The organism is uncultured Pelagimonas sp. (genome assembly GCF_947498515.1).
Lineage (GTDB): Bacteria > Pseudomonadota > Alphaproteobacteria > Rhodobacterales > Rhodobacteraceae > Pelagimonas.
In genome coordinates this window covers 220,684-448,593 of record NZ_CANMKO010000001.1, presented here as the reverse complement: position 1 = coordinate 448,593, position 227,910 = coordinate 220,684, and the positions used below count along the sequence as shown (strand labels likewise).

Here is a 227,910-nt window from a genome sequence, read left to right as displayed (position 1 = left end):
AGTATTTCCCCGAGACGGTCTTTACCGAAGAGGCCTATAGCCCGCCTAAATCGAAATCCTCCGATCTTGCCGACCGCCGCACCCTGCGCAAAGCTGGCAAGCTTTTGGATGCGGCCGGATGGGAAGTTGGTGACGACGGTGTTCGCTATAAAGATGGCAAACCCTTTGAGCTCGAAATCCTCAACGATGCGCCAAGCTTTGATCGGGTGATCAACCCTTACGTCGAAAACCTCAAACGTCTTGGGATTGCCGCCTCGGCCAACCGGGTTGATCCGGCGGAATCGCAAGAACGCGAGAAGAATTTTGACTATGACATGGTCACACAACGCTTTTCGATGTCGCAGACACCGGGGGACGAGCTAAAACAGATTTTCGGCTCGCAAACCGTGAACACCCCTGGGTCGGTCAATGTCGCCGGGCTGAACAACGAAGGTGTCGACAAGCTGATCCGTATCATCGCCGATGCGAAAACCCGCGAAGAGCTTGATACAGCGGTCAACGCGCTCGATCGGGTGCTGCGCGCCATGCATATTTGGGTGCCGCAATGGTACAAGGGTGAACATAACGTCGCCTACCTTGACGTCTATTCGCGCCCCTACACAGATACACCGCCACCCCTGTCGATGGGGGAAACCTCGATCTGGTGGTATGACGAAGACAAAGCGCAGAAATTGCGCGATGCTGGGGCGCTCTGATCCAATATGGGCGCTTATCTCCTCCGACGTGTGTTGTTGATCATCCCGACCCTCTTGGGGATCATGGTGATCAACTTTGCCCTTGTGCAATTTGTGCCGGGCGGGCCGATTGAACAAATCCTTGCCGAGATCGAAGGCGAAGGCGATGCCTTTTCCGGGATCGCCGGTGGCGGAGGCGAGATCGCCTCGGGTGGAGAAGAGGGCGTGGGCCGCCGCGGCCTCCCCGAGGAATATATCAAGGACCTAGAGGCGCAGTTCGGTTTTGACAAACCGCCCCTCGAACGCTTTGTGAATATGCTTTGGAACTACATGCGGCTCGACTTTGGCGAGAGCTATTTCAGGTCGATTTCAGTGATTGATCTGGTGTTGGAAAAGATGCCGGTGTCGATTTCGCTGGGGCTTTGGTCGACGCTGATTGCCTATCTGGTCTCCATTCCGCTGGGCATCAAAAAGGCCATCAACGATGGCACGCCCTTTGATACATGGACCTCTGCGGCGATCATCGTGGCCTATGCCATCCCCGGATTTCTGTTTGCGATATTGCTGTTGGTTCTTTTTGCCGGGGGCAGCTATTGGCAGATTTTCCCACTGCGTGGCCTGACATCTGAGAATTTTGATGAGCTAACCCTGTTTGGCAAAATCTACGACTACATCTGGCACATCACTTTGCCGGTGCTGGCCTCGACTATTTCGGCCTTTGCGACGCTGACCTTGCTGACCAAGAACAGCTTCTTGGACGAGATCAAAAAGCAATATGTGATGACCGCCCGCGCCAAGGGCTTAAGCGAGAGCAAGGTCCTATATGGCCATGTGTTCCGCAACGCGATGCTGATCGTGATCGCAGGCTTGCCCGGTGTGTTCATCGGCGTGTTCTTTGGCGGCTCGATCATCATCGAAACGATCTTCTCGCTTGATGGGCTGGGGCGTTTGGGCTTTGAGGCGGCGGTCGAACGCGACTATCCGGTGATCTTTGGCACCTTGTTCATCAGCTCGCTGATTGGCCTGCTGATCGGGATCATCTCGGACTTGATGTATGTCTTTATCGATCCGCGCATCGATTTCGAAAAGCGGGAGGGCTAAGGCCATGGCAATCACTCTCTCCCCGCTCAACCAACGCCGCTGGAGCAATTTCAAACGCAATCGACGCGCCTTTTGGTCGCTTTGGATCTTCTTGGTGATTTTCACCCTGTCGCTCTTTGCCGAATTCCTCGCCAATGACAAACCGATCCTGGTGAATTATCGCGGCGAATATCGCATGCCGATCTTTAGTTTCTACGCGGAAACCGATTTTGGCGGTGAGTTCAAATCCGAAGCCGCTTATCGCGATATCGAGGTTAAATGCCTGATCCGCACCGGTGGCATCGAGGACTGCCTAGACGATCCCGAGGGGTTGATCGACCAGGTCGACGCCGGGACCGGGGCCGAACTTGGCGACGGTTTCCAAGAAGGCTGGATGATCTGGCCGATCATTCCCTATAGCTATAATACGTCGGTGGATCGCCCCGGTGCGGCCCCCCTGCCCCCGAATGATCAAAACTGGCTTGGGACCGATGACACCAAACGCGATGTGGTCGCACGGGTGATTTACGGGTTCCGATTGTCGATCCTGTTCACCCTTCTGGTCACCATCAGCAGCTCGATCCTCGGGGTGATCGCCGGGGCCTTGCAAGGCTACTTTGGCGGCTGGGTTGACCTTATCTTTCAACGGGTTATCGAAATCTGGGCCTCAACCCCCCAGCTCTATGTGATCATCATCCTCTTCGCCATTCTGGGACGAAGTTTCTGGCTTTTGGTGGTGTTGATGATCCTGTTTGGCTGGATGGGATTGGTGGGCGTTGTGCGCGCCGAATTCCTGCGCGCCCGTAACCTTGAATATGTCCGCGCCGCCCGCGCGCTTGGCGTCTCAAACTGGACAATCATGTTCCGCCATATGTTGCCAAACGCCATGGTCGCGACGCTGACTTTCATGCCGTTTATCGTGACCGGAACCATTAGCACCTTGGCCGGATTGGATTTTCTGGGCTTTGGGTTGCCGTCGTCGTCACCATCGCTTGGCGAGATGACCCTGCAAGCCAAACAGAACCTGCAAGCCCCTTGGCTCGCCTTTACTGCCTTTACGGTGTTTGCCGTGATGCTGTCGTTGCTGGTCTTCATCTTTGAAGGTGTGCGCGACGCATTTGACCCGAGGAAAACCTTCTCATGAGCATTCTCGATGTCAAAAACCTTAGGGTGAGCTTTACCCAAGACGGTAAGACCAATCAGGCCGTCAAAGGTGTGTCCTTTCACATCGAACACGGAGAAACCCTTGCTTTGGTTGGGGAATCCGGGTCGGGAAAATCGGTTTCGGCCCTATCAACCGTGTCTTTGCTTGGCGATAGCGCCACGGTTGAGGGATCGGTCTTGTACGAAGGCCAAGAGATGATCGGAGCCAGCAAACAGCGCCTTCATGACGTGCGCGGCAACGATATCAGCTTTATCTTCCAAGAGCCGATGACATCGCTTAACCCACTGCACACGCTGGAAAAACAGCTGGCCGAAAGCATCACCCTGCACCAAGGGTTGAGCGGTTCCAAAGCGCGGGATCGGATCATCGAGCTGCTCAACAAGGTTGGCATTCGTGAGCCGGAAAAACGGCTCGGATCATATCCGCATCAGCTTTCTGGTGGGCAGCGTCAGCGCGTGATGATCGCCATGGCATTGGCCAACAAGCCCGATCTTTTGATCGCGGATGAACCGACAACGGCGCTTGATGTGACCATTCAGGCGCAGATTTTGGATTTGCTGGCTGATCTGAAAACATCCGAAGATATGAGCCTGTTGTTTATCACCCATGACCTTGGAATCGTGCGTAAAATCGCCGATCGGGTCTGTGTTATGAAAAACGGTGAGATCGTCGAACAAGGCCCTACGGGCGAGATTTTCGCCAATCCGCAACACCCCTATACGCAGATGCTTTTGTCGGCCGAAAGCACCGGCAGCCCCGAACCGGTTGACGCCGATGCCGATGTCATCGCGAGCACCGAGAACCTCAAAATTTGGTTTCCGATCCAGACCGGTTTGATGAAACGCACCACTGGCTATGTGAAGGCTGTCAATGACGCGTCTATTTCGGTGCGCGCCGGGGAAACCGTTGGTATCGTTGGCGAATCTGGATCAGGCAAGACAACCCTTGCCCTTGCGATCATGCGGTTGATCAAATCCGAGGGCGCGATCACCTACCGCGGCGAAGATGTGCGCAAATGGTCGGTGCAGGAATTGCGCCGCTTGCGCTCGGAAATCCAGATCGTGTTTCAAGACCCGTTTGGATCACTGTCACCGCGCATGACCTGCGAACAGATCATCGCCGAAGGGCTCACCGTACATGGGGGCCCGGATGGGCGCTCGCATTACGAATTGGTACATGAGGTGATGGAAGAAGTCGGGCTCGACCCGGCCAGTATGCACCGCTATCCGCATGAGTTTTCGGGCGGTCAACGCCAGCGGATCGCCATCGCCCGCGCCATGGTTTTGCGCCCGCGCCTGGTGGTCTTGGACGAGCCAACCTCGGCGCTTGATATGACGGTGCAGGTGCAGATCGTTGATCTTTTGCGCGAGTTGCAACGCAAATATGACCTCGCCTATCTGTTCATCAGCCATGATTTGAAGGTTGTGCGCGCCATGAGCCACAAGGTCATGGTGATGAAACAGGGTGATGTGGTGGAATTTGGCAGCGCCGACGAAATTTTCGACGCGCCAAAAACCGAATACACGCGGGCCTTGCTTCATGCGGCCTTTGATCTGGCGGTCTGAAACAGCGGTTTGGGAGAGGCCGCGCGTTGCGCCGCCCAGACCGACACGACGATAACCCCTGCCCCAAATAATTGTTGTGTGGAAAGGGTTTGGTTGAGAAACACCCCCCCCAGAACAACGGCGCTTAGAGGGCTGAGAAAGCCAAGGCTCGACACGGTGGCGGGGCCAAGACGGGCGAGGCCGCGGAAGAAGGCCACATAGGTCAGCGCCGCGCCGATAACGCTCAACCAGACCAGACCGGCCAGCGCGGAGGTGTCAAAATGCGGCCAATCGGGCGCGATGATGATGGCCACAGGCAGGAGCAAAATCCCGCCTGCCGTCAATTGCCATGCCGCAAAGGTGAGAGGTGGGACCGATGGTTGCCATTTGCGCGACAGCACCGTGCCAACCGCCATGGACACCGCACCGATAAGCGCCGCTGCAATGCCCAAAGCATCAAATTGCACCCCCGGCGTCCAAATCAACAGGGCAACGCCAAACACCCCGGCCAGCGATGACAGAATAGCCGTCAGTCGTAATTCCGTGCCCAAGACCACAGAGGCCAAAAAGACGACGATCAGCGGTTGCAGCGCCCCCAAAGTTGCCGCGATCCCGCCGGGAAGACGATAGGCCGCCACAAAGAGTGCCCCCCAAAAGATCGCAAAGTTCAACGCCCCAAGGATCAAAATTCGTGGCACCCAGTCCAAAGGCGGCAACTGGCGTGTGAGCAAAAGCAACAGCAAGCCAGCCGGTAAAGCGCGCAGCAGGCTTACCAACATCGGGTCAAACCCCGGCAAAGCTTGGGTCGAGACGATGTAGCTCGATCCCCATACAATCGGGGCGAGCGCGGTCAGGGCAATATCGGCGGAGCGGGTCATAGATCACCTATCTTGATGTCGAGATACATTTCTTGACGTCAAGATAGAATTGAAAACCTTGACGTCAAGATAAAAATCCCGCACATCGTTTTTATGGATCATGTTGACCGCATCACCGCCCAGTGGAACACCGAACGGCCCGATCTGGACACCGGTCCAATGGGCACCATTGGGCGTCTATCGCGCCTGTCCCAACATCTAAGCCGAGAACACGTTGCGCAATTTGCCAAACACGGGCTGAACTTGGCGAGCTTTGATGTTTTGGCGACGCTCCGGCGATCTGGTGCGCCGCATGCCTTGACGCCCAAGGCCTTGATGGCGACGACGATGGTGACATCGGGCACGATGACCAACCGCCTCGACCGACTTGAACAGGCTGGGCTCATCACCCGCACCCCTGACCCCAAAGATGGGCGCGGATTTCTTGTGCAACTAACCGATCAAGGTTTTACCCTTGTCGATCAAGCGGTTACCGCCCATGTGGACAATCAAAAACGCCTCGTCACCCCCCTAAACGACGAAGAGCGCAGCCAGTTGGATGCGCTCCTCAAGAAATGGTTGGCGGGGTTTGAACCCTCAGATGGCTGAGCTATGCCCGGCCTTGGATAGGTCATAGGCGTCAAACGACCGTGCGATCAGACGGGTCAAAGTGCGCGCATCTTTGGGTACAAAAAGCCCATCTTCAGTGATCTCAAGAATGTTCTCGAACCGATCATCCGCCGCCCGCAACATGCCAAACAACTCTGCTTCGGAGATATCAAAGCTGCTTGTGATCTCTTTCGCGTCGATGCGGAAGTCACACATGACCGCTTCGATCAGACGTGAGCGCAGCTTGTCTTCGTCGCTGAACACATGGCCGCGCCCGGTGGAAAACACGCCATCGCGGATTTTGCCCGTATAGGCCCCAGTAGCCGAGGCGTTTTGCGCAAACCCTTGTGGAAACTTCGAAATTGACGAGGCCCCAAGCCCAATCAGAACATTGGCGGTGTCATCGGTGTAGCCCTGAAAGTTGCGGCGCAAACGGCCGGCTTTTTGGGCAATGGCCAAGCCGTCGGACTTGGCGGCGAAATGGTCGATGCCAATTTCGTCATAGCCATCCCACATGAACAACCGGCGCGCCGTTTCAAACAGTTCGAGCCGTTCGTCCGGCGTCGGCAAGGCCTCCGAGGGGATCAACTGTTGGCGCTTGGCCATCCAAGGCACATGCGCATAGCCGTAAAGGGCCACACGATCCGGCGCAAAACTCAGCAGCTTTTGAACGGTTTCGGTGATCTTGGCCTTGGATTGATGCGGCAGACCAAAGAGGATGTCGGCGTTGAGGCTTGCCACTCCGGTTTCGCGTATCATTTCAACCGCTTGCTTGGTCAGATCATAACCCTGAGGGCGGCCAATGGTTTCCTGAATCTGTTCGTCAAAATCCTGGACCCCGATCGAGGCGCGGTTCATCCCACCCGCAGCCAGCGCCTTGAGCCGGTCCGCGTCAATTTCATTGGGATCAATTTCGACCGAAAACTCGGCGTTGTCAGAGAAGTCAGCCGTTTCCCGAATCGCCGCGATCAGGCGATTCATCATGTCGGGCGTCAAAAGAGTTGGCGTTCCGCCCCCCCAATGCAGGCGCGACAGCTTGACCCCTTTGGGCAAATGCTTGCGCAGCATCTTGAGCTCGTCGATCAATGTGCCGACATAAGCCTCGACCGGAGAAAGCGTTGATGTGCCTTGGGTTCGACAGGCGCAGAACCAACATAGCCTGCGGCAAAACGGTACATGCAAATAAAGCGATATATCGCCATACTCGGGTACAGCTTCGATCCATTCGACGAATCGGTCAGGCCCTACCCCCCCGGCGAAATGCGGGGCCGTTGGGTAAGAAGTGTAGCGGGGCACTTTGGCGTCAAAGAGGCCTAATCGTGCAAGTTGTGTTCTGTCCACCATCCGAGTAGACTTATGAGCGTTGGGGAAGCGCGACCTTGACCCAGATCAACACGGGACCATGCCAATGCTGAATGAACGTAGTCTTGCGGTTTCGCAAGAGTGTGCCGATTGCCCTATTAAGCATCGTGCGGTCTGTGCTCGGTGTGATGGGGATGAGCTCGAGCGGCTTGAAGAAATCAAGTATTACCGCAAATTCGAGGCCGGTCAGACGGTGATCTGGTCCGGTGATCGCATGGATTTTGTCGGCTCGGTCGTGTCGGGAATTGCGACGTTGACCCAAACGATGGAAGACGGCCGCACCCAGATGGTCGGTTTGTTACTGCCGTCTGATTTTGTCGGCCGCCCCGGTCGCGGGTCCGCCGCGTATGACGTGGTTGCCACAACTGATCTTGTCATGTGTTGTTTTCGCAAGGCCCCGTTCGAAGTATTGATGAACAAAACCCCCCATATCGCCCAGCGCCTATTGGAAATGACTCTGGATGAGTTGGACGCCGCACGCGAATGGATGTTGGTGCTGGGGCGCAAAACCGCCCGTGAAAAGATCGCCTCGCTTTTGTCGATCATTGCACGCCGCAATGCCACGGTTGAGGCGTCGGTCCCCGAAGGGCCGCTGGTCTTTGATCTGCCTTTGACCCGAGAAGCCATGGCCGACTATCTTGGTTTGACTTTGGAAACCGTTAGCCGCCAGATTTCGGCGCTGAAACGCGATGGTGTTATCACCCTCGAAGGCAAACGACACGTGACCATTCCAGACATGGCGCGGTTGATGGACGAAGCCGGGGATGACGCCGATGGCGGCGTTTTTGCCTAAGACGCTGGCTTTTGCCACATGTGATGTTTTCACGACTGAACGTTTCGCCGGCAATCCATTGGCAATTGTTCTGGGTGCGGATGATGTGTCGGATCAGGCGATGCAAACCATTGCGCGTGAGTTCAATCTCTCCGAAACGATCTTTGTGCAAACCCCGGATGACCCGGCCCATACCGCCAAAGTGCGCATTTTCTTTCCGACCGCCGAGATCCCATTTGCCGGGCATCCAACCATTGGCTGCGCCATTCATTTGGCCACCAAGGCCCAGCCGTCCGGTGATTTCGACACCGACATCACGCTTGAAGAACAAGCGGGGCTGGTTCCGGTTCGGGTCTGGCGCAAAAACGGCGTCACGCGGGCCGAGTTTCAGGCCCCGGTGGTGCCTTTCAAAGCAGAGCAAGGAACAACGCCAGAAGCTGAGGTATTGGCGCGGGCGCTCGGTATTTCGGCCACAGATATTGGATTTGGCGAACACAGCCCCGGTATTTTCGAAGGCGGCCCACGGTTTATGTATGTTCCGGTCAAGGATTTAACGGCTCTGGCACAGGCCCGTCCTATGGAACCGGCCTGGAGTCAGGCGATCGAAATCGGGGCGGTGGACAACGCCTATCTCTATACTCCGTCACAGACGGGGTTTCAGGCGCGGATGTTTTCGCCCACTGCGGGCATTCCCGAAGACCCGGCAACCGGATCAGCCAGCGCTATTTTGGCGGCGCAACTACTAGCGGCCGGGCATTTGAAAGAGGGCGAGACCCAGCTCACCCTCACCCAAGGTTTGGAAATGGGGCGCCCCAGCCAAATTGGCTTTCGCGCCCGCGTCAAAAACGGAGCATTAGACGCGGTTTTTATTTCTGGATCAGCCGTTCCGGTAAGCACGGGCCACATCCAAGCCGGGTAGTTCCCCCTACCCGGCTAGCGCAACCCAATGGGATGGTGGGCGGGGCGTCGTGCTCAGGGCACCGCCCTGAGCTCTAGCGCCGGTCCACCAACCACTTCTTAGTGCGCCATAAAGGTGGCGACTTCGGTCTGTTCCAACATGTTGCGGGTTGCCCCGCCCAAAATGGCCTCGCGAAAGCGAGAATGACCATAAGCCCCCATCACCACCATATCGGCATTCACGTCCCGAACATGGCGCTGCATCACATCGGCGACACGCGGCAGGGTTTTGGACAAGACGTCAATCTCGGCTTTTACCCCATGACGCGCGAGGTATTGCGACAGCAGCCCACCGGGATCAGAGCGATTTGGCCCGTGCTGAGGCGGATCAATCACCACCACATGCACCGCTTCCGCGTCAATCAAAAGTGGCAAGGCGGCGCGCACCGCGCGCAGCGACTCGGCGCTTTCATTCCAGCCAATCACCACGCGGCGCGGCTGGGTTGGTGGCTCAACGTCTTCCGGAACGACCAAAACCGGCACCTGACCTTCGAACAAAGCCCCTTCCAAGACCGGTTCAAGCTCAACGCCACTATTTGCCCCATAGGGCTTTGGTAGTACGACCAAGTCAGAGAATCGCGCCCGCGCCGAGACATGGCGGCCAATATCGGCCAGCTGGGCCACTCCATCCTCGACCGCCCAGCGGCACTCGGTTTTTTCGAGCTGCTCGCGCGCAGACGCCGCCAAACCAGAGGCATCTTTATTGGCCCGACTCAGGGTTTCCTGAAGCACCATCGCGTTCGCACCGGCATAATAATAACCGGTTTGCGTGCGATCGACGCCGAAACAGACCACATCAAGATGTGCGTCGCTGCCTTGGGCGACAACCGCCGCATGATCAATCGTCGACTTAGCCAAAGCCGCGTCCGTTACGACCGTAAAAATTGATTTGAAGGCCATTCGTTCCTCCTGATCCAAACCTCTGATAAGACTAAACCTGTACGGATGGTCGCACCTTGACGAGCATCAAGGCAAACGCGCAGTTCTCTTGATGCAGATCAATGCCCACAACGCGCGAACAGCGCAAAAACGAGCCGGTCTAATAACCGCTCACACGGCTTTGCGAATCGTGTGGGTCAGACGAAGGGACGAATTATGTTGAACTATATCAAGCTCATCGTGCTTGGTTTGGTTGCGATCTTTGCGATGATCGCCGCCAGCTATGCACGAGATGTGGCTTACCAAGTCCATGCGATCATCATTCTGGCGGTGGCCGCCGGGATGTTTATCTGGACTTTGCGCCACACAGATGAACCCGTGGTGGCAGCACCACAGAACGAATACATGGATAATGTGATCCGTGCTGGAGTGATTGCCACCGCCTTTTGGGGTGTTGTCGGTTTCGCGGCTGGTACGTTCATTGCTTTCCAATTGGCCTTCCCGGCGCTCAACTTTGATTGGGCCCAAGGATACGCCAACTTTGGTCGCCTGCGCCCACTGCACACAAGTGCGGTGATTTTTGCGTTTGGTGGCAACGCGTTGATCGCGACCTCATTCTACGTTGTACAACGTACATCGGCGGCCCGTCTTTGGGGCGGCAACACGGCATGGTTCGTGTTCTGGGGTTACCAACTCTTTATTGTATTGGCGGCAACCGGCTATCTGCTCGGCGGCACCCAGTCCAAAGAATATGCAGAACCCGAGTGGTATGTTGACCTGTGGCTCACTGTTGTCTGGCTGGCCTATCTGGCCATTTTTGTTGGCACAATCGTCAAGCGCAAAGAGCCCCATATCTATGTGGCCAACTGGTTCTTCCTGTCCTTCATCCTGACCGTCGCGATGTTGCATGTGTTCAATAACCTGAGCATTCCAGTTTCGATCTGGGGTTCCAAATCTGTTCAGGTCTTCTCGGGTGTCCAAGATGCGATGACGCAGTGGTGGTACGGCCACAACGCCGTTGGCTTCTTCCTGACCGCGGGTTTCTTGGGGATGATGTACTACTTTGTACCCAAGCAGGCCGAACGCCCTGTCTTTTCGTACAAACTGTCGATCATCCACTTCTGGGCGCTGATCTTCCTGTATATCTGGGCTGGTCCTCACCACTTGCACTACACCGCGTTGCCTGATTGGGCGTCGACGCTGGGTATGGTCTTCTCGATCATCCTGTGGATGCCAAGCTGGGGTGGTATGATCAACGGTCTGATGACCCTGTCGGGTGCATGGGACAAACTGCGCACCGACCCGGTTATCCGTATGATGGTGATCTCGATCGGTTTCTACGGCATGTCGACCTTTGAAGGTCCGATGATGTCGATCCGCGCTGTGAACTCGCTGTCGCACTACACTGACTGGACCATTGGTCACGTACACTCTGGTGCGCTTGGTTGGAACGGCATGATCACCTTTGGTGCGCTGTACTATCTGGTGCCAAAACTGTGGAACCGTGAGCGTCTGTATTCGAACCAGCTGGTGTCCTGGCACTTCTGGCTCGCCACGATCGGCATCGTTCTTTATGCGGCGTCCATGTGGGTGACCGGTATCATGGAAGGCCTGATGTGGCGTGAAGTTGACGCCAATGGCTTCCTTGTTTGGAGCTTTGCCGACACCGTAGGTGCCAAATTCCCGATGTATGTTGTCCGCGCTCTGGGTGGTGTGATGTTCGTCGCTGGTGCCCTGATCATGGTCTACAACTTGTGGATGACCGCAAAAGCAGCCCCGGCAGTCGATGCCGAAGCCGCTAATGCGCACGCCACACCGGCCGAATAAGGAGGACCGGATACATGGCAATTCTCGACAAACACGCTGTCCTCGAGAAAAATGTTACCCTTTTGGCAATCTTTGCCTTCCTGGTGGTAACAATTGGTGGACTGGTGCAAATCGTACCGCTCTTCTATCTCGAGAACACAATTGAGGATGTAGAGGGCATGCGCCCCTACACCCCACTCGAACTGACTGGTCGCGACATCTACATCCGCGAAGGCTGCTATGTCTGCCACTCGCAGATGATCCGCCCGATGCGCGACGAAGTCGAACGTTACGGTCACTACTCTCTGGCGGCGGAATCGAAGTACGATCACCCGTTCCAGTGGGGTTCCAAGCGGACAGGTCCTGATCTGGCGCGCGTTGGTGGCCGTTACTCTGACGAATGGCAGATCGACCACCTGCGTGACCCGCAGTCGGTTGTTCCGGAATCGGTGATGCCAAAGTACGGCTTCCTCGAAGCCAAGCTCGTCGAAGGCGAATATGTGGCTGACTTGCTGAAAACGCATCGTCTTGTAGGGGTTCCTTACACCCAAGAGATGATCGACAACGCTCAGGCCGACTTTGCCGCTCAGGCGGACCCCGACAGTGACTATGACGGGCTGCTTGAACGCTACGGTGACAATGTCAACGTTCGCAACTTTGATGACCGGGCTGGCATTTCCGAAGCCGACGCTCTGGTTGCCTATCTGCAAATGCTTGGCACGTTGGTCGACTTCTCGACCTTCACGCCTGACGCAAGCCGCTAAGGGGGGACTATGGAAACCTATTCTTTCCTTCGTGAGCTTGCCGATAGTTGGGCTTTGCTGGTCATGTTCGCTGTCTTCATCGGAATCGCCCTCTGGGCGTTCCGACCCGGCAGCCGAGCCGTCCATGAGGACACGGCCAACATACCCTTCCGTCATGATGATAAACCGGCGCCCGATCTTGGCGCCCCCGCCGAACATTAAGGAGGCGAGGAACACATGAGTGACAAAAAACAAGACGATCTCGACTATGAGACAACCGGCCACTCCTGGGACGGTATCAAGGAATACAACAAACCGCTTCCAAAGTGGTGGGTGTGGACCTTTTATGCCTGTATCGTTTGGGGCATCGGCTATGTCATCGCCTATCCGGCTTGGCCGCTGATCAACGGGGCAACGCCCGGTTTGCTCGGCTACTCCACCCGTGGTGAAGTTGCGGCTGAAATTGCACGGGTCGAAGATCAGAATGCTGCGATCAACGCCAAATTGGCTGGGACCGAGCTGACTGAAATCGCGGCCGATGCGGAACTGCATACCTATGCCAACAATGCTGGCTCTGCCGTGTTCAAAACATGGTGCGCCCAGTGTCACGGCTCTGGTGCTGCGGGTGCCAAAGGCTATCCCAACTTGCTGGATGATGACTGGCTCTGGGGTGGTTCGATTGAGGATATCCACGCCACAATCAGCCACGGTGTCCGCAACGAAACGGATGACGACGCGCGTTACTCGGAAATGCCCGCATTTGGGCGTGACGAGCTGTTGGAAAAAGAAGAGATTGTTCAGCTAACGAACTTTGTCCAACTTCTGTCGGGTGATACCCCTCAGGACGCCGCCGCAGCCGAAGCTGGTACAGTGCTGTTTGAAGACAACTGCTCCTCTTGCCATGCCGAAGACGGTACCGGTGACGTGAGCCAAGGTGCACCCAACTTGACGGACGCGATTTGGCTCTTTGGTGGCAGTTATGACGACATCCTTGAGACAATCACCAACGCTCGTTTTGGTGTGATGCCATCTTGGACCGAACGTCTGGACGAAGCCGAAATTCGCGCTGTGGCATCATATGTCCATGGCTTGGGCGGCGGTGAAGCCTCAGAATAACTTCTAAATCAAGAGGTTATCAAAAACCTTAGACCTCCAGCCAAATTGGTTGGGGGTCTTTTCTTTGCCTAACGTCACCACCAGGCACAGCCCAAGTTAACTAAGTTTTAGGATATTTGACCATATTAAGGACAATCACCCAGCGAGCGACATCATGAACATCGCACATGCAAATATAACGGAAGAAGGCAATGAGGCGCTTTCCGCAATCATTGCTGTTTTTCAGACGTTTCAGGATCCGCTGGTATTCGCGGACGCCGATCGTCGCATTTTGTGGTGTAATCGCGGGCTAGAAATCTTGCTCGGATATACTCTTGCCGAATTGCAAGGTCGTTCAACCCGCCTTCTCTACGCGGAAAACGACGACTTCACACAGACTGGAAAAGTGCGGTTCAACAATGCCGGTGATCCGTCCCGTCAAACCTACGCGATGTCCTACCGTCACAAAGACGGCAGCATCATCAGGTCGGAATCCACCGGCTGGCGTGTTCCGCATGGGGACGGGTCCGTCGCGGGCTACGCCGCAATTATTCGGGACGTGACCGAAGTCACCAAGGTCGAAGACGCGCTCACCAAACTCTACGCCATATCGTCCACACAAAAGCTGAGCGGGCCTGAGAAAATCGATGCGATCCTGGCGCTTGGCTGCTCGTTTTTCAAATTGCCCGTGGCCTTGGTCAGCATGATCCGTGGAGAAACCTACACCGTGTTGTTCTCAAACTCGGCCCTGATGGACATTCCGCCGGGCACGCAATTTCAGTTGGGCACAACATTTTGCAAAGACACCATCAACTCAAACGAACCCTTGGCTGTTCATGCCGCAGATTTGGCTGAGGGCAGCTGTGGCCACCCAGCCTATGAAGAATTCGGGTTGCGCGCCTATATTGGCATCCCGCTGATTGTTGACGGTGAACGCATTGGCACGCTTGGATTTTCCAGCCCGATGCGCCGCAAACCCTTTAGCACGTCTGAATTTGACATCATGAAACTCTGTGGGGCATGGATTGCTCAGGAGCTTTCACTTGAGATGAGCTATCAGGCGCTGTCGCGCGCCGCGTCGCAAGATTGGTTAACCGGGGCCGCGACCAATCGCGAGTTCCGGTCCGAACTGAACGCGGTTTTTTCCGATTGCAAACGCCAAAGCCAAGACGCCCAGCTGATCCTATTCGACATCGATCATTTTAAGCTGGTGAATGACCAGTTTGGTCATGACCGCGGGGACACGGTATTGCGGATGCTCGCAGAGACGATTCAACACCTGCTTGGCCCCAATACTCCGCTCTATCGCATTGGCGGCGAGGAATTTGCCATCGTCTTGCGAAAAGGGTCCAATGATGCGGCGATAGACTTGGCCGAGCAAATTCGCCACGCGATTGAGCAAATTGATTTTGGTTTTGAACAAGGGTTCCAAATCACAACCAGCTTGGGCATTGCGGCCTTCAACGGCGAATTTGAGACCGAATCCAATTGGGTAAAATGTGCTGATATGGCGCTTTATTCGGCCAAAAACAGTGGCCGCAATCGGGTCGCTTCGAACAATCAGGCCCCATCCTTACGCATCCACGGATCTTGCCCAGTAGAAAGTTGCCCCGGTCACGAAAAATGTGGCGGTCAAAACTGCCCGGCTTGACACATATCAAGGTGCGCAAAGGGTCATCCTGTCAAATTCGGTTCAGAAAGATTGGGGCCCTCCCCCCGATCAATAATATACCCCAACCCTCGGGTCGGGGCGTATTGCGCCGATGCCCTGTCCTGTTCGCGCGTTTCCTAGGGCATCGGCGCATTTATTTCCAAATCTATGACAACCAGCCACGCCGAAACATCATCCGGCGGCGCGTTTTGGCCTCTTGCTCGCGGCGGCGATCCGCTTCGTGAATGGGGGTTTGTGGGTGTTCATCCGCAAACCTATGTAAGTCCCGGCGGCAGGCAGTCATAAAGCTTTGTGCATATATCGTGAACATGTCACCCTCTTGATTTGATGATTTCCTTATGAAAACCTCACACAAACCACGATGCCGCGCGAGTCAGGGATAATTCATATGTGTAAGGTCAAGTTACAATGAACTGGGGGCAGCTCCCTCCGATGGCGGCGCTACGGGCCTTTGGGGCTTTTGCACAGACGGGATCAATGACGGCGGCCGGTGCCAAGCTGAATGTGACCCACGCCGCCATAAGCCAGCAGATCCGCCAGCTTGAGGCGCATTTAAATGTCCCACTCTTGGAACGGCATGGCAAAAAACTATCCCTGACTGAGGATGGCCAAGCCTTGGCCAGAACTTTGGACACGGCCTTTTCCGCCATTTTCGAAACGGTCGAACAGCTGACCTCTCAGGAACAAGAGCGCCCTCTTCAAATTTCATGCACCTCAAGTTTTGCCGCGGTTTGGCTTATGCCGCGACTGGCAAGTTTCCGGCAAAAACACCCAGACATCAGTATGATGATCGACCCAAACTCCGCGCTGGTTGAGCTCACTCCGGGCGGCATTGACGTCGCAATTCGATACGGTCACAGCGATTGGCCGGGCTATTTGTCAAATGCGTTGATCCATGCGCCCCTCGCGTTGGTTGGCACGCCCGACCTTGTTCAGAACTACCAACAGGACGACCCGGATAGCCTTGCCGCTCTGCCATGGCTCAATGAATTTGGCACTAACGAAGCCTCGCGTTGGATGAAACGCCACGGAATTCGTGCCGGCAAGGCGAAATCCATCACCAATGTACCGGGAAACCTTGTTCTCGAAGGCATTCGAAGCGGGCAAGGCGTTGCTATGGTCACGCGGATGATGGTCGAAGACGACATCGCCGCCGGGCGGCTAAGCGTTTTGTTCGAAGAAGACAGTGGCGCAAGCTATCATCTTGTCACCCGACCGGGTGTTCAGCGCCCTGCCCTCAGGGCATTTTGTCGCTGGATCTTGGCTGAAGCCACAAAAACCTAAATCAAAGATTCAGAATTTGATGCAGGTCAATGCTGCGACTGCACTGAGTTGGGAAAACCAATATTGATAAAACCCCTTAACGGAGCGATTCCCCGTGTCCGACAATAATGCCACCCCTCCCTCCCTCTACGCCGCCCGTGAACCGGTCTTTCCCAAACGCGTTACTGGCGCATTTCGGAACCTGAAATGGGTTATCATGCTGGTTGCACTGGGGATTTATTACCTAACTCCCTGGATTCGCTGGGACCGGGGGCCGCAATTGCCGGATCAGGCCGTTCTTATCGACTTGGCCAACCGTCGTTTCTATTTCTTCTGGATCGAGATTTGGTCACACGAATTCTATTTCGTTGCTGGCTTGCTGATCATGGCTGGCTTGGGGCTTTTCCTGTTCACCTCGGCTTTGGGTCGGGTGTGGTGCGGCTATGCCTGCCCGCAAACTGTGTGGACAGACCTGTTTATTCTGGTCGAACGCTGGATCGAAGGCGATCGAAACGCCCGTCTGCGCTTGCACCGCCAGAAAAAGTGGGATTTCCGCAAAGCGCGGCTGCGCGTGACGAAATATGTGTCGTGGTTCCTGATCGGGCTCGCAACCGGCGGGGCTTGGGTGTTCTATTTCGCCGATGCGCCGACGCTTTTGGTTGATCTCTTAACGGGTCAAGCGCACCCCGTCGCCTACACAACCATGTTGGTTCTGACGGCAACGACCTTCTTCTTTGGCGGCATCGCCCGCGAACAGATTTGCATCTACGCCTGTCCTTGGCCGCGTATTCAGGCCGCAATGATGGACGAAGACACGCTGACCATTGGTTATCGTGATTGGCGCGGTGAGCCGCGCGGCAAGCTGCGTAAAAAGCAGGACGACAGCAAAGAAACCGGCGATTGTATTGATTGCATGGCCTGCGTGAACGTCTGTCCGATGGGGATCGACATTCGCGATGGTCAGCAGATGGAATGCATAACCTGTGGTCTGTGCATCGACGCCTGTGACGACATGATGGACAAGATTGGCAAACCGCGTGGTTTGATCGACTATCTGGCCGCCTCAGACGAACCCAAAGAGCGCGCCGGCAACCCGCCGCGCCCGGTTTGGAGCCACATTTTCCGGTTCCGCACCATGATGTACACCGCTTTGTGGTCTTTGGTCGGAGTTGGCTTGGTCTTTGCCTTGTTCATTCGGCCCGAAATCGAAATGACCGTCGCCCCTGTGCGAAACCCGATCTTCGTAACCATGTCCGACGGGTCGATCCGCAACACCTATGAGGTTCGTTTGCTCAACAAACACGGCGAAGATCGCCCGTTCCGCATGACACTCAAAGGGGATCCCTCGCTATATATCCAGCTCGAAGGCACGCCCTATGAGACCGTGACCGTCAATGCCAACGAAACCCTGTTGCAAAAGGTGCATGTCATCGCGCCACGCCACTCGGAACCTGCTGCGATGGAACGCGTCGATATCCGCCTTTGGGTCGAAGATTTGACCACCGGCGATAGAGCGCATAACGATACCGTATTCAACGGACGGGCGGACAAATGACAAAAACCGAACGCAAACTGACTGGCTGGCATGTCTTTGCAATTTTTGGTGGGGCCTTTGGTGTCATCATTGCCGTCAACCTTGTCTTGGCCTTTAGCGCGGTGAAAACCTTTCCGGGGTTGGAGACCAAAAATTCCTATGTGGCCAGCCAGACCTTTGACAAACGCCGTGCTGCCCAAGAGGGGCTTGGCTGGGACGTCGGGGCCAAACATGTTGGTGGCATGCTGATCCTGTCGATTGCCGAACAAGATGGTACGCCGGTGCAGGTGGGCAAGCTTGAGGCAACTCTTGGGCGCCCCACCCATGTCAAAGATGACCGCAGCCCGGATTTTCAGTTTGATGGCCGGTCCTATGTGGCCCGCGAAACGCTTGCCCCCGGCAATTGGAACATCCGCATGAAGGCCACCGCGCTTGATGGCACCCCGTTTGAACAACGTGTTGTCTTTATCGTTGAGGACTAAACCATGACAGCAGCGATGCGCCCTCAGGCCTCGGCCTGCCCTGCCTGTTCTGCGGCCCCTGCGGCCGAGGCTTTGGCCGCGGCTCAGGAACCGACTGAGGCGCACATCGTTCTGTCATTGCCGACAATCCATTGCGCGGCCTGCATGTCGACGGTGGAACAGGCTTTGAACGCCTCGGATGCTGTGCGATCGGCGCGGGTCAATCTTACCATGAAACGGGTCAGCGTCGAAGCCGACCCGGAACTGACTGCCGCGGATATCATTCCGCTGGTCGAAGGCGCGGGCTATGAGGCCCATGAGCTTGACACCACCGCCATCACCGCCACGCAAACCGACCGCGCCGGGCGCGAGTTGCTGATGCGGCTTGCGGTGGCGGGATTTGCCTCGATGAACGTGATGTTGCTATCGGTCGCGGTCTGGTCGGGGGCCGAAGGGCCAACGCGCGACATGTTCCACTGGATTTCGGCGGCCATCGTCATCCCCGCCGTCGCCTTTTCTGCCCAGCCGTTTTTCAAAAACGCTTGGACCGCGCTGAAGGCTGGGCATCTCAACATGGATGTGCCAATTTCATTGGCCATTTTGCTGGCCTTGGTCACCTCGCTTTGGGAAACCTCGCTGTCTGGCGAGCATGCCTATTTTGACGCGGCCATGGCGCTGACCTTCTTCTTGCTGACCGGTCGCTACCTTGATCACCGCACCCGCTCTGTTGCCCGATCCGCCGCCGAAGAACTCGCTGCGCTCGAAGTGCCACGCGCTTGGCGGGTGAGCGATAGCGGAGAGGAACAGGTCAATGTCGCTGAGCTTCGCGTCGGCGACATCCTTCGCGTGCGACCCGGTGGCCGGATGCCGGTTGACGGAGAAATCGTAGAAGGCACGTCGGAGCTTGACCGCTCGCTTTTGACCGGGGAAACCTTGCCGGTGTTTGCAGAGCCCGGCACCACGATAAGCGCAGGCGAAGTAAACCTAACGGGGCCGCTTTTGGTGCGCGCCTCGGCGGTGGGGCGCGACACGTCCTTGCACCGCATGGCCGATCTGGTCGCCGTGGCGGAATCCGGGCGCTCGCGCTACACGTCGCTGGCGGATAAGGCGGCGAAACTCTATGCGCCTGGCGTTCACATCCTGTCGGCGCTGGCCTTTGTCGGCTGGTACCTGTGGTCTGGTGATTTGCGCATTGCGCTGAATATTGCCGCCGCGGTTTTGATCATTACCTGCCCCTGCGCCTTGGGTTTGGCGGTTCCAGCCGTGACCACCGCCGCCTCGGGTCGTTTGTTCAAACAGGGTTTGTTGATCAAAGACGCCACCGCCTTGGAACGTTTGGCCCAGATCGACACGGTGGTTTTCGACAAAACCGGAACCTTGACCGCAGGCACACCCGACCTGACCAACCTTGATGATTTTACCCGCTGCGACTTGGAAATCGCCCTAGCGCTTTCACAAGGGTCGGCGCATCCGCTGTCGCAATCCCTGACCGCCGCCGCCCGCGAAGCAGGTGTCACACCGGCCGATGTCACCGATATTCAAGAGGTTCCCGGACACGGCACACAAGGCCTATGGCAAGGGCAGATGGTTCGCCTAGGTCGCGCCGCATGGGTTGGCGCAGGCAGTCACGCCATGACCTCGGCGTGGTTGCGGGTCGGCGATGGCCCGGCCCAGGCCTTTACCTTTACCGACCGGCTCCGCGATGGGGCCGAAGAGGCAGTGCGCGCCCTGCAAGAGAGCGGCAAGAAAGTGATCTTGATGTCGGGCGATACCACAGCGGCGGTTGAAGCGCTCGCCACCCGGCTTGGCATCGAACAATGGCTGGCCGAAGCCCTGCCCCAAGACAAAGCTACGCGAATTGAGGCGCTTACCGAACAAGGTGCCAAGGTTTTGATGGTTGGCGATGGGTTGAACGATACGGCGGCGCTTACGGCGGCCCATGCCTCGATCTCTCCCGCCTCGGCCTTGGACGCGGCCCGCGTGGCGTCGGATATCGTGTTATTGGGCGGCACGCTTGACCCCATCCCCGATGCGATTGAAACCGCACGCAAGGCCACGCGCCGCATCCGCGAGAATTTCACCATCGCCACATGGTACAACATCATCGCCGTGCCATTGGCCATTGCCGGGCTGTGTTCGCCATTGATCGCCGCCTTGGCGATGTCGGCAAGTTCGATTACAGTCTCGCTCAATGCGCTGCGCCTGAGGTAACCACCTGTGAACATCCTGACCTATCTGATCCCGATCTCTTTGGTGCTTGGCTGCGCTGGCTTGGGCTTTTTCGTGTTTACCCTGCGCTCAAACCAATACGATGACCCAGAAGGCGACGCTCAGCGGATTTTGTCAGGTGATTACGACGACAAGCCCAAGGGTTAGACGCCTATAGAAACGCGGTTTCGCGTTTTATGATGTCACGATCTTGAGCAATAACTTCGGCTTCGTGTCGGTGCAAAGCTGGCCGAATGAGGCGATACTCCCGATCTTTGATCACCTCGTGAATTTCGGCGCGCTCCCCCTCATCCAGAAGGGTTTCTATGGCGTCGCCGGGCATCAGGCTTTCGCACGGTGCGCCTTGTGCCAAAAGAATATCGTGCCGTTCCAATAAGATATGGACATAGACAACTATGTCTTTCCGCACCTGCCGGATGCGTTTGCCATCGACCAAGGCAATGGCCGGGACCAACACCTCGCGTTCGCCAAAATGCAACTCGGCACTGTTAGAGCTAATCAAAACACGGTGTTGCGGGGACAGTTTGACAGGCGCAAAATTCCCGATGCTGCCTTTTGGGAACCGCACCGGGGCCGATGCCCCGTCGCCCGAAATGGTTTTGCGACCAATCCAAAGGATTTCACGCGCCACACCGCCCATGGTGCACACCGTTTCACCAACCTTGAGCTGACCAGCGCGCACATATCCACGCGGTGTGGCGATCTGAGTCGATTTCTCAAAGCAGATGTATTCGTGGTCGTAACCCGGATCTTGATCCGTGGTGTAGAAATTGGGCGGATTGGACGGTCCGTAGCTGGTCCAATACCAGTTTTCGAGGTCGAAATCCGGTGTCCAAACCACCTGAACGGTTTCGCCGCCGTCCGTCCCTTCAAACACAATGGCTCCGCCACCGCCCGGCGCGGCATCACTGCGCACAACCACAGCATCGACTAGATTGCCGCCGCCATGACCCGACCATGTGATGTCGTAGGTGTCACCAACCTCAAATAACCGCGGGTCGGGATCGCCATCCTTGGTCGTGATTTGCAAATTTGACGTGGAATTCGGCGGATGATCAAACCGAGATTGGCCGGCAACAATTCCGACATTGCTGCCACTCGCAACAGCAAAGGAGTTGTCCCCCCCATCTATGGTAAATGAAGCAACCAACGTAAGTACTCCGACAAACGCAGTCACTTTCGCTCAAAAAAACTAAACTTTGGTTACCCAACGTCACATCAGACTGGCAAAGCCGTTGTTTTAAACACTGTTCTAAGTGCAAAGCTCGATTGCATCTGGGCCACACCGGGCAAGCGGGTGAGGTATTGGCGGTGGATGCGGGCGAAATCTTCGGTGTCTTCGGCGACAATTTTCAAAATGTAGTCCGCCGTGCCCGCCATCAAATGGCACTCCAAGACGTCCGGCACCCGCGCCACAGCCTTTTCAAAGGCTTCAAGCACCTCATCCGCCTGCGCGCTAAGCTTGATTTCCACAAAAACAGTGGTCGGCATCCCCAATTTACGCGCATCCAACAATGCAACGTAGTCTTTGACATAACCGTCCGTCTCAAGCCGCTGCACCCGCCGATGGCAGGCCGAGGCCGATAGATTCACCTCATCCGACAGGTCAGAATTGGAAATCCGCCCCTTGCGTTGAATCACCCGCAAGATACGTCGATCTGTCTCGTCCAAGGCCATGTGCGCGCACTTTCTTCGCTTATACTACGTGAATTCGAAGATTCTTCGATTGTTCCCGCTAACTACGCAGCAAATTCGCAGGGAAATTGCAAGGCGTTTCACTCATGCTCAAATAATAGGCAAATGGAGGATGGCTATGAAAATCGGGTGCCCCACAGAAATCAAACCACAGGAATTTCGCGTCGGTCTGACGCCCAATGCCGCGCGCGAGGCCGTGGGACATGGCCATCAGGTCGTCGTGCAAAAGGGTGCAGGCATCGGGGCTGGCTTTTCGGATGACGATTATATCGCCGCTGGTGCCGCAATGATCGACACCGCAGAAGAGATTTTTGCGACTGCCGACATGATCGTCAAGGTCAAGGAACCGCAAGCCGGTGAGCGCAAAATGCTGCGAGAAGACCAGCTTTTGTTCACCTATTTGCACCTTGCCCCGGACCCAGATCAAACAAATGATCTGATCGCGTCGGGCTGTACGGCCATCGCCTATGAAACCGTCACCGATGATCGCGGTGGGCTGCCGCTTTTGGCGCCGATGTCCGAAGTCGCTGGGCGTTTGGCCCCGCAGGTGGGCAGCTGGACCTTGCAAAAGGCCAATGGCGGCCGCGGCGTTTTGATGGGTGGCGTGCCCGGCGTTGGCCCGGCCAAAGTTGTTGTGATTGGTGGCGGGGTCGTTGGCACCCATGCGGCCAAAATCGCGGCGGGTATGGGCGCGGATGTCACCGTACTTGACCGGTCTATCCCGCGTTTGCGCTATTTGGATGACGTGTTTGGCGGCTCGTTCAAAAACCAATATTCCACCGCCGGTGCCACCGCAGAGCTTATCCAAGAGGCGGATATGGTGATTGGTGCGGTTCTGATCCCCGGAGCGGCCGCGCCCAAGTTGATTTCGCGAGCCCAGCTTTCGACCATGAAACCCGGCGCGGCCCTTGTGGATGTGGCGATTGATCAGGGCGGGTGTTTTGAAACCTCCAAGGCGACCACCCACGCGGACCCGGTCTATGAGGTTGATGGCATTATGCATTATTGCGTCGCCAACATGCCCGGAGCGGTTGCACGCACATCGACCATTGCGCTTAGCAACGCCACGATGCCCTTCATGTTGGCCCTGGCCGACAAAGGGTGGCGTCAGGCCTGTGCCGATGATCCGCATCTGTTGAACGGTCTCAACGTCCATGCCGGCAAGCTGACGTATTATGCGGTTGGCAAAGCTCTGGGGATTGACGTGACCTCCCCCCAGTTGGTGCTCAAAGCGGCCTAACCCGTTTTATGCACCCGGTGCCACCCCGACGCGTCCCCTAATTGCTAAGGGTGGCACCCCATATTTTTGACGAAACGCACGGGAAAACGCTTCGGACGAGGCGTATCCATAGCGTCGCGAAACCGCATCAACCCGTTGACCTTGTTGCAAATCTTGGCGTGCCACGGTCAACCGCCACTGTCGAAGATAGGCCATGGGCGACTGGCCCACCTTTTGCGAAAACAGCTCGGAAAAACGCGAGGGTGAGAGGCCCGCCTCAACCGCCAAATCGCCGCTGGTCCAGCCGTGACCAGGCCGATTGTGCATGGCGACAATCGCCCGCGACAAACGCAGGTCAGTCAGCCCGGCCAAGACCCCGATTTGATCGCATCCGGTGTCGAACTGAAACCGCAAAAGGCGCACGATCATCACCTCGGCCAAGCGGCGCAACACCGAGGCCGACCCACAACGATGCGCCTCGGCCTCCCATTTCAATGCAACCGCAAGCCCCATTAGATCGGGGGTTTCAATCGGCATCTCGATCCGTACCGGCAACCCGGTTTCAAGCGGGTTCTCCACCGTGCCCCAATCGACCCGCGCTGCAAACTGCGCGCTAGGAAAGGCCTGTGGTTTTTGCAGGAACAAAACGGAGCGAGGGCCGTTGTCATCGCCCAGAATAACCAGATTGGCTGGGGCATCCGCAACCGGTGTGATGGCCACATCAAAGCGTTCGATCAAATCGGCAAGGCGGTCAGGGCGGGCGGGCGCGCAATGGGTCATTCGGGCATTCTGCTAGGTATTTCGGATTTTTCTAGCATATAATTGCGCAATATGGCCCCATCGTCAAGTTCGAATAGGAATACACCCATGTTGATGCCCCGCCAGAAGACCCCCGGTCTCACCCTGCCCACACTGGACAATGGCCAGTTTGACCTTAGCCAAGAGAACACAGAACGCGGCACGCTTGTTTGCTTTTACCGTGGGTTGCATTGCCCCGTTTGCGCGACATACCTGACCGAGCTGCAAAAACTGCTCCCCGCCTTTGCTGAACGCGGCGTTGGGGCCATTGCGGTGAGCTCGGACAATGAAGAGCGCGCCCATGGTATGGCCGACAAAATCGACGCCAAAGAGTTGCGTATTGCCTATGATCTACCACTGGATCAGGCGCGTGATTGGGGCCTCTATATTTCGACCTCGCGCGGTAAAACCTCGATTGGCATCGAAGAACCCGCGCTTTTCTCGGAACCCGGCCTGTTTTTGGTAACACCCGAACAGACGCTGTATTTTGGCACGGTACAAACCATGCCGTTTATGCGTCCGCATTTTTCAGAATTGGTTGGAGCCTTGGATTTCGCCATTGCCAACAACTATCCGGCACGTGGCGAATATACCGCTGCGGTCTAAACCAAAAAAGGGGCCCGATTGGGCCCCTTTCTTTTGCGCCATATCCGGCACTTATTTCTTAAGCGAGTCGCGGATTTCGACAAGAATATCCAGCTCGGTTGGGCCTGCTGGGGCCTCTTCTTTTGGCTCTTCTGGTTCTTCGGCAGCGGCTTTGGCTTTGTTGACCATTTTCACCAACATAAAGACCACAAAGGCGATGATCAGGAAGTTGATGATCGCCATGATAAAGCGACCGATGGCGAATACCGGTGCGCCGGCTTCTTCGGCCGCGGCCAATGTTGCGTATTCTTTGCCATCGAGCGCATAGAACCATTCGCTAAAATCGATACCGCCCATAAACAGACCGATGATCGGGTTGATCAAATCGCCAACCAGCGATGTGACGATCGCAGTGAACGCCGCCCCGATGATGATACCAACCGCCATATCCATGACGTTGCCCTTGGCAATAAAGTCCTTGAATTCCTGAATCATGTCCCACGTCCCCGTTTTGATTAGAGCAGGCCCACCGCCTGCTCTCGCATAGTTAACACGAGTAAAGTTTGACCACGCAACAGGGTATTAGAAAAAGAGGGAATTTAGATACAGGTTTCCCTCAAAGACATGACGTCAGTTGCAATCATGCAGGCAATTCACCGGTTTGGACATAGCGTAGGATTTGCACAACCTGTTCGGGCGTGCGCGCCACGGCCAATGCAGCGGCGTCGACTTCTTTGAGGGCGTGATCGTGATCTGGTTGTTGCAAGATGATTAGCGATTTGCCCAGCGCGCTGGCATATCCGGCATCAAAGGCCGCATTCCATTGGCGGTATTTTTCGCCAAAACGCACCACGACAACATCCGCCTCTTCGATCATTTTCCGTGTCCGGATGGCGTTCATCTGTGCGCCTTTATGATCGTGCCAGAATTTGTTGTCCTCGGCCCCAAGGATCGCAACACCGCAATCATCCGATGCCGCGTGATTGGTGTTGGGGGCCGAAAAGACCACATCGAGGCCATCGGCCCCATTGATGATCTGTTCGCGCCAATCCGTGTGAATTTCGCCGCTGAGGTAAACATGGAATGTCATAGCATGGCCTTTTGTGCTTGGTTTTGGCGGGTAAGATAGTCGCCCGCGCCAGATTGGCAATCACGCATCTGACACCGGGCTCACCGCTGCCAAAACCGCTTTTTCTTGGGCTTGGATGCTTTGATATGGGCGCGCAGGTCGGTAAATCCGCCGATCTTTTGACCGTCGATAAAAATCAAAGGCGTTGTTGCGATGTGATGCTTGTCTTTGAAGGCGTCGGTTTCGTCGCGCGTTCTCAAGATGTGCTCTTCGATCTCGAAACCTTCTTTGCGCAATAGATCGCGCGCAGCGGTGCCATAGCCGCAAGTGTAGTTCGGCAATTCCATTCGGTACAAAACGGCTTTGGGCATCGTGATCTCCTTGAACAGATCCTTACAAAGGAAACGGGGCCCGCCAAAGCAAGCCCCGATCTGTCACGTTCTGGTGATCCTAACCGGATCACTTAGCCATTTATGCGAATGGTCTCGTTTTTCGGGTCATAGGGGCTGTCGCAGGTGACGGTGGCGTCCCACAGCTTGTCTTGCATTTTGACCTTAAGCTTGGTGCCTTCGACGGCCAATTCGGGGGTGACATAGCCCATGCCGATAGATTTTTCGAAATGCACCGAATAGCCGCCCGAGGTAAGGCGACCAACGCGGGTGCCTTCGGGCGTATAAAGCACTTCGCGTCCCCATGGGTCGGCGTCCGCAGGCCCGTCGATCAACAGGGTACAGCATTTGACCCGAACACCGGTGGCTTGCATCGCCTCTTTGCCATGGAACTCTTTGGAGAGATCAATAAAGCGGGGCAGATCGGCCTCGGCCGGGGTGGCGTCACGGCCCAATTCGGTGCCAAAGGCGCGATAGGACTTTTCCTGACGGAGCCAGTTTTGCGCCCGCGCCCCAACCAGTTTCATGCCGTGCTTTTCGCCTGCGGTCATGAGTTGATCCCAGAGATATGTCTGCATTTCGATAGGGTGATGCAGCTCCCAGCCGAGTTCGCCGGTATAGGCGACGCGGATCGCATTCACTGGGCACATGCCCAGTTCGATTTGACGCGCTGACAGCCATGGGAACCGCTTGTTAGACAGCGCCGTGGCGGGATCGGCATCCACGATGAGTTCGTTCAACACATCACGGGACTTTGGCCCGGCGATGGCAAAAACGCCCCATTGCGTGGTGACATCCTGAATCTCGATATAGCCGAATTCGTCCATTTTATCTTCGGCGGCTTTGCGCAGGAAATCGGCGTCATATTCCGTCCAAGCCCCTGCAGAGACGAGGTAATAATTGTTCTCGCCGTTGCGCACGATGGTGTATTCGGTGCGCGTTGTGCCCGCAGCCGTCAACGCATAGGTCAGATTGATCCGGCCAACTTTGGGCAGTTTGTTGCAGGTGAACCAATCAAGGAATTGCGTCGCACCGGGGCCTTTGACCACATGTTTGGTAAAGGCCGATGCATCAACAAGGCCAACGCCATTGCGGATCGCCTTGGCCTCTTCGACGGCGTGCTGCCACCAACCGCCGCGACGGAACGACCGGCTTTCCTTGTCGAAATTGTCCGGCGCATCAACGGGGCCATAATAGTTGGGGCGTTCCCAACCGTTGACCCAACCAAATTGCGCGCCCAGCGCTTTTTGACGGTCATAAACCGGGCCGGTGCGCAGCGGACGGCAGGCCTCGCGCTCTTCATCGGGGTGGTGCAGGATATAGACGTGTTCGTAGCACTCTTCGTTCTTGCGCGCCGCGAATTCGGTGGTCATCCAGCTTGAGGAGTAGCGCTTGGGATCAAGCGAGGCCATATCGATCTCTGCCTCGCCATCCACCATCATCTGGGCGAGGTAATACCCGGTGCCGCCAGCGGCGGTGATGCCAAAGCTAAAGCCTTCGGCAAGCCACATGTTGCGCAGGCCCGGTGCCGGGCCAACTAGCGGGTTGCCATCCGGGGTATAACAAATCGGGCCGTTGAAATCGTCCTTGAGACCCGAGTCCGCACAGGACGGCACCCGTTCGGCCATCGCCATGTATTGATCGGCAATTCGGTCGAGATCGAGCGGGAACAGGTCGGCGCGGAAGCTATCGGGGACGCTATGTTCAAAACGCGCCGGTGCGCCATGTTCATAGATGCCCAAAATCCAGCCACCTCGTTCCTCGCGGGCATAAGATTCATTGTCGGCGTCGCGCACAACCGGATGCTCGGGGTTGCCCGCCTCACGCCATTTCACAAGCTCTGGGTCCTTGTCCATGACGATAAAGGTGTGTTCGACCGGGATGGCGGGCATCTTGATGCCCAGCATTTTGGCGGTGCGCTGTGCGTGGTTGCCCGAGGCGGTGACAACATGTTCGGCGGTGATCACAACTTGTTCGTCGGATGGCACAAGGTTGCCACCCTTTTCGACCATTTTGGTACAGGTGACTTCCCAATGAGTGCCGGTCCAATGGAACGCATCGGCCTGCATCTTGCGCACGATATCAACGCCGCGTTGGCGCGCGCCTTTGGCCATAGCCTGGGTCACATCGGCGGGATTAATATAGCCGTCTTCGGTGTGATAAATCGCGCCCTTTAGGTCGGATGTCTCGATCAGAGGCCAACGCTCTTTGATCTGATCGGGGGTGAGCCATTCATAGGCGACATCGCAGGTTTCTGCCGTGGATGCATAGAGCTTGTATTCGTCCATGCGCTCTTCGGTCTGGGCCATGCGCAGGTTGCCAACCACCGCAAATCCGGCGTTCAACCCGGTTTCTTCCTCAAGCTGCTTGTAGAAATCGACCGAATATTTGTGGATATGCGTCGTGGCATAAGACATGTTGAACAGCGGCAAAAGACCCGCCGCATGCCAAGTTGAGCCAGAGGTCAGCTCGTCCCGCTCAATCAACATCACATCATCCCAGCCTGCCTTGGCCAGATGGTAAGCGATAGATGTTCCAACGGCACCGCCGCCGACAACCAATGCTTTGACTTGGGTTTTCATGCACATTCTCCCCGGATCGTTGCCAAATCAATAGCGCGCCATTTCGGGGTTAGCCGAGCCTGCCCGACCGGTTAAGGCGTGAAAACGACCTGCTGATGGCGCGATGGCAACAGGCACGGCACTTCGTGCCGCCATTTCCCATTAAAAAACCGCTGATTGTGTAGAGCCTAGGCCTCGGGCTGTTTGAGCAAACTGGCAACCATGTCGCGGTTTATTTGCATCAAAATCTTTTTGATCGCATCGTTTGAGGCACGCGCAATCGCGAAGCTGTGCAATTTGCCATCGCCGGTGCCACGGCCATAAATCATCTTGGTTCGGTTCGATGTTTTTCCCGCCCGGTACCAATGTTTGGTCGGAACCGTCCCAAACTTGATATTGTTGTAGCGCATGAATTGCGGGTAGTCGCTATTGTAGTAATCCGCGCCAAAGGTGCTTGTCACGATCGACGGTTTTGGCCCCGACGACACACGCGGACCTTCGTGTTTTTCGCGGATATACTTGATATGCAACGCGACAATCTCATGGCCTTTTTCGTAAACCCACGCACCTTTTTCACCCGGCTTCAAGGGGCACCCTTCCGGGTCGCCATCCATCATGTCAACCATAGTCGGCTTGGCGTTGCGCCCGGCGCAAAACGCCATTTCGGGAAAGAGTTTCCAAAAATCGGCCTCAACAAATTTGCGTTTGGTCCACCCGGCGGGCGCGGGTGGGTAAATGGCGTCGATCTGGCGGGCCATATCCTTTTTGCTGCCCATTGGGGTAACAGTGGCTACCAAAGGTGCGGCCAATGGTTTGGTTTCGGCCCCGGTGCGCATTTCAATATAGGCCACAACCCCGGCCGGACGGTTTAACGCCGTCGCATAGGCCCGGAACATGGCAAAATCGATGCCCAAGGCCAGAACCAGAATGGTTGGGATGCTGGCGGCAAGTACAACGTATTTCCACATTTTCAGAAACCTCAATCAAAATCCGGTGGTTACCTCTTTCGGGCCGCCACGTTCACATTGGTTTAGCGCGAGAACCGCTCGGCATTGGCTTCGACGTTATTGCGGTGCTGGGCGCGGTCACGCGCAGCGGTGCGCAACAACTCGCGTTCGCGCTCTAGTGCGGCCTCGCGGCGTTTTCGAACCGCATCCGATGACGCCGCCATGGCCGGTCCCGAGTTGCCGGGATCAGCAAATTGGCGAATGCGGCCGATATTGATGCCGTTCAGAATCTTTTTGATCGACCGATCACTGGCCTGCGCCTTGACGGTGATACGAATGCTAGACCCATCGGGGACAATCATATCCGCCTCGATGGTGCGAAAAGCCAAGTGCTCAAAATCACTCACTGTTTCGACAAAAACAACGCCGCGTATACGGGCAAAGGCAATATCGTCTTTGTCCCAATTCTCATGTTCCTGCATGCGGCTAAAGGCAACTTCGGACATTGTGCGGGCTTTGCGGGGCTTTTCGATCTGACGAATGCGCACCGCAATCCGCTCTTTGCCCTGGACGTAAACCCAAGTTTGCTTCGCCTCTCGTCTGGCGAATTTTTTCCCAGAATAGGAATTCATCTCATCCGCAAAAGCAGAAAACTTTGGTGCCAATTCTTCGACAGCAAGCTTCTCCAACTCATCATGACTTGGAATTTGCCCCCGGTATTGTCCGCGCATAATCTTGGATTGTGTCACACTCCAGGATTGTTTGCGCCAACCATGCGGAGCGTCAGGCAAAAGGTCACGCATGTCTTTGCCTAGTTTTTCAGCCACTTGCTGTTCAGAGCGACGTTTTTCAGCGGCCTCTTGTCCACGCTCCGCCACAGAATTCACCCAGCCAGAAAGCCCAAAGCCGGTAAGCCCCTGACCGGATTGGATTGCTTGGATCGAATAGTCAGCAATCCCAAGGGAGCTCACAATTCCGATAAATCCACAAATAATAGCGATAGCAATGCGCACGGCGACCTCGTCAGCAATAAATTGACATGCCGACGTTAGATCAACCAATGCGGGCAGAAAAATGGCTAAGACAGGACATTTCCAGCGCATTTTCGCGGTGCGGCGAATTCATGCTGATTTGATGGCTTGCCACCCTTCCCCATTGGGCAGGACACCCCTATAAGAACAGCTGGTCCGGACTAGCAGAGTCGCGGGCCTTGCAGTCTATGGGGCAAAACGCGAATGTTTGGAATTGACGGTATCATGGGCATGTTCTCGTCGGACATGGCCATCGACCTGGGAACGGCTAACACGTTGGTTTACGTGAAGGGCAAAGGGGTTATCCTCTCGGAGCCTTCCGTGGTTGCGTACCACGTCAAGGACGGCCAAAAGAAGGTTCTGGCTGTCGGTGAAGACGCCAAACTTATGCTTGGCCGAACACCAGGTAGCATCGAAGCGATCCGCCCCATGCGTGAAGGCGTGATTGCGGACTTTGTCGCCGCCGAGGAAATGATCAAAGCATTCATCCGCAAGGTTCACCGCCGGTCGACCTTTTCGCGCCCCAAAGTCATCGTTTGCGTCCCCCATGGTGCGACGCCGGTGGAAAAACGTGCGATCCGAAATTCTGTTTTGTCCGCTGGGGCACGCAAAGCCGGTTTGATTGCCGAACCCATCGCCGCGGCCATCGGCGCTGGGATGCCGATCACCGACCCAACCGGGAATATGGTTGTCGATATCGGTGGCGGGACAACCGAAGTTGCGGTTCTGTCTCTGGGCGACATTGTTTATGCGCGCTCGGTCCGTGTTGGTGGCGACCGTATGGACGAAGCCATCATCAACTACCTGCGCCGTCAACAAAACCTGTTGGTCGGGGAAAGCACAGCGGAGCGGATCAAGACCTCGATCGGGACCGCACGGATGCCCGATGATGGGCGCGGCAGCTCGATGCAAATTCGCGGTCGCGACCTGTTGAACGGTGTGCCAAAGGAAACCGAAATCAGTCAGGCCCAAATCGCAGAGGCCCTGAGCGAACCGGTTCAGGCGATTTGCGAAGCGGTTATGACAGCGCTGGAAACAACCCCTCCCGATCTCGCAGCAGATATTGTTGATCGTGGCGTGATGCTTACTGGTGGTGGCGCTTTGCTGGGCGACCTTGACCTTGCCTTGCGGGAACAGACCGGTCTTGCGGTTTCAATTGCCGACGAAACTTTGAACTGTGTGGCTTTGGGCACCGGCAAAGCGCTGGAATACGAAAAACAGCTGGCCCATGCCATCGACTATGACAGCTAATCACTGACTTTCGATCTGGACGCACCCAAATTCCGTGCACGGAATTTGCAAGATTTTTGAAAAATCTTGTTCCGAGCGCCTTAAGGTCGCAAAACAGATCAAAGTCGTTGTAGCAGGACGGAGGCCGCTTGGCTCAGGACCGTGGATCAAGCGAGGATTTCACCCGCCCCCTCAAGCGGCTGCTTTTGGCTGTCCTGACTCTTTGCTTTATTGTCCTGTTTCTATTCTGGCGCATCGACTCCCCGCGTGTGGAACGGATGCGTGCCCAAGTGGTGGACGCAGTTGTGCCTCGCATGGATTGGGCCATGGCCCCGGTGACCGCCACGGTGAAAATCCTACGCGATTTCCAGAGCTATCAAAGCATCCACGAGCAAAACCAAGAGTTGCGCCGCGAGTTGCGACAGATGACCGCCTGGAAAGAAGCCGCCTTGCAGCTTGAACAGGAAAACGCCCGTCTGCGCGACCTTAACAACGTCCGGCTTGACCCTCGTCTCACCTATATCACTGGCGTGGTTTTGGCCGATTCCGGGTCGCCGTTCCGCCAGTCAGTTTTGATCAATGTTGGCTCTCGTGACGGCATTGTTGACGGATGGGCAACAATGGACGGCATCGGTCTTGTCGGCCGTATCGCCGGCGTTGGGGCCAATACCAGCCGGGTCATTTTGCTGACCGACACCAACTCGCGCATCCCGGTCGAAATCTTACCATCCGGCCAGCGCGCTTTGGTTGTCGGCGATAACTCAGCCGCGCCTCCGATCGATTTCCTTGAAGACCCCGGTCAGGTGCGCCCGGGTGACCGAATTGTCACAACCGGCGACGGCGAAGTCTTCCCCCCCGGTCTTTTAATCGGCCAGGTGGCCCAAGACCCCGGCGGACGTTTGCGCGCGCGCCTCGCCGCTGACTACGAGCGGTTGGAGTTCCTGCGTGTGCTGCGCGATCATGGCGCACGCCGGGTGAGTCAGCCTAGCGGATTGATTTTGCCCGAAAACATCCCCGATTCTGAGGCCCCTGCCCCAGCACTTGACGGGCAGGACGCAGGCGATGGCTGAACGCAGTCCCGCCAAGCTATGGTTCATGCGGCTGGCCTATGTGTTTCTGGCCACGCTGATCCTTTTTGCGCACTTGCTCCCCTTAGAAACAACGCCGCAACGTTTTGCAGGCCCCGATGTGTTGGTGGCGCTTACCTTTGCCTGGGCGCTGAGACGCCCGCAATACGTGCCGATGTTGTTGATCGCGATGGTGATGTTGCTGGCGGATTTGTTGCTTCAACGCCCTCCGGGCCTTTGGGCGGCGCTTATCCTTCTGTCGGCAGAATGGCTAAAACTGCGCGACCGAAACCTACGGGAAAACACCTTTGTCGCCGAATGGCTCACCGTCGCCTATACGCTGTTTCTTGCCACTTTGCTCTATCGCGCCACGCTTGGCCTCTTGATTGTTTCGCCCGGAGCGCTTTCTCTATCCTTTATGCAGTTTGGTATGACGATGCTGGTTTATCCGCTTATCGCAGGGGCCAGTTTTCTGGCGTTCGGATCGCGACGCGGCAAACAGGGTGAGTTTGAACAGATGGGGCGTAAAGCATGAGACGCACAGTGCGCGAAACCGAGGAAAGCGCCCGCAAAATCACCCGGCGTGGCCTTTTGCTGGGCAGCGTCCAACTCGGCTTTGCCGGGGTTTTGGCCCTGCGCATGCGTCATATGCAGGTTGATCAGGCCAATGAATTCCGTCTCTTGGCCGAAGAAAACCGCATTTCCATCCGCTTTATTCCCCCGACCCGTGGCCGGATTTTTGATCGCAATGGCACCGTCATTGCCGAAAACGAACCAACCTATCGTATTGTCTTGGTTCCAGAAGACACCGACGATGTGGCCGATGTGATTGCCCGCGTGTCTTCTCTTGTTGAACTGGACGAAAACGACCTCAACCGCGCTCTAGCAAGCATCAACCCATCGCGCCCCTTCGATCCGGTTACCCTAGCGGATCGGGTCAGTTGGCAAGACATCAGCCGTGTCGCCGCCAATGCCCCCGCCCTGCCCGGTGTGTCGACCGAAGTGGGCCAATCGCGGATTTACCCGCAGGCCGAGCTCTACGCGCATGTCGCCGGATATGTGGCCAAGGTTAATGAACGCAACCTGAACCGCTACGAAGACCCACCTGCGGTCCTTAACCTGCCGGGGTTTCAGTTTGGCCAAGTGGGGATTGAATCCAAATACGAGGACCTGCTGCGTGGCAAAGCCGGGGCAAAACGGGTCGAGGTCAACAATGCCAACCGCGTCATGCGCGAACTTGACCGCCGAGAAGGACAACCCGGCCCCGACCTACAGCTAACGGTTGATACCGACCTGCAAGACTATGCTTTGGCACGGTTGGGGGACGAATCCGCCTCGGTTGTGGTCATGGATTTGGAACAGGGGGATTTGCTGGCGATCGCCTCGGCCCCGTCTTATGATCCCAATAAGTTTGTGCATGGTATTTCGACCGCCGATTACGCCTTTTTGCGCGACAATGATCATCGCCCCCAAGCCTCCAAAACCGTGCAAGACGCCTACCCACCGGGGTCGACGTTTAAAATGGTCACAGCCCTAGCAGCTTTGGATGCGGGCTTGGTTGCGCCAGATGAAACGGTTTATTGCCCCGGTCACATGGAAGTTGGTGGCCGCAAGTTCCACTGCTGGAAGCGCTCTGGCCACGGCAACATAAACCTCGAACAAAGCCTCCGGCACTCCTGTGACGTCTATTATTACGATCTTGCCCTTAAGGTGGGGATCGAACGTATTGCCGCCATGGCCCGTCGGCTTGGGCTTGGCGATGGTCACGGCGTTCCGATGTCGGCGGTGACCAGCGGGCTGGTCCCGGACAAAGCGTGGAAACAGCGCAAACACAAGCAAGATTGGGTGATCGGCGACAGTGTCAACGCTTCGATCGGTCAGGGCTTTGTTCTAACCTCGCCCATGCAATTGGCGGTGATGGCCGCGCGGATTGCAACCGGGCGAAGTATTTCGCCCCGTCTGGTCAAACGGATCGGCAATGTCGAAACGCCGTCGCGCGCCGGGGTGGATTTGGGATTAAACCCCAACCACCTTTTGCAAATCCATCGAGGTATGTATGCGGTGTCCAACAACCGCCGTGGTACCGCCTATAAATCGCGCATCATCGCCGACGGCATGCGCATGGCGGGCAAAACCGGCACTGCGCAGGTCTCATCGACTGTTGTCGACAACAAATCGGTGGCCTGGGAAAAACGCGACCACGCGCTTTTTGTAAATTTCGCGCCCTGGGACAATCCGAAGATCGCTGTTTCGGTGGTGGTGGAACATGGCGGCGGCGGCTCGATTGCGGCGGCCCCGATTGCGCGTGACGTGACCCTACAGGCACTTTACGGCGGCAACCCACCGCTTGACGCCTATCCGACCAAAGATCGCGCCCGCATCAAAGCCCTTCAGGCGCGCCTAAACCGCGAACGCGAAGAACGCCAAGCCCAACGGAACTCTCGCGCATGAGTTTTCTCGAGCAGAATATCAAAAGCGTGCCCTCTGGCTGGCGCAAGGTGCTCCATGTCAATTGGGCGCTTGTTGTGTTGATTTGCGCGGTGGCCTCAGTTGGCTTTTTGATGCTGTATTCGGTGGCGGGCGGGTCGTTCACACCTTGGGCCGAACCGCAAATCAAACGCTTTATACTTGGCCTCTGTGCCATGTTCTTTGTCGCCTTTGTACCGATTTGGTTTTGGCGCAACATGGCGGTTGTTGGCTATCTCGCCGGTCTTGGTCTTCTTATCGCGGTTGAGCTTTTTGGCTCCAAAGCCGGGGGCGCCGTGCGCTGGATTGACCTTGGGTTTATGCGCCTGCAACCTTCTGAGCTGATGAAAATTGCCGTGGTTGTCTTGCTGGCGGCCTATTACGATTGGCTGCCACTCAAGAGAACCTCGCGCCCTTTGTGGGTGGCCATTCCTATTCTCTTGGTGCTTATCCCGGTGGCGCTGGTCTTTAAACAGCCCGATCTTGGCACCGCCTTGTTGATTGCGATTGGCGGCGGCTTGGTCATTTTCCTAGCTGGGGTAAGCCTATGGTATTTCGGTGGGGTTGTCGCCCTAGCGGTGGTTTTAGTGATCGGCGTCTTTGAGAGCCGCGACACGTCGTGGCAATTGCTAAGTAACTATCACTACGACCGGATCGAAACCTTTCTCGAAGACACCGATGACCCGCTAGGCAAAGATTACCACATCACACAGGCGAAAATCGCCATGGGATCGGGCGGTTGGACCGGCAAAGGGTTTATGCAAGGCACGCAGTCACGGCTTAACTTCCTCCCCGAAAAACACACCGACTTTATCTTTAACATCCTTGCCGAAGAATTCGGTTTTGTCGGCGGCATATCTTTGTTGCTGCTCTATATGCTCATCGTGGTGTTCTGCATCTTCTCTGCCTTACAAAACAAAGATCGCTTTTCATCGCTCATGACACTGGGGATAGGGTTCACGTTCTTTTTGTACTTTGCCGTCAACATGTCGATGGTGATGGAATTGGCCCCGGTTGTCGGGGTTCCCCTCCCTATGGTGAGCTTTGGTGGCTCAGCCATGTTGGTTTTGATGTTGGGGTTTGGACTGGTGCAAAGCGCCCATATTCATAGGCCACGATAGTGACACTCAACATTCTTTTCTCTGCCAAGGCAGAACGTTGGACAGATTACGAAGCCCCTTTGCGCAAGGAACTCGACGCCGCCGGGCTTGACTATACCCTTGCCTGTGAGATGCCCGCGGATCAGGTTGAGTACATCATTTATGCGCCAAATTCCGACCTGTCCGATTTCACCATATTCCCCAAACTCAAAGCGGTTCTCAGCCTGTGGGCCGGGGTCGAAGGCATTGTTAGCAATGACACGCTGACGGTTCCGGTGGCGCGGATGGTAGATCAAGAGGGGCTAACCCAAGGCATGGTGGAATGGGTGACCGGCCACGCCTTGCGCCATCATTTGGGCATGGATGCCCATATCGTGAACCCGGACCGCGACTGGAATTGCACGCCGCCAAAAATTGCCCAAGACCGCCCGGTCACGGTGCTTGGCCTTGGGGCTTTGGGCATGGCCTGTGCGCAATCCTTGGCGGCCTTAGGCTTTCCTGTCACCGGATGGAGCCGCTCTGCCAAAGAGGCCGGTGGCTTGACCTGCCTCTCTGGCAAAGCCGGGTTGGAACAGGCCCTGAGCGGGGCTGAAATTGTTGTGCTTTTGCTGCCCAACACACCGGAAACCGAAAACACGTTAAACGCTGCCCGTCTGGCTTTGCTCGCCAAGGGGGCCTTTATCATCAACCCCGGGCGCGGGCCGCTTATTGATGACGACGCACTTTTGGACGCCCTCGGCAGCGGTCAGATCGCCCATGCCACTTTGGATGTCTTCCGGGTCGAACCACTTCCACAGGATCATCCGTTTTGGGCACATCCCAATGTGACCGTCACCCCGCATATCGCCTCGTTCACGCGGCCCGATACCGCGGCGCGGGTGATTGCCGCCAACATCCGGCGCGACGTCGATGGCGAGCCACTCTTACACCTTGTCGATCGCAGGGCGGGCTATTAAGCCCTGCCTATCTGCTTGCCCAAACAGGAATCAGCCATGACTTTCGACCGCAGCGTCAAGATCGCCCCCTCCATCCTTTCCGCCGATTTCGCCGATTTCGGTCGTGAAATTCAGGCTGTCGAAGCCGAGGGCGCGGATTGGATCCATGTTGATGTCATGGACGGGCATTTTGTGCCGAACCTGACCTTTGGCCCCCCGGCCGTCAAAGCGTTCCGCAAACATGTGAAAACCGTCATGGATGTGCACCTGATGATTTCGCCGGTCGACGCTTATATCGACGCCTATGCCGATGCGGGGGCCGATATTTTGACCGCCCATGTCGAGGCAGGTGCCCATAGTCATCGCACCATGCAGGCCATTCGCGGCGCCGGTATGAAATCAGGCATCGCGCTCAACCCCGGCACCCCGGCCGAAGCGGTTGAACACCTTCTTGACCTCACCGATCTGGTCTGTGTGATGACTGTAAACCCCGGGTTTGGTGGCCAAAAGTTCATCGACATGACCGCCAAGGTACGCAAGTTGCGCGAGATGATTGGCGACCGCCCGGTGCATATTGAGATCGACGGCGGCGTTGATCCAACCACCGCACCCTTGGTTGTCGACGCCGGGGCGGATGTTTTGGTGGCTGGCTCGGCGGTATTTCGTGGTGGGTCGGTTGAAAACCCAACGCCTTATGGCGACAATATCCGCGCAATCAAGGCGTCAGTCGCGGGTTAATAGGGCGGAGGGGGCGCTGCCCCCGCCGTTGGCCCCCAGCGGGACATTTTTTGGGAAGAAGAAACCGAGGCGCGTTACTTGCGGTAGCGAAATGTGCCCGTGCCTTTGGCGATTAGCTCGCCGGTTTCATCACTGATCGTGCCTTCGGCGAAGAAGGTCGATTTACCGCCACCGGTTTTAAACCCTTCTGCGATAAAGACTTTGCCGTGCGGGCGGGACAAGTATTGGACGTTCAATGTGAGCGTCCAACACATTTGTCGATCGTCGGGATCGCCAGTAAAACACCCGGCATAGCCCATCACCGTATCCAAAAGCGAGGCGTGAGAGCCGCCGTGCGGGCTTCCGTGACGGTTCATGATATGGGGTTCTAGGGGCAGTTGGAATTTGGAGTATCCATCGCGCCAATCCACCATTTCAAATCCGAGATGCTTGGCATAAGCGTATGATTTTTCGCGCAGGTTTTCATCCATTCCAGTGTTTGGCCTTTAATCCAAGTTGTGCAAAATGCGGGACAAAGGCCCCAAGTCTGAGACCCTTTTCCGGGTTGGCCGCATTGCCGTCAAGCGCGCGTTTCTTGACGCCTTGCAAAATGGCCGCCATGCGAAAGAAGGAGAACGCGAGGTAGAAGCCGAAATTGTCGATGTTGGATATGTTGCGGCGTTTACAGTAGTCGGCGACAAACGCGGTATCAGAAGGAAGGCCAAGGCTCGCTCGGTCAAGGCCAGCCAATCCGCGCCCTTCGCCACCGGGGGGCAATTGCCATTGCATGATAACCCCGGCAAGGTCGGCGTAGGGGTGGCCGAGGGTTGAAAGCTCCCAATCCAGCACCGCTAGACAGGCCGCGCCTTCTTGAGAAAACAACATGTTATCAATGCGGTAATCCCCATGCACCAAGGTGCGCTGACCATCATCAGCAGGCATGTTGTCGGCCAGCCATGTGATAAGCTGTTCCATCTCGCTTAGATTTTCGGTCTCTGACGCGCGGTATTGTTTGCTCCACCGGCCCAATTGGCGTTCGAAATAGTGGCCGGGCGGGCCGAAATCGGAAAGTCCCACCGCATCAACATCCACCGAATGGATCGCCGCCAAAACGCGGTTCATTTCCGTCATGACCGCGCGCCGCCCCTCGGGCGACGTATCAGGCATGGATGGGTCAACAATGTTGCGCCCGACGACATGTTCCATGATGTAGAAATCGGTGCCGAGGATGGTGTCATCCTGACAAAGCGCCAACATGTTGGGCACAGGCACATCGGAGTGTGCCAAGGCACGTTGCACCCGGTATTCGCGGTCCACGGCATGGGCAGATTTCAGCAGGATGCCAGGGGGTTTGCGACGCAAGACGTAACTGCCCGAGGGAGCCTCAAGCCGGTAGGTCGGATTGGACTGGCCCACATCGAATTTGGTCGCCTGAACCGGGCCAAGAAAGCCCGGCACATGGGTTCGCATCCATTCAGAAACCCGTTCAAGGTCAGAGGCTTGCATCGCTTACCCTGCCTGATTTGAATGCTTGCGCAGCTCGGCCCGGGCGACTTGACGACGGTGCACCGCGTCCGGACCGTCGGCAAACCGCAAGGTGCGCACATGGGTCCACATCGAAGCCAACGTGGTGTCTTGCGAAATGCCCGCAGCACCGTGCAATTGCATGGCCTCGTCAATGACTTTGCCCGCCATCAAAGGCGCAACCACCTTGATCTTGGAAATCCACGGCTGAGCGGCGCGGACCCCGGCGCTATCCATCATCCACGCAGCCTTGAGGCACAAAAGGCGCGCCATCTCGATCTCCATTCGGGCATTGGCGATGATGTCGTAATTGGCCCCGAGATCGGCAATCCGCTTGCCAAATGCCTCGCGCTCGAGGCCGCGTTTGCACATCATGTCCAAGGCTTTTTCCGCCTGACCAATCGCGCGCATACAGTGGTGGATGCGACCGGGGCCAAGCCGCCCTTGAGCAACCTCAAACCCACGGGCTTCGCCCAAAATCACATTGCGCGCCGGGATGCGGACATTGGTGAATCGCAGGTGCATGTGCCCGTGTGGCGCATCATCTTGGCCAAAGACATGCATCGGGCGCAGCACCTCGATCCCCGGCGTATCGGCATCCATAACAAACATGGTGTGACGGCTATGTTTGGCGGCCTCCGGGTCGGTGCAGGCCATCAAAATATAGACTTTGCAGCGCGGGTCCCCTGCCCCGCTGATCCACCATTTTTCGCCATTTAGAACATAATCATCGCCGTCACGCCGCGCCTCAAATGCCAATTGCGCCGCATCGGACGAGGCCACATCCGGCTCCGTCATAACATAGGCCGAGCGGATGTCACCGTTGAGCAAGGGCGTCAGCCAGCGCTCCTTCATCCAATCCGCGCCATAGCGTTCCAGCACTTCCATGTTTCCGGTATCGGGCGCGTTGCAGTTGAACACCTCGGCGGCTATGCCAACCTTGCCCATTTCCTCGGCCAGATAGGCGTATTCCACTGTGCTAAGGCCATAGCCGCGATCACTATCGGTGAGCCAAAAGTTCCAAAGCCCCCGTTCACGGGCCAAGGCCTTGAGACCGTTCAAGATTTCCAATTGTCGGTCGGTGTGTTGGAAACGATCACCCGAGGGGTGTTTACCAACCTCGGCGTGAAATTCCGTGTCCAGCGGCGCGATGTCATCTTCGACCATGCGGCGCACCGCTTCGATCAACGGGCGTACCCGGTCTGTTACTCCAAGATCCATCTTATGTCTCCAATTCCAGACGGGTGATCCACTGTGCCGCCAAGGCCGGGCGGCTTTGATTTTCAATTTCGACCGTGACATCCCAATGAACGGCAAGCCACCCTTCACCTTCGTCAACCGAGGCCACGACAAACCTGCCCCGGACCCGCGCGCCAACGCGCACCGGAGAAATAAAGCGAATGCGATCAAAGCCATAGTTGATACTGGCGCGCACGCCTGGCAATTCGGGCACCACCTGATAGGACATCATCGACAGCATCGACAGGGTCAAAAACCCATGCGCGATGGCCCCGCCAAACGGCGTTTCTTCGGCGGCGCGGGCCTCATCAAGGTGAATGAACTGCCAATCTTCGGTGGCATCGGCAAAGGCTTTTACCTTTTGCGCATCCAATGCCACCCAATCCGTTACTTGCTCGGGCAACGCCCGCAGATCGTCATGTATCATCCGGCAAGATCAGGCAGAACATGATCGCCAAAGGTTTTGCGCAGGGTCAGCTTTGAAACCTTACCCGTCGCCGTCAAAGGCAGGGCATCGGTCAAAACCATATCGTCGGGCAATTGCCAGCGCGCAACATGTTCTAGCATCATCTCATGAATGTCGGCCAGATCGGGCGGATCATCAACCTCAACAGGCACAACAACCAAAAGCGGGCGTTCATCCCATTTCGGGTGTGCAATGGCGATCACGGCGCAATTGGCAACCTTGGGATGCGCAAGGGCCATGTTTTCAAGATCAATCGAGCTGATCCATTCGCCCCCCGATTTGATCAGGTCCTTGGACCGATCCTGAAGCGACAAGAACCCTTTGTCGTCGATACTTGCAACATCGCCTGTGCCAAACCAACCCTCGGCATCCATCGCCGCGTTCGAGGCCTCTTCGTTGTTGAAATACCCGGAAATCACAGCGTTGCCCCGGACGTATAATTCACCGACGGCCGTGCCATCATGGGGGAGCCGCGCGCCCGTTTCATCGACGATTTTCATGTCGACACCAAAGACCCGGCGGCCTTGGGTACATTTGTAATCGATCTTGGTTTTTTCCGGTAAGTCGGCCATCGGGCGCGACAGTTGGGCTTGGGTTCCAATCGGGCTCATCTCTGTCATGCCCCAAGCGTGACAAACGTCTATCCCCTTGTCTTCAAAGAAGGTTATCATGTCGCGCGCCGCCGCCGATCCGCCGACCACAAGCTGTTCCAGCTGCGCAGGAACCGCGTCACGCTGAGCCATTTCACCGCGAAGTCCCAACCACACTGTAGGAACACCCCAGCTTGCGGTGACCTGTTCGACCTCCATCAGATCAAAGAGCGACACGCCATCAAGCCTAGGCCCCGGCATGATCAAGGACGCTCCGACAAGCGGGGCCGCATAGGGCAAGCCCCAGGAATTGACGTGGAACATCGGCACAACGGGCAAGATCCGCGCACCTTCATGCAGGGATTTTGGTACGGCAATCGCGACCATAAAGGCGTGCAAAACGGTTGATCGATGCGAATAAAGCGCGCCCTTGGGATGCCCGGTTGTCCCGGATGTGTAGCACAGTCCCGACGCGGCATTTTCATCGACCAGCGGCCAATCGTAGGTGTCGGGCTGCCCATCCAAAAGCTCTTCGTAGCAGAGCAAAGTCAGCGGGCTTTCGGGCATATGCGCCCGATCCGTCATCACAACAAGCTTCAAACCCGATGGTAGGTGATCGGCCAAGGCTTCGAGGATCGGCACAAAGGTCAAATCAACAAACAAGACCTGATCTTCGGCGTGACCGATAATGTAAAGCATCTGTTCGGCCGACAAGCGCGGGTTGATGGTATGACACACTGCCCCCATGCCCGAGATCGCATAGTATAGCTCAAAATGGCGATAGCCGTTCCACGCCAACGTCGCAACTCGGTCGCCATCTCCGACGCCTAACCCTTTGAGACCATGGGCCAATTGTGCGCTTCGCTGGTACGCTTCTGAATAGGTTTCGCGATGAATGTCACCTTCGGTCCGCACCGAAACGATTTCACCTTCTGGATGAACTTCGCTCGCATATCGTAGAATCTCGATAATACGTAGCGGCATCTGCATCATCATGCCTTGCATCTGACTCTCCCCTGCCGTCTGCTATGTTTGCAAACAGAGTGGCAAAACCAAGCGACCAAAGGCAACAGGTTTTGCACCTGAATAACACTTCGTGACGTAGGGGGATTTATGACCGACATGCAACGCATTGCCTTGGCGCGCCGTCCCAAGGGCGACCCGGTGCCAGAAGATTTCAGCCTTGAAACTGGCCCGGTACCAGAGCCAGTCGAGGGCGAAATTGTCATCGAAACCAGCCACTTGTCGCTAGACCCCTATATGCGTGGCCGCATGGATGATGTCCAAAGCTATGCCCCCTCGGTAGCGATTGGCGAAACGATGACAGGCCAAGGTGTCGGGCGGGTGATCGCCTCAAAGGCCGATGGGTTTAAGGTCGGTGATTTGGCAACGGGCATGACCGGTTGGGCCAGCCACGCCGTGGTCAAGGCTGCCGAGGCACGTGTGTTGCCCGCCGAGGTGCCCCCGTCCTTGTTTCTAGGTGCATTGGGCATGCCCGGTTTCACCGCCTGGACGGGACTGCGCAAATACGGCCGACCGCAAGCCGACGAAACCTTGGTCGTGGCGGCGGCAACGGGTCCGGTCGGGGCCATGGTTGGCCAACTAGCCAAGGCCGCCGGTCTGCGCACCATCGCGATCGCCGGCGGGGCCGAAAAATGCCGCATCGCCACGGAAACCTTTGGGTTTGACGCCGCTCTGGATCACCGTGCCTATGAAACCGCCGCCGATTTGCGCAAAGATTTGGCCGAATTGGCCCCAGATGGAGTTGATATCTATTGGGAAAACGTTGGCGGCAAGATCCTTGAGGCAACCTTGCCTTTGATGAACGTCGGCGGACGCATTCCGGTATGTGGGATGATTTCTTGGTATGGTGGTGTTGAGGAGTCGCAAGATCGACTGCCGATGATGTGGCGCTCGATCCTTGTCAAACGCCTGCATGTTTCGGGCTTTATCATCTTTGATCATTGGGACGACTACCCCGAGTTCTTGACCGATATTCCGGCCAAGGTTTTGTCCGGCGAGATCAAGCATTTGGAAGACGTGGCACAGGGGTTGGACAATATGCCAACCGCGTTCATCTCCATGCTCAAAGGCGGCAATACCGGCAAGCAGATCGTCGCCTTATAACCCGTCAATCTCGGTTTGGGGCTCCAGCGCCAAAGGCGCTGGGGTTCCGCCGAGATCATCGATTTGGAGCGGACCAGAGGGTTTAGACAACCGATTGCGCACCACCCAATACAACCGTTCCGACGCCCGCGTAATCGCCACATAGGCAAGGCGTTTCCACAATGGCTGCCCTGCCTCGGACCGGCCCATACGCGCCGCCGCATAAAGATCGGGCGCAAACACCTGAACATTTTCCCACTGGCTGCCTTGCGACTTGTGAATCGTTACTGCGGCCCCATGCAAAAACGTCGCGCCCATGCGGGCGGCAAAGGGGATAAACGGTTCTGCTTCCTCAGGTTTTTCAATTTTAACAATAGATGCGGCTGAGACCTGAGGCTCTATCGCCCCCATCACATGAAGGCGTGAAAACCCCGGTTTACGCCCCGGCCCAAGATAGACCACCTGCGCCCCTTTGATTAGGCCACGCGCCTCAAGGTCGAGCCGCTTTTTTCGGTGCTTCAGGGGCAGTTCGATCCCATCACAGATCAACGGTTCGCCCGGCAAAAGCTCGGTATCTGGTGCGCCATGCACGGCACGAAAGGCCGTGATCAAACGAATCCGCGTGGCATTGCGCCAGACCAACACCGGTGAACGCGCCATATGGTCAACTTCAACCCGCTGCGCATAGACAACACGGTCATCTTTGCGCGATGCTTCTTCGATCATATGCTCAAAATCGTCAAAACCGAGATGCGGATCCGCCAAGGCGTGGGCCAGATCAAGAATCGGATTGTCAGCCTCTTGGCGGTGAACCCGGTGCAGCTCAAGTTTTTGGCTATCTTTGATCTTTTCGAACACCATTTCGCCCGATTGATTAACAGGCGGAAGCTGAGCCGGATCACCAAAAAGCACCAGATTTGGGAAGATTTCTTTTAGGTCTTCGAATTGGCGATCATCCAACATTGAGGACTCATCAACAAACCCAATATCCAACGGATCATCGCGCCGCTTCCAGCCGGTGATAAAGTCGGACCCACGCAGGCCCGCCGCAGCCAAAGCCGCCGGTATCGACTTGTGCAACTCGTAGCTGTTTTTGGCACGTTCAAGGGCTTCGTCGCTTAGGCCTTCAATCTCGGGCTGGTCATCGTTGCCCATCAACCATTCCGCCACCCGTTCAAATTCCGGGTCGTAAACGGGTGTGTATAGAATGCGGTGAATAGTGGTCGCTGGCACGCCGCGCGTGCGCAAAACAAATGCCGCTTTGTTGGTTGGGGCAAGCACCGCAAGTGTACGTTTTTCACGGCTACTTTTGGATTCGTAGTCGCCTGAAACGATGCCAACACCCGCGTTTTCAAGGGCTTTGACCAATTCGGCCAACAAAAGCGTTTTGCCGCTCCCGGCCTTGCCCATAAGGGCCATCACCCGGCCGGGGCCATCATTGGAAGGTCCAGCGATTCCATTATCCAAATCAACGCCCGCCTCGCGTAACATGTCAGCGACGCGGTCATGGGCAAGGGCCTGATCTTCGGAAAAAATGATTGAGAGTGCTGTCATGCGCGCACCCTATATGCGGGGCACTTGGGACGCCAGATCAAAGCGCTACAAACACCAAGCGCGCGAGCATTGCTCACGCGCCGGTCACATGCGGGGTGTTTGGATGGGCTACTTAGGCGGCGGCCGTCAGGTTGGCCAGAAACGGATTGGCTTGCTCGTTGAGCGAAACCGAGGCACCAAAGGACAATTCGAACCAACGCTTGGACATATCAGGCGTGATACCGGCGCTTTTGGCAACCGAGGCCTGTGCTTCGGCCGAAAATTCCCACAACCCAACGCTGATACGTTCGCGGCCTTCACCTTCGCTACCCAGAACCTCAGGAGAAGAGCCAATGCGGCGATAAATCCGCACCATACGGGCGTCAAAGACACCGACATAGTGTTCTACACCAAACTCTTTCATCACTTCGCCACCGGCCAACATCAGTGCCGCGGCAACACCGGGTGTAGCACCGCGAGATAGGCAAAAACGTGTGCATTCCCAGATGATTGGGCTTTGGATGCGGACGCCATCAGTCAAGTGAACAAAGTGGTCGTTGACCATGGTTTTACCGGTCGTCGGCAGCAAGCGCATAGAGCCGCCATGGCTACCATCGGCATTTTCCCAGATCACATAGAGAGGGTTCTCATCATCGTATTCGTCACGCTCAAAGCCACGTTCGTCAACGGTCACAGCCCAACCCAGACGGGTCTTGAACTGATCGGCACGGTCTTCAAACATGGTGCGTGCCAGCTTTGGAAAGTTGTTCAGGTCTTCGGCGTAAATGTAACGGATCATGAGTTTGCCCCTCGTTGATGTGATGAGGAGAGATTGCCGTCTGGCCCGTTAACGAGGTTAAAATAATGCGAACGGTAGGGTTACCACAGCCTTAATTGTGCCCGAATGCTGCCACATTCAGACCACAATTACACCGCGGCTCAGCGCCTTGGCCACTGCGTGGGTTGTGTTCAATGCGCCGAGTTTGAAACGCGCACTTTCCACATAGACCCGCAATGTATGTTCAGAGATCGACAGGGTGTCGGCGGCCTGGGCTCTGCTATAGCCGACGGCCAACAATGTCATTGCTTCGATCTCTCTGGGCGAAAGCGCTTGTGCCTGTTCCGGCTTCCGCCCCGGTTCTAGTTCCAACGCCTTTTGATTGAAGTAATGAGCGATCAAGATCAGATCGCGTCGATTATCGTTGGTAAACTGCTCCCAATCCTCATCCGATGCATTGTGGCTTAGCGTGAACAGGGCAAACTGACCGTTAGGGCCCCTGATCGGAATTGAATAGCCTTGGTTGCCGACCCCATGTTTGATTGCATCTTGCAACAATTGCCGGGCCGCTTTGCTGGACCAATCCAGCCGCTTCCAGTCAACCGGGTGAAAACGTTGGTAACACCCTTGGATAACGGGATCGACTCTTAGGTAGCCCTTTTCGACATAGCGATTGACCCATTCCAAATCATAGGTCCCGCAACCGTACTGTTCACCGTTGCTGCTGACCCAATGATATACAAGATGATCCACACCAAGTTGGTCACGAAGCTCTTCGATCGCAACCTGTAGATCATCAAGCCCTTCAGCCGATTCCAAACGTTGTATCAACCTGTCCAGGCGCGGCACGTTTTCCAAAAAGCCCAATCCCGTTTTCTTCGGCAAGGGACGCAATTTCGGCATGAGCAACAAAGCTCGCGTCATCTAGCTGCGCCGCAAGCGACGGCATACCATTTTCACGAGCGAAAGTTTTCAGGTCAGCCAGTACGTCCAGTATCCAATCTTGTCCCATCTCAAGTCTCTCTTATAGCAGGTTAATGATCCATTAAATCAACAATAGCATGTGCCAATCACGGTTAATATTCACGGAATCTCACTCCCCAGAAACTGCGAGGGGGCGTTTCTCCAAGTGATTGTTTTCTAAAATGCGATCTATCAAACAAAAACGCCCGCGCCACCAAATGGTGATTCGCGGGCGTTTCAAGATCAGCAGTGTGAAAGCTTACTTCTTAGCTTCCAGCGCGTCCTCAAATGTACGCAGCCCAGTTGTGGGGGCTTGAACCAGCACGGCCATGTTACCCGGCTTGTGCTCGTTGCGCAGCATTTTCATGTGGGCCTCTGGAATTTCTTCCCATGGGAAGACCTCGGACATGCATGGGTCAAGGCGACGTTCGCACATCAGACGGTTCGCCGATGCAGCCTGTTTCAGGTTGGCAAAGTGCGAGCCCTGCAAACGCTTCTGGTGCATCCACATATAACGCACGTCGAAGGTTGTGTTGAAACCGGAGGTGCCGGCGCAGATCACAACGATACCGCCCTTTTTCACCACGAGGGTCGACACAGGGAAGGTGGCTTCGCCCGGGTGTTCGAACACCATGTCGACGCTGACGCCTTTGCCGGTGATGTCCCAGATGGCTTTGCCGAACTTACGGGCTTCTTTGAGCCACGCGTTATATTCGGGGCTGTTCACCGTGGGCAATTGGCCCCAGCAGTTGAAATCTTTGCGGTTAATCACGCCCTTAGCGCCCTGCGCCAGAACAAAATCACGCTTGCTTTCGTCCGAAATCACACCAATCGCATTGGCACCGGCTGTGTTGGCCAGCTGGATCGCATAAGAGCCAAGACCGCCCGACGCGCCCCAAACCAGAACGTTTTGGCCCGGCTTAAGCTCATGAGGGTGGTGACCGAACAGCATACGGTACGCAGTGGCCAGTGTCAGCGTGTAGCAAGCCGCCTCTTCCCAAGTCAGATGCTTGGGGCGTGGCATCAGCTGCTGAGCCTGAACGCGGGTGAACTGAGAGAAGGAGCCATCACCGGTCTCATAACCCCAAATACGCTGGGTTGGAGAGAACATCGGATCGCCGCCGTTACACTCTTCATCGTCGCCATCGTCTTGATTACAATGGATAACAACCTCGTCGCCGACCTTCCAGTTTTTGACTTTGTCACCAACGGCCCACACGATGCCCGAGGCATCGGAACCGGCGATGTGGTAGTCTTGCTTGTGCACGTCAAACGGCGAAATTGGCTCGCCCAAACCGGCCCAAACACCGTTGTAGTTCACGCCCGCAGCCATGACCAAAACCAGCACTTCGTGGCTGTCGACCTGCCATGTGTCGACCACCTCTTTTTGGAAGGATTGCAGCGGCTCACCATGGCGATCGCGGCGAATGGCCCATGAATACATCTTCTTGGGAACATAGCCCATTGGGGGCATTTCGCCGATTTCATAGAGGTCTTTTTCGGGGGCGTCGTATTGCGCGATACCGGTGTCCTGATCCAGAGCCATGGGGGCCTCCTTGGGTACGAAAAGTTGCGTTTCCTTCCCCCTTCTGCAGTGCAGAATCGTGCGGGGGCTTGCCCTTGAAGTACAAGAGGGCGCGCAACAATGCAATCGCAGAAACCGGGTATTTTGTAATTTTATAACCGAGCGAGTGCAGAAATCCCTTCGCAAACGCAGAAATTCCCTTAAAAATCAGTTAAAAAAGATGCCGGATCGAATTTGCATAAAATTCAACGAGATCCCGTGACTCTTTGTTAACCAGATAGATTTCCCCATGTTTTCCAATCAATCCACGCTCCTCTAACCCGCGCAAACCAACCTCAACCGCATAAGGAATGTCACCCCGTGGCAGATGGGCATGACTTGACTCGAGCCCTTTCAACGCTGTCTCAAACGCCGCTTCAAGCGCGGTGCGCGTCTGGTCTTGGGCCAACAACAGATGCGCCACCAAGGGCACTGGCAAAACCGGCACCACCGCTCCGACATCCTTCATCAAACGATCGGCCAACCCCTGTGGATCATTGATAAGATCGGGATGCGCCCGCAAGGACAGAGGCGCGCCAAAGCTCACGGCGGCATAGCCAAACCGGTGGAATTTGCCGCGGATCCGCAACCAGATTTGCTTGAACAAGGCCCGCGTCACATGGGCGATTTTGGCGTTGAACCGCCGCCCGCCGGATTTGGCCGCGCCGACCAAAACCGTGTCTTCGAGCACGCGGTCGTAGTTGAGACCAACCGGCACAAACACCACATCGCGAGCGTCAAGATCGTGACCATCCACCATATAAGTCAGTAATCCCAGCTTGGCCGGGGCCAGCGCGCCATCAAGGCTTAGCCCGCCTTCGGGAAAGATCGCCTGGGTCACGCCGCCTTGGGTCGCCATGCGGACATATTGGCGTAACACCTTGCGGTATAAGGCATCTCGGGATTTGCGCCGGATAAAATAGGCCCCCATTGAGCGGATCAGCTGGGCCAGCGGCCAAACCTGTGCCCATTCACCAACTGCGTAGGACAGGGCCGAGCGATCCGCCGCGAGATGGGTGACAAGGACGTAATCCATGTTGGAGCGGTGGTTCATCACAAAAACCACTGTGGCCTCGCCGTCTATCCCGGCGAGTTCCTTGGGATCATGATGACCAAGGCGCACGCGATACAGCGCTTTGGACAGGAACCGCGCCCCCCGCACCCCCCAGCCAAAATAGGCAAACGCCGAAAAGCTTGGCACGATTTCGCGGGCGTAGCGCCGGGCGCGTTCAAAGGCGACATCCTCGCGCACGCCGGTTTCGCGGGCATGATCAACAATGGCCTGCGTCACCTCGGGATCATAGATCAGCCGCTGGATCAGATCGTAACGACGCAACAGGCGAAACGGTTCGATAGGCCGCTCAAGTCGGGTGTTCAAACGGGTCACTGCCCGCTCCATTCGATGTCGGAAAAACCAACGCACCGACGGGAACAGGAAATGCGACGCAAAGGTGATCGCCGCAAAGCCCAAAATCAATAAAAACGCCCAGAGTGGGATCGTAACCGGATTATTCATGGTTAATCACCGTGGCAGCAGTGGCAACATCGATCAAGAGGGGGAATCTGTACGATTCTCGGGATGATTGAGTCGGATTGCCCCCGCGTTTTGAGGTGTGACGGCGGAATTGGCCCGAAATGACCGGTTAACACCGCCGTTCGGTGCCACGGCAACGCCAATCCGTCCGGTTTACCCGACGTTTGGGGGAGATTGGGGAGGCGCAATGAGGGGTGTTGCGCCCTGCCCCCAGCAACGCGAGCGCTAACGTCAGATTTAATTAGACCTTTGCGGCGCCTCGCCCCATGAGGACCAGTACGCTTTGTGATATGCTGCAGATGCACCGCCGCAACGCAGCGAATTGACGCGACATTTTCTTTCGTCTATCCATTCGCAAAAGCAATATGATTGCGACACCAGATTCTTGCCGATGGAGGCCCCGATGACCGACATTCAAAAAGACCGCCCGTGGTTGATTAGAACCTATGCTGGCCATTCGACCGCCAAAGCATCCAATGCTTTGTACCGCAACAACCTTGCCAAAGGGCAGACAGGTTTGTCGGTGGCCTTCGACCTTCCCACGCAGACGGGGTATGACAGCGATCATATTCTGGCCCGTGGTGAAGTTGGGAAAGTCGGTGTTCCGGTCTGCCATTTGGGCGACATGCGCACCTTGTTTGCCGACATTCCATTGGAACAGATGAACACCTCGATGACCATCAACGCCACTGCGCCTTGGTTGTTGTCGCTATATATTGCCACGGCCGAGGAACAGGGCGCGGATGTGTCCAAGCTTCAGGGCACGGTGCAAAACGATCTGATCAAAGAATACCTGTCGCGCGGCACATATATATGCCCACCCAAGCCGAGCCTGAAGATGATCGGCGATGTGGCCGAGTATTGTTATAAGCATGTGCCAAAGTGGAACCCGATGAACGTGTGTTCCTATCACTTGCAAGAGGCGGGCGCGACGCCGGAGCAGGAATTGTCATTCGCTTTGGCAACGGCAATTGCGGTTTTGGACGAATTGAAGCCGCGTGTAGATCCCGAGGATTTCCCGGCACTTTGCGGACGGATTTCATTCTTCGTCAATGCCGGCATTCGGTTTGTGACCGAGATGTGCAAAATGCGGGCCTTTGTCGACCTGTGGGATGAGATCCTTCAGGAACGTTATGGCGTCGAAAACCCGAAATTCCGCCGGTTCCGTTATGGTGTTCAGGTGAACTCGCTCGGATTGACAGAACAACAGCCGGAAAACAACGTTTACCGGATTTTGATTGAAATGCTGGCTGTGACGCTGAGTAAAAAGGCCCGCGCCCGCGCCGTGCAATTGCCAGCCTGGAACGAAGCTCTTGGATTGCCGCGCCCTTGGGATCAGCAATGGTCGATGCGGATGCAACAGATTCTGGCTTATGAGACCGACTTATTAGAATATGACGATCTGTTCGAAGGCAACCCGGCGGTGGATCGCAAAGTCGAGGCACTCAAAGATGGGGCGCGCGCCGAATTGGCCAATATTGAATCGATGGACGGTGCAATTGGATCCATTGAATATATGAAGGGCCGTTTGGTTGACTCAAATGCAGAACGCCTAAACCGTATTGAGCGCAATGAAACCGTTGTTGTTGGCGTGAACAAATGGACCGAGGGCGAAGACTCGCCATTGGTGGGCGAAGACGGCGGCATCATGGTTGTTGATCCGGCGGTTGAGCAGGAACAGATTGCCCGTCTTAATGAATGGAAAGCCGAACGCGATGACGCGGCGGTCCAAACCGCTCTGGCGGCCTTGCGCGCGGCATCTGAGGCCGGGGAAAACGTTATGCCTGCGTCTATTGCCTGTGCCAAGGCCGGGGTGACAACCGGTGAATGGGCGGCGCAGATGCGTGGCGTACACGGAGAATATCGCGGCCCAACCGGCGTCTCCAAATCGGTGAGCAACAAAACCGAAGGGCTCGATGATATTCGCGAGGCCGTGGATGCGGTCAGCGACAAGCTGGGGCGGCGTTTGCGTTTCCTCGTCGGGAAACCCGGGTTGGATGGCCATTCCAATGGCGCCGAACAAATCGCCTTCCGCGCCCGCGACTGCGGTATGGAAATCGATTACGAGGGTATTCGCCTGACACCGGAGCAAATCATCGAGGCCGCAAAAGATGGGGCCCACGTGATTGGCCTGTCTATTCTATCGGGCAGCCACATTCCATTGGTCGAAGACGTGATGAACAGAATGCGCGAAGAAGGGCTCACTCATATTCCGGTCACCGTTGGTGGAATCATTCCCGATGATGACGCAGAGCGTCTCCGTGCCATGGGAGTCGCGCGGGTTTATACCCCCAAAGACTTTGAACTTAATTCAATCATGCGTGATATTGTGGCACTGGCTGACACAAAACCGGTCGCCGCTGAATAGCATCAAATCCTAAAAATATACCGTTTTACGGTAACAAATACGAAGGTTGCTCAATTTCTAATTGGGCGACCTTCATTTTTTTGAGCAATTGATTGCCATTGACACAAATCCCCTCTTGAGACTTAGCTCGTATTTAACGAGGTAGCGTTCAGAAAAACAAAGGAGAGGGAATATGCAAATCGAACTTGAGAGCCTTTCTCGCGAAGAGCTGACCAAACTGATTGCAGATGCCACCAAGGCGTTGAAAAGCGTTGATACGCGCCGCAAAGCCGAAGCCAAACTGGCCGCGGAAAAGGTTGCCAAGGAATTTGGCTATTCGCTGGATGAAATCCTGTCCGCCGGTGGTAAAACAACCAAAGGCGCACCAAAATACGCCAACCCAGCCGACCCAACACAGACGTGGACCGGCCGTGGCCGTAAGCCAAAATGGGTTGTTGACGCATTGAATGCGGGCAAATCCGTAGAAGACATGGAAATCTGAGATGACTGTCCATATCGGAGCTGAAAAAGGCCAAATCGCAGAAACTGTTTTGATGCCCGGCGATCCCTATCGCGCTGAATGGGCGGCGGAAAAGTTTCTCGATGACGCTGTTTGTGTGAACAAGGTGCGTGGCATGCTGGGCTTTACCGGCACGTGGCGCGGTAACCCCGTAACGATTCACGGCTCGGGCATGGGCATGCCGTCACTGTCAATTTACGCCAATGAGCTTATCCGCGATTACGGGGCCAAAACCCTTATCCGGATCGGGTCATGTGGCGGAATGCAGGACGCCGTCAAAGTGCGGGACGTGATCATTGCGATGACTGCGTCAACATTGTCGACCCCGTCGCGCGGCATTTTCAAGGAGCTGAACTTTGCCCCTTGTGCCGATTACGGATTGTTGGCGAATGCGGTGGCCACGGCCAAATCGCGCGATGTGCCCTACCATGTTGGCGGCATATATTCGTCCGATGTGTTCTATGACGAGCGCCCGGATCTGACCGAACAGATGGAACGCCACGGCACCCTAGGTGTCGAAATGGAAGCGGCGGAATTGTACATCCTCGCGGCGCGCTATGGCGTGCGGGCTTTGGCGGTTCTGACGGTGTCTGATCACCTGAAAACCGGTGAAGCATTGCCATCCGAAGATCGGGAACGGTCGTTCGGGGATATGGTGGAAATCGCTTTGGAAGCGGCCTTTCCTGACGCTTAATCCGTTTGAAAACAAAAGGGTGGGGAACATCCCCACCCTACCCTTTTAGGCACCGTGTGTGCGGTCATAGCCGTTGCGCGGCGGGCTTGACCAATGGGCAAGGCTCCCCTCGGCCGGGGTTAGAACCTCGACCTTGAGGGGATAACACGCGGCCTCATCCGAGCTATGCTCCGACGAACAATCCCCACCGGGACAGGCACTTAGCGCCCCCAATAGCGGAATTTCAGCAAAAAATGTCAGATGGTCACCGGGGCGCACCGGGCTGGCTTTCATGAAATATTGTCCGGTATCGCGGGTGAACCCCGTGCACATAAAGACGTTGAGAACGTCATGCACATGCGGTTCGGCATCCTCAAGCGCGATGCCCAAATGCGCCGCAAGCGCCCGTGTCAGGTTGGAATGGCAACAATAGTGATACTGTGAACCGGCGAGAAGGTTGCCAGTATAAGGGTCACAGCGCGTCCCGATAACGTCATGAACCGAGCCGCCAAATTCGTCGATCCCGTACCAATCGAGGCTATCCTCGACGATGGTTGCCATGGGGCGAAGATGCGGAAAGCTTGTCCACAAACGTTCGCCCGTGGTCACATGGGTGCCGTGTAAGGCACGGGTTTTGCCGGAATAAAACCGCTCTGACAGGTCTTGGGCGTTCCAAAGGTTGAGATCACCAACCTGCGCGCCGTCGACGCTAGATATGCGAAAGAAACAACCGGCGGGGACTTCAAAGGTGCAGGCGTCACGGGGTGGGGCCAGAGTTGTGTCGGTGATACGCGCTGTGGTGAGAGCCTTTTGATAAAGCGCTAAATCCGGCTTGGGCAGGCTATCATTTGGGTAGCAAATGACCGGGGCAACGGCGCGGCGCGCCTCGGCATCGGGGGGGGCAGACGACATCGCGCTCTCCTTGGTTTTTGGGCAGGAAACGCGGAGATGGTTGATTTGGCAAGCGTTTATGCACGCAGGCAGGATTTGGGAGGGGTTGATTGGGGGCCGCGCATTGTGGCCCCGCAATGTAGACAGGCCCAATCGCTTTGGTCCGAAGCGGGGTCGCGCTTTTCGCGCCAACGGCAATCACGCGTCTCGCGTTTGGCCAGCAGACCATAAAGCAACACCGCGATGACGAGGATTGGAAAGAGATACATGCGGCGAGTGTTAGCCAACCCTAGGGCGCAGCGCCAGAACAACAAAGGCCGCACCTAACGGCACGGCCTCATCGTCGCGTGAGTGGTATTGTCAGGCGGCTAGCGGAATGTCCTCATATGCCGGCCCGACAGGGACCGGATGAGGCTCGGGGGTGTAATATGCCCAAGCTTGTTCGAGTGCCTCAAGCGCTTGTTGCGCTTTGGTTTTATTCTGCTGTGCCATCGGAGTGCCTTTCGATTTGTGGCAGCCCCTCCCTGACCCAGAAGGTAGGGATGTTAGCGTCGGAAATCAGCGGACAATCTTGCAATACCGCGTTGCAGGTTTTGCATATGGGTATCGGGCGTACCCTTTTTTCGGCATTGCGATGGCGAAGTTGCCAAAAAAGAAAACCCCGGCGACCAGATGGCCACCGGGGTTTTTAGGTTTCTGCTTCAAACGGCCTTAGACGTGGCGTTCGATCATCATCTTTTTGATTTCTGCAATGGCCTTGGCCGGGTTTAGACCCTTTGGACAGGTCTTGGCGCAGTTCATGATGGTGTGGCAGCGGTAGAGTTTGAACGGATCTTCGAGATCGTCCAAACGTTCGCCAGTGGCCTCATCACGGCTGTCGATGATCCAGCGGTAAGCATGCAGGAGCGCGGCTGGCCCGAGGTACTTGTCGCCATTCCACCAGTAGCTTGGGCAGGATGTTGAGCAGGACGCACACATAACGCATTCGTACAGGCCATCGAGTTTTTTGCGGTCATCAATCGACTGCTTCCACTCTTTGGCGGGGCGGTTGGTTTTGGTTTCCAACCACGGCATGATCGAGGCATGCTGAGCGTAGAAATGGGTCAGATCGGGGATCAAATCCTTGACCACCGGCATATGCGGCAGCGGGTAGATTTTGACCACGTCGGTTTCAACCTCATCCAGCCCGTAGATACAGGCCAGCGTGTTGATCCCATCGACGTTCATCGCACAGGACCCACAAATCCCTTCGCGGCACGAGCGGCGGAAGGTCAGCGTGGGGTCAACTTCGTTTTTGATCTTGATCAGCGCGTCCAAGATCATTGGCCCGCAGCTATCCATATCAATGAAATAGGTATCGACCTGTGGGTTTTTGCCGTCATCCGGGTTCCAGCGGTAGATCTGAAACTGGCGGACATTGGTCGCGCCTTCGGGTTTGGGCCAGGTTTTACCCGTACGAATTGTCGAGTTCTTGGGGAGGGTCAGTTCGACCATGTCTCTCTCCTATCGAAGCAAGGCTGGAAGGCCATCGGCCGCCAGACAAGTCAGCGTCTCGGGTTTGGAGACGATTTGGGTTACGATTTCCACGGTGGACGCGGTAGGACCGGCAACGGCATCAACGGCCAAGGCGCGGATTTGGGATGCGCTGGCGTTGTCGATGACACAATTGACCGCCGGTTCCACAGGAACGCCGGGGAATTTATCTTGGATCACGGGGGTGATGGCGCTGCGTGCAGCGTCGCGGGCGATCTCATCCTGCGCTTGCTGAGAGCAGGCGCTGAGACCAAACGCAACAAGCCCAACGACAGTCGCCTTTTGGGCAACCTTGAGGGCCGAGTTATGAATTGCACTTAGCGGCAAAGTAGAGTTCCCCGATACATGCCCCGGAAACCGGGAGGACAAGAGGTGCCATAAGCGCCATCAGCAAGGGTAATTGGCCCCTGAAAGCCCCAAGTGCGCGCAGCACAGGAATTGATATCCCGCGCCTGCCACTCGTTGACGACACCGCCCGCAATCACCCGAACAATCGGGTGATTTTTGTTATAGGTCGTCTCCATGTGGGTTTCGGCCCCAACAGGCGGAACCCCAAAGAGCCGGTCCTGACAAGCCATCAGAACCTTGCGCTGTTCGTCTTCGACAGAGCTGGCCAGTGCGGGTGTGGCAGCGGCCAGAACCAGAGCTGCTATGCTGAGGGCGCGGCGCATCAGAATGTCCGCGCTTTGGGGGCGATTTTGGCAACAGAAATGCCGCCTTCGTCCTCAGTGGTCAGCGGATCTTTGACGACGGGGCGATGCGAGAGCTCGACCTTTGCGCCATCAATGCGGCTGATGGTGTGAACGCGCCAGTTTTCATCGTCACGTGTCGAGAAATCCTCATGCGCGTGCGCGCCTCGGCTTTCTTTGCGGGCTTCGGCCCCAACGATGGTTGCCAAGGCGTTTGGCATCAGGTTGGTGAGTTCCAGCGTTTCCATCAGATCCGAGTTCCAGACCAGCGAGCGATCGGTGACTTTAAGGTCATCCAGCTTGCCGGCAATTTCGGTCATGGCGGTGACACCCTCGGCCATTGTTTTGGCGGTCCGGAAAACGGCCGCGTCACGCTGCATGGTTTTCTGCATGTCCAAACGCAGGTCGGCGGTTGGAATGGCACCGGTCGCATTGCGCAGCCCGTCAAAGCGGTCAAACGCCTTGTCGATTTCGGCCTTGGGCGCGGTTGGGACGGCACTATCGCGGTCGATCACTTTGCCAGCGCGGATCGCGGAGGCGCGGCCAAAGACCACAAGGTCGATCAGCGAGTTGGACCCGAGACGGTTGGCCCCGTGAACCGAGGCACAGCCCGCTTCGCCCACAGCCATCAGGCCGGGAACAATTGCGTTGGCGTCATCGGCGGTTGGGTTGAGCACTTCGCCCCAATAGTTGGTTGGAATGCCGCCCATATTATAGTGAACCGTCGGGATAACCGGGATCGGCTCTTTGGTGACATCAACGCCCGCAAAGATTTTCGCGCTTTCCGAAATGCCGGGAAGGCGTTCGGCCAAAGCTTCGGCAGGCAGGTGGCTCAGGTTCAGGTGAATGTGATCACCCTCAGTGCCAACACCGCGGCCTTCGCGGATTTCCATCGTCATCGAGCGAGACACGTAGTCACGCGGCGCGAGGTCTTTGTAGGTTGGGGCGTAACGTTCCATGAAACGTTCGCCTTCGGAGTTGGTGAGATACCCACCTTCGCCGCGCGCGCCTTCGGTGATCAGACAACCCGAGCCATAGATGCCGGTTGGGTGGAATTGAACAAATTCCATGTCCTGCATTGGCAGGCCCGCACGCGCCACCATGCCGCCACCGTCGCCGGTGCAGGTGTGGGCCGAGGTTGCCGAGAAATAGGCGCGACCATAACCGCCGGTCGCGAGGACAACGGTTTTGGCGTTAAAGACGTGGAAAGTACCGTCGTCGAGCTTCCAGCACAGAACACCTTTGCAAACGCCGTCTTCCATAAGGAGATCAAGCGCGAAGTATTCAATGTAGAATTCGGCGTTGTTTTTGAGCGACTGGCCATACAGCGTGTGCAGGATAGCGTGACCGGTCCGGTCGGCCGCGGCACAGGTCCGTTGAACCGGGGGGCCTTCGCCAAATTCGGTGGTGTGGCCGCCGAATGGACGCTGATAAATCTTGCCCTCTTCGGTACGCGAGAAAGGAACGCCGTAGTGTTCCAGCTCATAAACCGCTTTGGGGGCTTCGCGCGCGAGGTATTCCATCGCGTCGGTGTCGCCGAGCCAATCGGAGCCTTTGACGGTGTCATACATATGCCACTGCCAGCTGTCGGGGCCCATGTTGGAGAGGGACGCCGCGATGCCACCCTGCGCCGCAACAGTGTGCGAGCGGGTTGGGAACACTTTGGTCACACAAGCGGTGCGCAACCCTTGTTCGGCCATGCCGAGCGTGGCGCGCAGACCCGCGCCACCAGCACCAACAACCACAACGTCATAGTCGTGGGTTTCATATTGATATTCAGTCATATCTCAGTTCCTCACAGCGCGATCTTGGCGAGCGAAAACAGGCCAGCGCCCATCAGCGTGTAGCTGAGGCAGATTGTGAAAATGATGGCCGCCTTGCGGGATGAGCCGCGCAGATAGTCTTCGATCATCATCTGCGCGCCCTTGCGAAAGTGCTGCAGACCGACAATCAGAACCAGAGCGGTCAGGATGGCCGGGAACGGACGCGAGAAGGTGGCGAGCACCTCTTCATGCGTGCTGCCCAGCGCAGAGCCGAAGTAGAAGACAAAGGTTGGGATCAGCAGGGCCAGACCAACGGACGACACCTGCATATACCAATGATGTTCGGTGCCGGTGTGCGAGGCACCTTTGCCAACGGCGCGTTTGCGATCAGTTAGAAAACTCATGATAGCCCCCTCAGACCACAACGATGGTGAACAGAGCCAGCAGAACCGAGACGATCACGATGATCCAGCCCAGGTTTTCGGCGGTCTTGATATCAAGACCTTTGCCAGCGTCGAAATAGAGATGCCGCAAACCGGCAAGGTAGTGGTACCAGATCGCCCATGCCGACAGGGTGAAGATCAGATCGCCGAACCAAGAGGTGACGATGCCGTTCACGGTGGCATAGTATTCCGGAGATGTCGCGGCCGCGAGCAACCACCAAACCCCAAGGATCACGGCAACGATCAAGGCGTTCCCTGTGATGCGCGTCAGGATGGAGGTTACGGATGTCAGCTGCGGACGGTAAATAGTCAGATGTGGCGAAAGCGGGCGGTTGCCCCGGTTCACGTCGGCCATGATATGATGTCCTTTTCGTTCCCTTGCGTCTTTTCTACTGGTTTTTACACGCCTGTCACGCGCGTGGCGGCGTTTAAGGCGCGGTTTTTTGGCGCAATTGGCGGGTTTTTGTTAATTTGTGATCACTGGATTGGTCACTGTGATCACATATTGAGCGCTAACAGCGCTGCGCCGCGGCAAGAATAATTCCGAGTTATTTAATCGGATATTCCAAGGGGATTCGCCGGAGGTGTCGGCTCAGTTTCGATCAACTTTCCATTGAGCACTGTTGCTAGCACAAGTTGGAGAAAACGTGGATTGGGCAACCCGTTTTTTGAAATGGAAAATGCCCAAGGTCTACTTCGAGCCCAGACCTACCGAACTGACGACCTCAACGTTTCCATTTCGCATGCAATAGTTTCGGCACATTCTTTGATGCTACTGACATGCGTGTCCACAATAAGTCGGCCAGTGTGCCACTGTTCGAATTTACGTTTAGACACTGACTTCCAATCAGGGGCTACAAGCCCCTCGATGTCGCTGTTGCGGGCCTCGACACGTTGCCGATGGACATCTGTATCTGAGCAGATGACTTCCACATTTAGGAGTTGAGCAGTGGCTGCAGCAGCGGTTGACGCCCACAACTCCCTAGTGATTTCAATTGGGTTAACTGTATCTGCGATTACGTCTAATCCAAGCAGGAGATTGTCTTTCGCGATTGAAGCGATTGCCAAATAACCTGCATCCTCTGCGGCGTGAATGTTTAGGACGCTTCTTTTGAGCGCGGCCTCCACAGAATCCACGCGAAGATGTACAGCCTTGCTTCGCGCCGATAAGCTCTTCGAAATTGTTGTCTTGCCGACTCCGGGAAGCCCCGAAAGAGAAACTAATATCGCCATTCGATCAGGATAGGACGAACCCCGCATGAACAGCAACTAGGTCCCGCTCTGCCGTCATCCGGCACGTGAAATCATCGACTTACCCGACGAAACTTGTCAGATGTCGGTTCTGAGCCCAAAGTGACCAATGCTTCTTGCGTAGCGAAGGTCTGATTTCCACTAGTTACATCTATCTCTAATCCACCATTCCGGTTCCGGGGCTGACCGGGGACTATCTGATCCCTTGATGCCGCCGAGTTTGACCGATTGGGCAAAATTGGTAGTGTAGGTGTCAAAAAAACCAAGGCAGAGGGTGCGCTCTGTCTCCATTTTATGAAGAAAGAGATTGAACCATGGTCACACTCACCGGCACCAGCCTGACACTTACCGACACGCTTGTTGATACGGCCGCACTTCGTCTGAACTGGGCCTATCATAGCACCACTGCGGTTATCGGAGGCGTCACCTACGTCTACATCTCAAGTCTTTCTGAAGATGCCATTCAGGTGGCAACACTGTCTGACGATGGACAGCTCACGCCAGTTGGCGTGGTGGATGACACTGCAGGTATGGCACTAGATGGCGTATGGCGGCTCGAGACGTTTGAGGTCGGCGGCACTCAATTCCTCGTGGCCAGTGGCCAGGTCGACTCGGGCATCACAGTCTTTGCCCTTTCAGGCGGAGCCCCTTACCTGACCTTTGCGGACCGCGCCTTCAATTCGGACGATCCCGACTTCAACCTCGGTGGTGCTGTAGGTCTTGAAGTAATGAGCCTTTCGGGGGGAACTTTCATCTACGTGGGAGGATCAACTGGACTGAGTGTTTTTTCAGTCGGCCCCACTGGCGGGCTCACCAATGTTCAGAACATTGATGATGACGCTACCTTGGAGCTTAATTCCCCCCAAGGTATGGATGCGTTTGAACTGTCGGGCACGCAATACCTGGTCACTACAGGACGCAATGACGATGGTATTTCGGTGTTTGCCGTAAACCAAAGTACCGGAGCCTTGACATCTGTTGTGAATGTAGACGGAAACGCGACATCAATCCTGGACAGCCCGCGTAATGTGGAGGTCACCGTTATTGACGGTATCGCCTATATGTACGTCACCGAGGCCGATGATGACGCCGTAACCGTTATGGCCTTCGATGGGAGCAACCAACCCACTGTCGTGCAGCGTCTTGTCTCCCCCGGACTTCTGAACTTTGCAATCGCCATGGAACTCATCGAATTGGGGGATCGCCTGGTCCTTGCGGTCACGGCAATGAGCGGTGACCAAGTACATTTCTTCGAAATTGACGCGGACCCGCTGGGAGGGAATGTCGGCACCCTGACCCGTCTTCAGACGCTCACCGACAATACCGGAGAAGGGCTTTTGGACGCTGCCGTTAGCGCCGAACAGGTGACAATTGGCGACACGACCTTTCTTGTGATCACGACTCAAGACGACGACTCCGTCAACGTCTATGAAATCGGCGGCGGCGATGATGCGGTTGACGGCACCAATTCGGCTGATGACCTATCGGGCGGCAGTGGCGATGACACGCTGACGGGGTTGGGCGGCAACGATACGTTGGATGGCGGCGCGGGGTCTGACACGCTGGAGGGCGGGTCGGGCAACGACACGCTGATGGGGGGCGGGGATGATGATGATCTCTCCGGCGGATCCGGCAATGACACCGCTCAGGGTGGAGACGGAGACGACAACCTGATGGGCGGCTCGGGCGATGACAGCCTCGAAGGCGGCGACGGATCAGATGGCATTCTGGCAGGCTCGGGCAACGACTTTGTCCGTGGTGAAGATGACAGCGACTGGGTGCGCGGCGGGACGGGCAATGACACCCTCACCGGCAACAACGGCGAAGACACCCTGCGCGGCGAGGACGGCAACGACCGTATGTTCGGCGGCAATGACAACGATACGCTGGCTGGCAACGCGGGCGATGATTATCTGCGCGGCGGCAATGGCGACGACATGTTTTATGGCGGCACCGGGGCCGACGACATGGACGGCGAGGCGGGCAATGACACGCTCGACGGGGGCCTGGGCGATGACCTTGTCCGCGGTGGCGACGATGACGATGAGCTCAACGGCAACCGCGGCGCGGATACGCTGGTGGGCAACTCGGGCGATGACATGATCTTTGGCGGTGCCGATGACGATCGGATCATCGGCGGCACGGGGGCGGACACGATGACTGGCGACGGTGGGGCCGATACCTTTGTGTTCAGCAACGTGAACCAGAGCCTGCATTCCGGCCCGCGCGATGTGATCACCGATTTCACCGCAGGCACGGATATGATCGACCTCTCGGGCTTTGCCGGCACGCTGACCTTCGTGACGAGCTACACCGGGGCGGGCAACGAGGTGCGTTACAACGACAGCATCGGGCGGCTGTACATCGACGTGGACGGCGACAGCGCGTCCGATTTCTCGGTCGATTTGGGCGCAGGGGCAGGCTTGACGGTGAGTGATCTCATTTTGTGATCACCACAACCACTTACCAGACATTGTAGCAAGTTCAGCGAACGGCCGTTTTGTCCCGCGACGCTGTCATCCGAACGGACACCGAGTGGCCTTACCCAAAGCAACTGCGCCCACCTTTTTGGTGAGCGCAGTCCTTGTTCGGTATGTTCCCCAATGGGGGCGGATCACATCGGCATCAGCGCCCAATAGTCGAGGTCGAGCAGGACGTCTTTGTTGTATTTGCCATCTTCGCCGCGCAGCGTGAAGGGCTCACCGCCTTTGGTCGCGACAAGACGCAGGCGGATGGCCCCAACACCCGGAGCAGAGGTCGGTTGTTTGTCGAGCACTTCGGACCAGGCTTTGATTGTCAGACCAGAGAAACAGGGGTTGGCATGGGCCCCGCCATTGAGGCCAACGATCATTTGCGCATTGGCCAGCCCGTTAAAGGACAGCGCCCGCGCCATCGAAATCACGTGCCCACCATAGATAAGACGGCCCTCGGGGCGGAAGGTCAGGTCGAAATGCACTTTGGCAGTGTTCTGCCAAAGGCGCGTCGCCATCATGTGTTCGGCTTCTTCGATCGTGACACCATCAACGTGGTCAATGGTTTCGCCGATCTCATAGTCGCCCCAGCGATGCGGTTCTCCCGCCAGATGGAAATCGTAGTTGGAGAAATCGAGCCCCTCGGGGATGGTGAGATCTTCGACCGACAGAACCTTTTTCAGATCGGGCACAACGGTTTCGGGCGCGGGCGCATCAACATCGCGTTTGCGGACCATGACCCAGCGGACATAATCCATGACGGCTTCGCCCATCTGGTTGATGCCACGGGTGCGCACCCAAACCACACCGGTCTTGCCGTTGGAGTTCTGTTTCAGCCCGATAACCTCGGAGACCGAGCGCAGTGTGTCGCCCATAAACACCGGCTTGAGCCAGCGACCTTCGGCATAGCCAAGATTGGCCACCGCGTTCAGCGACACATCGGGAACGGTTTTGCCAAAGACGACGTGAAAGGCGGCGAGATCGTCAAGTGGGCTTTCCTCAAGCCCGCAATCACGGGCGAATTCATCAGAGGAATAGAGCGCATGGCGGGCCGGATAGAGCGCATGATAGAGCGCGCGTTCGCCCTCCCCCACTGTCCGGGGCACAGCATGGGCAATGACCTGCCCGATTTTGTAATCTTCGAAAAAGTGCCCTGAATTGGTCTTGGCCATGGCTTTGTGCTCTCTCTTTAATTTTTGCCCTACCGCTGACGCAATGTGAGGGCGTGATATGTGCCCTACCGCGTCGCTACCTTAGGGCGTGTGTGTATGCCCCGCCGCCAACGTGGCAGCGGGGCAATGGCGGTTAGTGTTCGCCCAGTTTGGTGTCCGGGGTATAGGTGCCCTCGACCTCTTTGATTACGGCTTGACCACAGCGCATGACACCATTTGCGGCGTCAAAGGCATAGGTCGGATCGCCATGGAGCACCCAGCCCTTGTTCAGGGCATCGGTGACTTTGTGGCAAAAGGCCGATGTGTCATCGGCGGTGAGTAGTCGGTACAGTTTCATGTCTCTCCTCTCTTCCAATGGCCGCTTAACCAAAGGCCGCTCATCCAAACGCCGCTGGGCCGAGCAGACCGTGGATGTAGCCAATGATCACCAAAAGCAGGACCGAGATCGCAAAGAACATACCGTCTTTGGCGATTGCGCCTTTGGCGGGTGGGGTCCAGTTTGGTTCGGCTTTGTTGATGATCGCCATCTCGGCCAAGGCCCAGACCAGCAAACCACCAAAAAGGATAAAGGATTCAACGTCGCCGTTAACCAACAGGTGCGCGATAGCCCAAAGCGCAAAACCGGTCAGCATCGGGTGACGCATTTTGTAAAAGATCGCCCCCTTGGATGGTCCCGGGCTGGTGAAATAGAGCGCAAAGATCAAGATCAGGTTGTTGATCCCCACCATTGCAGGGCTACGCCCCCAAAACACGGCCCCATCGGCCATGCGGTATCCCAACACCATCAGAACAATCGAGACGACAATGGCAATTGCAACCGCGCCTTTGCCCTTGTCGCCCATCGCGGCGCGTTTTTCCGGCATCAGCCGTTTAAAGAAATGTGCGCCCGCCCAAAGCAGGACACCCAGTATCAACAATAGCATGGCATTTCTCCCGTTCGCTTTGCTGAGCGCACATTCCTCTTATTCTGTTAGCGCCGCAATAGCGTCGGCCTTGGCCAATGTCTTTTTGGCGGTTTCCACATGCAGGTTTTCGACGATCTTGCCGTCAACCACGGCAACGCCCTGCCCTTCGGCCTCGGCAGTGGTAAAGGCCTCGATCTGACGGCGGGCGAGATCAATCTCGGCATCCGAGGGGGCAAAGGCGGCATTGGCGACGTCAACCTGCGCCGGGTGGATCAGAGTTTTGCCATCCATGCCCATGTCGCGGCCTTGGTCACATTCATCTTTGAGACCATCGGCATCTTTGAAGGCATTATAGACGCCGTCGACAATGATACAGTCAGTGGCCTTAGCTGCGAGAAGGCACAGACCCAGCCCCGGCATCATCGGCAAACGGTCGGCGCGAAAGCGGCTGTTGAGCTCTTTTGCAAGGTCATTGGTGCCCATCACCATGCCGACCATCTTGGGATGTGCGCCAATTTCGGCGGCGTTCAACATGCCGCGCGGCGTCTCCATCATCGACCAGATCGGTTTGTCACAGAGCTTGGCCAACTCATCAAGCTGTGCGGCGCTTTCAACCTTGGGGAGCAGAATGGCGTCGCAATCCATGTCATTCACCGCACGCGCATCATCGGCACCCCATTCGGTATCAAGCCCGTTGACGCGCACGATACGGGTGCGATTGCCGTAGGATTGCGTGAGCGCCGCTTTGAGCGTTTCGCGCGCGGCGATTTTTTCACCGGGGGAGACGGCGTCTTCGAGGTCAAAAATGATCGCGTCGATGGGCAGCGTGCGGGCCTTTTCCAACGCGCGCTCTTTGGAGCCGGGGATATAGAGAACCGAACGGTAAGGGCGGGCGCGCATGTCCATGAGAATCTCTCCTAGAAGACCTGTGAGTAATAATCTTGCGCGCAGATGGCCCGTTTTAGCGGAAATGTTCAAGGGAAAATGTGCCGCAGTGCAGAAAAGTGACGCAAAGACGAGCGGAGGATGTAGCATTTACGTTGCATTTGAGGCAACGCGCGCCGCGTTAACCTTTTTTTGGCGGCTCACACAGAAACTGATCCTCATGCCGACAAAAGCGGCTGCGGCGGCTCCGCAACAGGACCGCCACCTTGAACGAGGGGACTTCATCCGGCCTCGGGCAACGCCAAAGATGCGACTGCCCGGAGCCAAGCCGAAAGGTGACACTATGACGGAGAAATTTGCAAAGGTTGCGATGCTGAGCGCGGGTCTGTTTCTGGGCGCAGCAACATTGGTAGAAGCACAAGGTGCACAAAACTGTGCCCCGCGTGACAAAGTGGTCGAACGTTTGGCGATCAAATACGGCGAAACCCGCCAAAGCATGGGTTTGGGAAGCAACAATGCCGTGATGGAAGTTTTTGCATCGGTTGATAGCGGATCATGGACCATCACCGTAACCATGGCGAATGGTGTCACCTGTCTGGTTGCCAGTGGCCAAGCCTTTGAAGAACTTGCAGAAGCGCTTCCTCCTCAAGGTGATCCAGCCTAGTCAAGCCGAACCTTTCGGACAGGGGCGCGGCCACGCGTCCTGCCCCACCTCCGAAACAACGGGGGTTGCCCAAGACGATAACATCGCCAATCGGTTCGTTACGTCAGAGCATCCCAAACCAATTTGGCCCCGGTAAATGTCAGGGCCACATAGGTTATTCCGAAAAATACCCGGTCCGAGACATAATCATGGGCCCGGATGCCGATCCAAGTGCCGATCAAGGCAAATGGGATTAAAGCCAAATCCAACAAAAGCGTCTCGCGGGTGAAGATGCCCATTGAGGCATAGAACCCAGCTTTGAAGAAGTTGACCGCCCAAAACACCAGAACCGTTGTGGCCTGATAAGTGCCTTTGCTAAGGCCCTGCCCCAGCAAATAGACCGCCGCCGCTGGCCCGCCGGCGTGGCTGACAAAACTGGTGAACCCAAGGGCGACCCCCGAAATCAAACCCGTTTTGGTCCCGAATCGCGCCTCGCGTAGGCGGATTAGCCCGTATTTCTGCGCGGCTTGCCACAGAACAAAGAACACACAGACCAAACCAATCACCATGCGGATCATGTCTGGATTGGCGATTGAAAAGAAATACGCGCCCATAAAGGTGCCCGGAACCGCACCAATCATGAGCACCTTGGCCGCTGGCCAATCCCACTTTTTCCAATAGGTTGGCAGCGATGCAACGTCGATCAACATCAACAGCGGCAACATCAATGCAACCGCCAAAGCGGGATCAATGATCAAGGCCAGAATCGATGAGCTTGCAAAGGCCACGCCGGACCCGAATCCGCCCTTTGACACCCCGGCAAAGACCACCGCAGGAATTGTGACTGCAAAAACCGACAGGGAGAAAAGCTCCACCTTTGTCTCCTCAAACATGTGCTAATACATAGCTTTATCGTGAAAATTGACGCAATAACAGACCGGCTATCGCCAGACCGCGCGCACACGCCGCAACGCAGCACCCTTGCGCGAAGCGGCGTAAAGGCTTACCCACTCGGCAAAATTCACGTAAGTCGGAGAATTATCCATGGCACGACCCAAGATTGCCCTTATCGGCGCAGGTCAGATCGGTGGCACACTTGCCCACCTCGCGGCAATGAAAGAACTGGGCGACGTCGTTCTGTTCGACATCGCCGAAGGCACCCCCGAAGGCAAAGCATTGGACATCGCCGAATCCGGCCCGTCCGAAGGTTTTGACGCCAGCCTGAAGGGCACTCAGGACTACGCCGACATCGCAGGCGCAGATGTTTGCATCGTAACAGCCGGTGTTCCACGCAAGCCCGGCATGAGCCGTGACGACCTTTTGGGTATCAACCTGAAGGTTATGAAATCGGTCGGCGAAGGCATCCGCGACAACTGTCCCGATGCGTTTGTAATCTGTATCACCAACCCGCTGGACGCCATGGTTTGGGCCTTGCAGCAATTCTCGGGTCTGCCCGCAAACAAAGTCTGCGGCATGGCCGGTGTTCTGGACAGCGCCCGCTTCCGTCACTTCCTTGCCGAAGAATTCAACGTGTCGATGAAAGACGTCACCGCGTTTGTTCTTGGCGGCCACGGCGACACCATGGTTCCTTCGGTTCGTTATTCGACCGTTGGCGGCATTCCTCTGCCTGATCTGGTCGACATGGGCTGGACCACACAAGACAAAATGGACGCAATCGTTCAGCGTACCCGTGACGGTGGCGCAGAAATCGTTGGCCTGCTGAAGACCGGTTCGGCCTTCTACGCGCCTGCGACCTCGGCGATTGAAATGGCCGAAGCCTATCTCAAAGACCAAAAGCGCGTTCTGCCTTGTGCCGCCTATTGTGACGGCGATCTGGGTCTTGACGGCATGTATGTTGGCGTTCCAACCGTGATCGGTGCCGGCGGCGTTGAGCGTATCGTCAACATCAAGCTCAACAAAGAAGAGCAAGCGATGTTCGACACATCGGTCAAAGCTGTTCAAGGTCTGGTCGAAGCCTGCAAAGCGATCGACAACTCGCTGGCATAAGCCACAGAAACAGCAAACGAACACGGGGCGTGCCATCATCGGCGCGCCCCTTTTTTTGTGGCGGACACTCTTGTCAGGTTGTTTAATCTAGGCGAGGCACAATCTTTTACGAACAATGTTCATTTTCTGTAGGGAGTTTTTGGTGTCCTATTTCAAAACCTTAGTTTTTTCTATTGGGCTAGCGGCCGGTGCGACCACCGCACTTGCCGAACAAAGCCCCAGCCTAACCACCCGCATTTCTACGCTTCAGGCAACGGATGCGTCACAAGGGTTTGAACTGGGGATGATGCAAACGCTTCGGGCGGTCGAAACTGCATTGCAGGCGCGCTACACCTATGGTTTTGGCCGCTCAATCCGCACCCTTCCGGTTTTTCGGCTAGGCCTTCCCGAACAAAACCCAACACCGGAACAGGCGTCGCCAAACACGCTGGCGGACATCACCAAGACCCTTGTTGCCAATCTTGCGATAGCGCGGACGACATTAGAAAACGCCGACGCGCAGCCTTTTGACATGACGATCAATGAGCTTTGGCTCGACGTGAATGACAACGGACGGCACGATCAAGGCGAAGGCGTTTTTGCATTGCTGGCCCCGGCGGTTTTGGGGCGCGGTGCGGATAGCATGCCGCAAGACGCGATCACCGTGCGCTTTGACGAGGCGGACGCCGAATGGCTCTTGGCCTATACGCATCTTTTGTCCGGCGTCGGGAATGCCATATTGGCGTTTGATCCGAGCGAAAGCATTGCTGGGCTTGCAACAGACCGAGCAGCATTAGAAAATGCGCCTTCGATTTCAAATTTCTATGATCCCGCAGTCGTGAAAGCCGAGATCGGTACCCTTCAAGCCAAGTTAAATGAGATTGAAGCGCAGATTGCGCTATTGGAGGCAAAAAGAACCACGCTCAGTAACCAAATATCCGACTTGGGAAAGAAAATTCGGTCAAGCGATAATCCAGAGGAAAAGGCAGAGTTCAAACGACAGCAGGAGCCAATTAGTGAAGCTAAGACGGATTTGTGGGATCAAATTCGGGCTTTGCGCGCATCAGCAGCCCTACTGCGTGGGGAAATCAGAGCGGCGCGAGCCAAACTGGACGACACGCCATCCATGCATGTTAACCAGTTTATCGGAGCGAGCGAATGGGACGCTATTTATATCTTTTTGCACAGTTTGCGTCAGCAACCCGATGTGGAACGGGTTCATGCAGTGCGCGAACACTGGCGTGCGATGATCGCGCATAATACCAAGTTTTGGGAGGCTGTGTCATTGGAGACGGATAATACGCGGGAATGGATTCCAAACCCAAATCAAACCTCGGCTCTTGGCCTAACAGTCAACGCCGAAACCGCGCGGGCGTGGCAACGTATTTTGGCGGATGCCGATGCGGTGATGAACGGGCAGCTTTTGGTCAACATGCCCAACCTCCCCGACGGTTTGAAACTCAATGTCGCGGCCTATTTCGACGACCCCGCTCCGTTGGATTTACTGGAATGGCTGCATGGGCGCGGCGCGTATAAATATGCCGCCAAAGGGCCAAGCATCACCGACCAAAGCTGGCGCGCATTTAAACGGTTGACGCAAGGCCGCGCCGGAAGCTTTGCTTTGTTTTTCAATTAAGCGGCTGGTGCGCTAAACTTAGTTTTGATCTTGGACCAATTCGGCAAGTTTAGGATTGGCGGCAATCAAGTCGCGATCAAAGGGGGTCGGGCTTAGGTCCGGCACCTCACCCAAAACATCGCGAATAACCGAGCGCGGGTCAAATCGCTCTTCCAAAAGCAACCCAAAGCCGCGCAGCCGATCTAGGCGCGCGGCGTCAAATTCCTTCATCTCGGCATGAAATTCCACGATTGCCTTGGGGTCCTTGGCGATGTCACTCATGATTTCGATCTGGGCGCGGCGGTGGGCGGCGATGGAGAGTTCGGACGGGTCGTAATCGGCATAGCGCAGCAGTTTCATCAGCCAGTTGAGCGGCGTCAGCCCATCAAAATGCAAAATCCGCGTCGACGTGGAGTTGTACCGCACAGCCCGATTGCGATCCTTGCCGCGATAGGCCCAATGGATGCCGATTTCGTAATCTTGCCCGCGCGGCACAGCGCATTTTCCGGCGGAGTGGCCCAGCATCCCATGCACAAGCAAGGGGAAGTGATCGCCAAAGATGATCTGATCGTTGATCACCCCATCCTGACGCCGGTTCAACCCTTTGGTCGAGGTGCGGAACAGACCGGAAAAGAAGGTCTCTTGCGGCTCTCCGGCGACAAAAATCCGCTCGGCGGGTGAAAAGGACAGCTCGCAATTCAGTTCTGCGACATAGGCCAGTTCCTGACCCAAGGGCCGCGATTGAATCAAAAACTCATCCGCATCCATATGGATCAACCAATCACAGCTACAACGTTTCAAAGCATGATTTGCGTTGAGCGCCTGACGGCGGCGGATGGTCGCAGGCTTGCGCTTGACCGGAGCGACGTCGCGCCAATGCGATTTGTCGCAGCGGGTCACACGCAGGCCTGGCATCACTTGCAATTCGGCCGCAATCGGATCATTCGGATTGTCGAGATAAACATGTATCTCATGGGCACCTGTGCCCAAATGCCAAGCCAGGTTGGACAAAAGCAGGGCGCGGGGCTCTTTGACCGTCATAACGATCCCCCAAGTCAGCTCTTTCATTCTACCTCCTGCCTGCATTGTGATCACAGGCTAATCGCCCGTTGATTCCCTGCCAAGCGCTAACATATTTTTAACTTGTGATCACAGGTTCAAAAAGTGTGATCACAAATGTCGAAAACTTGCCCTAAATCGCTACCTGCGGCAAAATTTCGTTTAACTCCTGCTGCTAGACCAGCCTAAACCAGTGCAAACCGCAGCAAAACGGGGGATACCATCCCATGAATATCCACGAGTATCAGGCCAAGGCGCTACTGCGCAGCTACGGGGCGCCAGTCTCGGACGGTCGCGTTGTTCTGAAGGCGGAAGACGCCAAAACCGCCGCCGGCGAAATGGACGGCCCACTTTGGGTTGTCAAAGCGCAGATCCACGCAGGTGGTCGCGGCAAAGGCACCTTCAAAGAAGCCGACGCCGGTGACAAAGGCGGTGTACGCCTTGCCAAGTCTGTTCAAGAAGCCGCTGAAGAAGCGCAAAAGATGCTGGGCCGCACATTGGTCACGCATCAGACCGGCCCAGCGGGCAAGCAGGTCAACCGCATCTACATCGAAGACGGTTCCGACATTGACCGCGAGCTGTACCTTGCTCTGCTCGTTGATCGTCAAACATCGCGCGTCTCGTTCGTTTGCTCGACCGAAGGCGGCATGGACATCGAAGAGGTCGCGGCAAGCACCCCTGAGAAAATTCTGTCCTTCTCGGTTGATCCGGCCACCGGTTACCAGCCGTTCCACGGCCGTCGCGTTGCCTTCTCTTTGGGCCTCAAGGGCGCTCAGGTTAAGGAATGCGTCAAGCTGATGGGCATCCTCTACAAAGCCTTCATGGAAAAAGACATGGAGATGCTTGAGATCAACCCGCTGATCGTCATGCCGGGCGGCTCGCTCAAGGTTCTTGACGCCAAGGTTGGTTTTGACGGCAACGCCACCTACCGCCACCCAGATATCGCCGAGCTGCGCGACGAGACCGAGGAAGATTCCAAGGAACTCGAAGCGTCCAAATACGACCTGAACTACATCGCGCTTGACGGTGAAATCGGTTGTATGGTGAACGGCGCGGGTCTTGCGATGGCCACCATGGACATCATCAAACTCTACGGTGCTGAGCCTGCGAACTTCCTTGATGTTGGCGGCGGTGCCACCAAAGAGAAAGTGACCGAAGCGTTCAAGATCATCACCAGCGACGACAACGTCAAAGGCATCTTGGTCAACATCTTTGGCGGCATCATGCGTTGTGATGTGATTGCTGAGGGCGTTGTTGCGGCCGTCAAAGAAGTCGGCTTGCAGGTTCCGCTTGTTGTCCGTCTCGAAGGTACCAATGTTGACGAAGGCAAGGCCATCATCAACGGCTCGGGCCTAAACGTTATTGCGGCCGACAACCTGTCGGACGGTGCAGAAAAAATCGTTAAAGCGGTTAAGGGCTAAGACACATGGCAATCCTCGTAGACGAAAACACCAAAGTGATCTGTCAGGGCCTCACCGGCTCGCAGGGCACATTCCACTCTGAACAGGCCATCGCCTATGGCACCAAGATGGTCGGCGGCGTAACACCGGGCAAAGGCGGCAATTCCCATTTGGGTCTGCCGGTTTTTGATAGTGTGCACGAAGCCAAGGCCGCGACCGAAGCCAATGCTTCTGTCATCTATGTGCCTCCTCCCTTCGCGGCGGATTCGATCCTCGAAGCGATCGACGCCGAGATGGAGCTTATCGTTTGCATCACCGAAGGCATTCCGGTGCTCGACATGATGCGTGTGAAACGCGCGCTGGAAGACAGCACAAGCCGTCTGATCGGCCCCAACTGCCCCGGCATCATCACGCCAGATGCCTGCAAAATCGGCATCATGCCCGGCCACATCCACAAGCGCGGCAGCGTTGGTGTTGTGTCGCGCTCCGGCACCCTGACTTACGAAGCGGTTAAGCAGACTGCTGATATTGGTCTGGGCCAGTCGACAGCCGTTGGCATCGGCGGTGACCCAATCAAAGGCACCGAGCATATCGACGTTTTGGACATGTTCCTTGACGATGATGAGACGCATTCGATGATCATGATCGGTGAAATCGGTGGCTCTGCAGAAGAAGAAGCCGCTGAGTTCCTTGCTGAGCAGCGCAAAAAAGGTCGTTGGAAACCAACGGCTGGCTTTATCGCTGGTCGCACGGCCCCTCCCGGCCGCCGCATGGGCCACGCTGGCGCGATTGTTGCCGGTGGCAAAGGTGGTGCCGAAGACAAGATTGAAGCGATGAAATCCGCTGGTATCGTTGTTGCCGACAGCCCCGCCACACTTGGCGAAGCCGTTTTGAAAGCAATCGGTTAAGCCATTTGGCTATAAGACATGGTGCAGGCCGGGCATAACGCCCGGCCCTCGCCACACATAACAGCCTTGTGACAGGCACTTGTCAGAACGAGTGCCGCTCTCAAGTCTTCAAGGGTCGACGAAAAGGACGCATAGAATGACCGATCAAAGCCCAAATGACCTCTTTCATGCTTCCAGCTTTATGCAGGGGCACAATGCGGAATATCTCGAGCAGATGTACGCCCGTTATGCCGACGACCCGAATGCGGTTGATCAGGCATGGCAGGAGTTTTTCCGTCAACTCGGTGATGCCGAGTTGGACGCCAAGCGCGAGGCCGAGGGGCCAAGCTGGGCGCGCAACGACTGGCCCCAACAGCCCAATGATGATCTAACCGCCGCGTTGACCGGCGAATGGGCACCGGCCCCTGAGGTCAAAGGAGCTGGCAAAAAGATTGCTGCCAAGGCTGAGGAAAAGGGCGTCGCGCTAACCGACGATCAGATCCAGCGCGCCGTGTTGGACAGTATCCGCGCCTTGATGATCATCCGCGCCTATCGTATCCGGGGCCACCTTGCCGCTGATCTTGATCCGCTGGGCCTGCACGGGCGTGACCCGCATCCTGAGCTTGACCCGAAGAGCTACGGTTTCACCGATGCCGACATGGATCGCCCGATCTTTATCGACAACGTTTTGGGCCTTCAAATCGCCTCGATGCGCCAGATCGTTGAGATCGTGAAACGCACCTATTGCGGCACCTTCGCGCTTCAATACATGCACATCTCTGATCCCGAACAGGCCGCTTGGCTTAAGGAGCGGATCGAAGGGTTTGGCAAGGAAATCCAGTTCACCCGCGAAGGGCGCAAGGCCATTCTGAACAAGATGGTCGAAGCCGAAGGTTTCGAAAAATTCCTGCACGTCAAATACATGGGCACCAAACGCTTTGGTCTTGATGGCGGCGAAAGCCTCATCCCGGCGATGGAGCAAATCATTAAGCGCGGCGGCAACCTTGGCGTTAAAGACATCGTGATCGGCATGCCCCACCGCGGTCGTTTGTCGGTTCTCGCCAATGTGATGGCGAAACCCTACAAGGCGATTTTCAACGAATTCCAAGGTGGCAGCTTTAAGCCCGATGATGTTGATGGTTCGGGCGATGTGAAATACCACCTCGGCGCGTCAAGCGACCGTGAATTTGACGGCAACAATGTGCACCTGTCGCTAACCGCGAACCCCTCACACCTTGAGGCGGTGAACCCGGTTGTGCTTGGTAAGGTACGTGCCAAGCAAGACCAGCTTGGCGATGCGGAACGCACCAGCGTGATGCCGATCCTGTTGCACGGCGACGCGGCCTTTGCCGGTCAGGGTGTTGTGGCAGAGTGTTTTGCCCTGTCGGGTCTGCGCGGTCACAAAACCGGCGGCACCATGCATATCGTTGTGAACAACCAAATCGGGTTCACCACGGCACCACACTTTAGTCGCTCCAGCCCCTATCCAACCGATAACGCACTGGTGGTTGAAGCACCGATCTTCCACGTGAACGGCGATGACCCAGAGGCGGTTGTTCATGCCGCCAAAGTGGCCACCGAGTTCCGTCAGAAGTTCCACAAAGACGTTGTCATCGACATTTTCTGCTACCGTCGTTTTGGTCACAACGAGGGCGATGAGCCCATGTTCACCAACCCGATCATGTACAAGCAGATCAAGAGTCACAAAACCACCCTGTCGCTCTATACGGAACGTCTGGTCAAAGATGGCCTTATCCCAGAGGGTGAGATCGAAGACATGAAGGCCGCCTTCCAGGCGCGTCTGAACGAAGAGTTCGAGGCCGGCAAAGTCTTTAAGCCCAACAAAGCCGATTGGCTTGACGGCCGTTGGAGCCATTTGGACAAGATCAAAGAGGGTGATTACCAGCGCGGCAAAACCGCGATCTCCTCGGAGGCTGCCAAAGATATCGGCACTGCGCTGACCCGCGCGCCGGATGGGTTCCCCTTGCACAAAACCGTTGGGCGCCTTTTGGACACCCGTGCCAAAATGTTTGATAGCGGCAAAGGGTTTGACTGGGCTACTGGCGAAGCGATGGCCTTTGGCTCGTTGCAACTCGAAGGGTATCCGATCCGCCTTGCCGGTCAGGATTCGACCCGCGGCACCTTTAGCCAACGTCATTCGGGCCTTGTGAACCAAGAAACCGAAGAGCGTTACTATCCGCTCAACAACATCCGCGAAGGTCAGGCCCGTTATGAGGTCATCGACTCGGCTCTGTCCGAATATGCGGTTTTGGGCTTTGAATATGGCTACTCCTTGGCGGAACCAAATGCGCTGACCCTTTGGGAAGCCCAGTTTGGTGACTTTGCCAACGGTGCGCAGATCATGTTTGACCAGTTCATCAGCTCTGGTGAAAGCAAATGGTTGCGGATGTCCGGGCTTGTTTGCCTGCTGCCACATGGCTTTGAGGGCCAAGGCCCTGAGCACAGCTCGGCCCGCCTGGAACGCTTCTTGCAGATGTGTGGTCAGGACAACTGGATCGTGGCGAATTGTTCGACACCTGCGAACTACTTCCACATTCTGCGTCGCCAGCTGCACCGCTCGTTCCGCAAACCGCTCATCATGGTGACCCCAAAATCGCTCCTGCGTCACAAAATGTGTACCTCGGCGATCGAAGATTTCACCGAAGGGTCGTCCTTCCACCGCGTTCTTTGGGACGATGCCGAAAAGGGTCAATCCGACACCAAGTTGGTCAAGGATGAAAAGATCAAGCGCGTCGTTATGTGCTCGGGCAAGGTTTACTATGACCTGCTCGAAGAACGTGACGCCCGTGGGATCGACGACATCTACCTGCTGCGGATCGAACAGTTCTATCCATTCCCGGCCCTCGCGCTGGTGAAAGAGCTGGAACGCTTCCCACAAGCGGAGATGATCTGGTGTCAGGAAGAGCCCAAAAACCAAGGTGCTTGGTCGTTCATTGAACCCAATATCGAATGGGTTCTGGGCCGGATCAAAGCCTCTTCTCTGCGCCCTCGCTACGTAGGCCGCGCCACATCTGCATCGCCGGCCACTGGTCTGGCATCTATCCACAAAGCACAGCAAGCCGCGCTCGTAAACGAAGCGCTGACCATCGAAGGAAACTAAGACATGACCGAAGTGCGCGTTCCCACATTGGGTGAATCCGTTACCGAAGCCACTGTGGCGACCTGGTTCAAGAAACCCGGCGATGCCGTTGCTGTCGACGAAATGCTCTGCGAGCTTGAAACCGACAAAGTCACGGTTGAGGTTCCCTCGCCCGTTGCTGGCACTCTGGCCGATATCGTTGCCGCCGAAGGTGAAACCGTTGGGGTTGATGCCCTGCTGGCCAACATTTCCGAAGGTGCGGGCGCTGCGGCCCCTGCCCCAGCGGCGGCTCCGGCTGCTGCGGCGGCCCCTGCTGCTGCGGCCAATGTTGACGTGATGGTGCCAACACTTGGCGAATCCGTCACCGAAGCAACCGTTTCGACATGGTTCAAAAAAGTTGGCGACACCGTTGCCCAAGACGAAATGCTCTGCGAGCTGGAAACCGATAAGGTCTCCGTCGAAGTGCCTGCGCCTGCCGCTGGTGTTTTGGCTGAAATTACCGCTGCCGAAGGGGCAACCGTTGATGCAACTGCTAAACTGGCGGTGATTTCTGCCGGTGCAGGTGCCGCCGCAGCTGCGCCAGCCGCCGCCCCGGCCGCAGCTCCAGCAGGTGGTCAGGACATCAAGGACGGCCCCGCCGCCGAGAAAGCCATGGCCGAAGCCGGGATTTCGCGTGACGCCGTCACCGGCACAGGCCGTGATGGTCGTGCCACCAAGGCCGATGTCGCCGCCGCCGTTGCCGCCGCTTCTGCCGCTCCGGCCCCTGCGGCCGCCGCTGCTCCGCGTGCTCCGGTTCCTGCCGACGATGCGGCGCGTGAAGAGCGGGTAAAAATGACCCGTCTGCGTCAAACCATCGCCCGCCGTCTGAAGGACAGCCAGAACACCGCCGCCATGCTCACCACTTATAACGAGGTGGACATGGGTGAAGTGATGGCGCTGCGCAGCCAGTACAAAGACCAGTTCGAGAAAAAGCACGGCGTGCGTTTGGGCTTCATGTCCTTCTTCACCAAGGCTTGCTGCCACGCGCTCAAAGAAGTGCCCGAAGTGAACGCCGAAATCGACGGCACCGACATCGTGTACAAGAACTTTGTTCACATGGGTGTGGCCGCTGGTACGCCAACCGGTCTGGTTGTTCCGGTCATCCGCGACGCCGATAGCATGAGCTTTGCCGAGATCGAAAAAGCGATCTCTGAAAAAGGCAAACGCGCCCGTGACGGCAAATTGTCGATGGCCGAAATGCAGGGCGGCACCTTTACCCTGTCCAACGGCGGTGTTTACGGCTCGCTGATGTCCTCGCCGATCCTGAACCCACCACAGTCCGGCATCCTTGGCATGCACAAAATCCAGGACCGCCCCATGGTGGTTAACGGCGAAATCGTCATCCGTCCGATGATGTATCTGGCGCTGTCCTACGACCACCGTATCGTTGACGGCAAAGGCGCTGTGACCTTCCTTGTGCGCGTTAAAGAAGCGCTTGAAGATCCCCGTCGTCTTTTGATGGACCTGTAATTGGCCTACCTCGATCCGCGACACCTCACTTGTCCCCATTGTGGGCTTTCTGGTGAGGTGACGTGGGTTGTTGGACTTGGACGCCAACGAAAACCCGGAGACGGGCCCGCCTATATCAAATTGCGTCAGGCTGGCCCATTTCAATCCCAAATAGCAGATGGCAAAACCGATGTTTTCTGCCCGCAGGACGGTACAGTTCTGAGCCGCCGCTAATCCATTTTCGCCCGGCAAGCTAGGTCAAGTGCCCACCATGAACCCCACTTTTACGCCAAAAACCGCCCTGACGGCCTGTATGAAAGACGAAGGAATCTTTGTCTTGGAGTGGCTGGCGTATCATTTGGGGATGGGGTTTGATCGCGTCATTGTGGTGACCAATGATTGCACCGATGGGTCGCCAGCCCTTTTGGACCGCCTCGCAGAGATGGGCCTTGTGACTCATATCCAACAAGAAGTGCCCGAGGGGCGACCACCCCAAGACGCGGGGATGGATCATGTGTTGCGGCTCTGTCGGGACGAGGGGATCACGCATCTTTTGCATATCGATAGTGATGAATTCTTGTTCTTCCCGGAATGGACCTTGGGCAAGCTTTTGAAACGCAATCACAAGGCCGATGTTGTCGCGATCCCGTGGATCAATTTCGGCGATGGTGGGGTGCGCGACTGGGTTCCCGGCGATCTGGTGACAGAGCGCAATACCATGTCAGAGCCGGACACCAATCCCGGTGTCACCAAATTCAAAAGCCTGTTTAAAGTTGCCAGTTTTGCCCGCGCGACGGACCACAATCCGCTTGAGCCGCTGATTGACGCGCCGAAAGTCACCCGCCCTGACGGGCGGAAGCTTCGCAATGGCACACTTTTTCAGCCAAAATCGGCGCGCTATCGCCCGCTTGGCATGGCTTGCAATGTCAAGGATGCGTTCATTTTTCACTATGCGGTTCGATCTGAAGACCTGTTCTTGATGAAGAACCATCGCGGCGATGGTCAGGGTAAGAACGGAGCCGATGACACCAAATATCACCTTGGCTCTCATTGGCACGAACAGGCCAACCGCAACGATGTTGAAAACCCGCTTATGCAGCCGCATGTGCCCGGCATAAAGGCCAAGCTCGCCGAATTGCGCTCCGACCCAAAGGTCGCCCAAGCCGAGCGCGCCTGTCAGGAGTGGTTTTCGGCCAAACGCGCCGCGGTTTTAACGCCGGAACGCCGCGCCGCTTGGTCACGGGAGCAGGCCGTATGACCGCCGAGTTGACATATCTGACGCTGGCCGCGCTTTGGCAGGTTGTGCATTTTGCACTTTATGCGTTGGCGGCCAATCTACAGGTTGGAACCCGTTATACGATGGGTGCACGCGATGAGCCACGCCAGATTTCTGGCAAAGCTGGCCGGTTACAGCGCGCCATGAACAACCATTTTGAGGCGCTTATCCTCTTTGCGATTGCCGTGATGGTGATCACCTATTCTGACAAGGCGACAACCCTGACCGGGGCGCTTGCCTTGCTGTTTCTTTTGTCCCGCGTGGCCTATCTGCCCGCCTACTTCTGGGGTTTAACCCCGTGGCGGACGATAATCTGGTTCGTGGGGTTCGGTGCAACTGTGTCAATCTTGGTATTGGCACTTATATGAGATGCGATTGCCCGGGCCCTAGCGGTCTGAGCATCGGCCAAATTCGATAGGAGACTGATATGGCCAATTATGACGTGATCGTAATCGGTGCGGGCCCTGGCGGCTATGTCGCCGCTATTCGCTGTGCGCAGCTGGGTCTGAAAACCGCCTGTGTCGAGGGGCGCGAAACCCTTGGTGGTACGTGCCTGAACGTCGGGTGTATCCCGTCCAAGGCGCTTTTGCATGCCACGCATCAACTTCATGAGGCCGAGCATAACTTTGCCACCATGGGCCTCAAGGGCAAGTCGCCATCGGTCGATTGGGACCAGATGAAAACCTATAAATCCGACGTTGTTGGTCAGAACACCAAAGGCATCGAATTCCTGTTCAAAAAGAACAAGATCGACTGGCTCAAAGGCTGGGGTTCGATCCCTGCTGCGGGCAAGGTTCAGGTCGGTGATGAGGTCCATGAGGCCAAGAACATCATCATCGCGTCCGGCTCTGAACCATCGAGCATCCCCGGCGTTGAGATCGACGAGAATATCGTTGTAAGCTCGACCGGCGCGCTTGATCTGAAAAAGATCCCCAAGAAGCTGGCTGTTATTGGCGCGGGCGTCATTGGGCTTGAGCTGGGTTCGGTCTATGCGCGTCTGGGCTCTGAGGTGCAGGTCATTGAATTCCTTGACGTTGTGACCCCTGGCATGGACGCCGAGGTGCAGCGCAACTTCCAGAAACTGCTGAAAAAGCAGGGCATCAAGTTCACCATGGGTGCTGCGGTTCAGAAGGTTGAGACCACAAAAACCAAGGCCAAGCTGACCTATAAGTTGCGCAAAGATGACAGCGAGCACACCATTGACGCCGACACCGTATTGGTCGCAACCGGCCGCAAGCCGTTCACAGATGGCTTGGGTCTTGAGGCGCTGGGTGTTGAGATCAGCCCACGCGGTCAGATTAAAACCGACAATCAGTGGCGCACCACCGTGCCCGGCATCTACGCCATTGGCGATGCGATTGACGGCCCAATGTTGGCCCACAAAGCCGAAGACGAAGGCGTTGCAGCCGCCGAAGTCATCGCCGGCAAACATGGTCATGTGAACTATGACGTGATCCCCGGTGTGATCTATACCGCACCCGAAGTCGCCTCGGTTGGCAAAACCGAAGACCAGCTTAAAGAAGAAGGTCGCGCCTATAAGGTCGGCAAATTCTCCTTTATGGCCAACGCCCGCGCCAAGGCCGTTTTCCAAGGCGACGGTTTCGTCAAATTGCTTGCGGACAAAGAAACCGACCGCGTTCTGGGCTGCCACATCATTGGCCCCGGCGCTGGTGATCTCATTCACGAGATCTGTGTCGCGATGGAATTTGGTGCATCGGCCGAGGATGTTGCCTTGACCTGCCACGCGCACCCAACCTTCTCCGAAGCAGTCCGCGAGGCGGCAATGGCCTGTGGCCACGGTGCGATCCACAGCTAAACACCCATTTAGCATTTAAAAAATGTCGAAAGCCCCTGCCTTGTGCGGGGGCTTTTTTGTGCCTTGTCAGCACAACCAAAAATATGTCTTCCCTTGCGTCATCTTCACCCATAGGCTGAACTCGCGAACAGGAGGGCCTATGTCCGACATTGATCTAAAATCCGCTGAAAAGGTGGCGTTAGCCTCTTTGCAAACCGCCGAAACCGTGTCGCGCATGATGCTAGACGCGGTGGCCGATCAGCAAACCCGACAGCAAGCGCATATGCGCGAGACCGTCGAGTTGATCGAAAACCTATTGACCCAGAAGCAGAATTAAAGGGAACACCTCATGGCAGAACCAACAGCCGTCAATTCACAAATCACCGATGCCGTCACCCAAGCCAACGTCAAGGTGCTTGGCGAGGCCCCAGCCATGGCCATGGGAACTCTGTTTCAAACCATGGCCCATAGCACCGGCCTTTTGTTTGAAAACGCCGTAAGCGCGTCGCAACAGCTTAACATCACCGCCCAAGCTGCGACAACGATGGGTGTTTCCCTTCTCTACAGCTCTGAGGTGAAGGCAGAAGAGCCGACAGAAAAGGCGAAAAAATAATGGCCTTTCCAACAGCTGTAAATTCCGAAATCACCGACGCCGTCACCCAGAACAATGTCAAAACCGTTGGCGAAGCACCTGCGATGGCGATGGGGTCGCTCTTTCAAACCATGGCCCATAGCACCGGCATCGCGTTTGAAAATGCGGTGAACGCATCTCAACAAGCCAACGTCACCGCCCAAGCCGCGACAACAATGGGTGTTGCGACGCTATATACGTCGAAAACATCGACACCAACCGATCCGGCGAAGGGAACGTAATTATGGCATGGCCAACTGCGATCAACGACCAAATCACCGACGCCGTCACCCAATCAAACCTGTCGGTTTTGGGTCAAGCCAGCGCAACGGCGATCGGCGCATCAAGTCAATCTTTGGCTCAGGCGTTCGGGATGCAATTGCAGGCACAACAAGCGAGCTCGGCCCGGATGTCCGTCTTGCGAGGTGCCATTACAACCAGCGCAGCAGCCGCGCTGAACAAGACATAGGAGCGGCGACATGCTTCCAACAGCCACCAATGGCCAGATCACCGATACGGTTAGTCAAACAACCCTTTTAACGCTTGGAACGGCCGGGTCCGTTGCGCGCGGCGTGATCAACCAATCCTTTGCCGCCGCCATGGCCGCCGCGGATCAAAACGCCACAGCACAACAAGAGGCCACACAAATTCTGGCAGATGCGGCCCTTGCCGCAGCGATCAAACAGATGGGAACAGGAGCGTAAGATGACCAAAGACTCCTCCGACAAAGCGAGTGTTCTGGATGACGATGGGGCCGCGGTTACGGCGATCAACAGCCAGATCGAAGACACGTTGAAAACATTGAACGAAAGCGCCACATCGGACTCCCGCGCCTTGATGGCCGAGGCCGATGCCAAGGCGCGCGCGCTGGCCCGCAATCTGGCCCGACAAGACGCCGTGGCGCATCTTCGGCGGACACAAATCTTGTCCGAAGCCGCGCTCTCTGCGGCGGTCGCGGCGCAAGCTAAGGGGGATTTGGACGCCGGCGAAGCGATCATGAAAACCGCCCAGCAGGCTGTTTCGAACGCGCGCGACATGCTTGCCGAAGTCGAGAAAATGCCGGGGTAATAACGAGGTAATCATGGGGGTGCCGGAGAAGTTTCGGGGTGATCTCGAGAACTCCCAAAATACCGCGATCTGGTGGCCCGCTGTCAGATCGCGCCTCTTTGTTCGTTGAGTGTTTCATCCGTTAACGTCTTTTGCTATCGGTTGGTCACATTGATGACCGGTCGGTTTTAGAAATGAAATGTGTTGTGACGCCGGGCCGCTTGGGCCTCGTGGTAATGATTGGGTTTGTTGTCGGGTATGCCGGTGCTGGGATGCTTTGGCCGGACCCCAAGCGCGCTGGTCGCATTGCAACACTTTTTGAAGACATATGCGTCACGCGGGCCAAGGGTATCCCCACCGATCCCATGGCTTTCGGCCTTTACAAGATCAAATGGCCGGAAAGCTCTTGGCTAGACGTGAAATCGCGCAGCTTTCTTAGCCTGACCAACAGTGGCTGCGAAATCCGGACTGCTCATCCCAATGCCCTATTTGAGCGGGACGCATTCGAGCTGAAACGGTTGGTAACAGCATTGCAAGTCAAACATTTTCCGGAGTTGAGCTTTGATCCCAAAGCTCAAATGGGCAGCGTTTTTTCAGGCTGGGAAAGCGCTCCGACTGGCACGCGGGGGCGCTGGGGACTGTTTTTGTTTGCCTACCCTGATTGGGGCGAAAACGCGGGTAGCGCTTTGTTCATCCGATTTCCCTCCGCGCAAGACGCCTAACACAAGCATTGGGTGCATGGTCTTGCGCGTCGCGTAAAGCTTGGCACCCAAATTCCATCCATGGAATTTGCAGCTCACCACATGCGCGGTTTGGCATTTTCCACATAGCCGTCGTCATAGGGTTTTGCCGCAACATCGCCCTCGGTCATATCCTGCAAAATCTCGCCAACAGTGGGCAGGCCAGCGGCATCATCCCGCGCCCATAACCCCGACCGCATCAAAGCCTTGGCACATTGGGTATAAACTTCTTCAACCACGACCACGATAACGGTTGTTGGCAAAATGGATTTGCGAGCAAAGCTTTCGCGCAAGCCACTATCATCCGTCAAAACGGCACGTCCGTTGACGCGCACCGTGGTGTTCGACCCCGGCACCAGAAACAGCAAAGCCACGCGCCCATCGCAGACGATATCGCGCAAAACATCGAGCCGATTGTTGCCGCGCCAATCCGGCATATGGATGGTTTTGTCATTAACGATGCGCACCACCGGGCCGTCATCCCCGCGTGGCGAACCATGCACCCCGTCCGGGCCAACAGAAGACAAAACGCAAAACCGCGACCCTTCGATCCAGCGTTGATAAAGCGGCGTCAGACGGTGCGCGACCTTGCGCAACGCCAACTCCATTGGTGCATCATACAGATTGCTTAGCTCTTGCAGCGAGGTGACTTTCCGCATCAAACCCAAGCTCCTTCATCAGCTCATTTGATTTGGCTTCGACCGTTGTTTCCAACTGAGACATGAACGCCGCCTTATCGACACCGGGTGGGATTGGGTCCAGGAACTCAACAACCGCCAGCCCCGGCTTGCGCAATATCCCTTTGCGCGGCCACAGCAGGCCAACATTGGTGGCGGCAGGCACACAGGGCCAACCGGTTTCGCGGTAAATCGCCGCCGTGCCGATTTTGTAGGGTTTGTAATCCCCCGGCGCGACGCGGGTGCCTTGTGAATAAATCACCAATTGACCCGGTTGTGCCGAGCCCTTTTTGACGTCTTCCAACATCTTGGAAATCGCCTGACCGCGCTTGCCGCGATTGACCGGAACACAGCCCAGACGCCACGCATATTGCCCGATGAATGGCGTGTAGATCAGCTCGCGTTTCATGATGAACTTTGCCGCTGGCACGGCATTGTAGATGATCATGATATCAAGGAAGCTTTGGTGTTTGGCGGCAATCACAACCTCTCCGGTTGGAATCTCACCACGAACCTCTGAGCGAATACCAAGCATCACCCGCGCCAGCCAAATCACATGGCTGGCATAGACACCACAGACCCAGCGCGCGCCCTTGGGATGCAGCAAAAGCGGAAAGCAGACGATGCCCCAAACGGCCATAAACAAGTAGATGTAGATCACAAAGATCAGTGATTTGAGCCATTGCATCAGGCCAATTCCCCCAAAACGCGCCGAGCGGCGGCTTGTGTTGCAGCAAAGGCGACCATGGCGGCCAAGGGCGGAACAACCGCCGGCCAAAGCCAATGCCAGCCTTGAAAACGTAACCCGGTCAAGAACCCGCCAGCGTCCGAGCCACCGGGCATCAACAAGATCGCGACAAACCCGGCGACGGTTCCGACCGCCGCCCCAACCAGAACCCGCAGCGTATAGCGGCGCACAAAAGCCGAAGCGATATAGCCATCGGTCGCACCAACCAAGCGCAGGACTTCGATCACCTGTGCGTTCGCCGCAAGCGAGGCATTGGCCGCCAAGGTCACCATCGCGCCCGTCGTCGCCGTGATCAGCAAGATCGACACCCAACCAAGCAATTTCAAACGCCCCGCCGCCGCAACAAGCGGTTTGCGCCAGCGGGCATGTTCATCAAGAACCGCGCCGGGTGCTTCGGCCTGAAGCCGCAAGCGCAAGCCGTCTGAATCATACCCTTCGGCAGTTTCCGAAATATCTATCAACTGTGGCACCGGCAATTGATCAATCGGCAAGCCGGGACCAAACCAAGGCTCAAGAAGCGCTTGTTGTTCTTCATCGCTGAGCGCGCGGGCCGAGGCGACGCCGGGCGTTTGCGTCAAAACCTTGAGCGCCGCTTCGGTCTGCGCCGCCATTTGCCCGGCCGGAGCAGAAATGCGGATGGTCGATGAGCGCGCCAGCTCATCCCCCCAGCTTTGCCCCAAGCGGCCAGAGGCCAGAGACAACGCCAGTGCAAAAACCGTCAAAAACGCCATGGCCGCCGAGGTGAAAACCGTTAGGCGCACCGTAAACCCGGATGGTGGAACAACCCGGTCAGCACCCGCATCGGCGTGCAACAGTGGCGACAAAAACTCAAGTATGCGCTTCACAGGTCCACCCCCGCCGATTGCAGGGTATTGTTGGAAATCCGCAAGACACGGGCCGAGACAAGCGCCTTGGCGGCACGGATCAGCGCCATGTCATGGGTGGCGATCATCACCGTCTTGCCCATTTTATTCAGCTCAACCAGCAATCGCAAAAGCCGTTGCGACATTTCCCAATCAACGTTCCCGGTGGGTTCATCTGCCAAAATCACATCGGGAGACATAATCAAAGCCCGCGCCAAGGCCGCGCGTTGCCGTTCGCCACCGGATAACTCGGGCGGAAGCGCCTCACCCCGGCCAACCAACCCAACCCAAGACATCAGTTCCTGAAGGTTGGCAAATTGATCCGGCGTTGCCTGACCCGACACCGACAGTGGCAGCGCAATGTTTTCATTCAGCGGCAGGTGATCAAGGAACTTGCAATCCTGATGCACCACGCCAATCCGACGGCGCGCGTAGGCCACGGCGTCACGGCCCATGTCTTTGGCGGAATGGTCAAAAATGCGCACGTCACCTTCGGTTGGTAACAAGGCCCCATAACACAGTTTTAGAAAGGTGGTTTTGCCGGATCCGGATGGTCCGGTCAGGAAATGGAACGACCCGGGGGCAAGGCTAAACGAGATATCGTTCAGCAAAGCATCACCGCCATAGCTATAGGCAACATTGTCTAGCTCAATCACGCCCGTACCGCCTGTGACATTTCCAACGGACCTGTTTTGCCGCAGTGCGGACAATCTTGCAACGTCGCGTTGGTAAAATTGGACTTTTCCCGCCGATCCATGCAACCTATTGTCGCCAAAGGGCCTTGGGTAGCAGTGTTAAGGGGACATAGGGTGAGCAGAATTAGGTTGATCTGTCCAAATTGCGGGGCGCAATACGAAGTGCCCGCTGATGTCGTGCCCGATGCCGGGCGCGATGTGCAGTGTTCAAACTGTGGTCACACGTGGTTTCAGCGCCATCCAGATCAGGATTTGGAGCTCACAGAAGAGTTGAACCAACCGGTTCCAGATACGGAATGGGCCCCAGAGGCTGAGGCGCAAACACCGCCCCCCGCGCCGGAACCATCCTCGGACCCGGAGTTTTCACCGCCTCCGGCACCCGAACCCGCGCCGGCCAAGCGACAGATCGATCCCGATATGGCCGAGTTGTTCCGTGAAGAACGTGAGTTCGAAGCCAGCCAGCGGGCCGCTCAAGCGTTAGAAAGCCAGCCCGATCTTGGCCTTCAAGATCCCGGCGAAGGCGAACAAGCCCGCAGATCGCGCGAGGCCCGAGATCGCATGGCCAAAATGCGCGGTGAAGAACCGGCGGCGGCCCCTACACCCCCGCCCCCAGCGGCGCCGGAACCACATCCAATGCCCCAAACCGAACCGGCGCAGGATCGTGATTTTGCAGTGGCTCAGGCGGCGGCTGCTGCAGCCGCCGGATCGCGTCGGGATTTGTTGCCCGATGTCGAGGAAATCAATCAAACCCTGCGCTCCAGTTCCGAGTCGCGGGTTATTGACAGCGCGCCGGGAGAAGAGCTTGCCCCAGACAAGCCCCAGAAAAAGGGCGGGTTTGGCAAAGGCTTTTTGACCATCGCAGTCTTGGCTGCGATTGCGGTTGGGGCCTATGTCTTTGCCCCCCAGATTAGCGCGGCCCTGCCGCAGGCAAAACCGGCGCTGGACGGCTATGTCGCCAAAGTCGACGCCGGTCGCGGCTGGCTTGATGGGCAGGTGACACATTTGCTCACCACACTTGACGGGATGAGTTCCGAAGCTGAGGCCCCTGCGTCAGACGGGTAAACACAAGTTTTTAGATAGAAAAAAGGGCGGGGAATAACACCCCGCCCTTTTTGCATTCTGTGTTGGACCTGATCAGATCTTGCCCTTCCAAGGCACCAATGCCTTTTCAGCCAGACGCATTAGGATATCGATCCCAAAGCCAATGATACCGATCAGGATGATACCCATGATCACGATATCGGTTAGCTGGAACTTGGATGCGACCATGATCATCATACCGGCACCCTGTTCCGCCGCGACAAGTTCCGCCGCAACAACAGTGCCCCAACAGACGCCCATCGCAACCCGTGCCCCGGTGAAGATCTCCGGTAAGCTATTGGGAACAATGACATGGCGCATGATCTGTGCCTTGCTCGCGCCCAAACTATAGGCCGCGTGTACCTTGGAAATCGCCACGCCAGACACACCGGCCCGCGCTGCAATCGCCATAATCCAGAGCGCCGCAAGGAACAGCAGGATGACTTTGCCTGTTTCACCAATCCCGGCCCAGATGATCACCAGCGGGATCAAAGCAAGCGGTGGAACCGGGCGCATAAATTCGACGATCGGGTCAAACCAACCGCGGAACCAGCCGCTGAGCCCCATGGCATAACCAAGTGGAATGCCGACCAAAGCGCCAAAGAAGAAACCCAAGATCACCCGCTGGAGCGAGATGCCGAGATGCGCCCAGAGTGAGCTTCCACGATAGCCGTTTTGGGCAATATCGACAAAGCGCGCGGCTACCGCCTCTGGTGATGGCAGCCAAATCGGCTCCATCTGCCAGCCCTTGGCCGGTTCGAAATTAAGCGTGCCTTTGGGGCTCATACCGACGCGGCCATATTCGGTTTCAACCGACTCGCCCGGCGCAATAGCTTGCCCATTCACAGCCGTAACTGTGTGACCTTCTTTGCGACCGAACTCATCGTTTTTATCGACCCGGATCAAGCCCGAGCGCCAAGCGCCAACTGTTTCGGCGTCATTCTTGGCCCAGCCGTCACCCGGCTCGACTTCGGGAGTTTCGACATCGGTGCCGACCTCAAAAACCCGGACCAATACAGTCGCGTCATCTGGTTCCTGACCATCTGCGGTGGCGGTGTAGGTAAAGCTCGCATCACCCATAAACGGCCCCGGTGCATGCAAGAAGCTTGGCACCAAGTTCGACCCGGTAAAGGCCCCCCAGAGCAAGAAGATCGTCGCGATCGAAATCACGCTGGCCATGCGGTCGGGTTTGACGGCGCTTTCATCGCCAAAGGTCACTGTTTTCAACGATGTGAAATCATTGGTGGTCTTTTGCACCACAAATTTCACTAGGAAGTAGGAGGCGACAAAAATCGCAACATAGATCAGGAAAACAATCATGCCGATTCCTCCGTGCGTCCCATAATTTCTTCTTCCATGTCCCAGATCATGCTGAGAATCTCTTCGCGTTTTTCGGCAAACTCAGGGTGTTTTTTGACCTCGCGAAGGTCCTGCCCGACGCCCAAATCCGCAAATGGAAGGCGGTATTCGCGGTGAATACGGCCGGGACGCGGCGCCATAACCAACAGGCGTTCGCCAAGCAAAAGCGCCTCTTCAACCGAGTGGGTGATAAGGATGATGGTCTTGCCGGTCTCTTTCCAAAGCTTCAGGACGAGGCTTTGCATTTTCTCGCGCGTCAACGCGTCAAGCGCACCAAGCGGTTCGTCCATCAAGATGACATCGGGATGATTGGCAAGACAACGGGCCAGTGCAACACGCTGCTGCATCCCGCCGGACAATTCGTAAATTGCCTTTTCCTTGAAGTCTTGCAGACCGACGATTTCCAAGAGGTGATCGACCTCTTCGCCATATTGGGATTCGCGCTGCCCAGCCATGCGTGGGCCAAAGCTGACGTTTTCACGCACGCTCATCCATTCGAACAAGGCCCCCCGCTGAAAGACCATGCCGCGTTCGGCATCGGGCCCGTGGACCTCGTGACCATTCATCCGAATGGCCCCACCCGTTGGCGCAAGAAACCCTGCGGCGATGTTCAATAATGTGGTTTTGCCGCAGCCCGAGGGGCCCAGCACGCTGAGAAGCTCACCTTCGGCGAGTTGCAGCGAGACGTCCTTGAGCGCTTGGACCGAAGAGCCGTTGGGCAAATCGAAACGCATGGACAGATTTTCAATGGATAGTCCGCTCATTCAAGCTGGCCTTATGCTAAAAGGGGACGGGAACAAAACTCATGCATGAGTTTTGCAAAAATCGTTCACGATTTTTAGCCCCGAGGGACGCAGTGTTGCACCCCTCGGAACTTGCGATACGTTTACTTCAGCGACCCAAGAGGACCGGCATTGACGTTGTCCGAATAGCTATCCAGCGCGCCATCAATGGCTCCGGCCTGAACAAACACATCCGCCACACCTTTCATGAACTCTTGTGCACCACCACCAAGCCACTTTTCGCTCAGCTGATCGTCAAGAGATGGGAAGGTAAAGGTAGACAGAGACGCCATCGCGGCATCTTCTTCCATGCCCGCATCCTTGGCGATCACTGGAAGCATTTCGGCGGTTTTGTCGCCAGCATTCCACATGGCATTGGCTTTGGCCGTCACATCAAGGAAGGTCGCAACCGTGTCGGAGTTCTCAGCAACCCACCCAGACGGAGCCGATGTGACGTCAAATACCAGAATACCGAGCTCTTCTTTCTCGGCACCGGTCAAAAGAACGTTGCCGTGATCAAGCATCCGGCGCAGACCGCCGCCCCAACCACAGGCCATGTCAACCGCGCCTTGCGACAGGGCCGCAGCGCCATCAACCGGGGCCATATCAACAATTTCCATGCCCGCAGGATCAACACCGAAATGATTCATCTGCTTGAGGAAACCATAGTGCGCCGCGGTGCCGAGAGGAACGGCAACCTTTTTACCGGCCAGTTCACCGGCGGAATCCTTATCAACTTCAAGGGCTTCTGCGACAACACAGTTATCATTGTCAGAGTAGCTCACCGCGACGTCGAGGATCTGCAAATCCTGACCCGCGCTTGTGGCAACCACAAAAGGTGGCAGGCCCTGGCTTACTGAAATCTGAACGTCACCCGACGCCATTGCCGCCGACATTGCGGTTCCGGTGTCAAAGCTCACCCATTTCACTTCGGTGCCGAGCGCTTCGTCATACATGCCAGTGGCTTTGGCGTATTCAAATGGCATAGGCCATTCGAGGAAGTAACCAACGGTCAACCCGTGGCCATCCGCCATCGCCGCCTGTGTTCCTGCAAGAACAGCCAAACCGGCAGCAGCACCTTTCAAATATGTTTTGTACGTCATGTCGTATTCTCCCTATTGGCACCGGCGTTTGTTGCGGCGCAGTTATTGTCGGAGCTGTTCATCCAGCAACCTTGGCCCCACTTTGTGTGGCGCTCACCTTGATCCGAACGGAAAATGAGCATCGGATCAATGTTTTTTCCGATCGGCCATTTACGTAGCGTAGCGAAAAAATCGTACCGCAAAACCGCTAATAATTTGAAAAATAACATATTTCGAAAAATGGAATTGGCGATTATGCCCATTAATGAGACTAACTGGCCATACATCAAGGCAATCTCTGGCCCTATTGGCTGCCCGTCTTTCAGGCTCTTGTGCCTAAGTCCGGCAAAGTCCGTCATTTTCACAGAAAGCAGGAGGCCCCTACAATGGATGGTACCTATTCCCAGAACGATCTGAGCCACGTTGTTGAGGCCGATAAGGCCCACGTCTGGCACCACCTGACCCAGCACAAGCAATTCGAATCCAAAGACCCCAACATTATTGTCGAAGGCAAAGGCATGCGGGTTTGGAATCAGCACGGCAAAGAGCATCTTGATGCGGTGTCGGGTGGCGTTTGGACCGTCAACGTTGGCTACGGCCGCGAAAGCATTGTCAAAGCGGTTGCCGATCAGCTGATCAAACTGCCTTATTTTGCAGGCTCGGCCGGGTCGATCCCCGGCGCGCTTTATGCCGAAAAGCTGATCTCGAAAATGCCGGGACAGACCCGCGTTTACTACTGCAACTCGGGGTCCGAGGCGAATGAGAAAGCCTTTAAAATGGTACGCCAGATTGCGCACAAGCGTTATGGCGGCAAAAAGCACAAGGTTCTGTACCGCGACCGTGACTATCATGGCACCACAATTGCCTGCCTAAGCGCGGGTGGTCAGGACGAGCGCGGCGCGCAGTATGGTCCCTATACTCCGGGGTTTGTCCGCGTTCCGCATTGCCTTGAATATCGCGCTGGCGATCAGGGAGCACCCGTCGACAACTACGGCGAATGGGCGGCCAATCAGATCGAAGAAGTCATTCTTCGCGAAGGTCCCGATACCGTTGGTGCACTTTGCCTTGAGCCAGTGACAGCAGGCGGCGGCGTCATCACCCCGCCCGAAGGCTATTGGCAGCGCGTTCAGGAAATCTGCAAGAAATACGATATCCTGCTGCATATCGACGAAGTGGTTTGCGGCGTTGGCCGGACAGGCAAATGGTTTGGCTACCAGCAATACGGCATCGAACCCGACATGGTGACAATGGCCAAAGGCGTGGCCTCAGGCTATGCGGCGATTGCCTGTTTGACCACATCGGAAAAGGTCTTTGACCTGTTCAAAGATGATTCTGATGACCCAATGAACTACTTCCGCGACATCTCGACATTTGGCGGTTGTACCGCCGGTCCGGCGGCGGCAATGGAAAACATGCGCATCATCGAAGACGAAAACCTACTGCAAAACTGCACCGATATGGGCGACTACATGCTTGATCAGCTCTCGGTTCTGCAAGACAAGCACAAGGTTATCGGCGATGTGCGCGGCAAGGGTCTGTTCCTTGGGGCCGAGCTTGTCACCGATCACGATACCCGCGCGCCAATGGATGAGAAGAAAGTCCAAGCGGTGGTGGGCGATTGCATGGGCCAAGGGGTCATCATCGGTGCTACCAACCGCTCTTTGCCGGGCTTTAACAACACCTTGTGCTTCTCACCTGCTCTGATCGCGACTAAGGATGATATCGACGAAATCATCACAGCCGTCGACGGAGCATTGGGGCGTGTCTTTGGGTAACATATCGTCCACCGGGCAACCGGTGGGGCATAAGGTGGACGGGGTATTCCCTTGTCCCGTTCCACCTCATACCGCCCTTGTGGGGCGCTTCGGTCAGCTCGTCCCGCTGGCCGAAACTCATTCGGACGGGCTATTTGATGCCTTTGCGAACGATCCCGACGGCCGCGGCTGGACCTATCTACCGGATGATCCCTGGACCAATCATGAAGACGCCAAGGCGTGGTGTCGCGCCAAAGAAACCAGCACCGACCCTCAGCTCTATACAATCCAGACATTGGATGGCCAGGCCTTGGGCTTTTGCTCATACCTACGCATCACCCCAGATGTCGGAAGCATCGAAGTCGGTTACATACATTTTTCGCCCCTGATGCAGAAACAAGCCATCGCCACAGAAGTCATGTTTATGATGATGCGCCGAGCATTTGACCTTGGCTATCGGCGCTATGAATGGAAGTGCGATGCACTGAATGCCGGGTCCAAAGCGGCGGCGGCACGGCTCGGCTTCACTTATGAGGGGACGTTCCGACAAGCGACCATATACAAGGGTCGCAACCGCGATACCGCGTGGTTTTCTATCCTCGATAGTGAATGGCCAGAGCTGCGCACCCGCTTTGAACGCTGGCTCGACCCGTCCAATTTTGACACCTCCGGTCAGCAAAAGACCAATTTACAAGCGATCTAGCGCCGATGGGACGGCGGGTGGGGCGAGGTTGGGTCGAGCTTGCTCGACCTCAACAAGCGCCCCCGACCGTCCACACAATTCCGTGATCTCCATAATCCAATCTGCGTGTTAGCATTTGCCTCGGCAGATGCCGCCAAACCCGCGACCAACCCGGAGCCTCACATGACAAAGTCCCCGCCCCCCCGCAAGAAAGCCAAAGATTTCGATCAGCGCATTTTGGAAATATTCGACGGATATGTGCATGGCAAAATCACCAAACGAGATTTCATGAGTCAGGCCGGAAAATATGCCGCCGCGGGCGTCACCGGGGCCATGCTTCTGGAACAGCTCCAACCCAACTATGCTTGGGCCGAACAGGTCGCGCCCGATGATCCAGAAATTGTGACAGAGGTCACCGAATACCCAAGCCCTGAAGGTCATGGCACAATGCGCGGTCTCATGGCGCGCCCTGCCAATGCCACCGGAAAACTCCCTGCCGTGCTGGTGGTTCACGAAAACCGCGGCCTCAACCCCTATATCGAAGACGTGGTGCGCCGCACCGCCAAGGCCGGTTACCTCGCCTTTGGCCCCGACGGGCTAACTCCGCTTGGCGGCTATCCCGGCACCGATGAAGAAGGCCGCACCATGCAGCGCGAATTGGACCGTGCCAAACTGATGGAAGACTTCTTTGCCGCCTTCGAATTTCTACGTGACCACCCCGACAGCACGGGCAAGGTTGGTGCCGTCGGATTTTGCTATGGCGGGGGTGTCTGCAATGCCTTGGCCGTTGCCTATCCCGAACTGGCCGCATCCGTCCCGTTTTACGGCCGCCAACCGTCGGCAAGTGATGTCCCGGCGATAAAGGCCCCCTTGATGATCCATTACGCCGGTCTCGACAAACGCATCAACGAAGGCTGGGATGCCTATTCGGATGCCCTAAAAGAACATCAAAAACAGTTCAGCGTGCATTTCTACCCGGAGGTCAATCATGGGTTTCACAACGACACCACCCCACGCTACGACGAAGACGCAGCGACACTGGCTTGGACGCGGACGTTAAATTTCTTTGAAGCCAACCTAAGCTAAAGCGCGCAAACAAAAAGGGCCGCGAAACGCGACCCTTTTCAATTCCCGAAGGACGTAGACTTAGGCGTTAACGCTATCTTTCAGCGCCTTCGCAATGGTCATTTTGACCTGCTTGTCTGCTTCTTTCTTGAACTGCTCACCAGTGGCAGGGTTGCGAACCATACGCTCAGGACGTTCACGGCAATAGATTTTGCCAACACCCGGCAGGGTCACAGCGCCACCAGCCGAAACTTCGGAGGTGATGATGTCGACAACAGCTTCCAGAGCCGCGCCCGCGGTCTTTTTATCTGCGTCCATTTTTTCAGCCAGTGCAGCAACCAGCTGAGTTTTTGTCATGGGTTTATTCGCCATTTGAATGGTCTCCTTCACTGCCCAACTCTTTGGGCCCCTGTGGCCGGAATAAACAGGATGTAGCAGGAAAACACAACAATTCGTGTGCAGAAAACCTTTAAAATATAGCGAATCCTGACACTTTCCCCGGCGTCAAAGGAATGCAGTCTCCTCAAAACTACGCAACTTCCGGCTGTGAATGCGTTCCAGAGGCATCTCCCGGAGTTTTTCCATCGCCCGAATCCCTATCATCAGGTGTCGCGCGACCTGTGTTTTATAGAAGTCAGACGCCATTCCGGGCAATTTCAGCTCGCCGTGAAGCGGTTTGTCCGACACACAAAGCAGCGTTCCATAAGGCACACGGAATCGAAACCCATTGGCGGCGATCGTGGCGCTTTCCATGTCTAGGGCAATGGCACGCGATTGGCTTAGCCGTTGCACCGGCCCGCTATGTTCGCGCAGCTCCCAATTGCGGTTATCCACCGTGGCAACGGTGCCGGTCCGCATGACCCGCTTAAGGTCATACCCTTCAAGCTGGGTTTCCTGCGCCACCGCTTGTTCCAACGCAATTTGGATCTCCGCCAAGGCCGGGATTGGCACCCAAACCGGCAAATCAGCATCCAAAACTTTGTCTTCGCGCAGATAGGCATGGGCCAGAACAAAATCCCCAAGGCTCTGGGAATTGCGAAGGCCAGCACAATGGCCAACCATCAACCACGCATGCGGACGCAAGACCGCGATGTGATCGGTGGCGGTTTTGGCGTTTGACGGCCCCACACCGATATTCACCAAGGTGATGCCCGCCCCACCTTCGCGTTTCAGGTGATAGGTCGGCATTTGCGGCATACGCACTGCGCTCGGAAGCTCACCGTCCGCGGTTGTAATCTCGGCATTTCCGGTGCTGACAAAACTGGTGTAACCGCTCGTCGGATCGGCCAGCTGTTCGCGCGCATAGGCTTCGAACTCAGACACATAGAATTGGTAGTTGGTGAAGAGCACATGGTTCTGGAAATGTTCGGGATCAGTGGCGGTGTAATGCGCCAACCGCGCTAGGGAATAGTCCACCCGTTGCGCCGTGAACGGGGCCAATGGGGCCGGTTCGCCCGGGGCCGGATCAGCGACGCCATTTACAATGTCATCATTGGTGGTTTCCAGATCGGGTACATCAAACACATCGCGCAGCACAAAGGCCCCTGCCCCTTCTTGAGGGACATTGATGTCAGGAAAGTTAGCAACGGCGAAATGCACCGGCATAGGGGTGTTTGAAACGCCGATCTGGACTTTGACGCCGTGATTGTGGAACAACAGGCCAATCTGTTGACGAAGATAGTGGCGGAACATCCGCGGCCGTGTGACCGTCGCCGCATAGCACCCAGGCGAGGTGACATGGCCAAAGCTCAGCCGACTATCGACCTTAGCAAAGCTTGTCGTGGTGATACGGATTTCAGGATAAAACGCCCGGTAGCGAACGCCGGGATGCCCCTTTGCCATCGCAGACATGAAATGGTCGCGCAAAAACACCGACGCGGTTTCATATAGCTCGATCAACCTATCGACGGCGGCCCTTGGGTCTTCGAAACTTTCGGCCATCGGTGCCTGAGGCGATACGATCTGCAATTCTGCGGCTTTATCCTGCATTGTTTTTCCTTTTGTTTTTAATTGATCGAACCTGACAGGTTGTCGCGGCAGGATCAAGTCAATCCAGCCATGCGAATTGTGAAGGTTTGGCAACGCAGCGCCACCAAAAGCAGTGGTCAAAAGGAAAAGGGCTCAATCTTGTCGGCCGCCATGGCATAGCCAACATCCGCGAATTCGGTGGTCAACGAGGACACGCCGAATTGCCCCGTCACATAGACCGCCTCAAAAAGCCCGGAGCTTTCAAAAGGGGTTTTTGTAGTGACAAAAACCAATTGGTTTGCGGGCGGTGGCGGCACATGCACACAGGCACCAACGAACGGCACCAAGATAAAAGCCGTGACCCCCGATCCAGTGAAATCTATCGGCACGACAAAGCCCCGCATACGGACGGTTTTGCCATTCCAATCTGGTCGCACTTGCCCGGATGCCGGTTGCAGGCGCGACAGCGGGGCGGTGGTATGGTCAATCTCGCCGCGCAACGAATAGGGAACACTGATTTGATCCTCGGAGGCGAGATCAGCCCAGTCCAAATCAATGATCTCTTTCGCCCAAGCCCGCCCTCCGAGCAGCGGCAAAACGGCAAGCCCGGCCAAAGCGCTCCGCCGGGTTACCAGAGCCTTTGGCTTGTCACTGTGACCGGCGTGTTTGGCGAAGAAATCCATCATTTTCCACCTCTATTGCCACTGGCGGTCAAGAAAGCCGTTCGTGATCTGGCTCACCACTCATAGACTTCGATGTTGTCTGCTGCGATTGAATAGCCTGTTTGACCAAGGCCGGTAGATTGCAATTTTGTTCGCAAAATACCCGAGACCCAAATGGCTTGCCACAGTTGATCAGCGGGCCAGGGTTTGGCCGTGTTCACAAAAACAAGCTGATTTGCCGGCGGCGGCGGCGTATGGATGCAAGCCCCGACATAGGGCACGAGCATGAAACTGGTCACGCCATCGGCGTTCATATCGAAGGGCACAACAAACCCTGGCATTTTGACGAAAACGCCATCAAGTTCGTTGTTTAGCTTGATACCGTTCTCATCATAGATCGGGTTCCAAGTATCATTGACCGCGTCCATATCGCCTTCGCCAATGATTTCCGAATAGGGCACACCGGAGGGGATCAAATCATCCCATGTGATCTCTCTGACTGTTGCGGCAAATGCGGCCTGAGGCGCGCTCAATGCACCTGACAAAAGCGCCAATGCCGTTCTGCGATTTACCATCTAAAGCCCCGTTTCCTGCTTTACGTTTTCACCATCATACCATCGGCGACCGACATTCTATAGGCCCGCAGTGCAGGGACAAGGCTCACAATTGCGCCAGCGGCGATAACACCCAAAATCACCCATAGTTCGCGCATCATTGGCGCTTCGATGGGCAACCAAAGCCCAAAGGCGCGATCAACAACGGGTTGGGCGATCACAAGTACGGCATAGACCAACATCACCCCAAGCAAAGCACCAACAGCCGCCATCAGCATGGCTTCAAATACCAGCATCGCAATAATCCTTGCCGGTCGTGCCCCCATGGCACGGTAAATTGCCATCTCGCGGCGGCGCTCATTGAGGCTGGAAAAGATCGTGGCCATCATCCCGATCAAAGCCGTCACAACAACCATGCCAGACACAGCCAAAAGCGCCGTTTCGGCAAGGCCAACGATGCTCCATAATTCTTGCAAGGCGACCCCGGGAAGAACGGCCAAAAGCGGCTCTTGCGGGTATTCATTGATCGCACGTTGCAACGAAAACGTCTGGAGCGGGCTTTTGACCCCCACCAAGGCCGCGGTCACCGCTTTTGGTGTCAAATCCATTTCACGGATGACGTCTTGGGGGGTGGATTGGCCCGGAATTTTGGCACCGCTGCGCCAATCGACATGGATCGCTTCGATGGCTTCCAAGCTGACAATCACCGTGCGATCCACCGGCGTGCCGGTTTTTTCAAGAATGCCGGACACGCGGAACGGCTGATCTTTGTGTTCGGTGAAAGACGCCAATCCATGCGCAACAACAATCGGATCACCAATCTTGTAGCCAAGGCTTTGCGCGACATCCGCGCCGATCACGGTGTCGAACAGATCGTCCATGATGACACCATCGACAACGGCAAGCGAACGGCCCTGCCGATATTTGTAGTGCTCAAAAAAACCGCGTGTTGTGCCCATAACGCGAAATTGCCGGTGGCTATCTCCAAGCGCGATTGGAACAATCCAATCAACTTCTGAGCGCGCGGCAATGTCTTGATAGCTTTCCCAAGTCACATTGTTGGTCGCGTTGCCAATGCGAAAGACGGAATACAGCAAGAGCTGAACAGACCCAGACCGCGCGCCAACAATCAAATCTGTGCCCGAAATCGTGTCTGCAAAACTGTCCTTTGCCCCGGTGCGCACCTTTTCAACACCAAGAAATAAAGCCACCGACAGGGCAATGGCCAGAATCGTCATGCCAACGGTCAACGCCCGTGCAAAAAGGGACGCGATAGCAAGGTGAAGGATCATTGGCCGTCCCTTTTTATCTCGGCGATATCTTCCAATCGGATCACGCGGTCAAAACGGTCCCCCAAACGCGGGTCATGGCTCACCATCAAAAGTGAGGTCTTGTGCGCGCCGATCTGCCCGAACAAGAGATCAAGAAACGCTGCTTGGCTTGTTGCATCAAGCGCCGAGGTTGGTTCGTCCGCAATGATCAACGGCGGGTGTCCAATAAGCGCACGCGCAACGGCGACACGTTGTTGTTGCCCAACGCTCAACGCACTTGCCTTTGCCCGGGTCGTGCCATCCGGCAGGCCGAGCGCGCGACATAGGTTTTCGGCTTCGCGCGTGGCGTCATGCGTCCGTTTTCGTCTTTGCGGCGCAAACTGCAACGGGAGCATTATGTTGTCAGAGACCGTCGCAAAAGGGAGCAAGTTGAATTGCTGAAAAATCACCCCGGTTTGTTCGGCGCGAAACCTGTCCCGCGCGCCGCCTGACAGGGCGGAAATGTCGGTTCCGTCAAGGGTGATTGACCCGCTATCAGGGAGAAGTGTTCCACAAATAAGCGACAAAAGCGTGGATTTCCCCGATCCACTTTCGCCCAATAACATCACCGACTCACCTTCGGCCACGATCAGGTCCGGAACGGACAGGGAAAACCCCGCCCGACCCGGCCACCGGAAATTGACCTGTGAAAGTGAAAGGACCGCTTTTGTCACCCGCGTTCAGCGCTCCAGATCAAGGGTTGGTGCAGCACGTTCCACGTCAAACGCTTTTGCACCCGATGCTGATATGAATTGTACCTCAACTTCTTTGGCATTGGGAAACAATTCAAAATAAGGGAAAGACATTTCTGTAAAGGCATCCGGGCTCTCGCAAGTCAGGGCGAAATGCGCTTCAAATTCCGTATGTCCAGATACGTCGTCATGCTCCTCATGGCCGTGGTCGTCGTGCTCTTCATGGTCGTGATCGTCATGCTCTTCGTGCGCGTGGTCGTCATGCTCTTCATGCGCGTGGTCGTCATGCTCTTCATGCGCGTGGTCGTCGTGCTCTTCATGCGCGTGGTCGTCGTGCTCTTCATGCCCTTCTTCGGCATGGTCATCACTCACCAGAACCGCATCGGCTTTGGCAACGCGACACCCTGCTGCCTCGGGAAGATCGAACAACTCGAGCGGTGAGCGCAATTGATCCAAAGCAACTTCAATCTTGGCCAGATCAGCCTCGCTTGACGCCACATACTCAAACCCAACTATGTCTGCCCCCGGCGCTTGGAATTCCATATGGACGGTTGCGCCGTCCATCGCAATGTTAAGCGTCGCCACCCCATGTTCGTGTGCATCAAGATGACGAGTTTCTTCGGCAAAGGCAGGAATTGCCGCAACAAGCGCAATCAGAGAGATCGTTAGTTTCATTCTAAATCCTATACGATTTGGAGAGCCACAAATTACGAAGCGAAGGCGCCGTCAAGGCAGAGAGTTCATCGCAACAGTCCACTCGGGATGCCCTTTTCGTGTCAAACCTTCGCGCCCAACCCGATGGTGTCACCAAGGTTAAATGTGTTCGACATCCAATCACCCGCACTAGTCCACCCGTCACAAAAAGGCCAAGCCAATGCGCGATTTGACATACACCACCCTTCGCTCACGGCGATTAGTTACTTTATAACATAACATGCCACAAGATGAAAATTAACCTCTGAGAACCTATTTGCCGGCGCTCAACCAGTGATCGTAGCGACCCTCACGCGATGCGGCGTTGAAGGTCGCGCCTTAGGATCAGAGATCAAACGTCGCAAAGACCGGGGCGTGGTCGCTTGGCTTTTCCCAGCCGCGTACATGGCGCAACACCTTGCTGGAATGGGCCGCGTTGGAAATATCCGGCGTGGCCCAAACATGGTCCAAACGGCGCCCTTTGTCCGCACCGTCCCAATCTTTCGCGCGATACGACCACCAACTATAAAGCAAGCCGTCGGGAATATCCTGACGTGTCACATCCACCCATTTGGCAGCATCTTGGACTTGCGCCAAATGGTCGACTTCAATCGGCGTGTGCGAGACAATCTTCAAAAGCTTTTTGTGGTCCCAAACATCATCTTCGCGCGGGGCAATATTGAGATCACCCACCAGAATACTTTTTTCAGGCTTGTGCGCATGAAACCAATCGCGCATTTCAGTCAGGTAATCGAGCTTTTGACCAAACTTGACGTTGATCTCACGATCCGGCTTGTCGCCGCCCGCAGGCACATAGAAATTATGGATTGTCACACCGTTTTCCAACCGCCCGGCGATGTGACGCGCGTGTCCCAAATCTGCGAAATCCTCGCGCGCTACCTCTTCTATCGGCAGTTTCGACAAGATCGCAACGCCGTTGTAGCCCTTTTGGCCATTGGCAACCATATGAGTATAGCCCAGCTCGGCAAACACCTCGGCCGGGATTTTGTCGACCGGAGATTTGCATTCCTGAAGGCACAAAACATCCGGTGCTTCTTCGGTCATCAGCTGCGACACAAGCCCCTGACGCAAACGCACGGAATTGATGTTCCAAGTGGCAAGGCTAAAGGGCATGGGGTCTCTCCTGATCAACGCGCGCGGACTGTGCCAAGGCGCGAACAAAAGGGCAACCCGAACCCTGCGCTTTGCGCAGAAATTCACCGCTCCAACCCGAACTCCGCTTCGACACAAGCTGCGCCTTTATCCACTATTCTTGGGGTGAATGCCGCCTTAGGCGGCACAGGGGCTGGCCCCTTAATGGCCAACCCCAATTACATTAAGCCACCTTACTCAGGCAATTTCGCCATACGCAGGTAAGGCAGAACCGTGTTAATCGACCCGTATTTGGCAATCGCATCCTCATCGGACACCGCCATCGGCACCACAACATCCTGACCAACGGTCCAATTCGCCGGGGTCGCCACGTTTTCACGCGCCGAGGTCTGAAGCGCATCCAGCGCCCGTAACACTTCGGCAAAGTTGCGGCCAACGGTCATCGGATAGGTCATCGACAGTTTCAGCTTTTTGTCGGGCCCAACAATAAACACCACCCGCACGGTGGCACTATCGGCCGGTGTGCGGCCATCGGGCAAAACAAACTCCGCCGGAAGCATGTCAAACGCCTTGGCAACGGTCAGGTCTTCGTCGGCAATAATCGGGAAACCGGCGGGCGCACCGGCGGTCTTTTCGATGTCGGCTTTCCAACCTTTGTGCTCTTCAACACCGTCAACGGAAATGCCCATCACCTTGGTGCCGCGCTTTTCCCATTCATCCGCCAGCTGAGCCACAGCGCCAAATTCGGTGGTGCAAACCGGGGTGAAATCTTTGGGGTGTGAAAACAGGATCGCCCAGCTGTCGCCGATCCAGTCATGCAAGCTCAACTCGCCATGATCGGTGGTGACTGTCAGGTTCGGAATCTCGTCATTGATGCGCAGACCCATGTCGCGTCCTTTCTATAAATGTCGCAGCCAGAACAATGGCCACCGCGAATAGATATTTTCCGTACGTCAGATGTAAACCCCCGTTCTAAGGAGACTTGCGAAGGCTGTGACAGGGTGCCACAGTGCCCCAGAATCCCGCCCTAATGGCGGCAGACATCTCGCTTTGGGAGACCATCATGATCGAGAAAAAACAGTTTTACATCAATGGGACATGGGTTGCCCCGGTTGCCGGTCAGGACCATCAGGTTATCAACCCCTCGACCGAAGAGCCCTGCGCGGTGATTTCCTTGGGTGGTCAGGCCGATACCGATGCCGCCGTCGCCGCTGCCAAGGCCGCCCTGCCCGGCTGGATGGCGACCCCAGTCGAAGATCGCATCACCCTGCTGGAAAACCTTTTGGCCGTCTATATGGACCGTGGCGAAGATTTGGCGCAAGCGATGAGCGTGGCCATGGGGGCCCCCATCGATATGTCGCGCACCTCACAGGTCGGTGCCGGAGCCTACCACCTCAAAAACTTCATTCGCGCCGCCAAAGCCTTTCCTTGGGAACATCCCTTTGATGAGCGCACCGACGGCGCCCGTATCATCCACGAAGCCGTTGGTGTTTGCGCGCTGATCACGCCTTGGAACTGGCCGATGAACCAGGTCACGCTCAAGGTTGGCGCGGCTTTGGTGGCAGGTAACACCATGGTATTGAAGCCTTCCGAAGAAAGCCCGCTAGACGCGATGGTTTTCGCAGAGCTGATGGATGAAGCGGGTTTCCCCCCCGGTGTGTTTAACCTTGTGAACGGCGACGGCGTTGGCGTCGGAAGCCAGCTCACCGCCCATGCCGATGTCGATATGGTGAGCTTCACCGGCTCCACCCGCGCCGGGAAACTGATCTCGAAATCCGCCGCTGACACGCTCAAACGCGTCCACCTTGAACTGGGTGGCAAAGGCGCGAACCTGATTTTTGCCGACGCCGATGAAAAGGCCGTTAAGCGCGGCGTTCTCCATGTCATGGAAAACTCGGGCCAAAGTTGTAACGCCCCAACCCGCATGATGGTCGAGGCCGACGCCTATGACCGCGTCGTCGAAGAGGCCACAGCCATGGCCGCGAAAATTCAAGTTGGCCCTGCCGATCAATCCGGTCGTCACATTGGCCCGGTAGTCAATGAAAGCCAGTGGAACAAGATCCAAGACCTGATCCAAACCGGCATTGATGATGGCGCCCGCCTGATCGCCGGTGGGGTTGGTCGCCCCGAAGGTTTGAACAAAGGCTTTTACGTTCGCCCCACGGTCTTTGCCGACGTGACCCCGGACATGACCATCGCCAACGAAGAAATCTTTGGTCCGGTCCTGTCGATCATGAAGTTTGATACCGAAGAAGAGGCGGTGCGCATCGCCAATGACACGCCCTATGGCCTAACCAACTATGTCCAAAGCTCGGATGGTGCGCGTCGCAATCGCCTCGCCCGTCAGCTGCGCTCGGGCATGGTGGAAATGAACGGCATGTCTCGGGGCACCGGTGCGCCCTTTGGCGGCATGAAAATGTCAGGCAATGGCCGCGAAGGCGGGGCCCATGGCATCCATGACTTCGTTGAAATCAAATCGATTTCCGGCTGGTCAGACGACTAAAAAACGAAAGGCCGCGCTTCATATGAAACGCGGCCCCCTGCTTCTTCTTTCCCAAAATATCCCGGGGAGACACAAGCCCGCTTGTGACGGGGCAGCGCCCCAATCTCTCCCTATTAGTCTCTAAAACGGGGCTTTGGCCCGCACCCGCACACCCTTGCCACTTTCAGGATGGCTAAAACGCAGCTCCTCGGCGTGCAACATCATCCGATCAAAATCATCCGAAGTCTCCGGCGCATAAAGCGGATCACCAATGATCGGATGGCCAAGCGACAACATATGCACCCGGAGCTGATGCGTCCGCCCAGTTTTCGGGAACAGTTTCACGCGGGTTTCATTGTCGCCATATCGCGCCACTTTCCATTCGGTCAGCGACGGTTTTCCCGTTTCATGACAGACCATCTGGCGCGGCCGGTTGGGCCAATCCACAGTCAGCGGAAGATCGACCTCCCCCTCCTTTGGTTCCAATGTGCCAAATAGCCGAGCCACATAGGTTTTTTTGGTTTTACGCGCTTCAAACTGGGCATTCAAATGACGTTGCGCATAAGCAGTTAGGCCAAAGATCATCACCCCGGATGTGTCGCGATCAAGCCGGTGAACCAAGCGCGCCGTGGGAAAGGCCACCTCAATCCGGGTCAACAAACAATCGGCCAAATCCTCGGTCTTGCCCGGAACAGACAGTAGACCGGCGGGTTTGTTGACCGCTAAAACGTCTGAATCCTCATAGAGAACCTCGACTGGGTCCATCGGCGGGTTGTAGACATCATTTTGCTGCACGGCAGGCCCCTTAGCGGTTGTGGCTTTGTTCTAGGTCTGGCGCATCTGCCGGATCAAGGGCACGGAATAGATCACAAGCGCTGCCCAAATCAATGGGAAAGCCACCTGACGGGCCGGATCGACCTCTTCGCCAAAGGCAAAAACAGCAACCAAAAAGATCATCGTCGGGGCGATATACTGCAAAATCGCGATGGTCGAAAGCCGCAGAAGCTTGGCCCCGTTGGCATAGATCAACAACGGCACGGCCGTCACCAAACCGCAGCCCATCAGCAACCACATATCATTGGTGTTGCTCATAAAATTTCCCTCAGGCCCCAGCCAGATCAGATAGCCCAAAGACGGAATAGAGAGGATCAAAACCTCAAGCATGAAGCCCTGATTTGGCCCGATGGGCAGGGACTTTTTAAAGTAGGCGTAAAACCCCCAACTGACCATAAGAGAGATGGGAATCCACGGCGGGCGCGGGGCAGCGACAAAGATAATGAGGACTGCAAAAGCCGCCAATGCGATGGCGACAAGCTGGGTCCGATTGGGTCTTTCACCCAGCAACACAGCGCCCATCGCCACGCTAAACAGCGGATTGATATAATAGCCAAGCGCCGCATCCACGGTGCGATCTACCGAAATCGCCCAGACATAAATCCCCCAATTGACCGAGATCAGCGCCGCCGTGACACAGGCCATCAGCAACATCCGCGGATTGAGCAGAGCCTCGCGTAAATCCTTGGTGCGGCGTAATAAAATCAACACCAACCCGGCGACAGGCACGGACCAAATCACCCGATGTGCCACCACTTCGATGGCGGGGATATGATCAACCAGCTTGAGATACAGCGGCAAAAATCCCCAAAGGAAATAGGCCGTCACGGCAAAGGCAAGCCCACGGGGGCTATCGGTATTGGTTTGCGATGTCATGGAGGGTCTCCTTGGGGAAATCAAACCATGCGGTCAAAAAATGTGGAAGACATGGAGTGATGACTTTTTGTGATACCCGCGCACAAACCGTGATGGAATTTGTGCTGAGAACCGGCCAATCCTCCCCAAACTCAAACCATTTTGTACCGATTGCCCGCCGAAAACGGCCCATTTCCAAGATCAGCACCGGGTTGAAGGCCGAATGCGCAGGTTTGGCACCAATCTGTACAAAAGCCCTCGCGTTTGGGGGAGATTGCCGCCTTAGAAAAGCGCGACCTGTGAGATCAACACCGCAAGGACAAGGCAGAGCGGCCCGTAGTAGCGTCGATCCATTGTTGCAAAGGGTTCGACCGGGGTCAGCGCCCGCCAAGCTCGGGTATAGCTCGCGCCGCCGCGCAGTGCAAAACCCGCCACCATCACCCAGATCGCGATGTCGTAAATCCAAACAGGAGCGAGGGGCTGTGACAGTCCCGAAACGACGAGGACGATGTGACAGCCCAGAAGCAAAAAGACAGCGACCAAGGCGCTTGCCGCCGGGGGTGGCATTCGATCCACGCCCTCAAACCCGGCCACCCGCCGCACAAGGTCTTGTTCCGATGTCGCCGGCCAAGTCACGCCAAAGGCCCATGCAAAATGCACCCCGGCAATCACAGTTAAAATGAGACTTGCGACAATCGCGGCCATGAACTTCCCCTAAGTGTTGGGCTTACCATACGGAAGCGTATGGAGCGATGCAACCGCAATGCGCCCCTTACCCCCCCTTGTCTTACGGACCAAGGCCCCACCACAAAAAAGGCCCCGACGTGTCGGGGCCTTTGTCATTGTCTCGATGCTGATCCGGATGTTGATCCGGCGAAAAGGCTAGACCTTTACCCGTTCCGATTTGGGATCGTAGAACGGTTTGCTCGACACCTCGGCTTTGACGCGGGTGCCCATGACGTCGATCTCGTAGCTTGAGGCCAGAACATCGGCGAGCTTTTCACCGGCGGCGGGCACATAGCCCATCCCCATCGCGCCCCCCAAGGTGTGGCCGTAGTTGCCCGAGGTCAGGTAGCCAACAATTTCGCCATCCCGCAGGATCGGTTCGTTGTGATAGAGCATCGGTTCGGGTTCGGTGAGCTTGAACTGCAACAGACGGTTTTGCGCGCCGATTTCCTTGCGCTTGATCACCGCCTCGCGACCGATGAAATCGCTGCCCTTGTCGACCTTGACCGCAAAGCCAAGCCCGGCATCCACGACGTGATCTTCGCAGGTGATGTCATGGCCAAAATGGCGATAGCCTTTTTCGAGGCGGGCGCTATCCATCATGTGCATGCCACAAAGTTTCAGGCCCATGTCCTGACCGGCGGCGTGCAGGGTTTCGAAGACATGCCCGGCCATATCGGCAGGCACATAAACCTCCCAGCCCAGTTCACCGACATAGGTCACACGGTGGACACGGGCGAGGCCCATGCCGATTTCGATCTCTTGCGCGGTGCCAAAGGGATTGACGTCATTGGTGAAATTCGCGGGAGAGACCGCTTCGAGCAATTTGCGCGAGTTCGGCCCCATGACGGCCAAGACACCTTCGCCTGCGGTCACATCGGTGATGACCACGTTGAAGTTGCCAGAATTGCGCATCATCCACGTTTGATCGGCCAAACGGGTCGCGGCCGGGGTGACGACCAAATAGGCCAGTTCGGATAGGCGCGTGACCGTGACGTCGGCCTCAATCCCGCCGGTGCGGTTGAGGAATTGGGTATAGACGATTTTGCCGGTTGGGACAGAGTAATCGCCGCCACCGATGTAGTTCATGAAGGCTTCGGAATCGGGGCCTTCGACGCGGATTTTGCCAAAGGAAGACATGTCATACATGCCAACGTTTTCGCGAATGGCGCGGTGTTCGTCGGCGCTATTCTTGAACCAGTTCTGGCGTTTCCAGCTATAGCGGTATTCGCGTTCCTGACCGGGATTGGCGAACCAATTGGCCCGTTCCCACCCGGCAAGTTCGCCCATCACTGCGCCCTGTTCCAACAGGTGATGGTGGAACGGTGTGCGGCGCACGCCGCGGGCGGTTTCCTTTTGGCGATAGGGGAAATGGTCGGCATACAGCAGGCCAAGCGTTTCTTTGGAACGCTCAAAGAGGTATTTTTTGTTGCCTTGGAAGGGCTGCATGCGGGAAATATCGACATCGCCGAGATCAAAGGGTTTTTCGCCGCTATCCATCCAATCGGCGAGCGCCATACCGGCCCCACCTGCGGATTGAATACCGATGGAGTTGAAGCCCGCAGCGACCCAGACATTGTCCATTTCCGGAGCAAGGCCAAGGTGATAGGCGTCATCCGGCGTAAAGGATTCCGGGCCATTGAAGAAGGTGTGAATACCCGCCTCGGCAAGCAAAGGCACACGTTCGACTGCCTTTTCAAGGATTGGCTCGAAGTGGTCGAAATCTTCCTGGAGCTGATCAAATTCGAAGCTCTCGGGGATGCCCTCCATCGCCCAGGGTTTGGATTCCGGTTCAAACGCCCCAAGCAGGATTTTACCGGCGTCCTCTTTGTAATAGGCGTATTCATCGGGCACGCGCAGCACCGGCATTTGCGTCAGACCGTCGATGTTTTCGGTGACGATGTAGAAGTGTTCACAGGCGTGTAGCGGCACGTTGGTGCCAGCCATTTTACCAACTTCGTGACCCCACATCCCGGCACAGTTCACCACCATGTCACATTCGATATGGCCACTTTCGGACCCATCATCCGCCATCCAGCCAACACCGGTGACGCGGCGCCCGGATTTGACGATTTCGGTAACTTTGATGCGTTCCTTGACCAAAGCGCCGCCCATACGCGCGCCCTTGGCCAGCGCCAGTGCGATATTGGCCGGGTCACCCTGACCATCGAGCGGCAGGTAAACCGCGCCTTTGATGCCATCTAGGTTGATGTGGGGATAGAGTTCTTGGACGCGCTCGTTTGAGATTTCCTCAACCTCGACGCCAAAGGCGCGGGCCATGGCGGCCTGACGGTAGATTTCTTCCTTGCGCTCTTCGGTCAAGGCAACGGTGATCGAACCACAGCGTTTAAAGCCGGTGGCAACACCGGTTTCTTCCTCAAGCGTGCCGTAAAGTTCTTGGCTATACTTGGCGAGTTTGGTCATGTTCTTGGTGGCGCGCAGCTGGGCGATAAGGCCAGCGGCATGCCATGTGGTGCCGGATGTGAGCTGTTTGCGTTCCAGCAAAACAACATCCTTCCAGCCCTTTTTGACCAGATGATAGGCCACCGAACAGCCGATAACACCGCCACCGATAATGACCACGCGGGCCTTTTGAGGAAGATTGCTCATGCGCTCACCGTCTCCGAAACGTCTGAAATTTGAGGAAGCTTGGCATGAAAGCCAATTCGTGAATGTTGAAAATCCGTCATCTTGCGTCGGATTTGCCAAGGTTGGTGCCCTTGGTCGCCTGTTGGCGGCGCTGTTTGCGCAGGGCAAAGGGAGTGATTCCGAAGAAGCCCTTGTAGAGGCCGGAAAACCCGCTGGGGAAACCACAGGCAAGGCCAACTTCACGCACGCTCATATTGGTGTTGAGCAACAGGTTGTTGGCGCGCGCAAGGCGGAGTTCGCGGTAATAGGTGTTGGGGGTGGTGTTCAGGTGCGTGCGGAATTTGCGTTCGAGCGAGCGGCTGGAAATATTCAACACATTGACCAGCTCGGAAATCGGCACCGGGTCTTCGATATTGGCCTGCATGATTTGCAGACATTGGTCGAGTTCACGGTCCCCCGACCCAGAGCTGCGCGCGCCACCAAGCGGTTGCCGAGTAGAGAAATCGCGGATTTTCTCGTGCAGGAGGATATTGGCGACGGTCATCAAGTTGGCCGAGGAAATGTGACGACGCAGAACCGCCAGCATCACATCAACCGTCGCCCCCATTCCAGCACAGGTCACAACCAGCCCGTCTTCGGTAGCAATGGCGTTGTCGGCGTCAAAAAGAGAGGAGCGTTCACGCAGAATATCCGAGTTTTCCCAATGGGTTGACATGCGCGTACCCTCGGTGCCGCGCTCCTTGATATAGCGGCTAGCAGCCTCGGCCAGAAGGAAGACTTGAGCGCCGCGAAAGGTATAGCGGTCGATCTGCGTCCCCACAGAAAGCGCCGGGCAATCGGGATCGGCATTGCCGATGACAAAGGCGTAATCGGCATGCGGTTTGGGGGCAAAGGCTTCGGCCTTGACGCAGACTTCGGAACTGCTGTCGACCGGACCGGCAAAGGCGCTTCGATAGGTCCAAGAAAACGGAGGAAAAGCCGCAACGCGATTGGCGATGCGCATCGCGTCAACAATGCCCGCCACTTCGGTTAGGACAAATCCATCAGCGACCAGAATGTCGACATGCCATGTTTTCTTGGGCTCGGGCGAGATCATACGATCACATGCCCAGCAGCGGCCAAACGGCGGGCGATTTCGGCGATGTGGGCGGGGCCGGTTTCACAGCAACCTCCAACAATTGTGGCCCCCATGTCGACCCAAGTCATCACCTGATCGGCGTAGGCCACGGGGCCCATATCGCGGCGCGCGCTAAGCGAATCGACGGTGGGGGCGTCTTGGAGGAAATCATTGGTGATTTGGGTAAAACCGTTGGCATAGGCCCCAAAAGGAAGACCGGATTTGGCGAGCTGTTCCAGCGCGGCGGGCATGGCCTCGGGCGCGGAACAATTGGCCAAAAGCGCCGCTGCGCCCTCCATATAAGGAAGGATGTCGGCAACGGGTTCGCCCGAGCGCAACAGCGCGCCGTTTTCGTCATCAATGGTGACGGCGATCCAGACGGGTTTGTCGGTGGTTAGCCCGGCCTCAAGCGTCGCACGGGCATGTAGAACGGAGGCCACGGTTTCAAACAGGATCACATCGACATGCGGGGCAAGGACCTGTGCTACCTCGGCATAAAGCGGCACGGACACAGATAATTCCGGATGAATATCGGGCCGATAGCTTGCCCCAAGCGGGCCAATCGCCCCGGCAATGCGCCCCGATCCATGGGAGGTGCGGGCCTCGGCGGCCTCACTCAGCGCGGCTTGGTGCAAGGCGTTAAACTGATCTTCGACCCCGGCGTTAACCAATCGGTCGCGGTGAATAGCATAGGTGTTGGTGGTGGCGATTGTGGCCCCGGCGTCGAAATAGTCGCTATGAACCGCGCGCACCAAACCGGGGCGGTCGATCATCACTTGGGTTGACCAAAGCGGCGTCGGTTGATCACCGGCGCGATGGATCAATTCCTGACCCATACCGCCATCCAAAAGGGTTATGTCTGCCATCTCTTGTCCCCTAGATTTGCAAGGCCAACGGGTGGCCTTGCAGTTGGTATAAATTGGGTTGGGTCAGGCGCGCAGGCGCTCGTTTTCCGGATCCCAAAGTGGTTTGTCTTCTTGAACCACAGCCTTGCACATTTTGCCAAAAATATTGACCTCAAGCTCGGTCCCCGGAGTGGCCAGATCAGGGCGCAGCATCGCCAGAGCGATGGAGGCGTTGACCCGGTATCCATAGGCCCCCGAGGTGGTTTCACCGACCACTTCGCCATTATGCACAATCGTCGACATATAGGGCGCGTCGGCGTCCGGGGCGTCGATGATCAGGGTGGCAAAGGCCTTCTTGCTGCCATCCTTGGCTTCGGCGGCAAGGGCGGCTTTGCCGGGGAAGTCCTGATCCTTGGTCAATTTGGTGAACCGGCCAAGACCCGCTTCGAGCATGGTGTAATCGGTTGAAAGATCACCTTTCCATGTGCGATAGCCCTTTTCGATCCGCATGCTGTCGAGGGCGAACATGCCAAAGGGCGTGGCCCCGGCATCGCGAATGGCGGTGTAAACCTCGGCGGCGTTCTCGGTTGGAACGTGAACCTCCCACCCCAATTCACCGACAAAGGACACACGGGCCATCATCGCCCCGTGGCCCGCAACAGTGGCGGTTTGCAGTGACAGCCAGCCAGCAGAGAGATCGGCGTCAGACATACCGGCAAACAGCTCGCGGGATTTCGGACCTGTGACCAGCATGGTGGTGAAGTCACGCGACACGTCCTTGAGCTCAAGACCCGCTGGCAGGTTGCGCCAGAGCAGTTCGTAGTCATGCCATTGCGCCACGGCGGCGGTCATCAGGGTGAAGTCATCGTCACCATGACGGATGCAGGACATTTCCGTCACCACCCGGCCGCGATTGTCCGAGATGTAGATCAGATTCATGCGGCCCACTTTGGGCAAGGCGCCCGCAACGGTACAGCGCAGCCATTCCGCCGCGCCCTCACCCTTGAGGGTGAAGCGCGAGAAACCGCACATGTCGATGACACCAACACCATCCCGCACCGCTTCGACTTCGCGTTTGACGGCAGCCGTCCAAGAGCCTTGGCGCAGCCATGTTTCGGTGCCTTCTTCGGAGGTGTCTTCGCCCTCGGCGGCGAACCAGCAGGCGCGCTCCCAGCCGTTGAAGGCCCCCATTTGGCCACCATCCGCCACCAAACGATCATGGTTTGGCGAGAGTTTTTTGTTGCGCCCGGCAGGCCATTGGTGATGCGGGAAGTGCATCGCATATTCGTGGCCGTAGGTTTCCATCGCCTTCTGGTAGCAAAAGTCGAAATCGGCGTGGTCTGTGTAGCGGCGGCTATCAACAGCCCACATATCCCACTCGGTTTCGCCGGTGGTGATCCATTCGGCCATGCATTTACCGGCACCACCGGCCTGCACGATCCCAAAGGTAAAGCTGTGCGCTTCAAAGGCGTTTTTGACGCCGGGCATCGGGCCCATGAGCGGCAATCCATCCGGCGCATAGGGGATTGGGCCGTTGATGTTGCGGCCAACACCGGCGGTGCCAAGGGGGGGAACCCGCTCCATCGCGTCTTCGATATACCATTCGAGACGGTCGAGATCATCGGGGTAAAGCTGGAACGAGAAATCCTCGGGCATTGGGTCGTCTTCGGTGATCCAATGGGCCTTGCAGTTGCGCTCATACGGGCCGAGGTTGAGGCCGTGGGTGTCTTGGCGCAGGTAATAAGAGCTGTCGACGTCGCGGATCATCGGAAGCTTTTTGCCGTTTTCCTTGGTCCAGTCTTCGACAGCTGGGATTTTGTCGGTCAGGAAATACTGGTGCGACATGACCACCATCGGCACGTCACGACCGCCGAAGGGTTTGAACCATTCGCCGATGCGCGCGGCATAGTAACCGCCACAGTTGACGACATAATCACATTCGATGTCACCCTTGTCGGTGTGCACAATCCATGTGTCGTCATCTTTTTGCGTGACGCCAGTCGCCGGGCAGAAACGTTGGATCGAGGCCCCGAGATCACGCGCGCCTTTGGCCATGGCTTGGGTGAGCTGGGCCGGGTCGATGTCGCCATCCAGCGGATCCCAGAGCACGGAATCGAGATCATGAGTTTCGAGGAAAGGATAGTATTCTTTGGCCTGCTCGGGGGTGAGCATGTCGAGTTGCAACCCCTGATACCGGCCCATGGAGGCCACGCGTTCAAACTCCATGGTTCGCTCTTTGGTATGACCCAAACGCAGCGCCCCAGTGACGTGATAGTTCATCGGGTAATCAACGTCTTCGGCCAAGGTGCGATACATTTCCAGCGAATAGCGCTGCATGTTCATGATCGCCCACGAGCCGGAAAAGTTCGGGCAGTTGCCAGCGGCGTGCCATGTGGACCCGGCGGTCAGCTCGTTCTTTTCGAGCAATACGCTGTCGGTCCAACCGGCCTTGGCCAGATGATACAGTGTCGAGACGCCAACGGCGCCGCCCCCGATGATGACCACGCGGGCCTTGGTCGGAAAATCGCTCATGCTAGGTTTCCTTTTCCCTGAGTTTTCTTGAAGCGTTTACAGTCCTGCCTGTATGCTGCGCGCGTATCTTGTGCGTGCAGACCGTGTTTGGAGGACTGTTTATGGTTGAGAATTTTATCTATTGGCTGACTGATCCGGACGTGACCGAGCTCGACAACAGCGCCTATGAGCTCATGGTGATCGAAACCAGCGTCACGACAGAGTATGAAGCGGTTTTGACTGCGGCCGAATTGGCCCAATTGCAAACGGCCGGCACCCCCGGCACGGCGGATGACCGCACGGTTCTGGGCTATGTGAATGTCGCCGTGACCGACCACAATCGCAGCTATTGGAACCCCAATTGGGTGAGCGGCGCAGATCCGGCCAACCCCGATGTTGGCACCCCAACGGACGATGCGCCGGATTGGTTGGTCAATGCGCTTGGCACCGCACGCGGCCCGGTCGGCAATGGCGAGGTTGAGGACCCAAATAACCCCGGTGAAACAATTTATGGCCCTATCGTTGATTTCGCTGACCCCGAATGGCAACAAATCGTGATTGATCAGGCGGTTGCCGTTGTTCAGGCGGGCTATGACGGGGTGTTTCTGGACGATGTCGGCCGCTATTTCCTCAGCGACGGCGATGCCGGGCGCGCCATTGCGCTCGCCGAACGTACTGAGGCGATGATGGCGCTTGTCAATGCAGTGTCCGACGCCGTGTCCGCCGTCAACGCCGATGCGCAGGTCTATATCAACAGCGACGCTTACATGACTTGGAACAACGGCGACACTGTCACCGCGACCGAAGCGGCGTTCATGCAGAACGTTGACGGAATTTTGATGGAAAACCTTTTTAACACAGCGCCCTATGCCCTTACGGCGGCGGCCGATGTTTGGACGGGTCACGCCAATATCCTGTCGGTGGAGTGGCAAGACACGCTGCGCGATCCGGGGGCTTATGCGCAGTTCACCGCCAGCCTTGGCATCACAACCCATGTACCGGACGAGGCGTCTTATGACGACTTCACGCCGCTTCCCACCGATACGCCCGAGCCTGAATACACCGTGATTGTTGGCACATGGCAGGGCGAAGTCATTCATGGCACCGAGGGCGATGATCTTATCTTTGCTCTGGGCGGCGATGACACGGTTTATGGCGGCGGTGGCAACGACACGATCATCGGCGGCGACGGGGGCGATATGCTTGTTGGTGGGGATGGCGATGATGTTTTGATCGGCGGAAATGCCCCGGACGATTTCGTCTGGGGGGCCTAAGCGCGCCCGCCGCGTCGCCCTATCGGCAATGACCTGCCACGCGCCCATCAATAGACCGGTGGCGCAATGACCCAGACCGCAATGGCCGGTTCATCATAGGGGTTGGCCCAGCGAAACGGTTCGCCTTTGATACGGAAACTGTCACCGGGTTCGAGGGTGAAAAGATGCCCGGCGATCTCGATATCGAGCTTGCCGGTGATGACATAGCCGACCTCTTGGGTAGGCCGCGTCACCGGATCGGGGAGCGAGGCACCGGGGAGAAAGGTCGAGTGCACCATCTCAAAATCATCGGTAAGATCGGGGGAGAGCAGTTCTTCTTTGAGGCCCACCTCGCCCGGTCCAATGGATCGGCGCGCACCAGATCGCACAATGCGCCCGGTTTCATGCGCCGGTGATGGCGCATTGGAAAACAGGGTCGAGATGGACACGTCCAACGCCTTGGCCAGCCCGCGAAGATCGTCAATGCCGGGTTCCGAGAGATCGCGTTCGACTTGACTAAGCCAGCCAACCGACCGCCCCAAAGCATCCGCAAGCTGCTGCAAGGTCAGGCTCCGGGTGCGGCGCAGGGCGCGAATATCTGCGCCCAAAGTGGTTGTGTGTCGGTGTGTCTGATCCATGATCCGAGTCGTGAAATTATTCAGAAGAATTTCACGCTGCCACGGATTTCTGAAATTTCAAAGGAAAATTTCACGGCGATTTTGATCGGATGACAAGCATGGTTCAAAGGCAAGGGTCAGGCCGCACAAAGAAAACATCAGAAAAAACCGAGTTAAAGAAACCAAAAGTATCGTTTTGCTCTAGTCACCTTGTTTTCCACTGATCGCGGCTGGCCCTATCTTTTCCAATGTCTGGCCTTATCCCATCAAGCCCTGCGCCGATCTTGACTTGGTGCAAGCCCCACCTTAGCCATTAGGGATCTGATTGCCCGCCGGGACGACCCGGCCTTAATACGGGCTGGGCCAGGACGACCTGCAACACGCGAGGTCGACATGGCATGGATATCCCTTCTTTTCGCCGGTGTGCTTGAGATTGCTTGGGCGAGCGGGCTGAAACGGTTGGCGCATGAGTTTAGCTGGGCCGTTGGGATTTTGACGCTTTTGGCGATGATCGCCAGCCTCATAGCCTTATACGCGGCCATGGTCCGCATACCTCTTGGCATTGCCTATCCGATCTGGACCGGAATTGGGTCGCTCGGGGCGGTCGCGGTCAGCGTGGCATTCCACAACCAATCCATGACGTCAACGAATGGTCTGGGGCTGCTGCTGTTGATCTTGGGCATGATCCTTTTGGGGTTTGATGCATAGTAACCCCGCCGCTTTTGCCAAAAAACATCACCAAGGAGACGACCAATGACATCTAAACCCAAGCAAGCGCGCAACCTAATCGAAGGTCGAGCCGCGCTTTTGGTGATCGACATCCAAAAGAGCACCTTTATCGACAACAGCGCCGAGCGATCGATCGACAATATGCCCGGGTATAAGGACCGGATGATTGCCGCGCGTGACCTTGTTGATGCGGCGCATGACAATGATGTGCCGGTGATTTTCATACAAGAGGTTCACCGGCCCGACTTGATTGATTTTGGCCGGGAGTTGGATGGCGACGAAGATGTGCATTGTCTTGAGGGGGATGCGCGCACCGAGATCGCCAAAGAGGAGATGGGGTTTCGAAAAGGCGACTATGAGATCCCCAAACGCCGCTATTCCGCGTTTTTTGGCACCGATTTGGAGATTCTCTTGCGCGGTTTGAAGGCCGAGACGCTGATCTTATGCGGCGGGCTGACGGATGTCTGTGTCCACTACACCTTTGTCGATGGTCACCAGTCGGATTACTTTTGCCGGGTGGTCGAGGACTGTGTCGGCGGGTCGTCCGTTGCCGCCCATGAGGCCGCGTTGACGGCGATGGAGTATTTGCAAACCGGGGCTGTTCAAACGCGGGCCGCTGTTATTGATGAAATGTCGGGATAGGCCCGCAGGGGGCAAGGTAAAGCCGCCCCGTGACAGGGCGGCTTGCGTAGTTTTTGGGGCCGTTTATAGGCGATCAGGGACGTTCGATTGCGATGGCTGTGCCCTCGCCGCCGCCAATGCAGATCGCGGCGATACCGCGTTTAAGCCCCCGTTTTTCCAAGGCATTAAGCAAAGTCACCATGATCCGCGCACCCGACGCCCCGATGGGGTGGCCCAGCGCACAGGCGCCGCCGTTGACGTTCACCTTGTCATGGGAAATGCCCATTTCATGCATGAAGGCCATGGGCACAACGGCAAAGGCTTCGTTGACCTCCCAAAGGTCGACATCACCCACGGACCACCCCAAACGCTCGAGCAGCTTTTTCGCCGCGGGCACCGGTGCGGTCGGGAAGAGGTTGGGCGCATGGGCGTGGCTGGCATGGCCAAGGACACGGGCGCGGATCGGCGCACCAGCGGCCTTGGCAGCATCGGCAGTGGTCATGACCAAAGCCGCTGCCCCATCCGAGATCGACGAAGAGTTGGCCGGGGTGACCGTGCCATCCTTGCGAAAGGCCGGTTTTAGGTGCGGGATTTTTTCGGGGCGGGCATTGCCGGGCTGCTCATCCTCGGCCACGACAACATCGCCTTTGCGGGTGGTCATGGTGACGGCGGCGATTTCTCCTTCAAATGCGCCGGACTTTTGTGCCTCAAGCGCCCGCGACAAAGAGGCCAATGCATAATTGTCCTGAGCTTCGCGAGTGAATTGAAATGCCTCGGCACAATCTTCGGCAAAGGTGCCCATCAAACGACCCTTGTCATAGGCATCTTCGAGCCCATCAAGGAACATGTGATCAACGACCTGACCATGGCCCAACCGCGCCCCACCGCGCATTTTCGGCAGGATATACGGCGCGTTTGTCATGCTTTCCATACCACCAGCGACGATGGTATCGGCGTGGCCTAAGGCCAAGCGATCAAAGGCAAACATCGCCGCACGCATCCCAGATCCGCACATCTTATTAAGTGTGGTGGCTGGGACCTCCTCTCCCAAACCCGCGGCGAACCCAGCCTGACGGGCCGGTGCTTGCCCCTGCCCGGCGGGCAAAACACAGCCCATGAGCACTTCGTCAACCGCTGGGCTCGACGCCTGTTCCAGCGCCGCTTTGATCGCAGCACCGCCCAATTGCGCGGCTTCTTCTCCGGCAAACGCCCCTTGGAATCCCCCCATAGGCGTACGTGCCGCCCCGGTGATGACCACTTCTTGCATGAATTATCCTCCAATTTTCTGCACCTGCATACCGAATGGTAAGGAATGGCGTCTAGGGTTTGAATGACTTGAGCAAAGAGGCCAGCATGGATTTTTCAACCCAGACCAACGGAAACGTCAGTGTTATCACTGTTGAAGCAGAGCGTATTGATGCAGCTGTAGCGATTTCCTTCAAAGACAAGATGCGTGAACAGATGGCCAATTTTAGCGGCCGTATGATTCTGGATCTAAACAAAGTGAGCTTTATCGATTCGAGCGGTTTGGGGGCTATCGTCGCGGCGATGAAACTCATGCCCGCCGGTGGCAAACTTGAACTTGCCGGGCTGACCCCGGCTGTAGACAAGGTGTTTCGCATGACCCGAATGGATTCGATCTTTACCATTCATGACAGTGCCCAAGAGGCACGGGCTCAAAGCGCCTGATTGTCTGGTTCTGATCGGAGTTCCCTACATGACCGGCAAATCAGGCGACCAGAACGTCTTGGCTTTCCGCTACGTGCTTCATAGCACGCCGGAAGCCGTGCGAGAGACGTTGACATCGTTGCGCTGTGATCTGGAATCGCAGAGCTTTTTCACCTGTCCCGGCGACATGTGGGAACTGGTGATTGCCGAAGTGCTCAACAATATTGTTGAGCATGCCTATGGGGAAAGCCCCAATGGCGAAATCCGATTCGATGTTGAGTTTGACGAAACCCGCGTTCTTGCCGGGTTCATCGACACCGGGGCCGCCATGCCCGAGGGGGCATTGCCTGCGGGCACCCCCGCCAATCTGGATGTGGACATGCAGCTCATGCCCGAAGGGGGATTTGGCTGGTACCTGATTCAAAGCTTGAGCGATCGATTGATTTACGAGCGTAAAGGCGCTGAGAACCATCTCAGTCTCGAGATGCCAATACAGATGAGCGCCAAAGGATAACGTCTTTGGCGCGATGTCTTTAAAACACCTTGGCCGCGCCACATTCGGGGCAGAATTCGGCACCATACACGGTCTTGTAGCTGCATATAGCTTCCCTCGGCACCGTGTGTTTTAGCCCCCACCCAGTGCACGGTGTCGAGGACTACACTTTCCCCAAAATTGAGTTGACTGACGGCGCGCCCTTTTGGGCGAGGTCCGCGTTTGCGCGTGCAATTGTCGGACGAGAATACGCCTGAGAGTTTCCCTTTTCTTGTCGCATTCATGCCGCAACTGCCCGCCATAACGTGTCTTGTAGCTGCATAGGCTTCCCTTGGTGCCGCGTGTTTTAGCCCCCACCCAGTGCGCGGCACCGAGGACTATCAGCTACCCTCCCCAAAACAGCGCAACCACTCCGGCTTACCGCTTGAAATCCAAGCAATTTTACCTGCCTGATTCAAACCTTTGCAGGGTCACAATCTAACCCCATTCTCAGGCAATAACGGGTCTTGTAGCTGCATAGGCTTCCCTCGGTATCGCGTGTTACAGCCCCCACCCAGTGCGCGATACCGAGGATCTACACAGCAATCTCCCGCATGATATTGACCTGCCGCGCGTCGCTCCTATTGTTCAAACCGAACAACAGGATCAAAAACTATATGCGCGACTTTCATCTTCCCGGCCGTTCGGCGGTTTATGCCAGCAATGGTATGTGTGCCACGTCTCATCCCTTGGCGGCGCAGGCCGCGGTGGATGTGTTGCGCCGCGGTGGCAATGCCATGGACGCCGCCATCGCCGGTGCAGTTCTTCTTGGCGTGGCCGAACCCCAGATGACGGGTATCGGCGGGGATTGTTTCGCGCTGGTCTCTCCGTCTGGGTCCGAAGAGGTCGTTGCCGTCAACGGGTCGGGCCGCGCACCAAACGCAGCAACGGCCCAGCGTTTGCGCGACGCCGGTCATACAAGCGTGCCGGTTCACGATGTCGAAGCCATCACAATCCCCGGCGCGATTGACGCGTTTTGCAACATGTCGGACAAATGGGGCAAGCTCGGCCTTGCCGATAGCCTCGCCCCCGCCATCCACTATATGGAAACCGGCGTTCCGGTTGCGCCGCGCGTGGCGTTTGATTGGCCCAATAGCGGCAAATGCCTAACGGGTAGTGCCCGTCAAGATTTCATGGTGAACGGTCAAGTTCCCAAGATCGGCGACATGTTTGCCCTTCCCAAGCAAGCCAAACTTTTGCGCAAGATTGCCAAGGATGGCCGCGCGGCATTTTACGAAGGTGAAGCGCTCGACGACATGCTGGCCACTTTGAATGGCCTTGGCGGGCTACATAGCGCTGAGGATTTCGCCGATACCGCATGTACGATCACATCCCCGGTTAGCGGGGACTATAAGGGGCAGGAGTTGTTGGAGCATCCGCCCAATGGCCAAGGCATTATTGCCCATCTGATGCTTAACATCCTGTCACATTTCGATTTATCGAACCTTGATCCCTTTGGTGCGGATCGCGTCCATATCGAAGCCGAGACGGCGAAGTTGGCCTATGATGCGCGCAACCGGTTTCTGGCAGATCCAGAGCATATGACCAAGCTCGACCACCTTTTGTCACCGCAAACCGCCGAGAAACTGGCCGGTTTGATCGACATGAACCGCGCGATGACGGCCCCCGCCGCCCTAAGTGAGGCGGTGCACAAGGACACGATTTACATCACCGTTGTTGACCGAGATCGCATGGCCGTGTCGTTGATTTATTCGATCTTTCATGGCTTTGGATCGGGGATCGCGTCGGAAAAATTCGGTGTTTTGTTTCAAAACCGTGGCGCAGGGTTCTCGCTCGTCTCCGGGCACCCGAACGAGCTTGCGGGGGGTAAACGCCCGATGCACACCATCATCCCGGCGATGTTGCGTGAACAGGGCCGCGTGACCATGCCATTTGGCGTGATGGGCGGGCAATATCAGCCCAACGGCCATGCCCGTGTTCTGACCAATCTGGTTGATTATGGGATGGATTTGCAAAGTGCCCTAGACGCGCCTCGTAGTTTTGTTGATGGCGGCAAGCTGCAATTGGAACGTGGCTTTGGCGATGGGGTTCGGGGTGAACTCGCCGACAGGGGGCATGACATTACAACTCCTGATGGTCCTCTTGGCGGAGCGCAAGCCATCAGAATCCGGGACAATGGCGTGCTTGAAGGGGCGTCGGACCCGCGTAAAGACGGCTGTGCCATCGGTTATTAACCGGCGCGGTGCCGCAAAGATGAATCAAATATGAATGGTAAACCCCTGTGAAAACCGGGGCTTGCCGTTGGATTGGATGCAAAAGCCGCAAGCTTTTCACGCCAGTGCCCGATTTTCGCCCCGCTCTGACAGCAAAAAGGGGGTGCTGACAACCGGAGCAAGAATATGATTGGCCCTCACACCGCGCTAGAAAACTACATTTTCAAAGCTTTCAATATTTCAGGCCGCGCCACGCGGGCAGAATATTGGTGGGTCGCGCTGATCATGTTTGTTTTTATGGCCATCGCAGCCGTTCTCGACATCTATACGATCACGACGGCGCATGTGACCAATTACAATCCGTTGGCCTATCTGACACCGGTTCTGTTGCTTTTGACCTTTATTCCCAACACAACGATCCTGATCCGTCGTCTGCATGACGCAGGTCGGTCGGGCATGTGGTATTTCGTCAACTCGATCCCAATTGTCGGACCGATCTGGTTGTTGGTTTTGCTGATCTTGCCCTCGGAGCCCGAAGAAAACCAATGGGGGCAACCGCCTCATAACCCTACACCGACGCGCCGCACCGGTTTTGACGCGATCAAGGAACCCGCAGCAGGCCCCACCACCGCGCGAGAGGCCCGCCCCCATGATGCCCGTCAAAGCTATGCGACTTTGTTGAAGCTGAATCGTGAGCCGTCACCGGAAGAAGTGGCCGCACAACGCGAACAGATTAGCGATTATTATCAGACCCATGTGCTAGGCCGGGCCAGCGCTTAGCCCCGCTAACGGTAGGCCCCGGATATGAGTCCTAGCATCGCAGTTCCCCGTTTTTTCACTAAAACGCTGGATTTTTCCGGTCGCGCGTCGCGGTCGGAATTCTGGTGGGTGGTGTTGATTGTCGATGTGTTGCCCGTAGCCGCGATGATGACCGCCGGAATGCCGGGATATGCCTATCAGATATGGTTTTGGGCGCTGCTCTTGCCGCGCGTCTCACTTTCGATACGGCGATTGCATGACATCGGATTGTCGAGCGCGATCGCCCTGCCCTGTTTTGTCATTATCTCGGTTTTGACCGTGTTCAATTTTCTATTCTTGGGCGGACTTGTCTTTGTGGCGATTGCCGCCGCGCAACGGGGACAAACCACCGAAAACCAGTGGGGACCGCCCCCAAATAATGGATTGGGACCCAAGAAAAACAAATCGCGCCACGGGCCATTGCCGCGACGCGATCCGCTTTTTCACGATTGAACGTTCTCGAATTTAGTAGGAAAATTCCGAATAGATCTTGCTGAGATCGCCGTTCCAATCACCGTGGTAATGCTCCAAAAGCTCATCCGCAGGCACCTGACCCGTTTCCAGCGACTCTTTGAGAGCATTGAGGAAATGGGTTTCATCGGGCACCAGACCACCGGCACCGGGTTTGGCCCGCGCTTTGAGCCCCGCTTCGGAAATCGCCACAACTTCGCGTGCCAGATCATGCATGTTGATGCCGTTGACCTTGGTCTGAAGCCCGTGGATTGACGCTTGAACGCGCAACTCGTCGCGGGTTTCAGCATCCCAATCCTTGGCCAAATCCCACGCCGCATCAAGCGCGGTTTGGTCATAGGTCAGCCCGACCCAAAACGCCGGAAGCGCACAAAGACGACGCCACGGACCACCATCGGCCCCACGCATTTCGATGAACTTTTTCACCCGCGCTTCGGGAAAGACGGTGGTCAGGTGATCGGCCCAATCGGACAGAGTTGGGGTTTCGCCGGGCAAGGCGGGCAATTCACCCTTGAGGAAATCGCGGAAGGATTGGCCCAGCGCGTCGATATATTCGCCGTCGCGATAGACAAAATACATCGGAACATCGAGCGCATATTCGACCCAAGCCTCAAACCCGAAACCCTCGTCAAAAACAAACGGCAACATCCCGGTGCGCGACGCATCCAGATCACGCCAAATGCGCGAGCGCCAGCTTTTGTGACCGTTTGGTTTGCCCTCAAAAAACGGCGAGTTGGCGAAAAGTGCGGTGGCCACAGGCTGCAAAGCCAAAGCGACGCGCATCTTTTGCACCATGTCGGCCTCGGATGAGAAATCGAGATTCACCTGCACGGTACAGGTTCGGTACATCATGGATTTGCCCATGGTGCCGACCTTGTCCATATAGGAATTCATCAGGCGGTAGCGCCCTTTGGGCATCATCGGCATCTGGTCATGCGACCATTCCGGTGCCGCGCCAAGACCAATGAAACCCACGCCGATTTTGTCGGCAATATCCTTGACGTCAACAAGGTGCGAATTCACCTCGTCACAGGTTTGGTGGATGGTTTCCAGTGGCGCACCAGAGAGTTCTAACTGGCCACCCGGTTCAAGCGAAATATTCGCGCCGTCTTTTTCAAGACCAATGATATTCCCGGCCTCAAGGATCGGGGCCCAATCATGACGATCACGCAGCGCTTCGAGCACAGCTTTGATAGACCGGGTGCCTTCGTAGGGCAGCGGTTTATGCGTATCAACGCAATAGCCGAACTTTTCGTGTTCGGTGCCAATGCGCCAATCTTCCTTGGGCTTACAGCCCAAAGACAGATACTCGGCCAACTGTTCGTGGCGCTCGATTGGACCGCCGCCAGATTGAGGAATGGACATGGGCTCTCCGCCTATTAGGTGCCGCTTGGGTTCCAAGCCATGAGGTGAATGTGGACCGGTGTCAATGCAGGGTTGCCACCGAGGATTGCACAGCGGGCTTGCGCCAGATCACATAGCTGTGTGGTTCGGTTGCCGACATGGCGCGGGTGACCTCTTCGAAATCGGCACCGGGAAGGGCCGACAACATGTCGAAAATCTTGTCGGTACCAGCCGCATCAACCGGGATGCTCAACACCCCGTCTTCGCCGACAAAGGTCCAAACCACCTGTTGGCGCAAACGCACATCCAGCGTGACGCGCCAGAGGGTATCGACCGACACAATCCCGCCGCCTTCGGGGGCAAAATAGCTTATTTGACGTTCATTGATTTGCACGATGCCGGGGCCGTCATCGCCTTGTGGGAAACGGGCACGGCGAATGCCAGAGGCACAGAGAAACGCCCCGAGAACGGCGATGAAATAGCCGATCCAATGCAGGAGCCCCCCACCGGTAAACAGCGCCCAATACAGGCCCAGCGCACAGACCGCAGCGCCGATCATTGCCTCGCTCCAGCGTGCCAGAACGGTTGCGGCCTCGGGGCGGATCACACTCATGTTTGTATCCTTGTTATCCAACGGGGCGCGGGGCCGTTTCAATTTTTCTCATCATCTATTCTCTATGCATATCGGTCCTAAGGCGCGCTCTGCAAGGGCAGAGGGTATTGTGCAAAAACGCACAAATTTCCCGGATATACGCACAGTCAAATAAGCTTGTTTTGTATGTGATCCAGCCATGGCCCAAATCCAATCCACAAGCGCCGCACCATTTCAGGCCGCTGACCACGTCAATTTCAGGCGTCAACAGACATCTCTCGGCTGGCTGCACATTCCTGCAAAACGCCGATCATTAAAAAAGGGACCACCATGTCCAACTTCACATCTTTCCTCGGCGGTATCGCTGTTTCCGTTGCTCTTGCCACATCCGCCTTGGCGGCTGGTGTTGACGTCAACGCATCGTCAACCGGTCTGGCTATGCAGGGGTATGACCCGGTAGCCTATTTCACCGATGGCGCACCGACCAAGGGTGACTACCAGCTTACCGCCGTTTACAACGACGCAACCTACTGGTTCTCGTCAGAAGACAACAAAGCCGCGTTTGAAGCCAACCCAGAGGCCTATGCCCCGGCTTATGGCGGCTATTGCGCCTTTGGCACGGCCATGGGGTTCAAGTTTGACGGTGATCCAACGCTTTGGAAGATCGTTGACGAAAAGCTTTACCTGAACCTATCGCCAAGCATTCAGGAACGTTGGGCCACCAATATTCCCGGCTTTATCGCTGATGCGGATTCGAAGTGGGGTGACATTGCCGATGTCGAGCCAGCGGTTCTTCTTGAGCAATAAATCCAAATACGGTGGCGGCCCGCATGGGTCGCCGCCTTTATAATCCGCTGGATTTTGGGGGCTTACCAATCACCATAGCGGGTTTGCCACAGGGTCATCGCGGCCACGGCGGCGGTTTCCGCCCGCAAAATGCGCGGCCCAAGGCTCAGGGTATGGGCATTGGGCAAGGATTGCAGGCGGCTGCGTTCTCGGTCGGAAAATCCACCCTCAGGGCCGATCAAAATGCACCAAGGCTCTTTAGACACCTCATCCGGCTCGCGTTGCGCTCCCGCCTCGGCCTCATCACAAAACATCAGCTGGCGATCCTTGCTTTGGTCGATCAAGGCGTCAAAACGGATCAGCGGGGCCACTTCGGGCACATAGGTTGCGCCACATTGTTCCGCCGCCTCAACCGCATGGGCCTGTAAGCGATCCTGACGGATGCGTTCGGAATTGGTGAAATCGGTGCCCATGGGCACAATGCGCCGCGCCCCCATTTCCACCGCCTTCTCAACGATAAAATCGGTCCGTGTCTTTTTGATCGGCGCAAAACAAAGCCAGAGATCAGGCGGCAAACCCAGTGGGGCACTTAAGGTGTCACAGGTCAAAACCCCGCCCCGTTTGCCCGCCGTTGTCACAGCGGCCTGCCATTCACCATCCACACCATTGAAAAGCGCAACACGTGCGCCAACGGCCAATCGCATGACCCCAAAGAGGTAATGCGCCTGATCGCGCGACAGCGAGACGTCTTGTCCCGGCCCCAAAGGGTGCTCTACATAAAGGCGGATTTTAGCTTTCATGAGGCGCAGCATATGACCGGCACCGAGCAGACACCAGAGCCCACCGGGCAGGTTGCGGACGCTGTGAAGGACAATTGGGTTGACACCTATGCGCCACAAGGGTTGCGCCCCTATCTGCGGCTAAGCCGGGCCGACCGGCCGATTGGCTCTTGGTTGCTGTTGCTGCCCTGTTGGTGGGGGGTGTTGCTGGCCATGGTGCATGACGGGGAAATGCGGCTGTTTGATCTTTGGATCATTGTTGGCTGCGCCATCGGTGCGGTGTTGATGCGCGGCGCGGGGTGTACGTGGAACGATATCACCGACCGCGATTTTGACGGGCGGGTCGAACGCACGGCTTCGCGCCCCATTCCATCGGGTCAGGTCACGGTGAAACAAGCGCTGGCTTGGGCGGTGCTACAATGTCTGATTTCGTTTGCCATTCTGATCACCTTTCCACCGATGGCGATCCTGCTTGGGGTCATCGCGCTAATCCCCGTGGCGATTTACCCCTTTGCCAAACGGTTTACATGGTGGCCTCAGGTGTTTTTGGGCGTTGCTTTCAACTGGGGCGCTTTGCTGGCATGGACGGCCCACACCGGTAGCCTCAGCCTTCCGGCGGTTTTGCTGTACTTTTCGGGCATGGCTTGGACGCTGTTTTATGACACGATCTATGCCCATCAGGACACCGAAGACGATGCGTTGATCGGGGTGAAATCAACGGCCCGATTGTTTGCAGAAAACACTCCCCGCTATTTGGCATGGTTCATGGTTTTGACCGTCGCGCTGATGGGGATGGCCGTTGTTGCCGCCGCCCCTGACGGTGAAATCCTGCAAATGGTGATCTTGCTGACCGGACCTTGGGCCATGGGTTGGCATCTTATGTGGCAGCTGCGTCGCCTAAAAATGGACGATAACGACCGCTTGCTGGAATTGTTTCGATCTAACCGCGATGCTGGCCTGATCCCTGTGCTGTTTTTCGCCGCATCGCTATTCGCTTGATTGCGGAATGTGTTTAGCTTGCGTATCAACGCCTAAGACTTAAACAGGACCGGAGCGTCTATGCGCCTTTCCTCAATCTTTACCTTTTGCGGAACCTTCGCCGCGGCTGGCGCTGTCAGCCTTGTTAGCGCGTATTTTGCCGCAGGGGTGATTGAAACCGCCTCCAAGACCGATGTGCTCAAGGAGTTGGACCTAGAAGGTTTGACCTGGGCCGAGGTTGACACCAATGGGTTGCAGGTCTTTTTGATCGGCACCGCCCCGGACGAAGCCGCCCGTTTCAAAGCGCTGAGCACCGCCGGAAGCGTTGTGGACGCCGCGCGCGTCATCGATCAGATGCTGGTGGAAGATCCCGAAGACATCGCACCGCCAGAGTTTTCCATCGAGATTTTGCGCAATGATGCCGGATTGTCGGTCATCGGGTTGATCCCAACATCGACCAACCGCGACGAATTGATCGAAGGGTTTGAAAAGCTGGCCGGTGATGGCGAAGTGTCGGACTTGTTGGGGGTTGCTGATTTCCCAACGCCCGAGGGCTGGGACACGGCGCTTAGCTTTGCCCTTAGCGCCCTGCGGGATTTGCCGCGCTCGCAGATTTCAGTGCGCCCCGATCTTGTGGCGATCAATGCTATGGCCGAAAGCGACGAACATCGCCGCCGCATCGAAAGCGGGTTGGCGCGTCGTGTGCCCGAAGGGCTGAAACTGGCGCTTGAGCTATCGGCCCCGCGCCCGGTGATCTCGCCCTTTACGCTACGCTTTATCATCGACGACACCGGCCCGCATTTTGACGCCTGTTCCGCCGATACCGAAGAGGCCAGCCAACGTATCCTCAAGGCCGCCGCAGATGCCGGTCTTGAGGGGAAATCCTCTTGTACGCTTGGGCTTGGTGTGCCGTCGCGCCGTTGGGCCGATGCCGCGGTTTTGGCAATATCAAAGCTGTCGGAACTCAAAGGCACCTCGGTGACCTTTACCAATGCCGATATCACCCTGATCGCCCCCGAAGGCACAAGTCAGGCGCTGTTTGACCGGGTTGTCGGCGAATTGGAAACCTCCCTACCTGGCGTGTTTGCGCTTCATGCGGTGCTTCCCAAAGCGCCCGAGCAATCCGCAGAAGGCCCACCGGAATTCACCGCAACCCTAAGCCCCGAAGGCAAGGTGCAATTGCGCGGTCGTGTGTCGAGCGAAATCGCACGCCAGACCATGGATAGCTATGCCCGCGCCCGCTTTGGTTCAGAAGATGTTTACACCGCCGCCCGTGTCGCCGAAGGCCTGCCCAATGATTGGCAAGTGCGCACCTTGGCCGGGCTAGAAGTTTTGTCCAGCCTTGTGAATGGTGCGGTGACGGTCACGCCGGACAATGTTGCGATTTCCGGCAAAACCGGCAACCAAAACGCCCGTGCAGATATTGCCCAGCTTTTGGCAGCGAAACTTGGCGATGCCGCCGAGTTTGAGATCAACGTTGAATATGTCAAACAGCTTGATCCGACGCTTGGCCTCCCGAGCCCCGAGGAATGCGAAGCCCAGATTGTTGAGATCATTGGCGCACGCAAAATTTCCTTTGAACCGGGGTCGGCAACGCTGGATTCCTCGGCCAAGGATCTGATGGACGAATTGGCGACCTTGTTGAAGAAATGTGGGGACATTCCGCTTGAGGTGGGTGGTCATACCGATAGCCAAGGCCGCGAGTCGATGAACCAGAAGCTTAGTCAAGAGCGCGCCCAAGCCGTTCTTGATGCGCTGCGTGGTCGTTTGGTTCCGGTCAGAGCCTACACGGTTGTCGGCTATGGTGAGGCCAATCCGATTGCGGATAACGACACCGAAGATGGCCGCGAAGCCAACCGTCGTATCACCTTTACCCTCCTGAAAACCGAAGCCGAAGCAGGCGCGGACACGGGCGAGCCAACAGCAGACGACACAAATGATCCAGAGGCCGAAGAAGCCTCGGATGACAAAAAAGACGAAGAAGCAGAGGCCGGGGCAGACGCGGCAGAGGGGACGAACGATGGATAGAACGCAGTTCATCATAGTGACAGCCGTCATTCTTTTTGTGGCATTCTGTCTGGGGTGGTTTGCCCATTGGCTCCTGCACCGCTTTACCCGCGTCAGTCAGGCCGACATGGATCAGCTTGAGCGCATGAGCCAGGAATTGCACGAGGCCGAAGAGACCCGCGATCAGGCCATCACCTATCTGCAACAACGCGAAGCCGAGCTGACCAACCAACTGGCCCAGACCGAAGCCGAGTTGTCGGCGGCGATGGATGGCTTGCGCGAAGCCCGCCAAGAGGCGGAAGAAATGCGCGTTTACGTCGAACGCATCCAAAGCCAAGGCTAGAATCAGGGGTAAAGTCGGAGGTGCTATCGGGGCGCACTTGCGCGCATTCCGGTGGAATTGCCCAGAATACAAAGCCGGCGCCCCTTTCCACATGGGGCGCGATGTGGGATGACCGGGGCAATTGTTCCCAAGCTGTGATCCGCACCCATGACCCAGATTATCTCCGCCCTCTCCGAGATTTCAGACCGCTACGAGGCGCTCTTTGTCGATCTGTGGGGCTGTGTCCACAACGGCGTCACCGCCTTTCCCGAAGCAGTGGCCGCGCTTCAAGCCTATCGCGCCACTGGCGGCATTGTGGTTTTGGTCACCAATGCCCCGCGCTCGCGCCACGAGGTCGCCAAGCAATTGGTGAAATTCAACGTGCCCGAAGACGCCTATGACGACATCGCCACATCCGGCGATAGTGGCCGTTCTGCGATGTTTCAAGGGGCTGTTGGCTCCAAGGTTTGGTTCATTGGCCAACCCCACGACCAGCCGTTTTTCGAACCGCTCAGCCTAATCGACAACCCAGTCACAATAGAACAGGTCGCGCTTGAGGAGGCCGAGGGCATCATATGTTGCGGCCCGTTTAACCCCCATGCGGACCCGTCGGAGATGCGCGGACAGTTTCTGTATGCCAAGCAAAAGGGCCTAAAGCTTCTCTGTGCCAACCCCGATATCGTCGTCGATCGCGGTGAAACGCGGGAATGGTGCGCCGGGGCCTTGGCCCAGCTTTATACGGAAATGGGCGGCGAGAGCCTCTATTTCGGCAAACCGCATCCACCAATCTACGATCTCGCCCGTCGCCGGTTGGCCGCGTTGAAACCGGGCATCGCCGATATTGGCATTCTGGCCATCGGCGATGGCCCACATACCGACATCATGGGTGCCATGGGAGAGGACATTGATTCTCTTTTCATCACCGGCGGTTTGGCACGGGCTGAGACAAAAACCGCAACTAACCCGGATGGCGCGGCGCTAAACGACTATTTGGCCAAGGAAAACATTGCTCCGCAATTCAGCATAGGGATGCTGCGATAACAGAATTCCCCCTTGATTTTTCTGCAAGTGCAAAGTAATAAAATTACAAAGCACAGCAGAAGGACGCCCATTTGTTACCCGGTGACTTTGGTCACTTGCCGTATCAGGGCGGATCATCATGGAGGATAAGATGTTGGACAACCTGCCACGTGGCACGATCTGCATCGAAGATATCGAAATGGGCATGTCCCGGTACCTGCGCAAACAGGTCACCGATAAGGACATCGAAATGTTTGCTGAAGTTTCGACAGATCATAACCCAGTGCATATGGATGACGACTATGCACAGGACACGATCTTTGAAGGCCGCATTGCCCATGGCATGCTGACCGCGGGTCTGATCTCTGCGGTGATTGGCGAACAACTGCCCGGCCACGGCACGGTTTACATGGGTCAGACACTCAAGTTCCTTGCCCCCGTGCGCCCCGGCGACATGGTCTATGCCGAGGTCAAAGTGGTCGATATCGACCATGGCAAACGCCGTGTCACGCTCGATTGCCATTGCTCGGTTGATGGGAAAAAAGTGCTGATCGGTGAGGCCAAGGTTTTGGCCCCGTCGCGCAAATTCGACTAACCATTGGTGGGGTGAAACCCCACCCTACAAACCTTAAAAAACCGGTGCGAATTGCGCGCCGGTTTTTTTGTGCCTTTGCGGGATGGTGGGTGGGGCGAGGGCGAAGCCCAGCGTCACCCCCATCACCGCTTGAAACAGGCCTGAAATCCAAAGCCCTCAGGAATGGCATCGCGTCCATTCAACATCAAATCGGCCATCACCTCGGCCACTTTCGGAGCCATGCCAAAACCGATTTTAAAACCGCCATTGGCAACAAAATGCCCATCCCGCCCAGGCCACGCCCCCAACAAAGGGGCCCGAGACCGCGCCCGTGGCCGCACCCCAGCCCAGCGGCCAATCACCTCGGCCTCTTTTAGAACCGGCAAGGCCGCATAAGCGCGGGCAATCAGATCATCGCATTGCTCATCCACCGATGTCGGATTGTCGAAATCCCGCTCCGACGTCGAGCCAATCGCAACCGTGCCATCCGCGTGCGGAATGATATGCAACCCTTCGACAAACACCTGCGCCGCCGTTGGGGCCGCATATCTTAGATGCACCGACTGGCCTTTGACGCCATCGCCGACCTTGCGGCCCATAGCCTCGTTCAAATCCAGCAATCCGCGCCAGCCCGTCGCCCAGATCACCGCCCCCTCATCCGGGGCGGTTTCGACAATCTCGACACCGCGCGCCACAAGCGCCGCAACCAATGCTGCCCCGGCCCGTCGCGGGGCCATGCGCGCCGTCAACGTGTCTTGGATCAACCATCCGCTTGGGCTTGAAGGGGCAAAATCCCCGGCGTCTTTGACGTGGACCAAATCCCAAACCGCACGGCCTTGCCATAGCGCCTCGGCCCCGCGACCGCGCGCGCGGGCCAGCTCAAGCGCCGCCTCGTCCGCCACAGGTTGCAAGCGCCCCGTGCGCCCATAACCCGCCGTCACGCCCCCCGCCTCTTCGACCTCGGCCCAAAAGGCTTCGGCCATCAACAGACTATCGAGTTGAAACGCCTTCTTTTCATTCCAGTTTTCCGGCACATGCGGGGCCAATGCCCCGACCAATCCGCCCGAAGACCCGGCACCGGGACCGTTTGGGTCAACCACCCGAACACGTGCCCCGCGCAATACACAGGCCCATGCCACCGACAACCCAAAGATACCTGCACCGCGCACGGTTACATCCACACTTGCCATTGCCGGACCTCGCTGTATTCCATATCCACGCTCTTCTAAGGACAAAGCCCATGGCAGACCACCACAGCCTTGATTGGCGCGGCGAAACGCCCGTGTCCACCCGGTTTGATGACCCGTATTTCTCGCTTGAAAACGGATTGGACGAAACGCGACATGTGTTTTTGCAAGGCAACGGCCTGCCCGATCGCTTTTGCGGTGGGTTTCAAATAGCCGAGTTGGGCTTTGGCACCGGGTTGAACCTTTTGGCGGCGCTTCAGCTTTGGCGCCAAACCGGTATCACGGGCCAGTTGCGCTTTACCACGTTCGAAGCCTTCCCGCTAAGCGCACCGGACATGACCCGCGCACAGGCGGCCTTTGACGATGTGGCCGAGATCGCCAGCGAGCTTGCCCCGCATTGGGGAAAGAACACGTTTGAGATCGCGGATTTGTGGTTTGAAATGGTTGAAGGCGACGCGCGCGAGACACTTCCCCAATGGCAGGGCAAGGCCGATGCGTGGTTTCTTGATGGGTTTTCCCCTGCCAAAAACCCCGAGCTTTGGTCACCCGAATTGATGGCCGAGGTCGGGGCGCATATGGCCCCCGGAGCTAGCGCCGCGACATATACCGCCGCGGGTCATGTGCGACGTGGGCTTGTCGCTGCCGGGCTCGAAGTGACACGGCTTCCGGGGTACGGACGCAAGCGACATATGACACGGGCGATCAAGCCCGCCTAAAGGGGGCCGCCAATGGCACAGCAAAATCAGGCCCTTGGCATCTGGCTGATGATCGCCACCATGTTCATCTTTGCCGTTCAGGACGGCATGTCGCGCCATTTGGCCGAAACCTATAACGTCATGATGGTGGTGATGATCCGGTTCTGGTTTTTCGGGGCCTTTGTCATCGCCTTTTGCTCCCGGCAATCGGGGGGATTGCGCAAAGTGGCGCAAAGCAAGCGCCCCTGGCTTCAGCTATTTCGCAGTGTGCTTTTGGTGTTGGAAATCTGTGTAACGGTCCTGTCTTTTGTCTATCTGGGTTTGGTCGAAAGCCATGCGATTTTCATCTGTTACCCTTTGATCATCGCCGCCCTTTCCGGCCCGGTTTTGGGCGAACATGTCGGATGGCGGCGCTGGGTAGCGATTGGCGTCGGCTTTTTTGGCGTATTGATTGTTTTGCAGCCCTCAGGCGGGGTGTTTTCGCCCTATGCGATCATCCCTTTGGTCGGCGCGTTGATGTTCGCGCTTTATGGTCTTTTGACCCGCTATGTCGCCCGCGATGACAGCGCCATGACCTCGTTCTTTTACACCGGCACCATTGGTGCGCTCACCGCAACGGTGACTGGCTTCGCATTCTGGGAACCGATGAGCACCCCGGATTGGGGATGGATGGTGGCCCTGAGCCTGTTTGGCATCCTTGGGCATTTCATGTTGATCAAATGTTATGAGATCGCCGAGGCCAGCGCTTTGCAGCCCTTTGCCTATTTGCAATTGGCCTTTGCCAGTGCCTTTGGCGTGGTGCTTTTCTCGGAAATTGTCCGCCCGAACGTGGTTCTTGGGGCGACGATCATCATCGGCGCGGGCCTCTTTACCCTATGGCGAGAGCGCCGGCAGGGTTGAACCAATGAGTTCTTTTGAGAATGGCACCGGGTGCGGGTTTTGACCAAGGCGGGCGCGATAAACCGGCAGGCTCTCAGAAACCCGCATAACGTAATTGCGCGTCTCGTCAAAGGGGATGAACTCAATGAAATCAATCACATCAACCTCACCTTTGCGCGGATCACCGTATAGCTCCATCCACCGGATCGGACGCGAGGGACCAGCGTTGTAGCCCGCCGACATCATCACCGCATTGGCCCCAAACCGTTTGGACAGGGTCGCCAAGTAGGTCGAGCCGAGCGTGGCGTTATAGGCGGGATCGCTTAGCAATTTGTCTTTGCTATATTCGAGCCCCAGTTGATCCGAGACCTCTTTGGCGGTGCCGGGCATCAGTTGCATATAACCGCGTGCGCCTGCCCCGGAAATCACACCGGGGTCAAATTCGGATTCGCGCCGCGAAATGGCAAGGACCAGTTCCTTGGGAACCGGGAAAGAGGCTTTGGCGATCTGATCCGGCACCGCATAATAAGGCGCGGCCAGTTCAAACCCGAATTTGGCGGCCCGTTTGCCAAGCATGACTTGGATATGCGGGCGGCGCATGTCGCGCAGCATATGACCGATCTGGCCCATGCCCACCCGGTCTTGGGATTCGGCGAGATGGGTCAGGAAACGTTCCGCCAAGCTGATCTCGCCCGCCGCAAGCAACACCACCCCGGCATTGAAAACCGAGCCTTTGGTGAACTCGGCACTGCGCCAATCGGGAAAAGTTTCGGAGCCATCAAGCTTGCCATCAAAGCCGATGCCGCCGCGTTCCGCCGCCAAAAGCCCATAGAATGACGTCTGATATTGCGCGCCAAGCCCATAGGCCTCTTGGGCGGCGGCCGTATCACCAAGCGCCTCGTGGGCACGACCGATCCAATACCCGGCCCGACCAAGCGAGATCGGGGTCCAGACACCGGCGCGGAAATTGGTGAAATGTTGCAGGGCGAGATCGGGTTTATCAAGGAACCGTAAAGCCAGATAACCGGACAACCATTCCAGATCGGCAAAGGAAGACCCGTCAACAAGATGGTGCGAGGAGGCAATATTATAGGCTTCGGTCACCGCCCCGGCGCGCATGCGTTTGCGGGCCAGATCACGGCGCGCCCGTGCCCAAGCCCACGGTTCGCCCAGTTTTTCGGCGCTTTCGGAGCGATCCAGCAAAAGGTCAATCGCCTCGGCATCGCGGCGTTTGCTCACCCGCCACATAAAGCGTTCAAAGGCCAATCCGGGGTGATTTTGGAGCGCCGCAGGCACTTTTTCGATCAACGTATCAACACCGCCGCCCTTGTTGCGCAGGGCCAGCCGCGCTTCGGCAAGTGCTTGCCACCCCTCGTCAACAAAGGGAACCATCGCCCCGGCATTGCGGCTCCAGCCTTTCCACAAGGCATAGTCGAGTCGGGCCACATGATGATCGGCAAGGACCTCACCCCAGTTTTCCAAAAACGCGCGGCGTTCGTCGCCGGACATGGACAGGGTCCGCCACGCCAAAACGATTTCGGCCTGCGCGGCCCCCTCTTCGCCAAGGTCAAGCCAGGCGCGCGCCAATGACAGCGCGCCAGTGCCGGTTTGCGGCGTGTGCCCGTCGTAAAAACTACGGATATCCTTGTAAGTGGCCGATGACATCGCCGCTTCGGATTTTTCTTTCAGATAGGAGAGGCCCGGCCAATCGCCATTGCGGGCCAGAAAATCCTGAACCTCGACCGCGTCGCCACGCCCGGCACGCAAGGCGTGCCACAAAATGACGTCCAATGCCGCCTGCCCGTCCCCGCGCGCTTCGATTCGCGCGGCGGCCCAATTGCCTTGGCGCATAGCCTCCATCGCGCGGGCCATGGATTGGCCAGCGTCCTGTGCCCACACAGCCGAGCTGGTGGCGAAAAGAAACAGTGTCAGGAAACCTGAGACAAGAACACGCGACATCGGCTTGCATTTTCCGGCTTGAAAAGGAATAGACGCTTACGGAGGAAGATATAGCCAGCTTGCGGGCCTTCAACTGACAATCCTGTTTGGTGGCGGATTTTCTCCTGAACCTGATGATGAACAGACAATAGGAGCGTGAGATGTTCAAGGGATCAATGCCAGCCCTGGTCACGCCGTTGAAAGACGGCGCAGTGGATTTCGACACGCTCAAACGCTTGGTCGATTGGCAAATCGATCAAGGTAGCCACGGTTTGGTGCCGGTCGGAACAACGGGCGAAAGCCCCACCCTGACCCACGAAGAACACGAAGCTGTGATCGAAACAGTGGTTGCCCAAGCCGCCGGCCGCGTGCCGGTGATCGCCGGAGCCGGGTCAAACAACACCGCCGAGACGATCCGATTCGTCCAACATGCCGCCAAAGTGGGTGCGCAGGGCGCGTTGATCGTGACGCCGTATTACAACAAACCGACCCAAGCCGGTCTGATTGCGCATTTCAAAGCCGCCCATGACAGCGCCGATTTGCCGATTGTGATCTACAATATTCCGGGTCGTTCGGTTGTTGATATGTCGCCTGAAACCATGGGTGAGCTGGCCAAGCTGAAAAACATCGTCGGCGTCAAAGATGCCACCGGTGATTTGGCGCGGGTTTGCCAGCAGCGGATCACATGCGGCACCGATTTCGCACAGATTTCCGGCGAAGATGCCACGGCCCATGGGTTCAATGCCCAAGGTGGCGTCGGCTGTATTTCGGTGACGGCCAATGCGGCCCCGGCGTTGCTGGCGCAAATGCAAGAGGCCTGTTTGGCGGGTGATTACGCCAAGGCGCTTGAGATTCAAGACAAAGTGATGCCGCTGCATCAGGCTATCTTTGCCGAACCGGGTCTGTGTGGTGCGAAATACGCCATGTCGAAACTGGGTCTATGCAGTGAAGAAGTGCGCCTGCCGCTGCTTCCGGTTTCGGATGCAACGCGCGCCCGGATTGATGCCGCTTTGGCCCATGCCGGTCTTGTCTAAAGAATAGATCGCCAGAATATAGAAAGGGCGGGGTTTAACGACCCCGCCCTTTTTCTTTGCGCCGTTGGATGGATCAAAGCCCCTCGGGCTGACCGACAACAACAAAATGCAAGGCGTCGGGGTGCAACAGCTCGGCCGCGACCCGTTTCACATCGTCGAGCGTGACGGCCTCGATCTGATCATTTCGGGTGGTGATGTAATCGGGGGTTAACCCCTCCATCTGCATGCCAACCAAAATCCGTGCGATTGGGCCATTGCCATCAAAACGGAGCGGATAGGACCCGGTCAGATAGGTTTTGGCGCGGGCGAGTTCTTCTTCGGTAACCCCATTTGCCGCCATTTTGGCCCACTCATCTGAAATAACCGACACCGCTTCGGCGATGCGATCATTGGCCGAAGCCACACGCCCTAGGTAAAGCTCGGCGTGTTCTTTGGGGACAAGATAAGAGTAGACGCCATAGGTCAGGCCACGCTTTTCGCGCACTTCTTGCATTAGACGCGCCTCAAACCCGCCACCACCAAGGATGACGTTCAACACATAGGCGGTAAAGAAATCCGGGTCGTGGCGTTTCATCCCCTTGTGGCCAAAAATCGCCACGGATTGCGGGGTATCAAAAGGGATCACGGTGACACCGGCCTTGGTCTGAACATCGACATCCGCAGGCTGTGGTGCGCCGGTGGCGGGAAGGTCAGACAAAAGCGTATCCATCAACGCGCCCAATTCGTCGGCGGAAATATCACCCGCCGCAGCCACATAGACCCGATCCCGCGTCAGGATAGATTGATGCGCCGCCATGAGATCATCACGGGTCAGCGCCGCGACGCTGTCTTCGGTGCCATTGTAATCAGAGCCATAGGGATGATCGCCAAACACCATCTTGTCCCAGCTGACATTGGCGATGCTGTCGGGGTCTTTGATGTCGGATTGGATACCCGCAATCACTTGGCGGCGAACCCGGTCAATGGCGTCTTGATCAAACCGCGGGGCCAGCAGCGATTGTTTGAGCAAATCGACCGCTTCGTCGCGGGTTTCGGTCAGGAACTTGGCGGAAATGCGCACGGCATCATCGCCGATATCATAGCTAAATTGCGCCGCAATGCTTTCACCGGCTTGGGCAAAGGCATGGGCATCCATGTCGGCCGCCCCTTCTTCCAAGAGGGCCACCATCAAATTGGCAGCACCGCGTTTGCCCGCCGCATCAAGCGATGCGCCGCCCTTGAAACGCAATTCAAGCGCCACAAAGGGGATCGACGGTTCTTCGACCAACCACGCTTTGAAACCACCGGGGCTTTCGACTTCTTGGATGTCGGTACTGGCCTGCGCAATCGCGGCAGTGAACATCAGGCCCATGGCCAAAATCAAACGCTTCATTGCGCTGCCTCCTGTGCGGGTTCGTTGGTCAGATAGCCGGTCACCGAATGTTTGAGGTCAAACACCTCTTGCGCGGCGGCAATCACATCTTCGGCGGTGACAGCTTGCAAAATCTCGGGCCAATCCTGCACATCCTGTACCGTTAATCCCGAGGTCAGCGCCGCGCCATATCGACGGGCCAATCCATTGGCGTCATCGCGTGAATAGATGGATTGGGCCTTGAGCTGGAACTTGATGCGCTCCAGTTGCTCTGGGTCGACGCCCTCTTTGAGGAATTCGGCAACCGCAGCATCCAAAGCCGCCTCACCGTCTTCGAGGCTGACGCCGCGAGCAGGCACAATGATGAGGCCAAAGGTGCTATCGTCATAGGACACGCCGCTATAAAACGCGCTGCTATAGACGGCTTTTTGGGTTTCGAACTGCAACTTGCGGGTTAGAACGCTTGTCTGGCCACCGGCCAACAGTTCAGCCAGAATGGTCAGCGCGGCGGCTTTTTCCTGAGCACCACTATCTCGCTCCGGGGCCAGATAGGACCGCATTACATAGGGTTGCGCCACGCGCGGATCGCGGAAAGTCATGCGACGGGCCGCCAAATGACGCGGCTCGGAGGGGCGCACACGGTCACTCAATTCGGGATTGGCGGGCAACGGGCCATAGTGCTCCTTGGCCAGCTCCAAAACCTCTTCTGGTTCCACATCTCCGGCCACAATCAGGATGGTGTTGTTGGGGGCGTAAAAGCGTGTGTAGAAGTTGAGAGCCGCCTCGCGGTCGAGTTGCTCCATCTCATGACGCCAGCCAATAATCGGGGTGCCATAGGGGTGGTTGAGATACAGGGCCGCGCGCCGCTGTTCGCGGAACAACGATCCGGGGTCATTTTCGACGCGTTGGTTACGCTCTTCGATGATGACTTCACGTTCGGTGGCGATGTTCTCTTCGGTCAGGCGGATGTTCATCATGCGATCCGCCTCCATTTCCATCATCAACGGCAAACGATCCGCCGCCACACGTTGGAAATAGCCGGTGTAATCAAAGCTGGTAAAGGCATTGTCACTACCGCCATTGGCGGCGACGATCTTGGAAAACTCGCCTGATTCAAGCTTGTCGGTGGCCTTGAACAACAGGTGTTCCAGAAAATGCGCCACGCCCGAACTTCCGCGCGGTTCATCCGCCGACCCCGCCTTGTACCAGAGCATATGAACCACAGCCGAGCTCCGGTGATCTTCGATCACCACAACATCCATGCCGTTCTCAAGCGAATAGGTTGTGACCTGATCCTGATTGGCATCTTGATCGGCCAAGGCCAAACGCGGCACCAAGGCCATGGCACATATTGCCAGAGTGGAAAGGAAAGGCAGTCTCGGCATGGGGGCTCCTCTTTCTGATTGTGTCAGAAGGAACCTACGCTACCATTGGTTAACTTCAACCTGTCATGACGGGTCTGTGACCTGTGACGCCAATTTTTAGCCCAAAATCAACCGGGAGGCGGCGCCGCAGGCGTTTGTGCCCCGGCTTTGCGGTAACGGAACAACCAGCTGTAAGGATCCAAAGATTGCCGTTTATACGCCCGGTTGTAATTGTCTTCGGGGACAATTGACCACGTAAACAAGGATTTGCGCTTGCGATGTTCCAAATCCTCTGACGCCAAAGTTTGACGCACGTTGCCATCGCGACCATAGCGGCTTGCCCGCGAAATGATCGCGGTATCCGAAGAGGGCACCCCGCCACTGGCATCCAGTCGAGCCGGGTTTCCGCCAAGCGCGGCCACTGCATCGGCTTTGGGGTTTTGATCGGTTCGGTTGCCAGCGCCCGGAGTCGGTGTTGGCAACTCGGAATAGTTTTCCGGTTGAACCAAAGGCTTGACCGGCGCGATCGAGAATTCCTCGGGCTGACCATTATAGGACTTGAGGTTGTGAAGGGTAATGTCCCGTCCACCACTAGAACAGGCCGTCAGACCTGCCAAAGCTACCAATGCCACAAGATGCGTGGTCCGCATCGCCACCCTCCGGTTTTCAATCTGAAACAGCTTTAGCGCATCCCGCGACCAACGTCACGTGGCCTTTTTGCCCCCTGGGAACAGAACCAAACCCAATGCCCCGGCAAAAATCGCCACATCCGCGACGTTGAAGGCAAATGGGTTATCAATTCCGCAGCAAGACATGTTCAAAAAGTCCGCAACAGCGCCATAAGCGATCCGATCAATCACATTTCCAAGCGCGCCACCGATCAACATACCGGCGGAAATCAGCCCATATCGCCCCGGCGGATCGCGTCGCATCCAGACCAGAACAAACATGATGATGCCAATTGCGACAGAAATCAGAATCCAGCGCGTCGCTGGGGCTTCGCCCGCCAGAAGGCCAAAATTGATGCCGTAGTTCCACGCCATGCGGAAATTCAACAATGGGGGCCAGACCTCAATATTCAGCCGAGTGGCCAAATCCATGACATGAACCACCCAGATTTTGGTCAGTTGGTCGATAACAAAAACAATGCCGGCCACGGTCCAAACCAACCGAAGCATCCCGCTCTGACGCTGTTGTTCCACGCGTTCCATGTTCTTTTGCTGCCCCTTATTTCGGCTTTCGGTTTATCAGCCTTGGCATCTAGAGTGGATCACAAAATGAGCCACCCTATACCTTTGCGCCCAACGATACCGGCTTTGCAAACCGATTTGCGTCGCATTAACCCAAGCGCAATAGAACGCAAAGCGCCCAACGCGGGGAAAAATGCCAAGAGCTCTCCCCCAGAAGTTTTTAGAGCTCACGTCTCAAGAGGTTGAGCAAGGCGCGATATGCCGAAAAAGCAGCCTTTTCATCAAGGGCAACAGCCTTATTCACCGTCACAGCGGCGCATATTTTTTGACCATGGGCGTCTTGGACAACCGTTGTCATGTTGAGAACACCCGTTTCCGAACCGCCCTTGTAGGCGATTTGGTGCCAATCTTTGGCTGACGCAGGGCCGGAATTGATGCGATAGGGCGGCAATTCGGCGGTGTCGATCAACAAGGCACAGAGCCGATCCAAGCCGACATACCATTCCAACCCCGGCTGATAAGCTGGCAAGCTGGCGGATTTCTCAAGTGTATGCGCCGCTCGTGCTGCGATTTCGGCACGATTGGAGGGCTGATCCAAATAGGTTTGGCGCGCGTCATTATCGAACTTTAGGGCAAAGAACTCGCGCGTGCTTGGCACAAAACCCATTCCCAACGCCGCCGCAACCCGCGGACGGCCCACTAAATGAAGAAGGTGATCCGTGGCGGTATTGTCGCTAATCGAGATCATCAGGGACGCCAAGGTTTGTACGGTGATCGGCGCGGCATCGGGGAAATCCTGCAACATACCGCTTGGGAGGGATTTCAACGTGTTATCAAGGGGGATCACATCGTCCCAGCGCAGCAGACCCTTGGCAATATCCTCGCTCAGAACCTTGAGAACTGCGATTTTGAAGGCGGAACCGACAGCAAGCGGTTGATCGGCGCGGTGATCGGCCAGAACCTCGCTGTTTTTCAGCACAAGCCATGCGACATCGGAGCCGAGATTATCAAAGCCTTGCAACGCCTCTTCAAGGGTGGCGACCCGCGGCATAGACCCAAGAATGCGAAGGCCTTCGATCCGCCCCATGCCATCCAAGCCAATCAAACCGGTCACAATATGAGAGGCGGTTTCAATCTCAAACCGATCCCCATCCAAATGAACATGGGTCAGCGGCCCAATATCAGCGCGCATCTCGCGGCTGATGTCTTGGATTTGGGTCAAGGGGATGGCGTCAAGAAAGGCAGACGTGAACATCTCGGACCGAGGGCCGGTTTCGAGCAGCTCATGTAACAAGGCCTCAGCCCTAGGAGGGGTCGCGGGATCGGCCCGCAGGGATGCGGGCCAGATCAGGATCAAAAGGGCAAGGACAAGTTTCAAAGAATTCATAACCTTGCCCCCTTTGGCTTTAGTGGCGGAAATGGCGCATTCCGGTGAAGACCATCGCAAGGCCCGCCTCGTCGGCGGCGGCGATGACTTCGTTGTCGCGCATCGAGCCACCCGGCTGGATCACACAAGTCGCCCCGGCGGCGGCGGCTTCCATCAATCCGTCTGGGAAGGGGAAGAATGCATCCGATGCCACAGCCGAGCCTTTGGTCAACGGCTCAGGCAGGCCAAGGGCTTCGGCCATACGCTCGGCCTTTTTGGCGGCGATCAAGGCGCTGTCGACGCGGCTCATCTGACCGGCTCCAACACCGACGGTGGCCCCGTCTTTGACATAGACAATCGCGTTGGATTTCACGTGCTTGGCGACTTTCCAAGCGAACAGAAGGTCTTGCATCTGCTCATCCGTCGGCGCGATCTTGGTCACAACCTTGAGATCGTCCAAACCGATAAAGCCAACATCCTTGTCCTGCATGAGAAAGCCACCCGCAACTTGGCGCAGGGTTTGGCCACCGGCGCGCACATCCGGCAGGCCGCCAGTTGTCAGCAAACGCAGGTTTTTCTTGGCGGCAAAGACCTCTTTGGCCTCATCCGTGGCATCTGGGGCGATGACCACTTCGGTAAAGATGCCGGTAATTTCGCGGGCGGTGTCGGCGTCAAGCGTTTGGTTCAACGCCACAATCCCGCCAAAGGCCGAGGTGCTGTCGCAGTTGAACGCCGCCTTATAGGCCTCGGTCAATGTTGCGCCGCGCGCCACGCCACAGGGGTTTGCGTGTTTGATGATCGCACAGGCGGCGGTGTCAGCCGGATCAAATTCCGCCACCAATTCAAACGCCGCGTCGGTGTCGTTGATGTTGTTATAAGACAGCTCTTTGCCCTGATGCTGCGCCGCAGTGGCGACGCCGGGGCGATTGGTGCCATCGGTATAAAACGCGGCCTTTTGGTGCGGGTTCTCACCATAGCGCAATGTCTGGGCCAAGGTCCCAGCTTTGGCACGGCGATACGGCGCTTCCAGATCAATGGCATCGGCCATCCAGTTGCTGACTGCGGCATCATAGGCGGCGGTCCGGGCATAGGCCTTTTGCGACAGCTTGCGGCGGAACTTCGGGCAGGTCGCGCCGCCGTGCTGATCCATATCGCCAAGCAGCTTGTCATAGTCTTCGACATCAACAACCACCGACACAAAGGCGTGGTTTTTCGAGGCCGCGCGGATCATCGCCGGGCCACCGATGTCAATGTTTTCAATGCACTCGTCCCATTCCGCGCCTTTGGCGACGGTCTCTTCGAACGGGTAGAGATTGACAACCAAAAGGTCGATCGCGCCAATGCCATGTTCCTCCATCGCGGCAACATGGGTGTCGTTGTCACGCAGGGCCAGCAAACCGCCATGCACCATCGGATGCAGGGTTTTCACCCGGCCATCCATCATTTCGGGAAAGCCGGTGATGTCGGCCACGTCTTTGACGGCAACACCCGCGTCACGCATCGCTTTGGCAGAGCCGCCGGTCGACAAAATCTCGACCCCGCGCGCATCCAAGGCTTTGGCCAGGTCGATAAGACCGGTCTTGTCAGATACAGAAATCAGCGCGCGGCGGATGGGTTGATCGGTCATTCAGGCGGTCCCCAGAGCTATTATGTCTCGATGTCCGCCTCATCAATGGCAAGGTCGCGAAGGGCAACGGCAGTTTCCTGCGCCTTGGCAAAAGACCAGCGGACGCGCGTCGCATACTCCATTGCGCGGCCGGATAAAACGATCTGTTTCGTCGCGCGCGGCTGTAAGCGACCTTTTTCAAGGTAAACCGACGGTTCCAATTCAAGATCATAGTCGCCTTCGGGGCGAAAAACCCATATTTCACCGGACCTTAGCGCCATAGACACCGCTTGACCGTTCAAATCGAGGGCCACGTCGACCTCGGGGTGCAAATGGAATCTAACATCAAAGGGAATACCGGCAAGGCGCGATTGGTCCATGGATTTGTCGAACCGCTTCTTGGAGGGCGAATCAAGCGCCACAAGGTAATCTTCGCCCTTGAGCGTTCGCCCGTCTAAAGTCAGCTCAAGACTGCGGGCGTGGGTAAGCCCGTGAATAGCCACATAACCATCCATGCCGCCCTCAAACCGATAGCTTTCCGGCAGGTGGGTCATTTGGACCGGCACATGGTTTGGCAAGTCTTCGAGCAACTCACGCTTGGCCGCCCCAATCCAACGCGGAGCCGCCAAACGGGCGCTGGAGTATCCCTGCAACGACAGGGTGGAATGCGAGAGCGTTGCGCGCCCGGCGCGCCGCCAATCTTCACCAAATCCCCCACCAGAGCCACAGCTGACGATCATCGGCCGACGCCCGGAAGTTAGCTCAAACGCGAGGGTTGAGGCATGACCATGCGCCGAGGCGCTTCCCGATGGCGGTGGCGCGGCGTCGATGATCACCGAGGTGCGCCCGCCAGACAGGCGCGCAAACCCCATCGCCAAACCTTCAGCTTGGCGTTTCTTATTGCCAGACGCGGCCAAGGCCTGATCCAGACGGCCTTCAAGCCCCCTGCCCCCACCGTGAAACCGGGCCAAACCTCCATCGGCATGGCGTAGGGTGCGCAGGGTTGGGGCAATTTGGGCGATAGCCTCAAGATGGGCTTGAGCCGGATGTTTGCCCGCCTCATCAAGCGCCAATTGCGCCCAGGTCAACAGGGTGAAAACCTCAAGCAATTCCTCGGGGTTGCGGGTTGGGATGCCGCCCTGGTCATCAATTTGACGGGTGCATTCTTCGCCCAGCGCCACCCGTGCCGGTTCGACATGATGCTCCATCCCCTCAAGCGACAGACCCGCGTACAAAAGCCCGGTCAGCGCCTCAAATCGCGGCAAACCGGGGGTGGCAGTGTGCCAACGACGCCCCAAAAACCGCGCTTGTACGGCCAAGGCGTGAAAATAGCTTTCGGAATCAACGGATTTGCCGCGCAGCAAGAACAAGGCGTGATGCACCCAACGGATCAACCGCCGCCCGGTGAGTTCCGGGGTCCAGCCCGGCCCCTGCCCGGTGCCATAATGTTCGATCCAGCCCCAAAGCCAAGATTGCGCCAGTTCCCGCGCCTTAAGGTCACCAACCGCGGCCAAATCATCAAGCCAGGCAAAGCCCTGAATTTCATCGGAAAACGCATGATCGGGCGGTGTTATATCCCAAATCATCTGATCCTTGGCCTCGATCAGATGCCCCGCAAACATCAAATTTCCGGCCATCATCTGGCGGCCACGGGCGAAAAAGCCAACGGTTCTAGGTTCGGGGTTGGACACAAAGGCGGTCGCCGCACGCGTTCGACCGGCCATGCGCGCATGCACACGGTTCATCACGCGCGCCCGCGCGGTTCGCCAACTTTGCCGTTTGGCCATCTGCACTGCCTCTCGTCACCCTATATTAGGGCCACCCGTTTTCGGGCCATTCTTTGAGAGGCAGCATATCGCAGCCTATTGGCAAAGTCATCAGCGCAATGACATTGCCGTTGCGGGCAGATCAGCCCTTTTGCAAAAGCGCCATGTAAAACCCGTCGAGACCGCCAATTTCCGGCCAGAAATCGGGACGAAGGCGCAAACCGCCCTCTTCCGAGAGCCAGCTCTCGTCGATCCCTTCAATCTCAGGTTTCAGAACGCTCATATCGTCGTGGCGGCTTAGCGCCTCTTCGATCTGGCACTCGCCCTCGTCCGGGATCAGGCTACAGGTGGCAAAAACCAGCCGACCGCCGGGTTTCAGCAAGGACCAAGCGTGATCAAGCATCGCTTCTTGCAGGCCAATCAGTTCAGCGATTCGCTCTCCGACATGGGAGTGCGGCAAATCGGGGTGGCGGCGAATGGTGCCGGTCGCCGAACAGGGCGCATCGAGCAAAATCGCGTCATAGCTGCCTTCGTGTTCTAGCGCGTCGCCGGGCACCATATCGGCACTCAGATCGGTGCGTTTGAGGTTCTCGCGCACCCGTTTCAAACGCTGGGCCGAGAGGTCAAGCGCGGTGACATCCGCCCCGGCAGCGGCCAGTTGCATGGTTTTCCCACCCGGCGCGGCGCACATATCCAACACGCTTTTACCCGCTACATCACCCAGAAGTTTCGCCGGAAGCGCTGCGGCGGCATCCTGCACCCACCAATCGCCGGTCTCGTATCCGGGTAGCGCCGAAACCTGCCCAACCTCATGCAAACGCACCGATCCGGTGGGCAACAATGTGCCATCCACTTGTTTGGCGAGCGCCTCGGCATCGCCTTTGGCGGTCAAATCCAACGGGGCCCCTTTGAAATGCGCGGCCTCCATCGCGGTAACGGTTTCGCTTCCCCAGGCTTCAACCAATGGCCCACGAAGCCATTTTGGCAGGCGCGGCACCCGCAATTTATTCCAAGCCTCTTCGCCATCCACGGTCATTTTGCGCAAGACCGCATTGACCAATCCCTTGGCCCCTTGGGTGTGCTGGCCGACGGCGGCGACGTTGACACAATCGCTCACCACACCATGGGCCGCGCCACCGTGACATAGCTCATAGGTGCCAAGGCGCAGGATGTTCATCACGCGGGTTGTTGGTTTCTTGCGCAGATGGTGTTGCAGCAAACGATCCGCCCGCTCCATCCCGCGCATGACCTCGGTGGCCAAACGTTGCGCGGCGGCGCGATCGGCCGGGCTCAGCCCTTCCATAATCGCGATATTTTCGGACAACGGCCGCCCGTCGTCCAAAACCTGATCCAAAAGATCGACGGCGGCTTTGCGGGCTGGGCTGGGCTGTTGCGGCATGGGCATTCCTAAGTGGCTGCGCGGCAGGGTCACCTTGCCCCTGCGCTGGAGCGCCGTATATCAAGGCCACAAAGCCGAGGAAAGCACCATGTCCGATACGCCCAATGATCTCCCGCCCGCCGCGCAACGCGCACTTGCCGAAGCCGCCGAGCGCCGCACCGAACAAGAGGCCAAAGAAAAAGCCGCCCCCAAGGAATTGGGGGGCCGCGATGGGCTTGACCCGGCCCGTTATGGCGATTGGGAGAAAAAGGGCATTGCGATAGATTTTTGAGCGATCGACTTTTGAGTGATCGACTTTTGATCGCAAATCCACCCACAGCTCCTGCGCTCTGAACGAAGCGCAGGGGTGGGCGGGTGGGCAGCGCTTCTTTCGGAGCGCAGGAGCGGTCTCAGCCCTTGAGGCCAAGCACATCCAGCATATCATATTCGCCCGGCGCTTTGTCTTGCCCCCAAAGCGCGGCCTTTAGCGCCCCCCGCGCAAAAAGCGAACGATCCGATGCCATGTGTTTCAAAGTGATGCGTTCGCCACCAGTGGCAAAAATCACTTCATGTTCGCCAATCACGTCGCCGCCACGAATGGCGTGAAACCCAATATCGCCCTGTTTGCGCGCCCCGGTTATACCATCGCGCCCACGGTCCGACACCTCATCAAGATCAACACCGCGCCCTTCGGCCGCCGCCTCGCCCAGCATCAAGGCCGTGCCAGAGGGCGCATCAACCTTGCGATTGTGATGAGCTTCGACAATTTCAATATCCCAATCAACATCCAAGGCCGCAGCGACCTGCTTGGTCACTTGCGTCAATAGATTGACCCCAAGGCTCATATTGCCGGCGCGCACAATCACCGCATGACGCCCGGCCACATGGATCTTTTTCAGATCATCCTCTGACAATCCGGTGGTGCCAATCACATGCACCGCACGGGCCTGTGCCGCCAATGCTGCAAATTCAACCGTCGCCGCAGGTGCGGTAAAATCAATCACCGCCTGCGCTTTGGCAAAGGTGTCTAGCGCATCATCGCTTACCGCGATGCCCAATTCCGCACCGCCCATCGCCGTGCCAAGGTCACGACCAACCCAGTCATGCCCCTTGCGCTCAAGCGCGCCTGCCAGCCGCAATTTGTCATGCGCCAGAATTTCACGCACCAACATCTGGCCCATCCGGCCAGATACGCCTGTCACCACTACGCCCGGGGCTTGCGTCATCGTATTTTCTCCATTCGCTGTTATTCGCCTGCATACCTGCCTTGGCCCGCTTGGCAAAGGGGGCCGATGGGCTTAAGTCTGACCACATGGCAAAAAACAGATCCAAAGAACAAACCGGCCCCCGTCAACGCCAACTGCGCGTTGCGGAACTGATCCGGCGTAAACTCTCCGAAACCCTGCTGCGCGGGGAAATCCATGATCCCGACCTCAACAGGCTCAACCTGACCGTTGGGGATGTCCGCGTGTCTCCTGACCTGCGTGTTGCAACGGTTTACGTAGTCCCGCTTGGCGGCAAAGGTGGCGATGAGATGAACGCCATCCTACGCCGCAACAAAGGCGAGCTGCGTCGCGCCGTCACCCATGGCCTTAGTTTGAAATTCGCGCCCGAGCTGCGCTTTCGTCTCGACGATACCTTTGATCAGATGGATGAAACCCGGCGTCTGTTCGAAAACGAAGACGTCCGCCGCGATCTGGATAAATAACATGGTCGCCTTGCGTTCCTTCCTTGCGGGCCTTGCGCTTGCCCTAACCTCCGCCACGTCGGCGGCGGCGGTGGAGTGCGAACGCATGGAGCATCAGGGCAACCGCTACACGGTGTGCTCCGTGTCACCCGACACCGAATCCTTGCGGCTGTTTTTGAACGACAATGACGGCAACCCGCTTGGGTCGTTTGAAAACGTCCAACTCAAGCTGCGCGGGCTGGGGCGGCAATTGGTCTTTGCGATGAACGCGGGCATGTATCACGAAGATCGCAGCCCGGTTGGCCACTACCTTGAAAACGGCGACCAAGAGATGCGGGTTTTGTCCGGGGCAAGTCCGGGCAACTTTGGTCTCTTGCCGAATGGAATTTTGTGCCTGCGTTCGGGGCGCGCCGATGTGATCGAAACCCGCGCCTATCTTGCCCGCAAACCGGGCTGCCAACATGCCACGCAATCGGGGCCGATGTTGGTCATTGACGGCGAGATGCATCCAAGGTTTTTGAAAACCAGCACCTCGCGCTATATCCGCAACGGGGTTGGCACGTCGGACAAGGGCACACGCGCGGTTTTTGTCATTTCGGACAATGCCGTCACTTTTTACGAATTCGCAGAGCTTTTCCGCGACAAACTCAAAACACCCAATGCGCTGTTTCTGGATGGCAATGTCTCGCGCCTCTATGCGCCCCAGCTTGGCCGGTCCGATACCGGGCGACGGATGGGGCCGATTGTCGGCGTGTCGGTACCCGCCACCAATTAACAAACAGCCCCTTTTTGAACGAGGATCACCAGATGCCCGCCTCCCCTCTCGACCTCACTCAGGCTTTGCTGGGTGCCGCCAAGAAAGCCGGTGCAGATAGCGCCGATGCCATTGCCCTAAGTGGCACTTCGATTAGCATCGACGTGCGCGATGGCAAGCTGGAACAGGCGGAGCGTTCGGAAGGCCAAGACATCGGATTGCGGGTGTTTGTCGGTCAGCGTAGCGCGATCGTTTCGGCCTCGGATACCCGGCCTGAAACCTTGCAAACCATGGCGGAACGCGCCGTTGCCATGGCCCAAGAAGCCCCCGAAGACCCCCATGCCGGGATCGCCGACCCCTCGCAATTGGCCACGGATTGGGACATCGAGGTGCTAGAATTGCACGATCCAAGCGCCGAACCCGCGCCCGAGGCACTTCAGGATGATGCCCAGCGCGCCGAAGCCACCGCCGCGGCGCAAGCGGGGATCACCCAGGTGCAATCGGCCTCCGCCGGATATGGGTCAACCGATGTGGCAATTTCGGCGTCTAACGGGTTTTCAGGTGCCTATCGGCGCACATCCCGGTCGGTGTCCTGTGTTGCGATTGCGGGCGAAGGCCTTACGATGGAACGCGACTACGACGGCGATGGCCGGGTGTTTCAATCGGAATTGCGCAGCCCCGAAGAGATCGGGCTAACCGCCGCCACCCGGGCCTTGGCACGGATGAACCCGCAAAAGCCCAAAACCGGGGCCTATCCGGTGTTGTTTGACGAACGGATTTCGTCGTCTTTGATTGGCCACCTCATGGGGGCCGCCAACGGCAGCGCCATTGCGCGTGGATCGTCATGGTTGCTTGGACATGCGGAAACTCAGGTGCTCCCCAAGGGGATCGACCTTGTTGAAAACCCGCACCGGCCCCGCAAAACCGCGTCGCGCCCCTTTGATGCCGAAGGTCTGCCAACCCGAGTGCGCAAGATCGTTGACGATGGCACCTTGACCGGTTGGACGCTTGATTTGGCCAATGCGCGCAAGCTTGGCCTGAGCTCAACCGGGAATGCCGCGCGCAGCGTGTCGGGTGGGGTTTCACCGGCGTCTTGGAACCTTGAATTGACCCAAGGCAGCGCGACACAGGCCGAGTTGATGGCGCAAATGGGCACCGGCCTTTTGGTGACGTCGATGATCGGATCAACCATCAACCCCAACACCGGGGATTATTCGCGCGGGGCCGCAGGCATTTGGATCGAGAACGGCGAACCCGCCTATCCGGTGTCGGGTGTGACCATCGCGGGCAATCTGCGCGACATGTTGGGGTCGATTATCCCGGCCAATGACGCGCGCCCATGGCTCACCTATGTGGTGCCATCACTTTTGGTCGAAGGAATGACCCTTGCCGGCGAGTGACCTAACCTTATTGACCGAAACCGCCCGCGAGGCCGGGGAACTGGCCCGGAGTTTTGTCGGCGGTGAGTTGGACATTCAGCACAAAGAAGACAATGCCGGGCCGGTCACCGATGCCGATTTGGCGGTCAACCGCTTGCTTGAGGATCGTTTGCGCAACGCGCGCCCCGACTACGGTTGGCTCTCAGAAGAAAGCCCCGATGACAGCGCCCGACAGGCCAAAAAGCGGGTGATCATTGTTGATCCGATTGATGGCACCCGCTCGTTCATCGAAGGCGGACGCACATGGTCGCATTCGCTGGCAATTGTCGAGGAAGGCATCCCCGTGGCGGCCGTGGTCTATTTACCGATGCTTGAGCGGCTTTATAGTGCCTCTTTGGGTCAAGGCGCGCGGCTCAACAGCACCCCGATTGGGGTGAGCCGGACGCAGGCCCCTGATGGGTCAAACGTCTTGGCCACCAAGCCAAGCCTTGAGGCGCGGTTTTGGCCAAACGGCATTCCCGATCTGACCCGCCACCACCGCCCATCTTTGGCCTATCGGCTTAGCCTAGTGGCCGAGGGACGTTTTGATGCCATGTTTACCTTTCGACCAAGTTGGGAATGGGACATCGCCGCCGGGGCGCTTATTATGTCCGAAGCGGGCGCACGCGTCACAGACCGTCGCGGTGCGGCGTTGAAATTCAACAATCCAGTACCGCAAACCGACGGTGTTTTGGGCGCAAACCCCACATTACACGCGGCATTTCTTGACCGTTTGGTCTGAAAAACGCGGGTTTTTCACGGTTTTGCGTCATATCGCACCAAGTTTCCCCGCGACATGGCGCAGGGGGTGGGATTTCCTGTCATAACTCTGTAACAGATGCGCAATCCAACACTCGGAGACCAGCCGTTGCTAGATCTTACGCATGTTCGCACCACCCTTTCAGAGCATTATGACCTGACTCCGTCGCCCGAATTGGCGGCGTCGATGCAGGACATTTATGCACGTATGGACCGGGTTGTGGCCCCCCCCGACTGGGCCATCTATGCCCCCTATGTCAAAGCCATCAATGCGCTCAAGAAAGAGAGCAACGCGGTGATCTTGGGCCACAACTATATGACGCCCGAAATCTTTCACGGCGTGTCCGATTTTGTTGGCGACAGCCTGCAATTGGCAATGAAAGCCCAAGACGTCGAAGCCGATGTGATTGTGCAGGCCGGTGTGCATTTCATGGCCGAAACCTCCAAAATCCTCAGCCCGTCCAAAACCGTGCTCATGCCGGATATGCAGGCAGGTTGTTCGCTGGCCGAAAGCATCACGGCCGAAGGTATCGAAGAGATGCGCGCCAAATACCCCGGCGCGCCGGTGGTGTCCTATGTGAACACCACCGCCGAGGTTAAAGCCGCCTCTGACATCTGCTGCACAAGCTCAAACGCCGTGCAGATCGTCAACGCGATGGAAAGCGACACGGTTATCATGACGCCGGACCAATATCTGGCCCAGAACGTCGCAAACGAGAGTTTTAAGAACGTGGTGTATTGGCCGGGTTCTTGCATTGTGCATGAACAATACACCGCCAAAGACCTTCGGGATTTCCGCGAGTGGAACCCCGGCACGCGGCTGATTGCGCACCCAGAATGCCCACCCGATGTGGTGGCCGAGGCCGATTTCAGCGGCTCGACCAGCGGTATTTTGAAATACGTGCATGAGGAAAAGCCTGAAAAAGCCATGCTGATCACCGAATGTTCGATGGCGTCAAACATTGCCGATGAACTTCCTGAGGTGGATTTTGTCGGCCCTTGCAACATGTGCCCCTATATGAAGAAAATCACCTTGGAAAAGGTGCTTTGGGTGCTGCACACAATGGAAAATCAGGTCGAAGTCGACGCACAGGTGGCTGACAAAGCCCGGCTTAGCGTTCAGCGCATGATTGATTTGTCGCGCAAACTGGGCCTTTAAGCACGTCATGAAAACCATCTCGACCGACCGGATCGTCATCATTGGCGCAGGGCTTGGCGCGCTTTATGCGGCGCTGAAACTCGCCCCGCGCCCGGTGGTGATGATCTCGCCCGAGACGTTGGGCGAAGGCGCAAGCTCGGCCTGGGCGCAGGGCGGCGTGGCGGCGGCAATGGATGCCTCGGACAGCCCCGACAACCATGCGCGCGACACGGTTAACGCCGGGGCCGGAACGGTTGACCCTTTGGTGGCCGATCTGGTGACCCGCGAGGCCCGCGATTACATTCTGGATCTGACCACGCTTGGCACGCCCTTTGATCGCACCAAGGACGGCGGCTATGTTCTATCGCGCGAGGCGGCGCATAGTTTTGCCCGCGTGGTGCGGGTCAAAGGCGATCAGGCCGGGGCCGAAATCATGGCCGCTTTGATTGACCAAGTGCGTAAAACACCGTCTATCCAAGTGCTCGAAGGCACTATGGCGGTCGACCTTGAAACAGACGGCGACCGGGTCACCGGTGTGGCCATTCAAGACGCGTCATCGACGCGATCCAAACCTGTGATGCTTCGTGGTGCGGCGGTCTTGCTGGCCGGTGGTGGCTCGGGCGGATTGTTCGCGCTGACAACCAACCCACCGCGCATTCGCGGTCAGGTGATTGGCATGGCGGCCCGCGCCGGGGCGTTGATTTCGGACGCGGAATTTGTACAGTTCCACCCCACGGCGATGGATGTCGGCGAAGACCCGGCCCCCTTGGCGACCGAAGCCCTGCGCGGTGAAGGCGCGGTTTTGATCAACAAAAACGGCGAGCGGTTTATGCAAGCCCTGCATCCCGACGCCGAACTGGCCCCGCGCGACGTCGTCGCCCGTGGAATTTTTGCCCAAAGCCAGATGGGAAATCGCCCGATGCTCGACACCCGCGAGGTGCTTGGCGAAGCGATCAAAGACCAATTTCCAGCCGTGGCCGAGGCCTGCGCCCGCAATGGCATTGACCCGGCGATTGACCCGATCCCGGTGGCCGCCGCCGCGCATTACCACATGGGCGGCATTGCCACCGACATGCAGGGCCGCGCGACGTTGGACGGGCTTTGGGTCTGTGGCGAGGCGTCATCAACCGGGTTGCACGGCGCGAACCGTTTGGCGTCAAACGGGTTGCTTGAGGCCTTGGTTTACGCCCGCATTTGTGCCGAAGGCATCGCCGATACGGTGGCGAACACCTCGGCCGATCCGGTCTCGATCACCTTTGAAAAGGGCGGAATGGCCCCTAATCCCGAAGCCGTAGCCACATTGCGCGAGACCATGACCTCACATGTGGGCGTGGTGCGCAACGCGACCGGGCTTCGCGAGGCGCTACGTGTGATTGACAGGTTGGAAAACGCCCATGGCAACAGCCCGTCGTTCTTAAATATGTGCGCCACTGCCACCTTGATCGCCGCCGGTGCGCTAACCCGTGAAGAAAGCCGCGGCGCCCATGAGCGCGACGATTTCCCCGAGCCAAAACCGGGGCCGGGCCAACGATCACAGGTTTATCTATCTCAGGCACTCGCCCTTCGAGCGCAGGTATCAAAGGACATGACATGAGCTTTGCCACCGTTCCCGATCTGGTTCTAGAACCAATGATCCGCAATGCCCTTATGGAAGATCTCGGCAGCTATGGCGACGTGACCACCCGCGCCGTGATCCCGGCGGACACGCGTTATGATGCCCGTTTGAATGCCCGCGAAGACGGTGTTGTTTCGGGCATGCAAGTGGCGGCAATTGCCTTTCGGTTGGTTGATCCGGATTTGCAGATCGTCACCCATATTGGCGACGGTCAACCCTGCAAAAAGGGCGATACTTTGATGACGATCAAAGGCTCTGCCGCCTCGATCCTCTCGGGCGAACGGGTGGCGTTGAATTTTGCTGGGCGTCTGACCGGGATCGCCACCAAAACCGCCGGGTTTGTTGAACGGGCCACGGGCACCGACGCCCGCATCACCTGCACCCGCAAAACCACGCCGGGCCTGCGTTTGGTTGAAAAGCTGGCGGTGCTGCATGGTGGTGGGTTTAATCACCGCTATTCGCTCTCGGATGCGATTCTGATCAAGGACAACCACATTGCCGCCGCTGGGGGCGTGCGTGCGGTTCTTGAGGCCACCAAAGCCCATGCCAGCCACATGATGGCGGTGGAGATTGAGGTCGACACGTTGGAGCAACTGGCCGAGGTTCTTGAGGTTGGCGGCGCGTCGGTTGTGTTGTTGGACAACATGGATAACGACATGCTGCGCGAGGCTGTGGCCATGGTCGGTGGCCGCATGACGACCGAGGCAAGCGGCAATGTCACCCTTGATCGCATTGCCTCGATCGCTGCAACCGGCGTTGATTACATTTCATCTGGCGCGCTGACCCATTCCGCCCGAACCCTTGATCTGGGCTTGGATTTCTAAGCCTACCCGCCGGGCGCAATCACGCTAATCACAGTATAGGGCAATGGTGCCGCCACGCTTGGAGCCACCGTTGGCAAGGCACGTCCGCGCGGTGCCAAAACCAAAGCCTCGGGGGCGATGGTGCTGCGCTCGGCCTGAATCTGATCAACAATCTCACGATGTTCGGGGCTTAGGTGTTGATCCTCACAAACCCCTTTCTTTTGCCAAAGCGCATGGGTCACCGCCCCGGCGGTGAAAGACGGCACAACCCGCTTGGACACATCATCAGAGCCATGTTCCAGCGCCAGCGTCTCAATGGTTTCCGCCATCAAATAGGCACTTTCGACAAAGGTCATGTTGCGGATGTTGCGCATTTCCTCGGTGATCAAATCATCCGGCACGCTGCCTTCGTCGTTTAGGCATTTGCGCGCCACAAAGGCCCAATCGTGGATGACATAGGCCGGACCATAGGCCCATGCGTTGAACCCCGGAAGGTTTTGCGCCCCGCGTGGAACCGAGCCGCCATCGGTATAAAACGCCTCTGGCGTGATGACTTCGGTGCCCGGCGATGGGTTGGCTTTGGGGTTGCGGACAAAGCTTAGTTCGGCGCCCGGAATGGGCACATAGATGAAACTCCCGTCGCCATAGCCGCTATTGGCACCCGATCCGACCCAGACAACCACCGCCTGCCCCTCAAATTCACCGGGGGCAACTTTGGTTTGATCCACATGGCCACAGGCGCAAAGCAACGCCGGCAAAGCCCAGATAGGCAGTCTCATCAAAAAGTCCTCATGCAAATACGTCCCGCAAATATTTACTGACCTTAAGGCAGAATCGGGCATTCCCCTAGAGGTGGCGCTCGTGAGTAACGCACCCGCCTTCGGCTTGACCCTGACGGTGCATCCTCTAGGCTTGCTGCAACCGCGAACACCCGCACAGACTCCGGCCCGAAACCGGAACCGACCCAACAGCCCGGAAGGATTTCCATGCAACGGCTCCACCTTGTTTTTGGCGGCGAATTGACCGACCCGTCGACCACCGTTTTCCGCAACATCGACGAGATCGACATTGTCGGCATTTTCCCAAATTATGAAGCGGCCTTTAACGCCTGGAAAGCCGCCGCTCAGCGCACGGTCGACAATGCCCATATGCGTTATTTCATTGCACATCTGCACCGCCTGCGGGACGAAGAACAATCTGCATCCTCCACTGAGGAACTGGGTTAAGCCCTGTGTCGCGCCGCGCGTTATCGCTTGCCGCCTATTTGGCCTATGCGCGCGGCGGCGCAACACCCAAAACCGCCCCCCTGCCCGGCCGTCCCGACGGTCCGGTTGTTTGGGCCTATGCCGAGACCCACGAACAGGGCCGCGCGCTGGCAAGCCTTTGCGCGCGCTTGCGTGGATTAAGACCTGAGATCACGGTTTTAGTGTCCGGTCGGATGCCCGAGCGCGCCGATTTGGTACCGGTTCCGCTCCCTGCTGAGACGGTTCCGGAATGCGACGCCTTTGCCAAACGGCTGCGGCCTGATGTGGTGCTTTGGGCCGGACGAACGCTTAGGCCTGCTTTGTTAGACGCCTTGGAACAACATAACGCGCATCTCATTGCGCTCGATGCTCAGGATCGGTTGTGGCAAACCCCTGCCCCACGTTGGATGCCCGACCCAAGCCCAGCCACCTTGGCCCTATTTGATAGTTTTTACACCGTGAACTCCGACGCAAATCGACGCTTGCGCCGTCTTGGTATTGATCGTTCTCAGCTGCGCAAAAAGGGGCCGTTGATCGACAATGATCCGCCCCCCACTTGTGATGACCAACAGCACGAAAAATTGGCAGGCCTGTTGTCTGGGCGTCCCGTCTGGCTCGCGGCTCACCTAAACGGGGACGAGGCGAGCGATGTTTTGCGCGCCCACCGCATCTCATCCCGCCTTGCACATCGGTTGTTGCTCATTCTCGTGCCCGCCAATGAAGGCGACGCCCCGCGGATGATCACCGAGGCCGAAGCCCTGCAATTGCGGGTGTGTCAGTGGGATCAGGGCGAAACCCCAGATGAACATACACAGGTTTTGATAGCCGAAGGCCCTGAAGAGCTGGGCCTTTGGTATCGCCTCGCCCCCTTGGTATTTCTGGGCGGGTCCTTGGCCAATGGGCACGGCGGGCAAGACCCGTATTTGGCCGCCGCCTTGGGGGCTGCGATCTTGTATGGCCCCAATGTTGGCAAACATGTCGACGCCTATTCGCGTCTGGTTGATGCCGGCGCGGCGCGGATTGTGCGCGACGCCGATAGTCTTGCGGCGGCTGTGTCGCATCTGGTGGCCCCTGATCAAGCCGCCGTTATGGCCCATGCCGGTTGGGATCTGGTGTCATCTGGCGCGGCCCTTGTCGATGCCGTCTTGTCTGAGATATGCGCTCATCTTGATCACACAGGAGAGCACTGATGCGCCCGCCCCGTTTTTGGCTCACACCGCCCGACGCCCCGGCCTTGCGGGCGCGGCTTCTCGCTCCCTTGGCGGTCTTGACTGCGCGCGCCACGGCACGTCGCGTGGCCCAAGCCCCTGAGTTTCAGGCCGATATTCCGGTGATATGCGTCGGCAATATCAACGCGGGTGGCACCGGCAAAACCCCGACCGTCATTGCCTTGGTCCAACGGCTGATCGACCGAGGGCTTTCGGTGCATGTGGTCACGCGCGGCTATGGCGGATCGCTCAGCGGCCCGGTTGAAGTCGACCCACGCAGTCACACAGCCGAACAAACCGGCGATGAGCCGCTTTTGATCGCGGCCTTTACCCGGACATGGGTGGCCAAAGACCGCGCCGCCGGGGCCCGCGCCGCCCAAGACGCCGGAGCGCAGGTGATCGTATTGGATGACGGGTTGCAAAACCCTAGCGTGGCCAAGGATTTGACCGTGGTCACCGTGGATGCCGTGGTTGGCTTTGCCAATGGGCGGTGCTTGCCCGCCGGCCCCTTGCGCGAACCGATCAGCGCCGGATTGGCGCGCGCCGATTTTGTTTTGTCGATTGGACCGGATGCAGCCCAGTCCCGCTTTGCCAAGACTTGGGCACCCGCCCTCACCGTACCGCATCTGACCGGCAAGCTTGAACCATTGCAAACTGGGATGGATTGGACCGATCTGCCGACGCTGGCCTTTGCCGGGATCGGGCATCCGGAAAAATTCTTTGCGACATTACGCAGCCTTGGGGCGGATTTAAAACGCGCCGAAGCCCTGGCTGATCATCAACCGCTATCACCCGCGCTGCTGTCCCGGCTTGAAACCGAGGCCAAACTATTGGGCGCGCAGCTTATCACCACCGAAAAAGACGCGGTGCGATTGCCGCCAGACTTTCGCCCCAAGGTTTTGGTGGTTCCGGTGCGGTTGCAGATTGCCGATCCGGCCCCCTTGGATGAGGCGCTTGATCGGGTGTTGAACTAACGGGTTACTCCGCCGCCATTCGGCCCGCGTCACGCGGACCGATCGCCGCCAATTCAGCCACCACGCCCCGCAGAAGTTTGCGAAACTGGTGAAAATTTTTGTTGGGACGCACTGCGCGCTCATCCATGTAGACCGAGCGATCAATTTCAATCTGAATCGCATGTTGGTTTTGCGACGGGCGGCCATAATGCTGGGCAATATAGGCCCCGGCAAAGGGCGCATTGCGTGCCACCCGCAACCCCGTCCGCTCAAAAGCCGCCTCAACCTGATTAACGATGTCAGACGAGGCCGAGGCCCCGAACCGATCGCCGATCACGATTTCCGGTGACTGGCCTTTGCTGTTGCGCACCGCTTCGTGGGGCATGGAATGGCAATCAATGAGGATCGAACTGCCAAACTGTGTGCGCGATTGCGACAGCAGGTCCGCAAGCTTGGCATGATAGGGGTGCCAGATCCGGGTGATTCGGCGTTCGGCCTCGGACATCGGGAGTTTACCGCGATAAATCGCACGCCCATTGGACACAACGCGCGGCACAACCCCAAGACCCGAGGCAATGCGCGGATTATGGCTGCGCTTGCTCACCCCTTCGATCAGGGCCGGATCAAGCTCATCACAGGCGCGATTGAGATCGACATAGGCCCGTGGGGCACCGGCGCGCAAAAATGCCGCACCAAACTGGGGAACACAGTCAAAGAGCCTATCTACAAAGGCATCCTCGGAAGATCGTATGGTGTGATCGTCCAAAACCGTGCCCCGTAGGAACGACCACGGGTAATCACGGCCACTATGGGGCGAGGCAAATACAACGCATGAGGTAAAAGCGTCCGGTAAATGCAAGTGATATGAAGTGCTGGGCATCACGTCTTCCTTTGGAAACAACATAGCCTGAAAAAAACCTCTATCAAAAGCCCTTGATCCCAGTTCCGACTCCTTTTATAGACCCGGAACCGGCGCGGTGATCCGCGCCCCGTTTTATTTCGGGGCAACGAAATTCGCGAAGGCCATATGGGTGATTAGCTCAGCGGTAGAGCACTTCGTTGACATCGAAGGGGTCACTGGTTCGATCCCAGTATCGCCCACCATGGAATTCACCGCCTTTTGGTTCGTAGCGGACCACAAGGTTGCAGCAACACTGGCGCTCGCGCGCCGCGATAGAGGAGAGACCATCATGAAGGTCGCAAACTCGCTCCGTTCGCTCAAAAAGCGCCACCGCGACTGCCGCGTTGTGCGCCGTAAGGGCCGCGTATACGTCATCAATAAGACGCAGCGCCGGTTTAAAGCTCGCCAGGGTTAAGCCCCGGTCAGTTTGACGGACACCCCGATTTCGGGACAGTGATAAAACCGCAGGCTCGCGTCTGCGGTTTTTCTTTTGCATATTTGGATTGTTTGCGGTCGCACCCGCATGCTTAGGCACAAGGTTCTACCGCGGTCAGCAAATCTTTTTATGCTTTTAGGGGACGTTAAAGCCCAACACCTACCCTCGGCATTTTCAGACAACGTCCGGAGTGCGGACTTTGCTGCCGTTTTTTGGAGCAGCACGAACGGCTGCTTACTTCAGCCTGCGAGCTTCCGCATAAGCGCTTCTATTGGACCTCGCTTGAATGCCTTGGCCCAAAAGAACGCGTAGACTGTAGCTGCTGCACAAAACGCCACCGACGCCAAAACCGATTGGCTCAACGTTTGTTCTCCAAGCAACCCAATGGCTTCCAATGTCCCCATGCCAATCAGGATATGGGCGATGTAAAGCGTCAGGGTCTGTCGCCCGGCAGGTATCAGAACATCGAGGACACCCGCCTTCTTCAATGCGTTCTCAACAAGAAGACAGACGCCCACAATCGCACAAGAGGCTCCAACCCCCGCGAGAAAGTAAAGTGGCATCGGCGGGACCGGTTCGGTACTCACGAGGTCCACGAGTTCCATATCAACCGCAGCGGCAATACTCGTCAAATAGGCGCTCAAGGCTTGGGTCGCTGCAAGCGTCAGGAATCCCACTATGAGGAGCATCCATTGCATGCGGCGTTCTGAAAGAGCCTGACGGCTCAAGACCACGCCAAAAAGCAAAAAACCCAGCCACGGGATAACCGGGTGCCAGCCATTGAAAAACAGGTTCCGCACAAAGCCAGTTGGGGTCCAAAATCCAGCGTAGGTATAGTCATCCCAGTTCCAGCCAGCATCATAATCCAGAGTTAGGATCATTGCGACAAACGCGAGATTTAACCCAAGCATCACTACAATCAACCATCGGTTGGAAAGAGCCAAAAGCAACACACCAAACAGGAAATAGAATGCGTAGTAGTGCAGGATATCGGCCTCAAAAATCGTCATGTTCAGAAGGCCAAGAACCAACAAAAACGCGGCCCTCCTTATCGTGACACCGACCGTTTGGGTCAGCCTCTTGCGCGCCGCCAGGCCCAGCCCTATTCCTGCGAGCACAACGAATGTCGCTGCAGCGCGCCCTTCAAGTGAGGATGTCAGAAAGCCGAGCAAACCTTGCTCGCCCTCCGCGCCCATGGCGATCTTGAAATTGACGATAACCATGCCGACAAATGCGAGATAACGCGCTAGATCAAGCCCTTCGAGCCTGCTTCGACTGATTGGATTTTCGGTCACGCCCGCCACCTCATGCTATTGGGACTAACTAAGCGGCGGTAATCCAAAATGCGAGGGCATTCGGCTTCAAACCGACAAGGACCTGTCACCTATCCAGCCATTCGACGAGCCTGCAGCATCAGTGACTTTGGTCTCAAAGCGGGCCTTTGCAACACTGCAAAGGGCCTTCATTTCAAGCGAGTTGGACCATTTTGGGCGTCGCCAACAGGAATGTTTGGTATCTTACCTTCCAAGCAGTGTTCCGGCCAAAAGCTGAACCACTGTTTGCTCATCCAGAAATCCTGAGACCCGTAAACTATGCGCCTTTTGGTAACGGCGGATGGCATCGCGGGTGCGTTTGTCAAATTTCCCATCCACTGGGCCAGGGTTCATTTTGAGGTTAGCAAGCCGGGATTCTGCCAGTTTGCGCGCCACGGAATTCAGGCCAAGCGCCTGTTCTTCGGACAACGCCGCCTGTCGGTCGCGTTCAAGCTTGGCATTGCGCTGCAGCTCGCTAATCCGGGCCTTGGCCTCGGCGGCAAAGGCACCGCCGGGGCGATCTTTTAGATACCTATTAAGCGCCGCCACCGTGTCAGCCTCGCGTGCATCGTTCCACGCACGTTGATCCGCCGCCGCAGCGCCGCCGCCGCGTTGTTTTTCGATCACCCGCAAAAGCTTGCGCGCCTCGGCCGCATGCAGACCATCTGGGTATTTGGTTAGATATTGGCGGATCGAGACTTCGGTGCCTTGATCCATGACCTTGGACCATAGGGCATGGTCGGCCTTGTCTTGCGTGACGCGGCGCTTGATGGCCTCTGCCTCAAGCTCTTCGGCGCGTTTCCCCGCTGCTCCGGCCAAGCGTTCAATTTGCGGACGGGTGATATAGGTGCTTGGGGCCTCACCCACAGATTCCTGCCAACGGCCAATCGCCTTGCGCGATCCGGGGCCGAAAATCCCGTCGATGCCGCGCGGATTGAAATCAAGAATGGTCAGGTCCCGCTGAATCTTGCGCCGCTCATCACGGTTCAAACCAAGCGATTCTTCAGCGCGCCGTTGTTTGTAGAACGGTTCGGTTTCTATTGCCTTGAGCCGTTGTTTCGCCGCCGAGGCAAAGGCCCCTTCGGCAAAGCTATCGAGATAAGCCTGATAGCCCTTGGCATTGTCCAGACGCTGGGCGTTTTCCCAAGCGGCGACATCGGCATCCGGGTCAACCTTGGGTTTGGGCGGGGCAACGGGGGCTACGACCTCGGTCTCGCGCAGCAAGACAAGATCGCGCGGAATATAGCCCGAGACATCAAGCCCGTAATCATTGGCCGCCGTTAAGATCGGCGTATCGGCGTTGGTTAGCTCTTTGGAGGCAAAGCTGACAATATCAGAGGCCGACCCACGAATGGCAGTCACACCAGATGGCAGGTCAAGCCGCCCGGCCCCCGGCGTCAGATAGGAACCCAGATCGATATCAACTGGCGTTTCGCCAATCACCAAAAACCCACGTCCCGGATATTGCCCCAGAACCGTCAGCGCCGCGTCAATTGGAAAGGCCCGTGTCAAAACCTGAGCCGGTGTCGCACCGTCTTGGTCACCAACCGGCAGCAAATACGCCCCGGCAGCCCCATGCACAATCGCCCCCGCAAGCAGTATCACCACCGGGCTATCGGTTTCATCGAGCTCTTTCAGAAAATCGGCAAATCCGATCCGCATCTCATCAGATGACGCATCCTGCAGCTCGGTGACATCAAGCCCCTTGTTGCGAAGCGCCTCGGCGGCGACATCCATACGATCCGCGCCAAAGAGGGTTTGAATGGTGTCATATTGGCTATTGCCAATCACAAGGGCGTCGCCAGCCGCCTGCGCGACACCGGTCGTCGTCAATAAAGCAGTTAAAAATGGAATAAAGGAATTACGCATAACAGTCCTCCTGCCCCAAGCCTAACGGTGGTCAGACATGGGGCAAGACAGAATGTTAGTCGTAGGAGCGCGCATCCTCGATCACCAGCCCATCGCGCGGCAATCCGCCGATTTCAACCAGTTCGACGCGGCCTTTGAGCTTCAAAAGCTCGGCCACCGACTTTTCAAACGCCGCGACATCATCAGCGGCGGTTTCGATTCGCACGGTCATGACGTCCATTTCCCCCTCGCGAGAGGCAACGACGCGGGCGCGGGCGATGTCATCATGTTTGGCAACAAGCTGGGCGACCTGTTCGGGACGCACAAACATGCCTTTGATCTTGGTGGTCTGATCGGCGCGCCCCATCCAGCCCTTGATCCGCATATTGGTGCGGCCACAGGGGCTTGGCCCATCCATCACCGCCGACAAATCACCGGTCGCAAAACGGATCAACGGGTAGTCGGGGTTCAAAGTGGTCACAACCACTTCGCCGACGTCACCGGGCGCAACCGGGTCACCGGTGCCGGGGGTAACGATTTCGACGATGACGTTTTCATCGACAATCATCCCCTCCATCGCGGGGCTTTCATAGGCGATATTGCCAAGATCGGCGGTGGCATAACACTGCAAACAGTCGATACCGCGGTCGGCATAATACTGTCGCAGTGACGGGAAGAGAGCGCCACCGCCAACGGCTGCGCGGGTGATTTTAAGCTCAAGCCCAAGCTCGTCAGCCTTCTCAAGAATGATCTTGAGATAGTCCGGCGTGCCAGCATAAGCCGTAACACCCACATCATGGGCGGCGCGGGCCTGCAGTTCGGTTTGCCCGATTCCCGCAGGCAACACAGCGGCCCCCACCGCGCGCGCGCCGCTTTCAAAAATCATGCCCGCAGGCGTGAGATGATAGCCAAAACAGTTTTGGACGATATCGCCCTGACCGATGCCACAGGCATGCAGGAACCGCCCCATCCGCCACCAATCGTGGCTTACCCCGCCGGGTTCATAGATCGGGCCGGGGCTTTGGAACACATGCGCGAGGTTGGAAACCGGCAGACCGCCAAAGGGCGGCTGTTCCTTTTGGCGCGCCACCAGATCGGATTTGCGCAACACCGGCAGCCCAGCCAGATCAGCAAGGCTGTTGACCGGATCCATCCCGTTGCGGGCCAATTGAGCGTTCAGACCTTCCAGCTGGGCGGCGTCACGCGCGTCCTGGCTGCGGGTTTCAAAAGCGTCGAAATAGGTGCTCATGCCACCCTCCGTCTGTCACTTTGATGAGAATTTGAAAGACAAGGTCTTGCTAACGTCTGTCGTCTAACGTGCCGCAACTGTGCAGCGAGAAAGACCCGAGCATGACCGATGATTTTGCCAACCGATTGAGGTTTCATGACGAGTTGCAAACCCTGGAGGCGGACTTTTCCGACTTCCACTTCTGCAACAGTGTCACCACCAATCGGTTCTATGATTTTATCGAAGATAGCATTGCCGCATCCGGGCACCGCTACTGGTTTTTTCTGGTCAACTTGCATGGATTGCAGATCGATCCAATCGCTTGGCCGGCCTATGCGACGCGGGGCAAGGCGTTGAATTTGGCGCATAGTATGGGAACCGTGCGGTTTGACGCGTCCAGTGAAACCGCAGCCCGTGTCGCCAGCGCCGCCCAAACCGATCACTTTGATCCCAACTTGTTCAACTGCCGCGAAGAGGCCATCGCCCGGTTGAAAAAGCTGCCCTCGCGCCGGGGGGGCGGCTCGGGAAACCTGTCGAACTACGGCACGGATGAGCTTGTTTCGCGTCTTAGTTTTGATCGAGCGACCTCGGTCACCGAGGCGGATTTTTCCAACTTCACCTTCTACCATTCGCGGGACGTCGATGACTTTTACGATCACATCGAGGCGCGGATTGGCGATAGTGGACAGGACAAGTGGTTCTTCCTGATCAACTACGAGAATTGCACCATCGAACCCGGTGCATGGGTACGATTTGCCCATCGGGGCAAGCTTTTGAACAAAGCGCATTCGCTTGGGTCGGTCCGCTTCGCCCCCGGAAGCGAGACCGAAGCCGACATTCGCATGCGCGCCGAAAGTCAGGACTTTCGCCCTAACATTCGCAACACCAGGGACGAGGCCCTTGCGCGCATAGCTGAACTGAGAGCGTCGGAACACGCTTGATCTCCCTTTGGGTTTCTTCGTCATGTGGGTGTTGGAAAAGCAGCTGGCGTTATGCCAACCACCGCTTGCGACGACGGTACGACCGCACATCACGGAAGCTTTTGCGCCCGTCATCGGACACGCCGAGGTAGAATTCTTTGACGTCTGGGTTTTCACGCAAATCCGCGGCAACGCCATCCATCACGACACGGCCATTTTCAAGAATATAGCCATAGTGCGCATATTTTAGCGCGACGTTGGTGTTCTGTTCGGCCAAGAGGAAGGACACGCCCTCATTCTCGTTCACCGATTTCACGATCTCAAAAATCTGTTCCACAAGCTGCGGCGCAAGACCCATCGACGGTTCATCAAGCAAAACGGTTTCTGGCCGTGACATCAGCGCGCGGCCAATCGCAACCATCTGCTGTTCCCCACCCGAGGTATAGCCAGCCTGCGAGCGGCGGCGTTCCTTGAGACGTGGGAAATAGTCATAGACCATCTGCAAATCGGCATCGATTTCGCCTTTGCTGGCCTTGCGGGTATAGGCCCCGGTCAAAAGATTTTCTTCGACGGTCAGGTGTTCAAAACAGTGACGACCTTCCATCACCTGAATAACACCGCGTTTCACCAATTGCGCCGGGTCCAGATCCTGAACACCTTCGCCTTTGTAGATGATCGAGCCTTTGGTGACTTCGCCGCGTTCAGAATGCAGCAGGTTCGAAATCGCCTTGAGCGTGGTGGTTTTGCCGGCGCCATTGCCGCCGAGCAGCGCGGTGATACCGCCCTTTTTAACGTTCAGGCTTACGCCCTTGAGAACGAGGATCACGTGGTTGTAGATCACCTCGATATTGTTGACCTCAAGAAGGGTCTCGTCGGTCTTTGCGGCGTCTAGCATAGCGGCATCTTCTCTTGCAAAAATCGCGGGTTCCAGCGGCGGGCGATGCCGCCGCTGGAGATGAAAAGGCGGATTAGCCTTCGCACTCTTCGTTCACAGCCCAAGGCGCATTGGCTTCGGCATATTCAGCGGCCTTTGCGTTTGCGATATCGACATAAGCGGCGGTGTCAGGTGCCAAGTGATCAGACACTTTGACAAACTTTGCACCGTCCCATTCCAGCATCCAACCACCGGAGTGACCGGTGTGGTTGGCGCAGGATGTCGAGAAGGCAGGAACCATGCCGGACATGCCCAGCTCGGCCAGACGCTCTTCGGTGATGTTGATGTTTTCCAGACCCCAGCGCAGCTGTTCTGCGTTGATTTCGGCTGCACCATACTTGTCCTGAGCGACCTTGATGCCTTCGGCCAAGATCATCGACATAACCAGACCACGACCGTAGAACACGCCGTTCATCTCGGTTTCGTTGGACTCGGACAGGCCGGCGTCTACAACGTGTTTCTTGATGTCGGCCATAACGCCGGATGCGGCATCAGGGAAGGACCAGCTGATCGATTTGTAGCCTTTGCCTTTGTCGCCAACGATTGCCAGATCAGCATCGTGACCAGACCACCAAACGCCAACCATTTTCGACATGTCGAACTTGGTTTTAACCGCTTCGGTGATGGCACCGGCGTTCATCGCGCCCCAGCCCCACATGACAACATAGTCAGGACGCTCGCGGCGGATTTGCAACCACTGAGCCGACTGGTTCTGCATTTCTTTCAGACCAACAGGGATCGGAAGAAGCTCGTAACCCATTGTTTCGGCTTTGGCTTCCAGCAGTGGGAGAGGCTCTTTGCCATAAGGGTGGTCAAGGTGCAGGAAGGCAACTTTCTTACCCTTCAGGTCGCCCTGAGACTGCAGATACTGCAGGATCATGTCCGCACCATCCCAGTAACCCGATGGCATGTTAAACGCCCACTGGAAGGTTTTGCCGTCCATCATTGGCGAGAAACCATAGCCCGGAGCCAGGATAGGGATCATGTCAACATTGGTTTTTGGCAGCACCTGCAAGGTGATACCGGTCGACCAAGGCTGCGTTACAATCGCTTTGCCTTTGGTTTTTTCGTAGCACTCAACGCCTTTTTCGGTGGAATAGCCGGTTTCGCATTCCTCAAAGTCGATCGCTACGCCACCGACGCCGCCATCACGGGCGTTCAGCATCGCCATATAGTCTTTCTGGCCGTTCATCAGTGGAATACCAGTCGCCGCAAAAGGGCCGGTCCGGTAGCTGAGGTTCGGCGTATAGAGGCCCTCGGCCATCGCCGCTCCGGCTACAACGGATGCCACTACGGCGGCCGCTGCCATTTTTGCAAAAGTCTTCATCTTGTCTCCTCCCATGGATTTTTGATGTCGAATATTGAAATTATTCAGGTGGTTCGGGTGGGCACGCCCCGCTTAGTGCGGGAAGGGCCAGATAATGAGTTTTTCGCGGATCAGCTTCCACAGCTGCGCCAGACCATGTGGTTCGACGATCAGGAAGAAGATGATCAAGCTGCCGATACACATGATATTGAGGTGCTCAACCGTCGCCGAGCTAATCGGAATGCCCAAGGCGGCAGGCAGCAGGTTGAGCACAACCGGAAGGCCAACGATCAGGATCGCGCCAAGGAAGTTACCCATGACCGAGCCAAGGCCACCGATGATCGCGATGAACAACACGCGGAAGCTCAGCGGAATGTCGAACAGGTTTGGCTCAGCCGCACCGCGCCACATAAAGACGAACAGAGCACCGGCAACACCGACAATATAGGACGAAACAGCAAAGGCGGTCAGTTTTGATTTCATCAAGTTGATGCCGATCAGTTCCGCTGCGATGTCCATGTCGCGTGTCGCTTTCCACGTCCGGCCAAGGTTGCCGCGGGTCAGGTTGATACAAACCATGGTCAGCAAGCTTACGATGAAGAGCACCACAAAGTATTGCACAACCGAGCTTGCCTGAGGACCGGCGATATACACACCGAACATTTTCAGGTTAGGCACCTGGATCGCGCCAGAGGCGTTGTAGTTATAAAGCCATGCCCATTTCTCAAACAGCCAGACCAAGAAGAACTGGGCCGCCAAAGTGGCAATTGCGAGATAGAACCCTTTGATCCGCAAGGATGGAATACCAAAGGCAACCCCAACCCCTGCGCTAAAGATACCCGAGAACAAGATCGCTACGATCGGGTTCATCCACGGCATCAAGGTGACCATCTTGTAGCAGGCATAGGCCCCAACACCCATGAACGCCGCCGTGCCAAGGCTAAGCTGACCGGCGAACCCCGTTAGGATATTCAGGCCAAGCGCGGCGAGCGAATAGATCAGGATCGGGATCAGAATTGTCTGAAAGGTGAACTCGCTGGCTGTTAGGGGAAAGATCACCACTGCGAACAGCAGGATAACACCCAACAAAAAAGCGTCTTGTTTGATCGGGAACAGCGCCTGATCGGATTTGTAGCTGGTCTTGAACTGGCCAGCGGTACGATAAAGCATCAGACCATCTCCTCATTGGTGATGCGCACGCGGTTGGCGGGTTTGGCGTATCCGATTTCTTCGGAATGACGCACCAGCCAGAACCATGCCCAAAGCCCAACCGCGGCCCCGCCTGCGGCGAGCAGGATCGCGATGGTGGTTTGGTTCGGGTTTTCGGTGCCAGCGCTGAGCGCGAGGTATCCAAAAGACCAGAAGCCGGACCATGCCACGACGTTCAGGATTGCGATAAGTTTAGCCATGTTTTCCACGTCCATTTTTGTCTTGTCTGGGGTGGGCGGGGCACGGTTGCGCGCCGCCCGGATGTTAGCTCTGCAGCGCGCCCCGCGCTGCGCTAGACCCGTTCAATGATCTTTTCACCAAACAGACCTTGCGGGCGGAACAAGAGCACGATCAGCGCCAGCACAAAGGCAAACCATGTTTCCGTGTTGCCACCGAGAAGTGGCTGACCCCAGTAGATTTCGAACAGTTTTTCGAGGATGCCGATCATAAGGCCGCCGATAATGGCCCCTGTGATCGATTCCAAACCACCCAGCATCAGAACCGGCAGGGCTTTGTATGCGATGACCTCAAGGGCAAAGCTGACCCCGGCGCGTGCGCCCCAGGCGATACCTGTGACCAGCGCGATGATACCGGCGATAAACCAAACCAGAACCCAAACGGTTTGCAGCGAGATACCAACCGAAAGCGCGGCTTGGTGATCGTCGCCCAAGGCCCGGATCGCCCGGCCCATTTGCGTGTAGTTCAAGAAAGCCAGTAGGGCCGCAACAAGCGCCGTTGCCACAACAACAACCGTGATATCAAGGTGTTGCAGGATCAAAAGACCGCCCCAAGGTTCCAGAACCGTGTCACCGGTCGGAATGCCAAGTTCTTCGGTGATCATCACTTTGTTTTCACCACCAAAGATGATCTCACCGCCACCAATAAGGAATAGCGTGATGCCAATCGTGGCCATAAACAGGATGATATCGGGTTGCCCAACAAGCGGGCGTAGAACGATGCGCTCAATGCTCACCGCGAGAACGAACATAACGCCCAGCGTCAGAACCACCGATATCCAAGCCGGTATGCCCATCGCATGAAGACCGACAAGTGTCAGCGCTGCAAACACCACCATGATGCCTTGGGCAAAGTTAAAGATACGGCTTGAGCGAAAAATCAGAACAAAGCCGAGCGCGATCAGAGCATAGAGAATGCCGGAAACCAGCCCTTCCCAAAGCACCTGAAGCAGGAAGTCCGGTGCCGAAAACATATCGACAAACGGCGTGATAAAGATGTCTTTTAACATGTTTGCCCCCTGTTAATGTGGGACGCCGAGATAGGCGTCGATAACGTCTTGGTTGTTGCGCACCTCGTCCGGTGGGCCGTCCCCGATCTTTTTGCCGTAATCCATCACGACCACGCGGTCGGAAAGGTCCATGACCACGCCCATATCGTGTTCGATCAGGCAAATCGTGGTGCCAAATTCGTCATTCACATCAAGGATAAAGCGGCTCATGTCCTCTTTTTCCTCAACGTTCATCCCGGCCATCGGCTCGTCCAACAATAGGATCGAAGGTTCCGCCGCCAGCGCACGCGCCAGCTCAACACGTTTTTTCAACCCATAGGGCAAACGGCCAACCGGCGTTTTCCGAATATTTTGGATTTCGAGGAAATCGATAACCTTCTCAACCACTTCTCGGTTGGCGATTTCTTCGTCACGGGCCTTGCCATACCACAACGCCTGCGCGCCGATCCCGGCATTCATATGCGTCAAACGACCGGTCATGACGTTGTCGAGAACGGTCATGCCTTCGAACAAAGCAATGTTCTGGAATGTCCGGGCAACCCCCATACGGGCAATCTCAAACGGCTTCATTGCCGGGCGTTTCGAGCCCTTGTACCACAGCTCGCCAATCGTCGGGGTGTAAAACCCCGAAATGATGTTGAGCATCGACGATTTGCCAGCGCCGTTCGGACCAATGATCGCGCGAATTTCGCCTTCGTGGATGTCGAACGAAATATCACTGATCGCCGTCACACCACCGAACTTCAAGGTGATGTTCTTCAGCTCCATCAACTGACCGCCAATCTGGCGACCATCGGCTGTGACGTATCCTTCAGTCTCTGTCATGCCTGTGTCTTCTTTCTAAAGTCGCGGGGGCTGCGGGATGGTGGGCGGGGCGATGTGCATCGCACAAGCGTCGTCCCCATCATTCCGCCGCTATCTTGGCGGCCACTGGCTGCACCTTGGTGTCACGGATCTGCAATGTTGCAGTGATCTTCCCTTTGCGGCCGTCCTCATAAGTGACTTCCGTTTCGGTATAAATCTCGTCTGACCCGTCATAGAGCGCCGTCACCAGATCATCGAATTTCTCACCAACGATCTTGCGACGCACCTTGCGGGTCCGGGTCATTTCACCGTCATCCGCATCAAGCTCTTTGTGCAAAATCAAGAAGCGGTGAATTTGACATCCCGCCAGCATTTCGTCCTGAGCAATCGAGATATTGGTTTCTTCGATATGGCTCTGGATCGTGTCCAAAACCTCAGGATGCCCAGCAAGCTCTTGATAAGACGCATAAGCGATGTTGTTGCGTTCCGCCCAGTTGCCCACCGCTGTCAGGTCGATGTTCACAAAAGCTGTGCAACGATCACGCCCGGCACCAAACACCACAACCTCAAGAATGTTGGGATAGAACTTCAGCTTGTTCTCAACATATTTGGGCGCGAACATGCCGCCATCCGACATTTTACCAACGTCTTTGATCCGGTCGATAATCCGCAAATGCCCGCTGCTTTTCTCAAAGAAACCCGCATCCCCGGTGGCAACCCAACCCTCGGCGTCCTTGGTGTCAGCCGTCGATTCCGGGTTGTTGTAATACTCAACAAATGTGCCCGGCGACCGGTAAAACACTTCACCGCTATCTTCGATCCGGATTTCGACACCGGGGCTAGGAACACCAACGGTATCCGAGCGCACTTCGCCATCTGGCTGCTGCGTGATGAAAACCGTTGCTTCGGTTTGGCCGTAGAGCTGCTTGAGGTTGATACCAAGCGACCGGTAAAAATCGAACAACTCCGGCCCAATCGCTTCGCCCGCCGTATAGCCAACCCGCACATTGGAAAAGCCCAGCGCGTTTTTCAAAGGACCATAGACCATGAACTCGCCCATCGCGTATTTCAAACGGTCCATCATCCCAACTGGCTTGCCTTCAAGAAGGTCTGGCCCGACTTTGCGGGCGTGCGCCATGTAGTGATGGAACATCTTCTTCTTGAAGTTGCCTGCATCTTCCATGCGGATCATGATTTGGGTTAGCTGCCCCTCAAAAACCGCTGGCGGTGCAAAGTAGTAAGACGGTGCAATTTCGCGCAGGTCCGTCTTCATCGTCTCGGCACTTTCCGGACAATTAACACAGAAACCCGCCCAATAAGCCTGCCCCAGTGAAAAGATAAAATCACCAACCCAAGCCATTGGCAGGTAAGCAAGAATTTCTTCTTTTTCTGTCAACCCATCGAACTCAGAACTCGCCTTGGCGGAAGCAATGATATTGCGGTTTGACAGAACAACACCCTTGGGCTTGCCCGTTGTCCCCGACGTATACAGCATGACACAGGTGCTGTCATAGGTCAGCTCGCCGATGCGGATTTTGAGGTCTTCGATGAACTCATCATAGGCCGCACGGCCCTGATCCTGCACATGGCTGAACTCATGCAGCCGCCGGTGGTCATACTTCCGCATGCCGCGCGGATCGACATAAAGCATATGCTCGAACTGATGCAAATGCTCTTGGATGTCGATTACCTTGTCGACCTGCTCTTGGTCCGCCGCGATGACAAACCGTGCGCCGCAATGCGACAACACATATTCCATCTCTTCTGCCACCGCATCGGCATACAAAGGCACCGGAACCGCGCCAACCATCTGCGCCGCGACCATGGACCAATACAGATAGGGACGATTGCGGCCAATAATCGCCACATGATCCCCCCTGTTTACCCCAAGGTTCAAAAGACCAAGCGCCAGCGCTTCAATCTCTTTGGATGCCTCTTTCCAGGTCCAGCTCTGCCAAATCCCGTATTCCTTCTCGCGATAAGCGGGACGGTCACTGAATTTCTCAGCGTTTCGTTGCAATAATGCAGGTACCGAGCACAGACCATCTGTGCTCTCAGCCAACTTAGCCACGTTGTGTCCTCCCTAATGCCGGCTCCTCAACCGACACCAATCAGCGGCCCCATGTGGGACCAGATCGCTTATGCGATTCTGCCGCCTATTTGGTCAGGCTCCAATCTGTCGGTCAACTTTTTCCTGAACATTTCCTGAATCTTACGAATTGTAACAGCGCAAGTTTTCCGCTTGGCCCCGCCCGCCGACGCGCGTTACCCTACCCTCAACAACCAAAGGACAGCCCCCTCAATCGTCTCCCAATCAGATGCAACATGCGCTGCGGGATGGCGGGTGGGGCGACGTCCGCAGGACAAGCGACCCGACATCCCAATGATCAATCAAGCGCTCACCCAGGCCGGTCTCAACCTTATCCAACAGGCCCTGTCGATCTACGACAGCGACTTACGCCTTGCGGTGTGCAACGCGCCTTTCGTGGAAATGTTCAACCTGCCTGACCGCCTCACCACTCCCGGTGCAAGCTTTGAAGACACCATTCGCCATCTCGTCTCACGAGGAGAATATGGCGAGGTCGATGACCCCGAAACCTTTATCAAGGATCGGGTTGAAACCGCCTTGGCCTTTCAATCCCATTACGTCGAACGCACCCGCGCCAACGGCCGCATCGTCAGTATCGAAGGTGCCCCCCTCCCTCAAGGTGGCTGGGTCACCGTCTACACCGACATCACCGAAACCCGTGCCCAAGAACAATTGCTGCGCACCCATTCCGAACAACTCTCCGAAGAAGTCCTAAAACGTTCCGAAGAACTATCGGCCACCAACCGCGCCCTCGCCGCCACCAACAAGGCATTGATGGAAGCCCGGCGCGAGTTGACCGAGATGGAAGCCCGCACCCGCCTCACCACTGAAATGATGCCCGCCCATATCGCCCGTGTCGATGAAAACGGGCGATATACCTTTTCCAACAAACGCCTGCATCTTGTCATGCCCGGTCGTCCAACCAAAATTTTGGGCACTCATATCCGCGACGCTTTGGGGGATCAGGCCTATGCCAAGGTCCTGCCCTTTCTCGACGCGGCGATGAAAGGCCAACAAAACACCTTTGAGTTCACCCACGAGGCCTCATCCCGGCGCATTCGCGTGGTTTTCACTCCCGATCCTTTGGAACCGGGCGTCTATATCCTGTCCCAAGACGTCACCGAAGAAACCCAAACCCGTGCTGCGCTCCAACAAACCCGGCGTCGTGAAATGGCCGCGCAACTGACCAGCGGTCTGGCCCATGATTTCTCCAACCTGCTCACCATCATCCTTGGCATGCAATCCAAGCTTGAACGGATGTATCTGGGGAGCAATGCCGAACCCTTGATCGCCGCCACCCTTCAAGCGGCTCGGCGTGGGGGGCGGTTGCTTAATCGCATCGCCGACATCACGGCCCATCGTCGCTGGCAACCCGAAGCGCTTTTGATCGGTCCTTTTCTCAAGGAACTTCAAACCCTTGCCACCCCGTCCCTGCCCTCGGCGATTTCACTGCAAGTGGTGGACGAAACTCAAAACCGCCTCATGGTTGATCATGGCCTTCTGCAAGACGCACTCTTAAACCTGATCCTCAACGCCCGCGATGCCTGTGGTCAGGCCGGGACCATTCGGGTGACAGCAACCGAGTTCAAAAAGACCTGGCTGCAAATCAGTGTCACAGACACAGGCACCGGTTTTTCCGAAGAGGCGCTGGCCCATGCGCTTGATCCGTTCTTCACCACCAAAGGTGGCGAAGGCTCCGGACTTGGGCTCGCGATGGTCTATGACATGACCAAACTCGCCGGGGGTGACATGCGCCTGTCCAACACCGAAACCGGGGCCGAAATCCGCCTGCGCCTGCCACTGCGTCCCGCGATCGACCTGCCCAAGGCCGGTCTTGTTCTGCTTGTCGAAGATAGCCCCGATATTCGAGCATCCGTGCGCGAAATGCTAACCGATCTGGAATTCAACGTGGTCGAAGCCGCTTCGGTCGCCGAAGCGCGCGCCTTGGCCGAAGGTCTGCCTGACATTGCGCTGATCCTGTCGGATATTTCTCTCGAAGGCGAAGATCCCGGTTTCACACTGGCCGACCATCTGCCAAACCTACCGCTGCGGCTCATGACCTCATTGCCGCAAGATCACCCGTTGCACGAAAAAGCCCGCACCCGGGCCCCGGTTTTGGCCAAACCCTTTGATGCCACCAATCTGACCCGATTTCTTGGCTTTGGAAAGGAAGAGACATGAGCGCGCTTGTCACCATTCTGGACGATGAACCCGCCATTCGCGACATGCTGTCCGAAGCTTTGACAGAAGCCGGGTTTCGCACCCTGACCTTTGCCCGCGCCACCGAATTCGAAGCCGCCTTGCGACGCACAACGCCTGATGTCTGTTTGGTTGATCTTGGATTGCCGGATCGCGATGGGCTCTCGGTGGTGCATCGTCTGGCGTTGGAACAGGGCGCGATCATCATCATCATTTCCGGCCGTGCGCAGGTTCAGGACAAGATCACCGGCCTCGAACTTGGGGCTGATGACTACATCATCAAACCCTTTGATCCGGCAGAAGTTGTCGCCCGCATTCGCGCCCGTATGCGCGGCCCCAAAGCCGCCGCTGCCCAAGGGGACACCGCCACGTTCAACGGCTGGACCGCGCATTTTGATCGCTACACTTTGGTCGATACCGACGGGGATGAAACCCCGTTTAGTCATGCCGAAGGCGAAGTGTTGCGGCTCTTCCTTGAAAGCCCCAAACGCCTTATTTCACGCGCTCATATGCAGGAAACCTTGGGAGGTGCTGCGGGCGAAAGCTTTGATCGCGCCATGGATGTCCGCATCTCGCGCCTGCGCACCAAGCTTAAAGAAGATCCCAAAAACCCTCGGCTAATCAAAACCATCTACGGGGCCGGCTACATCTTTTTGGGGGATGTCGAATGGAGCTAAGGCGACACCGTCGCATAGGCCTCAGTCAGGCCTAAAAGGGTTTTGACATGCGGCAATGCCGTCACCGCAACGACCCCCACCAAAGCCCCAATTCCCAAACGCATAGGGGCCGCGCCAAGTTTGGGCCCGGCCAAGCCAAGCACCCCACACACACAAGCATAAAAGACCAATGACACTGGATCCATGCTGTTCTCCTTTCCGATAAGGATAGCATAAATCCACGATCTTTGTCGCAGGCCCGAAATATTTTCGCAATGACATGGGACGTTTGTTGGGATGCCGCGTCAGGCAGCTTTCTCAGCAGGAGTCCCAACGCGGCCGAAGGAGCTGGGAACGCACAACGCTTGAAACCACACAAGGCGTGAAAAACCACCTGCACCACAAAGACATTCGGCGAAGCTCACACCTAAACGCACCGCCCGGCGGGATGGCGGGTGGGGTGTCGTGCTTCGCACGCACGTCACCCCCGACCTCCCTACTCCGCTGCAATCTTGGTGATCGCCTCAACCCGTACAGCTGAGAACTTGAACTCCGGGATTTTGCCATAGGGATCAATCGCCGGATTGGTGAGCACATTCGCCGCCGCCTCGACATAGGCAAAAGGCACAAAAACCATGTCCTCTGCAATCGCCCGATCCGCCCGCGCCATGATCTCAATCGACCCGCGCCGCGTGGTCAGCTTGATCATATCTCCGGCCTCAACCCCAAGCGCCCGCAGCGTCTTGGGATGCAAAGAACAATTCGCTTCCGGCTCAACCGCATCCAAGACTTTAGACCGCCGCGTCATCGACCCGGTATGCCAATGCTCCAACTGGCGGCCCGTGGTCATGATCATCGGGAATTCCGCATCCGGAGCCTCGTCCGGGGCAATCACCGACGCCGGGGTAAAGCGCGCGCGCCCATCCACACGTGGGAATCCGTCTCCAAATACAATCGGCTGGCCGGGATCGGTCTCATGAAGTGACGGATAGGTGATCGTCTCGGTCTTCAACCGCTCCCACGTGATATTGTCGAGCGACTTCATATTCAGCTTCATCTCAGCGAAAACCTCGCTGACATCCGAATACGCCCAGTTCAACCCACAGCGTTGCGCAAGCTCAACCGTCACGGCCCAATCTTCGCGCGCCTCTCCGGGCGGTGGCACAGCGGGACGCACACGTTGCACCTGCCGGTTGGTATTCGAAACCGTGCCGTTTTTCTCATAAAGCGCCGAGGCAGGCAGGATCACATCCGCATAATTCGCGGTCTCGGTTAGGAAAATATCCTGCACCACCATGCATTCAAGCTTGGCAAAGGCATCGCGGGCATGTTCCACATCCGGATCGGACATGGCTGGGTTTTCACCCTGAATATACATACCCTTGATATTGCCCGCATAAACCTCGTCGACGATCTCGGTAACGGTCAGACCTTTTTCATTGCTGAAATCGTCGCTGTCCCAAACATCTGTAAACGCTTGGCGAATGCCATCGTCTGTGACGCTCTGATAATCCGGCAAGAACATCGGGATCAGCCCCGCATCTGACGCCCCTTGCACGTTGTTTTGCCCCCGCAGCGGATGCAGGCCCGCACCTGGTTTGCCAACATTGCCGGTCATCAAAGCCAGCGAAATCAAGCAACGCGAATTATCGGTGCCGTGAATATGCTGTGACACCCCCATGCCCCAGAAAATCAGCCCCGCCTTGGCCCCGGCAAAGGTCCGTGCCACCCGGCGCAGCTGCTCTGGCTCAATTCCGCAGATTTCCGACATCGCTTCGGGGGTGAACTGCGCAAGATGTTGCTTTTCGGCCTCCCAATTCTCGGTGAATTTTTCGATATAAGCGCGATCATAAAGCTCTTCTTCGACGATCACATGCATGATCGCGTTGAGCATCGACACATCGGCTCCGGGACGGAATTGCAGCATCTCATCGGCAAAGCGGCGCATACCAACCCCGCGCGGATCCATCACGATCAACTTGCCACCACGTTTGGTGAACTGCTTGAAATAGGTCGCGGCGACGGGATGGTTCTCAATCGGGTTGGCCCCAATGATGATCGCCACATCGGCGTTTTCGATCTCATTAAACGTCGCGGTCACCGCGCCCGATCCGACGTTTTCAATCAACGCTGATACTGATGACGCGTGGCAAAGACGCGTACAGTGATCGACGTTGTTATGTTTGAACCCCTGACGGATGAATTTCTGGAACAGATAGGCTTCTTCATTCGTACATTTGGCGCTGCCAAAACCCGCCACCGCGCGGCCACCATGGGCCTCGCGCAGACCAGTCAACCCTTTGGCCGCAAAACCCAACGCCTCATCCCAGCTTGCTTCGCGGAAATGCGTCGAAAGATCGCCGGGATCAACGTTCAACCCTTTGGCCGGGGCGTCTTCACGTCGGATCAAGGGTTTGGTTAACCGGTGCGGGTGGTGGATATAGTCGAACCCAAACCGCCCTTTGACGCACAGACGCCCTTCGTTTGCCGGACCATTGATGCCCTCAACGTATTTGACTTTGCCATCTTTGACCTTGAGCGATACCTTGCAACCCACGCCGCAGAACGGGCAAACGCTCTCAGTTTCGCTATCGAAATCTTTGCTGTCGCCGACTTCTTGCGCATCCAAAACAGTGGATGGCATCAACGCCCCGGTTGGACAGGCCTGCACACATTCGCCACAGGCCACACAGCTTGAGGCCCCCATCGGATCGGCCATGTCAAAGGTCGGATAGGCGTCATGCCCACGCCCGGCCATCCCGATCACGTCATTGACTTGCACCTCGCGACAGGCGCGCACGCACAACCCGCATTGAATACAGGCGTCCAGATTGACCCGCATCGCCACATGGCTATCGTCCAGCAAAGGAATACGCTCGGGTTCGATGGTTGGAAAACGGCTGTCTTCAACACCGTTCTCCTCGGCCATGTCCCAAAGGTGGCTGGACTTGTCATGCGCCGCGTCGCGCTCAGGCTGATCGGCAAGCAAAAGTTCCATCACCATCTTGCGGGCGTTTTCGGCGCGGGCATTATTGGTTGTCACAACCATGCCATCGCTCGGCTCGCGAATGCAGGAGGCCGCCAAAACCCGTTCGCCCTCAATCTCAACCATACAGGCCCGGCAATTGCCGTCGGGTCGGTATCCGGGCGCGGGTTTGTGGCACAGATGCGGGATTTTCAGGCCCCGGCCATTGGCCACTTCCCAAATGGTCATTCCCTGTTCAGCCTCAACTTCGGTGCCATCAAGGGTGAATCGGATCGTATTGGACATGCGCGTTTTCCTCTGGTCTTGATCGCAGTCTAGACCATTTTCGCACCCGAATGAGTGAGCCATTCCCGACACCTTCGCAGTGATTTGCGCCGAAACCGTTTCCTATCCGCCCCGCGTGACGCCCATAGCGCACCCGGCGCTTGCGCACCAATTCCGTGCAAATCTAGGGAATTTCAATTTTTCCGCACATCAACCAGATGTTGGCAAAGGAGATTTAACATGAAAACCCATCCAGAAACCCGTGTGGGCCATGTCCACCTCAAGGTGACCGATCTAGATCGTTCGGTCCGCTTTTATCGCGACGTTCTTGGCTTTGACGTCACACAAAAATTCGGCAGCCAAGCGGCGTTTTTGTCGGCGGGCGGCTATCACCATCACATTGGTCTGAACACGTGGCATAGCAAGGATGGCCCGGCCCCGGACCCACGCGCGCCCGGGCTATATCATGTGGCCTTTCTGTATCCGGATCGCCTGGCCTTGGCACATACCTTGGTGCAGGTGATGGCATCGGGCGTGACCATCCAAGGTGCCGCCGATCATGGCGTGTCCGAAGCCATCTATTTCGAAGACCCCGACGGAAATGGCATCGAAATCTATCGCGATCGCCCAAATGCGGAATGGCCAAGGGGTGCACAGGGCTCGTTGACCATGACAAACGCCCCCTTGGACCTCGACAAGCTGATTGCTGAAGCAAAGCATCACGAAGTTTGATCAAACGCGCGGCGACCAGCACTGGACCTTGGCGCGCGCTGGCCATAGCGTGCGCCAACAACGGAGGACCAGATATGGCAATCGGCAAGACAATACGCACCTATTATGACGGCCAATGGCACGACGGCGACGCAATGGTTATGCGCGCAGCGGATCATGGCGCATGGTTGGGCACAACCGTGTTTGATGGCGCGCGTATGGTCAATGGGTTGACGCCAGATCTGGAACCTCATTGCGCGCGGACAAACCGGTCTGCGACGGCCTTGATGCTCACCCCGACGGTTACAACAGAGGACATGGTCGCGCTGGTCCAAGAAGGTCTCAAAGGGTTCGCCCCCGGGGCCGCGGTCTATATTCGGCCAATGTATTGGGGCATTCACGGCGATGCGACCGCGATTGTGCCAAGCGGGGACGACACCGGGTTCGCAATTAGTCTAGAAGAAGTGCCCATGGCCCCAGAAACCGCGTCAACCACGCTGGGCTATACACGGTTCCGTCGTCCGGTTCTAGAAAGCGCAGTGGTGAATGCCAAGGCCGGCTGCCTTTATCCCAACAATGCCCGCATGTTAGCCGAGGTTCGCGCCCGTGGATTTGGCAATGCCTTGGTCGCCGATGCCCTCGGCAACGTCGCCGAAACCGCAACCGCCAACGTGTTTATGGTCAAAGACGGCGAGGTGTTCACCCCGGTCGCCAATGGCACGTTTTTGGCCGGAATCACCCGCGCCCGCCACATGAGCAACCTGCGCGCCGATGGTGTCATCGTGCATGAAACGGTTCTTAGCTTTGACGATTTCAAAGCTGCGGATGAGGTGTTTTTGTCCGGCAACATGAACAAGGTCACTCCGGTGACCGGCATCGAAGATGACAGCTATCAAGTTGGTCCAATAACCCGCCGCGTGCGTGACATGTATTGGGATTGGGCCGCATCGACATGACGCCGGAACGGCTGCTTTCGGCTTCGGATCAAGAGCTTGCCGCGCTGTCTGACCTCTGCCTGCGCTCCAAAGCCTATTGGGGATATGACGCCGATTTCCTTGACGCGTGTCGCGAAGAGCTAACCGTCACCCACGCCGATCTTGGGGCCCGAACCGCCGTGATCCGCAAGGGCGCGGGGTTTATCGGTGTCGCCACCGTGACGATTGATCAAGGGGCCGCGCAACTCGACAAGCTTTTCGTTGACCCCGATGCCATCGGTAGCGGCGCTGGCCGCGCCTTGCTTCTTTGGGCCATCGCTCAGGCTCGCAGCGGCAAAGCAAGGATTATGAACATCGATGCCGATCCGGGGGCCGAGGCGTTTTACGCTTATATGGGCGCGATCCGCATTGGATCGGTCGCCTCAACCGCTATTTCCGGCCGGATGCTCCCCCTGATGCAGATAGCGCTGTGACCGCTTGCCAGTTGCCGTGTCCACAGGCATGATCACCACGATAGGGAGTGTATGATGCGCAAGTTTCTTGTTGTCCTAGATGACAGCCGTGAATGCCTAAACGCCATGCGGTTTGCCGCGATGCGAGCGGCCAATACCGGTGGCGGTGTTGCGATTCTGTCGGTGATTCCACCGGATGAGTTCAACCATTGGATCGGTGTTGGTGCCGTGATGAAAGAAGAAGCCCGCGAACGGATTCACGCCCATTTCGAAGTCTTTGCAAAATGGATGCGCGACAAACAAGGCGTCGATCCCGAACTTGTCATTCGCGAAGGCGATGCGGTTCCTGAGATCATCGCCCATGTGAAATCCGACGACGAAATCGGGGTTTTGGTCCTTGGCGCTGCAACAGATAAAAAGGGCCCCGGCCCAATTATCACCCAGCTGGTCCGCAACAGTTCCGGCCTGCCGATCCCGATTACTGTTGTCCCCGGCGACATGTCCAAGGAGCGGTTGGAGGCAATCACTTAAGATGCCGATGCCGTGGAGCTATCGCCACGCCGCCAAGGAATGGCGCGGGTTTTTGGATGACGCCAAGGACAAGCTTAGCACCCCGTCGGACAACGTCACCTATACGGTCACTGAAGGGGTGTTTCGCAGTTTTCGCAAACGTTTGACGGTGCAACAAGGGTTGGATTTCGCCCAGATCCTACCCACCACCCTACGCGCGCTTTTCGTCCAAAACTGGCAGGTGGAACCGCCCGCCCCTTGGGCCTCGCCTGATGTTTATCTTCGCGAAACACGCGATTTGCGCAAGCATCACAATTTGGCCCCCGACAACGCACTCGAAGCGGTGTCCTATGCGTTGCATCGGGTTGTCCCGCCTGTTGACCTCACCCGGACCCTTGCCAAAATCGGCCCTGAGGCCGAGGCGTTTTGGCGGTTGGAGGGTGTTGACCAGAGCGAGCTTGGCCCGCGTTTTCGATGAGGCAGATCAAGGTGACGTTGCCACGTTCCGGGTACCCTAGCCCGGAAAGGAGGCCGACATGCCCGCCACCTCTAAAACCGAATTGCGCGCTATTGCGGAAAAAGAATTTGCGAAACTGCAAAAGCTGATCGCCCCGATCGAAGAGAGCGTTGCCATGTTGCCCGATCCAGAGGCTGATGGCACAACGATCAAAGACACCATCGCCCATCGTGCCCATTGGATCACTCTGTTTTTAGGTTGGTACGAGACCGGGCAATCCGGGCAAAAGGCCGAAATCCCTGCCCCCGGCTACAAATGGAGCGAGTTGAAACGCTACAACGCCGATTTGCGCGCATCGCAACATGATCTGAGCTGGGAAGGTGCCAAAGCCAGTCTCGATGCCAATCACCAAACCCTATTGGCGATGATCGACACTTTGGACGACGACGCGCTTTATGGTGGGCCGATGCAAGGCGGCAATAACAAATGGACAACTGGCCGCTGGGCCGAGGCCGCCGGGCCGTCGCATTACCGATCTGCGGCCAAATACATCCGCGCCCGGTTGCGCGCCCTTGTAGCAACCGCCTAAACCTTAGAATAATTCTAAACCTTGACCTTTGCCCGTCGCGTGCGCATATTCCGCACAGACCAGAAAAGGCGTGTCCCAGATGTTCATCCAGACCGAATCCACACCAAACCCCGCCACGTTGAAATTCCTGCCCGGCCTGACCGTGCTTGAAATGGGGACGGCTGATTTTCCAAGTTCAGAGGCGGCCAGCGGCTCACCTTTGGCACAGCGCCTGTTTTCGGTGAATGGTGTGACTGGTGTTTTCTTTGGCAACGACTTTGTCACCGTGACCAAAAACGATGACACCGACTGGGATCATCTGAAACCGTCGATCCTTGGCGCGATCATGGAGCATTTCCAAAGCGGTCAGCCGGTGATGTCCGATGGTGCTACCCAGGCCGGTGGCCACGCCGATCATGACGGTGAAGATGGCGAAATCGTTGGTCAAATCAAAGAATTGCTCGATAGCCGCGTCCGCCCTGCTGTGGCTCAGGATGGTGGCGATATCACCTTCCACGGCTTTGATCGCGGCGTTGTTTACCTGCATATGCAAGGGGCCTGTGCCGGTTGCCCGTCGTCCACTTTGACGTTGAAAATGGGGATCGAAAACCTGCTGCGCCACTACATCCCCGAGGTGACCGAGGTCCGCCCTGTTGCCGTCTGACGCCCTGTCAGGCCGCTGTTATTGCGGCAAAACTTTGATGCACGCCGATGGGCCACCTTTGACGGTGGCCTATTGTCATTGTGGCGATTGTCGGCGCTGGTCGGGCGCGCCAATCTCGGCTTTTGCAGCCATGTCACCAAACGCCGTTCGCTTCACCCCGGACTTACATTGGAAATCCAGCGTCGCGGGTGTCACGCGGGCCAACTGCCGTGATTGCGGCTCGCCCTTGGCGGCGCGTTTCGACTATCTGCCTGATCAAATTTTCATCCCCGTCGGCCTGTTTGATCACCCTGACACTCTTCCTCCCCAGCACCATTCGCATTTTGGATCGCGGCTCAATTGGCTACATCTTACCGACGATTTGCCAAAATCCGACGCCTCGGCGCGGGTGACACTCTTGTCTTCTGGCTTGTCTTCTGGACCCACTCGCGGCACAGACACGCCATGACACATGCGCCTCTGATCCTCGGTTTCGACACCTCCGGCCCTCATTGCACTGCCGCTTTGCTGCGCGGTGACACGCTTATCGCCTCTCAAACCCAAGACATGGCCCGTGGTCAGGCCGAACGCATCATGCCCCTGATTCAAGAGGTTTTGGCCGCTGGTGACGTGGAATTGTCCGACCTAAACGCCATCGGCGTTGGTATCGGCCCCGGCAATTTCACCGGCATCCGCATTTCTGTATCTGCCGCCCGTGGCTTGGCTTTGGCGTTGGGTATTCCTGCCATAGGTGTGTCACAGTTTCAGGCCATGGCGCTTGGCATTGACATCCCGGTTGTCTGTAGCGTCGCCGCCCCGCGCGACCGGCTTTATGTACATACGTTGAATGACACCAGCGGGAGCGCCGCCGCGCTCTGTGATATAGATACGCTTGTACTGCCAAACCCCAAGGCCGAAGCCGCAGTAATTGGCGCACAGGCCGATGAGATCGCCAAGCGCACCGGTGGCCGCGTGTTGACCGCGAAATACTCAATGGCCGAAGCCATTGCGCGTCAAGCCATGCTTAACATGGATAACACCACCCCAACGCCCCCGGCCCCGCTTTACTTGCGCCCGGCCGATGCCGCCCCCTCACGCAACGCGCCACCGGTTATTTTGGCGGACCCGCCTGCGTGACCTCCCCCACCAAAACACACCCGGCCATGACACCCGAGGACATGACCGCGCTTTATGCGCGCTGTTTTCCCGATCGCCCTTGGGACGAATCTGAAATCACAACGCTTTTGAACCGGGCCGATGTCATCTCTGTGATCACTGACTACGGCTTTGTCCTCGCCAGCTGCATTGCACCTGAAGCAGAGATTCTAACCATCGCCGTAAGCCCAGATCACCGCCGTCAAGGCATTGCGTCCGGGCTTTTTCGGACCCTTTGGTCAAATTTTTCGACACGCGGTATCGACACGGTTTTCCTTGAGGTTGCCTCGGGGAATAGCGCCGCGATGGAGCTTTACAAAAGCTTTGACTTCCAAGAAGTTGGCCGTCGAAAAGGGTATTATACGCGCATCAATGCCCCGGCCGAGGACGCCGTGGTTATGCGCTGTGCGCTGACCTAGCGGAATCGCCCCTAAACCCCCCGAATTCCAAGATTCCGGTTGACCGCCGCACGCCCCTTGCGTCTTTATTGCCTATCACAAACGAAACGGCGACTCTGTCCGTCGTTCACACCTGGGAGCAACACATGACTTTCATGAAAACAATTCTCGGCTCGGCCGCAGCTCTGGCACTTTCCGCTGGCGCAGCTCTGGCTGACCCGGCGCTGATCTATGATCTGGGCGGCAAGTTCGACAAATCCTTCAACGAAGCGGCCTTTGGTGGCGCTGAGCGTTGGGCCAAGGAAACCGGCGGCACGTACAAAGACATCGAAATTCAGTCCGAAGCCCAGCGCGAGCAGGCCCTGCGCCGTTTCGCCGAAGCGGGTTTCAACCCTGTTGTCACCACTGGCTTTGCCATCGCTGGGTCGATCGACGCGGTTGCAGCGGATTATCCTGACACAAAGTTCGTCACCATTGACGGCTGGGTTGACCCTGCCAAGCACCCGAATGTTGTGTCGATCCTGTTCTCCGAGCACGAAGGTTCTTACCTTGTTGGCATGATGGCCGGCATGGCGTCCGAGTCGAAAACTGTTGGCTTTATTGGCGGCATGGACATCCCATTGATCCGTAAATTCGCCTGTGGCTACGCCCAAGGTGTTCTGGCGGCAAACCCAGATGCGACCGTTGTGTCCAACATGACCGGCACCACCCCTGCCGCATGGAATGACCCGGTAAAAGGGTCTGAGCTGGCGCGTGCACAGATCAGCCAAGGCGCGGACGTGATCTATGCAGCGGCAGGCGGCACCGGCATCGGTGTTCTGCAAACCGCAGCCAAAGAAAACATCCTGTCCGTCGGCGTTGACAGCAACCAGAACCACATGCACCCCGGTCAGGTTCTGACCTCGATGCTCAAGCGCGTTGACGTGGCTGTATTTGATTCGATGACTGCTGGTGCTGATCTCGAAACCGGCACTGTCAAAGTCTTCGGCCTCGCCGAAGAAGGTGTGGGCTATGCTCTGGACGAGCATAACGCATCGCTGGTGTCCGATGATATGAAAGCCGCCGTTGACGCCGCGCGCGATCAGATCATCGCAGGTGAACTTAAAGTTCACGACTATTCGTCGGACGACACCTGCCCCGTTCTGAAATTCTAATCCACCCGGATTAGGCTTTGCTTTAGGCCGCGCCTGACTTGGCGCGGCCTTTTTGTTTCCAATAGGCCCGTTCTGTGACCTGCATTTTGCAACCGTCTGGCGCGCCATGAAGATTTCGTTACGAAATCCAGCCTTTTCCAATGCGCTTGGCCTTGACTCATGTGCCACAAAGCAAAACAAATGTGCTTTGAGCAAAAAAACGCCACCGGGCTTTGGCCCCTTCGGCGACAAACAAAGACATGCTCTCGTGGAGGACGGATGACCGAAACCGCAGCCATCGAACTTAAAGGCATATCCAAAGCCTTTGGCCCTGTTCAGGCCAACAAGGATATCTCGATCCGGGTGATGCCGGGCACGATCCATGGGATCATCGGTGAAAACGGCGCTGGGAAATCCACGCTGATGTCGATCCTGTACGGGTTTTACAAAGCCGACAGCGGCGAGATTTTCATCAATGGAAAAGAGACCGAAATCCCAGACAGTCAGGCCGCGATTGCCGCCGGGATTGGCATGGTGTTTCAGCACTTTAAACTGGTGCAAAACTTCTCGGTTCTGGAAAACGTCATCCTTGGGGCCGAAGATGGCCCGATGCTCCAGCCGAGCTTGCGCAAGGCGCGCGGTGTTCTCAAGCATCTGGCCGAGGAATACGAGCTTCAGGTCGATCCAGATGCCTTGATCGAAGACCTCTCTGTTGGTCACCAACAGCGGGTTGAGATCCTCAAGGCGCTCTATCGCGAAGCGGACATTCTGATTTTGGATGAACCCACCGGGGTGTTGACCCCGGCCGAGGCCGATCACCTGTTCCGCATTCTCGAAGGCCTTCGCAAAGAGGGTAAGACGATCATCCTGATCACCCATAAACTGCGTGAAATCATGGAGATCACCGATACGGTGTCGGTGATGCGGCGCGGCGAAATGACTGCGACCGTCAAGACATCTGAAACCAGCCCAGAAGAGCTTGCCGAGCTGATGGTGGGCCGCAAGGTGTTGCTACGGGTCGACAAAGTCCCCGCCAAACCCGGCAAGCCGGTGCTTGAGGTCGAGAATCTCCGCCATATCGACGAGGCCGGGGTGGAACGCCTCAAAGGCATTTCGCTCAATGTGCGCGCCGGTGAGATCGTCGGCATCGCCGGGGTATCCGGCAACGGTCAATCGGAATTGATGCGCGTCTTGGGCGGCTATGGCTACGCCACCGGCAACATCCGCATGAATGGCGAAGAGCTGGACCTAACTGGCAAGCATTCCGATGGTCAATCGCGCCGCGCCCGTGGCATCGGCCACGTTCCCGAAGACCGCCACCACGAAGGGCTGATCCTCGATTATTCCGCTTGGGAAAACATGGTGTTCGGCTATCACCGCGGCCCGGAAACCGGCGGTGGTTTTTTGATGGATAACAAGGCGATCAAAGCCGAAGCCCAAGCCAAAATGGACCGTTTTGACGTGCGCCCGCCGCACCCATGGCTCAACGCCAAAGACTTCTCTGGCGGCAACCAACAGAAAATTGTTCTGGCGCGGGAAATCGAACGCAACCCCGACCTGCTGTTGATCGGCCAACCGACGCGCGGCGTTGATATCGGCGCGATCGAATTCATCCACCAACAGATTGTGCAACTGCGCGATGCGGGCAAGGCGATCTTGCTGGTCTCGGTCGAGCTTGATGAAATCATGTCGCTGTCTGATCGGATCGCGGTGATGTTTGACGGCCAGATCATGGGCGAACGCTTACCGTCCGAAACCGATCAGACCGAACTGGGCCTACTCATGGCCGGCGTTACCAATACCAAGGAGCTGACCAATGGATAAGATGCCCGCCTGGGCCGATGCGGTCCTTGTTCCCCTGATCTCGATCCTCTTGGCCGCGGCGATTTCGGCGCTGGTCATCCTCGCCATCGGGGAAAACCCGGTCGAGGCCTTTAGGATCATGGTCAAAGAGGCGCTCAGCACCTCGCGCGGGATCGGCTATACGCTCTATTACGCCACCAACTTTATCTTTACCGGGCTGGCGGTTGCCGTGGCCTTTCACGCCCGCATGTTCAACATCGGTGGAGAGGGTCAGGCGATGATGGGTGGTCTTGGCGTGGCGCTGGTCTGTCTCTATGTGCCGTGGCCGCATTGGACGCTAGCGCTCTTTGGCGCGGCGGCGATTTCGGCGCTGTTCGGCGCGGCTTGGGCCTATATCCCGGCCTATCTTCAGGCCAAACGCGGCAGCCACATCGTTATCACCACGATCATGTTCAACTTTATCGCCTTTTCACTGCTGAACTACATTCTAGTCAACGTGTTGCGCCCCCAAGGCTCGATGGACCCGGCCACTGCCAAATTCCCAGAGGCAACGTTCCTGCCGACCTTCCAAAGCATGTTTTCGACCGCTGACACGGTGATGTTCCGCAACGCCCCGGCCAATGTGACGTTTTTCGTGGCGCTGGCGGCCTGTGTCGCGGTTTACTTCCTGATCTGGCGCACCCGTTTGGGCTATGAAATCCGCGCCTTTGGTCATTCGGAAACCGGTGCCAAATACGCCGGTATCTCGCCGGTCAAAATCACCATCGTCTCGATGCTGATCTCCGGCGGATTGGCGGGCATGATGGCGCTGAACACCACCATGGGCGAGGCCGAGCGTCTGGTTCTCAACGCCACCGAAGGGGCCGGGTTTATCGGCATCGCGGTGGCCTTGATGGGCCGGTCACATCCGGTTGGCATCCTCTTGGCGGCGCTGCTGTTTGGCTTCATGTATCAGGGCGGTTCGGAACTGGCCTTTTGGACCAACATTCCACAACAGCTGATCATCGTGATTCAGGCGCTGGTGATCCTGTTCACCGGGGCGCTCGATAATATGGTGCGCATGCCGCTTGAAAAACTGTTCCTGAGCATCCGTAAGGGAGACGCATGATGGATATCGATACCATTGTCCAAGTGCTCGATAGCTCAATCCGCCTGTCGACACCGCTCTTGTTGGCCTGTTTGGCCGGGTTGTTTAGCGAACGCGCCGGTATTTTCGACATCGGGCTTGAGGGCAAGATGCTGATTTCCGCGTTCTTCTCGGCGGCGATCACCTTTACGACCGGCAATGTCTGGATTGGCCTCTTGGCCGGGATCGCTGCATCGCTGGCGCTCTCCCTCATCCACGGTCTTGCCTCGATCACCTTTCGTGGCAATCAGCTCATCTCCGGGGTGGCTCTGAACTTCCTTGCCTCCGGTCTCACCGTCTTGATTGCCCAAAGCTGGTTCAAACAAGGCGGGCGCACGCCAACCATCCCAGAAGAGCAGCGGTTCCAAGAAATCACCCTGCCCTTTGCCGACGCCTTGCGCGATGTTCCCCTGCTTGGGCCGATCTACTCGGACCTGATCTCGGGCAATTCGGCCCTTGCCTATATCGCCTTCCTGATGGTGCCGATCACGTGGTTCGTGTTGTTCCGCACCCGTTTTGGCCTGCGCCTTCGCGCTGTGGGCGAGGCCCCTGATGCCGTTGACACCGCGGGCGTCTCGGTCATCGGGCTGCGTTATGCGGCGGTGATGATCTGTGGCGTGCTGTGTGGGATCGCCGGAGCGTATCTTGCCACCTCGCTTCAGGCCGGGTTCGTCAAGGAAATGACCGCCGGTCGTGGCTATATCGCCTTGGCGGCTCTGATCTTTGCGAAATGGCGTCCTTGGTATGCCTTGATGGCCTGCCTTCTGTTTGGCTTCCTTCAGGCGGTCGCCTTGCGGTTCCAGAACATTGACTTGGGCGGCGTTGTCATCCCGGTTCAGATGATGGAGGCCCTGCCCTACATTCTAACCGTTGTGATCCTTGCTGGGTTTGTTGGCAAAGCCATCCCCCCCCGTGCCGGAGGCGAGCCCTACGTCAAAGAGCGTTAAACACGCTCGCCACCGCCAAAATCCACCCCCCGCAAAGCAAACCGCTTTTGCGGGGGTTCTTTTTCGTGAGTCCGGATTTCACACGGTGCGCCGCGTCCCATAGTGCAACTTTGGCTATCAACAACAACGCGCTTGGACAGCATTTCAATCTCAAGTCTCAATACTTGAGCATTTTCCGGTCCAGTTGTGATCGTTTTGTAAGTCCAACGGTAAACCCTCGTCGCTGCACTTGCAAAAATCCCACCGATGACGCTAGGAAAGAATATGCAGGTCTACCTTCCTATCGCCGAAGTATCGGTCAATGCGTTCCTCCTTTTGGGGCTGGGCGGGCTCGTGGGTGTACTCTCGGGCATGTTCGGCGTCGGGGGCGGGTTTTTGATGACCCCGCTTTTGTTCTTTATCGGCATTCCGCCCGCGGTTGCCGTTGCCACAGAAGCCAACCAAATCGTCGCCTCGTCGTTTTCTGGCGTGCTCGCGCATTTCAGGCGAAAGACGGTCGATCTCCGAATGGGCACGGTGCTGCTCATTGGCGGTCTCGCCGGGGCAGCACTGGGTGTTGTGGTCTTCAACTACCTCAAAAGCGTCGGCCAAGTCGATTTGCTGGTCAAGCTTTGCTATGTTGTCTTCCTTGGCATCATCGGCGGGCTGATGTTCATCGAAAGCCTGAACGCCATCCGCAAAACCAAAGCGGGCGTGGTTCCTAAGCGCAAGAAACACAACTGGATTCACGGGCTGCCCTTCAAGATGCGGTTTCGCACCTCGGGTCTGTATATCTCGGTTATTCCGCCGCTGATCGTTGGCGTGTGCGTTGGTATTCTGGCCGCGATCATGGGTGTTGGCGGTGGCTTTATCATGGTTCCGGCGATGATCTACCTATTGGGAATGCCAACCAAAGTGGTTGTGGGTACATCGCTGTTCCAGATCATCTTTGTAACCGCGTTCACCACCCTACTGCACGCCACGACAAACTTTACCGTTGATATCGTTCTCGCGGTTCTCTTGCTGGTTGGCGGTGTCATCGGTGCGCAATTTGGTGCTGTAATCGGGGCCAAACTCAAGGCCGAACAATTACGCATCCTCTTGGCGCTGATGGTTCTGGGTGTTTGCCTAAAACTGGCGCTCGATCTTTTGATTATGCCTAGCGAGCTGTTCAGCCTCGGCGCAGCAGGTGGTCACTGATGCGCATCCTGCTTGCCCTTTTGCTTCTAATCTCGCTTCCAGTCTGGGCCGAAGAAGTCGTTCTTGGCCTCAGCAAAGATGAGATCGCCATCTCCGCCGATTTCGACGGGTCCGAAATCCTGATCTATGGTGCAGTCAAACGCGAAGAGGCGATCCCAGAAGAACCGCTTCATGTGATCATCACCGTCGCAGGACCATCCCAGCCCATCACCGTTCGCAAGAAAGACCGCCGCTTTGGTATCTGGGTCAACACCGAGGCCGTCGAGATCGACAGCGCACCAAGCTTTTATGCCGTCGCCACTTCGCAAGAATGGCCCGTCGTCATTAGCGAAGTCGAAGACCTGCGCTACAAAATTTCCGTCGAACGCGCCATTCGCGCCGTTGGTGTTGCCGCCGATGACCCCCAGCGCTTTACTGAGGCTCTGACTCGAATCCGCACTTCTGAACTCAAATACCAACAGCGCGATTTTGAGGTGAACCTGCGGGAACAAACCCTCTTCGACACCGCCATCGCTCTGCCGGCTAATCTGACCGAAGGGGCCTATAAAACCCGCGTATTCCTGACCCGCAACAAAGAGGTCATTTCTGTTTATGAAACCGAAATTGACGTGCGCAAGGTTGGACTGGAACGCTGGCTTTACACCATGTCGCGCCAACAACCGCTTCTATACGGGTTGATGTCCTTGGCCATCGCGATCGCCGCGGGCTGGGGCGCATCTGCGGCCTTTAACCTTCTCCGTCGCGGATGAGCCGACCCACCCCGTTGCCGCGCGACGCGTTTCGCGCCTTTGTCCCGCTTCAGACCCGCTGGGCAGACAATGACGAATACGGTCATATGAACAACGCCACCTATATGTCGCTGTTTGATACAGCGTTAAGCTTGTGGCAGCTCCAAAATGGCCTCGCCATTCGTGGCCCCGAGGCACTGCGTTTTCTTGTCGTCGAAAATGGCTGTCACTATTTTGAGGAAATCGGTTTCCCAGATCAACTCGAGGCCGGTCTCCGGCTTGGTCATCTCGGCAATAGCTCTTACCGCATGGATATTGGCCTGTTTCGCAACGGCGCACCAACACCTGCGGCCCAAGGGTTTTTCGCTCAGGTTCTGGTCAATCAATCCAGCAAACCAACACCCATTCCCGACGCGCCGCGCACCATTCTCTCGACGCTCCTCTAAGACCCCGGCACGCTTCTTCCTTCCCCAAATATCCCGGGGGAGTCTGCACCGCAGACGGGGGCAGCGCCCCCTACCCTTTCTCGTGAAAGAAGTCGTAAATCTTTTCGGCCAGCGCCTCGCTAACCCCATCCACAGCCTTCAAATCCGTCAGATTGGCCCGCGTCACCGCCTTGGCCGATCCAAAATGCGCCAACAAAGCCCGTTTGCGCGCCGCTCCGACACCGGGGACTTCATCCAACGGATTGGCAAGCTGCGCCTTGGCGCGTTTGGCCCTATGGGTCCCAATGGCAAAGCGGTGCGCCTCATCGCGCATGCGTTGTACAAAGTACAGGATCGGATCATTGTGTCGAAGCGCAAAGGGCCGCGTTCCCACCCGGTGGAACTCTTCCTTACCATGGTCACGATCAACGCCCTTGGCGACCCCAACCATCGGCACATCTTCGACATTGTATTCACGCTGAATTTCAGCGACCGCCGACACCTGACCGGCCCCGCCGTCAATCAACAACAGGTCCGGCCAAAGGCCCTTGCTGCGGTCCGGGTCTTCTTTCAATAGGCGTGTAAATCGGCGGGTCAGCACCTCTTTCATCATGCCAAAGTCATCACCCGGCACCAAGTCTTCGCCCTTGATGTTGAACTTGCGGTATTGGTTTTTCATGAACCCGTCCGGTCCGGCGACAATCATGCCGCCAACCGCATTGGTCCCTTGGATGTGGCTGTTGTCGTAAACCTCGATGCGCTGCGGCGGGCCGTCCAACCCAAAGGCTTCGGCCACTCCGCGCAAAAGCTTGGCCTGTGTTGCGGTTTCCGACATCTTGCGCGCAAGGCTTTCGCGGGCATTGCGCGCCGCCCCATCCACCAACTCGGCCTTTTCCCCCCGCTGCGGCACCGCGATCTCAACCTTACGGCCTAGCTTGCCACTTAGCGCCTCTTGCATCAGATCCTCATTGTCGATGCCATGGTTCAATAGGATAAGCCGCGCTGGGTCTTTTTGATCGTAAAACTGGCCCATAAAGGCTTCGAGGATTTCGGCGGGTTCCACGTCTTCGCCGACACGCGGATAGAAATCCTTGTTGCCCCAGTTCTGGTTGGCCCGGATGAAAAACACCTGCACACAGGCCTGTCCCTTTTCCAGATGAAGCGCAATGACATCTGCCTCGGGCACGGTGCGCGGGTTGATCCCCTGCGCCGTCTGCACCTGCGTCAGCGCCTTAATCCGATCACGAAGCGCCGCCGCGCGCTCAAACTCCATCTCGTCTGAGGCTTCTTGCATCTGCGCCGCAAGGGTCTCCTGAATTTCCGTTGACTTGCCCTGCAAGAACCGCGCCGCATCCTTGACGCTGGCATTGTATTCTTCCGGTGTGATCTTGCCGACGCAGGGCGCGGTACAGCGTTTGATTTGATATTGCAGACAAGGCCGCGTGCGGGTCGAAAACATCGCATCCGTACAATTGCGAAGCTGAAAGCCGCGCTGCAACTGGTTCAACACCCTGTTCACCGCCCCGGCGCTGGCAAAGGGGCCAAAATACTGCCCGCTCTCTTTCTTGGCCCCGCGGTGTTTCTTGATCATCGGGTATTCGTGATCCGTCACCACGATATTGGGAAAGCTTTTGTCGTCACGCAGCAACACGTTGAACTTGGGTTTCAGCTGCTTGATCAGGTTTTGTTCAAGCAAAAGCGCCTCGGTCTCGGTCCGAGTGGTCAAGAACATCATCGTCTTGGTTTCCGAGATCATCCGCTCGATCCGGCGGGAATGGCCGGTTGGTCTCGAGTAGTTCGACACCCGCGCCCGTAGGTTGCGCGCCTTGCCAACATAGAGCACACGAGACTGATCATCGAGCATCCGGTACACCCCGGGCGAGCTGTCCAAGGTCTTCAAATAGGACTGAATAATCTCGTACCCGTTTTGCATGTTTTTCCCGTTTTCTCGCAGAGCCTTGCGCCCCGTATCAATGCTGGATGATTCCATTCTTTGGCTGCAATGCAAAGCGCTTTGATTCAAGCGTTAATACATCCACCGTTTCTGTGGATAAGTCTGTAGGTGAATTCTGTGTATACGCAAATTTCCGTTGTTTTTGGGGGTTTTTTGACACCTGCCTATTTTTTAGGCAAATTGTTAACGCTTTGTTTTTAAATAAGTAATTTCTTTTATCTGGTCAAGTCATTGACTACATTAAGAAATTTGTAACGCTTTCGTAACACGCGTGTGACCAGTGCAAAACTTGCAACTCGGCTATGTCATTCGACGCCCTGAATGTCCGGTGTTTGCCACCCAAGGTGCTGACCACCGTCGGTACAAAGCAACTGCCCGGTGACACCCGGCGCGTCCAGAAAATACCCCAAGGCGGCGGTAATATCAGAGGGGTTCGACCCACGTTTCAAAACCGTATTGGCGCGCTGATTGTCAAAGTGCTCCGCGCTTTGTCGGGCCCCTTGCAACGTCGGCCCCGGTCCGATGGCATTCACCCGCACCCGCGGGGCCAGCGCTTGGGCTGAGGTCTGGGTTAGCGCCCAAAGCCCCATCTTGGCAAGGGTGTAGCTCATGAACTCCGGAGTGAGCTTGCGCACCCGCTGGTCAAGCATATTGACCACCAAACCGCCCGCGACCGGTTCCCCCATGTCATCCAGAAAAGGCTCGGGCACTTGCTGCTCAAACGTCTGGATCAACACAAACGGCGCGCGCAGGTTGCTCTCTAAATGGCGGTCCCAGCTAGCCCGATCTGCGGTATGTATATTGTCGTATTCAAAAACCGACGCATTGTTAACCAACACGGTCAACGGCCCGCCCAACGCCTCACAAGCGCGCGAAACCAGGGTCTGCATCTCGGCTTCGACCAACAGATCGGCCTGCAGTGCCACGGCCCGCCGCCCAAAAGCTTGGATCTCGGCAACTGTGTCCAGAGCGGCGACCTCAGACCCCGCATAGTGCACCGCAACATCAAAGCCACGGCCCGCCAGATACAGCGCCATCGCCCGGCCCAATCGCCGCCCAGCACCGGTTACCAATGCCTGCATTTGCGTCTCCTTAGGTCAGGACAAGCAGAATATAGCCCACATAGAGCGACGTGAGAATAGCGCCCCAGATGCGGTTCAAATCCAGTTTGAAGATCACAAACGGGATCAACAATACAGACGACGCAAGCATGACCCAGATGTCAAAGCGCAACAGGTTCGGATCGACCGGCATAGGTGCGATGAACGAGGCCACGCCAATAATCGCCAAAAGGTTGAACATGTTCGAGCCAATCACGTTGCCGATGGCCACGTCCGCCTGTTTCCGGATGGCCGCCATGACAGTCGTCGCCAGCTCTGGCAAGGACGTACCAAGCGCCACAAGGGTCAAGCCAATCACCGTATCGGGCACCCCGAACATTTCGGCGATCTCTGTCGCGCTATCCACCAAAAGATCGGCACCAAGTGGCAAACCAATCAAGCCCAGCGCCAAGAACAAACAAATCTTCCACCAGCGCATTTCAGGGTCCGCGCCTTCGGGTTCTTCAAGCTCTTCGTCGCATTTGCCTTCGCGGCGATGTTTTAGCGCGTCGCGGATCGCGTCACCAAGGATCAGTGTCAAAACGGTCAACAAGACCAAGCCGGCGATCCAGTCAAAGACGCCGCGAAACGCCAGCGCTATGAACAAAACCGTCGAGGCCATCATCAAAAGATAGCTCTTGCGGGTGTCACATTGGCTGGTGTGCATCACCGTAATGAGGGCGGGCACCCCCAGAACCAAAAGGACATTTGCGGTATTGGAGCCAATCACATTGCCCAGCGCAATACCGGGCACGCCCTCTAATGCCGCCTGAACCGAAATCAACAGTTCGGGCGCAGAGGTGCCAAAAGCCACAATCGTCAGGCTGACGATGAGCGCCGGAATACCGACCCGCAAACTTAGGTTGACCGCACCTTTGACAAGCGCGTCCCCAGCCAACAGCAGGATCAGCAACCCTAAAACCGCATAGACAAAGACCATGTCAGCCCTTTCCCTTGCCGCAGTCACACGGACCACGACCAATCTTAAAGCGCCCGCAGCGGGGGCATTTCGCCGATTTCAACCGGTCCTGCCCGGGAAATCGCAGACGTCCGAACATGGCGAGAATGGCAATAAACACCAAAAAGATTGAGACAATCTTGACCAGCACGTTAAAGACCAAACCGCGCAAACAAGGCGCGTTCCTCAACTTCTGTGATCGCGCCTTGCATCGCCTGAATGCCAATGCGCGGCAATAGCGGTTTTTTCTGTTCCAACCGGCGCAATTGCACCTTGTCACCAAAGCGGTCTTTCATCGTCGGCACCAAATGCCCGACTCCGTCGGCCAAGCCTTGTTCCACAGCCGATTGGCCGATCCAGACCTCGCCGGTGAACAAATCCGGATTATCGGCAAGCTTGTCGCCCCGGCGCTCGCGCACCTGAGCGATGAATTGTTCATGCAACTCACCAAGCAACTTGTTCAAACGCGCGACATCTTCTTCGGTCTCGGGCTTGAACGGGTCCATCATGCTTTTGGATTTACCCGCCGTGTGAACACGCCGCTCAAACCCTTGACGTTGCAGAAAAACATGCGCGCCAAAGCCCGATGAAATCACCCCAATTGACCCAAGGATCGAACAACTATCGGCGATAATTTCATCTGCTGCAGAGGCCAGCCAATAGCCCCCCGACGCCGCCACATCTTCGACAAAGGCGAACACAGGCACGTCGTTTTCCTCGGCCAACCTGCGAATACGCGCGCCGATCAAGGCGCTTTGCACCGGTGACCCACCGGGGGAATTTATTTCCAACGCCACCGCATCGGGTTTGCGTTTGAACGCTTTCTCCAAAAGGCTTGCCACGGAACGGTCGCTCAGGCTGCCACGACCTGATGCGCCAATTGCCCCCTGCAGGCGCACAACGGCCACCTCAGGGTGATTTTTCAAAAATGGGATCCAGCGTCTCATGTCCGCTGATGTAGAGCCGCCGGGTGCCACAAACAAGATACCCTATCCGTTTGTACGCCCTTTGTGACCTCGACGCCCCGATTGCCGCAAGGGAAACGGGGTTTGGGGGTTCGCCCCCAAGGCCTGCGTGGCCTGAACGCTGTATATCGTGGGCGGGCATCGCCCGCACCGGCCGCGAAACGCCGCGTCAAAAGAAGCTTTGCGGGTCAATATCGATTGATAGCCGCAAGTCGCCCTTGAGCTGCACCTGCCCCGCCCATTCCGCCAGCGCACGTTGCAACATCACATCCTTTGGGGCCTTGACCAACATCCGAACCCGGTGCCGCCCCCGAACGCGGGCAATTGGCGCGGGGGCCGGCCCATATATCGTTGCCCCAACCCGTCGCAAGGGCGCATCGTTGCGGGCCAGATGATTGCCGAGGTCAAACACCTTAGCCGGGTCTTCTCCCGACAAAATGATCCCCGCCAATCGGCCAAATGGTGGCATGGTCGCTGCCCGGCGTTCATCAAGTTCCGCTTTCCAAAACGCCTCTTCATCCCCGGCCAAAATCGCGCGGATCACCGGATGTTCGGGTTGAAAGGTCTGCAAAAGCGCCGTGCCGGGCTTTTCCGCCCGACCCGCACGCCCTGCCACCTGCCGCATCAATTGAAAGGTCCGCTCTGCTGCGCGCAAATCTGACCCTTGCAAGCCCAAATCAGAATCAATCACCCCGACCAACGTCAGCAAGGGAAAGTTATGCCCCTTGGCCACAAGCTGTGTGCCGATGATAATATCCGCCGCCCCGGCCGCAATCGCCTCGATCTGGCCTTTTAGCTCACGCGCAGTGCCATAAAGGTCCGACGACAAAACCGCGATCCGGGCCTCGGGGAAAAGCTCTTGGGCCTCTTCTGCCAATCGCTCGACTCCGGGGCCAACAGGGGCCAGCCGGTCTTCGGCCTCGCAAGACGGGCATTTGTCGGGCATCGGTTTGGTTTCACCACATTGGTGACACACCAGACGTTTCAAAAACCGGTGCTCAACCATCCGCGCATCACAATCGTCACAGCCAATCTGCTGGCCACAGGCCCGACATAGCGTCACCGGCGCATATCCACGGCGGTTGAGGAACAACAGGGATTGCTCCTTACGCTCAATCCGCGTGGCAACTGCCCGCTGTAAACTCGGAGATATCCAGCGGTTCGACGGCAAGTCTTCGCGTCGCATATCAATAGTGCGCATCTCAGGCAAAACAGCTGGCCCATAACGCGAGCTCAAAATCACCCGTTTGTATTTCCCCGCCTCGGCATTGTTCCAGCTTTCAAGGCTCGGCGTGGCTGAGGCCAAAACAACCTGCGCCCCAAGGATTGAGGCGCGCAACACCGCCATGTCGCGGGCATTGTACAACACCCCGTCGTCCTGTTTGTAGGACGTGTCGTGCTCCTCATCGACGACGACAAGGCCAAGCCGTTGGAACGGCAAGAACAGCGCCGATCGCGCCCCAACAACAACCTGCGCATGTCCCTGCGCCACCATCCGCCACACCCGGCGACGTTCGGTCATGGTCACACCGGAATGCCATTCGGCGGGTTTCGCGCCAAAGCGCGCTTCGATCCGGGTTAGGAACTCCGCCGTCAAGGCGATTTCCGGCAACAAGACAAGCGCCTGACGCCCCTGCCGCAACGCCTCTGCCACCGCCTCAAGATAGACCTCGGTCTTGCCCGAGCCGGTCACCCCCTTCAACAACACCGTGTTGTAGGCGTGCGATGCCTGCCCCTGTTGCAAGGCTTCGGCCGCGGTTTGCTGATCAGCGGTAAGCTCTTTGCCGCCGTGTTCCGGGTCCAAGATCGGGAATCCCGTGTCGCGCGGTGTTTGCTCTTCGCGGACAGCACCGGATTTCACCAATCCTTTGACCACGGATGTGGTCACCCCGGCGGCCTCAGCCAGCTCTTTGATGGTCAAAGACAAGCCGCCCATCTCGCCGCAAGCATCAAGCACACGACGACGCGCATCGGTCATGCGCGGTGGCTCCCCCTCGCCCAGACGGTACACTTTTTGCATCGAGGGCGGATCGCCAAGCCCCGGCGCGCGGGTCGCCAGCCGTAGCATCGCATTCATCGGGGTCAACGTATACGCGCCGCAACGCTCCAAAAACGCGCGCATTTCTTCACGCATCGGTGCAACATCGAGCACACGAATGACCTGCCGGATTTTGGAATAGTCGAAATTGCCCTGCCCCGGCCCCCACACCACGCCAATCACCTTGCGCGGACCAAGGGGCACTTCGACAAAGGCCCCCTGATGGCAGCCCCCCTCGGGTGCACGGTAATCCAACAACCGATCAAGCGGTTGCGTGGTCTGTACCGAGACCAGCGCGTTTTCCTCGTAAAAACCCTGCATCACACTCCAAATTCCGTTAGCGCCACCATTGACCCGACAATGAGGCTTCCTGTGCCGCCCTTCCTGAGGTAAGACACCGGCGATCAATTGCCAAGCTTCGCCTGGAGGGCCCCCCGCAATGAAATTCTTTGTAGATACCGCCGAAGTCGACGCCATCGCCGAGCTCAACGCTCTTGGTATGGTGGACGGTGTGACCACCAACCCGTCGCTGATTGCCAAATCTGGCCGCGACATTCTTGAAGTGACCAAAGAGATTTGTGACATGGTCGACGGCCCGGTGTCCGCCGAGGTTGTCGCGCTTGACGCCGATGCCATGATCGCCGAGGGCCGCAAGCTCGCTCAGATTGCGGAAAACATCGCCGTCAAAGTGCCGCTGACCTGGGACGGGTTGAAAGCCTGTAAAGTGCTGTCGAATGAGGGCAAAATGGTCAACGTGACCCTGTGCTTCTCGGCCAACCAAGCGCTTTTGGCGGCCAAAGCCGGCGCGACATTCATCTCGCCGTTCATCGGTCGTTTGGATGACATCAACATCGATGGTCTTGAACTGATCGAAGACATCCGCACCATCTATGACAACTACGGCTTTGACACCCAGATCCTTGCCGCATCGATCCGCACCGCCAACCACATGAGCGAATGCGCCAAAATCGGTGCTGACGTGGCCACCGCACCACCCGCCGTCATCAAAGCCATGGCAAACCATGTTCTGACCGACAAAGGTCTGGCCGGGTTCTTGGCCGACATCGAAAAAGCCGGTATCAAAATTGTCTAAAAGCCGACAGCGCGGGGAGAAATCCCCGCTCTATCGCAAAGTCAACACCCGGACCCACGGGGTGCACCATGGGTCCGGTCTACGTGCCGCCGATGAGCGTGGCACCAAATCCGGCGCGCAACGCTCGATGCATTCGGGGCAACGTCACGGGCTAGATTACACGCCCCTCTTCCGGTTTCTGCTCTCCCGAGTAGGCACGCCATGGGACTCGGTCTACGCCGAAGCGGTGTCAAGATTGGACAAACCTGAGCCGATTTTTTGGCTGGTGGCTGAGCATCCCGAAGATCGGCGTGACGTGGTTCGAACAGGTGAAAGCAGTTACTACAACGGACTATTCGTTGACGGCGGAGGTCTGTTGGCCATTGTCGACCCGACAATCACTATTGAACGCATCGCGCCGCAATGCCCTTGTTGCACTCACAGTTTCAACGGCAAGACTGTCCCTCGCAAATTCACTGAACACAGCTTGCCCCTCGTCGCGCCGAACTAACCGCACGCGCGACCAAATTTCGTCGACGAAATTTGTAAATTCCGTGCACGGAATTTGTGGCATCCAGATCAGATGTTAGGCTCACCCTGAAGGCCCAAAAGCTTGCGAAACCCAGTCCAATATCCGGGTAAGCGCGGTGGTCGCTGCAGACCGTCCATGGTTTCATTTAGCCAAGGTTGCATCCGTCGCTGAGCAAAATCGCGCCCCCACGTCAGATAGGCCTGTGCATCATCCGGGCGCAATCGGCAAGCCGAGCCAACCAACCCAACCAGAGTTTCGGGCGGTGAATACCATTCATCTTGGATGCCGGTGACTTTGTTTTGGAAAAACGGTCCGACAACACGCATCAACCGGCTGTCGGAAAAGGTCAAAAGCATCTTGCCCATCTCATCGCGTGAATAATGGATCAGCGGCGGGAAGGTGTCGAAGAACACCGCGCGCTCATCGACATAGGCGAAATTGCGGATCGACGGGTGAAAGCCGATGCGACTTTCACAGGTCTGCGCCCAATGCCAAAAGGTCGAGATCACATCACCGGCCGCTTCCATCATCACCAGAGTGTCATCAAGCGGCTGCGACATCATCAGCGGGCGCATCATGCTATCGGCGGGAAGTGCTTGTTGCACAATCACCGGGACGCGAATGCCATCCAAGTCCAACAAATGAAAATCGGTTTCGGGAAGGCCCACGCCGGAATCGTACATCGCTTGGACATAGTCGTCATGACAGGATTTGAGCCTGTCCAGTTCGCCGGTGTCGGACAATCCGCGATAGACCTTGATCACCTTGTCTGAAAACGCCCCCGACGCCGGGCGAAACGGCGCACAGAAATAACCCAGCTTTGAGACGGTTTGACCGCGCGCGGCGGAATCGGCGCGGATCAGGTTGGCCAGTTCGGCAAGATCGGTCATGGTGGCTCTCCTTTGAGAGACCCTTTAACGCGTTGCCAGCAACTCCGCCACCTCTGCCGTCAGGCTCAGCACTTCGTCGCGCGCCGGGGATTTGCCCGCTTCGGTAACGCCCCGCCCCTGCCCCATGGTTTCGGCAAATCCAACCCGGTTGGCCAATCCGGACTTGGCGACATTGGCCCCAAGCTCTTGGGCGGCGGCGGCCACTTCGGTGCCCAACCGCGTGCCCGTTCGGGTGCGGTTCATCACCAAAAGCGTGTCGCGGTTTTCACGGTTGGCCAAATCAAGCACCCCTTCGGTGGCCCAGAGGTCAACATGGCTTGCCGCGACGGGCACAACCACCAAATCAGCAACCCGCAGCGCCGGGCGCAGATCGCTATCGGCTTTGGGTGGGGTGTCGATGATGACCAAGTCATTGCTGGCCCCCAGTTTGCGGCATTCCAACGAAATCCCCCAAGCCGAGGACGTGGTGAAATCCAAATTGTTGCACAACTCGGGGTCGCGTTCCATCCGCGTCATGTACCAACGCCCCAGACTGCCTTGTGGATCAAGATCAACCAAGGCGACGCGTTTTCCTTGTTCGCGAAATCCCAGCGCCAAATGCGCGGCCAAGGTGGTTTTGCCACTTCCGCCTTTTTGCTGTGCAACGGTAATAACATGTCCTGGCATGAGCTTTCCCCAAAAGTGCCTCAGGGTCACTTTGCACCTGCAGAAACGTAAAAGCCACCCCTGCCCCCTGGGGCGATTAATCGCGTCTTAACCATTGTGAAGGCATAATTTACCTTCATTCAGGATGGGGACCATGCTTTTTCGTTGCCTTTTCACCATTGCGTTTTGTCTTTGCGCCTCTTTGGCTCAGGCCGGTGCCTGGCCGCGCGAAAAAGGGAGTAGTTTTTTTAGCATGTCGGTGCGATTGGGCTGGCGGCAAAATCTTGAACACTGGGCCTCGATGGACCCGACCGATGAATACCGCACCGCCTATTTTGAATACGGATTGACCGAAAAGGTCACGCTTGGTTTTGACCTTGGAAATTCGGTCTCGGGCGACGGCAAAGCGATCGGATTCGTTCAATTTCCTTTGCGAAATCAAGACACAGGCCCGAAAGTCGCGCTGCAATTTGGCCTTGGGCAAATCTCCGGCGACCGGGTGGTTCGGCCCGGCCTTTCAATTGGATGGGGCCTCAAGAACGGCTGGCTGGGTATCGAAAGCTTTATGGAAATGCGCGCGGATTCAGGCGTTTCGGACTACAAAGTTGACTTCACCTGGGGGCGTAATCTTGCCAAAGACCGCAAGTTGATCATGCAACTGCAAACCGGTGTCCAACATGGCGACCCTGCTTTTGCGCGTATCGCACCCTCGGTCGTGTTTCCTGTCCACAAGCGGATCAAACTGGAAACCGGCGCGACTTATGGTTTAACCGGAGATTCGTCGATGGGGATAAAACTAGGGTTTTGGACCGAATTCTAATGGTCGCGGGCATCCGAAGCCGTTAGCATTTGCCTATGACCTATCCCATCCGCCCCACAGATGCCGAGGCCCGAAGCCTTGCCCGTAATCTCATCCAATCGGCTCGCTTTGGGGCCTTGGCCGTAACTGATGGTGATGGCCTGCCCATGGTTACGCGGATTGCCAGTGTGCCGGGCCTTGATGGCTTGCCTCTGTCCTTGGTCTCTGACCTGAGCGCCCATACTCAAGCGCTTAAATCCAACCCGGCCTGTGCTTTGATGCTTGGCGAACCCGATGACAAAGGTGATCCGCTCACTCATCCCCGACTTAGCCTGCAAGGCAAAGCCAGCTTCATCCGTCACGGCGATCCTGCCCATGCGCACACCGCCGCCCATTACCTATCGCTCTATCCCAAGGCAAAACTCTATATCGGGTTTGGCGATTTTTCGTTCCTACATCTGACGGTCACACGGGCCTTTTTGAACGGCGGGTTTGGCCAAGCCTTTGTCCTCACCCCCGATGATCTTTGCCCATAAAATCTGCGCCAAAAAAAGGCCGAGCCCCCAAAGGGACCCGGCCGCATCAACACCTAGGCCAGTGCTTATTTATCCATACGGATGTTGAGCGTCACATCGCCCTCCATGTCTTCCGGCCACACCACGTGAATGCGATCCTTTTGCCCGCCTTGCTCTACGTTTGCATAGGGGAAGTGATTGCGTGTCACACCGGCCGCATTGCGCGGACGTGATCGGCTGACGATGCTCTCCACTTCCTTGGCATAACCCTCAAACGGCAAGCGATTGTCGGTTTCAATTTCCCAAATCAGCTCAGCACTGTTTTGAGAATGCTTGATCAGCAAGGGGTTGGCGGCACCTGACACGATATTATGGTAGGTATTTCCGGTGAAATAGATCGCCTTCATACTCCCCTTCAGAACCGCGCCCTCGGACGTATCAATGCGTTCAGCCCGGTAGATCGTACCACCCACACAGCGGAAGGTATTGCCGCTCACGTTCAAGCCATTGATGATGTGCCCGGTGCCAAATGGCTTCCAAACAATCGAGCTGAACCACTGGCTCACCTCGGAACACAGCATAACGTTGTTGGTGATCGACAGGCCCGCAAAGCCGAATCCGCCCGTATGGTTCGGCTCTGGCTCACGCTCGTTGGTCCATTCGATAAAGCAGTTATCGATATAGTTGCCGCTGATTTGCGCGTTACAAGCCCGAACAGCAATGACGATACCCGCCGTACGCAACCCATTGACGCCCGCGCCACCGCCTTGGAAAAAGTGGTTGCCGGTGATGATCGTATGCGTACCGCTGATCACCGCGAAATGACGGAACTGCGAGGCCCGGCAATTACGGATTTTCACGTCATTGGCGTTGGCGTTGATCGCAACCGTATGGCGGTCTTGCGGAGCAGCACCACCTTCGTAGCTGATGAACTGACAATGATCGATCAAGATACCCTGACAACCATCACCGATTGACGTGATCCCACGATTGCCCGGACGGTTGAACACACAGTTGCGCACAACGTTTACCGTGCCCAAGCGCGGCAAGATCATCCCAGAGGCCTCTTCGCCACATTGGAATTCAATGCCTTCCAATTCAAAGACGTTCAGACGATCAAAACCGGTGAAATCCAGCATATATTTGAAACGGGTGAACGTGTAGTTCTGCGTGCCTTCCGCCCGCGACAAAGGTTGCGACAGGGTGATTTCCTGGGCTGCAACATTGACCTGTTTCACATAGATTTCGCGCCCGACGCCATCACTGGCTTCAACCAATGATCCAACCTGAACGTTGGCAATGTTGGACACATTGGTCAAACGCCACGGGTTGCTTGCCGTGTAGCGGGCTTGGCTGGTGACAACGGTTGGGGCCCAATTGCCAGAGCTTTCGGCACGCAGCTGACCATTTCGGATCACCCGGCGTTGCGCATAGGTTGTCCGGTTTGGAACCGCCGCTTGCACATCAATCGGGGCGCTAACCGACACACGACGCCCGCCAAGATCAAGGCTTTCGTGATCCGCGTTGTTCATCAACGACTGGAGCGCCTTCTTAAAGGCTGTTTCCTCGTCGCCCCCAAACGCATCAATATAAGTCGGCAGGCTGAAATCTTTGGTCAGCGACAAGACCGCATCATCAGGCATCGTTACCTGACCTTCGAACTGCACCCGGCTGTCCAAAGTCACCGAGTCATTCAACCGATACGTGCCGTTTGATACCAGAATACGACGACCATTCGCCGCCTGATCAGCCGCTTCAAAGGCGGCGCTGTCGTTGGTTGACCCGTTGCCAATCGCGCCAAAGTCACGCACATCGACCCAATTCATCATGTCGCGCAAAAAGACGCTGGTCACGTCTTCGATGACGATGTCATCCACGCGGACAACACCACCGTTCAAGCCGGTCAAATCAATGCCGAAATGCCCATATTCGGCCTCGGTGCCCCAAACCATATCAACGCCATTGCGCGACCCAACACCGACAATGGCGCTGACTTCGACAACGTCGCCGTAGGTCGTCAAAGACGTGCTATCGCCGCGGGTTGTGACCCCGGAAATCGCATCGTCATTGTCATCGCCCGCCCAACCGGCGATCCGCACGCTTGGCAAGCTGCCGGAAATGGCTTTGACACGTGCGGTGACGCGCAAATAGCAGCCGGGCAAAATCGGTGTCCGCCCCATAAAGCGGAGCTTTTGAGTGCCATCCGTTTTGACAATTTCAAGACATCCGCCAAAATCCTGATCGGCCGGAACAAAGGCCGCAGTGGCCAAGCTTGCATAGGTGTCCGATCCCGGCACCCCATCGCCACGGGACCATTGCCCCAGATTGCCCGCTGAAAATGCAGGAGGCATAAAGACCACGCCGTCGGTAATCGCCTTGTTCATGCTGTACCCTTTCGTCACAAGAGGCCACTCTGGCCCGATCGAGAAAGGGAAATATCAATGGGGTCTTAACGGTCTGAAACCGCACCGCGCGCTGCTTCTGCCTTGCGCGCAACGCGGTGGTTAAACCGCCACTTCGGGCGGCGGGATCATCTGAACCGCGGCAATGCGCCAGTCTCCTTTGACCTCGACCATCATGTAATCAAGGGCAAAAACCTGTCCCGCTTGATCGATCACAATCACCTGTTGCCACAGGTTTCCTTCGATTTGGCGGAGCTCTCCAAAGCGCACATCCTTGGGTCGCCACACCATCGGATACCCGTTCTGAACCATTGCCCCAAAGTTTTCAGAGGTTCCAAACAGACCCTGAATAGTCGGGCTGGCGTACTCAAACGCCTTGGCAAAATCATCAACCTGAAAGGCCTCGATTTGCTGTTCAATGGTGTTTTCAATGCCTGGATTCCGGGTTTGGGTGTCTTGTCCGACGGCCACACCACCGATCCCCATCAAGGTCAAAGCAAAGATTAAACTGCGCATTTGAATTCCTCCTCATCTGCTCCAAAAGCTAGGCCTTTTGGTCGTCAGATCAAATCAGAGCGCAAATGACGGTCAAAATGAAAAAGGCGAAACCGGAAATATGTCCGATTTCGCCGGTGTTTTGTACCGATTGGGTTGGTGGTGCCGGGTATTAGCCCAGTTCGCCCGCCAAACCCTTTTCGATCAAAGCGACGGTTTCAGTCACGCCATAGAGCGCGATGAACCCACCAAAACGCGGCCCTTGGCTTTGGCCAAGAAGCACTTCGTACAACGCTTTGAACCAGTTGCGCAGCGGGTCGAACTCATGCTCTTTGCCCACCGCGAAAACGAGGGTTTGCAAGGCTTCGTCACTGACCTCACCGTCATAGCTTCGAAGCCGTTCTGCCAAGTCCTCAATCGCCTTGCGCTCTTGCTCATCCGGGGCGCGGAAGACCTTGGAAGGTTTGACAAAATCTTCATAGTACTTGACTGCAAAGCCCGCAGCGGCATCCAGATCAGGATGGGTTTCCGGCGTCGCATCCGGCGCATAGCGACGGATAAAGCCCCACATCGCATCCTTGTCTTCCGCACCGGCGGCCGAAGCAAGGTTCAGCAACATCGAGAACGGCACAACCATTTTTGACTCGGGAACATTCCCGTTATGGATGTGCCATACCGGGTTGTTGACCTGCGCCTTAAGCTCTTGGGTCGGATAGGCACGCAACTGCTGATGGTATTCGTCCATCGCTTTTGGAATAACGTCAAAATACATACGCTTAGCCGTTTTTGGCTTTTGGTACATAAAGTAGCTGAGGCTTTCGGTGCTGGCATAGGTTAGCCATTCATCAATCGAAATCCCGTTGCCGGACGATTTCGAAATCTTCTGACCCTTGTCATCCAAGAACAACTCATAGGTGAAATGCTCTGGTGGCTTCACGCCCAGCACTCGACAAATACCGTCATAAATTGGCGTGTTGGTGCTGTGGTCCTTGCCATACATTTCGAAATCAACGCCAAGCGCCGCCCAGCGCGCGCCAAAGTCCGGCTTCCATTGCAACTTGACGTTGCCACCGGTCACCGGAAGCGTCCATTCCTTGCCATCTTCGTCGTCAAAGGTGATCTCACCTTTGGCCGCATCGACGTTTTTCATCGGCACGTACAAAACCCGCCCGGTTTCCGGGTGGATCGGCAAAAAGATCGAATAGGTCGCGGCCCGCTCATCACGTAGCGATTTGAGCATGATTTTCATCACGTCATCATAACGTTCACAGGCGCGCAGCAGAATCTCATCAAACTGGCCGCTCTGGTAAAACTCGGTGGCCGAGATGAATTCATACTCAAACCCAAACGTGTCCAAGAACCGACGCAGCATGGCGTTGTTATGATCGCCAAAGCTGTCATGGGTGCCAAATGGATCGGGCACTTGGGTCAACGGCTTTTGCAAGTTTTCGGCCAACATGTCTTGGTTGGGAAGGTTGCCGGGCACTTTGCGCATGCCATCCAAATCGTCCGAGAAACAAATCAAACGCGTCGGAATATCGCTGATCACCTCAAAGGCACGGCGGATCATGGTCGTCCGGGCGACCTCACCAAAGGTGCCGATATGCGGCAAACCAGACGGCCCATAGCCGGTTTCAAACAACACGTAGCCCTTTTCAGGTGGCTTCTTTTCGTACCGTTTGAGCAGACGGCGTGCTTCTTCAAAGGGCCAGGCCTTAGTATTCATCGCCGCGTCGCGCAGATCGGACATCAGATTCTCCTGAATTGAGGGTTGCGGACCGCTTCCTATTGCCCCTGCGCCCTCAGGTCAATAAATTGCGCTGCAACGCCGCATATTTGAAAGGCCGGTTTTATGTCTGATGCCCCACATCCTCTTAGTCCACAGGACTGCCTTGTTGCAGTAATGATTGCCATTTCCGCCTCGGATGAGAACGTCCGAACCGCAGAATTGGTCAAAATCGATTCGGCTGTGAACAACTTACCGGTTTTCGCCAACTACGACGCGGATCGCGTCCGCGAAATGTCTGTCTTGGTGTTCGAACTATTTGGACAAGAAGACGGGTTGGACGCGCTTTTCGGAATGGTTCGCAATGACTTGCCCGAGCGTTTGTTCGAAACCGCCTATGCGCTTGCCTGTGACGTGGCCGCCGCGGATGGCACTTTGCAAGAGCCCGAGCTGCGTCTCCTCGAAGAAATCCGCTATGAGCTCAATATCGACCGGCTTCACGCCGCCGCCATCGAACGCGGTGCTCGCGCACGACATATGTCGCTCTGACGCTACATCGCATCAATATTTAGACGTTTCAGCCCTCAGGTCAGGTTTCCCTGACTGACCTGAGGTTAACATTATCGTATAGTTCCTTCAGGCATTATTGCCACGCTGCTTTGATTTCTGGAGGGACATTATGAACCGGATTTTCGCCACATTATTGACCATCGCGATGCTTTTCGCGCTACCCGCAACAAGCTTTGCTGCCGCTCTTGTTGCCAAGGTTGACGTCTCATCACAAACGATGACCGTTATCCACAATGGCAAGGTTGCCTACCGCTGGCCTGTTTCAACCGCGCGCAAAGGCAAATACACTCCGCGCGGCTCTTGGAGCGCCAAGTGGCTGTCCCGCTATCATAAATCCAGCCTCTACAATAACGCGCCGATGCCCTATTCGATCTTTTTCAGTGGCAATTATGCCATTCACGGAACCAACCAGATCAGCCGCCTGGGCCGCCCCGCCTCTGCCGGATGTGTGCGCTTGCACCCTGATCACGCCGCACGCCTATTTGAATTGACCCAGCGAGTCGGCAAATCAAACATGAAAGTTGTCATTCACAACTAACGGTTTATATCAGCCGCTATAGACAATTCCCCAGCGCTCGATCAGCTCTTGTTGCAAACGTTTCGCCCGTCGGTTCCACTCACGACCGCCGGGCGGGCGTTCTCTCTCAGATTTCTTAAGCGCCGCCCGTTTGTCGAAGTTGGCTGCGAAAATGGCGAACACCAATTCGCGCCCATCGGGCAAGTCCACATATCCCGCTAAGCCGCTGACAAAATTCAAGGTTCCGGTCTTGGCATGTACTGAAAGCGGGTGATCCTTGATCTCTTTGCGCTTTTTATCCAGCATTTTGAACGGCTTAAGCAAGGGCTTCAGCTCGTTTGATTTCCTCAGTTGCTGCAAGGCCAGCATCATGTCCCCGGCGCTTATCCTGCTGCTTTCACCTAGACCTGAATGATCCACCAAGGCCACCGACTGCAATCCAAATGCCGCGTTTGACCAGGCGTTCATTTGCGCAGCAGAGCCCGCCAAAGATGTCATGGCGCGGCCGCTTTGTTTTTGCGATGCGGTCAATCCGACAACTTCAGCCGTCAGATTGGTGGACCATTTCAACATATCTTTCAAAAGACGTGACAACGGCGCACTTTGCACCTTGGCCAAAACATCCCCTGTGGGTTTTTGATCCGTCACAATAGGAGCGGAGAGTTTGATGCCCTGCGCCCGTGCAAAGCTTTGAAATACCTCGCCGGCATAAATCTCGGGCTTGCGAACAGGGAGCCAGCGCGCGCCACCTTTGCCCAAAGCGCCACGCGCAACGGTCCAATTGTCGACACCGGCGCGATCTTCGTAGGTGTAGATGGGTACGTCGCGCGCGATCACCTTCATCTGCGCCATGTTGACATTGGGTCGATGCGCATCTGACCGCGCCTGCATCGTTACCGCGTAGTTGCCATTGGCGCGTTTCCATTCAAAGTGAACCCGATTGTAATTCAGGTTCAGCCCCGACACCGCCGGGTTGTATCCCACATGGTCCGGTTGGCTTTGATCGATGTCGCGCAAATGCGGGAGAGCGCCGCCCCAAACTTTGAAGTCACCTTTGACCCCGTTAACACCGGCCGCCTTTAGAGTTGCGGCCAAACTGGCCAACGCGTTGGTGTCCAACGTCGGGTCGCCCCCACCCGCCAGCACCAAATCCCCCTGAACAACGCCATCTACAATCACCCCGGTCGCCAAAACGCGGGTTTCAAACCGAAAATCTGCGCCCAAAACGTCCAAAGCAAACGCAGCGGTCAACGCCTTGGCAACGCTCGCAGGCGGCTGCCCCAATGTCGGTTCGCGCTCTTCCAGAAGTTTACCGGTTTCAACATCGGCCACAGCAAACCCGACACGCCCGCCCAGTTTAGCCGCCTCGACCAACTGTTCCGCCGGTTTTTGCAGCTCTTTGAGCAAGTCCGCGGATCTTGCGACTGGCCTAAGCGACCGTTCCGGCGCGTTGGCCCATAGAGACGTCGCCATGCTGCCCATTGAAAACCCGGCAGCGCCACCCAAAAATAGTCGTCTTGAAATCTGTTTGGTCATATTACGATCTAAGCTGAGTCATTGGCTTTGGGCAACCGGGCAATCTTCACTGCCTTGTGATTAAACGCCTTAATCACTGTGGTTCCAAGTGCCAGTTTCACGAATTTGAGACGAGCTGATCCCGGACATTGGCATATTCACAAAGCTCCAGCGCGGGGCCGGTCCACATGCCAGAAGTCGGGCTTGTTTGCTTGGCAGACGGGCGGCACTAAAGACCCGCGATGTCACGGACATCCGCGCCGCGATGCGCAATTTAGGCCGCGCCAATACACCGACCGGCATCGTCGTCATGATGCCGCGCCAGTTTTCCCAACGATGGAACTGGAAAAGATTATCCGCCCCCATTAGCCACACAAAATTCACCCCCGGCCACACAGACTTAAGCGCGCTCAGTGTTTCGAAAGTATAGCGGGTTTGGTGCCTTTCTTCGAAATCGCTCACCAAAATACGCGGGTGATCAATCAACGCGCGCGCCGCCGCCATGCGTTTTTCAATCGGAGCCGGGGGGTTGGGTTTCAGAGGATTTCCAGGACTGACAAGCCATAGAATTTTTTCCAAATCGAACCGCTTGAGCGCCTCGTTGGAGAGATGCACGTGCCCTTGATGCGGTGGATCAAAAGACCCGCCCAAAACGCCGACACGCATACCGCGCGCCAAGTTCACACCTTCTAGCCACTTCGCCACGTGTTGTTTCCCTTATCGCGCGATTGCGTTTGGGATAGGGGGTCGGCGCGTGGACTGCAAGAAACCAAAGACCCTTAGCATGCGTGATCGACTTCAAAAATCCTGCCAAGGATGGGGGCCGCCAACGGCACGCTTGCGCGCGGCGGGTTGCGGTCGGCGTGACCCAGTCGCATCTTGGCTCCAATCATCAAACAATTGCATGTGTGGGCTTTCGGCCGTTTTTCCAGAAGATCGCAACTTAAATTGCGTCACAAGCGCCCGGATGTTCACCGCTTTGTCGCGCAAAGCCCGACCAGCGGCCGCGCTCTCGCCTACCATGGCCGCGTTTTGCTGCGTCACCTGATCCAAAAGCGTGATGCCATTGTTGATTTCCAACAACCCCGTCGCCTGTTCCGAGGCCCCGCTTGCGATGTTTTCGACGCCAGCCGTGACTTCTGTGACCCCATCAAGAATCTCTTCGATTGATTGTCCCATTTCGGAAACCAGAATCACTCCGTGGCTCACATTATTGTTGGATTCTTCGATCAATTCTCGGATTTCAGAAGCACTATCCGAGGATCTTTGGGCAAGCGCGCGCACTTCTGCGGCCACCACAGCAAAGCCCCGCCCAACATCCCCTGCCCGCGCGGCCTCGACCCCCGCATTCAACGACAAGAGATTGGTTTGAAAGGCTATTTCCTCGATGACCTGAATAATTTGAGATATTTGAATAGACGACTGCTCGATCGCCCCCATGGCCTCTACGGCACGGCCACGCACCGTTTCGCCGCATTGCGCCTTTTCGCGCGCCTGAGCCATGGCCGTTACAATTTTCCCGGCCCCATTTGCGGTGGACGCTACGCTTGATGTAATTTGTTCCATCGCTGCGGCTGTTTGTTCAAGCGTGGCGGCTTGGTTTTCGGTTCGGTGCGATAGGTTATCGGCACCTTCACTCAGCATCGCCGCATCGCGATCAATGGATTCAGCGCTTGTCGCGAGTTCTGAGATGATCGTGGCCAAGGAATCAACCGTCTGATTGAAATCCGCGCGCAGGGGCTCATAGTCCGCTGCCATTGGCTCGGTCATCTGACACTCAAGATCACCGGCCGACAATTTGCGCAAACTGCCCCCCAACTGCTCCATGACCATTGCCATTTCTGCCGCCCACTCTTGGGTTTCTTCGGCCCTGTCACGATTGGCCTTTAGACGCTTTTTCAGTTCACTATAGACGCTCTGCAAATCCGCTGGCTCTATGTCGCCCACTGGACGGTCCCAGCCTTCAGAGAAGGCAAGGTCAGCCATGTCGCGTGTCAAAGCTGCAACTTGAATGGTGTTACGATGCGCTTCTCTGAAACAAAGCAGAGTGGTGGCCACCAACACCGCAATCGGCACAGCCCCCAAAATCACTAAGAGCTTTTTTTGCGCCATTTCCACCTCAGAGGCGCTGACAAACATCGCGGGATCAGGCCATGTCAGCCACAATCCCAGCCCGGAAAAAACAAACGACACCCAAAACACCGGCAAAACGACGGCCAAAAACAGCCGTCTTTTGCCACCAAAAGGTGGTTTGGGTTTGGGTCGTTTTTCGGGTTCGGCGATAAACAAATCGGCCTCCGGCAACGCCTTTTAGGGCCCCGCCGGGCCGGTCATAGCACCCAAAAAACCAAGGAAACCTTTACATCGAATTAATGGTTAACGCAGAGGACCCGCCACGCTGATGTTGGCAAAACACTGGCCGATTGCGCCGAGGCGCACAACGCGCTACTCCGGCGGGCAACACGAAATTCTCAGCGGAGCAATGACCCATGGCGTCTTACCAGTATGTCTATCACATGGATGGTGTATCCAAGACCTATCCGGGTGGAAAAAAGTGCTTTGAAAACATTCGACTAAGCTTCCTCCCCGGTGTGAAAATCGGTGTCGTCGGCGTCAACGGTGCCGGTAAATCGACCCTGATGAAAATCATGGCGGGAATCGATAAAGACTTTGTAGGCGAAGCTTGGGCCGCAGACGGGGCCAAAGTTGGCTACCTACCTCAGGAGCCTCATCTAGACGAAAGCCTTGATGTGCGTGGCAATGTCATGCTTGGCGTGAAGGCCAAGAAAGATATTCTTGATCGCTACAATGAGCTGGCGATGAATTACTCGGACGAAACCGCCGACGAAATGGCCAAGCTCCAAGATGAGATCGACGCCCAGAACCTTTGGGATCTCGACAGTCAGATCGACGTCGCCATGGAAGCGCTCCGTTGTCCGGCTGATGACGCTAATGTGGCCAATCTCTCTGGTGGTGAAAAGCGCCGGGTTGCCTTGTGCAAACTGTTGCTCGAAGCGCCTGATATGCTGTTGCTCGACGAACCGACCAACCATTTGGACGCCGAAACGATCGCATGGCTGCAAAATCACCTGATTGACTACAAAGGCACCATTCTGATCATCACCCATGACCGGTATTTCCTTGACGATATCACCAGCTGGATTTTGGAATTGGATCGTGGCCGCGGCATTCCCTACGAGGGCAACTATTCTGCGTGGCTGGATCAAAAAGCCAAGCGTTTGGCACAAGAAGCCCGCGAGGACAAATCCAAGCAGAAAACTCTGGAACGCGAATTGGAATGGATGCAGCAAGGGGCCAAAGCGCGTCAGGCGAAATCCAAGGCTCGTATTGCCGCCTATGAAGAGATGGCCGGCCAATCCGAGCGCGAAAAAGTTGGCCGTGCTCAGATTATCATCCCCAACGGCCCCCGCCTCGGGTCCAAGGTGATCGAGGTCGAGAACCTCAAAAAAGCCATGGGTGACAAGCTGTTGATCGAAGATCTGAGCTTTAGCCTGCCACCAGGCGGCATTGTCGGTGTGATCGGTCCGAACGGCGCGGGTAAATCGACGCTATTCAAAATGCTGACAGAACATGAAACACCGGACGGTGGTTCGATCGAGCTCGGCGATACGGTTCAGCTGTCCTATGTAGACCAGTCACGCGACGATTTGATTGACGGCGAAACCGTTTGGGAAGCCATCACTGGCGGCGCTGAAATCATCAAACTTGGCGATGCCGAGGTCAATTCACGCGCCTATTGTTCGTCATTCAACTTCAAGGGCGGTGATCAACAGAAACCGGTTAGCAAACTGTCGGGCGGTGAGCGGAACCGCGTTCACATGGCACGTTTGTTGAAGTCTGGTGGCAACGTTCTACTCCTCGACGAACCGACCAACGATCTGGACGTTGAAACCCTTCGTGCGCTCGAAGATGCCCTGACCGACTTTGCCGGTTGCGCGGTTGTCATTTCGCACGACCGTTTCTTCCTTGACCGGATTTGTACCCACATCCTCGCCTTTGAAGGTGAGGCGCATGTGGAATGGTTCGAAGGCAACTTTGAGGACTACGAAGAAGACAAGAAGCGCCGCCTTGGCGAGGCCGCTTTGGAACCGACGCGGGTCAAATTCAAAAAATTCGTCCGCTGATCTTAGGCGGGCCGTTTTCGCGATGTTGTAACATACGCAAAACGGCCCGCCTTCCCCCCCCAAAAAGACAACGATCGGCTCTCGCAGCGATTGAATTCTTGTATTTTCGCTCTTTAGCGAACGCCATTTTTTATCGATTATTCAACTTCTGGACACACCACCCCACCCGCCTGAGATGTACCAATCCCTTTACAGAACAGGGATTCTCTGGCATACCAACCGCGCTACTCTCTACCTCGACCACTGTTTCCCTATCCGGCACCAGTCTCGAAAAAGACGACGACGCCGGGCTGCCGCAACTCCGTGGGCAGCAGCAACCCTGAAGGGAACATGATATGGCAACAGGTACCGTAAAGTGGTTCAACACCACCAAAGGTTATGGATTTATTGCACCCGATGATGGCGGCAAAGACATCTTTGTTCACATCTCAGCAGTTGAGCGTTCTGGCCTGACCGGCCTGCAAGACAACCAAAAGGTTTCTTACGAACTGCGTTCTGGCCGTGATGGCCGCGAAAGCGCATCGGATATCGAACTGGCCTAATTGGCCGGGTCATCGTATTGGGACGAGGCCGGGCATTCATGTTCCGGCCTTTTTCTTTTCTGTCACGCTGTGCTCACATCCCTGGCAGGTAAGTGAAACATGACTACACAGACGATCGTTTTGCCCCCACCTTGGTATTCAGGAGGACAAGACAATGGCTGATAAACATAACCAACCTACCCAAGACGCACCACGCCTGCCCACGCCCGGCCCCCGCGCACCAAAACAGTACCGCTACAACGATTGGGCCGCCCTTTAACCCCGTCTAAATTCGATTAATTTTTCAAGATATTTGTCTGGCAAAAGCCTATTTTCATACCCGGAAAGTGACTCAGGTCATGCAAATTTAAGACCTTCTCCCTAGGCCTAGTTCCATGAAAACGGTTGGCCTCATACTGGCAACGCTAGGCGCATCCTTTATGCTTAGCCTGTCTGCCTTTGCGATAATTCTCGCGGGTTCGGGAGTCCAAGACTCCGACCTAATACTGGTTGTATCTTACCCTTGGGGGCCTCATGCCTCTGATGTAATTGCACAATCCGGTTTAAGCGAAACCTACCCTATCCGCGCACCTCTTGGTGGACTGACCGTGATCAACACCCCGCAAGACCTGCAATATCTCAGGGAAAGCGGGGCATGGTTTTTGCTAGATGGAAAAAGGGTTGCAAACCTATGTTCACCAAAGGTGTAAACGCGCCATCCGGCGACAAAGAGTTCAGGCTACAACTCATGGCAAGCTTTGCGATGGCCCCTTGGCCGACGCTCGTCGCAGTGTTTCTCAACCCTGTGATCGCATGGTGGCTCTTGGCCGCTGTCAGCCTTGCCATTTTAGGTCTGACGCTAACTGCGGGACGCATCCCCAAAACGATCGCACCCTACGTGATCGCTTTCACGTTTGTCGCGCATTGCGTTTTGCTCACAATTTCCTTTACCGGGCACCCATGGCAAATTGATTCCCACATGTTGTATTTTGTTGCGATCGCTGTTGCGTCAACTCTCTACAATGCCAAGGCCTTGTTCTTTACTGCCGCAATAATTGCGGTTCACCACTTGTCCTTGACTGTCCTCTTGCCTGCATTGGTTTATCCGGACGGCACTTTGGCAACCAACCTTGGCCGAACTGTTATGCATGCCGTGATTGTTGTCATGGAAACCAGCGTGTTGTTGGCCAACATCTTGAAAAAACAGGCCGCCGATGTCGAGGTTGAGACCAAAAGACGCGAAGCCGTTGAACACGCCGAAATCGCCCAAGATGCGCAATTGCAAGCACAAAGCAGCCAAGAGCAATCTGAACGCATTGTTACGGTATTGACAGAAAACCTAGCTTTGCTGGCCGAAGGGGATTTGACTTGTGAAATTTCCGAGGACTTTCCAGAAAGCCACACCAAGCTCAAGGATGATTTCAATCGCACAATCGAAACATTGAACACAACTATGGAAAAAGTTGTCGATGTCGCGACGGGCATTCAACGCGGTTCTCATGACGTCGCGCGCGCGTCAGACAACCTGTCAAACCGAACTGAGAGCCAGGCTGCTACCCTAGAGCAAGCCGCCGCCGCCCTTGAAGAGCTAACCAACAGTGTCGGGTCTGCAGCCGAAGGCACAAAAAGTGTCGAATCCAGCATCCTGCAAGCCAAGCAAGGTGCCGAGAATAGTGGACACGTTGTGCAAAACGCTGTCGAGGCGATGAACGAAATTGAGAACAGCGCCAGCCACATTAATCAGATCATTGGCGTTATCGACAATATCGCCTTCCAAACAAACCTTTTGGCTCTGAATGCCGGTGTAGAAGCTGCACGCGCAGGCGAAGCCGGAAACGGTTTTGCTGTTGTGGCGTCGGAGGTTCGGGCCCTCGCACAGCAATCTGCGGAATCTGCAAAAGAGATCAAAGCCCTGATTGGCAACAGTACCGAACAGGTCGATCACGGAGTGAAACTGGTTGGTAACGCCGGAATTGCACTAGGTGAAATTGTGAAGCAGATCAGCGAGATTTCACGTCTGATGTCGGCAATTACTGAAGGTACGATGCAACAAGCAACCAGCCTGACTGAAATCAATTCTGGCGTTACACATCTTGATCGAGTCACCCAAGAAAACGCTGCTATGGCACAGCAGTCCAATCAGTCCAGTCACAGGCTGGATGGGGATGCCCGATCGCTGACACAACTCATTTCGCAATTCAAACTTCGAAGATCGCAAGATCAAGCGGCCGCATAGGTTCGTTTTGAAGCATGCCAATAACTAGGTTTGGGCATTTTAGCCCAAACAACGGCATCAGGTTAGGCTCTGGCCTCATGGATTGGGAGATGACGAGAGCGGCGCTCGCGATGGTCGTTAAGAAAGCTCATGGATATCTATCGCAATGTGTCGCCAATCTTTGAGCCTGCCGGACATGATATTGATCACTGCCCGGCAGGGTCTTGCCTATCAAAGTCATGAGAGGGGAGATTGCGCCGACTTTAGTGGTGCCTGCCGTCTCCAACTGGAGCTCAAGCCAGTAAGTTAAGCCTGTATCCCTTTGTCTTTCATGGCCTCTTTGAGCCAATCGGCATTAAAACCACATCCTCCTAGAGGCCATTCCCCGTCTGGCAATCCGCTCAATAGAGCTAATACACCAATAAAACCGCTGACCATTGACCAAAAGTGATGGCCCGAGCATCGGGCACAAGCAGCTACTCAGACCGCACCAGGCTGTGACAAAAGCCGTGAAGCTTGCTGGTCATCCCAGTTCGAGCTCCCTCTCGGGGGATTCCGAAAAAGGGTCAAGAGGCGTCACTTGCGCGTCGGTCAGCAAAAATTGATTAGACATAGTCACCGCTCAATTTTGAGGTGAAGCGCGACATTGGATTGAACTCAATGGACCCTAATCTCAACGATGTCGAATACGACAGGACACCAAATAGATATCGTGAAACTTTACCGCCCCTTCATTTGAAGTTCTTTACAGCTACGGGTGTCACGATGGGGTATTACCCGACTTTTCCAAATACCTCTAAAAGCTTAACCTAACCCGATCTGGCAATGGCATTGGGTGACATGGAAGAACGTTTCGAACAACTAACCCACCTTGTTTACGAGGCATCTTTGGACAATTCACTTTGGCCAGAGTTGATATTGGAATTGACCGAAGAGGTTCAGCGCGCGCGGGATAGTCGTTACCTCGAAGACGCCAATGCCAAGGGGCTAGCCAACCTATCCCTGCATTTCAAACGGGCTTTTAGCATTTCAAAACGGATGGTCGATCTTCAAGAGAAAGAGGCTTATTTGTCCTCCGTTCTCAACAGCTTTTCCTTTGGCGTGGCCATGTTGGACGACACGGGGCAGGTTTTGATGGCCAATCGGTCCATGCAGGAGATTTTGCCAGCGGATGCGAACGACGCATTGCCGTTGCTTTTGCCGGAACAGGGTGAGGCCAAACCTCTGTCGAATTGGGTTCGCACCTGCAACCAAACTGGGGTCGCTCATCAGCTCCAACTGGAAACCGGCAGCCAGCGAAATCTGATGCTCTTGCCTCGCCAAGAGGCTGAGACCATTGGGTTTCCGTCCATGGCTTCTGCGGTTTTAATTTCATCGGGCCAGGGTCACAATGGCAGCCTGAGTAGCTTTGTTCAGTCCCATAGCCTCACCAACCGTGAATCCCAGTTGGTAGGATTGGTTACGTCCGGGAATGACCTTCGCCAAGCGGCGTCAGAGATGGGAATTTCGTATGAAAGCGCACGCACCTACCTAAAACGCATCTACGAAAAAACCGGGTTGCATAGCCAACCAGAACTGACCTCTGCGCTAACCACCACGCCGCTTGCCATGTTGCGCCGTCGTGAATTGCGGTTGGGCGAAGAATACCAAGTCCGCCAGATGCTACAGCTCCGGGACGGCCGCAACCTAGAGTTCTTTCGCCTTGGCCCCGCTACGGGCAAACCGGTTCTGGTTTTTGATGCTCTGTCTGGGGTGACAATTGACATGCTCGGCTATCCTGACCTTTGCTCTGGCATACTCGAACGGCATGGTGTCCAACTAATTTCCCCCTGCAGACCGGGAGGTTTTCGGTCAGACCTGAAAATCATGTCATCCCTGCGCGAGTTTTCGACCGATATTGAACAGCTGCTGGCCCATCTGAAGATTGACCGGTTTTCAATTCTCTCAGTGTCTTTTGGGTCTGGCACCGCTTTGGGCGTTGCCCACGATCTCCAAGACCGTGTGGACAAGATCGTCTTGTCTTCGGCCGCCTATCCGGAATATCGCCACGAAAACTGGCGGGAACTTGATCAATTCTACCATATGTCAAGCATTCTAGGGCGGCATTGGCCGTCGATGCTGCGGCAGGTCATTCCATTTCTGGTTCGTTCGATCTTGCAAAACCGTGATCGGTATTTTGACCGCTACTGCAACCGCGCCAGAAGCCCCGATGACATCGAAATCTTGTCACATCCCACCATTCGACGACGTACTGCCGAAATGCTGGCCCAACGCACCGCGCAAGGGCTCGAAGGCATGGTCGAGGAAAACCTTCTAAACGCCCAAGGTTGGGATTTTGACGTGCATGACATCCCTGTCCCAACCGAGATTTTCCAAGGGGATCTCGACAATGTTGCACCGGTGCAAGGGGCTGAAATGCTAGCGGATCACCTGCCAAATGCAACTCTGACGGCGCTGTTAGAAAAGGGGCATTACCACCATATCACCAACTGGCCATGGCTGGTGGCACGGGCGGCCGGGCATGACCTTGCTGTCAACAGTGACAGGTACTGTATTCCTGACCTCTAGGGCGATTGTCCCCAATTGGGGATAGGGCACATTCAAACAACGCCATAGGCATTGAAGCCATATTTAATGTCTGCACTTGATTGAAACACAATGCTTTTTGATCCCCTGATCACTTTTCTTTTGACTTTGCCACCGGCCGTTTCGACCGGGTGTGGGGTCATCGGGTTTTGCCTATACCTGACCAACTACACACTGGTCACGTTTCGCATAATCTCGAGCCAGGGGATCACGTTTTTCGCCCTGAATATCTTTGGCGCGATGATGGTTTTGGTCAGTTTGGCCCAAAACTTCAACCTCGGTGCCATGTTGATTCAGGTGTTCTGGATTTGCCTTGGCTTTGTCGCCATTGCGATCCGTTTGCGGGCCAAAGCGCTTTTCGCCGCCGACCAGATCAATCTGTAATCCGCAAGACCGCTGCTTTGCGCCCAAAACGTCATATTTCTGGGGATGGCACGCGCAGCACCCTTGCCACTTGCGGCCTGCCTCTGTAACCCGTCTCAGGCGTATTCTGGAGCCGTGACATGGATGATCTGAGAACCAAATATCTCGACCTTATCAACACCGCTGGCGATGAGGCCGCGCTCGAAGAGCTGCGGGTTCAGGCCGTGGGCAAGAAGGGCGAGATCAGCCTGCAAATGCGCTCATTGGGTAAAATGACACCCGAGGAACGCCAAGTTGCCGGCCCGGCGCTCAATGCGCTCAAGGATGAAATCAACGCGGCGCTTGCGGCGAAAAAGGCGGCCTTGGCCGATGCGGCGTTGGATGCTCGTCTGGCGAATGAATGGCTTGATGTGACGCTGCCGGCCCGCCCCCAAAGGCAAGGGTCGGTCCATCCGATTTCACAGGTCACCGAAGAAGTCAGCGCGATCTTTGCCGACATGGGCTTTGCCGTGGCCGAGGGCCCGCAGATTGACACCGATTGGTACGTGTTTGACGCGCTGAACATCCCAAGCCACCATCCGGCCCGCGCCGAGATGGACACGTTCTATATGAACCGCGCCGAGGGCGATGATCGTCCGCCACATATCCTGCGCACCCATACCTCGCCGGTTCAAATCCGCTCGATGGAAGCGCAAGGCGCGCCGATCCGCATCATCGCACCGGGCCGCGTCTATCGCGCCGATTACGACCAGACGCACACACCGATGTTCCATCAGGTCGAAGGCCTGTGCATTGGCAAAGACGTCTCGATGGCCAACCTGAAATGGTGTCTCGAAGAGTTCGTGAAAGCGTTTTTCGAAGTTGATCACGTCGAACTGCGCTTCCGCGCCTCGCATTTCCCCTTCACCGAACCATCGGCCGAGGTCGATATTCAGTGTTCATGGGAAAATGGCGTGCTCAAGGTTGGCGAAGGTGACGATTGGATGGAAATCCTCGGCTCCGGCATGGTTCACCCGAAGGTTTTGGAAAACGCGGGCGTTGATCCTAAGGAATACCAGGGCTTTGCCTTTGGCATCGGCATCGACCGCCTAGCCATGCTGAAATACGGCATCCCCGACTTGCGCGCCTTCTTTGACAGCGATCTGCGTTGGCTCAAGCACTACGGGTTTACGCCGCTTGACGTGCCGACGCTGCATGGTGGTTTGAGTAAGTAATGCTGTGTCTTAGCAGGTTTTTGGCTGCCTATTGGCAGTGGTGTCAAAAGCTTGCAAAGACGGGGGCCAAACCCAAACTGGTGAGTTTGCTGATCCTTAGCGTTCCGCTGCAATTGACCCAACCGGTATGGGCAAATCTGTTGATCGCTCTTCCCTTAATTGGGATAGCGTGGGCTTTGTTCTTAAACATACAATAAGATAGGTGGGGAACTTGTGTTCCGCGACAAACGACCACGATAATGATTTCGCCCGGCCTCAAGCCGGGCAGCCCCCGACCGCCCCCATCAAACCATAGGTTTGTCTTCGACAAAACGGCGGGGGCTTCTCCCCCACCCGCGGTCTGGGGCTACCCTTCGTAGGCCACACAAACGTTGAATAATCCTCGCTTGAATAGCCCTCCCGTGCCACTCTGAGGCTATCCCAACCTCAGAGGCCCGCCATGTTCCGCACAATACTTGCCCTATCGCTCATCGCCACCACCGCCACGGCGGATGAGGTTTGGACCTCGACCACTGGTGACGTCATCTATGAGGACGAAAAAGCCGGGGCGGCGATCTTTTCCTTTATCACCGAAACGGGAACCCGCGCCGAGCTGGTGATCCCCGGCCTTGCTGGCAACTACGACAATCGCGGCGTGCATGGCGCGCTTTGGATCGGGACAGGGCCGGATCAATGCGCGGTGTCGATGATGCGCCCCGAAGGCCAACCGTCGATGGATTGGGGAACAGCGGTGATAAGCTTTGACCGCCCCGCTTTCCCGACCGGTTTCACCCTTACGATTGGCGATTGCATAGGGCCTTTGACCCGATCCATGCGGGCAGAATTGAACTAGTGCAGCAGGCATAGCCGACTTACATGCACCAGCCTCTTTTCACCCAATCGTCTATCCGGTAAGGACATCCCAACCGTTAGACACACCCATTCCAATACCCGAGGCGCTGGCACATGAAATTCACTCTTTCCTGGCTCAAAGACCATCTCGACACCACGGCCTCGGTCGATGAGATCGCCGAGACGCTGACCGATCTCGGGCTTGAGGTCGAAGGCATCGAAGACCCAGCCAAGGCGCTGGCGAATTTCACCATTGCCAAGGTGACGCACGCCGAACAGCACCCCGATGCCGACCGGTTGCGCGTTTGCACCGTGGCCACCAATGAAGGTGACAAACAGATCGTTTGTGGTGCCCCCAACGCGCGCGAGGGCATCACCGTCGTGCTTTGCAAACCCGGTGACTATGTGCCCGGCCTCGACATAACGCTAAGCGTTGGCAAAATTCGCGGCGTCGAAAGCCACGGCATGATGGCTTCGATGAAAGAGCTTGAGCTGGGTGATGATCACGACGGCATCATCGAGCTACCCAGCGGCAATGTCGGTGACAAGTTCACCGATTGGCTTGCCGCCAACAGCCCCGAAAAAATTGATCCGGTGATCGAGATCGCCATTACGCCAAACCGGCAGGATGCGCTGGGCGTGCATGGCGTTGCCCGTGATCTCGCGGCACGTGGTCTTGGCACGTTGAAGCCGCTCAAGGTCGACGCCGTTGCCGGCTCGTTCAAAAGCCCAATCAACGTCACGATTGACGACGACACGCGCGAAAACGGCTGTGAAGTCTTTGCCGGTCGTTTGATCAAAGGCGTCAAAAACGGCCCCTCGCCCGAATGGTTGCAACAGCGTTTGACCGCCATTGGCCTGCGCCCGATTTCGGCACTGGTGGATATCACCAACTTCTTCACCTTTGATCGTAACCGTCCGTTGCATGTGTTTGACGCTGACAAAGTGTCGGGCGATCTGCGCGTCCATCGCGCCAAGGATGGCGACACATTGGTTGGTCTGGACGAAAAAGAATACACGTTCAAAGCCGGTCAAGTTGTCATTTCCGATGACCGCGGAATCGAAAGCATTGGTGGCATCATGGGTGGTTTGGCGACAGGCTGTACCGAAGAAACCACAAATGTGTTCCTAGAGGCGGCGGTTTGGGATCACATCCAGATCGCCCATACCGGTCGTGCGCTCAAGATCAACTCTGATGCGCGCTATCGCAACGAACGTGGCATCGACCCTGCGTACAATATGCAGGCGATTGAAGACGCGACCCAGATGATCCTTGATCTCTGTGGCGGCGAAGCCTCCGAAGTCATCACCGCCGGTCAGGTGCCTGACGTATCGCGGAGCTATCGTTTGGATGCGAAACGCGTGATTTCACTGGTCGGAATGGACATCCCCGAGGCCGAGCAGCGTCAGACATTGACCGCGCTTGGCTTCCGTATGGAAGGCGATCAGGCCCATGTGCCAAGCTGGCGCGCCGATGTCAAAGGTGAGGCCGATCTGGTTGAGGAAGTGGCGCGGATTGCGTCGCTGACCAAGCTCGTGGGCAAGCCCCTGCCCCGCCTGCAAAATGGCATCCCCAAGCCGATCCTGTCGCCGATGCAAAAACGCGAACGCACCGCGCGGCGTACAATTGCGACGCTGGGCTACAACGAATGTGTGACCTACACGTTCATCGACAAGGCCGCAGCGACGCTATTTGGCGGTGGCAATGACGCAACCATGCTGGCCAATCCGATCAGTTCCGAGATGAGCCACATGCGCCCATCTTTGCTTCCCGGACTGTTGCAGGCCGCGGCCCGCAATCAGGCCCGCGGCTATGCGGATTTGGCCTTGTTTGAAGTTGGTCACGCCTTTGAAGGCGGCGAACCCGGTGAACAAAACTTGCAGGTTGCTGGCCTTTTGGTTGGTCGCAGCGGTCCGAAGGACGTCCACGGGGCGATGCGCGCCGTTGATCTGTTTGATGTTAAAGCCGATGCCGAAGCCGCTTTGGCAGCTATTGGCGCACCCGCCAAGGTGCAAATCCTACGCGGTGGCGAAGGCTGGTGGCATCCGGGCCGTCACGGTCGCATTTGCCTTGGGCCCAAGAAAGTCTTGGGGGTCTTTGGCGAATTGCACCCGAAAGTGTTGGACGAAATGGGTGTCAAAGGCCCCGCTGTTGCCTTTGTTCTTTACCCTGAAAACGTGCCCCTGCCGCGCAAATCCAACGCCACCCGCTCTGCGTTGATGCAGAACGATTTGCAGGCGGTTGAACGCGACTTTGCCTTTGTGGTCGATGACAGCGTCGAGGCGCTGACCCTCGTCAATGCAGCCGCTGGCGCGGACAAAGCCCTTATCGAAGAGGTGCGGGTGTTTGACGAATTCATTGGTGGCAATCTTGGAGATGGCAAGAAGTCTCTGGCTATCACGGTTCGTCTACAGCCGACCGATAAGACACTGAAAGAAAAAGATATCGAGGCTGTGGCCGAGAAAATCATTCAGAAGGTTAGCAAAGCCACAGGTGGCGAGTTACGCGGCTAACACACCATCGATCTGAAATAACAAAAGGCCACCCAGAATTCCGGGTGGCCTTTTTCGTGGTTAGCCCTTTCCTTGGCCTTGCCCCTGACCTTTGCCTTTACCCATGCCACCACCTTTGCCGCGCCCTTTGCGGAAATCATCGGTGGTGATCACGGCGTCGCCGTTTGTGTCCATCATCTCAATCCAAGCCTCAGCCCGGCTGACGAACTCGTCGCGGCTGACCTTGCCATCCTTGTCGAGATCGTTGACCTCAAGGCGCAGATCGTCGGCCGCGTGGCGTCCAAGGCCTTTGCCTTCTTTGCCTTCTTGCGCATGTTCACGCATGTCGCTTTCGCGGGCCTCATCAAAGGCCACGTATTCCTCGGCATCTAAGAAGCCATCGTCATTGGAATCAAAGGTGACAAAGACATCGCCGCGCCTTTCGGCCGCTTCGGCCACGGTGACCTGACCGTCTTCGTTGAGATCCCAGTTTTCAATGAAATGCGCTCCGGGCATTTGCTGTTGGGCAAAAGCGGTTCCAGCGACGAACAAAAGCGGTAATGCGAAACGGATCATGATCTGTCTCCTCCATTTGGTTGGCAGTTACATTCTTGATACGGAATGTAACTGCGTTTCCGTCGCGACAGGCTGACGCAGGAGCTATTTGGCGCTCAACTCGTCAAACACCTCAAGGGCTTTGCCCGAATACATCAACCCCGGACCGCCTGCCATTTGGATACAGGTTGCGAGAACTTCTGAGACCTCGTCACGGGTCGCGCCCAGTTTCACCAGAGCTTCGGTGTGAAACAAAATGCAAGGTTCACAACGGGTTGCGACCGCGATCCCCAAGGCAACATATTCCTTTTCCTTAAAGGTCAATGCGCCGTCTTTCTTGACGCTTTTGCCGATCGCCCCAAACCCGGCAACCGTATCGGGGATCATGGCACCCAATTGTTTGAGTTGCGATTTGGTTTCAGAAAGCTTGTCGTTCCAGCTCATGGTGGTCTCCTATCGTGATTTGCCCCTGACACATCACAAATGCGGAATGCATACCTTGATCCGGATCATGTTTTACCGTGCTGGACGGCCCGTATTTCCCAATTGCCCCCTGAGTTTTCCTGACACGAGGACAACAAAGAAAAGGCCCCATGCGAAAGACGCGTGGGGCCATAAGTTGGAGAGTGAACTGTAGGTCTTAGCCGAGCAGGCGACGGGCGATGACCTGCGCCTGAATTTCGCCAGCGCCTTCAAAGATGTTGAGAATACGGGCATCACACAGAATGCGAGACACGGTGTATTCCAAGGCAAAGCCGTTACCGCCATGAATTTGCAGCGCATTATCCGCCGCCGCCCACGCCACGCGCGCGCCGAGAAGCTTGGCCATGCCAGCCTCAAGGTCACAACGGCGGCCTTCGTCTTTTTCACGGGCCGAGAAATACGACAACTGACGCGCAACCATAATTTCGGTCGCCATCATAGCGATCTTGCCAGACACACGCGGGAAATCGATCAAGGATTTGCCGAATTGCTTGCGATCTTGGGCGTATTTCATCCCCACATCCATGGCCGACTGCGCCACACCAATGGCACGGGCCGCGGTTTGGATACGGGCGCTTTCAAAGGTCTCCATCAGCTGCTTGAAACCTTTGCCGGTTTCGCCGCCCAAAAGGTTTTCGCCTTTGACGTGAAAGTTATCGAACCCCAGCTCGTATTCCTTCATACCGCGATAACCAAGCACTTCGATCTCGCCGCCGGTCATACCTTCGGTTGGGAAGGGGTTTTCGTCGTCACCCGGCGTTTTCTCTGCCAAGAACATCGACAAGCCTTTGTAATTGCTGGTCTCTGGGTCGGTACGCGCCAAAAGTGTCATCACGTGGGTTCGGGCGGCGTGGGTGATCCAGGTCTTGTTGCCGGTGACTTTCCAATCGCCGTTTTCGTCCTTGACCGCGCGTGTGCGCAGCGAGCCAAGATCAGAGCCGGTATTGGGTTCGGTAAACACCGCTGTGGGCAGTTTTTCACCACTTGCCAAAGCTGGCAGCCATTTCTGTTTTTGTTCTTCGGTACCACCGGCAATGATCAACTCGGCCGCGATTTCGGAGCGTGTGCCAAGCGAGCCAACACCGATATAAGCGCGCGAGAGTTCCTCGGAGACAACGCACATCGACGCCTTGGACATGCCAAGCCCGCCGTATTCCTCGGGGATGGTTAGGCCAAACACACCCATTTCGGCCAGTTCCTCGATGATTTCCATCGGGATCAGCTCATCCTTGAGGTGCCATTCATGCGCATAGGGTTCGACCTTGTCGACGGCGTAGCGGCGCATCTGGTCGCGGAACATGTCCAGCTCGTCATCTAGACCGGTTTCACCATAGGTGATGTCACCTTCGCGTTGTTGGATCAGGTCAACAAGACGAGTCCGCGCGGCTTGGGTGTTGGCCCCTTGGGTCAGGGTCATGACCGCATCGGACATCAAGGCGCGGGCGTCATCTTGGGTCAGGCCCATATCCTGCAGACGCACCATTTCGCCCTGGTTCATCTGGATCCCGCCATAGATCTGCCAGAGGTATTCCCCAAAAGCGATCTGGTGCAAGAGCTGTTCCAGCTCACCGAACTTTCCATCGGCTTGCAGACGTTCTGCCCAGCCCTGCATCTGGCGCAGGCTTTCGAGATATGTGGCAAACCAAGCAAGGCCATGCGCAGCGGTTTGGTTGGCTTCGATCAGCCCACCAGAGACGCGGCCATCTTTGCTCACCAGTTCGCGCACCGAACTACGGGCGGCTTCGAAAACAGTTTCAACCGGGGCAATCGCCGCGCCGGTCAGAGCCAGAAGGTCAGGCAGGATCGCACTGCCAAGGGCCGGGTCTTGTCCATCATGTGCCATGTGTCGCGTCCTTATACTTGTCTTGTGTAGGGTCTAGCCATTTCGCAGATGCAGCGCAACAAAAATGCTAATGCTGCGGCGCTATAGTTCAAAAATTGCGCGGTG

The 227,910-nt window shown here is 56.6% G+C and carries 225 protein-coding genes and 1 tRNA gene (1 of these 226 only partly in view); 117 read left to right on the top strand and 109 right to left on the bottom strand.

Going from position 1 to position 227,910, the window contains the following annotated elements; genetic code table 11:
* The 4 genes in view from Q1A43_RS02340 to Q1A43_RS02325 are tightly spaced (at most 10 nt apart) and all read left to right on the top strand, a layout consistent with a single transcriptional unit that may run on beyond the window.
* Positions 1-695: the final stretch of an extracellular solute-binding protein gene (locus Q1A43_RS02340; protein WP_299920954.1), read on the top strand. 1,216 nt of this gene lie to the left of the window's left edge; only the last 695 of its 1,911 coding nucleotides appear in the window; its start codon lies beyond the left edge, outside the window; the stop codon is at positions 693-695.
* 6 nt (positions 696-701) lie between these two features.
* Complete coding sequence (gene yejB, locus Q1A43_RS02335) at positions 702-1,775, top strand: microcin C ABC transporter permease YejB (protein ID WP_299920956.1); 1,074 nt, start codon at positions 702-704, stop codon at positions 1,773-1,775.
* A 10-nt stretch (positions 1,776-1,785) separates the two neighbouring features.
* Positions 1,786-2,898 (top strand): ABC transporter permease, encoded by a 1,113-nt coding sequence (locus Q1A43_RS02330; RefSeq protein ID WP_299921251.1) that lies wholly within the window; start codon positions 1,786-1,788, stop codon positions 2,896-2,898.
* A complete protein-coding gene (locus tag Q1A43_RS02325; RefSeq protein ID WP_299932099.1) occupies positions 2,895-4,484 on the top strand; it encodes an ABC transporter ATP-binding protein in 1,590 nt (529 codons plus the stop codon). The genes Q1A43_RS02330 and Q1A43_RS02325 overlap by 4 nt, the downstream gene beginning before the upstream one ends.
* On the opposite strand, the gene Q1A43_RS02320 is transcribed toward Q1A43_RS02325, so the two are convergent.
* Positions 4,457-5,341, bottom strand: coding sequence for an EamA family transporter (locus Q1A43_RS02320; protein WP_299932097.1), 885 nt, complete (start codon positions 5,339-5,341; stop codon positions 4,457-4,459). The two genes, Q1A43_RS02325 and Q1A43_RS02320, sit on opposite strands and share 28 nt — an antisense overlap.
* Positions 5,342-5,434: 93 nt before the next feature.
* Between Q1A43_RS02320 and Q1A43_RS02315 the strand changes: the two genes are divergently transcribed.
* Positions 5,435-5,929 carry a MarR family transcriptional regulator gene (locus Q1A43_RS02315; protein ID WP_299932095.1) on the top strand — a complete coding sequence of 165 codons (495 nt, stop codon included), beginning with the start codon at positions 5,435-5,437 and terminating at the stop codon, positions 5,927-5,929.
* Here Q1A43_RS02315 and hemN read toward each other — a convergent pair.
* Positions 5,918-7,273 carry an oxygen-independent coproporphyrinogen III oxidase gene (gene hemN / locus Q1A43_RS02310; protein WP_299932093.1) on the bottom strand — a complete coding sequence of 452 codons (1,356 nt, stop codon included), beginning with the start codon at positions 7,271-7,273 and terminating at the stop codon, positions 5,918-5,920. The two genes, Q1A43_RS02315 and hemN, sit on opposite strands and share 12 nt — an antisense overlap.
* Before the next feature lie 64 nt (positions 7,274-7,337).
* Between hemN and fnrL the strand changes: the two genes are divergently transcribed.
* Entirely contained in the window at positions 7,338-8,084 is a 747-nt protein-coding gene (fnrL, locus tag Q1A43_RS02305; protein ID WP_299932533.1) for a transcriptional regulator FnrL, read from the top strand.
* Positions 8,065-8,982, top strand: coding sequence for a PhzF family phenazine biosynthesis protein (locus Q1A43_RS02300; protein WP_299932091.1), 918 nt, complete (start codon positions 8,065-8,067; stop codon positions 8,980-8,982). The genes fnrL and Q1A43_RS02300 overlap by 20 nt, the downstream gene beginning before the upstream one ends.
* A 98-nt stretch (positions 8,983-9,080) precedes the next feature.
* On the opposite strand, the gene Q1A43_RS02295 is transcribed toward Q1A43_RS02300, so the two are convergent.
* Entirely contained in the window at positions 9,081-9,920 is an 840-nt protein-coding gene (locus Q1A43_RS02295) for a universal stress protein (RefSeq protein ID WP_299920968.1), read from the bottom strand.
* A gap of 195 nt (positions 9,921-10,115) precedes the next feature.
* Here Q1A43_RS02295 and ccoN point away from each other — a divergent pair, with 195 nt between their 5' ends.
* The 5 genes from ccoN (at position 10,116) to Q1A43_RS02270 (ending at position 15,194) form a co-directional block, all read left to right on the top strand.
* Entirely contained in the window at positions 10,116-11,726 is a 1,611-nt protein-coding gene (ccoN, locus tag Q1A43_RS02290) for a cytochrome-c oxidase, cbb3-type subunit I (protein ID WP_299920970.1), read from the top strand.
* A 14-nt stretch (positions 11,727-11,740) separates the two neighbouring features.
* A complete protein-coding gene (gene ccoO, locus Q1A43_RS02285; RefSeq protein ID WP_299920972.1) occupies positions 11,741-12,469 on the top strand; it encodes a cytochrome-c oxidase, cbb3-type subunit II in 729 nt (242 codons plus the stop codon).
* 9 nt (positions 12,470-12,478) lie between these two features.
* Positions 12,479-12,670, top strand: a complete 192-nt coding sequence (locus Q1A43_RS02280) for a cbb3-type cytochrome c oxidase subunit 3 (RefSeq protein ID WP_299920974.1) — start codon at positions 12,479-12,481, stop codon at positions 12,668-12,670.
* 15 nt (positions 12,671-12,685) lie between these two features.
* Positions 12,686-13,564 carry a cytochrome-c oxidase, cbb3-type subunit III gene (ccoP, locus tag Q1A43_RS02275; protein ID WP_299932089.1) on the top strand — a complete coding sequence of 293 codons (879 nt, stop codon included), beginning with the start codon at positions 12,686-12,688 and terminating at the stop codon, positions 13,562-13,564.
* A 154-nt stretch (positions 13,565-13,718) separates the two neighbouring features.
* A complete protein-coding gene (locus Q1A43_RS02270) occupies positions 13,719-15,194 on the top strand; it encodes a sensor domain-containing diguanylate cyclase (protein ID WP_299932087.1) in 1,476 nt (491 codons plus the stop codon).
* A 166-nt stretch (positions 15,195-15,360) separates the two neighbouring features.
* Here Q1A43_RS02270 and Q1A43_RS02265 read toward each other — a convergent pair whose 3' ends face one another.
* Positions 15,361-15,525 (bottom strand): hypothetical protein, encoded by a 165-nt coding sequence (locus tag Q1A43_RS02265; RefSeq protein WP_299932085.1) that lies wholly within the window; start codon positions 15,523-15,525, stop codon positions 15,361-15,363.
* 98 nt (positions 15,526-15,623) lie between these two features.
* Here Q1A43_RS02265 and Q1A43_RS02260 point away from each other — a divergent pair, with 98 nt between their 5' ends.
* The 5 genes from Q1A43_RS02260 to ccoS all read left to right on the top strand — a co-directional run bounded on the left by Q1A43_RS02260 (position 15,624) and on the right by ccoS (position 20,849).
* Entirely contained in the window at positions 15,624-16,499 is an 876-nt protein-coding gene (locus Q1A43_RS02260; protein WP_299932083.1) for a LysR family transcriptional regulator, read from the top strand.
* Positions 16,500-16,593: 94 nt separating this feature from the next.
* A complete protein-coding gene (gene ccoG / locus Q1A43_RS02255) occupies positions 16,594-18,033 on the top strand; it encodes a cytochrome c oxidase accessory protein CcoG (protein ID WP_299932081.1) in 1,440 nt (479 codons plus the stop codon).
* Positions 18,030-18,494, top strand: coding sequence for a FixH family protein (locus Q1A43_RS02250; RefSeq protein WP_299920984.1), 465 nt, complete (start codon positions 18,030-18,032; stop codon positions 18,492-18,494). The genes ccoG and Q1A43_RS02250 overlap by 4 nt, the downstream gene beginning before the upstream one ends.
* 3 nt (positions 18,495-18,497) lie before the next feature.
* The gene (locus Q1A43_RS02245) at positions 18,498-20,684 is read left to right on the top strand and encodes a heavy metal translocating P-type ATPase (protein ID WP_299932079.1); all 2,187 of its coding nucleotides are present in this window, start codon (positions 18,498-18,500) and stop codon (positions 20,682-20,684) included.
* A 6-nt stretch (positions 20,685-20,690) separates the two neighbouring features.
* On the top strand, positions 20,691-20,849 hold the full coding sequence (gene ccoS / locus Q1A43_RS02240) for a cbb3-type cytochrome oxidase assembly protein CcoS (RefSeq protein ID WP_299920988.1): 159 nt from the start codon (positions 20,691-20,693) through the stop codon (positions 20,847-20,849).
* 4 nt (positions 20,850-20,853) lie between these two features.
* Here the strand turns inward: ccoS and Q1A43_RS02235 are convergent, their stop codons facing one another.
* Entirely contained in the window at positions 20,854-21,732 is an 879-nt protein-coding gene (locus tag Q1A43_RS02235) for a Hint domain-containing protein (RefSeq protein WP_299932077.1), read from the bottom strand.
* Between the two features lie 188 nt (positions 21,733-21,920).
* A complete protein-coding gene (locus Q1A43_RS02230) occupies positions 21,921-22,379 on the bottom strand; it encodes an Lrp/AsnC family transcriptional regulator (protein ID WP_299920992.1) in 459 nt (152 codons plus the stop codon).
* A gap of 136 nt (positions 22,380-22,515) precedes the next feature.
* Between Q1A43_RS02230 and ald the strand changes: the two genes are divergently transcribed.
* Positions 22,516-23,637 (top strand): alanine dehydrogenase, encoded by a 1,122-nt coding sequence (gene ald / locus Q1A43_RS02225; protein ID WP_299932076.1) that lies wholly within the window; start codon positions 22,516-22,518, stop codon positions 23,635-23,637.
* Positions 23,638-23,643: 6 nt separating this feature from the next.
* Here the strand turns inward: ald and Q1A43_RS02220 are convergent, their stop codons facing one another.
* Complete coding sequence (locus Q1A43_RS02220; protein ID WP_299932074.1) at positions 23,644-24,396, bottom strand: helix-turn-helix transcriptional regulator; 753 nt, start codon at positions 24,394-24,396, stop codon at positions 23,644-23,646.
* Between the two features lie 87 nt (positions 24,397-24,483).
* On the opposite strand from Q1A43_RS02220, the gene Q1A43_RS02215 reads away from it, so the two are divergent.
* The gene (locus tag Q1A43_RS02215; RefSeq protein ID WP_299932072.1) at positions 24,484-25,020 is read left to right on the top strand and encodes a peroxiredoxin-like family protein; all 537 of its coding nucleotides are present in this window, start codon (positions 24,484-24,486) and stop codon (positions 25,018-25,020) included.
* A gap of 51 nt (positions 25,021-25,071) precedes the next feature.
* Here the strand turns inward: Q1A43_RS02215 and mscL are convergent, their stop codons facing one another.
* The 6 genes from mscL to Q1A43_RS02185 all read right to left on the bottom strand — a co-directional run bounded on the left by mscL (position 25,072) and on the right by Q1A43_RS02185 (position 30,936).
* Complete coding sequence (gene mscL, locus Q1A43_RS02210) at positions 25,072-25,494, bottom strand: large conductance mechanosensitive channel protein MscL (protein WP_299921000.1); 423 nt, start codon at positions 25,492-25,494, stop codon at positions 25,072-25,074.
* Between the two features lie 145 nt (positions 25,495-25,639).
* Positions 25,640-26,089: a YtoQ family protein gene (locus Q1A43_RS02205; protein ID WP_299921002.1), complete on the bottom strand. Its 450-nt coding sequence runs from the start codon at positions 26,087-26,089 to the stop codon at positions 25,640-25,642.
* An 80-nt stretch (positions 26,090-26,169) separates the two neighbouring features.
* Positions 26,170-26,439 (bottom strand): glutaredoxin, encoded by a 270-nt coding sequence (locus tag Q1A43_RS02200; RefSeq protein WP_299921004.1) that lies wholly within the window; start codon positions 26,437-26,439, stop codon positions 26,170-26,172.
* 92 nt (positions 26,440-26,531) lie between these two features.
* Positions 26,532-29,039: an FAD-dependent oxidoreductase gene (locus Q1A43_RS02195; protein WP_299932070.1), complete on the bottom strand. Its 2,508-nt coding sequence runs from the start codon at positions 29,037-29,039 to the stop codon at positions 26,532-26,534.
* Positions 29,040-29,206: 167 nt separating this feature from the next.
* Positions 29,207-29,986 (bottom strand): hypothetical protein, encoded by a 780-nt coding sequence (locus tag Q1A43_RS02190; protein ID WP_299932068.1) that lies wholly within the window; start codon positions 29,984-29,986, stop codon positions 29,207-29,209.
* Between the two features lie 62 nt (positions 29,987-30,048).
* Positions 30,049-30,936, bottom strand: coding sequence for a hypothetical protein (locus Q1A43_RS02185; protein ID WP_299932066.1), 888 nt, complete (start codon positions 30,934-30,936; stop codon positions 30,049-30,051).
* Positions 30,937-31,200: 264 nt separating this feature from the next.
* Between Q1A43_RS02185 and Q1A43_RS02180 the strand changes: the two genes are divergently transcribed.
* From Q1A43_RS02180 to rpe, 7 genes are all read left to right on the top strand, one after another.
* The gene (locus tag Q1A43_RS02180; RefSeq protein WP_299921014.1) at positions 31,201-32,247 is read left to right on the top strand and encodes a rod shape-determining protein; all 1,047 of its coding nucleotides are present in this window, start codon (positions 31,201-31,203) and stop codon (positions 32,245-32,247) included.
* Between the two features lie 128 nt (positions 32,248-32,375).
* Positions 32,376-33,296 carry a rod shape-determining protein MreC gene (mreC, locus tag Q1A43_RS02175; RefSeq protein WP_299932065.1) on the top strand — a complete coding sequence of 307 codons (921 nt, stop codon included), beginning with the start codon at positions 32,376-32,378 and terminating at the stop codon, positions 33,294-33,296.
* Positions 33,289-33,828 carry a rod shape-determining protein MreD gene (locus Q1A43_RS02170; protein ID WP_299921018.1) on the top strand — a complete coding sequence of 180 codons (540 nt, stop codon included), beginning with the start codon at positions 33,289-33,291 and terminating at the stop codon, positions 33,826-33,828. Before mreC ends, Q1A43_RS02170 begins: the two co-directional genes overlap by 8 nt.
* On the top strand, positions 33,825-35,744 hold the full coding sequence (gene mrdA / locus Q1A43_RS02165; protein WP_299921020.1) for a penicillin-binding protein 2: 1,920 nt from the start codon (positions 33,825-33,827) through the stop codon (positions 35,742-35,744). The genes Q1A43_RS02170 and mrdA overlap by 4 nt, the downstream gene beginning before the upstream one ends.
* Entirely contained in the window at positions 35,741-36,880 is a 1,140-nt protein-coding gene (gene rodA, locus Q1A43_RS02160; protein WP_299932063.1) for a rod shape-determining protein RodA, read from the top strand. Before mrdA ends, rodA begins: the two co-directional genes overlap by 4 nt.
* The gene (locus Q1A43_RS02155) at positions 36,880-37,815 is read left to right on the top strand and encodes a glyoxylate/hydroxypyruvate reductase A (protein WP_299932061.1); all 936 of its coding nucleotides are present in this window, start codon (positions 36,880-36,882) and stop codon (positions 37,813-37,815) included. The genes rodA and Q1A43_RS02155 overlap by 1 nt, the downstream gene beginning before the upstream one ends.
* Before the next feature lie 36 nt (positions 37,816-37,851).
* A complete protein-coding gene (gene rpe, locus Q1A43_RS02150; RefSeq protein ID WP_299932059.1) occupies positions 37,852-38,532 on the top strand; it encodes a ribulose-phosphate 3-epimerase in 681 nt (226 codons plus the stop codon).
* A 74-nt stretch (positions 38,533-38,606) separates the two neighbouring features.
* Here rpe and Q1A43_RS02145 read toward each other — a convergent pair whose 3' ends face one another.
* From Q1A43_RS02145 to Q1A43_RS02125, 5 genes are read right to left on the bottom strand one after another with little or no spacing between them, the layout of a single operon-like run.
* Complete coding sequence (locus tag Q1A43_RS02145) at positions 38,607-39,002, bottom strand: PaaI family thioesterase (protein WP_299932057.1); 396 nt, start codon at positions 39,000-39,002, stop codon at positions 38,607-38,609.
* Positions 38,995-40,017, bottom strand: a complete 1,023-nt coding sequence (locus Q1A43_RS02140; RefSeq protein ID WP_299932055.1) for a phosphotransferase family protein — start codon at positions 40,015-40,017, stop codon at positions 38,995-38,997. The genes Q1A43_RS02145 and Q1A43_RS02140 overlap by 8 nt, the downstream gene beginning before the upstream one ends.
* A 3-nt stretch (positions 40,018-40,020) precedes the next feature.
* Positions 40,021-41,256 carry an acyl-CoA dehydrogenase family protein gene (locus tag Q1A43_RS02135; RefSeq protein WP_299932053.1) on the bottom strand — a complete coding sequence of 412 codons (1,236 nt, stop codon included), beginning with the start codon at positions 41,254-41,256 and terminating at the stop codon, positions 40,021-40,023.
* Position 41,257: 1 nt separating this feature from the next.
* Complete coding sequence (locus tag Q1A43_RS02130; RefSeq protein WP_299932051.1) at positions 41,258-41,701, bottom strand: MaoC family dehydratase; 444 nt, start codon at positions 41,699-41,701, stop codon at positions 41,258-41,260.
* Positions 41,698-43,335, bottom strand: coding sequence for a long-chain-fatty-acid--CoA ligase (locus Q1A43_RS02125; RefSeq protein WP_299932049.1), 1,638 nt, complete (start codon positions 43,333-43,335; stop codon positions 41,698-41,700). Before Q1A43_RS02125 ends, Q1A43_RS02130 begins: the two co-directional genes overlap by 4 nt.
* Positions 43,336-43,443: 108 nt before the next feature.
* Here Q1A43_RS02125 and Q1A43_RS02120 point away from each other — a divergent pair, with 108 nt between their 5' ends.
* Positions 43,444-44,457, top strand: a complete 1,014-nt coding sequence (locus tag Q1A43_RS02120; RefSeq protein ID WP_299932048.1) for an NADP-dependent oxidoreductase — start codon at positions 43,444-43,446, stop codon at positions 44,455-44,457.
* Here Q1A43_RS02120 and Q1A43_RS02115 read toward each other — a convergent pair.
* The 6 genes from Q1A43_RS02115 to Q1A43_RS02090 form a co-directional block, all read right to left on the bottom strand.
* Entirely contained in the window at positions 44,452-45,990 is a 1,539-nt protein-coding gene (locus Q1A43_RS02115) for an AAA family ATPase (protein ID WP_299932045.1), read from the bottom strand. The two genes, Q1A43_RS02120 and Q1A43_RS02115, sit on opposite strands and share 6 nt — an antisense overlap.
* 112 nt (positions 45,991-46,102) lie before the next feature.
* Positions 46,103-46,768 (bottom strand): acyl-homoserine-lactone synthase, encoded by a 666-nt coding sequence (locus Q1A43_RS02110; RefSeq protein WP_299932043.1) that lies wholly within the window; start codon positions 46,766-46,768, stop codon positions 46,103-46,105.
* A gap of 117 nt (positions 46,769-46,885) precedes the next feature.
* Positions 46,886-47,566, bottom strand: coding sequence for a LuxR family transcriptional regulator (locus Q1A43_RS02105; RefSeq protein WP_299932042.1), 681 nt, complete (start codon positions 47,564-47,566; stop codon positions 46,886-46,888).
* Entirely contained in the window at positions 47,553-47,759 is a 207-nt protein-coding gene (locus Q1A43_RS02100; protein WP_299932040.1) for a hypothetical protein, read from the bottom strand. The genes Q1A43_RS02105 and Q1A43_RS02100 overlap by 14 nt, the downstream gene beginning before the upstream one ends.
* A 210-nt stretch (positions 47,760-47,969) precedes the next feature.
* Positions 47,970-49,256 (bottom strand): crotonyl-CoA carboxylase/reductase, encoded by a 1,287-nt coding sequence (ccrA, locus tag Q1A43_RS02095; protein WP_299921039.1) that lies wholly within the window; start codon positions 49,254-49,256, stop codon positions 47,970-47,972.
* 190 nt (positions 49,257-49,446) lie between these two features.
* Positions 49,447-50,790, bottom strand: coding sequence for a 1-acyl-sn-glycerol-3-phosphate acyltransferase (locus Q1A43_RS02090; protein ID WP_299932038.1), 1,344 nt, complete (start codon positions 50,788-50,790; stop codon positions 49,447-49,449).
* 421 nt (positions 50,791-51,211) lie between these two features.
* On the opposite strand from Q1A43_RS02090, the gene Q1A43_RS02085 reads away from it, so the two are divergent.
* The 3 genes from Q1A43_RS02085 to deoD all read left to right on the top strand — a co-directional run bounded on the left by Q1A43_RS02085 (position 51,212) and on the right by deoD (position 54,369).
* The gene (locus tag Q1A43_RS02085; RefSeq protein ID WP_299921043.1) at positions 51,212-53,176 is read left to right on the top strand and encodes a protein meaA; all 1,965 of its coding nucleotides are present in this window, start codon (positions 51,212-51,214) and stop codon (positions 53,174-53,176) included.
* 172 nt (positions 53,177-53,348) lie between these two features.
* On the top strand, positions 53,349-53,657 hold the full coding sequence (locus tag Q1A43_RS02080) for an H-NS histone family protein (RefSeq protein ID WP_299921045.1): 309 nt from the start codon (positions 53,349-53,351) through the stop codon (positions 53,655-53,657).
* Position 53,658: 1 nt separating this feature from the next.
* Entirely contained in the window at positions 53,659-54,369 is a 711-nt protein-coding gene (gene deoD / locus Q1A43_RS02075; RefSeq protein ID WP_299932036.1) for a purine-nucleoside phosphorylase, read from the top strand.
* 45 nt (positions 54,370-54,414) lie between these two features.
* On the opposite strand, the gene Q1A43_RS02070 is transcribed toward deoD, so the two are convergent.
* From Q1A43_RS02070 to Q1A43_RS02030, 9 genes are all read right to left on the bottom strand, one after another.
* Positions 54,415-55,260 (bottom strand): DUF1989 domain-containing protein, encoded by an 846-nt coding sequence (locus Q1A43_RS02070; protein ID WP_299932034.1) that lies wholly within the window; start codon positions 55,258-55,260, stop codon positions 54,415-54,417.
* A 56-nt stretch (positions 55,261-55,316) separates the two neighbouring features.
* Positions 55,317-55,508 (bottom strand): hypothetical protein, encoded by a 192-nt coding sequence (locus Q1A43_RS02065; protein WP_299921051.1) that lies wholly within the window; start codon positions 55,506-55,508, stop codon positions 55,317-55,319.
* 442 nt (positions 55,509-55,950) lie between these two features.
* Positions 55,951-56,733: a succinate dehydrogenase iron-sulfur subunit gene (locus tag Q1A43_RS02060; RefSeq protein ID WP_299921054.1), complete on the bottom strand. Its 783-nt coding sequence runs from the start codon at positions 56,731-56,733 to the stop codon at positions 55,951-55,953.
* A gap of 9 nt (positions 56,734-56,742) precedes the next feature.
* On the bottom strand, positions 56,743-57,099 hold the full coding sequence (locus Q1A43_RS02055) for a hypothetical protein (protein ID WP_299932032.1): 357 nt from the start codon (positions 57,097-57,099) through the stop codon (positions 56,743-56,745).
* Positions 57,090-57,443, bottom strand: a complete 354-nt coding sequence (locus tag Q1A43_RS02050; RefSeq protein ID WP_299932030.1) for a hypothetical protein — start codon at positions 57,441-57,443, stop codon at positions 57,090-57,092. The genes Q1A43_RS02055 and Q1A43_RS02050 overlap by 10 nt, the downstream gene beginning before the upstream one ends.
* Positions 57,443-59,245 (bottom strand): succinate dehydrogenase flavoprotein subunit, encoded by a 1,803-nt coding sequence (gene sdhA, locus Q1A43_RS02045; protein WP_299921059.1) that lies wholly within the window; start codon positions 59,243-59,245, stop codon positions 57,443-57,445. The genes Q1A43_RS02050 and sdhA overlap by 1 nt, the downstream gene beginning before the upstream one ends.
* Before the next feature lie 11 nt (positions 59,246-59,256).
* Positions 59,257-59,628: a succinate dehydrogenase, hydrophobic membrane anchor protein gene (gene sdhD / locus Q1A43_RS02040; protein WP_299921061.1), complete on the bottom strand. Its 372-nt coding sequence runs from the start codon at positions 59,626-59,628 to the stop codon at positions 59,257-59,259.
* Positions 59,629-59,638: 10 nt separating this feature from the next.
* Positions 59,639-60,022 (bottom strand): succinate dehydrogenase, cytochrome b556 subunit, encoded by a 384-nt coding sequence (gene sdhC, locus Q1A43_RS02035; protein WP_299921063.1) that lies wholly within the window; start codon positions 60,020-60,022, stop codon positions 59,639-59,641.
* 353 nt (positions 60,023-60,375) lie between these two features.
* Positions 60,376-60,900: an AAA family ATPase gene (locus tag Q1A43_RS02030; RefSeq protein ID WP_299932026.1), complete on the bottom strand. Its 525-nt coding sequence runs from the start codon at positions 60,898-60,900 to the stop codon at positions 60,376-60,378.
* 332 nt (positions 60,901-61,232) lie between these two features.
* Between Q1A43_RS02030 and Q1A43_RS02025 the strand changes: the two genes are divergently transcribed.
* The gene (locus Q1A43_RS02025) at positions 61,233-63,368 is read left to right on the top strand and encodes a hypothetical protein (RefSeq protein ID WP_299932024.1); all 2,136 of its coding nucleotides are present in this window, start codon (positions 61,233-61,235) and stop codon (positions 63,366-63,368) included.
* 164 nt (positions 63,369-63,532) lie between these two features.
* On the opposite strand, the gene Q1A43_RS02020 is transcribed toward Q1A43_RS02025, so the two are convergent.
* The 4 genes from Q1A43_RS02020 to Q1A43_RS02005 form a co-directional block, all read right to left on the bottom strand.
* Complete coding sequence (locus Q1A43_RS02020; RefSeq protein ID WP_299932023.1) at positions 63,533-64,561, bottom strand: MaoC family dehydratase; 1,029 nt, start codon at positions 64,559-64,561, stop codon at positions 63,533-63,535.
* Positions 64,562-64,694: 133 nt separating this feature from the next.
* Positions 64,695-64,898, bottom strand: coding sequence for a DUF1737 domain-containing protein (locus Q1A43_RS02015; protein ID WP_299921073.1), 204 nt, complete (start codon positions 64,896-64,898; stop codon positions 64,695-64,697).
* Positions 64,899-64,938: 40 nt separating this feature from the next.
* Entirely contained in the window at positions 64,939-65,484 is a 546-nt protein-coding gene (locus tag Q1A43_RS02010) for an NnrU family protein (protein WP_299932022.1), read from the bottom strand.
* Positions 65,485-65,523: 39 nt separating this feature from the next.
* Positions 65,524-66,372 carry a CoA ester lyase gene (locus Q1A43_RS02005; RefSeq protein WP_299921077.1) on the bottom strand — a complete coding sequence of 283 codons (849 nt, stop codon included), beginning with the start codon at positions 66,370-66,372 and terminating at the stop codon, positions 65,524-65,526.
* Positions 66,373-66,694: 322 nt separating this feature from the next.
* Between Q1A43_RS02005 and Q1A43_RS02000 the strand changes: the two genes are divergently transcribed.
* Positions 66,695-67,015 (top strand): hypothetical protein, encoded by a 321-nt coding sequence (locus tag Q1A43_RS02000; protein WP_299921079.1) that lies wholly within the window; start codon positions 66,695-66,697, stop codon positions 67,013-67,015.
* A gap of 98 nt (positions 67,016-67,113) precedes the next feature.
* On the opposite strand, the gene Q1A43_RS01995 is transcribed toward Q1A43_RS02000, so the two are convergent.
* Positions 67,114-67,869: a sulfite exporter TauE/SafE family protein gene (locus Q1A43_RS01995; RefSeq protein WP_299932020.1), complete on the bottom strand. Its 756-nt coding sequence runs from the start codon at positions 67,867-67,869 to the stop codon at positions 67,114-67,116.
* A gap of 169 nt (positions 67,870-68,038) precedes the next feature.
* On the opposite strand from Q1A43_RS01995, the gene mdh reads away from it, so the two are divergent.
* Positions 68,039-69,001: a malate dehydrogenase gene (gene mdh / locus Q1A43_RS01990; RefSeq protein WP_299932018.1), complete on the top strand. Its 963-nt coding sequence runs from the start codon at positions 68,039-68,041 to the stop codon at positions 68,999-69,001.
* A 142-nt stretch (positions 69,002-69,143) separates the two neighbouring features.
* Positions 69,144-70,616, top strand: coding sequence for a hypothetical protein (locus tag Q1A43_RS01985; protein ID WP_299932016.1), 1,473 nt, complete (start codon positions 69,144-69,146; stop codon positions 70,614-70,616).
* Positions 70,617-70,634: 18 nt separating this feature from the next.
* Here Q1A43_RS01985 and Q1A43_RS01980 read toward each other — a convergent pair whose 3' ends face one another.
* Positions 70,635-71,663, bottom strand: coding sequence for a glycosyltransferase family 2 protein (locus tag Q1A43_RS01980; protein WP_299932015.1), 1,029 nt, complete (start codon positions 71,661-71,663; stop codon positions 70,635-70,637).
* A 218-nt stretch (positions 71,664-71,881) separates the two neighbouring features.
* Between Q1A43_RS01980 and sucC the strand changes: the two genes are divergently transcribed.
* The 14 genes from sucC (at position 71,882) to Q1A43_RS01910 (ending at position 84,000) form a co-directional block, all read left to right on the top strand.
* Positions 71,882-73,075, top strand: coding sequence for an ADP-forming succinate--CoA ligase subunit beta (gene sucC, locus Q1A43_RS01975; protein WP_299932014.1), 1,194 nt, complete (start codon positions 71,882-71,884; stop codon positions 73,073-73,075).
* 5 nt (positions 73,076-73,080) lie between these two features.
* Complete coding sequence (gene sucD / locus Q1A43_RS01970) at positions 73,081-73,962, top strand: succinate--CoA ligase subunit alpha (RefSeq protein ID WP_299921091.1); 882 nt, start codon at positions 73,081-73,083, stop codon at positions 73,960-73,962.
* A 136-nt stretch (positions 73,963-74,098) separates the two neighbouring features.
* A complete protein-coding gene (locus tag Q1A43_RS01965) occupies positions 74,099-77,062 on the top strand; it encodes a 2-oxoglutarate dehydrogenase E1 component (protein ID WP_299932013.1) in 2,964 nt (987 codons plus the stop codon).
* 3 nt (positions 77,063-77,065) lie between these two features.
* A complete protein-coding gene (gene odhB / locus Q1A43_RS01960) occupies positions 77,066-78,550 on the top strand; it encodes a 2-oxoglutarate dehydrogenase complex dihydrolipoyllysine-residue succinyltransferase (protein WP_299932012.1) in 1,485 nt (494 codons plus the stop codon).
* Between the two features lie 250 nt (positions 78,551-78,800).
* Positions 78,801-79,787 carry a glycosyltransferase family 2 protein gene (locus Q1A43_RS01955; protein ID WP_299932011.1) on the top strand — a complete coding sequence of 329 codons (987 nt, stop codon included), beginning with the start codon at positions 78,801-78,803 and terminating at the stop codon, positions 79,785-79,787.
* Positions 79,784-80,173 carry an MAPEG family protein gene (locus Q1A43_RS01950; protein WP_299921099.1) on the top strand — a complete coding sequence of 130 codons (390 nt, stop codon included), beginning with the start codon at positions 79,784-79,786 and terminating at the stop codon, positions 80,171-80,173. Before Q1A43_RS01955 ends, Q1A43_RS01950 begins: the two co-directional genes overlap by 4 nt.
* A 59-nt stretch (positions 80,174-80,232) precedes the next feature.
* The gene (lpdA, locus tag Q1A43_RS01945) at positions 80,233-81,621 is read left to right on the top strand and encodes a dihydrolipoyl dehydrogenase (protein ID WP_299932009.1); all 1,389 of its coding nucleotides are present in this window, start codon (positions 80,233-80,235) and stop codon (positions 81,619-81,621) included.
* A 139-nt stretch (positions 81,622-81,760) separates the two neighbouring features.
* Positions 81,761-81,937 carry a hypothetical protein gene (locus Q1A43_RS01940; protein ID WP_299932008.1) on the top strand — a complete coding sequence of 59 codons (177 nt, stop codon included), beginning with the start codon at positions 81,761-81,763 and terminating at the stop codon, positions 81,935-81,937.
* 12 nt (positions 81,938-81,949) lie between these two features.
* The gene (locus Q1A43_RS01935; RefSeq protein WP_299921105.1) at positions 81,950-82,213 is read left to right on the top strand and encodes a RebB family R body protein; all 264 of its coding nucleotides are present in this window, start codon (positions 81,950-81,952) and stop codon (positions 82,211-82,213) included.
* A complete protein-coding gene (locus Q1A43_RS01930) occupies positions 82,213-82,473 on the top strand; it encodes a RebB family R body protein (RefSeq protein WP_299932006.1) in 261 nt (86 codons plus the stop codon). Before Q1A43_RS01935 ends, Q1A43_RS01930 begins: the two co-directional genes overlap by 1 nt.
* 2 nt (positions 82,474-82,475) lie before the next feature.
* The gene (locus tag Q1A43_RS01925) at positions 82,476-82,700 is read left to right on the top strand and encodes a RebB family R body protein (RefSeq protein WP_299921108.1); all 225 of its coding nucleotides are present in this window, start codon (positions 82,476-82,478) and stop codon (positions 82,698-82,700) included.
* 10 nt (positions 82,701-82,710) lie between these two features.
* Positions 82,711-82,935 carry a RebB family R body protein gene (locus tag Q1A43_RS01920; RefSeq protein ID WP_299921110.1) on the top strand — a complete coding sequence of 75 codons (225 nt, stop codon included), beginning with the start codon at positions 82,711-82,713 and terminating at the stop codon, positions 82,933-82,935.
* A 1-nt stretch (position 82,936) separates the two neighbouring features.
* The gene (locus Q1A43_RS01915) at positions 82,937-83,299 is read left to right on the top strand and encodes a hypothetical protein (RefSeq protein ID WP_299932004.1); all 363 of its coding nucleotides are present in this window, start codon (positions 82,937-82,939) and stop codon (positions 83,297-83,299) included.
* A gap of 173 nt (positions 83,300-83,472) precedes the next feature.
* Positions 83,473-84,000: a hypothetical protein gene (locus Q1A43_RS01910; protein ID WP_299932003.1), complete on the top strand. Its 528-nt coding sequence runs from the start codon at positions 83,473-83,475 to the stop codon at positions 83,998-84,000.
* 74 nt (positions 84,001-84,074) lie between these two features.
* Here Q1A43_RS01910 and Q1A43_RS01905 read toward each other — a convergent pair whose 3' ends face one another.
* Genes Q1A43_RS01905 through Q1A43_RS01890 form a run of 4 tightly spaced genes read right to left on the bottom strand, consistent with a single transcriptional unit; the run spans position 84,075 to position 86,962 of the window.
* Positions 84,075-84,677 (bottom strand): MSMEG_1061 family FMN-dependent PPOX-type flavoprotein, encoded by a 603-nt coding sequence (locus Q1A43_RS01905; RefSeq protein ID WP_299932001.1) that lies wholly within the window; start codon positions 84,675-84,677, stop codon positions 84,075-84,077.
* Positions 84,634-85,383 carry a 1-acyl-sn-glycerol-3-phosphate acyltransferase gene (locus tag Q1A43_RS01900; protein ID WP_299931999.1) on the bottom strand — a complete coding sequence of 250 codons (750 nt, stop codon included), beginning with the start codon at positions 85,381-85,383 and terminating at the stop codon, positions 84,634-84,636. The genes Q1A43_RS01905 and Q1A43_RS01900 overlap by 44 nt, the downstream gene beginning before the upstream one ends.
* Complete coding sequence (locus Q1A43_RS01895; protein ID WP_299921121.1) at positions 85,383-86,288, bottom strand: FtsX-like permease family protein; 906 nt, start codon at positions 86,286-86,288, stop codon at positions 85,383-85,385. The genes Q1A43_RS01900 and Q1A43_RS01895 overlap by 1 nt, the downstream gene beginning before the upstream one ends.
* On the bottom strand, positions 86,285-86,962 hold the full coding sequence (locus Q1A43_RS01890) for an ATP-binding cassette domain-containing protein (protein ID WP_299921123.1): 678 nt from the start codon (positions 86,960-86,962) through the stop codon (positions 86,285-86,287). Before Q1A43_RS01890 ends, Q1A43_RS01895 begins: the two co-directional genes overlap by 4 nt.
* Before the next feature lie 153 nt (positions 86,963-87,115).
* Here Q1A43_RS01890 and Q1A43_RS01885 point away from each other — a divergent pair, with 153 nt between their 5' ends.
* Complete coding sequence (locus Q1A43_RS01885) at positions 87,116-88,063, top strand: zinc-ribbon domain-containing protein (protein ID WP_366944221.1); 948 nt, start codon at positions 87,116-87,118, stop codon at positions 88,061-88,063.
* 72 nt (positions 88,064-88,135) lie between these two features.
* On the opposite strand, the gene Q1A43_RS01880 is transcribed toward Q1A43_RS01885, so the two are convergent.
* The 4 genes from Q1A43_RS01880 to Q1A43_RS01865 form a co-directional block, all read right to left on the bottom strand.
* Complete coding sequence (locus Q1A43_RS01880) at positions 88,136-89,401, bottom strand: ABC transporter permease (RefSeq protein WP_299921125.1); 1,266 nt, start codon at positions 89,399-89,401, stop codon at positions 88,136-88,138.
* Positions 89,398-90,204: a taurine ABC transporter ATP-binding protein gene (locus Q1A43_RS01875; protein WP_299921127.1), complete on the bottom strand. Its 807-nt coding sequence runs from the start codon at positions 90,202-90,204 to the stop codon at positions 89,398-89,400. The genes Q1A43_RS01880 and Q1A43_RS01875 overlap by 4 nt, the downstream gene beginning before the upstream one ends.
* A gap of 122 nt (positions 90,205-90,326) precedes the next feature.
* On the bottom strand, positions 90,327-91,325 hold the full coding sequence (locus Q1A43_RS01870; protein WP_299931997.1) for an ABC transporter substrate-binding protein: 999 nt from the start codon (positions 91,323-91,325) through the stop codon (positions 90,327-90,329).
* On the bottom strand, positions 91,322-91,669 hold the full coding sequence (locus Q1A43_RS01865; RefSeq protein WP_299931995.1) for a hypothetical protein: 348 nt from the start codon (positions 91,667-91,669) through the stop codon (positions 91,322-91,324). Before Q1A43_RS01865 ends, Q1A43_RS01870 begins: the two co-directional genes overlap by 4 nt.
* A 21-nt stretch (positions 91,670-91,690) precedes the next feature.
* Between Q1A43_RS01865 and Q1A43_RS01860 the strand changes: the two genes are divergently transcribed.
* The 3 genes from Q1A43_RS01860 (at position 91,691) to yghX (ending at position 94,826) form a co-directional block, all read left to right on the top strand.
* Positions 91,691-93,079, top strand: a complete 1,389-nt coding sequence (locus Q1A43_RS01860; protein WP_299921132.1) for an aminotransferase class III-fold pyridoxal phosphate-dependent enzyme — start codon at positions 91,691-91,693, stop codon at positions 93,077-93,079.
* A gap of 79 nt (positions 93,080-93,158) precedes the next feature.
* Entirely contained in the window at positions 93,159-93,761 is a 603-nt protein-coding gene (locus Q1A43_RS01855; RefSeq protein WP_299931993.1) for a GNAT family protein, read from the top strand.
* A 162-nt stretch (positions 93,762-93,923) separates the two neighbouring features.
* The gene (gene yghX, locus Q1A43_RS01850; RefSeq protein WP_299931991.1) at positions 93,924-94,826 is read left to right on the top strand and encodes a YghX family hydrolase; all 903 of its coding nucleotides are present in this window, start codon (positions 93,924-93,926) and stop codon (positions 94,824-94,826) included.
* A 60-nt stretch (positions 94,827-94,886) separates the two neighbouring features.
* Here yghX and Q1A43_RS01845 read toward each other — a convergent pair whose 3' ends face one another.
* The 9 genes from Q1A43_RS01845 to Q1A43_RS01805 all read right to left on the bottom strand — a co-directional run bounded on the left by Q1A43_RS01845 (position 94,887) and on the right by Q1A43_RS01805 (position 102,684).
* Positions 94,887-95,177, bottom strand: a complete 291-nt coding sequence (locus Q1A43_RS01845; protein WP_299921137.1) for an HU family DNA-binding protein — start codon at positions 95,175-95,177, stop codon at positions 94,887-94,889.
* A gap of 132 nt (positions 95,178-95,309) precedes the next feature.
* Complete coding sequence (locus Q1A43_RS01840) at positions 95,310-96,794, bottom strand: AMP nucleosidase (protein ID WP_299921138.1); 1,485 nt, start codon at positions 96,792-96,794, stop codon at positions 95,310-95,312.
* 116 nt (positions 96,795-96,910) lie between these two features.
* Positions 96,911-97,459: a DUF3299 domain-containing protein gene (locus Q1A43_RS01835; RefSeq protein WP_299931989.1), complete on the bottom strand. Its 549-nt coding sequence runs from the start codon at positions 97,457-97,459 to the stop codon at positions 96,911-96,913.
* Between the two features lie 50 nt (positions 97,460-97,509).
* Positions 97,510-98,010 carry a DUF3299 domain-containing protein gene (locus Q1A43_RS01830; protein ID WP_299931987.1) on the bottom strand — a complete coding sequence of 167 codons (501 nt, stop codon included), beginning with the start codon at positions 98,008-98,010 and terminating at the stop codon, positions 97,510-97,512.
* Between the two features lie 20 nt (positions 98,011-98,030).
* Positions 98,031-99,281 (bottom strand): ABC transporter permease, encoded by a 1,251-nt coding sequence (locus Q1A43_RS01825; protein ID WP_299931985.1) that lies wholly within the window; start codon positions 99,279-99,281, stop codon positions 98,031-98,033.
* Positions 99,278-99,973 (bottom strand): ABC transporter ATP-binding protein, encoded by a 696-nt coding sequence (locus Q1A43_RS01820; RefSeq protein ID WP_299931983.1) that lies wholly within the window; start codon positions 99,971-99,973, stop codon positions 99,278-99,280. Before Q1A43_RS01820 ends, Q1A43_RS01825 begins: the two co-directional genes overlap by 4 nt.
* 6 nt (positions 99,974-99,979) lie before the next feature.
* Positions 99,980-100,666 carry a DUF2796 domain-containing protein gene (locus tag Q1A43_RS01815; RefSeq protein ID WP_299931981.1) on the bottom strand — a complete coding sequence of 229 codons (687 nt, stop codon included), beginning with the start codon at positions 100,664-100,666 and terminating at the stop codon, positions 99,980-99,982.
* A gap of 363 nt (positions 100,667-101,029) precedes the next feature.
* Positions 101,030-101,818 carry an exodeoxyribonuclease III gene (locus Q1A43_RS01810; RefSeq protein ID WP_299931979.1) on the bottom strand — a complete coding sequence of 263 codons (789 nt, stop codon included), beginning with the start codon at positions 101,816-101,818 and terminating at the stop codon, positions 101,030-101,032.
* 212 nt (positions 101,819-102,030) lie between these two features.
* Entirely contained in the window at positions 102,031-102,684 is a 654-nt protein-coding gene (locus tag Q1A43_RS01805) for a peroxiredoxin (RefSeq protein ID WP_299931977.1), read from the bottom strand.
* Positions 102,685-102,860: 176 nt separating this feature from the next.
* Here Q1A43_RS01805 and Q1A43_RS01800 point away from each other — a divergent pair, with 176 nt between their 5' ends.
* The gene (locus Q1A43_RS01800) at positions 102,861-104,300 is read left to right on the top strand and encodes an aldehyde dehydrogenase family protein (protein ID WP_299931975.1); all 1,440 of its coding nucleotides are present in this window, start codon (positions 102,861-102,863) and stop codon (positions 104,298-104,300) included.
* A gap of 120 nt (positions 104,301-104,420) precedes the next feature.
* On the opposite strand, the gene Q1A43_RS01795 is transcribed toward Q1A43_RS01800, so the two are convergent.
* The 7 genes from Q1A43_RS01795 to Q1A43_RS01765 all read right to left on the bottom strand — a co-directional run bounded on the left by Q1A43_RS01795 (position 104,421) and on the right by Q1A43_RS01765 (position 113,777).
* Complete coding sequence (locus Q1A43_RS01795; RefSeq protein ID WP_299931973.1) at positions 104,421-105,074, bottom strand: RluA family pseudouridine synthase; 654 nt, start codon at positions 105,072-105,074, stop codon at positions 104,421-104,423.
* Between the two features lie 30 nt (positions 105,075-105,104).
* Entirely contained in the window at positions 105,105-105,989 is an 885-nt protein-coding gene (rarD, locus tag Q1A43_RS01790; RefSeq protein ID WP_299921152.1) for an EamA family transporter RarD, read from the bottom strand.
* Between the two features lie 261 nt (positions 105,990-106,250).
* Positions 106,251-106,673 carry a DUF3995 domain-containing protein gene (locus Q1A43_RS01785; RefSeq protein WP_299931971.1) on the bottom strand — a complete coding sequence of 141 codons (423 nt, stop codon included), beginning with the start codon at positions 106,671-106,673 and terminating at the stop codon, positions 106,251-106,253.
* 177 nt (positions 106,674-106,850) lie between these two features.
* A complete protein-coding gene (locus Q1A43_RS01780; RefSeq protein ID WP_299931969.1) occupies positions 106,851-109,304 on the bottom strand; it encodes an FAD-dependent oxidoreductase in 2,454 nt (817 codons plus the stop codon).
* Between the two features lie 76 nt (positions 109,305-109,380).
* A complete protein-coding gene (locus Q1A43_RS01775) occupies positions 109,381-110,379 on the bottom strand; it encodes a helix-turn-helix domain-containing protein (protein WP_299931967.1) in 999 nt (332 codons plus the stop codon).
* Complete coding sequence (locus Q1A43_RS01770) at positions 110,376-111,266, bottom strand: homocysteine S-methyltransferase family protein (protein ID WP_299931966.1); 891 nt, start codon at positions 111,264-111,266, stop codon at positions 110,376-110,378. Before Q1A43_RS01770 ends, Q1A43_RS01775 begins: the two co-directional genes overlap by 4 nt.
* Before the next feature lie 63 nt (positions 111,267-111,329).
* Positions 111,330-113,777 carry an FAD-dependent oxidoreductase gene (locus tag Q1A43_RS01765; protein ID WP_299931964.1) on the bottom strand — a complete coding sequence of 816 codons (2,448 nt, stop codon included), beginning with the start codon at positions 113,775-113,777 and terminating at the stop codon, positions 111,330-111,332.
* A 101-nt stretch (positions 113,778-113,878) separates the two neighbouring features.
* Here Q1A43_RS01765 and Q1A43_RS01760 point away from each other — a divergent pair, with 101 nt between their 5' ends.
* Positions 113,879-115,030, top strand: coding sequence for a hypothetical protein (locus Q1A43_RS01760; RefSeq protein ID WP_299931962.1), 1,152 nt, complete (start codon positions 113,879-113,881; stop codon positions 115,028-115,030).
* 47 nt (positions 115,031-115,077) lie between these two features.
* On the opposite strand, the gene Q1A43_RS01755 is transcribed toward Q1A43_RS01760, so the two are convergent.
* Entirely contained in the window at positions 115,078-115,647 is a 570-nt protein-coding gene (locus tag Q1A43_RS01755; RefSeq protein ID WP_299931960.1) for a cupin domain-containing protein, read from the bottom strand.
* Positions 115,648-116,019: 372 nt separating this feature from the next.
* On the opposite strand from Q1A43_RS01755, the gene Q1A43_RS01750 reads away from it, so the two are divergent.
* Entirely contained in the window at positions 116,020-116,334 is a 315-nt protein-coding gene (locus Q1A43_RS01750; protein WP_299931958.1) for an SMR family transporter, read from the top strand.
* A 45-nt stretch (positions 116,335-116,379) separates the two neighbouring features.
* A complete protein-coding gene (locus tag Q1A43_RS01745; RefSeq protein WP_299931956.1) occupies positions 116,380-116,997 on the top strand; it encodes a cysteine hydrolase in 618 nt (205 codons plus the stop codon).
* A 73-nt stretch (positions 116,998-117,070) separates the two neighbouring features.
* Here Q1A43_RS01745 and Q1A43_RS01740 read toward each other — a convergent pair whose 3' ends face one another.
* The gene (locus Q1A43_RS01740) at positions 117,071-118,243 is read right to left on the bottom strand and encodes an acetyl-CoA C-acyltransferase (RefSeq protein ID WP_299931954.1); all 1,173 of its coding nucleotides are present in this window, start codon (positions 118,241-118,243) and stop codon (positions 117,071-117,073) included.
* An 86-nt stretch (positions 118,244-118,329) separates the two neighbouring features.
* Here Q1A43_RS01740 and Q1A43_RS01735 point away from each other — a divergent pair, with 86 nt between their 5' ends.
* The 5 genes from Q1A43_RS01735 (at position 118,330) to Q1A43_RS01715 (ending at position 122,601) form a co-directional block, all read left to right on the top strand.
* Positions 118,330-118,665: an STAS domain-containing protein gene (locus tag Q1A43_RS01735; RefSeq protein ID WP_299921173.1), complete on the top strand. Its 336-nt coding sequence runs from the start codon at positions 118,330-118,332 to the stop codon at positions 118,663-118,665.
* 28 nt (positions 118,666-118,693) lie between these two features.
* Positions 118,694-119,158 (top strand): ATP-binding protein, encoded by a 465-nt coding sequence (locus Q1A43_RS01730; RefSeq protein ID WP_299921175.1) that lies wholly within the window; start codon positions 118,694-118,696, stop codon positions 119,156-119,158.
* 635 nt (positions 119,159-119,793) lie between these two features.
* Complete coding sequence (ggt, locus tag Q1A43_RS01725; protein ID WP_299931951.1) at positions 119,794-121,371, top strand: gamma-glutamyltransferase; 1,578 nt, start codon at positions 119,794-119,796, stop codon at positions 121,369-121,371.
* Between the two features lie 165 nt (positions 121,372-121,536).
* On the top strand, positions 121,537-122,130 hold the full coding sequence (locus Q1A43_RS01720) for a DUF805 domain-containing protein (RefSeq protein ID WP_299931949.1): 594 nt from the start codon (positions 121,537-121,539) through the stop codon (positions 122,128-122,130).
* A 24-nt stretch (positions 122,131-122,154) separates the two neighbouring features.
* On the top strand, positions 122,155-122,601 hold the full coding sequence (locus tag Q1A43_RS01715) for a DUF805 domain-containing protein (protein WP_299931947.1): 447 nt from the start codon (positions 122,155-122,157) through the stop codon (positions 122,599-122,601).
* A gap of 12 nt (positions 122,602-122,613) precedes the next feature.
* Here Q1A43_RS01715 and Q1A43_RS01710 read toward each other — a convergent pair whose 3' ends face one another.
* Both Q1A43_RS01710 and Q1A43_RS01705 read right to left on the bottom strand, forming a co-directional pair.
* Positions 122,614-123,984, bottom strand: coding sequence for a glutamate--cysteine ligase (locus Q1A43_RS01710; protein ID WP_299931945.1), 1,371 nt, complete (start codon positions 123,982-123,984; stop codon positions 122,614-122,616).
* 61 nt (positions 123,985-124,045) lie between these two features.
* Entirely contained in the window at positions 124,046-124,576 is a 531-nt protein-coding gene (locus tag Q1A43_RS01705) for a hypothetical protein (RefSeq protein ID WP_299921184.1), read from the bottom strand.
* A gap of 309 nt (positions 124,577-124,885) precedes the next feature.
* On the opposite strand from Q1A43_RS01705, the gene Q1A43_RS01700 reads away from it, so the two are divergent.
* Positions 124,886-125,362: a YHS domain-containing (seleno)protein gene (locus Q1A43_RS01700; RefSeq protein ID WP_299921186.1), complete on the top strand. Its 477-nt coding sequence runs from the start codon at positions 124,886-124,888 to the stop codon at positions 125,360-125,362.
* A gap of 62 nt (positions 125,363-125,424) precedes the next feature.
* Here Q1A43_RS01700 and Q1A43_RS01695 read toward each other — a convergent pair whose 3' ends face one another.
* The gene (locus tag Q1A43_RS01695; protein WP_299931943.1) at positions 125,425-126,141 is read right to left on the bottom strand and encodes a 16S rRNA (uracil(1498)-N(3))-methyltransferase; all 717 of its coding nucleotides are present in this window, start codon (positions 126,139-126,141) and stop codon (positions 125,425-125,427) included.
* A gap of 12 nt (positions 126,142-126,153) precedes the next feature.
* Between Q1A43_RS01695 and ubiA the strand changes: the two genes are divergently transcribed.
* The 5 genes from ubiA (at position 126,154) to Q1A43_RS01670 (ending at position 131,042) form a co-directional block, all read left to right on the top strand.
* Positions 126,154-127,119, top strand: coding sequence for a 4-hydroxybenzoate octaprenyltransferase (gene ubiA / locus Q1A43_RS01690; protein WP_299931941.1), 966 nt, complete (start codon positions 126,154-126,156; stop codon positions 127,117-127,119).
* Between the two features lie 60 nt (positions 127,120-127,179).
* Positions 127,180-129,126, top strand: coding sequence for an OmpA family protein (locus tag Q1A43_RS01685; RefSeq protein ID WP_299931939.1), 1,947 nt, complete (start codon positions 127,180-127,182; stop codon positions 129,124-129,126).
* Positions 129,119-129,448 (top strand): hypothetical protein, encoded by a 330-nt coding sequence (locus tag Q1A43_RS01680; RefSeq protein ID WP_299921191.1) that lies wholly within the window; start codon positions 129,119-129,121, stop codon positions 129,446-129,448. Before Q1A43_RS01685 ends, Q1A43_RS01680 begins: the two co-directional genes overlap by 8 nt.
* A 147-nt stretch (positions 129,449-129,595) precedes the next feature.
* A complete protein-coding gene (locus tag Q1A43_RS01675; RefSeq protein ID WP_299931937.1) occupies positions 129,596-130,468 on the top strand; it encodes a TIGR01459 family HAD-type hydrolase in 873 nt (290 codons plus the stop codon).
* 130 nt (positions 130,469-130,598) lie between these two features.
* The gene (locus Q1A43_RS01670) at positions 130,599-131,042 is read left to right on the top strand and encodes a MaoC family dehydratase (protein ID WP_299921257.1); all 444 of its coding nucleotides are present in this window, start codon (positions 130,599-130,601) and stop codon (positions 131,040-131,042) included.
* 122 nt (positions 131,043-131,164) lie between these two features.
* On the opposite strand, the gene Q1A43_RS01665 is transcribed toward Q1A43_RS01670, so the two are convergent.
* Positions 131,165-132,211 carry an FAD-dependent oxidoreductase gene (locus Q1A43_RS01665; RefSeq protein ID WP_299931935.1) on the bottom strand — a complete coding sequence of 349 codons (1,047 nt, stop codon included), beginning with the start codon at positions 132,209-132,211 and terminating at the stop codon, positions 131,165-131,167.
* 50 nt (positions 132,212-132,261) lie between these two features.
* Between Q1A43_RS01665 and mnmD the strand changes: the two genes are divergently transcribed.
* Together mnmD and Q1A43_RS01655 are read left to right on the top strand one after the other, a co-directional pair.
* Positions 132,262-132,924 carry a tRNA (5-methylaminomethyl-2-thiouridine)(34)-methyltransferase MnmD gene (mnmD, locus tag Q1A43_RS01660; protein WP_299931933.1) on the top strand — a complete coding sequence of 221 codons (663 nt, stop codon included), beginning with the start codon at positions 132,262-132,264 and terminating at the stop codon, positions 132,922-132,924.
* A gap of 12 nt (positions 132,925-132,936) precedes the next feature.
* A complete protein-coding gene (locus Q1A43_RS01655) occupies positions 132,937-133,803 on the top strand; it encodes a DMT family transporter (protein ID WP_299931931.1) in 867 nt (288 codons plus the stop codon).
* On the opposite strand, the gene Q1A43_RS01650 is transcribed toward Q1A43_RS01655, so the two are convergent.
* A complete protein-coding gene (locus Q1A43_RS01650; protein WP_299931929.1) occupies positions 133,777-135,741 on the bottom strand; it encodes a lytic transglycosylase domain-containing protein in 1,965 nt (654 codons plus the stop codon). The two genes, Q1A43_RS01655 and Q1A43_RS01650, sit on opposite strands and share 27 nt — an antisense overlap.
* Positions 135,742-135,881: 140 nt before the next feature.
* On the opposite strand from Q1A43_RS01650, the gene dapA reads away from it, so the two are divergent.
* Positions 135,882-136,754, top strand: a complete 873-nt coding sequence (gene dapA / locus Q1A43_RS01645; protein ID WP_299921200.1) for a 4-hydroxy-tetrahydrodipicolinate synthase — start codon at positions 135,882-135,884, stop codon at positions 136,752-136,754.
* A 73-nt stretch (positions 136,755-136,827) separates the two neighbouring features.
* Here dapA and Q1A43_RS01640 read toward each other — a convergent pair whose 3' ends face one another.
* From Q1A43_RS01640 to Q1A43_RS01605, 8 genes are all read right to left on the bottom strand, one after another.
* Positions 136,828-138,126, bottom strand: coding sequence for a pitrilysin family protein (locus tag Q1A43_RS01640; protein WP_299931927.1), 1,299 nt, complete (start codon positions 138,124-138,126; stop codon positions 136,828-136,830).
* Entirely contained in the window at positions 138,123-139,448 is a 1,326-nt protein-coding gene (locus Q1A43_RS01635; RefSeq protein ID WP_299932527.1) for a pitrilysin family protein, read from the bottom strand. The genes Q1A43_RS01640 and Q1A43_RS01635 overlap by 4 nt, the downstream gene beginning before the upstream one ends.
* Positions 139,449-139,597: 149 nt before the next feature.
* Complete coding sequence (locus Q1A43_RS01630) at positions 139,598-140,119, bottom strand: DUF3035 domain-containing protein (protein ID WP_299921204.1); 522 nt, start codon at positions 140,117-140,119, stop codon at positions 139,598-139,600.
* A gap of 54 nt (positions 140,120-140,173) precedes the next feature.
* Positions 140,174-140,680, bottom strand: coding sequence for a signal peptidase II (lspA, locus tag Q1A43_RS01625; RefSeq protein WP_299931925.1), 507 nt, complete (start codon positions 140,678-140,680; stop codon positions 140,174-140,176).
* A 199-nt stretch (positions 140,681-140,879) separates the two neighbouring features.
* A complete protein-coding gene (locus Q1A43_RS01620) occupies positions 140,880-142,046 on the bottom strand; it encodes a serine hydrolase (protein WP_299931923.1) in 1,167 nt (388 codons plus the stop codon).
* Positions 142,047-142,065: 19 nt separating this feature from the next.
* Positions 142,066-143,652, bottom strand: a complete 1,587-nt coding sequence (gene purH, locus Q1A43_RS01615; protein ID WP_299931921.1) for a bifunctional phosphoribosylaminoimidazolecarboxamide formyltransferase/IMP cyclohydrolase — start codon at positions 143,650-143,652, stop codon at positions 142,066-142,068.
* Between the two features lie 20 nt (positions 143,653-143,672).
* Positions 143,673-145,418, bottom strand: a complete 1,746-nt coding sequence (locus Q1A43_RS01610) for a heparinase II/III family protein (protein WP_299921212.1) — start codon at positions 145,416-145,418, stop codon at positions 143,673-143,675.
* A gap of 121 nt (positions 145,419-145,539) precedes the next feature.
* Positions 145,540-146,796, bottom strand: a complete 1,257-nt coding sequence (locus tag Q1A43_RS01605) for a transcription antitermination factor NusB (RefSeq protein ID WP_299931919.1) — start codon at positions 146,794-146,796, stop codon at positions 145,540-145,542.
* An 88-nt stretch (positions 146,797-146,884) separates the two neighbouring features.
* On the opposite strand from Q1A43_RS01605, the gene Q1A43_RS01600 reads away from it, so the two are divergent.
* Positions 146,885-147,067: a DUF1674 domain-containing protein gene (locus Q1A43_RS01600; protein WP_299932524.1), complete on the top strand. Its 183-nt coding sequence runs from the start codon at positions 146,885-146,887 to the stop codon at positions 147,065-147,067.
* A 118-nt stretch (positions 147,068-147,185) separates the two neighbouring features.
* Here the strand turns inward: Q1A43_RS01600 and dapB are convergent, their stop codons facing one another.
* The gene (dapB, locus tag Q1A43_RS01595; RefSeq protein ID WP_299931917.1) at positions 147,186-148,001 is read right to left on the bottom strand and encodes a 4-hydroxy-tetrahydrodipicolinate reductase; all 816 of its coding nucleotides are present in this window, start codon (positions 147,999-148,001) and stop codon (positions 147,186-147,188) included.
* A gap of 86 nt (positions 148,002-148,087) precedes the next feature.
* Between dapB and rbfA the strand changes: the two genes are divergently transcribed.
* The 7 genes from rbfA (at position 148,088) to nadC (ending at position 154,970) form a co-directional block, all read left to right on the top strand.
* The gene (rbfA, locus tag Q1A43_RS01590) at positions 148,088-148,483 is read left to right on the top strand and encodes a 30S ribosome-binding factor RbfA (RefSeq protein ID WP_299921217.1); all 396 of its coding nucleotides are present in this window, start codon (positions 148,088-148,090) and stop codon (positions 148,481-148,483) included.
* 1 nt (position 148,484) lies between these two features.
* Complete coding sequence (locus tag Q1A43_RS01585; protein WP_299931915.1) at positions 148,485-149,237, top strand: phosphodiester glycosidase family protein; 753 nt, start codon at positions 148,485-148,487, stop codon at positions 149,235-149,237.
* A 32-nt stretch (positions 149,238-149,269) separates the two neighbouring features.
* Positions 149,270-150,616: a TldD/PmbA family protein gene (locus Q1A43_RS01580; RefSeq protein ID WP_299931913.1), complete on the top strand. Its 1,347-nt coding sequence runs from the start codon at positions 149,270-149,272 to the stop codon at positions 150,614-150,616.
* Complete coding sequence (locus Q1A43_RS01575; protein ID WP_299931911.1) at positions 150,603-151,376, top strand: 3'(2'),5'-bisphosphate nucleotidase CysQ; 774 nt, start codon at positions 150,603-150,605, stop codon at positions 151,374-151,376. The genes Q1A43_RS01580 and Q1A43_RS01575 overlap by 14 nt, the downstream gene beginning before the upstream one ends.
* Before the next feature lie 126 nt (positions 151,377-151,502).
* Positions 151,503-152,552: a quinolinate synthase NadA gene (nadA, locus tag Q1A43_RS01570; protein ID WP_299931909.1), complete on the top strand. Its 1,050-nt coding sequence runs from the start codon at positions 151,503-151,505 to the stop codon at positions 152,550-152,552.
* 7 nt (positions 152,553-152,559) lie between these two features.
* On the top strand, positions 152,560-154,125 hold the full coding sequence (locus Q1A43_RS01565) for an L-aspartate oxidase (protein ID WP_299931907.1): 1,566 nt from the start codon (positions 152,560-152,562) through the stop codon (positions 154,123-154,125).
* Positions 154,122-154,970, top strand: coding sequence for a carboxylating nicotinate-nucleotide diphosphorylase (gene nadC, locus Q1A43_RS01560; protein ID WP_299931905.1), 849 nt, complete (start codon positions 154,122-154,124; stop codon positions 154,968-154,970). The genes Q1A43_RS01565 and nadC overlap by 4 nt, the downstream gene beginning before the upstream one ends.
* Positions 154,971-154,972: 2 nt before the next feature.
* Here nadC and Q1A43_RS01555 read toward each other — a convergent pair whose 3' ends face one another.
* A complete protein-coding gene (locus Q1A43_RS01555; RefSeq protein ID WP_299931903.1) occupies positions 154,973-155,728 on the bottom strand; it encodes a hypothetical protein in 756 nt (251 codons plus the stop codon).
* A 207-nt stretch (positions 155,729-155,935) separates the two neighbouring features.
* Here Q1A43_RS01555 and Q1A43_RS01550 point away from each other — a divergent pair, with 207 nt between their 5' ends.
* From Q1A43_RS01550 to lpxK, 3 genes are read left to right on the top strand one after another with little or no spacing between them, the layout of a single operon-like run.
* Positions 155,936-156,175 carry a DUF4170 domain-containing protein gene (locus Q1A43_RS01550; RefSeq protein WP_099243209.1) on the top strand — a complete coding sequence of 80 codons (240 nt, stop codon included), beginning with the start codon at positions 155,936-155,938 and terminating at the stop codon, positions 156,173-156,175.
* 5 nt (positions 156,176-156,180) lie between these two features.
* Complete coding sequence (locus tag Q1A43_RS01545; protein ID WP_299931901.1) at positions 156,181-157,383, top strand: glycosyltransferase N-terminal domain-containing protein; 1,203 nt, start codon at positions 156,181-156,183, stop codon at positions 157,381-157,383.
* The gene (gene lpxK, locus Q1A43_RS01540; protein WP_299931899.1) at positions 157,383-158,375 is read left to right on the top strand and encodes a tetraacyldisaccharide 4'-kinase; all 993 of its coding nucleotides are present in this window, start codon (positions 157,383-157,385) and stop codon (positions 158,373-158,375) included. The genes Q1A43_RS01545 and lpxK overlap by 1 nt, the downstream gene beginning before the upstream one ends.
* A 4-nt stretch (positions 158,376-158,379) precedes the next feature.
* Here lpxK and Q1A43_RS01535 read toward each other — a convergent pair whose 3' ends face one another.
* Positions 158,380-159,234, bottom strand: a complete 855-nt coding sequence (locus Q1A43_RS01535; protein WP_299931897.1) for an N-formylglutamate amidohydrolase — start codon at positions 159,232-159,234, stop codon at positions 158,380-158,382.
* A 149-nt stretch (positions 159,235-159,383) separates the two neighbouring features.
* Here Q1A43_RS01535 and Q1A43_RS01530 point away from each other — a divergent pair.
* A tRNA-Val gene (locus Q1A43_RS01530) sits at positions 159,384-159,458 on the top strand.
* Complete coding sequence (gene ykgO / locus Q1A43_RS22465) at positions 159,458-159,670, top strand: type B 50S ribosomal protein L36 (RefSeq protein WP_366944220.1); 213 nt, start codon at positions 159,458-159,460, stop codon at positions 159,668-159,670. Before Q1A43_RS01530 ends, ykgO begins: the two co-directional genes overlap by 1 nt.
* Positions 159,671-159,930: 260 nt before the next feature.
* On the opposite strand, the gene Q1A43_RS01525 is transcribed toward ykgO, so the two are convergent.
* The 3 genes from Q1A43_RS01525 to Q1A43_RS01515 all read right to left on the bottom strand — a co-directional run bounded on the left by Q1A43_RS01525 (position 159,931) and on the right by Q1A43_RS01515 (position 164,101).
* On the bottom strand, positions 159,931-160,986 hold the full coding sequence (locus Q1A43_RS01525; protein ID WP_299931895.1) for a DUF418 domain-containing protein: 1,056 nt from the start codon (positions 160,984-160,986) through the stop codon (positions 159,931-159,933).
* 222 nt (positions 160,987-161,208) lie between these two features.
* Positions 161,209-162,873: a peptidoglycan-binding protein gene (locus Q1A43_RS01520; protein WP_299931893.1), complete on the bottom strand. Its 1,665-nt coding sequence runs from the start codon at positions 162,871-162,873 to the stop codon at positions 161,209-161,211.
* A gap of 55 nt (positions 162,874-162,928) precedes the next feature.
* Positions 162,929-164,101: a phenylacetate--CoA ligase family protein gene (locus Q1A43_RS01515; protein WP_299931891.1), complete on the bottom strand. Its 1,173-nt coding sequence runs from the start codon at positions 164,099-164,101 to the stop codon at positions 162,929-162,931.
* Positions 164,102-164,202: 101 nt separating this feature from the next.
* Between Q1A43_RS01515 and Q1A43_RS01510 the strand changes: the two genes are divergently transcribed.
* Positions 164,203-165,021 carry a hypothetical protein gene (locus Q1A43_RS01510; protein WP_299931889.1) on the top strand — a complete coding sequence of 273 codons (819 nt, stop codon included), beginning with the start codon at positions 164,203-164,205 and terminating at the stop codon, positions 165,019-165,021.
* A gap of 49 nt (positions 165,022-165,070) precedes the next feature.
* On the opposite strand, the gene Q1A43_RS01505 is transcribed toward Q1A43_RS01510, so the two are convergent.
* The 7 genes from Q1A43_RS01505 to Q1A43_RS01475 form a co-directional block, all read right to left on the bottom strand.
* Positions 165,071-165,895: an ABC transporter ATP-binding protein gene (locus Q1A43_RS01505; RefSeq protein WP_299929492.1), complete on the bottom strand. Its 825-nt coding sequence runs from the start codon at positions 165,893-165,895 to the stop codon at positions 165,071-165,073.
* Positions 165,896-165,968: 73 nt separating this feature from the next.
* On the bottom strand, positions 165,969-167,261 hold the full coding sequence (locus tag Q1A43_RS01500) for an ABC transporter substrate-binding protein (RefSeq protein ID WP_299931887.1): 1,293 nt from the start codon (positions 167,259-167,261) through the stop codon (positions 165,969-165,971).
* Between the two features lie 72 nt (positions 167,262-167,333).
* The gene (locus tag Q1A43_RS01495; RefSeq protein WP_299931885.1) at positions 167,334-168,410 is read right to left on the bottom strand and encodes a branched-chain amino acid ABC transporter permease; all 1,077 of its coding nucleotides are present in this window, start codon (positions 168,408-168,410) and stop codon (positions 167,334-167,336) included.
* Positions 168,410-168,649 (bottom strand): hypothetical protein, encoded by a 240-nt coding sequence (locus tag Q1A43_RS01490; protein WP_299931883.1) that lies wholly within the window; start codon positions 168,647-168,649, stop codon positions 168,410-168,412. The genes Q1A43_RS01495 and Q1A43_RS01490 overlap by 1 nt, the downstream gene beginning before the upstream one ends.
* 92 nt (positions 168,650-168,741) lie before the next feature.
* Positions 168,742-169,695: a branched-chain amino acid ABC transporter permease gene (locus tag Q1A43_RS01485; RefSeq protein WP_299931881.1), complete on the bottom strand. Its 954-nt coding sequence runs from the start codon at positions 169,693-169,695 to the stop codon at positions 168,742-168,744.
* A gap of 12 nt (positions 169,696-169,707) precedes the next feature.
* Positions 169,708-170,520 (bottom strand): ABC transporter ATP-binding protein, encoded by an 813-nt coding sequence (locus Q1A43_RS01480; protein WP_299929474.1) that lies wholly within the window; start codon positions 170,518-170,520, stop codon positions 169,708-169,710.
* A 79-nt stretch (positions 170,521-170,599) separates the two neighbouring features.
* Positions 170,600-172,570, bottom strand: a complete 1,971-nt coding sequence (locus tag Q1A43_RS01475) for an AMP-binding protein (protein ID WP_299931879.1) — start codon at positions 172,568-172,570, stop codon at positions 170,600-170,602.
* A 312-nt stretch (positions 172,571-172,882) separates the two neighbouring features.
* On the opposite strand from Q1A43_RS01475, the gene Q1A43_RS01470 reads away from it, so the two are divergent.
* Entirely contained in the window at positions 172,883-174,769 is a 1,887-nt protein-coding gene (locus tag Q1A43_RS01470) for a PAS-domain containing protein (RefSeq protein ID WP_299932521.1), read from the top strand.
* Positions 174,766-175,464, top strand: coding sequence for a response regulator transcription factor (locus tag Q1A43_RS01465; protein WP_299929468.1), 699 nt, complete (start codon positions 174,766-174,768; stop codon positions 175,462-175,464). Before Q1A43_RS01470 ends, Q1A43_RS01465 begins: the two co-directional genes overlap by 4 nt.
* Here the strand turns inward: Q1A43_RS01465 and Q1A43_RS01460 are convergent.
* Positions 175,461-175,649: a hypothetical protein gene (locus tag Q1A43_RS01460; protein WP_299929466.1), complete on the bottom strand. Its 189-nt coding sequence runs from the start codon at positions 175,647-175,649 to the stop codon at positions 175,461-175,463. The genes Q1A43_RS01465 and Q1A43_RS01460 overlap by 4 nt on opposite strands.
* 290 nt (positions 175,650-175,939) lie before the next feature.
* Positions 175,940-178,714: a formate dehydrogenase subunit alpha gene (gene fdhF, locus Q1A43_RS01455; RefSeq protein WP_299931877.1), complete on the bottom strand. Its 2,775-nt coding sequence runs from the start codon at positions 178,712-178,714 to the stop codon at positions 175,940-175,942.
* Between the two features lie 219 nt (positions 178,715-178,933).
* Here fdhF and Q1A43_RS01450 point away from each other — a divergent pair, with 219 nt between their 5' ends.
* The 17 genes from Q1A43_RS01450 (at position 178,934) to Q1A43_RS01370 (ending at position 191,884) form a co-directional block, all read left to right on the top strand.
* Positions 178,934-179,425, top strand: a complete 492-nt coding sequence (locus Q1A43_RS01450; RefSeq protein WP_299931875.1) for a VOC family protein — start codon at positions 178,934-178,936, stop codon at positions 179,423-179,425.
* Positions 179,426-179,499: 74 nt separating this feature from the next.
* On the top strand, positions 179,500-180,360 hold the full coding sequence (locus Q1A43_RS01445) for a branched-chain amino acid aminotransferase (protein WP_299929457.1): 861 nt from the start codon (positions 179,500-179,502) through the stop codon (positions 180,358-180,360).
* The gene (locus Q1A43_RS01440) at positions 180,342-180,812 is read left to right on the top strand and encodes a GNAT family N-acetyltransferase (RefSeq protein ID WP_299931874.1); all 471 of its coding nucleotides are present in this window, start codon (positions 180,342-180,344) and stop codon (positions 180,810-180,812) included. The genes Q1A43_RS01445 and Q1A43_RS01440 overlap by 19 nt, the downstream gene beginning before the upstream one ends.
* A 54-nt stretch (positions 180,813-180,866) precedes the next feature.
* Positions 180,867-181,322, top strand: coding sequence for a universal stress protein (locus Q1A43_RS01435; protein WP_299929450.1), 456 nt, complete (start codon positions 180,867-180,869; stop codon positions 181,320-181,322).
* Position 181,323: 1 nt separating this feature from the next.
* Positions 181,324-181,779 carry a DUF2267 domain-containing protein gene (locus Q1A43_RS01430; RefSeq protein WP_299931872.1) on the top strand — a complete coding sequence of 152 codons (456 nt, stop codon included), beginning with the start codon at positions 181,324-181,326 and terminating at the stop codon, positions 181,777-181,779.
* Between the two features lie 58 nt (positions 181,780-181,837).
* On the top strand, positions 181,838-182,347 hold the full coding sequence (locus Q1A43_RS01425) for a ClbS/DfsB family four-helix bundle protein (protein ID WP_299931870.1): 510 nt from the start codon (positions 181,838-181,840) through the stop codon (positions 182,345-182,347).
* A 79-nt stretch (positions 182,348-182,426) separates the two neighbouring features.
* Positions 182,427-182,990 (top strand): NifU family protein, encoded by a 564-nt coding sequence (locus Q1A43_RS01420; protein ID WP_299931868.1) that lies wholly within the window; start codon positions 182,427-182,429, stop codon positions 182,988-182,990.
* Positions 182,980-183,438 carry a GFA family protein gene (locus Q1A43_RS01415; RefSeq protein WP_299931866.1) on the top strand — a complete coding sequence of 153 codons (459 nt, stop codon included), beginning with the start codon at positions 182,980-182,982 and terminating at the stop codon, positions 183,436-183,438. The genes Q1A43_RS01420 and Q1A43_RS01415 overlap by 11 nt, the downstream gene beginning before the upstream one ends.
* Positions 183,435-184,106, top strand: a complete 672-nt coding sequence (gene tsaB / locus Q1A43_RS01410) for a tRNA (adenosine(37)-N6)-threonylcarbamoyltransferase complex dimerization subunit type 1 TsaB (RefSeq protein WP_299931864.1) — start codon at positions 183,435-183,437, stop codon at positions 184,104-184,106. Before Q1A43_RS01415 ends, tsaB begins: the two co-directional genes overlap by 4 nt.
* Complete coding sequence (locus Q1A43_RS01405) at positions 184,103-184,543, top strand: GNAT family N-acetyltransferase (protein WP_299931863.1); 441 nt, start codon at positions 184,103-184,105, stop codon at positions 184,541-184,543. Before tsaB ends, Q1A43_RS01405 begins: the two co-directional genes overlap by 4 nt.
* A gap of 125 nt (positions 184,544-184,668) precedes the next feature.
* Positions 184,669-185,676 carry a BMP family ABC transporter substrate-binding protein gene (locus tag Q1A43_RS01400; protein WP_299929430.1) on the top strand — a complete coding sequence of 336 codons (1,008 nt, stop codon included), beginning with the start codon at positions 184,669-184,671 and terminating at the stop codon, positions 185,674-185,676.
* Positions 185,677-185,934: 258 nt separating this feature from the next.
* On the top strand, positions 185,935-187,479 hold the full coding sequence (locus tag Q1A43_RS01395; protein ID WP_299931861.1) for an ABC transporter ATP-binding protein: 1,545 nt from the start codon (positions 185,935-185,937) through the stop codon (positions 187,477-187,479).
* Positions 187,472-188,566, top strand: a complete 1,095-nt coding sequence (locus Q1A43_RS01390) for an ABC transporter permease (RefSeq protein ID WP_299929424.1) — start codon at positions 187,472-187,474, stop codon at positions 188,564-188,566. The genes Q1A43_RS01395 and Q1A43_RS01390 overlap by 8 nt, the downstream gene beginning before the upstream one ends.
* Complete coding sequence (locus tag Q1A43_RS01385; protein WP_299929513.1) at positions 188,566-189,531, top strand: ABC transporter permease; 966 nt, start codon at positions 188,566-188,568, stop codon at positions 189,529-189,531. The genes Q1A43_RS01390 and Q1A43_RS01385 overlap by 1 nt, the downstream gene beginning before the upstream one ends.
* A gap of 264 nt (positions 189,532-189,795) precedes the next feature.
* Positions 189,796-190,710: a sulfite exporter TauE/SafE family protein gene (locus Q1A43_RS01380; RefSeq protein ID WP_299929421.1), complete on the top strand. Its 915-nt coding sequence runs from the start codon at positions 189,796-189,798 to the stop codon at positions 190,708-190,710.
* Entirely contained in the window at positions 190,707-191,459 is a 753-nt protein-coding gene (locus Q1A43_RS01375) for a TIGR02186 family protein (RefSeq protein ID WP_299929511.1), read from the top strand. The genes Q1A43_RS01380 and Q1A43_RS01375 overlap by 4 nt, the downstream gene beginning before the upstream one ends.
* Positions 191,456-191,884, top strand: a complete 429-nt coding sequence (locus Q1A43_RS01370) for a thioesterase family protein (protein ID WP_299931859.1) — start codon at positions 191,456-191,458, stop codon at positions 191,882-191,884. Before Q1A43_RS01375 ends, Q1A43_RS01370 begins: the two co-directional genes overlap by 4 nt.
* A gap of 70 nt (positions 191,885-191,954) precedes the next feature.
* Here Q1A43_RS01370 and uvrC read toward each other — a convergent pair whose 3' ends face one another.
* From uvrC to Q1A43_RS01345, 5 genes are all read right to left on the bottom strand, one after another.
* On the bottom strand, positions 191,955-193,796 hold the full coding sequence (gene uvrC / locus Q1A43_RS01365) for an excinuclease ABC subunit UvrC (protein WP_299932518.1): 1,842 nt from the start codon (positions 193,794-193,796) through the stop codon (positions 191,955-191,957).
* Positions 193,797-194,122: 326 nt separating this feature from the next.
* Entirely contained in the window at positions 194,123-194,899 is a 777-nt protein-coding gene (locus Q1A43_RS01360; RefSeq protein WP_299931857.1) for an SDR family oxidoreductase, read from the bottom strand.
* Between the two features lie 10 nt (positions 194,900-194,909).
* On the bottom strand, positions 194,910-195,857 hold the full coding sequence (locus Q1A43_RS01355) for a calcium/sodium antiporter (protein WP_299929412.1): 948 nt from the start codon (positions 195,855-195,857) through the stop codon (positions 194,910-194,912).
* Positions 195,858-196,027: 170 nt separating this feature from the next.
* The gene (locus Q1A43_RS01350) at positions 196,028-196,822 is read right to left on the bottom strand and encodes a S49 family peptidase (RefSeq protein ID WP_299929409.1); all 795 of its coding nucleotides are present in this window, start codon (positions 196,820-196,822) and stop codon (positions 196,028-196,030) included.
* A gap of 187 nt (positions 196,823-197,009) precedes the next feature.
* Positions 197,010-199,199 (bottom strand): primosomal protein N', encoded by a 2,190-nt coding sequence (locus Q1A43_RS01345; RefSeq protein ID WP_299931855.1) that lies wholly within the window; start codon positions 199,197-199,199, stop codon positions 197,010-197,012.
* A gap of 118 nt (positions 199,200-199,317) precedes the next feature.
* On the opposite strand from Q1A43_RS01345, the gene fsa reads away from it, so the two are divergent.
* On the top strand, positions 199,318-199,971 hold the full coding sequence (gene fsa / locus Q1A43_RS01340; protein WP_299931853.1) for a fructose-6-phosphate aldolase: 654 nt from the start codon (positions 199,318-199,320) through the stop codon (positions 199,969-199,971).
* Entirely contained in the window at positions 199,964-200,461 is a 498-nt protein-coding gene (locus Q1A43_RS01335; protein ID WP_299931852.1) for a hypothetical protein, read from the top strand. Before fsa ends, Q1A43_RS01335 begins: the two co-directional genes overlap by 8 nt.
* A 68-nt stretch (positions 200,462-200,529) precedes the next feature.
* Here Q1A43_RS01335 and Q1A43_RS01330 read toward each other — a convergent pair whose 3' ends face one another.
* Positions 200,530-201,372, bottom strand: coding sequence for a DUF6206 family protein (locus Q1A43_RS01330; RefSeq protein WP_299931851.1), 843 nt, complete (start codon positions 201,370-201,372; stop codon positions 200,530-200,532).
* A 24-nt stretch (positions 201,373-201,396) separates the two neighbouring features.
* The gene (gene parA / locus Q1A43_RS01325; RefSeq protein ID WP_299931850.1) at positions 201,397-202,038 is read right to left on the bottom strand and encodes a ParA family partition ATPase; all 642 of its coding nucleotides are present in this window, start codon (positions 202,036-202,038) and stop codon (positions 201,397-201,399) included.
* Positions 202,039-202,171: 133 nt separating this feature from the next.
* On the opposite strand from parA, the gene Q1A43_RS01320 reads away from it, so the two are divergent.
* Both Q1A43_RS01320 and Q1A43_RS01315 read left to right on the top strand, forming a co-directional pair.
* On the top strand, positions 202,172-202,837 hold the full coding sequence (locus Q1A43_RS01320) for a hypothetical protein (protein WP_299929391.1): 666 nt from the start codon (positions 202,172-202,174) through the stop codon (positions 202,835-202,837).
* A 35-nt stretch (positions 202,838-202,872) separates the two neighbouring features.
* A complete protein-coding gene (locus tag Q1A43_RS01315; protein WP_299931848.1) occupies positions 202,873-203,352 on the top strand; it encodes a HugZ family protein in 480 nt (159 codons plus the stop codon).
* A gap of 65 nt (positions 203,353-203,417) precedes the next feature.
* Here Q1A43_RS01315 and Q1A43_RS01310 read toward each other — a convergent pair whose 3' ends face one another.
* The 3 genes from Q1A43_RS01310 to Q1A43_RS01300 form a co-directional block, all read right to left on the bottom strand.
* The gene (locus Q1A43_RS01310) at positions 203,418-205,715 is read right to left on the bottom strand and encodes a glycosyl hydrolase family 28-related protein (RefSeq protein ID WP_299931846.1); all 2,298 of its coding nucleotides are present in this window, start codon (positions 205,713-205,715) and stop codon (positions 203,418-203,420) included.
* A gap of 120 nt (positions 205,716-205,835) precedes the next feature.
* The gene (locus tag Q1A43_RS01305) at positions 205,836-206,249 is read right to left on the bottom strand and encodes a DUF4864 domain-containing protein (RefSeq protein ID WP_299931844.1); all 414 of its coding nucleotides are present in this window, start codon (positions 206,247-206,249) and stop codon (positions 205,836-205,838) included.
* A gap of 151 nt (positions 206,250-206,400) precedes the next feature.
* The gene (locus tag Q1A43_RS01300) at positions 206,401-207,978 is read right to left on the bottom strand and encodes a lysine--tRNA ligase (protein WP_299929380.1); all 1,578 of its coding nucleotides are present in this window, start codon (positions 207,976-207,978) and stop codon (positions 206,401-206,403) included.
* A gap of 102 nt (positions 207,979-208,080) precedes the next feature.
* Here Q1A43_RS01300 and Q1A43_RS01295 point away from each other — a divergent pair, with 102 nt between their 5' ends.
* The gene (locus tag Q1A43_RS01295) at positions 208,081-208,503 is read left to right on the top strand and encodes a tellurite resistance TerB family protein (protein ID WP_299929377.1); all 423 of its coding nucleotides are present in this window, start codon (positions 208,081-208,083) and stop codon (positions 208,501-208,503) included.
* Between the two features lie 130 nt (positions 208,504-208,633).
* Complete coding sequence (locus Q1A43_RS01290; RefSeq protein ID WP_299929375.1) at positions 208,634-209,062, top strand: L,D-transpeptidase; 429 nt, start codon at positions 208,634-208,636, stop codon at positions 209,060-209,062.
* Between the two features lie 9 nt (positions 209,063-209,071).
* Here the strand turns inward: Q1A43_RS01290 and dacB are convergent, their stop codons facing one another.
* The 3 genes from dacB to Q1A43_RS01275 all read right to left on the bottom strand — a co-directional run bounded on the left by dacB (position 209,072) and on the right by Q1A43_RS01275 (position 212,845).
* Positions 209,072-210,577, bottom strand: a complete 1,506-nt coding sequence (dacB, locus tag Q1A43_RS01285; protein ID WP_299931842.1) for a D-alanyl-D-alanine carboxypeptidase/D-alanyl-D-alanine-endopeptidase — start codon at positions 210,575-210,577, stop codon at positions 209,072-209,074.
* A gap of 69 nt (positions 210,578-210,646) precedes the next feature.
* On the bottom strand, positions 210,647-211,261 hold the full coding sequence (locus Q1A43_RS01280; protein ID WP_299931841.1) for a nicotinate-nucleotide adenylyltransferase: 615 nt from the start codon (positions 211,259-211,261) through the stop codon (positions 210,647-210,649).
* Between the two features lie 93 nt (positions 211,262-211,354).
* Positions 211,355-212,845: a methyl-accepting chemotaxis protein gene (locus Q1A43_RS01275; protein ID WP_299931839.1), complete on the bottom strand. Its 1,491-nt coding sequence runs from the start codon at positions 212,843-212,845 to the stop codon at positions 211,355-211,357.
* 200 nt (positions 212,846-213,045) lie between these two features.
* Here Q1A43_RS01275 and ettA point away from each other — a divergent pair, with 200 nt between their 5' ends.
* From ettA to pheT, 8 genes are all read left to right on the top strand, one after another.
* Positions 213,046-214,701, top strand: coding sequence for an energy-dependent translational throttle protein EttA (ettA, locus tag Q1A43_RS01270; protein WP_299931837.1), 1,656 nt, complete (start codon positions 213,046-213,048; stop codon positions 214,699-214,701).
* A 335-nt stretch (positions 214,702-215,036) separates the two neighbouring features.
* A complete protein-coding gene (locus tag Q1A43_RS01265) occupies positions 215,037-215,243 on the top strand; it encodes a cold-shock protein (RefSeq protein ID WP_299929360.1) in 207 nt (68 codons plus the stop codon).
* Positions 215,244-215,913: 670 nt separating this feature from the next.
* Positions 215,914-217,458 carry a methyl-accepting chemotaxis protein gene (locus Q1A43_RS01260; protein WP_299931835.1) on the top strand — a complete coding sequence of 515 codons (1,545 nt, stop codon included), beginning with the start codon at positions 215,914-215,916 and terminating at the stop codon, positions 217,456-217,458.
* A gap of 819 nt (positions 217,459-218,277) precedes the next feature.
* On the top strand, positions 218,278-220,005 hold the full coding sequence (locus Q1A43_RS01255) for an alpha/beta fold hydrolase (protein ID WP_299931833.1): 1,728 nt from the start codon (positions 218,278-218,280) through the stop codon (positions 220,003-220,005).
* Positions 220,006-220,095: 90 nt separating this feature from the next.
* Entirely contained in the window at positions 220,096-220,407 is a 312-nt protein-coding gene (locus tag Q1A43_RS01250) for a hypothetical protein (protein ID WP_299931831.1), read from the top strand.
* A 119-nt stretch (positions 220,408-220,526) separates the two neighbouring features.
* Entirely contained in the window at positions 220,527-221,600 is a 1,074-nt protein-coding gene (gene pheS / locus Q1A43_RS01245; RefSeq protein ID WP_299929525.1) for a phenylalanine--tRNA ligase subunit alpha, read from the top strand.
* A gap of 439 nt (positions 221,601-222,039) precedes the next feature.
* A complete protein-coding gene (locus Q1A43_RS01240; RefSeq protein WP_299931829.1) occupies positions 222,040-222,432 on the top strand; it encodes a hypothetical protein in 393 nt (130 codons plus the stop codon).
* Positions 222,433-222,545: 113 nt separating this feature from the next.
* Entirely contained in the window at positions 222,546-224,945 is a 2,400-nt protein-coding gene (gene pheT / locus Q1A43_RS01235; RefSeq protein WP_299931827.1) for a phenylalanine--tRNA ligase subunit beta, read from the top strand.
* Between the two features lie 60 nt (positions 224,946-225,005).
* Here pheT and Q1A43_RS01230 read toward each other — a convergent pair whose 3' ends face one another.
* The 3 genes from Q1A43_RS01230 to Q1A43_RS01220 form a co-directional block, all read right to left on the bottom strand.
* Positions 225,006-225,500 carry an EF-hand domain-containing protein gene (locus tag Q1A43_RS01230; protein ID WP_299929534.1) on the bottom strand — a complete coding sequence of 165 codons (495 nt, stop codon included), beginning with the start codon at positions 225,498-225,500 and terminating at the stop codon, positions 225,006-225,008.
* Between the two features lie 84 nt (positions 225,501-225,584).
* The gene (locus tag Q1A43_RS01225) at positions 225,585-225,923 is read right to left on the bottom strand and encodes a carboxymuconolactone decarboxylase family protein (protein ID WP_299931825.1); all 339 of its coding nucleotides are present in this window, start codon (positions 225,921-225,923) and stop codon (positions 225,585-225,587) included.
* 196 nt (positions 225,924-226,119) lie between these two features.
* A complete protein-coding gene (locus Q1A43_RS01220) occupies positions 226,120-227,805 on the bottom strand; it encodes an acyl-CoA dehydrogenase family protein (protein WP_299931823.1) in 1,686 nt (561 codons plus the stop codon).
* Positions 227,806-227,910 lie beyond the last annotated feature (105 nt).

Excerpts from the sequence above, each read along its gene's own strand:
- Q1A43_RS01500 (WP_299931887.1), bottom strand. The coding sequence starts at position 167,261 with ATGAAGACTTTTGCAAAAATGGCAGCGGCCGCCGTAGTGGCATCCGTT.
- Q1A43_RS01460 (WP_299929466.1), bottom strand. The coding sequence starts at position 175,649 with ATGGATCCAGTGTCATTGGTCTTTTATGCTTGTGTGTGTGGGGTGCTT.
- Q1A43_RS01355 (WP_299929412.1), bottom strand. The coding sequence starts at position 195,857 with ATGGTCTTTGTCTATGCGGTTTTAGGGTTGCTGATCCTGCTGTTGGCT.
- Q1A43_RS01785 (WP_299931971.1), bottom strand. The coding sequence starts at position 106,673 with ATGGCCGCGATTGTCGCAAGTCTCATTTTAACTGTGATTGCCGGGGTG.
- Q1A43_RS01515 (WP_299931891.1), bottom strand. The coding sequence starts at position 164,101 with ATGAGCACCTATTTCGACGCTTTTGAAACCCGCAGCCAGGACGCGCGT.
- Q1A43_RS01450 (WP_299931875.1), top strand. The coding sequence starts at position 178,934 with ATGAAAACCCATCCAGAAACCCGTGTGGGCCATGTCCACCTCAAGGTG.
- Q1A43_RS02280 (WP_299920974.1), top strand. The coding sequence starts at position 12,479 with ATGGAAACCTATTCTTTCCTTCGTGAGCTTGCCGATAGTTGGGCTTTG.
- hemN (WP_299932093.1), bottom strand. The coding sequence starts at position 7,273 with ATGGTGGACAGAACACAACTTGCACGATTAGGCCTCTTTGACGCCAAA.
- mrdA (WP_299921020.1), top strand. The coding sequence starts at position 33,825 with ATGAGACGCACAGTGCGCGAAACCGAGGAAAGCGCCCGCAAAATCACC.
- Q1A43_RS01780 (WP_299931969.1), bottom strand. The coding sequence starts at position 109,304 with ATGAGCAATCTTCCTCAAAAGGCCCGCGTGGTCATTATCGGTGGCGGT.
- dacB (WP_299931842.1), bottom strand. The coding sequence starts at position 210,577 with ATGACCAAACAGATTTCAAGACGACTATTTTTGGGTGGCGCTGCCGGG.
- Q1A43_RS02190 (WP_299932068.1), bottom strand. The coding sequence starts at position 29,986 with ATGTGGAAATACGTTGTACTTGCCGCCAGCATCCCAACCATTCTGGTT.
- Q1A43_RS01940 (WP_299932008.1), top strand. The coding sequence starts at position 81,761 with ATGTCCGACATTGATCTAAAATCCGCTGAAAAGGTGGCGTTAGCCTCT.
- Q1A43_RS01630 (WP_299921204.1), bottom strand. The coding sequence starts at position 140,119 with ATGCGGACCACGCATCTTGTGGCATTGGTAGCTTTGGCAGGTCTGACG.
- Q1A43_RS01505 (WP_299929492.1), bottom strand. The coding sequence starts at position 165,895 with ATGCTAGACGCCGCAAAGACCGACGAGACCCTTCTTGAGGTCAACAAT.
- Q1A43_RS01775 (WP_299931967.1), bottom strand. The coding sequence starts at position 110,379 with ATGATCTCGCCCGAGCCCAAGAAAACATGGCATGTCGACATTCTGGTC.
- Q1A43_RS02245 (WP_299932079.1), top strand. The coding sequence starts at position 18,498 with ATGACAGCAGCGATGCGCCCTCAGGCCTCGGCCTGCCCTGCCTGTTCT.
- Q1A43_RS02295 (WP_299920968.1), bottom strand. The coding sequence starts at position 9,920 with ATGGCCTTCAAATCAATTTTTACGGTCGTAACGGACGCGGCTTTGGCT.
- Q1A43_RS02015 (WP_299921073.1), bottom strand. The coding sequence starts at position 64,898 with ATGAAACTGTACCGACTACTCACCGCCGATGACACATCGGCCTTTTGC.
- rbfA (WP_299921217.1), top strand. The coding sequence starts at position 148,088 with ATGGCAAAAAACAGATCCAAAGAACAAACCGGCCCCCGTCAACGCCAA.
- Q1A43_RS01555 (WP_299931903.1), bottom strand. The coding sequence starts at position 155,728 with ATGAGACTGCCTATCTGGGCTTTGCCGGCGTTGCTTTGCGCCTGTGGC.
- Q1A43_RS01425 (WP_299931870.1), top strand. The coding sequence starts at position 181,838 with ATGCCCGCCACCTCTAAAACCGAATTGCGCGCTATTGCGGAAAAAGAA.
- Q1A43_RS01755 (WP_299931960.1), bottom strand. The coding sequence starts at position 115,647 with ATGGATCAGACACACCGACACACAACCACTTTGGGCGCAGATATTCGC.
- Q1A43_RS01550 (WP_099243209.1), top strand. The coding sequence starts at position 155,936 with ATGCAACGGCTCCACCTTGTTTTTGGCGGCGAATTGACCGACCCGTCG.
- Q1A43_RS01655 (WP_299931931.1), top strand. The coding sequence starts at position 132,937 with ATGGCACAGCAAAATCAGGCCCTTGGCATCTGGCTGATGATCGCCACC.
- Q1A43_RS02090 (WP_299932038.1), bottom strand. The coding sequence starts at position 50,790 with ATGAATAATCCGGTTACGATCCCACTCTGGGCGTTTTTATTGATTTTG.
- pheT (WP_299931827.1), top strand. The coding sequence starts at position 222,546 with ATGAAATTCACTCTTTCCTGGCTCAAAGACCATCTCGACACCACGGCC.
- dapB (WP_299931917.1), bottom strand. The coding sequence starts at position 148,001 with ATGACGCAAGCCCCGGGCGTAGTGGTGACAGGCGTATCTGGCCGGATG.
- Q1A43_RS01650 (WP_299931929.1), bottom strand. The coding sequence starts at position 135,741 with ATGTCGCGTGTTCTTGTCTCAGGTTTCCTGACACTGTTTCTTTTCGCC.
- uvrC (WP_299932518.1), bottom strand. The coding sequence starts at position 193,796 with ATGCAAAACGGGTACGAGATTATTCAGTCCTATTTGAAGACCTTGGAC.
- Q1A43_RS01685 (WP_299931939.1), top strand. The coding sequence starts at position 127,180 with ATGCGCCTTTCCTCAATCTTTACCTTTTGCGGAACCTTCGCCGCGGCT.
- ccoO (WP_299920972.1), top strand. The coding sequence starts at position 11,741 with ATGGCAATTCTCGACAAACACGCTGTCCTCGAGAAAAATGTTACCCTT.
- Q1A43_RS02215 (WP_299932072.1), top strand. The coding sequence starts at position 24,484 with ATGTTGATGCCCCGCCAGAAGACCCCCGGTCTCACCCTGCCCACACTG.
- Q1A43_RS01445 (WP_299929457.1), top strand. The coding sequence starts at position 179,500 with ATGGCAATCGGCAAGACAATACGCACCTATTATGACGGCCAATGGCAC.
- ccoP (WP_299932089.1), top strand. The coding sequence starts at position 12,686 with ATGAGTGACAAAAAACAAGACGATCTCGACTATGAGACAACCGGCCAC.
- mnmD (WP_299931933.1), top strand. The coding sequence starts at position 132,262 with ATGGCAGACCACCACAGCCTTGATTGGCGCGGCGAAACGCCCGTGTCC.
- Q1A43_RS02085 (WP_299921043.1), top strand. The coding sequence starts at position 51,212 with ATGACCGACATTCAAAAAGACCGCCCGTGGTTGATTAGAACCTATGCT.
- Q1A43_RS01565 (WP_299931907.1), top strand. The coding sequence starts at position 152,560 with ATGAAAACCATCTCGACCGACCGGATCGTCATCATTGGCGCAGGGCTT.
- Q1A43_RS01385 (WP_299929513.1), top strand. The coding sequence starts at position 188,566 with ATGGATATCGATACCATTGTCCAAGTGCTCGATAGCTCAATCCGCCTG.
- ccrA (WP_299921039.1), bottom strand. The coding sequence starts at position 49,256 with ATGGCTCTGGATCAGGACACCGGTATCGCGCAATACGACGCCCCCGAA.
- Q1A43_RS01740 (WP_299931954.1), bottom strand. The coding sequence starts at position 118,243 with ATGCAAGAAGTGGTCATCACCGGGGCGGCACGTACGCCTATGGGGGGA.
- Q1A43_RS01845 (WP_299921137.1), bottom strand. The coding sequence starts at position 95,177 with ATGGCGAATAAACCCATGACAAAAACTCAGCTGGTTGCTGCACTGGCT.
- Q1A43_RS02100 (WP_299932040.1), bottom strand. The coding sequence starts at position 47,759 with ATGGGACAAGATTGGATACTGGACGTACTGGCTGACCTGAAAACTTTC.
- Q1A43_RS01605 (WP_299931919.1), bottom strand. The coding sequence starts at position 146,796 with ATGCCGCAACAGCCCAGCCCAGCCCGCAAAGCCGCCGTCGATCTTTTG.
- Q1A43_RS01300 (WP_299929380.1), bottom strand. The coding sequence starts at position 207,978 with ATGTCCGATCTGCGCGACGCGGCGATGAATACTAAGGCCTGGCCCTTT.
- Q1A43_RS02270 (WP_299932087.1), top strand. The coding sequence starts at position 13,719 with ATGAACATCGCACATGCAAATATAACGGAAGAAGGCAATGAGGCGCTT.
- Q1A43_RS01905 (WP_299932001.1), bottom strand. The coding sequence starts at position 84,677 with ATGCGGAAAGTCACCTCGCTGCAAGAGCTAAGCAATCTGTATGATGCA.
- ald (WP_299932076.1), top strand. The coding sequence starts at position 22,516 with ATGAAAATCGGGTGCCCCACAGAAATCAAACCACAGGAATTTCGCGTC.
- Q1A43_RS01735 (WP_299921173.1), top strand. The coding sequence starts at position 118,330 with ATGGATTTTTCAACCCAGACCAACGGAAACGTCAGTGTTATCACTGTT.
- Q1A43_RS01710 (WP_299931945.1), bottom strand. The coding sequence starts at position 123,984 with ATGTCCATTCCTCAATCTGGCGGCGGTCCAATCGAGCGCCACGAACAG.
- Q1A43_RS01315 (WP_299931848.1), top strand. The coding sequence starts at position 202,873 with ATGACCTATCCCATCCGCCCCACAGATGCCGAGGCCCGAAGCCTTGCC.
- Q1A43_RS02220 (WP_299932074.1), bottom strand. The coding sequence starts at position 24,396 with ATGACCCATTGCGCGCCCGCCCGCCCTGACCGCCTTGCCGATTTGATC.
- odhB (WP_299932012.1), top strand. The coding sequence starts at position 77,066 with ATGACCGAAGTGCGCGTTCCCACATTGGGTGAATCCGTTACCGAAGCC.
- rarD (WP_299921152.1), bottom strand. The coding sequence starts at position 105,989 with ATGACATCGCAAACCAATACCGATAGCCCCCGTGGGCTTGCCTTTGCC.
- Q1A43_RS02005 (WP_299921077.1), bottom strand. The coding sequence starts at position 66,372 with ATGGACATGCGCGCCCGCCCTTACCGTTCGGTTCTCTATATCCCCGGC.
- Q1A43_RS01805 (WP_299931977.1), bottom strand. The coding sequence starts at position 102,684 with ATGGGTCTGCGCATCAATGACGAGATTCCGAACCTGACAGTCACCACC.
- Q1A43_RS01485 (WP_299931881.1), bottom strand. The coding sequence starts at position 169,695 with ATGTTAAAAGACATCTTTATCACGCCGTTTGTCGATATGTTTTCGGCA.
- Q1A43_RS01900 (WP_299931999.1), bottom strand. The coding sequence starts at position 85,383 with ATGCAATGGCTCAAATCACTGATCTTTGTGATCTACATCTACTTGTTT.
- Q1A43_RS01715 (WP_299931947.1), top strand. The coding sequence starts at position 122,155 with ATGAGTCCTAGCATCGCAGTTCCCCGTTTTTTCACTAAAACGCTGGAT.
- Q1A43_RS01925 (WP_299921108.1), top strand. The coding sequence starts at position 82,476 with ATGGCATGGCCAACTGCGATCAACGACCAAATCACCGACGCCGTCACC.
- Q1A43_RS01875 (WP_299921127.1), bottom strand. The coding sequence starts at position 90,204 with ATGAGCGGACTATCCATTGAAAATCTGTCCATGCGTTTCGATTTGCCC.
- Q1A43_RS02205 (WP_299921002.1), bottom strand. The coding sequence starts at position 26,089 with ATGACATTCCATGTTTACCTCAGCGGCGAAATTCACACGGATTGGCGC.
- Q1A43_RS01260 (WP_299931835.1), top strand. The coding sequence starts at position 215,914 with ATGTTCACCAAAGGTGTAAACGCGCCATCCGGCGACAAAGAGTTCAGG.
- Q1A43_RS02300 (WP_299932091.1), top strand. The coding sequence starts at position 8,065 with ATGGCGGCGTTTTTGCCTAAGACGCTGGCTTTTGCCACATGTGATGTT.
- yejB (WP_299920956.1), top strand. The coding sequence starts at position 702 with ATGGGCGCTTATCTCCTCCGACGTGTGTTGTTGATCATCCCGACCCTC.
- nadC (WP_299931905.1), top strand. The coding sequence starts at position 154,122 with ATGAGCTTTGCCACCGTTCCCGATCTGGTTCTAGAACCAATGATCCGC.
- Q1A43_RS01695 (WP_299931943.1), bottom strand. The coding sequence starts at position 126,141 with ATGAAAGCTAAAATCCGCCTTTATGTAGAGCACCCTTTGGGGCCGGGA.
- Q1A43_RS02260 (WP_299932083.1), top strand. The coding sequence starts at position 15,624 with ATGAACTGGGGGCAGCTCCCTCCGATGGCGGCGCTACGGGCCTTTGGG.
- pheS (WP_299929525.1), top strand. The coding sequence starts at position 220,527 with ATGGATGATCTGAGAACCAAATATCTCGACCTTATCAACACCGCTGGC.
- ggt (WP_299931951.1), top strand. The coding sequence starts at position 119,794 with ATGCGCGACTTTCATCTTCCCGGCCGTTCGGCGGTTTATGCCAGCAAT.
- Q1A43_RS01265 (WP_299929360.1), top strand. The coding sequence starts at position 215,037 with ATGGCAACAGGTACCGTAAAGTGGTTCAACACCACCAAAGGTTATGGA.
- Q1A43_RS02060 (WP_299921054.1), bottom strand. The coding sequence starts at position 56,733 with ATGGTCGAACTGACCCTCCCCAAGAACTCGACAATTCGTACGGGTAAA.
- Q1A43_RS01950 (WP_299921099.1), top strand. The coding sequence starts at position 79,784 with ATGACCGCCGAGTTGACATATCTGACGCTGGCCGCGCTTTGGCAGGTT.
- Q1A43_RS01420 (WP_299931868.1), top strand. The coding sequence starts at position 182,427 with ATGTTCATCCAGACCGAATCCACACCAAACCCCGCCACGTTGAAATTC.
- Q1A43_RS01495 (WP_299931885.1), bottom strand. The coding sequence starts at position 168,410 with ATGCTTTATCGTACCGCTGGCCAGTTCAAGACCAGCTACAAATCCGAT.
- rodA (WP_299932063.1), top strand. The coding sequence starts at position 35,741 with ATGAGTTTTCTCGAGCAGAATATCAAAAGCGTGCCCTCTGGCTGGCGC.
- fnrL (WP_299932533.1), top strand. The coding sequence starts at position 7,338 with ATGCTGAATGAACGTAGTCTTGCGGTTTCGCAAGAGTGTGCCGATTGC.
- mdh (WP_299932018.1), top strand. The coding sequence starts at position 68,039 with ATGGCACGACCCAAGATTGCCCTTATCGGCGCAGGTCAGATCGGTGGC.
- Q1A43_RS01430 (WP_299931872.1), top strand. The coding sequence starts at position 181,324 with ATGCCGATGCCGTGGAGCTATCGCCACGCCGCCAAGGAATGGCGCGGG.
- Q1A43_RS02250 (WP_299920984.1), top strand. The coding sequence starts at position 18,030 with ATGACAAAAACCGAACGCAAACTGACTGGCTGGCATGTCTTTGCAATT.
- Q1A43_RS01830 (WP_299931987.1), bottom strand. The coding sequence starts at position 98,010 with ATGGTAAATCGCAGAACGGCATTGGCGCTTTTGTCAGGTGCATTGAGC.
- Q1A43_RS02200 (WP_299921004.1), bottom strand. The coding sequence starts at position 26,439 with ATGCCCAAAGCCGTTTTGTACCGAATGGAATTGCCGAACTACACTTGC.
- Q1A43_RS02120 (WP_299932048.1), top strand. The coding sequence starts at position 43,444 with ATGACCGACATGCAACGCATTGCCTTGGCGCGCCGTCCCAAGGGCGAC.
- Q1A43_RS01345 (WP_299931855.1), bottom strand. The coding sequence starts at position 199,199 with ATGCAGGGTTTTTACGAGGAAAACGCGCTGGTCTCGGTACAGACCACG.
- lspA (WP_299931925.1), bottom strand. The coding sequence starts at position 140,680 with ATGGAACGCGTGGAACAACAGCGTCAGAGCGGGATGCTTCGGTTGGTT.
- Q1A43_RS01730 (WP_299921175.1), top strand. The coding sequence starts at position 118,694 with ATGACCGGCAAATCAGGCGACCAGAACGTCTTGGCTTTCCGCTACGTG.
- lpxK (WP_299931899.1), top strand. The coding sequence starts at position 157,383 with ATGCGCCCGCCCCGTTTTTGGCTCACACCGCCCGACGCCCCGGCCTTG.
- Q1A43_RS01380 (WP_299929421.1), top strand. The coding sequence starts at position 189,796 with ATGCAGGTCTACCTTCCTATCGCCGAAGTATCGGTCAATGCGTTCCTC.
- Q1A43_RS02115 (WP_299932045.1), bottom strand. The coding sequence starts at position 45,990 with ATGACAGCACTCTCAATCATTTTTTCCGAAGATCAGGCCCTTGCCCAT.
- Q1A43_RS01700 (WP_299921186.1), top strand. The coding sequence starts at position 124,886 with ATGTCCAACTTCACATCTTTCCTCGGCGGTATCGCTGTTTCCGTTGCT.
- Q1A43_RS02025 (WP_299932024.1), top strand. The coding sequence starts at position 61,233 with ATGGTCACACTCACCGGCACCAGCCTGACACTTACCGACACGCTTGTT.
- Q1A43_RS02195 (WP_299932070.1), bottom strand. The coding sequence starts at position 29,039 with ATGAAAACCCAAGTCAAAGCATTGGTTGTCGGCGGCGGTGCCGTTGGA.
- Q1A43_RS01255 (WP_299931833.1), top strand. The coding sequence starts at position 218,278 with ATGGAAGAACGTTTCGAACAACTAACCCACCTTGTTTACGAGGCATCT.
- Q1A43_RS01400 (WP_299929430.1), top strand. The coding sequence starts at position 184,669 with ATGACTTTCATGAAAACAATTCTCGGCTCGGCCGCAGCTCTGGCACTT.
- Q1A43_RS02265 (WP_299932085.1), bottom strand. The coding sequence starts at position 15,525 with ATGTTCACGATATATGCACAAAGCTTTATGACTGCCTGCCGCCGGGAC.
- sucC (WP_299932014.1), top strand. The coding sequence starts at position 71,882 with ATGAATATCCACGAGTATCAGGCCAAGGCGCTACTGCGCAGCTACGGG.
- Q1A43_RS02030 (WP_299932026.1), bottom strand. The coding sequence starts at position 60,900 with ATGGCGATATTAGTTTCTCTTTCGGGGCTTCCCGGAGTCGGCAAGACA.
- Q1A43_RS01610 (WP_299921212.1), bottom strand. The coding sequence starts at position 145,418 with ATGGCCAAACGGCAAAGTTGGCGAACCGCGCGGGCGCGCGTGATGAAC.
- Q1A43_RS01250 (WP_299931831.1), top strand. The coding sequence starts at position 220,096 with ATGCTTTTTGATCCCCTGATCACTTTTCTTTTGACTTTGCCACCGGCC.
- Q1A43_RS01750 (WP_299931958.1), top strand. The coding sequence starts at position 116,020 with ATGGCATGGATATCCCTTCTTTTCGCCGGTGTGCTTGAGATTGCTTGG.
- Q1A43_RS02000 (WP_299921079.1), top strand. The coding sequence starts at position 66,695 with ATGACGGAGAAATTTGCAAAGGTTGCGATGCTGAGCGCGGGTCTGTTT.
- Q1A43_RS01680 (WP_299921191.1), top strand. The coding sequence starts at position 129,119 with ATGGATAGAACGCAGTTCATCATAGTGACAGCCGTCATTCTTTTTGTG.
- Q1A43_RS01240 (WP_299931829.1), top strand. The coding sequence starts at position 222,040 with ATGTTCCGCACAATACTTGCCCTATCGCTCATCGCCACCACCGCCACG.
- deoD (WP_299932036.1), top strand. The coding sequence starts at position 53,659 with ATGACTGTCCATATCGGAGCTGAAAAAGGCCAAATCGCAGAAACTGTT.
- fdhF (WP_299931877.1), bottom strand. The coding sequence starts at position 178,714 with ATGTCCAATACGATCCGATTCACCCTTGATGGCACCGAAGTTGAGGCT.
- rpe (WP_299932059.1), top strand. The coding sequence starts at position 37,852 with ATGACTTTCGACCGCAGCGTCAAGATCGCCCCCTCCATCCTTTCCGCC.
- fsa (WP_299931853.1), top strand. The coding sequence starts at position 199,318 with ATGAAATTCTTTGTAGATACCGCCGAAGTCGACGCCATCGCCGAGCTC.
- Q1A43_RS01465 (WP_299929468.1), top strand. The coding sequence starts at position 174,766 with ATGAGCGCGCTTGTCACCATTCTGGACGATGAACCCGCCATTCGCGAC.
- Q1A43_RS01230 (WP_299929534.1), bottom strand. The coding sequence starts at position 225,500 with ATGATCCGTTTCGCATTACCGCTTTTGTTCGTCGCTGGAACCGCTTTT.
- Q1A43_RS01910 (WP_299932003.1), top strand. The coding sequence starts at position 83,473 with ATGAAATGTGTTGTGACGCCGGGCCGCTTGGGCCTCGTGGTAATGATT.
- Q1A43_RS01360 (WP_299931857.1), bottom strand. The coding sequence starts at position 194,899 with ATGCAGGCATTGGTAACCGGTGCTGGGCGGCGATTGGGCCGGGCGATG.
- Q1A43_RS01840 (WP_299921138.1), bottom strand. The coding sequence starts at position 96,794 with ATGCAGGATAAAGCCGCAGAATTGCAGATCGTATCGCCTCAGGCACCG.
- Q1A43_RS01435 (WP_299929450.1), top strand. The coding sequence starts at position 180,867 with ATGCGCAAGTTTCTTGTTGTCCTAGATGACAGCCGTGAATGCCTAAAC.
- Q1A43_RS01835 (WP_299931989.1), bottom strand. The coding sequence starts at position 97,459 with ATGATGGATTTCTTCGCCAAACACGCCGGTCACAGTGACAAGCCAAAG.
- Q1A43_RS01320 (WP_299929391.1), top strand. The coding sequence starts at position 202,172 with ATGCTTTTTCGTTGCCTTTTCACCATTGCGTTTTGTCTTTGCGCCTCT.
- Q1A43_RS01670 (WP_299921257.1), top strand. The coding sequence starts at position 130,599 with ATGTTGGACAACCTGCCACGTGGCACGATCTGCATCGAAGATATCGAA.
- Q1A43_RS01510 (WP_299931889.1), top strand. The coding sequence starts at position 164,203 with ATGACCGATGATTTTGCCAACCGATTGAGGTTTCATGACGAGTTGCAA.
- Q1A43_RS01370 (WP_299931859.1), top strand. The coding sequence starts at position 191,456 with ATGAGCCGACCCACCCCGTTGCCGCGCGACGCGTTTCGCGCCTTTGTC.
- Q1A43_RS01220 (WP_299931823.1), bottom strand. The coding sequence starts at position 227,805 with ATGGCACATGATGGACAAGACCCGGCCCTTGGCAGTGCGATCCTGCCT.
- Q1A43_RS02315 (WP_299932095.1), top strand. The coding sequence starts at position 5,435 with ATGGATCATGTTGACCGCATCACCGCCCAGTGGAACACCGAACGGCCC.
- Q1A43_RS01760 (WP_299931962.1), top strand. The coding sequence starts at position 113,879 with ATGGTTGAGAATTTTATCTATTGGCTGACTGATCCGGACGTGACCGAG.
- Q1A43_RS01825 (WP_299931985.1), bottom strand. The coding sequence starts at position 99,281 with ATGATCCTTCACCTTGCTATCGCGTCCCTTTTTGCACGGGCGTTGACC.
- Q1A43_RS01305 (WP_299931844.1), bottom strand. The coding sequence starts at position 206,249 with ATGCGCAGTTTAATCTTTGCTTTGACCTTGATGGGGATCGGTGGTGTG.
- Q1A43_RS02135 (WP_299932053.1), bottom strand. The coding sequence starts at position 41,256 with ATGGATCTTGGAGTAACAGACCGGGTACGCCCGTTGATCGAAGCGGTG.
- Q1A43_RS02130 (WP_299932051.1), bottom strand. The coding sequence starts at position 41,701 with ATGATACATGACGATCTGCGGGCGTTGCCCGAGCAAGTAACGGATTGG.
- Q1A43_RS01705 (WP_299921184.1), bottom strand. The coding sequence starts at position 124,576 with ATGAGTGTGATCCGCCCCGAGGCCGCAACCGTTCTGGCACGCTGGAGC.
- Q1A43_RS01955 (WP_299932011.1), top strand. The coding sequence starts at position 78,801 with ATGAACCCCACTTTTACGCCAAAAACCGCCCTGACGGCCTGTATGAAA.
- Q1A43_RS02065 (WP_299921051.1), bottom strand. The coding sequence starts at position 55,508 with ATGTATCTCTTTCCAATCCTCGTCATCGCGGTGTTGCTTTATGGTCTG.
- Q1A43_RS01665 (WP_299931935.1), bottom strand. The coding sequence starts at position 132,211 with ATGGCAAGTGTGGATGTAACCGTGCGCGGTGCAGGTATCTTTGGGTTG.
- Q1A43_RS01870 (WP_299931997.1), bottom strand. The coding sequence starts at position 91,325 with ATGACGTACAAAACATATTTGAAAGGTGCTGCTGCCGGTTTGGCTGTT.
- Q1A43_RS01295 (WP_299929377.1), top strand. The coding sequence starts at position 208,081 with ATGTCTGATGCCCCACATCCTCTTAGTCCACAGGACTGCCTTGTTGCA.
- Q1A43_RS01470 (WP_299932521.1), top strand. The coding sequence starts at position 172,883 with ATGATCAATCAAGCGCTCACCCAGGCCGGTCTCAACCTTATCCAACAG.
- Q1A43_RS01350 (WP_299929409.1), bottom strand. The coding sequence starts at position 196,822 with ATGAGACGCTGGATCCCATTTTTGAAAAATCACCCTGAGGTGGCCGTT.
- Q1A43_RS01310 (WP_299931846.1), bottom strand. The coding sequence starts at position 205,715 with ATGAACAAGGCGATTACCGACGGCGTGGTCTTTATGCCTCCTGCATTT.
- Q1A43_RS02050 (WP_299932030.1), bottom strand. The coding sequence starts at position 57,443 with ATGCGCCGCGCCCTCAGCATAGCAGCTCTGGTTCTGGCCGCTGCCACA.
- Q1A43_RS01920 (WP_299921110.1), top strand. The coding sequence starts at position 82,711 with ATGCTTCCAACAGCCACCAATGGCCAGATCACCGATACGGTTAGTCAA.
- ubiA (WP_299931941.1), top strand. The coding sequence starts at position 126,154 with ATGACCGGCACCGAGCAGACACCAGAGCCCACCGGGCAGGTTGCGGAC.
- Q1A43_RS01860 (WP_299921132.1), top strand. The coding sequence starts at position 91,691 with ATGGATGGTACCTATTCCCAGAACGATCTGAGCCACGTTGTTGAGGCC.
- Q1A43_RS01745 (WP_299931956.1), top strand. The coding sequence starts at position 116,380 with ATGACATCTAAACCCAAGCAAGCGCGCAACCTAATCGAAGGTCGAGCC.
- Q1A43_RS02145 (WP_299932057.1), bottom strand. The coding sequence starts at position 39,002 with ATGGATGAAAACCTGCGCGAAAAATCATACGCTTATGCCAAGCATCTC.
- Q1A43_RS01770 (WP_299931966.1), bottom strand. The coding sequence starts at position 111,266 with ATGGCAGACATAACCCTTTTGGATGGCGGTATGGGTCAGGAATTGATC.
- Q1A43_RS01520 (WP_299931893.1), bottom strand. The coding sequence starts at position 162,873 with ATGCGTAATTCCTTTATTCCATTTTTAACTGCTTTATTGACGACGACC.
- sucD (WP_299921091.1), top strand. The coding sequence starts at position 73,081 with ATGGCAATCCTCGTAGACGAAAACACCAAAGTGATCTGTCAGGGCCTC.
- Q1A43_RS01935 (WP_299921105.1), top strand. The coding sequence starts at position 81,950 with ATGGCAGAACCAACAGCCGTCAATTCACAAATCACCGATGCCGTCACC.
- Q1A43_RS01980 (WP_299932015.1), bottom strand. The coding sequence starts at position 71,663 with ATGAAAGAGCTGACTTGGGGGATCGTTATGACGGTCAAAGAGCCCCGC.
- Q1A43_RS01480 (WP_299929474.1), bottom strand. The coding sequence starts at position 170,520 with ATGACAGAGACTGAAGGATACGTCACAGCCGATGGTCGCCAGATTGGC.
- sdhC (WP_299921063.1), bottom strand. The coding sequence starts at position 60,022 with ATGGCCGACGTGAACCGGGGCAACCGCCCGCTTTCGCCACATCTGACT.
- Q1A43_RS01395 (WP_299931861.1), top strand. The coding sequence starts at position 185,935 with ATGACCGAAACCGCAGCCATCGAACTTAAAGGCATATCCAAAGCCTTT.
- yghX (WP_299931991.1), top strand. The coding sequence starts at position 93,924 with ATGACAAAGTCCCCGCCCCCCCGCAAGAAAGCCAAAGATTTCGATCAG.
- ccoN (WP_299920970.1), top strand. The coding sequence starts at position 10,116 with ATGTTGAACTATATCAAGCTCATCGTGCTTGGTTTGGTTGCGATCTTT.
- Q1A43_RS02010 (WP_299932022.1), bottom strand. The coding sequence starts at position 65,484 with ATGCTATTGTTGATACTGGGTGTCCTGCTTTGGGCGGGCGCACATTTC.
- purH (WP_299931921.1), bottom strand. The coding sequence starts at position 143,652 with ATGACCGATCAACCCATCCGCCGCGCGCTGATTTCTGTATCTGACAAG.
- Q1A43_RS01880 (WP_299921125.1), bottom strand. The coding sequence starts at position 89,401 with ATGATTGTTTTCCTGATCTATGTTGCGATTTTTGTCGCCTCCTACTTC.
- parA (WP_299931850.1), bottom strand. The coding sequence starts at position 202,038 with ATGCCAGGACATGTTATTACCGTTGCACAGCAAAAAGGCGGAAGTGGC.
- Q1A43_RS02125 (WP_299932049.1), bottom strand. The coding sequence starts at position 43,335 with ATGCAAGGCATGATGATGCAGATGCCGCTACGTATTATCGAGATTCTA.
- Q1A43_RS01800 (WP_299931975.1), top strand. The coding sequence starts at position 102,861 with ATGATCGAGAAAAAACAGTTTTACATCAATGGGACATGGGTTGCCCCG.
- Q1A43_RS02320 (WP_299932097.1), bottom strand. The coding sequence starts at position 5,341 with ATGACCCGCTCCGCCGATATTGCCCTGACCGCGCTCGCCCCGATTGTA.
- Q1A43_RS02070 (WP_299932034.1), bottom strand. The coding sequence starts at position 55,260 with ATGTCGTCTGCCCCCCCCGATGCCGAGGCGCGCCGCGCCGTTGCCCCG.
- Q1A43_RS01330 (WP_299931851.1), bottom strand. The coding sequence starts at position 201,372 with ATGACCGATCTTGCCGAACTGGCCAACCTGATCCGCGCCGATTCCGCC.
- mscL (WP_299921000.1), bottom strand. The coding sequence starts at position 25,494 with ATGATTCAGGAATTCAAGGACTTTATTGCCAAGGGCAACGTCATGGAT.
- dapA (WP_299921200.1), top strand. The coding sequence starts at position 135,882 with ATGTTCAAGGGATCAATGCCAGCCCTGGTCACGCCGTTGAAAGACGGC.
- Q1A43_RS01930 (WP_299932006.1), top strand. The coding sequence starts at position 82,213 with ATGGCCTTTCCAACAGCTGTAAATTCCGAAATCACCGACGCCGTCACC.
- Q1A43_RS01390 (WP_299929424.1), top strand. The coding sequence starts at position 187,472 with ATGGATAAGATGCCCGCCTGGGCCGATGCGGTCCTTGTTCCCCTGATC.
- Q1A43_RS01225 (WP_299931825.1), bottom strand. The coding sequence starts at position 225,923 with ATGAGCTGGAACGACAAGCTTTCTGAAACCAAATCGCAACTCAAACAA.
- sdhD (WP_299921061.1), bottom strand. The coding sequence starts at position 59,628 with ATGAGTTTTCTAACTGATCGCAAACGCGCCGTTGGCAAAGGTGCCTCG.
- Q1A43_RS02020 (WP_299932023.1), bottom strand. The coding sequence starts at position 64,561 with ATGGCCAAGACCAATTCAGGGCACTTTTTCGAAGATTACAAAATCGGG.
- Q1A43_RS01810 (WP_299931979.1), bottom strand. The coding sequence starts at position 101,818 with ATGCCCTTTAGCCTTGCCACTTGGAACATCAATTCCGTGCGTTTGCGT.
- Q1A43_RS01675 (WP_299931937.1), top strand. The coding sequence starts at position 129,596 with ATGACCCAGATTATCTCCGCCCTCTCCGAGATTTCAGACCGCTACGAG.
- Q1A43_RS01965 (WP_299932013.1), top strand. The coding sequence starts at position 74,099 with ATGACCGATCAAAGCCCAAATGACCTCTTTCATGCTTCCAGCTTTATG.
- Q1A43_RS02080 (WP_299921045.1), top strand. The coding sequence starts at position 53,349 with ATGCAAATCGAACTTGAGAGCCTTTCTCGCGAAGAGCTGACCAAACTG.
- Q1A43_RS02180 (WP_299921014.1), top strand. The coding sequence starts at position 31,201 with ATGTTTGGAATTGACGGTATCATGGGCATGTTCTCGTCGGACATGGCC.
- Q1A43_RS01640 (WP_299931927.1), bottom strand. The coding sequence starts at position 138,126 with ATGAAGCGTTTGATTTTGGCCATGGGCCTGATGTTCACTGCCGCGATT.
- Q1A43_RS01815 (WP_299931981.1), bottom strand. The coding sequence starts at position 100,666 with ATGAAACTAACGATCTCTCTGATTGCGCTTGTTGCGGCAATTCCTGCC.
- Q1A43_RS01635 (WP_299932527.1), bottom strand. The coding sequence starts at position 139,448 with ATGGCCTTGGTGCCGCGTTTGGCCTTGGCCGATCAAGATGCCAATCAG.
- Q1A43_RS01915 (WP_299932004.1), top strand. The coding sequence starts at position 82,937 with ATGACCAAAGACTCCTCCGACAAAGCGAGTGTTCTGGATGACGATGGG.
- Q1A43_RS01535 (WP_299931897.1), bottom strand. The coding sequence starts at position 159,234 with ATGCCCAGCACTTCATATCACTTGCATTTACCGGACGCTTTTACCTCA.
- Q1A43_RS01620 (WP_299931923.1), bottom strand. The coding sequence starts at position 142,046 with ATGAATTCTTTGAAACTTGTCCTTGCCCTTTTGATCCTGATCTGGCCC.
- Q1A43_RS01585 (WP_299931915.1), top strand. The coding sequence starts at position 148,485 with ATGGTCGCCTTGCGTTCCTTCCTTGCGGGCCTTGCGCTTGCCCTAACC.
- Q1A43_RS01490 (WP_299931883.1), bottom strand. The coding sequence starts at position 168,649 with ATGGCTAAACTTATCGCAATCCTGAACGTCGTGGCATGGTCCGGCTTC.
- sdhA (WP_299921059.1), bottom strand. The coding sequence starts at position 59,245 with ATGACTGAATATCAATATGAAACCCACGACTATGACGTTGTGGTTGTT.
- Q1A43_RS02170 (WP_299921018.1), top strand. The coding sequence starts at position 33,289 with ATGGCTGAACGCAGTCCCGCCAAGCTATGGTTCATGCGGCTGGCCTAT.
- Q1A43_RS02110 (WP_299932043.1), bottom strand. The coding sequence starts at position 46,768 with ATGATCCGTTACATTTACGCCGAAGACCTGAACAACTTTCCAAAGCTG.
- lpdA (WP_299932009.1), top strand. The coding sequence starts at position 80,233 with ATGGCCAATTATGACGTGATCGTAATCGGTGCGGGCCCTGGCGGCTAT.
- Q1A43_RS02230 (WP_299920992.1), bottom strand. The coding sequence starts at position 22,379 with ATGGCCTTGGACGAGACAGATCGACGTATCTTGCGGGTGATTCAACGC.
- ykgO (WP_366944220.1), top strand. The coding sequence starts at position 159,458 with ATGGAATTCACCGCCTTTTGGTTCGTAGCGGACCACAAGGTTGCAGCA.
- Q1A43_RS01580 (WP_299931913.1), top strand. The coding sequence starts at position 149,270 with ATGCCCGCCTCCCCTCTCGACCTCACTCAGGCTTTGCTGGGTGCCGCC.
- Q1A43_RS02325 (WP_299932099.1), top strand. The coding sequence starts at position 2,895 with ATGAGCATTCTCGATGTCAAAAACCTTAGGGTGAGCTTTACCCAAGAC.
- Q1A43_RS01600 (WP_299932524.1), top strand. The coding sequence starts at position 146,885 with ATGTCCGATACGCCCAATGATCTCCCGCCCGCCGCGCAACGCGCACTT.
- Q1A43_RS01765 (WP_299931964.1), bottom strand. The coding sequence starts at position 113,777 with ATGAGCGATTTTCCGACCAAGGCCCGCGTGGTCATCATCGGGGGCGGC.
- ettA (WP_299931837.1), top strand. The coding sequence starts at position 213,046 with ATGGCGTCTTACCAGTATGTCTATCACATGGATGGTGTATCCAAGACC.
- Q1A43_RS01290 (WP_299929375.1), top strand. The coding sequence starts at position 208,634 with ATGAACCGGATTTTCGCCACATTATTGACCATCGCGATGCTTTTCGCG.
- tsaB (WP_299931864.1), top strand. The coding sequence starts at position 183,435 with ATGACACATGCGCCTCTGATCCTCGGTTTCGACACCTCCGGCCCTCAT.
- Q1A43_RS01720 (WP_299931949.1), top strand. The coding sequence starts at position 121,537 with ATGATTGGCCCTCACACCGCGCTAGAAAACTACATTTTCAAAGCTTTC.
- Q1A43_RS02140 (WP_299932055.1), bottom strand. The coding sequence starts at position 40,017 with ATGCAAGCCTCTGACCTTGAACGGGTTTCTGAATGGATGCGAACCCAT.